This window comes from Vibrio sp. 1249-1, assembly GCF_033340495.1.
This window is the reverse complement of sequence record NZ_JAWOWJ010000005.1, coordinates 140274-370959: the sequence shown is the minus strand read 5'-3', so window position 1 is coordinate 370959 and position 230686 is coordinate 140274. Positions and strand designations below refer to the sequence as shown.

Genomic DNA, 230686 nt, shown 5'->3' with positions numbered 1-230686 from the left:
AATTGTTACTCTAGAGGAACTAAAAACGTGCGACGGTCTAGCGTTTGGCAGTCCCGTCTGGTTTGGCAACATGGCTGCGCCTTTAAAGCACTTCTGGGATCAGACTACATCTTTATGGGTCAGTGGTGACTTAATCGATAAGCCTGCTTGTGTCTTTACCTCTTCGTCCTCGATGCATGGTGGTCAAGAAACAACGTTACAAAGCATGATGACCCCTTTATTGCATCACGGGATGATGGTTTTGGGCATTCCTTATTCCGAGCCAGAGTTACACACTACGCAGTCCGGAGGCACTCCGTATGGCGCCAGCAGTGTAGGCCATGAGGCAACCCTAAGCAGTGAAGAGATTCGCCTGGCACAACAATTAGGCAAAAGGCTGGCAACTGCAGCGTTAAAACTAAAAGTCTGTTAGTAAAATCAAGGATAGTTAATCGATGTCTGACTCTTTAGACCAAACACCACTCGGTACACAGGCTAAAACGTATCGTTACCTGGCTTTATTTGGCAACTTAGCCTTATTAGCCTGGGTCGCTATTTGGCAGCTTGCGTTATCCCCTCATCCCCACCTCAGCAGCACAACACTTGCTATTGCTTGGTGTATTCCGCTACTACTTCCGTTGCCTGGTATTTTAGCTGGTAAGCCTTACACTCATGCTTGGGCTAACTTTGTTCTTATGCTGTATTTCTTGCATGCGCTGACCATCCTTTATGTGGATGGGGGTGAACGCTGGCTTGCGGCAGTGGAACTGATACTGACTTCACTCGGTTTCGCTGGCAATATTTTGTTTGCTAGAGCGAGAGGCAAAGAGCTAGGTCTTAAGTTGAAACGCCTCTCTCAAGTAGAAAAAGAAGAAAAAGCGAAATTCAATAAATAACGCCAATTGCAGTCAATCACTGATCATTGGTTCGAATACGAATTTAGAAAACAAAAAGAGTCGCTATTGCGACTCTTTTTTATGCTTACCACATTGGTCTTTGATCCTTGCGTTTCACGCCTGGAACGCTACCAAGGAGATTACGATGCCGAGCGCCACTCGTAGATCAAGTCATACTGTTCTCGGGCCGGCTCCACAATCATTGGCTGAGTTGGCTGTGTTTCGTCACTTGCTTCTGCCACAATATCTACTGGTACTTCAGGCTGCGCTTCTTTTGGCGTCGCGGCGTCTTTTGCTTCATTACTCTGAACCAATGGCTCTTCTTCTTGAGTTGAAGCTGGGGCATCAACTTCACCTAAAGGATCTTCAAAAACCATTAATTGAGAAATAGAAGAAGCTTCTTTCTCAAAAGCTTGTTGTGATGCCAAAAGGTGGATGTTGAGCGTTAACTCGTCCCCTTGAACACGCTTAATCTCTGTACCCGCAACCGAATTAAGTTGTTTTAACGCATTCTCTAAACGGAAGAAGTCCGTGGCAGAGGTTACATTAAGGACTTTCACTGCTAGCGCTTTTGAAGACTTTCCTGAAACCACAACTGCACTCTTACTTGCATAGTAGTCTGCGATGCCATCCACCATTTCTGCAATAGCATTAGCACCTGATACAGACCCGCTACGCGGAGAACGTTGCGCTTCTACAATTCTCGTTGGCGACTGGTCGTAGAGTGTCCAACGAATTTGTTCACCTTGAGCCCGTACAACCAAAACGGCGTCAGCTGGGTAGCGCTGGCTGGCTTGACCAATTGGCTCAATAAAGCCGCCCCAAAGATCAGAGACATTAACACCGGTTACATCATCAAAATCCCCAACCGGGATAGTGATTGGTAGGCCTCTTAATTTCGCTGCGCTACGAAGTGCTGCAACATTTGAAGATTCAGAATGCTCCCACGCAATGTTACGATCGTAACCCTGTTCTTCAACCATCCAAACTAAAATATTGGCACGATTTGGCGACCAAGATGGCAATTGTGCTTGTGTTAAAAGAGAGCTGATTTGGTCGTTGTTAAACAACATTTTTAAGCTCGCTTTTCCATCAACCTGCCCATAGCTTAGTTGAGAAATGTAACGCGCACTTGAGCTAAGTGCCTTTTTAATCACTGGATTGCTTAAAGAGGATTGAGAACCGGTCGCTCGAACAATCACATCCTGCATACCTTGTTGACGAGCCAAAGACTCACCGTCGTTCTGCTCACTGTCGATAACCACTTCGGCACGATAGATATCCACCTGAGTTAATGCATATACTGGTAGGGACAACCAACCTATCAGTAAGAGAGCTAAATAGCGCATAGTTTTTATAATCCTCTGAACAAGAACCCGAATAATAAGCAACTATCAAATCTTGAGCAAGGCAAGTACTGAGTAAATTGTCTGTATTATGACCAGCTTTGTTAACTCGGGCCTCAACCAGCACTTCAGTGCTATTTTTTATAATAAACTCATTGCTTATTAAGCTATCTCAACAAGTTAGGCTGTCCATTTTTCATCTTCACGCAAGGCACGTAAAAGAGGACAATTTGCAAGCAAGCAACTCTCAAAAGTGCTATTTATGGGAAAAATTCAATCGAAAGTTTGATCTATGCAACATTGCAAACGATTGCAGGATGATAGTATTCGCCGGATTTGTCTGCGTATCTTGAAAATAGGGAATTATTATGAAAAACGCGTTACAAGGCGCTCAAATGCTCTTTGTCGCTTTTGGTGCTTTGGTGCTTGTGCCGCTCCTAACTGGCCTTGATCCAAACGTAGCCCTCTTTGGTGCCGGTGTCGGTACCCTCCTCTTCCAATTAATGACTAAACGTTCTGTTCCCATCTTCCTTGCCTCTTCTTTTGCGTTTATTGCTCCTATTATGTTCGGTATCCAAACTTGGGGTATCGGTGCAACGATGGGCGGCTTGATGGCAGCTGGCTTAGTTTATGTGGCTCTAGGGGCGATGATCAAAGTGCGTGGTGTTGGATTTATCCATAAAATTCTCCCGCCCGTTGTCGTTGGCCCTGTGATCATGGTTATCGGCCTTGGCCTTGCCCCAACAGCAGTGAACATGGCGGTAGGTAAAACTGGTGATGGAGCTGCACAGCTAGTTAATGGTGATGCTGCGATCATTATCTCGGCGGTCTCACTGCTCACAACCATTGTACTCAGCGTTTTTGCAAAAGGCTTTTTGAAGCTCGTTCCTATTGTTGGTGGTATTCTTGCTGGTTACTCTGTTTCTCTATTCTACGGGGTGGTTGATTTCACTCCCGTAGAACAAGCGGCTTGGCTAGCCATGCCAAACTTCACCGCGCCAGAGTTCAATATCAACGCAATTTTGTTCATGATTCCTGTCGCTATCGCACCTGCGGTTGAGCACGTAGGTGACATGCTTGCCATCTCAAACGTTACAGGTAAAAACTACCTGAAAAAACCAGGCCTTCATCGCACAATCGCAGGTGACGGGGTGGCAACTATCGCAGCTTCGATGGTGGGTGCTCCACCAAACACCACTTACAGTGAAGTAACAGGAGCGGTAATGCTAACCAAAGCATTTAACCCTGTGATCATGACTTGGGCAGCAATCACCGCAATCGTACTTGCATTGGTAGGTAAGCTAGGTGCGGTTCTTCAAACGATTCCAGTACCTGTCATGGGCGGTATCATGATTCTGCTGTTCGGCTCTATCGCAACGGTAGGCCTCAACACACTGATCAAGAATAACGTTGATTTACATAAGTCTCGTAATCTAGTGATTGTTGCCGTAACCCTTGTGTTTGGCATTGGTGGTATGGCCTTCGGTATTGGTGAGTTCAGTCTACAAGGTGTGAGCCTATGCGGTATCGTGGCAATTATTCTTAACCTTGTGCTACCAAACGATTTAGGTGAAAACCACCTTGTGGATAACGCACAAATGGAAGAAGAAAGCGCGAAATAGTTCGTTTGCGCCGCTTTATTAGTTGGCGTGTCTTACTCTTCTCCTCTTGTAGATACAAAAAAGGCTTGGTTTTCACCAAGCCTTTTTCTGTTCAGTCATAGTAATACATCAAAGAATTACTTAGTACCGAAGATCTTATCACCTGCATCGCCTAGACCCGGAACGATGTAGCCTTTGTCATTAAGCTTCTCATCGATTGCCGCAGTGTATAGCTCAACATCTGGGTGTGCTTTTTCTAGCGCTTCAATACCTTCTGGTGCAGCAACAAGTACTAGCACTTTGATTTGGTTACAACCTTTCTCTTTTAGGAGATCGATCGTAGCAATCATAGAACCACCTGTTGCAAGCATTGGGTCAACAACAAGCGCAATACGCTCCTCGATGTTTGAAGCAAGCTTGTTGAAGTAAGGAACTGGCTCAAGCGTTTCTTCATCACGGTAAATACCCACAACACTGATACGTGCGCTTGGCATGTGCTCAAGAACTCCATCCATCATGCCTAGACCTGCACGTAGGATTGGCACTACGGTTACTTTTTTACCTTTAATCTGGTCTACTTCTACCGGACCGTTCCAACCATCAATGGTCACTTTTTCTGTTTCAAAGTCTGACGTTGCTTCGTAAGTAAGTAGGCTACCGACCTCAGTCGCTAACTCACGAAAACGTTTTGTGCTGATGTCACCTTCTCTCATTAGACCAATTTTATGTTTTACTAGAGGGTGCTTTACTTCAACAACTTTCATGTCCATCTCCGGCTATAGTTGGCAATATTTAAACAAACCTTCAGATTATACATGATTTTCACAGGGATATCAGGATAAATCACTAAAGAAAAAAACAGACGCAAACGTTTGCTATCTATGTTTAAGCACTGTTAGAATAGCGCCGTTTTCATATCCAACTTAATACCGAGGACTTCCCTGTGAGTGGTAACAACTCTTCTCTTAGCTATAAAGACGCTGGTGTAGATATTGATGCAGGCAACGCGCTTGTGGATCGTATTAAGGGTGCGGTAAAACGCACTCGTCGCCCTGAAGTTATGGGTGGTATCGGTGGTTTTGGCGCGCTATGCGAATTGCCAACTAAATACAAACAACCTGTACTGGTTTCTGGTACTGATGGCGTTGGCACAAAACTTCGCCTAGCACTGGATATGAACAAGCACGACACGATTGGCATCGACCTAGTGGCAATGTGTGTAAATGATCTTATCGTGCAAGGCGCAGAGCCACTGTTTTTCCTAGATTACTACGCAACAGGCAAACTAGACGTTGATACCGCAGCGGATGTTATTTCAGGTATCGCAGCAGGGTGTGTTCAAGCAGGTTGTGCCCTAATTGGTGGCGAAACTGCGGAGATGCCGGGCATGTATGAAGGCGAAGACTACGACGTAGCTGGTTTCTGTGTTGGCGTAGTAGAAAAAGAAGACGTGATTGACGGCACGAAAGTCGCTGCTGGTGATGCACTTATCGCTGTTGGCTCAAGCGGCCCACACTCAAACGGTTACTCCCTTATCCGTAAGATCCTAGAAGTATCTGGTGCAGATAAGAGCGAAGAGCTAGCAGGCCGCACTATTGGTGAGCACCTACTAGAACCAACAAAAATTTACATCAAGTCAGCACTTAAGATGATTGAGAAACACGACATCCATGCGATTTCTCATATCACTGGTGGTGGTTTCTGGGAAAACATCCCACGCGTACTGCCTGAAGGCACGAAAGCAGTTATCGATGGTAACAGTTGGGAATGGCCAGTTATCTTCAAGTGGCTACAAGAGAAAGGCAACGTCGACACACACGAAATGTACCGCACATTCAACTGTGGTGTAGGTCTAATCGTCGCACTACCGAAAGACCAGGCAGACGCAGCAGTTGCTCTTCTTAAAGAAGAAGGCGAAAACGCGTGGGTGATTGGTCAAATCGCACAAGCAGACGCGAACGAAGAGCAAGTTGAAATCCAATAATTTGCAAATCGAGCTCAAAAGATAAGAAGAATGAGGACACTAGATGACTAGGTCCTCATTTTGCTATCTAGAACACTAAAAACCATTCTATTAGTAGGTAGTTTAGAAGCTACATAACTCCAACCTACAATACCAAGGCGCTCTCGACATCATGAAAAACCATACCCTAAAAAACTTTGTGGTCCTCATCTCGGGTAACGGAAGTAACCTGCAAGCTATCTTGGAAGCTTGCGAAGACAGCATGCCAAACGCACGAGTGGCAGCCGTGTTCTCTAACAAAGCAGATGCTTTTGGTTTAGAACGTGCAAAAAAGTTTGATGTAGACGGTCACTTTGTCGACCCTAAAGCATTCAGCTCGCGTGAAAGCTTTGATGCAGAGCTAATGAGTCAAATAGATGAATACCAACCAGACGTGATTATTCTTGCTGGTTACATGCGCATTCTGAGCAGCGCATTTGTTTCTCATTACATGGGTAAGATGATCAATATCCACCCTTCTCTTCTACCAAAATATCCTGGGCTACACACACACCAGAGAGCAATTGATGCTGGCGATAAAGAACATGGTACGAGTGTGCACTTTGTAACGGAAGAGCTTGATGGTGGCCCTGTCATACTGCAAGCAAAAGTTCCTGTGTTCGAAGACGATGATGCTAGTGTACTTGCGGCACGTGTTCAGGCGCAGGAGCACCGAATCTACCCTATGGTGGCTAAGTGGCTGGTAGACGAGCGGTTGATCATGAAGGATGGTAAAGCCTATTTAGATGGCGCAGAGCTTGGCGTACATGGGTACGCCTCAGATGAGTAGCCCTGAATAATAAACTCCAAGCACAAAAGAGCAGCCTGAGGGCTGCTCTTGGTTGTTTTAATACTTATAAACTTGATTCAAGAAAACCATGGTGAGACTAGAAACCTAAAACCCAACATTCTAAAAAATCCCATAACCACTTGAGTAACATAACACTCGGAAAGTAGATTCTGAATCTGGTTCGTTCTTCACCGTTCAGACTGACGAGGTGTTTTATGAGAAATTTCTATCAGTTACGTCTTTACAGCAAGCCTTAGCGAGACTAGGACTCTACTACCAGCACTCTAGAAAGTAAGAATGCTCATCCGTATCCGCCCTCGGTTTAAAACGCATAAAAATAAAGCTCGCGATTAAGCGAGCTTTATTTTTATATTCAGAGTAAGAGACCATCACTCTAACGGTTCGGTTGGCGCTTGATTGCCCGGCTTAGCCGCCGCAAACGGCACATTTACCAGTTCAGAGGCATTATTTTTGACTAGTTCACCTAGGTGAAACAAGCCGTATTCGCCAGGTTTCATACGCTGCCAAGCTTCGTTGCCCGTCAAAGGTTGAGTTGCGATCACAGAAACGATATCGTGTGGCGTTGTTTCTTCTTGGAAGTTAATTTCCACATCTTCATCAAGCAACGCGGCTTTTCCAAACGGTGCGCGTCTTGTGATCCAATACAAATGATTGGTGCAATACGTCATTACATACTCACCATCACTCAGAAGCATGTTAAATACACCCTTCTCTCTTAGCTCATCACAACATTTAGCAACATATAAGAATACCGACTCCATATCCTTTGGTGGCTCAGGATATCGATCTTCCATTTGCTTCAATAACCAGCAAAATGCCAGTTCACTATCTGTTTCACCGACAGGTCGATGTCGACCTGTATGCAAGTCTTGATAGCCAGAGAGCTGACCGTTATGCGCAAACGTCCAATACCTACCCCACAGCTCACGTGTAAAGGGATGAGTATTTTCTAAATTAACACCACCACGATTCGCCTGTCGGATATGACTAACGACCGCACGACTTTTGATGGGATAATTTTGTACCAACTCTGCAATTTTAGACTCACAACTTGGCTTGGGATCTTTGAAGGTTCGAAAGCCCTTCCCTTCGTAGAAGGTGATCCCCCATCCGTCACGGTGTGGGCCGGTTCGACCTCCACGCTGCATGAGCCCAGTAAAACTGAAACAAATATCCGTTGGAACATTAGCGCTCATACCGAGCAATTCACACATGGTTTAAAAAACTCCCTAACAACACAGCTCGAAACGGTGGCCGTAAACGATTATTCCATCTCTTTTTCGATCAACTGAATGATGATATGAATAATCTTAATATGAATTTCCTGAATGCGGTCTGCATAACCAAAGTGTGGCACGCGGATTTCAATATCTGCAAGGCCTGCCATTTTGCCGCCATCTTTACCTGTTAGCGCAATCGTCTTCATGCCTTTCGCTTGTGCTGCTTCAATCGCTTTCAGGATGTTACCTGAGTTACCTGAAGTCGACAGACCAAACAGTACGTCACCTTTTCGACCAACCGCTTCTACATAACGTGAAAACACGAAGTCATAACCAAAGTCATTACTCACACAAGAAAGGTGGCTTGGATCTGAAATAGCAATACCAGCATAGCCAGGACGATTTTCTCGGTAACGGCCTGTTAGCTCTTCGGCAAAGTGCATTGAATCACAGTGAGAACCACCGTTACCACACGACAATACTTTACCATCTTGCTTGAATGAGTCAGCAATCATTTTCGCCGCTGCTTCGATTTGCGCAATGTTATGGTCATCGCTTAAAAATTTGTTGAGCACTTCAGCAGCTTCGTTTAATTCACTTCTAATCAGATCATGGTACATAAGACGTTCTCTTTATTATTTCGGCTTCAGTCAGCTCTTGACTCACTGAGCAAATTGTTCTGATACCAATTTGGTATCGGACATTTCATAAACCGGAACTCGGGTTTGATTACTCTGAGTTTACCCACAAACGAGAATTAGTGTCGATAGTGAACCAACAGATTTAGATTAGTGATGGTAATAAACTTGTCAACTTGCTCATGAAACCATCACTCAAATCTCAACTTTAGAATTTTAACTCTACTTAGATCACTTTTTATCCAATCTTATGTTTTACATTTCCTTAATATTTTGATTACACTTAAACCAACTGGTTAGACCTCTTACCTAACATGCAGACGTACAAAACTTATAAAGTCTGAAAAGGAAAATATATATGGACATCTTGCTCTCAATCATCACGATGGCGATCGTGCTAGGCATTACGCTCTACCACCGCATGTCTCTCGTGAAATCTATTAGCTTACTCACCGCAGCCATGCTGGCTCTTACAGTAGCTGGTACTGTCGGCGTTATTGGTTGGGCGATTTACGTTCTCGCCGCAGCTGTGCTCGCGGTTCCTGGCGTACGTCAGTCTTTAATTAGCCGCAAAGCGTTAGTGCTTTTCAAGAAAGTGCTGCCAGCTATGTCTCAAACCGAAAAAGAAGCGTTAGACGCAGGTACCGTCTGGTGGGAAGCCGAACTATTTAAAGGCAAACCAGAGTGGCAAAAGCTACACGCAATTCAAGCACCTAAGTTAAGTGCGGAAGAACAAGCCTTTTTAGACGGCCCTGTGAATGAAGTGTGCGCCATGGTGAGTGATTTCCAAGTGACCCATGAACTCGCGGACTTACCGCCAGAAGTTTGGCAATACCTGAAAGATCATAAGTTCTTCGCCATGATCATTAAGAAAAAGTACGGTGGTCTTGAGTTCTCAGCATACGCGCAATCACTAGTACTACAAAAACTAACGGGTGTTTCTGGCGTTCTATCGTCTACCGTTGGTGTTCCTAACTCTTTGGGCCCAGGTGAGCTACTGCAACACTACGGTACTGAAGATCAAAAAAATCATTACTTACCGCGTCTAGCTGAAGGTAAGGAAATCCCTTGTTTCGCCCTAACAAGTCCAGAAGCGGGTTCTGACGCTGGATCTATTCCAGATTACGGTGTGGTCTGTAAAGGCGAATGGGAAGGAAAAGAAGTACTGGGTATGCGCCTGACTTGGAACAAGCGCTACATCACCCTAGCGCCAGTCGCAACCGTACTAGGCTTAGCATTTAAACTTCGCGATCCTGAAGGTTTGCTAGGCGACAAAGAAGATCTTGGCATCACTTGTGCGCTTATCCCAACTGATGTCAAAGGTGTTGAGATTGGTAACCGACACTTCCCACTCAATGTGCCATTCCAAAATGGTCCAACGCGCGGTAAAGACATCTTTGTTCCTATCGATTTCATTATCGGTGGCGAAAAAATGGCGGGCCAAGGTTGGCGTATGCTGGTTGAGTGTCTGTCGGTTGGACGTGGTATCACGCTACCTTCAAACTCAACAGGTGGCATCAAAACTGCGGCAATGGCAACCGGTGCTTACTCACGTATTCGCCGTCAGTTCAAACAGCCGATCGGCCATATGGAAGGAGTTGAAGAACCATTAGCACGCTTGGGTGGTAATGCTTACGTGATGGATGCAGCAAGCAACTTAACCGTTGCGGGTATCGACTTAGGTGAAAAGCCATCAGTAATCTCAGCTATCGTGAAGTATCACTGTACGCACCGCGGCCAGCAAAGCATCATCGATGCAATGGACATCGTAGGCGGTAAAGGTATCTGTATGGGACCTTCTAACTTCCTAGCTCGTGGTTACCAAGGTGCGCCAATCGCAGTAACGGTTGAGGGTGCTAACATTCTAACACGCTCAATGATCATCTTTGGCCAAGGCGCAATCCGTTGCCATCCGTACGTTCTTGAAGAAATGAACGCGGCGTATTCTGAAGCAAGTAATGCTGTCGAGAAATTTGATAAAGCGCTTGCTGGTCACGTGAGCTTTACAATGAGTAACCTAGTGCGCAGTATCTGGTTTGGTTTGAGCGACGGTCTGGGCTCTTCATCACCAACCAAAGATGCAACCAAGCGTTACTATCAACAATTGAACCGTTACAGTGCAAACCTTGCTCTGCTATCGGATATCTCAATGGCAGTGCTAGGTGGCTCTTTGAAGCGTAAAGAGCGTCTATCAGCACGTCTTGGTGACATTCTAAGCCAGCTATATTTGAGCTCTGCGACGTTGAAACGTTTTGAGCAAGATGGCCGTCCAGTCGAAGATTTACCATTAGTACACTGGGGTCTACAAGACAGTTTGAAACAAGCGGAAGTGGCAGTAGATGAATTCTTAGCAAACTTCCCGAACAAAGTAATTGGCCGTGCGCTACGCGTATTAATCATGCCATTTGGTCGCGTACGCAAAGCACCAAGCGATAAACTAGACAGTAAAGTGGCGCGCATTCTACAAACGCCAAGTGCAACGCGCTCACGCATTGGTCGCGGTCAATACCTTGAACCAACCGAGCACAACGCAGCAGGTAAGATTGAGCTTGCGCTGTCAGTCATTCTTCAAGCTGAACCTGTGTTTGACAAAGTATGTAAAGCGCAAGGTAAGCGTCGCCCATTCTTACGTTTGGATATGATTGCTCAGGAAGGGCTAGAGCAAGGCTTTATCACGCAAGAAGAAGCCGATCTACTCAGAGAAGCGGAGCAGCATCGTCTAGATACAATCAACGTTGACGATTTTGAGCCGGAACTGCTTGCCGCAAAGCCGCTATACCCTCAGATGGATAGTGTCGCGTAACTCTAGAATCTGAGACCACAAACGGGAGTATCAGCTCCCGTTTTTTATTGCTTCCAGAATCGGATTCATAACACCTCACACTACAAAGCCCCCCTGCGCAATAAAATCCTCGCACTCCAATCTTTCTCCCGATTTCCAGTGATAACTAACTCACAGACGTTCCAACTAAGCGGTGTATACTTTAAGTAACTCACTCACATATATGGTAAATCCGTTGGCTAAAATATTACTCGCACAGTGGTTCCCAGGGCTTGTTCAGCTTAAGCATTATCAAAAAGAATGGTTTGTTAACGACTTTAGAGCCGCCTTTTCTGTTGTCGCGGTTGCACTGCCAGTTGCCATAGCTTACGCACAGTTAACTGGTGTATCCGCAATTGTCGGTCTGTATTCGTGTGTACTGCCAATGTTGGTTTACGCCATGATGGGCACATCTCGACAACTCATTGTCGGACCCGATGCAGCAACCTGTGCAGTGATTGCTGCTGTTGTGACACCACTTGCCGCAGGTGACCCCACAAAACATTGGCAGTTGGTTATGACCATGACAGCGATGACGGGGATTTGGTGTGTACTGGCAAGTCGTTTCAAGCTAGGGGTATTTGCAGATTTCCTTTCTCGTCCGATTCTTTTGGGTCTACTCAACGGTGTTGCTCTCACAATTATCGTTGGTCAGTTTGCGAAAGTAGTCGGTTTGAAATACGAGCAACGTTATTTACTGGAACGTTTATGGGAAGCTCCACAACGATTAACCGATCTTCATTGGCCTACTGTAACTCTGAGTATCGTGACAGTTGTCGTTTATTTGCTCACCAAACGCTACCGACCAACTTGGCCTGCTGCCATGCTGGCGATCCTCGTAACTACTGCGTCAGTTTGGTTTTTCCATTTACAAGAGATGGGCGTATCGGTTGTCGGACTCACTCAAGGTGGCTTCCCTCAGTTTCAAACACCGGAGTTTGAGCTAGGTGAAGTTCGTGAACTAGTGGTCCCGGCTCTCAACCTTGCGATTGTCAGTTTTGTTAGCATGATGCTCACCGCCCGCAGTTTCGCTGCTAAAAACGGTTATGATATTGATGCTAATAAAGAGTTTCAGGCGTTGGGTTTTGCCAACATTGCCTCAGCGTTTTCGCAAGGTTTCGCGATAAGCGGCGCTGACTCACGCACAGCCGTCAATGATGCAAATGGCGGTAAATCTCAATTAGTTTCGATTGTCGCCGCAATCACCATTGCCATTATTGCGGTATTTATTTACGAGCCTTTGCAGTTCATCCCTATCTCTTCACTTGGTGTTGTATTGATCATTGCGTCCCTATCGCTGCTCGATCTTAAAGCAATTTGGAAATTAAAATCTCGTGACAAAGATGCATTTTATCTGGCCATCATTACTTTTATTTCTGTGTTGATCGTGGGTGTAATACCGGGGATCACTTTGGCGGTATTGCTAGGGCTGTTTCAATTTTTACGGATTGTCATGCGACCGAGTGATCAGCTACTTGGCTTGGATGAAAAAGGTACCATTCGGACCATCGACGACTCAGGAAAAGCTTCGCCTATTCCTGGAATGGTGATTTACCGCTTTAACTCACCGCTAACTTACTTCAATGCTCCTTACTTTAAACGTAGAGTGTTAGAGCAGGCAGAGCATCACAAAGACGCAAGTTGCGTTGTCATCGACGCCGTATCGAGCTTTACTCACTTGGATCTCAGTGTGATGGCAACACTGGCAGATATTCACAATACTTTGAAAAAGAGAGGTGTACGCTTAATCCTCGCAGGAAGGAAACGACGTCTTCGTCAATGGTGTGAGCTTACTGGTATCAGCACCAGTGAAGGAGGCATCTTACTGCGAGCTGATATGTACCTTGCCATTAAACTTAGTGGCTGTTACATCAGTGCTGTGGGTGAGGGACAAATTCCTACTGTTCAAAAAGAGCCTGATTTAGAGCAGCCACCCAAACCAATTCCAGAAGTGGCTTAAATACAAATTTAATATAGAAAACAGGAAATTAAACTCCTGTTTTCTAGTGCTTATCTTCACAGCTGAATACGTGTTACGCCTTTGGCTTAAACTTTTTTGTCATCCCTTGGCTTTTAGGAGCCACCAGCCTATAACCAAGCTTTTCGTAAAAGACCGGTTCATCAGCAATCATAGAAACGTAAGAGCCTTCAAGTGCAACAGATGAAAGATAACCGTCGATGTATTCCATGACTTTTCTACCTAAACCGTTGCCTTGATAATCAGAATCAACGGCAACGTCGACAATTTCGAAGTTACACGCCCCGTCACCAACAACCCGACCCATTGCAATGAGCTTTCCTTCATCCCGAACAGATACGCCATATAACGAATTGGGTAGACCAATTTCAGCAGCTTTCAACGATTTGGGTGATAGCCCGGCTTTGATACGCATATCACAGTATTCTTTCGGGCTTGGCACATGCTCTTCATATCTTATTGTCATTATGTACTACTCCTTTGTATCACCTTGGAGCTTACATAACTAAACTGTATGAATAAACAGTTAAACGTTGGAAAGATGTTCCCATTAAGCACACAAAGTATCAGGTCTAGAAAAGAAGCTACCGACAACTCTGACGCCATAATAGATATAAGTTGCTCTGAAGCTAGACATTCCTTTTTCTAAACATGTTTCTCTCAACAACGTATCCGCATGCTTTCGAGCACTTTGTGGCAACACCTCTTCCCTCATGAGTTGGTAAAGAGCATCATGCACTAAAGAAGCTTTCATAATGTTTTTTGTGTCTAACGCTGGCCCACTCGCTCCATCCCATGCATAGCCCTTTTTAATCGTTAACACGCCTTGTTTGGACAAACTAAGAAAAGGGCTGTCATACGCGTTACTCACTGAAATGTGAGTCTCAATCTTTTCTTCAGAATGGAGAGTGTATTTATACTTCTGACGCTTTTTGTATTTCATCAGAGACCTCGCGTTTACTTATTCTTATTTATCACGCACAGCTGAATATTTATCCAGAAACCCTACAAGATCGGCTCTTGTTATTATGGCGTACTACCTATTACAAAGCCCAAATCAATATAAATAGAACTCCATGCAATCAATAAAGCCAGAATCCCTGACTTTATTGATCAAAATTCAACCAGCAATCCTTATTCTGAAGGAAGTCTACTCAATTTTTTATGGATATCTTCTACAAAATTGGCTTGTTCACTTGGAGAAACCTCTAGAACATAATGAAAAAACGGACTTGTATGCTCAGTAATTTTATACTCTTCACTTAACAGCTTAATTACTTGTTCATGATTAAATCGTGCGGAGACTAAGCCACTCTCGGTTTCTTGAGTTATAACTATATAGTGAGCGGTTGGAAAAACCGTAAACCTTCCTTCGACAGGAAACCAGGGAGCAAAAGAAATAATCTCGTCATCAATTATGTATGCTTGAGGTTTACTGACATAAGTGTAAGGGTACTTTTCATCTAAATAGGGTCTTGCTGTATCAAACAAGCCATCATAATAAGTTGGTATTTCTACTTTTTGGATTTTACTTAAGGGATCAAAAGTGAAGGTATCAAGTGATTTTAAATTATTACTTCCCGCATCTGGATTATTAATACCATTATCAATAGAAGAGCAACCTACAATTATCACTGCACAAAAAAAAGCTAAAATTTTATTCATTATTTCTTTATCTTTAATTGATTATTTTGAAAGTTAGTCACATTAAAAATGCAACCAATTTAGAAAGTAAAAATGATATATTATTTATATAAAATCCCAAACATATATTTGAGTACAGTAAACTTAAATATTCATAATTTATCCATTTTTCTTCTTCCAATTTGGTAACTTGAAAAAAACGGAGCCGATTGGCTCCGTTTCTCGCTTTATGTGTGTGTTACTACTATTTCTTTGGTACTTCTAATTGCATCTCTGGCATGGCATCGCGCTTCGCTTTAATTTTGCGCCAGACTATCCATCCAATGATCACAATCAGCAGCATTATCACGTTACCCACCGCGATAATAATCATGCTGCGCTTACGCTCAGCCTCCCGCTCAGCGATAATTTGCTTTTCCATTTCAATACGGCGCTGCTCGGCTAATTCAGCTTCTTTTGCAATTCGAGCAGCTTCTAGATCAACTTCATCAACAACACTGAAGGTTTGCTCTGGAATAGGAAACACCAACGGACGCTGGGTTGCAAAATCAGTGGCAAAGATCTCGCCGCGCCATGCGTACTTACCAAGCTCAGCATCGTTATTGAGGTTCAACGTAACTCTCATTCCATCTTTAGAGACCTGTCCTTGGCGGTAACTAATGAAACCATCGGGAGCGTCCTTTTTCACTGTGACTGCAATAGAGCCTGGTGCAATCATACCTTGCTCGCCACTCACCACTAATTGGTGTGGCTTATCGGGATTACGAGCCTGAATAAAAGTACGAGAGATTGGGTTCGGATAAACCAAGATGACTTGTTCTTGCGCTCGTAAGAATACGCCATTGCCAGACGTGATGCGCGCGCGGTACTTACCAGGCTCAACGTCTATTGGGAGCTGAACCGTAAACACACCATCCCCTGCTTTTTCATCCAAGCCTCGGCCGTCATCAGAAAACTCACCCACAACCATCGGCACTGGACGTGCTTCTTTGATCAGCTCATCTTCATTTTCGACAAACTTGGTAAATGTCACGCGCAGATTCACGCGATCAAGGAAGTCGCGCAGTACAAGAGGTTTGCCGTCGGAGGTCAGGCGAGCTGTAAACTTAAGCGCTTCCCCATTATATAATCGGTTTGGGAACAGATCCGTACTGAGCTTTAGGTGAGAAATTAAGCGGATGTTATTTTTAGGCGTAACTTTCCCCACAGCCTGCCATGGACCTGGCATAGGGTTATCAACGGAAATAATATCGAGTGAGGCTTCTTGATACCAACGTACATTGTCGTAAGAGCCCCAAGCATAGTATTTTTTACCGTCAGGACGGACTAAAACAACTGGCTGAGAACTTTGCTCACGATAAACCAAAAACGTGATCTGCTCGATGGTTGGATCAACTCGAAAGCGATTGTCTAACAAAGACATTGTAGATTCACTCGCAGCACTCGAGAGACTACTCCATATCGCTAAAAACGCGACCAACAAAGCCCTCAACATAGCTTCTCCTATTGATGCCAAATACAGTCGTTCACCAACTCTAATCTTTTTTGGTGAGCTTCTAGTTCATCGGCACTTGCGCGCAAAACCTTTAGCGCTTTTCTTCCTTCAATACGACGAATGGTTTCTACTCCACCCTCTTGTTTATTCGCGTTAAATTCTAGACTCGTTTGACCACCCGTCATAAAGAGGTAAACGTCGGCTAGAATCTCCGCATCGAGCAAAGCTCCGTGGAGTGTACGGTGCGAGTTATCAATACCGTAACGTTCACATAAGATATCAAGGTTGTTTCGCTTGCCAGGGAAGATTTTCTTCGCCATTGCAAGGGTGTCGGTCACCTTGCAGTAGTCGTCCGTTTTGCCGATGTTAGAATCGAGCATGCCAAACTCGTAATCCATAAATCCGGTATCGAAGGGCGCGTTGTGGGCAACAAGTTCTGCGCCTTTAATAAACTCAAGAAACTCTTGGTGCACGCTCGCGTATTCCGGTTTATCAACCAAGAATTCATCCGTAATACCGTGAACTTCAACCGCTTCTGGTTGGATTTCACGATCGGGTTTTAAATAAACGTGGAAGTGACGACCAGTCAGCTTACGGTTGATGATCTCCACGGCACCGATTTCAATAATGCGGTGTCCCATGTAGTGAGGACCACCCTCGCGGTTCATACCTGTGGTTTCGGTATCGAGAACGACAATGCGGTTATATTCAGAATTGCTGCTGGTATTCATAAGGTTATGTATGTCAGACTATGCTTTATTAAATGTTTCGGCTAATAGTACCAAAAAATATGACCAAACACGTTGAGATTTTCACTGACGGTTCTTGTTTAGGTAACCCAGGACCAGGTGGTTACGGCATAGTATTGCGTTACAAAGACGTAGAAAAGACACTTTCCAAAGGCTATACGTTAACTACCAACAACCGCATGGAAATGTTGGCGGCTGTCGTCGCGCTACAGACGTTAAAACAACCTTGTAAAGTCACTTTAACGACTGACAGCCAATATGTGCGCCAAGGTATTACTCAGTGGATCCATAACTGGAAGAAGCGTGGTTGGAAAACAGCGGATAAAAAACCCGTGAAGAATGCCGATTTATGGCAAGCTCTAGACAAAGAAACCGCACGCCATCAAGTTGAATGGCATTGGGTAAAAGGCCACGCAGGCCATCGTGAGAACGAAATGTGTGATGAGCTAGCCCGTACTGCTGCAGAAAACCCAACTGAGGAAGATACAGGTTACCAACCCTCTTAGCGAGATTCTTTCCTCATAGTGTTACCCTCTCGATTCATCACCCCAAGTGGTGTGAGCTTTTTCTTCAAGCGCCAATGCGGTTTGATAGGCTTGAGAGGGTATGTCCGTTTCCGCGCGACTATGTAATACAAACTCCCAGCGGGTGATGCCCAATCACCAAGACTATTTTCCAACCATGTCCACATCGTACGGTAACGTTTCATCGGAAACAGCGCATAACGATCACAATGAATCACTTGATAATTAAGTAACCCTAACCAATCTTTGATGCGGCTCGACGTAAACATTCGTCCACTCCAAGGCAAATTATGTTTACGCCATGGAAGCAAACTCGCTAATCCAGTCAAGCTTAATGGGTTGAATCCAGTAATAATTACATAGCCATCATCCATCATCACTCTATCGACTTCACGCAACAAACGGTGTGGATCGCTTGCATAGTCGAGCTGATGAGCGAGTATCACAACATCAAAGCTTTTTTCCAAAAAGGGTAATTCGTAACCATCTGCAATCACATTATGCAACGGGTTCTGGATATCTACGTTGACTTGGTGTTGAATGTTACAATTACAGCTGGTTAGCTCACAGCTCAACCCGCCCAGTTTGAGCATATGGTAGCCGAAGAGTTTCGGGCACCATTCATCAAGTCGGGTCTGGATTGACTCAAGCACCCACGGACCGTTGTTCATTGCTGACCAAGTCGACGGGTGTGGTATAGTTTTGTTGCTGAGTGCTGGTTTCATTAACCACCTGACTAAAATGGGTGACGGAGAACGAATCGTGTTAGAGATCAAAAGCATACCCGCATTTAATGATAATTACATCTGGCTGATACAAAATAGCGATAAGCGCTGCGCAGTCGTTGATCCGGGCGATGCGAAGCCAGTATTAGAATTTCTGCAGGCTAACGAATTAACTTTAGAAGCGATTTTAATTACGCACCACCACAACGATCACATTGGTGGCGTTCCAGACTTAGTGCGTGCATTTCCTAACGTCGCCGTTGTGGGCCCAAAATCAGAGCCAATTCCAACCCTAACGACACCAATGGAAGAAGGCGACAAGCTAGAGTTGTTTGGTGAGATTTTCTTAGTACTTGGGTTACCCGGTCATACTTTGGGCCATATCGGTTACGTTGGGGACGGAAAACTGTTTTGCGGTGATGTGCTCTTTTCTGCTGGCTGCGGTCGTATTTTTGAAGGTACGCCTGAGCAAATGTTTGAATCACTGAGCAAACTAACGTCTCTACCAGAAGAAACTCAAGTCTTCTGCGCACATGAATACACGGCGAGTAACGTGGCGTTTGCTCTAGCGGTTGAACCTGACAATGAGCAACTTCGCCAATATCGCGACGATGTAAACCGACTGCGAGCACTCAACATTCCGACACTTCCAACAACAATACGCAAAGAAAAGTGGATTAATCCGTTCTTGCGAACCTCTAACCCCGACGTGGTTCAATCTGTTGCTAGTCGCATTAAAAATAGCGATCCATGCTCGGTTTTTACTGCTTTACGCGAGTGGAAGAACGAATTTTAACCATTTTCTGCTTGTAAGTTTGCAAGACCCCAGTATTATCAGGGACTGATTTTTCGAGAAGCGCCACTGGCGCTTCTCTTACGTTTGGGGTTGATATAAATCTATTTGAATTTCTCCCCATTGCATAATTAGAAGCTCTTTGCCTCTATAAATTAGTTAGTGTTTAAAAGATGTCTATTATCTTGCGACTGCCACGCACATTACGTTGCGCGACAGGCAGGTGAAGATAAACAGGCCCTAAATAGGCTGAATCCATGCGTTTGAAGTATACTTGGGCGTTGGCGTTGTTATTATCTGGCTGTCAATTGACTCAGTCAGATTCAACGTCTTCTACACCAGAAACCAATAAATCTGAGCAGACTGCAAAGCAAAATGCAGTAAAAGCTCAACCGGGCAATAAATCGTCACTAGCAAAAAAATCCGCTAACGACGCGCCTAAAGTTCTCTCCCCCCAAGAACAAGAAGATGTGTGGCAACGTATCGCCATGCAGCTGGACATGGATATCCCAAACCACAAGAAAGTGGACTACTACCGTACGTGGTATTTAAAGCACCCAAATCACCTTTACACGGTATCTAAGCGTGCTACCCCTTTTCTATACATGATCACAAAACGTATCGAAGAGCGCGGACTCCCAATGGAGCTTGCATTACTTCCTGTAGTGGAAAGTTCATTCGATGCCTTTGCCTACTCACATGGTAGCGCGGCTGGGTTGTGGCAATTTGTCCCTGGCACCGGAAAAATGATGGGACTAGAGCAAAACTACTGGTATGACGGTCGCAGAGATGTGGCAGCAGCAACGGATGCAGCGCTGGACTACCTAGTACAACTAAACGAGCGTTTTGATGGTAACTGGGAACATGCAATCGCCGCTTATAACAGCGGTGGTGGCCGTGTTTCTAGCGCAATTCGTAAGAATAAAAAGCTCGGTAAACCTATCGATTTCTTCTCATTAGACTTACCAAAAGAGACCAGTAGTTACGTTCCTAAGCTATTGGCCTTGGCTGACGTTATCGCAAACCAAGACAAGTACGGACTTAATATTCCTGCAATTCCAAACAAGCCTGTTCTAACGCTTGTTGATCCAGAAGAGCAGTTAGATCTGGCTATTGCCGCAGATTATGCCGGCATTAGCGTAAAAGAGTTGCAGAGTTACAACCCAGCATACAACCAGTGGTCGACAGCGCCTGAGGGGCCGCACCAACTTTTGATTCCCGTAGAGAAAAAAGAGACTTTTCTCACCAAGGTGGAGAAAAATCGCGGTAAAGGGATGAAGGTCGCTCGCTACAAGGTGAAATCTGGCGACTCTTTAAGCGTGCTAGCTAATAAATACGGCACAACCACGAAAGTCATTCGACGTGCCAACGGCCTATCGAATAACAATATTCGTATTGGTCAATACCTGTTGATTCCGACATCAACAAAAGACGATGCAAAATACGCATTAACGGCACAAAACCGATTAAACAAGACTCAATCTCGTGCTCGTGGTCAACTCAAGCTCACCCATGTCGTTCAGTCTGGAGAAAGTTTGTGGTCAATCGCACGTAACAATAAAGTGTCGTATAAATCGTTAGCTAAATGGAATGGTATGAGCCCTAAAGATCCATTGCGTGTGGGTCAAAAGCTAGTGATATGGAAGGACTCAGACAAAGGTTCTGTGATCCGTACCGTTTTCTACAACGTTCGCTCTGGCGACACCATTAGCGGCATTGCAAGCAAGTTCAAAGTAAAAACGAACGACATCGTGAAATGGAACTCGCTACACAAGAAAAAATACTTACAACCAGGTCAAAAGCTTAAGTTGTACGTTGACGTAACGAAGGTAAGTGTATGAACCCATCAAGCAATCCACTTGTGATGCTGTTGGACATTTTTCGTTCTCCAACATCTTGTTTTCTCGCGCTTTATCAACGCGGTGGATGGGGATGGCAACCGTTCATCTTCCTGATGCTTAGTCCGTTTTTATTCTGGGGTGCTTACTTTTCGAATGTCGATTTCACGTGGCTCAGTGACCAACTTGCTGCGCAATTTCAGCAAATCGACCCGAAGCAGATTGAGCTATTAGAACCAAACACGCTAATGGCAAGCGCGATCATCAATGATGTATTCAACCGCTTTGCCACCTTACTATTGCTCGCGCTTTGGTTCTTTCTTGCAACAAAGGCAAGCAAACAACAATACGGTTACTGGAAATGGTTTGCCGCATCGTGTGCTATCTTATTCCCAGCAGTATTGGGCGATGTAGCAAGTTACGCGAGCTTGCTACTCAAGCATGGTCAGGTAATGACTTACGCTGCCGATTTAAATAGCCTCAATGGTCTATTAAAGCTGCCTCTTACTAACGAATGGTCTCATTTCGCTAGCTCGTTACCTTTGCTTCTGCCTTGGTACATTGTGCTCGGCTACGGCGTTGTACTGACGTGGACGGAGTTTGAACGTGGCCAAGCTTTGGTGATTGCAAGCCTGCCATGGGTATTCTTCTACGTTATTTGGGCACTTTATATTGTGGTAACCTAAGCTAGTCATTTAACGTAAATGACAATAACAATGGGTTATGATCGGAAGCGTCGCTCTGCGGCGCTTTTGCGTACTTAAGCGTCAGACCTCGGTAAAACACATGGTCCAGTGGTAACCCTGTTATAAATTGGACTCGATGATCCGGCAAGAACGTCACCTCTTGTAAGTCCGCAGCCTTTAAGGCCTGCCTCATCGCATTAACGCGAGATTTACTCCAGCTATTGAAGTCTCCAGCAAATAGAATTGGCCCCACATGATGCTTTAAAAGCATTTCAAGCGCCGTTAACTGAGATATATACTCTTTTGTACCTACGGTGAAGTTAATCGCATGTACATTCACCACTGCGAGTTTCTCGCCATTACTCAAGTGATACTGGCTATATAATGCAGACTTAGGTAAGCGAAGCCACGGCTCTTTAGAGGTGTAAGCGCAGGCTTTTTCTGGTTGCCCTTGAGCAATACTAATTACACCGGCACCGCTACCCAGCGCCTTAAAAGCACTCACTTGATTACTAACCCAGCGACCATCCACCAACCACTGTTTAAATGATGGTGTCATGCTGGCTTCTTGCAATAACAGCAGCTGCTTATCAGCAGAGAATTCATTGAGTGCACTTTGCCAATTCGTTCGGTTCTGTTTGTAGATATTCCAGACAAGTACATTGATTTCACCGCCCTGATCCAGAGCTTTTGAGCCGCTAAATTCGATACACCTAATATCCTGCGTCAACTCTGAGCCTCTTTGAGTAATGATTTGCGGCTGATCTGGTACGGTGAAAATAACCTGGAAGCCGACCAATACCGCCATAATAAGAAAAGCTAACGCCAGAAAAAAACGCTTGAACATACGACAAACCTGAATGTAGGCACCCGAAATCTAGAACAACCAATCTCGGGTTAAATGATTTCACTAATAAGCAAACAACAAAAAAGGAGCCACTTGGCTCCCTTTTAGCATAATAAATACGAAACAGGTGACAAGAAACCTTAGATCGCGTCTTCGTCTTCTTCACCAGTACGAATACGAACCACACGCTCAATATCAGTGACGAATATTTTACCATCACCAATCTTACCAGTTTGCGCGGTTTCAATGATTGTCTCTACGCATTTATCAGCCACATCTTCCGTTACAACGATTTCGAGCTTCACTTTAGGTAGAAAGTCCACCATATACTCTGCACCACGGTAAAGCTCTGTGTGACCTTTTTGGCGACCAAAACCTTTCACTTCAGAGACGGTCATCCCTGTAATGCCAACTTCAGCTAGCGCTTCTCGAACATCATCCAGTTTAAATGGCTTGATAATCGCTTCAATTTTTTTCATGTTCATCCCTTAAGCTTCAATCGATTGCGCTTATTATCGTTTAGCGTTTCGCAACATTCAATGTTTGTCTCTGATCCACCAGCGAAAATCCAGATTGAGCAAATTAACATAGCGAATATCGTGAGTTGATAAAACCCCAGTGAGGACTGCTCAATGCCCAATCGTCCAAGCTTTTTCAGACTCGCGTTTACTTCAAACTTGCGTAGTAAGCCGCTAGGTTAGCGATATCTTCATCAGACAACAATGAAGCTTGAGCTTGCATCACAGCAGCAAGCCCACCTGTTCGCTCTTTATTTTTATAAGCTTTAATTGAACTGATAATATATTGCTCATTTTGCCCTTTCAGATTTGGGTAACCCGGAATGACAGCAATACCATCAGCGCCATGACACGCCGCGCATACTCCCGACTTTGCTTGACCTGCTGTAGCATCTCCCGCAGCTAGAGCTTGCCCACTAAACATGGTTAACGCCACCATTGCACCCATGATTGTTTTCTTCATTGCTTCACCTAATCAATTATTATTTAAGGATTTTTATATTTTATAATCGACATTGTGGCATGAATTTTCATTACCTGCGCCAAATAAGTTCACAATCTTGACCATTAAACGCCTGATCAACGAACAGATCTGCCACAGCAACGACTCGGTCTTGGCACATTAAAATCGGAATTTGACGACGCAGCCAGCTTGGCACATTGTATTCTTGGAATAACTTCTTCAGTTTTCGACTGTGATTACGCGTGGTTGGATGCGCTGATAAGCCTTCCGGATTGAAGGTCACGCGAAGCAACTCTGGCTGACTCGGTAGCGCAATCGTTGCGTTGCTAGAACTCGTCGTTAAGATCAGCTCCCCTAGCCGCTCAGGCAGCGACAAAGTCGCATCAACTTGAATCGTACTTTGCCACTCAGTGACATCAGCCATTTCCGTTACCCAATAGAGACGATTTCGAAAACGGCGCACTTCACCTTGTTTAAGTTGTAGTTTGGGGTTGGCATCTTGCTGAGCTAATGCGACTTCATTCCAGATAAGATTGAGTTGTACCTGAGTCGGCATACTAGTATTAAGCTTAGCCAGCCACATACGAATCAAGCGCGCACGCGCTAATCCACTGTGCTTAGCCAGTTCTTCAATACTCAAACTAAGATCCGTTTGTAAAGCGCGTTCAAACACCGCGCTCAATAGTTCATCCAATAGCGCTTCTTGTTGAGCACATAAACTTGCACTGCGCTGAACCGCTTGATGGATACTCGGCCAGCGACCAGACAATTCAGGAATAACACAATGACGAAGAAAGTTACGATCATAACGGGTATCTTGATTGCTTTCGTCTTCCACCCACTCCAAGCCTAATTTAGTAGCGGCTTCTTCGATGGTCTTCCGCTTGATAGTAAGCAATGGTCGAACTAGAGATCCGCAAGAAAACGGCATACTCTCCGCCATCGAAGATAACCCTTTAGGCCCGCTGCCGCGCTTAAGCGCAAGGAGAAAAGTCTCTATTTGATCGTCGGCATGTTGACCAGTCAACAGTATATCGCCTTCTTGAATGTACTTAGTTAAGGCTTGGTAGCGAGCTTCACGAGCAAGAAGTTCAATACTTTCACCATTGCTGATGTCTAAGCTCACTCGCTCGATCGAGCACGATATCCCCACTTGTTGTGCCCAAAGTAAGCATTTATCGGCCCAATTATCGGCATTCGAGCTTAAACCATGGTGCACATACACAGCGTGACACTCTACAGAGTGCGCTTGTTGGTAGCGACTGAGTAATTCGAGTAAAAGACGTGAATCCACTCCTCCGCTAAACGCCAAGACAACCTTAGTGCCTAATTGATAGTAGCGGCCGAGAACTTGAGCAAAATGCGGGTAAAGCGATTCCATAAGCGATCCGATAGGTACAAAAAAAGGGCTGGACTCTCATCCAACCCTTTCTATTTTAACTGTTATCACTTGAGATATCAGCTAACGCTTAATAGCAATCACCGAAATTAACAGTAACCGTAGCTCATTAGACGCTGGTAACGACGCTCACGTAGCGTCTCTTCATCCAATTGTTCTAGATCTTCTAGCTGACGAAGTAGTGTCGCTTTCATATTCGCTGCCATTTGAACATGATCGCGATGAGCGCCGCCTAGTGGCTCTTCAATGATTTCGTCGATCAGTTCAAGCTCTTTAAGACGCGGAGCAGTTAGACCCATTGCCTCTGCCGCTTGTGGCGCTTTGTCTGAATCACGCCATAAGATTGAAGCACAACCCTCAGGAGAAATTACTGAGTACGTAGAGTACTGAAGCATGTTCACGTAGTCGCCTACACCGATTGCTAGTGCACCACCAGAACCGCCTTCACCAACAACGTTACAGATTACTGGCACTTTAAGACCAGACATCACTTTTAGGTTTTTCGCGATAGCTTCAGATTGACCACGCTCTTCTGCGCCCACACCTGGATACGCGCCAGCCGTGTCGATAAATGTGATAATCGGCATGTTGAAACGCTCTGCCATTTCCATCAAACGTAGCGCTTTACGGTAACCTTCTGGTTTCGGCATACCAAAGTTACGTTTCACCTTTTCTTTGGTCTCACGACCTTTTTGGTGACCAATGATCATCACAGGGCGGCCTTCAAGGCGAGCCATGCCACCCACAATCGCTTTGTCGTCTGCAAACGCGCGGTCACCCGCTAATTCATCAAACTCCTCAAAAGCGTGTTGGATGTAATCCAGCGTGTAAGGACGTAGTGGGTGACGAGCCAGTTGAGCTGTTTCCCATGCACCTAGGTCACTGAAGGTTTTTTTCTTCAGCTCTAAGCTTTTCTTCTCAAGCTGTTCGATTTCTTTATCCAGGTCAATCGCAGAATCACCACCGTGACGAGAGACATCACGTAATGCTTCAATTTTCGCTTCTAGTTCTGCAATTGGCTTTTCAAATTCAAGAAAGTTTAGGCTCATCTATGAATCCTTGTTTACTCAGCGTCTAACATATTGCGCTGAATTTTTAGTTAAATTCGAGTTCTACCTGGCTTTTGCCAAGCAACTGTTTTAAATCGTCGAGTAATGTATCACTTGGCGTAACTCGCCACTCGGTGCCCAATGTTAACCGCGCTCTGGCGTCGGCACGCTGGTAGTATACATTGACGGGTACGGTTCCGGCTTTGTGCGGTTCTAAAATACGGCTGAACTGCTCAAAAAACTGATCGTTGATCTGATTTGCATCTATCGATACCGACAAACCACGAGCGTATTTCTCGCGCGCACTGCCGAGATCCATAACTTCACGCGCCGACATTTTAAGGCCACCGTTGAAGTCATCAAAGCTGACCTGTCCAGAAACGACCAAAATTCTGTCTTTTTCGAGAAGTTCAGCGTATCGATCCAGCGCATCTGAGAACAACATCACTTCCATGCGACCACTTCGGTCATCCAGTGTCATAATACCAATTCGTGTACCACGTTTGGTCGTCATTACACGAGCGACAATAACCAGGCCGGCTACCGTGACAGATTGATCGCGGCGAGTGGGCGTTGCGTCTTTTAGTCGACAACTGGTGTATTTGTTTAGTTCCTTTACGTAGGCGTTAATTGGGTGCCCTGTCAAATATAGACCTAGGGTATCACGCTCGCCCTCTAACCACACTTTTTCTGGCCAAGGCGGAACCTGCGTATACTTATGCTCTACTTCTTCAGGTGCATCCGTTAGCACACCAAACATATCCGTTTGACCAAACGCCTCAGCTTGGTGATGTTGACTTGCTGCTTTTACCGCATCATTGAGTGACGCCATCATCGCCGCGCGGTGTGGGCCTAGTCGATCCAACGCACCCGCGTAAATCAGCTTCTCTATCACTCGTTTATTGACGCGTTTTAGATCAACTCGAGCACAGAAATCAAATAGGTCTTTAAAGTGACCACCTTTATTTCTCGCCTCAAGAATCGCATCGATAGGGCCCTCACCAACCCCTTTTATCGCACCAATACCGTAAACAATTGCGCCATTTTCATCAACATTAAAGCGATATAGGCCAGAGTTGATGTCTGGTGGCAGCACGGTAAGCTTCATACGGAAACACTCATCGACCAAGCCAACGACTTTTTCCGTGTTATCCATATCGGCTGTCATTACCGCAGCCATAAATTCGGCAGGATAATGTGTTTTCAGCCAAAGAGTTTGATAAGAAACCAATGCATAAGCAGCAGAGTGCGATTTGTTAAAACCATAACCGGCGAACTTCTCTACCAAGTCGAAGATTTTCATCGCCAACTCGCCATCGATACCGTTCTTTATCGCACCTTCTTCAAAGATAGCACGTTGTTTTGCCATCTCTTCTGGCTTTTTCTTACCCATTGCACGACGGAGCATGTCCGCACCACCTAGCGTATAACCCGCTAAGATCTGCGCAATCTGCATTACCTGCTCTTGGTACAGGATGATGCCGTAGGTTGGATCAAGCGTCTCTTTTAGCGACTCGTGTTGCCACTTTTCATCTGGATAAGAGATCGCTTCTCGACCATGTTTACGGTCGATAAAGTTATCTACCATGCCCGATTGCAAAGGACCCGGACGGAAGAGTGCTACCAATGCGATAATGTCTTCGAAACAGTCTGGCTGAAGTCGTTTGATCAGCTCTTTCATGCCTCGAGATTCAAGCTGGAATACTGCTGTCGTTTCAGAGTTTTGCAACAAACGGAAAGAGGCAGGGTCTTCTAACGGTATGGATTCAATTTGAACCGGTTCTTTCCCTTCTCGCTCTAGGCGTGGGTTAATCAGTCCTAACGCCCAGTCAATAATGGTTAAGGTACGTAAACCTAAGAAGTCAAACTTAACTAGGCCAGCGGTCTCAACATCGTTTTTATCAAATTGAGTAACCGGAAAGTGACCTTCAGCGTCTGCATAAATTGGCGCAAAATCGGTAATTGTTGTAGGTGAAATTACAACACCACCAGCGTGTTTACCGGCGTTTCGCGTACAGCCTTCCAAAATATGACACATGTCGATGAGTTCTTTAACTTCCTCATCGGCCTCATACAATTCAGGTAGTGCAGGTTCAGCTTTAAACGCTTTATCTAGCGTCATGCCTGGATCGGGCGGGATCAGCTTTGAAATACGATCAACAAAACCAAATGGGTGGCCCAATACGCGGCCAACGTCACGGATTACCGCTTTTGCCGCCATGGTACCAAACGTGATGATCTGAGACACCGCGTCGCGACCGTACATTTCCGCAACGTGGTCAATAACCTGGTCACGTTTATCCATACAGAAATCGACGTCGAAATCGGGCATCGAAACACGTTCTGGGTTCAAGAAACGTTCGAACAGCAAGTCGTATTCTAGTGGATCCAGATCGGTGATTTTTAGTGCGTAAGCCACCAAAGAACCAGCACCGGAACCACGTCCAGGACCGACAGGAATTCCATTATCTTTTGACCACTGGATGAACTCCATTACGATCAAGAAGTAACCAGGAAATCCCATTTGGTTGATAACATCTAGCTCTATCTGAAGACGTTCATCATATTCAGGGCGGCGACGTTTTCTCTCTTCCTCATCTGGAAATAGAAACTCTAAACGCTCTTCCAACCCCTCTCGGGATTTCATGACTAGGAACTCAGTCTCTTTCATCCCTTCGGTTGGGAAGGCTGGTAGGAAGTACTCCCCTAAGCGCACAGTCACGTTACAACGCTTCGCTATCTCGACACTGTTTTCTAACGCTTCAGGAATATCAGCAAACAGCTCGCACATTTCTTCTTCTGTACGAAGATATTGCTGCGGACTGTAGTTTTTTGGCCTGCGCGGATCTTCTAATGTGTAACCATCGTGAATCGCTACGCGTATTTCATGAGCATCAAATAGGTCTGGACTCAGGAATACAACTTCATTGGTCGCCACTACTGGCAAGTCTTGCTGCTCTGCCAATTCAACCGCAAAGTGAAGATAAGTTTCTTCATCTGGACGACCGGTACGAAGTAGCTCAAGATAAAAGCGATCTGGAAAATGCTGTTTATAGAAATCAACACACCCTTGCACCATTTGACGGTTGCCTTTCAAAAGGCCGCGACCAATTTCTCCGCTTTTACCGCCGGATAATACAATCAAGCCTTCAGACATTTCAGCCAACCAGGCTTTATCAATCACTGGGTGGTGTTGAACATGTCCACGTAAGTACGCTTTTGATATCAATAACGTCAGGTTCTTATAACCTACATTATCCGCCGCAAGCAAAGTCACTTGTGTCAGCTCTTCACCAAACTCGTCCGACTGCATTTTAAAGTCAGCACCAATGATCGGTTTAACACCACTGCCATGCGCCGTACCGTAAAACTTCACCAAACCACATAGGTTGGTAAAGTCGGTCAACGCCATTGCGGGCATACCGAGCTCAGCAACTTTCTTTACGATTGGCGGAACTTTGTTGAGGCCATCCACCATCGAGAAGTCACTATGAACACGCAGGTGGATGAATTTGGGATCTGACATTAACAGGTACCGTGTAACTCTATTTTGTTGGGGATTCTAACCTAAAGAGGTTGGGTTTATAACACCAATTAGATCGTTTGATTATTCTATGCCTAACGCTTTTTTTACTGGCTTGAAACTCTTGCGGTGTTCACTGATCACTCCGTGTTGCTCAATCGCTTCAAAGTGCGCTTTAGTTGGGTAACCTTTGTGCTTCGCGAAGCCAAATTGTGGATGAAGTTTATCCAACTCTTCCATCTCTTGGTCACGCACGACTTTGGCAATAATTGAAGCCGCACTGATTTCGGCAACACGTAGATCGCCTTTTACTACAGCTTGAGCATCCATTGGCAGCTCCGGACAACGGTTACCATCAATCAACACCAAATCAGGTTGAACCTGTAACCCCGCCACTGCACGCTGCATCGCAACCATAGTCGCCTGCAAAATATTCAGTTGATCGATTTCTTCAGGAGAGCAACGCCCGACCGCCCACGCCAATGCTTTTTCTTTGATTTCAGGAAGCAACGCCATGCGTTTCTTTTCGGTCAATTTTTTCGAATCGTTCAACCCTTCAATAGGATTGTTAGGATCAAGGATAACCGCAGCGGTGACGACGTCTCCCACCAAAGGACCACGTCCTACCTCGTCGACTCCGGCCACAAGCTGGTAACCTTGCGGATATTCAAACGGAGGGAGTTCAACTTTGGTTTTGGTCGCTTTTGGTTTAACAGCCATGATAAATCTCTATTTTTCAATCAGTTTTAGAACCGCGTTTGCGGCTTGTTGGTCCGCATCTTTACGAATCCAATGATGCATTTCCGTAAACTTATCTAACATCAGTTTATTGTCGCTTTCCAATAAGCGAGAAACCTCAGTAAACAAATTGTCTGGTGTGCATTCATCTTGTAGATATTCTTTGACAAGCTCATCATCCGCCAAGATATTCGGCAATGACACATACTTCGTTTTCAATAAACGTTTAGCCAAGAAAGCGGTAAATGCATTCACACGATAACCCACCACCATTGGACGCTTGAGAAGCATACACTCCAACGCTACAGTACCAGAGGCCAGCATCACGGCATCGGATGCGGTGATGACGTTGCGTGCAGTGTCATCAACTAACTTGAAGTCTAATTCTGGTGCGAGCACTTTCCATGCTTGTTCAAACTGCTCACGGCGTTTTTGATTAACAAGCGCGACAACAAACCCCAGTTCTGGAAATTTTTTATGAAGTAACTTGCAGGTTTCAATAAATGGCTCTGAGAGCATTTTTAACTCGCTACCACGACTGCCTGGCAGGACAGCAAGCCACTTTTTATCTTGTTCTAAACCAAGCAACTCACGTGCAGGCGCTTGTTCTGATTCTAGTGGGATGGCATCAGCCAAGGTATGACCAATGAACTCACAAGGTACATTAAATTTGTCGTAAAACGCTTTCTCAAACGGAAGAAATGCTAGCACCAAGTTCGTTGCCGCTTCTATTTTAAAGATGCGCTTCTGACGCCAAGCCCAAACAGACGGACTCACGTAATGAACGGTTTTAATGCCCGCTTGCTTGAGGTCAAGCTCCAAGCGTAAGTTGAAGTCAGGAGCATCGATCCCGATGAAAACATCAGGCGGATTCTGAGTAAAATACTGAACGAGCTCAGCTTTCACTTTAAGAAGTCTCGGTAAGCGGCCTAAAACCTCGACTAATCCCATCACCGCAAGCTCTTCCATATCAAACAGAGACTCGCAACCTTGGGCTATCATTTTCGGACCGCCAATGCCTACGAACTCTGCGTCTGGATATTGCTGCTTTACTGCTTTGATAAAGCCTTCACCTAGCGTATCGCCAGACAATTCTCCGGCAATGATGCCAATACGTAATGGTCTTTCCATATCTACTTCGCTATTTTTCCTGTGCGCTATGGATAACGGTTTGCCTTATCCATAAAACACAAAAAGATCGTAACCTCAAATTCGGTCACGATCTTTTTATTTATTGGTTCATTCGCCAATTAACGAATAATGCCACGTTCCGTCGTTTCCAGAATATCTGAGAAACGCTTCACTGCTGGCCACTCTTGAGCCATTTCAGCTAGAATAGGCTTCACTTCTTCTAGCGTCTTACCTGAACGGTAGATTTCTTTATACGCTTTTTGTAGCGCACGAATCTCTGGTTTCTCAAAGCCATTACGCTTCAAGCCAACAAGGTTCAAGCCGAAAGGTGTGGCGTGGTTACCTTGCGCGAGTACGTAAGCTGGGACATCTTGCACCACTGCTGAACAGCCGCCAATGTACGCGTAAGCGCCCACTGTACAAAACGGATGAATCGCAGACAGTGCCATCACACCGGCATAATCATCAACAGTAACGTGACCACCAAGAATCGAGTTATTACCGATATGAGTGTGGTTACCAATAACAACATCATGCGCAACGTGTGCATTCACACACAATAAGTTGTCATCACCAATGATCGTGGTTGCTTTGTCTTGCACTGTGCCGCGGTGAACTTGGACCGCTTCACGAATGACGTTACGGTCACCGATAACCACAGTTGTGTCTTCACCACCGTATTTTTTGTCTTGGTTTTCTTCACCAATGACAGCATGTGGGAAAATACGGTTATCTTTGCCAATAGTTGTGTGACCTTTGATCACAACGTGAGACATCACTTCTGTGCCTTCACCAATTTCAACCGTAGAGGTGATGTACGTAAAAGGACCTACTGTTACGTTAGCACCAATTTTGGCGCCCTCTTCTACCACCGCTGCCGGGTGGATTTTAGCGGTTTCATGAATCATATTAAAACTCTCGACGAGCACACTTCAGTTCTGCAGAACATACCACTTCACCGTCAACTTTTGCTACACCGCTAAATGCAGCAATGCCGCGACGTTCTTTCAGAAATTCTACCTCAATAACCAATTGGTCGCCCGGAACCACTGGTTTACGGAATTTCGCGCCGTCTACGCTTGCAAAGTAGTACAGTTCATTTTCTGTTGGTGCACCAAATGATTTAAATGCAAGTAAGCCTGTTGCCTGAGCCATTGCTTCTAAAATCAAAACACCTGGGAATACTGGTAGTTGAGGAAAGTGACCTGTGAACTGAGGTTCGTTAACCGACACGTTTTTAATCGCGTGAAGGTACTTCTCTTCTTGGAAGTCTATCACTCGGTCGATCAATAAGAATGGGTAGCGATGAGGTAGTAGCTCTTGAATTTCAGAGATGTTCATCGTTTTCTTTTCAGTAGTCAAAGTCGTCTTCCTATATCAATTTTTTGCCGCCAAGATGGCAAACGTGGCAACAGGTCGTAAAGCCGAATCGCTTTGCAATATACTAGCAAAATACGCACCATCTTGGAGTTAAATCTACTTAGAGCGCGTCATTATAGAAGAAAAAGACCCGCATTTCGCGAGTCTTCTTACAGAATATGGAACTAGAGCTTGTTAGCCTTCGTATTAAATACAGAGCGAAAGATAACTTGTTCTAAATTTCTTCTTTCTGTTCCAGCTGTTTTTCAACCGCTTTTAGGCGCTTATTCATCTCATCAATACGGTGAACTCGAGTCGCGGTCTTACGCCACTCTCTGTTCGTTTGTAGTGGGATACCTGATGAGTAAAGGCCTTTTTCTTCGATACTGCGCATTACCATGCCCATACCTGTAATAGCCACACCATCTGCGATAGTGATATGGCCATTCAGAACAGACGCGCCGCCAATCTGGCAGTACTTACCAATTTTTGTACTGCCCGCGACAATAGTACCACCAGGCATCACGGTACCATATCCGATCTGCACGTTGTGCGCGATTTGAAGTTGGTTATCCAGAATGACATTGTCTTCAATGATAGTATCTTCGAGTGCACCGCGGTCAATCGTAGTACAAGCACCAATCTCAACGCGGTTACCGATACGCACTGAACCAAGCTGAGGAATTTTAATCCACTCGCCTTTGTCATTCGCATAACCGAAGCCATCAGAGCCAATGACGGTACCCGATTGAACGAGACAGTCATCACCCAATGACACTTCATGGTAGATAGTGACATTAGCCCAAAGCTTGGTGTTATTCCCTAGCTTGGCGTTCTTACCGATAAAACAACCAGCACCAACACTTACGTTGTCGCCGAGTTCCACGCCCGTTTCAATCACAGCGTTAGCGCCGATTGTAACGTTCTCACCCATCTTAACGTCAGCGGCAATCACAGCACTTGGTGCAATATCGTCTGCCGGTTTTGGTGTGGTATCCATCGCTTGGACCACACGAGCAAATGCGACATAAGGGTCTGAAACCACTAGCGCATTTCCAACGCATTGATCTTTATGCTCAGCCTTTACCATAACAACGGTAGCTTGGCACTCAGAAAGGTGTTTTGCGTATTTTGGGTTAGACAAGAAGGTTACGTCACCTTCTTGTGCTTTATCCATTGGAGCAACACGGCTTACAACGAGAGACTCGTCACCAAACAGCTCACCCCCGGTAATTGTCGCCAATTCGGCTAATGTTAATGTCTTCATAACTTCTTATTTTAGAGCTTTAATTACGTCTTCAGAGATATTGTATTCTGGCTTGCCGTACTGCAAAGCAGAGATATCAATCACAAGATCGTAACCATTTTTGTCTGCGACTTTCTTAACTGCATCTTGAATCGTTTTGAAAAGCTTCGCTTTTTCTTCAGCTTCACGACGCGCACTTGCTTTTTCAAGTGCTTGTGCTTTCACTTTGTACTCGCTGTCGAGCTTCGCGATATCGATACGTAGCTTTTCAACTTCGTCTTGACCCAAAAGCTCGCCGTCACGTTGTAGCTTCTCAATCTTTGTTTTAGCTTGTGCTTGGATTGACTTCAGTTCATCAGCTTTGCTTTTGAAGTCTTTCTGCATTTTTTGTAGTACAACTTCACGTTGAGGAAGAGCTTGAAAAACTTGAGCTGTATTTACGTAAGCAATTTTCTGTGCAGCTTCTGCCGCATTTGCAAACATTGAAGAGCTCAGTACAAGAAGGCCAATCCCAGCCGCTTTGATCATTTTATTCAAAATATTTTCCTCTTTAGAAAGTTCTACCGATAGTGAATGTGAAGAACTCTTCATCATCGCCATCAAATTTCTTAATTGGTTTCGCTAGTGAGAATACTAGTGGCCCCATTGGAGACATCCACTGCAACGCCGCACCGTAAGAAGAGCGGTAGTTGGTTGGATCTGAGTAATCGTAGTAGTAACGGTCACCATATTCCGCACCTGAATCGCGGTAGTCAAACTCCGTATCCCAAACACTTGCCATATCAAAGAAGATACTGGTACGAATTTGGTTTTGTACTTCTTCTGATGCAAATGGTGTTGGGACAATCAACTCAACACTTGCTAGCGCTACGGCGTTACCACCAACAGAGTCATCTGTTGCTGTATCTGCGCCATTGTTTGAACCAGATGTATCACGGTAAACCGCTTTAGGACCAACAGAGTTTGAGCCAAAGCCACGAAGCGATGTAAAGCCACCTGCGTAGTAGTTTTCGTAGAATGGGAACAAGTTATCGTTGCCATCCGTTTGACCGTAACCATTACCGTAACCTAAGCGGCCACGGAACAAGAGGGTAAACTCGTGCTTTTTAGTCAATGGCACATACTGACGAACATCGTACTGCATTTTGAAGTATTGAACGTCAGAGCCAGGTACGGTCATTTTATAGAATGCACGCTGATGGTTACCTGCCGTAGGGAAGTAGCCACGGTTTAAGTTATTACGTGTCCAAGAGATATTGAAGTCGAAATCGTTTGTGTTCAACGCTCCACTAGAATCAATGTTGTCTGCTTGTGCTCGTAAGAACTGCTCTACCTGTAAGTAAGGCGATAAGTTACCGATCTTGTTGTGCGTATAACCGACACCGAATTCAAAACGGTTCAACTCATCGAATGGGAAACCCCACGTTAAGCTCGCGCCATAGCTTTCGTTGGTATAGTCAACGATATTGGCTTCTTTCGCTTCAAATTCGTTATAGAAAACCTTACCACCTAAGCTTACACCGTCTAAGTTCCAGTACGGATCACGGTAATCTAGACTGATGTTTTTCTGGTAGTCATTCATCATCGCGTTGATACCAACACGGTTACCACTACCAATAAAGTTATCTTGTTGCAGGCCAACCTGGAAGCTCACACCCGATTCTGTACCGTAGCCAACACCGAAGTTAACGCTACCAGAGTTCGCTTCTTTGACAGAGTAAACTAGGTCAACTTGATCATCACTACCAGGAACTCGAACCGTCTGTACTTCAACATTTTCAAAGTAGCCCAAACGATTTAGACGAGTTTTACCCGTTTCAATCGATTTCGAGTTCAACCAACTGCCTTCCATCTGACGCATTTCACGACGAAGGACTTCATCTTTGGTTGAGTTATTACCCGTGAAGCGAATATCACGAACATAAATTCGGTTACCCGGGTCTACGTTAACGACCAAAGAAACTTCTTGATTCTCGTCGTCAAACTCTGGAATGGTATTCACTTGAGGATAAGCATAACCGGACTCACCAAGCACACGCTTAATCCCTTCTTCCATTGAAGTAACCAACGAGCCGTTGTATGTCTCATTGTCTTCAAATGGCACAAGTCTTTCGAACGTCGCTTCCTCGCCAATCAAATCACCACGGAACTTCACGTCCTTAACGGTGTAAACCTCGCCCTCTTCTAGACCAAGAGTAATGTATACCCCTTTCTTGTCAGGAGAGATTGCAACTTGTGTCGAATCAACGTTAAATTTTAAGTAACCACGATCCAGGTAGAATGATTTGAGTGCTTCAATATCGCCTGCAAGAACTTGCTTTTGATACTTTTCATCAGAAAGGAAATTCCACCACGGCACATCAACATTTAAGTTAAAGCGCGAAAGCAGTTCTTCATCACTGAACACTTCATTACCGATAAAGTTGATTTGCTGAATTTTTGCCGACACACCTTCAGTAAAGACAAACTTAAGATCAGAACGATTACGTGGTAGTGGAGTCACCACCGCTTTTACTGTTGCGTTGTATTTACCTACGCTGTAGTAAAAGTCTTCTAAGCCTTTTTCAATGTTGCTTAGCGTGGTGCGGTCAAGCGCTTCACCTTCACGAACGCCAGACGCGTTCAGGTTTTCTTGTAGCTGCTCGTCCTTGATTGCTTTGTTACCTGAAAAAGAGATGCTTGCAATGGTAGGACGTTCTTTGACTTGAACCATCAGAACACCACCGTCACGCAACACTTTCACATCTTCAAAGTTACCAGATGCATACAGGGCGCGGATAATTTCTGCAACATCGCCTTGGCCAATGGTATCACCGACACGTACAGGCATTTTCAACAATGCAGCACCCAGTGCTACACGCTGCAATCCATCGATTTCAATATCTTGAACTACGAAGTTCTCTGCTCCATTTGCAGATACACTGGTCGCCAGTAAACTTGCAAATAGAATTCGCTTAATCGCCATACTTGTTCTAATTATTCCTTGCTACTGCTTTTGTCTCTGAACTATCACAGACGAGTAAAATCATTAAATAGCGCTAACGCCATGAGCGAGAAGATGATCGCACCACCAATTCTAAAGCCCATTTCCTGCACTTTCTCAGGAACAGGACGTCGAATGACTGCTTCAATTGCAAAAAACAACAAATGACCGCCATCCAACATTGGTAAAGGAACGAGGTTAATAATACCTAGGTTAACACTAATTAGAGCGAGAAAACCTAAAAAGTAGACCAAACCATAATCTGCTGTCGCGCCTGCGCCTTTGGCTATTGATATTGGTCCACTCAGATTATTCAGACCAACGTCTCCAACAATCAGCTTCTTAAGCATGCTGATTGTCAAACCAATGACTTGGCCAGTTTTGTCTACTGCTTTACCTATTGACTCGAATACACCAAACTGAAGATCGAAGCGATAACTTTCTGGCCATTCTGCGACTTTAGGTGCAATACCTGCAAAACCAACGACTTCTTTGTTAGCTAGCTCACGGCTACCGGGCGTCAGCGTCAATGTTTGCTCATAACCCTGACGTAACACTGTCAATTCAAGCGGTGTATCAGGATTAGAACGAACCGCCTCAACCACTTGCTTCCATTCGGTTACGCGTTGTTGACCAATTGCGACAACCTCATCACCTGGAAGCACACCGGCTTTTTCCGCCGCTCCACCTTGCGAGACCTGCTCGATAACTCGATACACCTCCGGTGTATACGGAGCAAAACCTAACGACTGCATCGCTGACTGAGTTTCTGGGTCGAACTTCCACTCACGTAAATCGAGCGTTTTCGTTACTTCTGAACCAACTTCATTCGCTGACGTTAGTGTTACCGTCATCAAATCATCGCCAATATGAGAAATCAATCCCATATTTACTGATTCCCAATCCGGAGTTTTGATACCAGATATCGATTTAAGTTCCATTCCAGATTCAATTCCAGCTTCCGCAACAATCGAATTGGGCGTAACTTCACCAATTACAGGCTTAACTGCTGGGATACCAATTAGAAATACCAACCAATAGGCAAAAATTGCGAAAAGAAAATTAAAGATGGGGCCAGCCGCAACAATAGAGGTTCGTTTCCATAACGGCTTCTTATCAAACGCTAGGTGCTTCTCATGTTCTGGCACCTCATCGACACGGCTATCAACCATTTTCACATAGCCGCCGAGAGGGATCATTGAGATGCTGTACTCCGTTCCGTCTTTGCCTACTTTACTCCAAATAGACTTGCCGAAACCGATTGAAAACTTTTCAACTTTAACGCCGCAACGGCGAGCAACCCAAAAATGCCCAAATTCGTGCACGGCAACAAGAATGCCCAGTGCGACGATAAAAGAAATGAGATTCCACAATATACCAGTCATCAGCTACGCTCGCGTATGGTTTCTAGGGCAATAGTTCGTGCCATTCTATCTAGCTCGAGCAAGCTTTCCAAGCTATTCGCATTCTCAGCTTTGCAGCTTGCGTTGATTTTATTCAACACAGACTCATTGATGCGAGCAATATCGGTAAAACCTAGTCTGTTATTTAAAAATGCATCAACAGCGACTTCATTAGCTGCATTCAATGCTGTTGTTGCGTGTTGACCTTCATAACAGGCATCAATTGCGAGCTTTAAACATGGGTAACGAGCAAAATCAGGCTGCAAAAACGTCAGCTCACCAACTTTCGTGAAGTCTAGCGGCTTAACCCCAGCTTCCACTCTTGACGGGTATGACATGGTGAGCGCAATTGGCGTCGCCATATCCGCTTCTCCCATTTGTGCCAAGACCGAACCATCACGATACTGAACCATAGAATGAATTACCGATTGAGGATGAATAACCACCTTCAGTTGTTCGCGAGCAGCATTAAATAGCCACTTAGCTTCGATATACTCAAGGCCTTTATTCATCATCGTGGCAGAATCAACAGAAATTTTTGGCCCCATCGACCAGTTTGGATGAGCAATCGCCTGCGCGGGTGTCACCTGCTCCAGTTCTGCGATGTCAGTGTAACGGAAAGGACCACCAGATCCAGTCAACAAAATATGAGAAATGCCATGTTCTTGTAAATTGCAACGACCTAGATTGGTTTGTACTTGCTGTGGTAAACATTGGAAAATGGCGTTGTGTTCACTGTCGACGGGAAGTAGCTCTGCGCCAAATTCTTCTACAGCATCAATAAATAGCTGGCCTGACATTACAAGTGCTTCTTTATTTGCCAACAAGACTCGCTTACCTGCTTTCACGGCAGCCATGGTAGGCAATAAGCCAGCGGCTCCTACAATAGCAGCCATTACACTGTCGACCTCGTCCAGCGAAGCTATATGACATAGCGCATCAGTACCACCTAGCACTTCGGTACCTGGCGAAACCGAGTGTAGCTCAGCTTGAAGTTGAGACGCCGCAGCTTTATCTGCCATGACCGCATATTTAGGTTGCCACTGACGACATAGACCGATCATCTTTTCAACGTTAGTGCTTGCCGCTAAGGCAACGACAGAAAACAGATCTGGGTTTTGTTCGACCACTTTAAGCGTGCTTGCACCAATTGATCCAGTAGCACCAAGAATCGTTAACTTTTGCATGTTGTAAGACCGTTAGAAAGCTCAGGAGCGACGACGCCGCTCCTGATAAATTAGAATACGTAGTAAAGAAGAGCAAAAACTGGGAATGCTGCGGTTAGGCTGTCGATACGATCTAGCACACCACCGTGCCCTGGGATAATGTTACTGCTGTCTTTAATGCCTGAGACACGTTTGAACATACTTTCAACCAGATCACCAAGCACTGAAATAACGACAGTAACCAGCGTAATCAGCACCATATGGACAGGGCTAGTGAACTGGATGTCGAACCAATCAGCAAATGCCCACGCTACGATTAATGCCGTGATAATGCCACCAATTAGCCCTTCAATAGTTTTATTGGGGCTTACATGAGGAGCCATCTTACGTTTGCCTAAGCTTTTGCCTGCAAAGTAGGCGCCGCTATCTGCAGCCCATACCAAGAAACAAACGTACAACACAAGCTTTGCGCCGTGGTATGGATCTACAGTGATGTCATACGCTCTGAGAATAATCACACTCCAAAGGAATGGGATTAATGTCAGAAAACCAAATACATGACGTAAAACAAAATTACTTTGCCAAGATTTCGTCGTTTTGGGGTAAGTAATCGCCATTAAGCTAGCAATAATCCACCAAACAAAACCAATACCCAAGACGACATAATGAGGTGTCGTTAAGTGATTGAGGCTATATGCATCAGGCGAGATGTATAGAAAACTAAGTCCGGTAATAATGATTGCCGGCACAAGGGCAGCAATGCGAGAGTTGCTTCCTGTAAACTGAGTCCACTCCCAAAAACCTAATAGCGTTATTGCAGTTAAAGCGGCAATAAAGCCCATTAGCGGTAATTTAAAAATGCCTAAAATAACCAGGGGAGCTAAAATTAGTGCTGTTATTATTCTCTGTTTCAAACTAACTAGTCCTTATTGAGCTGCCATCAATGCCTTTATTTGTTCACCTGTACAGCCAAAACGACGTTCTCGGTTGATAAACCAAGTCACAGCTTCTACCAAACTGTCTTCATCGAATTCTGGCCAGTACTCTGGTGTAAAGTACATTTCTGCATAAGCCATTTGCCACAACATAAAGTTGCTGATGCGGCACTCTCCACTGGTGCGAATTAAAAGATCCACTTCCGGTAGGTCTGCCATGGTCAAATGCTCAGTGATTAGCTGCTCATTGATATCCTCTACACGAATTTCACCGTTACGTGCTTTTAGCGCTAACGTTTTAGCAGCTTCTGTGATGTCCCATTTACCGCCATAGTTGGCTGCAATGTTGATCACCATACCCGTGTTATCTGCCGTTAGGTTTTCTGCTTCTACAATTTTCTTTTGTAGACGCTCACTAAATCGACTGGTATCACCGATCACGCGCAAGCGTAAGTTATTTTTGTGTAGTTTTTTTACTTCACTAGACAGGACCGTGATAAACAGTTCCATCAAAAGACCCACTTCTTCCTCCGGACGACGCCAGTTTTCACTACTAAAAGCAAACAGCGTCATGGCTCTAATGCCTAGTTTTGAAGCAGCAGCCACGGTCTTACGAACGGCACTAACGCCTTTTTTATGACCAAATACGCGAGGTTTTCCTTTGGACTTAGCCCAACGGCCATTACCGTCCATAATGATGGCAATATGCTTAGGAAGGGAATCAGAGAAGGCTTGAGAATTTTGCATAGGGAGTTAATTGAGTTCCATCAGTTGGATAGACTAACATAAAAAAACGCTGAGCTGTGAGCACAGCGTTTTCCAACAGTGATGTGTGTGGGAGTATTAAACTTCCATCAACTCTTTTTCTTTTGCAGCAAGAACTTCATCGATCTTCTTAACTGCAACGTCAGTTAGCTTTTGAATTTCGTCTTGTGCTTTACGGTCTTCATCTTCAGAGATTTCTTTATCTTTTAGAAGCGCTTTAAGATCGTTGTTTGCGTCACGACGGATGTTACGAACAGCAACACGACCACCTTCAGCTTCACCACGAACGATCTTAACTAGGTCTTTACGACGTTCTTCCGTTAGCGGTGGAAGTGGAACGCGGATGATAGTGCCAGCTGACATAGGGTTTAGACCAAGGTCAGACGTCATGATCGCTTTTTCTACTTTCGGCGTCAGCTCTTTATCAAAAACCGTGATTGCAAGTGTACGTGCATCTTCAGCAATAACGTTTGCTACTTGGTTTAGAGGTGTTGCTGCACCGTAGTATTCTACAGAAATACCAGATAGTAGGCTTGGGTGTGCACGACCTGTACGAATTTTAGAAAGGTTGTTCTTAAGCGCTTCAACGCTTTTATCCATGCGCTCTTGCGCGTCTTTTTTGATTTCGTTAATCACAGTTTCACCTTAAAAATGTCATCTTTCCTGAAGAAAGCCTAAAACGGTTGAGCAAAGCAAGCACCACCCTAACGCTTTGGAGTGGCACCTTAAGCCAAGCTTATTCGTTGATGAGCGTGCCTTCTGCTTCGCCCATAACCACGCGACGTAGTGCGCCTGGCTTGTTCATATTAAATACGCGGATTGGCATTTTGTGGTCACGAGCTAGCGTAAACGCCGCCAAGTCCATAACTTTCAGCTCTTTATCCAGAACTTCTGCATAAGATAGCTTATCATACAGCTCTGCGTCTGGGTTTGCTACAGGGTCAGCAGTAAATACACCATCAACTTTCGTCGCTTTTAGTACGACATCCGCTTCAATTTCGATACCACGTAAACAAGCAGCAGAATCCGTTGTAAAGAACGGGTTACCAGTACCAGCAGAGAAGATGACAACTCGGCCTTGGCGAAGCTCACGGATCGCATCAGCCCAATTATAGTCGTCACATACGCCTTTTAGAGGGATTGCAGACATAACGCGCGCATTTACGTATGCACGGTGAAGAGCATCACGCATCGCTAGGCCATTCATTACTGTAGCAAGCATACCCATGTGGTCACCAACTACGCGGTTCATACCAGCTTCAGCTAGGCCTGCACCACGGAACAAGTTACCGCCACCGATAACTACACCAACCTGAACACCCAGTTCAACCAGTTCTTTAACTTCTTGTGCCATACGATCAAGGACCGCAGGATCAATACCAAAACCGTCTTCACCTTGAAGAGCTTCACCACTCAGTTTTAATAGAATACGTTGATACGCTGGTTTAGGGTTCGTAGTCATGGAGTTTACCTTCCAAAGAGAGTTGTTGATTAACAGTCATGAATAGACACAACTTCAGTTATGGCTATTCATCACGGCTAATCGTTCACTGCTCATAAAAAGACCGCAGCCTTGGCTACGGTCTAATCTTTATACAGTCTCTAAGGATTAACCTTTTTGAGCTGCTGCAACTTCTTCAGCGAAGCTCATTTCTTCTTTCTTCTCGATACCTTCACCTACTTCTAGGCGAACGAACGTAGAAACTGAAGCGCCTTTTTCTTTCAGCATTTCGCCTACAGTTTTCTTAGGCTCCATGATGAAAGCTTGACCTGTTAGAGAGATCTCGCCAGTGAATTTCTTCATGCGGCCAACAACCATCTTCTCAGCGATTTCAGCAGGCTTGCCTTCGTTCATTGCGATTTCAACTTGAACCGCTTTCTCTTTTTCTACTACGTCAGCTGGTACGTCTTCTGGGTTAACGAACTCTGGCTTAGAAGCAGCAACGTGCATTGCAACGTGCTTAAGAGTTTCTGCGTCGCCTTCACCAGCAACAACAACACCGATTTTCTCACCGTGACGGTAAGAAGCGATTGCAGTGCCTTGAACGTATTCTACGCGACGGATAGTGATGTTTTCACCGATTTTAGCTACTAGAGCTACACGTGCGTCTTCGAATTGTGCTTGTAGTTCTTCAACAGAAGCTTTTGAAGCTAGAGCTGCAGCTGCAACTTCTTCTGCGAATGCAGTGAAGTTACCGTCTTTAGCAACGAAGTCAGTTTGGCAGTTAACTTCAAGAAGAACAGCAACGCCGTTTTCTTCTTTGATGATGATTGCGCCTTCAGCTGCAACGTTACCAGCTTTCTTAGCTGCTTTCGCTGCGCCAGATTTACGCATGTTTTCAATTGCTAGTTCGATGTCAGCGTTTGCTTCTACAAGCGCTTTCTTACATTCCATCATGCCAGCGCCAGTACGCTCGCGAAGTTCTTTAACTAGAGCAGCAGTTACAGTTGCCATTCTGTCTTCCTCGTTTGATTCGAAATAAGGTAAAAAACAGGGGCCTAACATTGTCGGCCCCCATTGCTAACTATAACTTAGTTTATGCTACACAAAGGTTTCACATAGACCAAGTGTGACACAGAGCCGCTATTATTCAGCTTCTACGAAACCGTCTTTTTCAGCAACTGCAGCTACGTCTTTGTTACGACCTTCAGATACTGCTGAAGCAGCAGCGTTCAGGTATAGCTGTACAGCGCGGATCGCGTCGTCGTTACCTGGGATTACGTAGTCAACGCCGTCTGGGTTAGAGTTAGTATCTACCACAGCGTATACTGGAATACCTAGGTTGTTAGCTTCTTTAATTGCAATGTGTTCGTGATCAGCGTCGATTACGAATAGAGCGTCTGGTAGGCCGCCCATGTCTTTGATACCACCAAGAGATTTCTCTAGCTTCTCCATTTCGCGAGTACGCATTAGAGCTTCTTTCTTAGTTAGTTTGTCAAAAGTACCGTCTTGAGATTGAGTCTCTAGTTCTTTTAGACGCTTGATAGACTGACGAACTGTTTTGTAGTTTGTAAGCATACCGCCTAACCAGCGGTTGTTTACGTAAAACTGGTTGCTTGCGATTGCAGCTTCTTTAACAGCTTCAGATGCAGCGCGCTTAGTACCTACGAATAGAACCTTACCTTTCTTCTCGCCAACTTTAGCTAGTTCAGCTAGAGCGTCGTTGAACATTGGTACAGTTTTTTCTAGGTTGATGATATGAACTTTGTTACGAGCGCCAAAGATGAATGGCTTCATTTTTGGGTTCCAGTAACGAGTCTGGTGACCGAAGTGAACACCAGCTTTTAGCATATCGCGCATTGATACAGTTGCCATTTTAAAATCCTCTATGGGGTTAGGCCTCCACATTCCCCATAACCCCGACCAAGCTTCTGCTCAGCACCCCGGAATATGTGACGGAATGTGTGTGATTTAAAGATAAAAGGTTATTCGGATGAAGCTTGCTTCGCCGCTTAACTTTGCTAAACGAAGAGAACAGTCCTCTATTCCGGCGCGCTTTATACCATATTTTAGCTCACTGTGGCTAGTAAAAATTATTTCTTCACCGAGCCACTTTCTCCTATTTATAAGCAAAACTTTAAACATATGATCGAATTAAGAATGATGCATATTCCTATCTAACTTGGGTTAACGCCCCGATGTCTGATAGAATGCGGCCATTCGCACGTTTACGTGCTTAGGAATAAGTAGAGAAAGCCAATGTCAATCAAGATTAAAACTGCTGAAGAAATAGAACGCATGCGCATTGCGGGCAAGCTAGCCGCAGAGATTCTAGAAATGATCGAACCACACATCAAAGTTGGTGTGACGACAGAAGAGTTAAACAAAATCTGTCATGAGTACGCTCTAGAAAAAGGCGCATACTCTGCTCCGCTTGATTACCATGGTTTCCCTAAGTCGATCTGTACTTCAATCAACCATATCGTATGCCACGGTATTCCAGCGGAAAAAGACGAAATCGGTAGCAACGGCCAAATGAAGCCGGCGGTACTAAAAGATGGTGACATCTTAAACGTTGATATTACCGTAATCGTTCCAAATGATGAGAATGCCGATCTGAGCGTGCGTCCTCAGGGTTACCATGGTGACACTTCTAAGATGTTCCTAGTCGGTGATGTTTCGCCTGCAAACAAACGTCTGTGCATGGTAGCTCAAGAAGCACTGTACGTTGGTATGCGTACCGTTAAGCCAGGTTCAACGGTTGGTGACATCGGTACAGCTATCGAGAAGTACATCAAAGAGAATAACAAGAACAATCCTCGCAACAAGTTTTCTATTGTGAAAGACTTCTGTGGCCACGGTATCGGCGATGAGTTCCATGAAGAACCACAAGTGGTTCATTACAAGAACAAAGACCGCCGCGTATTAAAAGAAGGCATGTGCTTTACTATTGAGCCGATGATTAACGCAGGTAAATTTGGTTGCTCTGTTGATGCACAAGATGACTGGACTGTTTACACGGGCGACGGCAAGAACTCTGCGCAATGGGAACATACCATTGTTGTAACAAAAGAAGGTTGTGAAGTACTGACGCTTCGTAGCGACGATACGATTCCTCGCCTAATGAAAAACGCGTAAAGCTGACGACCACTCGTTGTTTACTATATCCCTGCTTCGGCGGGGATATTTTTTATCTGCCGCAAATTTGTTAGATTGTTATTAGATTAGCTTGCACGGATGGCAAATATGACACTTCAGTCCCCTCTTACCTTTTCCGATGAACAAATCAATATCGGTGAACTCAAACAAGAATTAGAGAAGTTTAGCTCTAATCAAAACCAAGAGTTTCTCAATCATCATCCGGTAACAAGCTTGGTTTTAGCCAGAGCTGAATATATGGATCTGCTTCTCAATCGTTTGTGGCAACATTTTGGTTTCAAGGATATTTACAACATTTCCCTAGTTGCCGTTGGTGGCTACGGACGAGGCGAGCTGCATCCGCTCTCCGATATCGATATTTTGATTCTGTCGAACAATAAACTGCCAACCGCGTTAGAAGCAAAAATCAGCGAATTCATTACGCTGTTGTGGGATTTAAAACTCGAGGTCGGACACGCTGTTCGCACCGTTACTGAATGTGCTGAAATTGGTAAAGCCGATCTAACGGTCGCGACAAACCTGCAAGAAGCGCGACTGCTGTGTGGAAGCGAGGACACCTTTCAGGCACTGAAGAAAGTCGTGTTATCAGACTCCTTCTGGCCAAGTGAGACGTTTTACCGCGCTAAAATTCAAGAGCAGCGCGAACGCCATGCACGTTACCACGACACGACCTACAACTTAGAACCGGACATTAAATCAACCCCTGGCGGGCTGCGCGATATTCATACATTAAGCTGGGTCGCTCGACGTCACTTTGGTGCTACTTCATTGTTGGAAATGAGCCGATACGGATTTTTAACTGACGCAGAATACCGAGAATTGGTTGAATGTCAGGACTTCCTTTGGCGAGTACGTTTCGCTCTGCACATGGAGCTTCGCCGCTATGACAACCGCTTGACCTTTGCTCATCAAGCACAAGTTGCGGAAAATCTAGGCTACGTCGGAGAAGGCAACCGAGGCGTAGAAATGATGATGAAAGAGTTCTACCGCACGCTTCGTCGTGTGGCAGAGCTCAATAAAATGCTACTCAAACTCTTTGACCAAGCGATCATTAATGGTGGGGCGACAGAAAGTGCCGAGATTCTCGATACGGACTTTCAACGTCGCGGTTCTTTAATTGAAGCGCGGAAACCCGCATTGTTCCAAGCTCGCCCAGAAACTATTCTGGATATGTTCTTACATATTGCTAACGACTCAACTATTGAAGGGGTGAGCCCACCAACGCTGCGTCAACTGCGCACCGCTCGGCGTCGGCTCAACAAGTTTTTGCACACCATTCCTGCTGCGCGTGAAAAGTTCATGGCGTTATGTCGTCACCCTAATGCTCTTCACAAAGCATTCAGCCTCATGCACCGATTAGGGGTTATGGCGGCCTATTTACCGCAATGGAGTCAGATTGTTGGTCAAATGCAGTTTGACTTATTCCATGCCTACACCGTTGATGAACACAGTATTCGCTTACTTAAACACATCAACACTTTTAGTGACCCAGAAAATCATGCGAAGCACCCTATTTGCTGTGACGTCTACCCTCGGATGCAAAAGAAAGAGCTGCTGATTATTGCCGCTATTTTCCACGATATCGGGAAAGGTCGTGGCGGCGATCACTCGATTATCGGTGAAGGAGAAGCGTACGACTTCTGCATTGAGCATGGTTTATCGAAGCCCGAAGCGAAACTTGTCGCTTGGTTGGTAAGACATCATCTATTAATGTCTGTCACCGCACAGCGCCGAGATATTTATGATCCTGATGTCATTACCGAGTTTGCCAAAAAAGTCAGAGACGAAGAATCTCTCGATTATCTTGTATGCCTGACAGTTGCAGATATTTGTGCAACCAACCCAGAACTTTGGAATGCTTGGAAACGAACTTTACTTGCGGAGCTGTATTACTCCACACAACGTGCTTTACGTAGAGGCCTAGAGAACCCTGTCGATGTGCGTGAGCGAATTCGCCACAATCAACAAATGGCCTCCGCAATGCTGCGCAAAGAGGGGTTTGCCGCGCGCGAAATTGAAGTATTGTGGCAACGCTTCAAAGCTGACTACTTCCTTCGTCATACCCATACGCAAATCGCGTGGCACTGCGAACACTTACTTCGCATGGAAGATCCGACTAAGCCTTTGGTGTTGATCAGTAAAAAAGCCACTCGTGGCGGCACTGAGGTGTTTGTATATACGAAAGACCAGCCTGCTTTATTTGCGACAGTCGTGGCGGAGTTAGATAGGCGTAATTTTAATGTACACGACGCGCAAATCATGACCAGCAAAGATGGGCACGTGATTGATACCTTTATGGTACTCGATCAACATGGCGAAGCGATCGATGAGTCTCGTCACGCCGCGGTGATTAAACACCTCACTCATGTACTGGAGGCAGGCCGACCAACCAAGATTAAAACGCGCCGTACTCCGAACAAACTTCAGCACTTTAACGTGAAAACCAAAGTCGACTTCTTACCAACCAAAGGTAAAAAACACACTTTAATGGAGTTTGTCGCGCTAGACACACCAGGGCTGTTGGCCAAAGTAGGCCGTACGTTTGCTGATTTAAATATCAACCTTCATGGTGCAAAAATCACCACCATTGGTGAGCGAGCAGAAGACTTGTTTATTTTAACCAGTGATGCAGGGGGAAGATTAAGTGAAGAACAACAGGATGAGCTAAGAGAGAGATTGATCGAAAAGTTATCTGATGAGGTCGCAGCTTAGATCAAACCTGCCAATCTTTTCGGTTCAGGGCGAGAGCGATCTTGCCCACAAGTTAAGCATTTTGGCTAAATATCAGCTATCTAGCTCATACATAGGCTGCTACAGTTATATCAATATCAATTCGATGTAATAGAGGTAGCCTATGTATCCCCACCTCACTGGTTTGGGTATTCACGACCCTAAGCAGATTGAACGTTATTCCCTACGCCAAGAAGCACACAAAGACGTACTCAAGATCTATTTCCACAAGCAAAAAGGCGAACTGTTCGCTAAAAGCGTTAAATTCAAATACCCGCGCCAAATCAAAAATGTTCTTGTGGACAGTGGCAGTCACAAATATAAAGAAGTAACGGAAATCAACCGTAACCTCACATTAGTCATTGATGAACTGAATAAAATCACTAAGCCAACGAAACAACCTGAGGTTGATGTAAAAGAGAAAATTCTTTCAGACCTTCGTCATTTAGAAAAAGTCGTTTCGAGCAAGATCGCAGAGATCGAAGCGGATCTTGAAAAACTAAAGTAAAACGTTAAGTCTTAATGACCCGTCCTGATATGGGTTGACACTTTTTAACTAAAACGCTCGATGTACTTCATCGGGCGTTTTGTATTTTAAAGCCGTATGAGGCCTCATTTGATTATAGATATCTACGGACTCTGCTACCATCGTCCTTGCTTCTTTCAGATCTTTCGGTTTCTTCAGCAAGAGCTCCATTTTGAGTATCCCATTTACACGCTCAGCTAAAGCATTCTGATAACAGTCATACCCGTCAGTCATTGAGCAAGTCACCCTATGTTTCTTATGGATATCTTGATATTCCTTCGAACAGTATTGTGAGCCTCTATCTGAGTGGTGTATTAGCTTTTCTTCACTCTGCCGTTGCCTGAGAGCTGAGATAAATGCCCGCTTAACTGATTGAGTTTTCATGTTGTCATCCACATAAAAACCAACAATCTTCCTTGAATAAGCGTCTGTAACCAAGCTGAGATAACTCTCTCCATTTTGAGTTGGCAAGTAAGTAATATCAGCAACCCACAGTTGTTCTGACTTCGTTGGTGTCAGCCCATCTTTCACTTTGTTTGGGTGACAGAAAAATCGATGACGGCTGTCAGTCATTCGGTGATAGGCTCGTCTTGCTCTCACTAACAGCCGATGCTTTCTGAGAAGTTCAAAGAGCTTATCGCGACCTATTTGAATGCCCTTTGTTGCTGCTAAGAACTTCAGTTTACGCGTGCCAATGCGTGGCTGCTTCAGCCTGACTTCACGGACAAAGCCAATGACAGTATGCTCATGATGTTCACAACGAGATTGAGTTTGGCATTGCTTATAATAAGCTTGGCGAGAGATTTGTACTAACTGACAAAACTTCGTAACGCTCAAACCTACTATGGTTTTCTCTTGGACAACGCTTCTTTGTGCTTTTTTGTCACTCTAACACCATAGTCACGTTCCATAACGTTCACGACAGCTTCAAAGAAGTCGGCTTTGAGTTGAGCATCTTCGAGCTGCTTTTCAAGCTCTTTAATACGTTGCTCTGGTGTAGGAGGTGAATTGAACTCGGTCATAGAGTCTCCTTTGGACATAAAGTTAGGTGTCCCTTTAGACCAATCTAGTCGACCATGCTTACGAAGCCAAACCAAAACCGTAGAGCAACCTTGGATGCCATACTTCTCTTGGGCTTGTTTGTAAGTGAGGCTTCCTTTTTCAACCTCATCAACTACAGTGAGTTTAAAAGCGAGGGAGTAATCGCGCTGAGCTCTTTTAGTTGTTGATTTCATAACACTCTCCAATTTTGGGGGTGGAAAGTGTCAACTTTATTTAGGACGGCACATAAATATTAAAAAGGGTTAGCATTGATGCTAACCCTTTTTATTTGTACTCAATCATTATCTAGATCTAACTGCGCCGATTATCGGTTCATCCCACTCAAATCGAGTAAACAATTGCTGCCAAGTTTCATCAAGATTGGCCGTCATGACAATCTCTTGATCGGTAAATGGATGGACAAACCGTAACTCTGAAGCATGCAGTAGCAAACGATGAGAATCAAACTCTGTGCGATACAGCTTGTTGTGCTTTCCATCCCCGTGCGTTGTATCACCCACGATCGGATGGCGTAGATGTGCCATATGACGACGAAGTTGGTGCTTACGCCCCGTTTTAGGTTTCATCTCAACTAAGCAATAACGCGTTGTAGGAAATTTACCCGTCGAATAGGGAACCTCCACTTTAGCCAACGGCTTATATTCCGTCACCGCTTCTTGCGCTTCTTTTTCTTGTGAAGCGAACTTATCAGCAATCTTGTCTAACTCCACTTTGAGTGCGTAATCCAAGACGCCCTCTTCCTCAATCCAACCGCGTACTATCGCGTGGTATGTCTTTTCCATTTTATGTTCAGCAAACATCGGCATGACTTGTGATGCGACTTCACTCGACAAAGCAAACACGAGCACACCAGATGTTGGACGATCCAGACGATGCAATGGGAACACATGCTGACCAATTTGGTCGCGCAAAGTTTGCATGACAAATTGAGTTTCGTGCTTATCTAACCAACTGCGATGCACTAACATGCCGGCAGGCTTGTTGACCGCTACAAAATATTCATCCTGATAAACGATCTCCAGCTCAACTGGTTCTGAAGATCGCGCTATTTTTTGTTCTAGCATTAATTTACTTACACAGTTCGTCAATGGTTCGGATTGTAACGAGCAGCTCGGCGAACTGCGGTTCCTGCTTCCACGCTTCTGAAAAATAGGGCTCGAGAGAAAACCCTCTTGGCAGTGGTTGGTTATTTTTCACTAGTGCGTGCATTCTGGCTATAAAAATCCACTGCAACCACTCATGAGGGTGCAACGTATCAATCGCAAATGGCTCCGCACTTTGTAAGGCTTGCTCTGAAGGCATAGTGTATTGCCACAATTTATGCTCTCTAAGCTGCGTTTCAAGTTGGTGAAGTAAGTCGACCAATTGAGTATTTGTTACCATTAATTCTATCTCGAACCTTGAATTAGCCGAGAATGATACCATTTCTTGTGAAAAGAACGTTAGGACGTCGTATTTAATGGAAAACATTCAAACCCTCACTCAACTGTTGAACAACAGCCACTGTGATTATCAAATCTTCGATCTTGGTCGCCGTATCAAAACCATCGCTAAGAAAGAGTTTACCGATGTAGAAAAAGGTCAAGCACCTTACCCATTTCCAATGCAACGTAAAGCACACCTAGCCATCGCGTACTGGAATGAACAAAAGCAACCTTGGATTTGGTTTCTAAAGTTTGAATTGGACGAGCGCGGTTTGTTAAAGCAAGCGGATATCGGCAATTTCATTAAATACGTAGTGGAGGCTATGGGAACACGCCTCAATGATGATATCACTGAAGAGCAACAGCAAAAGCTGTCTAACAACCCATACACTTTCAAACCTTCCGAAGATAAAATGGCCGTGTTTCATAGCCAGGTCCGCGCAAACCTCAATCTTCCTACCAGCCAATATTACGAGCATACCCAGCATTACTTCTCTGGAGGTTTAGGCTGGGATAATTGGCAAACTGTAGGTCTGCAAGGGATCACAGACATAGCCGCTCGCCTGGACAAAGAGCAAAACGGAGTAATGATACGCAAAGCGTTGAACCACCTACCAAATGAGCCACTTTATGCCCTATTAGGTGCGCTTGAGCATGTAGAGCTACAAGAGCGTTTAGCAGAACGTATCGCAGAAAAGGCACAGCAAGAAATCGCAAGTAGCGAACCTGATCTCTTCCTACTTTCAGCACTTATCCGAGCCCTTGCTGGTGCACCAACAGAAGTCGCCTCTCCAGTATTAGATGCGATATTGCATAGCCCTCGTTTAAGCCATCAGGAGGTATTGATTGGTGTGGCGGGCCGCGCTTGGCACTTACTCGCCAATGAAAAGGTAGCGGAACAGTTTTTGCTGCGTTTAGCTCAAACCGGTAATCAATCCCTATTTAATCAGTTATTTGCCGATTTAGTGATGCTGCCAGAGTTAAGAATGGTGTTATTGCCTTTGCTGCATTCAAACCCATCAGAGGAACTAGCAAATGCGCTAGTCAGCTTACAACAAGCAACAAAAAGCTAAGAAAGGTTCAGGAATGATTGGTGATCTTTTAGCAATTTTAGGGCTCTGCTTTTTCTGTTACCTGTTTTGGCAACAGCGTCGCCAAGCCGAACTCGCAAAAGCGGCCATCACGCGTAAATGTGAGCAATTGGATCTCCAATTAATCAGCATCGCCTTTGGTGCCCATAAACTAAAAACGCCAGACGGAGTCTGGCGTTGGCATACGGTGTATCAATTTGAGTTTTCATCTCTTGGTGACGATTGCTACCAAGGAGAGTTAACCATGGTCGGTTTCAGGCCGCAGAACTTTCACCTACCACCGCATCGCTTGTAAATTCCATTTCAAAGTAAGGACCATATACATCCTTACTTTCTTTTGTTTTAACAAATCCCAGCTTTTTCAGTACCGCCATAGAAGCCTGATGATTGCTATTCACGTTAGCTTTCACCTTATTCAAGCCCAACTCACGGCACGCTTTGGGGAAAAATGCTTTTAGTGCTTCTGTTGCTAACCCTTTACCCCAATATGATTTATCAAAAATAAACCCTAATTCAGGTTCGGAATCGAGATTAGCAATAAACACGTGCCCCATATAGTCACGACTGGTGCTCTCTAGCACTGCCATACTATAAATGTTCTCATCATCCAGTATTTTCTCAAACATCTGTTTGGCAGACGCAACTGTATACGGACCATTCAATTCAGCACGGTTTTTCGCACAGCAATTCAGCATGACGAATTCTAGTTGCAACGACTCATTGTAGGGTAGAAGAAGCATTCTTCTGGTTACTATGGCCACATCTGTTCCTTGATTACAACAAACTTAATCTATCCGCAGATCACAAACTCGATGAGCTGAACATGCTCAATGATTGCGGGCTAACACCTTGTAGAGAAGCCGAAAGTTAAACCAACTGGTTGGAAAGGATATTGATCTGAGTTGTTTTTTATTAAGTGTTATTAGGAATTTATATATTTTGTGATATTGATATCCCCAAATAACATCGAGATGCTTAATTCAATGAGAACACTGGATATCGTTTTTATATAAGAAAGACCCCGACACATAAGTATCGGGGTCATGGTCTTACTCGCAGCAGTCCGGCTACTAAAAGTGCTCCATGCATCATCCATAATAGTGGCTGATTCCGTCAGCTTATTCCTTACGTCGCCGTCCTAGCGGTGTCCTTATCATCCTGACTGCTAACATTCCTCGTTAGCACACGTCACTTGTTCCTTGAGCGGTGTCCCTTGCATCTTCCTGATGCTGTCCATAACCTCAATCCTAGAGGGGTCCATTGTCTATCCTTAGTCATCAACATCCTATTGATGATCGTATCCTTACAATGTCCTACGCTCCATGCTTGATTAATCATCCTGACCAACCAAATCGTCTTCCTGACGATAACCAAATCCTTGGTGCTTTCCTGTTCCATGTCTGCTTCCTGCTGACAACTCTCAATTTACGCCTTTTCCAAAAATAGACAATCTATCTAAGATAAATATTTGGCTCCCACATTGGTTAACAAGTTGTTAAATCATTATTTATCAGAAACTTAAGCTCTTCAGCTTCTCTTTTTCCGCTTACGAAATCGTTTTCTCTCACAACCTATGTAAGAGATCTCTCACACTACACTCTCCAAAATGCCATTCGCCAAATTAGCGCACTCAACGTATGATGATAGATATATCGTTGTTAAGGATTAAAAATGTTAACTCAAGACGTTACTAAAGAATTAGAAGCGGCAATGGAACAGTTGCAACAACAAGGAAAAGAGCCAACCGTAGCGTTAGTGAAAGCACGATTGAAAACGCCAGTTCCAATGCCAGCGTTAATCACCGCAATAAAAAGTTGGAAGAGTGCTCAACGCGTACCCAAGGTTGAAATCGCAGCACAACACCACACCGATAATGATCGTCTTGAAGCCCTAGAACACACCGTAAAAATGCTAGCCATTCGTATTGAAGAGTTAGAAGCGAAACTCAGTGAGAAATCATCATGAAGTTATGGGTAGATGCAGACGCGTGTCCGAAAGTTATTCGCGAAACCATTGTGCGTGCCGCCGAGCGTACGGGGATTGAATGTACGTTTGTCGCTAACCACGTTGTCCCTGTGCCGAAAAGAGACAACATCCACTCGCTACAAGTCCCTGCGGGATTTGACATCGCAGACAACGAAATCGTCAAGCGTGTAGAAGCCAACGATTTGGTGATCACGTCAGATATTCCGCTTGCAGATGAGGTTATCTCTAAAGGCGCTCAAGCCCTCAGTTCTCGTGGCGAGCTCTATACAAAAGACACCATCAAAGCTCGCCTAAATATCCGCGACTTTATGGAAACCATGCGTTCAAGCGGAATTCAGACAGGTGGGCCCGCCGCGCTTTCTCAAACCGATCGACGCGAATTTGCAAACCATTTGGATCGTATTTTGGCGAAATTTAAGAAGTAACCCTCACTCTATTCATATTGAGCCAGCAAATAAAAGCCTGGCTCATTCCTGAAAATTCATTCTCAGCATTGCACCCAAAGCGTGCTCTTACTCCCATTTGTTTTGTTCTGTTTATTTTTCATCTCGCTCACCATAGCTTCAATATGCAACGTGGTTTATTTTGAACGACGTTTTTAATAAGTGTATAGAGAATAATGGGCTTTAACATCGTTTCCAGTGGAAGCTACCTGCCAACGAATCAATGGTCTGATCGAGAGATGGATCGCTTCCTAAAATTAGCGCCAGGGACCAGCCGAAATAAATTCGACGTTGAATATCGTCATGTAGCCAATACAAAAGAGACCGCTATTTACATGGCGGTGCAGGCAATAGAGCAGTGTTTAGGAAACACACATACCTTAAGCTCCGTTGATCTTCTTATCTACGCTAGCGGCACACACCACCAGTCTCTACCCTACGACGCCTCAGCGGTTCTCGCCGCGTTAGACGCTCCAACATGGCTAGAAAGCTTTGATTTGAACAGCACCTGTTTATCCTTTCTCTCTGCGCTTGATCTTGCTCAGAGTCTATTCTTAGCAAAACGGTACCGTCGGATTCTTATTGTCACCAGCGAACTCGCCACTGGCATCACACTGAATCGAAATTTTACGCTCAAACCAGAAGTTGCAACCTTATTCGCGGACGGTGCCGCCGCATTTTTGCTCGAAGAACACAACGATGATGGATTGCTCACCAGTCACTTTGAAACGCATCATACCGGGTATTCATTTTGTCAAATTAAGGGCGGAGGCAGTCATATCAATCCGCATACCTCCGAGCATCAAGCCTATTTAAAAAGTTGCCAGTTTGAGATGGAGGGCAAAGCACTCTTTAAACATGTGCGTAAAGCCTTACCAGCGTTTCTAAAAAAAGGGTTTGACGCCTCTCCGGTAACATTCAGCGATATTGATTATTTTCTTCCTCATCAAGCCAGCGCGCATGGATTAAAAAAACTGCCTTCACTCACCGGGCTACCAACAGAGAAAACCGTTAATCACTTTTCGACTTTGGGAAACCAAGTCGCCGCCTCACTCCCAATTAACTTACACTGGCTGCGTAATCAGCCAGAAGCCGCAGGAAAACATGTGTTATTAGCTGGCACCGCCGCAGGGTTGTCACTAGGGATGGGAGTGCTAAAACTATGAAGATATTGGTCACTGGTGGCAGCGGGATGTTGGGTAGCGCAATTCTGAGAATGTTTCACCAGCAGCATGAACTGCACTTTACAGCACGAAATACAGTCATCGCTAAACAACTCGCCGAGCAATTCGATGTTATCCCACATATAGTCGATTTAAGAGACCACTCAGCAGTTCATGCGGTATGCCAAGGTATGGATGCAGTCATCCATTGTGCCGCTCTCTCAAGCCCATGGGGAAAGTGGCAGGCGTTTTATCAAGCCAATGTAGATGCCACCAAAAACCTCGTCAATGCGGCTAATACGCATCAAATCTCGCGTTTTATCCATATTTCGTCCACCAGCGTCTACTTTGACCATCAAGACCGTTGGAATATTAGAGAAACCGACGCCATAGCTTCATACTGGTGTAATGATTACGCACACACAAAATATCTATCAGAAATTGAAGCCGTAAAAGGTCGAAGTAAAGCGATCATTTTAAGACCGCGTGGCATTTTTGGACCCAATGATCGCGCGATTATCCCAAGAGTGCTTAAGGCGATAAAAAACAACACTCTGCTTCTGCCATCGGGTAGAAATCCTGTGGTTGATCTGACCTATGTCGACAACGTTGCCCATGCAGCGATGCTCGCTTGCACTCAGGCAGACCGACTTCAGCATGGTGATGTGTTCAACATTTCCAACAACGAACCAATGCCAATTGAGACTGTTCTGCAAGCTTTATGTGAGGGGTTAAACCTAAAAGTAACGTTACAATCATTACCATACGGTGTGGTATCACCATTATTAAAGCTCAGTGAGCAAATACGAAGGCACTTACCACATCAGCCAGAACCAAGGCTCACCTCATACAGCGCAGGATTGTTTAACTATCATCAAACTCTGGATATCAGCAAGGCTAAACAAACACTGAATTACCAACCGCTTTTTTCAATTCAAGAAGGAATACAGCAGTATGCAAACTGGTCTAAAAATAAAAATCTTTGAGGCTGGACACTGCGTACACCCAGGCTTTGTTGTCAAACCAGGTTCTGGTATCAAGCCTAGAGCATTTCCGGCAGCCGTTGCGTTAATTCAGCACCCAACACAAGGCAACATCCTGTTTGACACGGGATATCACGAGCATTTTTTTAGCGCGACTCGTCCCTTCCCTGAACGTTTTTATGCTTGGACAACACCTTGTCGCTATAAAAAAGAACACGGAATTGTTGCGCAGTTAGCAAAAGAAAGTCTCAAACCTCATGATATTGAACACTTAGTGCTCTCCCACTTCCATGCTGATCACATTGCTGCCGTGTCTGAGTTTTCCCACTCTCAATTGCATTGCCAACAAAAAGGGGTAGATGCAATTACTAAAAGTGGTCGAATTGGAGGCGTAAGAAAAGGATACCTAAAAGCTCTACTTCCTCCACAGCTTGAACCTAACTTATTCATTCATAGTGATTTTTCTGTACCAATCAGCCAAATTCTTCCTCAGTGCCAAGGTGTTAATTTGCTCTGTAAAGACATGTTCGACGATGGATTTATTTATATGGTTAGCTTGCCAGGCCATGCAGCTGGCCAAGTGGGCTTGCTAGTTAAAAGAGACCAAAGTTGGCTGTTCTTACTCGCCGATGCATGCTGGTTAATCGAGAGCTTGAGTGAAAATATCGATCAACATTGGCTGGCGAACATGCTTTGCGATGATACAAAAGCCTATAAAAACACCCTCTCCGAGTTGAGAAGTTGCTACCAACAAACCCACCACTTTGTTCGCTTCGTGCCTTCACATTGTCAGGAAACTATCCAGCAGCTAATCAAAGAAGGATGGATGAAGTGAGAACGCTTATCTCAGAATTCTGGCGAACCCGCTACCGCCCCTTCGGCTCAAGGGAACAAGTCGAAACATGGCAGCAACAACACTTAACGCAACACTTGGATTGGGTATGCCGTCATTCACCGTATTACCGCTCACTTCAAGGTGCACCACTCAGTGATTTCCCTATCATGAATAAGCAAACCATGATGGAGAACCTTTCAGAGTTGAATACGAAGGGCTTAGATGCTGAACAGTTAATGCAGCAGGCACTCAAAGCAGAGCAGTCACGCAACTTTGCCGCTTCGAAAGTTGGCGATGTTACGGTTGGGCTTTCTTCGGGCACATCAGGCATGCGCGGGCTGTTTCTTGCTGACAAGCAGGAAACACAACTGTGGGCCGGCAATATATTGGCTCGCCTTTTGCCCAGCCTATGGCAAAAGCACCGAATTGCACTAGCCTTGCGGGCCAACAGCCCACTGTATAAATCCGTCGCGAAAGGGCCTGTTACATTCTTTTATGCCGATTTAACCAAACCTTACCAAGAATGGATAAAAGAGCTAGATGAGTTCCAACCCACGCTTTTGGTTGGTAGTGCGCAAGCTCTTCAGCTCTGTGCCCAGTTCAGCGGTCAATTTGGTCAACCCGAAATTCAACCACAGCGGATCATTTCTGGTGCAGAAGTCCTAACTGAGAGTGACCGTCACTTTATTTCTCAACGGTTCGACAGCGAACTCCATGAAGTCTATCAATGTACCGAAGGTTTTCTTGCATGTACGGATCAGCATGGACAAATGCGCTGGAATCAAGATGTTGTTTACATCGAAAAACATTGGCTGAATACCGAACGTACTCATTACAGCCCAATCATTACCGATTTTCGTCGTAAAACTCAGCCAATTATTCGTTATCAGCTCGACGATATTATTGAGAATAAACAGGATAATGGCGTATTTGAACCTCTTGGCGCGATTGCCGGACGATGTGGTGATCGCCTCACGCTAAACGCAAACCAGGTCCCAGTGACGGTGTTACCAGATCTCATCTACCGCGCTATAACACTATCCGCCCAAAGTCGCGTGGATTACCGAATCACCCAAACAGGGTCACAAGCCATTCAAATTGAAGCGGATTTTCACCACCATCGGGTTATACATCAAGCCTTGATAAAGTTGTTTGACCAATTGCGGCTTGATCCTGTCAGATTTAGTTACCGCCCTGCGCCTATTTGGACGCCAATGAATAAACAACGACGTGTGGTGAACATATGCGGGTCTTAATCACCGGAGCCCGAGCACCAGTTGCACTAGAGTGGGTAACCATGTGTATTCATCATGGACATGACGTAATTCTCACCGATTCGCTAAAAAAACCTCTAGGATCGTTTTTGCGAGGCATCGAGTCTTATATCCCCACCGCTTCACCTCGATTTGCGTTTCCCACCTATCAACAGCAGATCCTAAAAATCATTACTCAGATGCGTATTGATATAGTGATACCCACTTGTGAAGAAGTTTATTACTTGGCTCATGTTGCCAAACAATGCCCAGAAGTAGATTTTTTTCTGCCCAATGTGGGACTACTCAATGCCCTGCACAACAAGTTGACCGTCTTTGAACAGCTTCAAAGTTTGCCAGAAATCACACTTCCAAAAACTCGTTTGGTCGCTGATAAAAGTGAGATTGAAATTAATAAGAGAACCGTTCTAAAGCCCGTTTACTCTCGGTTTGGCGGGCAAGTCATAAGAGATGTGACAACTCAGTCTATTTCTGCCGCCACGATATCGCCCCTTTACCCTTGGGTTCAGCAACAAAAAATCCATGGGACTCCGGTGTGTAACTATGCCATTTTTGAACATGGTGACCTTAAAGCACACCAAGCTTATGTGCCGAAATACTGTGTAAACGGCTCGGCCGCCAGTGCTTTTCAGCCGATCTCGTGCGAACGACTAGATACATTTATCGCAGCTTTTGGTAAACGTCATACTTATCATGGGCAAGTGTCGTTTGACTTCATCAAATCACAAGATCAACTCTACGTGATTGAATGTAACCCAAGAGCCACCAGTGGTTTGCACCTACTCTCGTCTCGATGCAACCAACTGCTTCCTAATATGGAGTTTACCAGTCCTTCCAAGCAGCGATTGCATCATTTAGGTCCAATAACACTCATCGCGGAAGGTGGATTATCCCTGTTCAAGGCTCGAACTTGGCAAGATTGGTGGTCTGGAGTGAATGTGATGCAACAGCATAACTTACCGGCCGGGAGCCAAATCCGGAGTATGTTTGAATTACTCCGGTTAGCTAGGCAGAACAAGACGAAGTGGAGCGACGCTTCTACCGTTGATATTGAGTGGAATGGAGAGGCATTGAACTCATGACACTTTCCTCTCAAGAATGGCATAAAACTTTTTTCACTCTTATGCAGTCGAATCCCATTGATGAATGCACAGCAAGCTTTGGTTGCTACTATATCGATGATGTTGCCATTCCCTACTCCGTAACACCAAAAATACCAAACAACTGTTATGCCGTGTCCCCTATGACACTGCTTAGTGGCTACGCCGAAGAAGAGCTTCACAAAGTCAAAAATGTGGCTGTTCGATGGGTATGTAAGTTACTTATTAATATGACTAAACCAATCTTATCACTGGCTGGATTGGATCAAGTCCAAACGCTCAACAATCAGTGCTTGTCCACCAATATGTATAGCGAACAATGGGCAGCCTTAAATCTCGATGAACTGCGTCGCGTCGCACTCGATCAATACCCCACCTTTCCCTTGGTGCTTCGCTCCCTCAATCAGCGTCAGCATTTACACTTAATTCAGCGATTGAAGCAGCCAAAATGGCAAAGCTTGGTAACACGACAAGTGTATTTACTTGATGATTGGCAAGCGTTCAGCTTCAACCGAGATTTAACGAAAGACTTCAAACTGCTTAATGATAAAGATTGGCAGTTTAGGCCACTGACCACTGATGAAGAATTTCAGCGTGCCAAAGAGTTATATGACATGCTTTACCTTGATAAATACAGCCTCAATAACATCCAGTTTTCAAGCCAATATTTAAAACAGGCGAGCCAGAACAAATTAGTACATTTAGTGGGACTGTTTTATCAAGAAGAGATGCTGGCTACGTTAGGCATTGTAGAAATTGATAATGATATGACTTGCCCAATTTTTGGCTACGATACCAATAAGCCACAACGCCTCGCATTGTATCGTCGAATATCGGCCTATACCATCCGCCATGCCATGATATACCAGCGTCGCTTTAATATGAGCTCAGGCGCTCCGGCTTTTAAACGCAACAGAAAAGCCCGGCCAGAAATTGAATTTAGCTATGTTTATATTGCGCACTTACCTTGGTACAAACGCATAATTTGGAAAAGCTTGTGCTGGCTCACTCAGCACTTTTATCGCCCTTTGTTGATACGTTTTCAGCTATAAACCGACATCTATAATCAGGTAAGCCTGCGTACACAGTCTCAATCGATAAAAAAGCCTGCGACGTTCGCAGGCTTTTTATAATGGAGCTGTGTGAGGTAACCGTTTTCTACGGTGTGTAGTATGTTGCTGCGCCAGGGCCTACTGGTAAACCAAATACGAATACCCATAGGTAGAACAGCACACTCCAACCTACAATGAAGCAGATTGAGTAAGGTAGCATGGTCGCGATCAGCGTACCGATACCTAAGTTCTTCATGTAACGAGTCGCTACGGCAAGAATCAAACCAAAGTAGCTCATCATTGGAGTAATGATGTTTGTCGTCGAGTCACCAATTCGGTAAGCAGCCTGAATCGTTTCCGGTGCATAACCAACAAGCATCAACATAGGAACAAAAATCGGAGCCGTTACTGCCCACTGTGCCGATGCCGAACCAATCATTAGGTTGATAAAGCCACACATCAGGATGAAGGCAAAGAACAACATTGGGCCAGTTAAGCCAATTTCTTGCAGGAAGCTAGCGCCAGCAACCGCGAATACCTGACCGAAGTTAGTCCATTTAAAGAAAGCAACGAACTGAGCCGCAAAGAAAACTAATACAATGTACATGCCCATAGAAGACATAGATTTCGCCATTGCATCAATTATATCGCGATCCGTCTTCATCGTGCCCACAACTTTACCAAACACAAAGCCTGGAATAGCAAAGAACACAAAGATGAATGCCACGATACTTTTCAGGAATGGTGAACCTGCAATTGTACCTGCATCAGAACGTAGGATGCCGTCTTCTGGAACAACCGTCCAAGCAAGCAGCGCTGAAACAACCAGTACAGCAACACCTGCTAGTTTTAGGCCTTTCTTCTCAATGTCTGTTAAGCCACCCATTTTGTCGTTCGACAAATCTTCTGAGGCTTCTTCTTCACTGTATTTGCCAAGCTTTGGCTCAACAATTTTTTCAGTAACAAACGCACCTGTGATTGCAATGAAGAATGTCGACACAAACATGAAGTACCAGTTAACTTCTGGACCAACAGTGTAAGTTGGGTCGATCATTTGCGCCGCCGTTTCAGTAATGCCTGACAACAGCGGGTCAACCGTACCAATAAGTAGGTTTGCTGAGTAACCACCAGATACACCAGCGAACGCCGCAGCAAGACCGGCAAGTGGGTGACGACCTAAAGAATGGAACAGCATTGCAGCCAGTGGAATAAGTACCACATAGCCAAGCTCTGATGCCGTATTTGAAATGATACCCGCGAAAACGACCGTCACTGTTACCATGCGTTGAGATGCACCCATGACTAAGCCACGCATTGCTGCAGATAGCAAGCCTGAGTATTCAGCAATAGCAACACCCAACATCGCAACCAATACCGTACCCAAAGGTGCAAAGCCGACAAAGTTTTTCACTAGATTGGTAACGATTAGCTCAAGGCCATCAGCGTTAAGCAAGCTAACGACATGAATCATGCCATCCGCGGCACGACCTTTTGCACCCTCAGGACGAGGGTCAACTACGGAAACTTCGAAGTATCCTGCAATACCCGACATCACCAGAATGGCTAAACAGAAAATGGCAAATAGTGTGATCGGGTGGGGTAATAAGTTCCCCAAATATTCGACAGTATCCAAAAAGCGCGTAAACAGCGGCTTCTTAGGCGAGTTTTGTTTAATTGAATCAGATGAACTCATCTGTTCCCTCCTTGTTTTTATTCCTATGCAAATGTGACAAAAATGTCAAAAAGCGTGCGAAGGGTACTTGAGTAGAAGGTCAAATAAAAGCCCTAAATGTTACAAACTGTGACGAACAGAGGCATTTATAACCAACATTGAATAAAAATGTAGATATTTCATCCATGTAAGATAATTAACTCAATATTATCAATTAAACAAAACCATAAGTTAGATATATGCAGGTTGATTACTTTTGCACAGCTTTGAATCTCGGGTTCGTTTTACAAATGACATAAAGACGCCCTCTCCGTTTTACAATCTGGCAATCCGGATGACGACTTTTTGCACTTTTTAATGATTTTACTACCTTCATGATTTATTCCTTTTCGCTCTTAAATTGACCAAAACGACGGTTGAAGTTCGCAATGCGACCTTCGGTTTGTACAACGCGCTGTTTACCGGTGTAGTACGGGTGAGAAGCTGACGACACATCTAACGTAAAGTAAGGGTAAGTTTTGCCATCTTTCCATTCTATGGTTCTCTCCGTTTTCAACGTAGAACCAACGACAAAGTACTTATCTACACTGGTGTCGTGGAACACCACAGGACGATATACAGGGTGGATTCCTGGTTTCATAATACTTTTCCTTTTAATTGAATTGTTATGTTATAACATTTTAATTAATAATCATTATCAACAAGAAAAGCAAGAGAAATTTGTGATACTTTTCATCTCAATGAATTCTTAAAGATGTCCACCATGTATTCCATCGAACCCATCGGCGTCATTGAGACACCGTACAAAGAAAAGTTTGCAGTTCCGCGCCAACCACGCTTAGTACCAGAGGCTAAAGCACGCGTAAAACTGTTAGGTGCAGCAAATAGCCCTGAAGCAGTGCGTGGGCTAGAACAGTTCTCTCACGTTTGGTTGTTGTTTCTATTTGATCAGAATCTGGAAGCTGGTTGGAAACCAACTGTACGTCCGCCACGATTAGGCGGCAATGAACGAATTGGTGTCTTTGCCTCGCGCTCGACTTTCCGTCCAAACGGAATCGGAATGTCAGCCGTTGAAGTGAAAGGAGTCACTAAGCAAGGCGATCAAATCTATCTTGATTTAGGCAGTGTAGATCTCGTGGATGGGACACCGATTGTGGATATTAAGCCTTATATTCCCTATTCGGATTCTATTTCGGAAGCACAAGGCGGATACGCAGACCAAGAACCAGAAAAGTCACAAGTCACCTTTTCTGCTCAAGCATTAGCAACGATAGAAAATCGACCCGATACTGACTATGTAAGATCAGTCATTGAACAAGTTCTGGCACAAGATCCTCGCCCTGCATATAAGAAAAACAAGCCGGACGACAAAGAATATGCGGTAAATTTGTTCGACTTGAACGTAAAGTTCACAGCAACAAGCAACTTAATAACGGTTACCGCTATTGAAAGCTTTTGACAAACGCAATTGGCTGATATTATAGACGGCTAACAAATTTCCCTTTCGGGAACTCCCATACTCCTGCTTATTCAAGCTTGAGTATCTAACTTAAATAAACGGATAAATTTAATGCGTACCAGTAATTATCTTCTTTCTACTCTGAAGGAGACTCCAAACGACGCAGAAGTAGTGAGCCACCAGCTCATGCTACGTGCAGGTATGATCCGTAAGCTGGCTTCAGGTTTATACACCTGGCTACCTACTGGTCTACGTGTACTGCGTAAAGTCGAAAACATCGTTCGTCAAGAAATCGACAATGCAGGCGCAGTCGAAACTTTGATGCCCGTTGTTCAGCCGTTTGAACTATGGGAAGAGACAGGCCGCAGCGAAAAGATGGGCCCTGAGCTACTTCGCTTTACTGACCGTCATGTTCGTCCGTTTGTACTTAGCCCAACCGCTGAAGAAGTGATCACTAGCCTTGTTCGCAATGAAGTGAGCTCTTACAAACAGCTTCCGCTAAACCTGTACCAAATCCAAACTAAATTTCGTGACGAACGACGCCCACGTTTTGGCGTAATGCGTTCACGTGAATTCTCAATGATGGATGCGTACAGCTTTGACATTGATAAAGACGGCCTACAAAAGTCATACGACGCAATGCACGATGCTTACTGTAAAGCATTCGATCGCATGGGTCTGGATTACCGTCCTGTACTTGCAGATAGCGGTGCTATCGGTGGTAGCGGCTCTCAAGAGTTCCACGTACTGGCTGAAAGCGGCGAAGATATCATCGCATTTTCTAGCGAGTCAGATTACGCGGCAAACATTGAAAAAGCAGAAGCACTAGCTCCAGCCTCTGAGGCTGCGGCACCAACACAAGAAATGACGTTGGTTGATACGCCAAACGCGAAAACAATCGCTGAATTGGTTGAACAGTTCGAACTACCAATTGAAAAAACAGTGAAAACACTTTTTGTGAAAGCATCTGACGAAGTTGATGCGCCAATCATCGCGCTTATTATTCGTGGTGATCATGAACTGAACGAAGTGAAAGCAGAAAACCTTCCTCAGGTTGCAGCTCCACTGGAAATGGCATCTGAAGAAGAAATTCGTGCGCTTATCGGTGCAGGCCCTGGTTCACTAGGCCCTGTTGGCCTTAAACTGCCGTTCATTGTTGACCGCAGCGTTGCGGTAATGAGCGACTTCGGTGCGGGCGCGAACATCGATGGCAAACACTACTTCGGTATTAACTGGGGTCGTGATGTAGAGCTTGGCCAAGTTGAAGACCTACGTAACGTTGTGGAAGGTGACCCAAGCCCATGTGGCAAGGGCATTATCCAGCTTAAGCGTGGTATCGAAGTTGGCCATATCTTCCAACTAGGTAACGCTTACTCCGCAGCGATGAACTGTGGTGTACTGGGTCCTGATGGTAAGAACGTCATCCTAGAAATGGGTTGTTACGGTATCGGTATCACTCGCGTAGTAGCGGCTGCTATTGAACAAAACCACGACAAATACGGCATCATCTGGCCAGATGCAATCGCACCATTCCAGGTAGCGATCGTTCCAATGAACATGCACAAGTCAGAAGAAGTGAAAGAAGCCGCTGAGAAATTGTACGCTGAGCTAACGGCAATGGGCATCGAAGTGCTATTTGACGACCGTAAAGAACGCCCAGGCGTAATGTTCTCTGACATGGAGCTTATTGGTGTACCGCATACAATTATTATCGGTGACCGCTCAATGAAAGAAGGCAACTTCGAATACAAGAACCGTGCTACTGGTGAGAAAACAGCAGTCGCAATGACTGACATTGTTGAGCACGTAAAAGCTCAACTAAAGTAAGCACTAGACGAGTTCGCATTTGAAGTAGTTTCAAATAGTTAAAAAGGGTTGGCTTCGGTCAGCCCTTTTTATTACAGCTCAACGCCCCCCTCCACCTTTTTCGAACTATTCACTTTGTTAATCTTTGGTTCAGCTTCTTGCTATTAAACTGATTTCATCATCTAAAGGAGGTCAGTTATGGATTTAAAAAGTCTTCTAAACCAAGCACTCAAATCAGACTTACTTAAGCAAGGTGCAGATGCATTGGGCAAACAAACCAACAACATCAAATCCTCATCAAATTCAAGTAGCCTAAAAACGCTAGGAGCAGGTGCTGTAGGCGGAGGCCTCATCGGTATGCTGATGGGCTCAAAGAAAAGTAAAAAAATGACTAAAAAAGTAGGGTCAAGCGCATTAAAAGTCGGTGGCGCAGCTGCGCTTGGAGCCTTGGCCTACAAAGTGTATAACGACTGGCAAGCCAAGCAATCCGGTCAAGGTGTTCAAGAAACCTTTGACCCCGATGACAGTAAACACAGTGTCTTAATTTTAAAAGCAATGATTGGAGCTGCAAAAGCTGATGGTCACGTTGATGAAGAGGAAATGGCGCGCATTGAACAAGCTCTCGCGGATATGGGCGCAGATGAGCACGTTCGTCACCTCGTTCAGCAAGAGTTAAACAAACCGCTTGATCCTGCTGAAATTGCTAATCAGGCGACCTCTCCTCAACAAGCGTCAGAAATTTACCTGGCGTCTTTGATCGTCGCTGATGAACAAAACTTTATGGAAAAAGCGTATCTGCAAGAACTAGCAAAACAACTTCAACTTTCACCAGAAGTCACCCAGCAGTTAGAAGCACAAATGCAGTGATTAAATCTCGCTCAAGCAAACCTTCAACTTGAGCCAAAACAACTCTGTACTTTGAGTTTCAAATCCGCTGTGTGTATATTGAGATAAGTTATCATTTAGTGGAAAGAAAACATGCAAGTATACGGCTGTTGTGAACTGGTTCGTGAGCTTTATGCTCAGATTGGTAGTGGCGATCAAGCTTATATTCCCCAAGCAATTTCATGTGCAGTTAAAGCACTGAACGATGTTGCAGCGGATGAGTCCCTGCCTAAAGAAGTGCGTGAAAAAGCGGCATTTGCTGCGGCAAACCTACTGATTTCAGATTTTGAGGATAAGTAATGAATCTAGCGAACTTTGAATCCATGGATCCTGTCATGCTGATGAGCATTGTGAATATGAAGCTACGCGACGACTTCGGTGGTGACTTAGATAAACTGGTGGCTTTCTTCGATATCGAACGCACAGCACTGGAGACAAAACTGGCTTCTGCTGGTTTTGACTTTCTTCCAGAAGCAGGACAATTCCGTTAATCAACACCATTCTTGGCGGATAACCGAAACGAGGATAACCAATATGAAAAAGGGCTTGATGAGTTACCATCAAGCCCTTTTCTTTTATTCGATAGGCGTCTCGGTTAGCCAAATGAAGCCCAGATGACTGTCGCCACAAGAATTGGACATACAAACTTCACATACGTAGGCCATAACTTACCAAACCAACCTTGCGTAAACTCCGGGCAACCTTGCTCAAGCTCTTTGATTTTTGAGTTGCGATTCCATACCCAACCACCAAATAAGCAGAATAAGAGCGCAGCGGTTGGTTGTAGATACTGAGTAGCAACCGTCGCGACCATACCAAATAGAGCACCAAAATTATAAACAATCACCACACTGAACAAAGCAATGAGACCACCTAAAACCCAGCTCGTTGCGCTGCGCTTAGTATTGAAGCGCTCACTCACTAAAGCCACTGGACACTCTAACATTGAAATGGAAGACGTTAGCGCCGCAATCGTCAGCAATAAGAAGAACACAATAGAGAATAATTGACCAAGCAAACCTAAACTATCAAACATTAGTGGCAATACCGTAAACACTAACGTATCTGAGCTTAAGAGAGAGCCATCTTCTGCATAGATTTGAACGCCCTTTTGCATTGCTACAAACATCGCTGGCATCACCACTAACCCTGCAATGAAAGCAACGGCAGTATCTACCATGGTCACGTTCATCGCCATCTTTGGTAGGTTTTCTTTCTTACTCAAGTAAGACCCGTAAATCAACATTGAGCAGCCACCGATCGTAAGCGAGAAGAAGCCCTGTCCCATTGCAGCAAGAATCAACTTGCGGTCCCATACCTTTTCAAAATCCGGCACTAGGTAATGTTTCAGACCTTCCATCGCACCGTTTTGCGTCATGATGTAAGCAAATAGCAGAGCAAACAGAACAAACAATGCTGGCATCAAACGTGTGGACCACTTCTCAATACCTTGTTTTACGCCACCTTGTACGATGAGAATCGTCAGTACATAAAAAGTAATGGTTCCGAACAAGTTACGTTCAACACTAAAGCCCTTTAGCCATTGAGTTGCAGCTTCTAACCCCATTAGATCTGTGATTGCACCCAGTAAAAAGCAGATCAACCAACCACCAACAATTGAATAAAACGCTAAGACAGCGCTTGGTACGCTTAAACCAATCCAACCCACAATGCCGCCGAGCTTTTTACCGGCAGGGTTATCTGTGATTGCACGCATACTGTCTACAGGGTTGGCTTGACCATGGCGACCAATCGCCATTTCAACCACCAGCATCGGAAATGCGACGATAAGAATCATCACCAAATAAACTAACAGGAAAGCACCGCCACCATTACTGGCTGCTTGAGTTGGGAAGCCCCAAATATTGCCAAGGCCAACTGCGGCACCTGCGGCAGCTAAGATGAACCCGAGACGAGAGCCAAAATGCTCGCGAGGCTGAGAAGAGGTTTGCTGTGTCATACTACTCACACAAAAATATCATTGAACTAGCTAACTAGTACACTATAGCAATATTCACTATTCAACAAGAGCACCTCGGTTAAATCCTCGACAGTTGAAACAATTTGTAGTCATTCAGCTTGTAAATTTTAACGTACATCTCATATTCATCGCTCAAAAGCCTCGCGACTGTTGTTCGTTTTACGTGGCTGAATTTTGCCAATCCTTCTGCCGTGAAGTGAGCCGAAAAATAATGAGCTCTGGTGTAAGGGACGAACTGTTCCTCGTGATACTGTGTCGAAAAGCAGAATATTGTGCTTCGCTTTTTCCCCCTAATGTCTATTTATCAGCTAGTTATTACTCTGTTCTCATTTATACCCATGATTCAAGGAGAGGAAAATGAAGGTCACCCTACTTCACGGAGCGATGGTTGTAGCACTCAGCGCCAGCTACCAAGCTCAAGCCTATAACTGTCAAAGTCTACCCGACTGGGACAGCACTGCGACTTATACATCGGGCGCTTTAGTAAAAACGCAAGGAGCCGCTTATGAGGCTGCATATTGGACGCAAGGCAATGATCCCGTGACCAACTCAGGATCTTGGGAAGCATGGAAAGCGTTAGGGCAATGTGATGGTGGAAGCAACAATTTATCACCAACGGTGTCGTTCTCCTCTCCAATAAACAACGCACAAATTCCCGAAGGCAGTGCGATCACTTTGTTAGCCAACGCAGCTGACGAAGATGGCCAAATCACACAAATTGAGTTTGTTGCAGGCAACCAAACCGTTGCTGTGGTAACTCAAGCACCATTCGAAGCTTCTTGGACAGCTATTGAAGGGATCTCGCAATTGACCGCAATTGCGACAGATAATGAGGGAGCTGTTAGCACCACGACGATTTCTATCCAAGTTCAACCACAAGTCGAATTACCGCCACCAAGCATTTCATTGACAAGCCCAGTAGGCACAGAAGTGCTTAATGTAGGCGATAACCTAACCGTAGCCGCTCAAGCTGACGATATTGATGGTGTGGTCACACAAGTTGAGTTCTTCGTAAACAATCAATCTGTCGCCATTGATACTAGCGCACCTTACGAATATCAATGGACCGCTAGTCCAGGTACATACTCGTTCAAAGCACAAGCGACTGATGATACAAACCTCGCAACGATGAGCCAAGAAGTAGCGCTGGTTATTAGTAATTCAGAAACCGGAACGGGCGGATGTGCAGATGCAGTACCTTATGTGGCAGGCACAAGTTATCAAGCTGGCGACCTGATTTCTCACTTCAACCAAAAATATCGTTGTGATGTTGCTGGTTGGTGCTCCTCGGATGCGACATGGGCTTACGAGCCTGGTGAAGGGCTATACTGGCAAGATGCTTGGAGTGGCCTAGGTGCTTGTTCGACACCACCGCAAGTTACCATTACGGCACCAACGGATGGACAAGTCGTGCTCGCTGGCAGCAATAACGAAATCACGGCAAACGCAAGCGATGCTGATGGCACAGTCACGCAAGTTGAGTTTTTTGCGAACAACACCAGCTTAGGGGTCGCCACTCAAGCGCCATATTCCGTTACTTGGAACGCCACACTTATTGGCGCTAACCAGCTTAAAGCCGTCGCAACCGATAATGATAACAACACGTCAGAGTCCCTGGTTGGTGTGGAAGTCAGCGATAAAGATTTGGTCGTCTCTCTGACTTCACCAAGCAGCGGTCAAACCGTCGGATTAGGCAAAAGTCTCGCATTAAGCGCCGATGCAACGTCTTTAACTTCAGGCATTAAACACGTTGATTTCATGATCAACGGCTCTATTGTTGCAACCGATACCACAGCACCTTACACAGCCAACTGGACACCAACTGCACTTGGTAACTTTACAGTTAGCGCCCAAGCTGTGGATTTGTCAGGAAGCAATGCACTGTCTGACGCCGCAGCAATAACGGTGGTTGAGCAAGTAGAGAAACGCCATAAACTCATCGGTTACTGGCACAATTTTGTAAATGGTGCGGGCTGTCCAATTCGTCTAGCAGATATGGCAGATGCTTGGGATGTGATTGATATTGCCTTTGCTGAAAATGATCGCAACAGTGATGGCACTGTGCACTTTAATCTATATTCAGGCGATATTTACAGCGATTGTCCAGCACTCGATCCAACACAATTCAAGCAGGACATGGCAGCGCTTCAAGCTAAAGGTAAGAAGTTTGTTCTCTCTCTTGGCGGCGCAGAAGGCACGATTACGCTGAATACCGACCAAGATGAAGCCAACTTTGTCTCTAGCCTAACAGGTCTTATCGCTGAGTGGGGCTTTGATGGTCTAGATGTGGATTTAGAGAGTGGTTCTAACTTAGTTCATGGCTCGCAAATTCAAGCTCGCCTTGGTCGTGCTTTGCTTCAAATAGAGCAAAACATGGGTGGAGATATGTACCTAACCATGGCGCCTGAGCACCCTTATGTTCAAGGTGGTTATGTGGCTTACAGCGGTATTTGGGGGGCGTACATCCCTGTGATTAACGAGACACGCAGCACGCTCGACTTGCTTCACGTCCAGTTATATAACAACGGCGGTTTGCCAAACCCATACCTGCCAGGCAGTGCACCAGAAGGCTCTGTGGATATGATGGTAGCGCAATCTAAAATGCTTATCGAAGGTTTTGAGTTGGCCGACGGCACTCAATTTGCACCATTGCGCGATGATCAAGTCGCAATCGGTTTACCTTCAGGTCCTAGCTCGGCAAATTCAGGGCAGGCTCCAACACAGAATATTATCAACGCACTAGATTGTTTAACCAAAGGCACTTCATGTAGCACCGTTAAACCAGCGTACCATTACCCGAATTATGCAGGAGTAATGACATGGTCTATCAACTGGGATCAGCATGATGGTTTTAACTTCTCAAAACCTGTCGGCGATAAACTCACCGAGATGAATGCGCAATAAGCTATCAAAGAATAAGCGAGTAAAACGCAAAGAGAGCACAATAGTGCTCTCTTTCTTTATCTCATCGAGTTTTTACTTTTTAATGAGTAATTAAATCGTAAATACTCGGTAATCTTTTAGCTCAGGGATTTTCTTCAACAGATCGTCTTCTTGCCCTGCCATGTCATCCAACGAGTCACACAAGTCTTCTGCTTGTTGCTCTACCTCTTTCGAATGCTCAGCTAAACGCTCTTCTACTTTCGCGCTGAGTTCAGCCATACTCTCCGATAATGCAGTGAGGTTTATTCCTCCCTCTTCCTTCATTTTTTTCGATAAAGCATCCAACGAACTCGCTAAAAACTCTTTATTGAAGATCTCTTGTGCTTTTGCAAAGTCTTCAGTCCACCCTTGTGTCATGGACTCAAAACTTTCCGCTGGTAGAATGAAATCGCCATCTTTGTAGTAACGTGATTCAACATCAGCGAAAAAGTCCTGTACTGCGACTTTGACGTTATCAAACGCGCCAGGTGCGTCTAGGCTTTCCGCGACATCATCAATAATATCATTTGCAAGCGCTAAACCATCACTCGCCAACTGCTTTGCTTGTGGAATATACGCGTTCATTTTTTCGCGATAGTCTTCAATTGCCGCTTTCTGGTCAGAATTGAGTTCAATTAGCTCACCTTTGATGAAGAGGTTGTTATCCTCATCCACGACAGCTTTATCACCTGTCGTTTGGCGAATTTCCAAGCTTTGCCCATCCATACGGACTTCATTATTGATGTCCACACGACACTGCGCTGCATAACCAGTAGCACTGACCATCAGCAATGAGAGTGTAAAAAGCTTTTTCATGTCATTCTCTTTTATTTAACATTACTCGTGTTAAACATAACACTGAGTGATACATGAGATGTCAGCAAATCGTCACGACTTCGTAACAAGTTGTTTTATCTCCTATTTTTACGTCAACCTCATCACCTTCTTCTTTTCCGAACAACGCTCGACCCAGAGGAGATTTAGCTGTTAAGACAAAGACTTCCTGAGCCTGATATTGAACAGTCAAACCACCAGAGCAAGGGCCTACAAAGAAGTGCTTTTCAAGCAAATTCTCATCTGCGAGAACAACGTAAGCACCAACACCAACAGGCGCATTCTTAAAGTCGCGAGTCACTAAAGAACGATATTGACGCAATTCCTCTTCACTATCTTGGATTCGCATGGCTTGTCCATGAGCAAGATACGCGGCTTCAAGTGCCAATGTATCGTACTTGTGCTCGGGAACAGTTTCTTCATCTGTCGCGGCATCGATAGCTCGCTGAGCCGATGCATGGGCAACTTGAAGTTTTTCTTCCAGATGTTGGATGATAATTTGGACTAAGTCAGCTTTGTTCATACTTTTAGGACGCGCGTTTAGTATTCGGGGTGTGTTAATGTAGCCAAGTTTACCATCAAAGAAAGGTTTCCCTATTATGCAAAGTGACTCGCTGCATCAAACACTTCAATCTGTATTTGGTTTTGACTCATTACGCCAAGGTCAGCAACCCGTTATTGAAGCCGTTATGAATGGTTACTCTGCTGCGGCAATCTTTCCTACAGGCTCGGGGAAGTCACTCTGTTATCAACTACCTGCAACCATATTACCCAACCTTACGTTGGTGATCTCTCCGTTGTTGGCGTTAATGAAGGATCAACTGAGCTTTTTACAAAGTAAAGGAATCGCTGCCGCTTCTATCGATAGCAGTCAAAGTAGAGAAGAAGCACAAAAGGTCATGGCTGGCGTGAAGAATGGACAAATCAAAATCTTGATGATTTCTGTTGAGCGGCTAAAAAACGAGCGTTTTCGTGAATTCATTCGCCAAGTACCGATTTCTTTGATGGTCATTGATGAAGCGCACTGTATTTCCGAATGGGGGCATAACTTTCGTCCAGATTATCTCAAACTACCGCAATATCAACGTGAACTGAACATCCCACAGTCTTTACTTCTCACCGCAACGGCAACGCCTGCAGTTATTGAAGACATGCAAAAAAAGTTCGATATTGCCAGTGAACATATTACCGTTACAGGCTTCTACCGCCCCAATCTGGATATATCGGTGATCCCGTGTGAGGAAACAAAGAAACAAGAACAGCTCAGTGAGATCATCGCCTCTTCACCTAAGCTTCCGACCATCATATACGTGACGCAACAGCAAACAGCAGAACGAGTAGCAAAGTCATTAATCCATATTGGCATTAACGCTCACGCATACCACGCTGGCATGAAAAGCGACGTTCGTGCACAAATCCAACAGCAGTTCATGGATGGCCAAATTGACTGTATTGTTGCAACGATTGCATTTGGTATGGGGGTCGATAAATCTGATATTCGACGCGTCATTCACTTCGACTTACCCAAATCAATCGAGAACTACGCACAAGAGATTGGACGTGCAGGCAGGGACGGGCAACGCTCTGAGTGCATTCTGCTAGGCAATACGTCCGGCTTAACGGTGTTGGAGAATTTTGTCTATGGTGACACACCAGAATTTGCGTCAATTAACTATGTAGTCGAGCAAGCGAAAGAACATGCTCCACAATGGGAGGTAGTGCCACTGCGTTTGTCGCGTGAAAGTAATATCCGCCAATTGCCACTCAAAACCTTGTTGGTTTATTTGGAGCTACATAACGTCATTGAAGCAAAGTACAGTTACTTTGCAGAATATCGGTTTAAGTTTTTGCACGATCAGCAATTTATTGTGAATCAATTTCAAGGCGAGCGACGTCAATTTGTGGAGGCTATTTTTTCCTGCTCACAAAAAGCCAAAGTGTGGTGCCAAGTTGATCTAGAAGCGCTATGGATGAACTATCAATCGGAACGCAGCCGAGTTGTCGCAGCGCTCGACTATTTTCACCAGAACGGCTGGATAGAACTAGAGAGCAAACAACTGACGGACGTGTACTCAGTTATGCCAACCAAACAGAGCTCGGATGTTTTAATCCAACAACTGTCTGAACTGTTCCAATCCAAAGAAAGCAAAGATATCGAAAGAATCCACACCATGCTGCACTTGTTCCAGTCCGAGCACTGTTTGAGCTCACAATTGGCGAACTACTTTGCGGATCACGATGCACCAAAGCAATGTGGTCACTGCTCCGTGTGTCGTGGTCACGTCGCCACATTCACAGCACCAGAACCTGAAGATATTGAACAATCTCAAGTATCGATATGGGCGCAGGAGTTTATTCAGCTTTCCCCATCGGCCATCAGTAATGATGCCGTTGCTCGCTTCTTGTGCGGAATCAGCACTCCTTTGATTAGCCAGCTAAAAGCCTCAAAGCTAGCAGGTTATGGTGCAATGGCAAATGTAAGTTTTGAGCAGGTATTAACGCAGGTAGAAACGGTAAGGGCCTAAAAAAAGCTCAATTGACGCGCTTGGTCTTCGGGCTTGAGCATCACGTTCAAGCCTAAAAGGCGAATTTCCCGTCCATTTTGGCGTTTAAGAATATCTCTTAGCAAGATCTTGAAGTCCTCAAGCTCTAATTGCGGATGGATGTGCTCAATTGTTGTCAGTTGAAAGTCGGCAAATTTGACTTTAATACCTTGTTTAATAATCGACTTATCTGGGCTTGCACGCTCTAAACGTTTCTCGAGTTCAGGATAAAGTTTCTCCTCAATCACTTGCCAACATTCACCATAGGTTGCGATGTTCTGGCTGAATGTCCTTTCCACACCGACGGACTTTCTCTCGCGCTCAACAACGACTTCTCGATTATCAATTCCATGGCTTCGCTGCCATAAGGAGGCACCCTGACGACCAAACTGCCTCAACAACTCTCGATAGTCACTGTTTTTAATGTCCTCACATCGATAAAAACCGGCTTGGTGGAGCTTCTCAAGACTCACCTTCCCCACGCCAGGAATATTCTCTAACGGAAGACTATCGATAACCTCTTGGACTTTCTCTGGCGGAATCACAAACTGACCGTTGGGCTTGTTCATGTCTGACGCGACCTTGGCAAGAAACTTAATCGGAGCAATGCCCGCCGATGCCGTCAACCCAAGTTCACTCCAGATATCACGGCGAATTGACTCTGCGATCAACGTTGCGGAGCCACGGCAAGCTGTCGAGTCCGTGACATCGAGGTATGCTTCATCCAATGAGAGAGGTTCAATGATAGGCGTATAACGCTCAAAAATAGCACGAATCTGCTGAGAGACTTGCTTATATACATGCATTCTACCGGGCACAACCAACAAATGAGGACAGAGTTGCAGCGCGCGCGCCGTTGACATTGCACTGCGAACACCATATTTACGCGCATCATAATTACAGGTGCTAATCACTCCACGCTGCTTTTCATGTCCGCCAACAGCGAGTGCAATGCAACGGTAACTGGGGTTATCTCTCATCTCTACGGCAGCATAAAAACAATCCATATCGACATGAATAATTTTTCTAATTCGATCTGACATAGCCATCAAAGCACTGTTCAAAAAAACAGTATAAATCAAATCTACCTGAAGAGAAATGGGCGTGTTTAAACGAACGTCAATCTCGAAGCATTACGTCCAGTTGATCGACCAATTCGGCCCAATCTGCATCTTCTTCGATGGCTTGTTTTAGAAAGTTCGCCTGTGACATCGTCCAAAAGCTAGCTTCATGTAAAGGCGCAGAATCTCTTTTGTGTCGATGTTGATTAATAAAATCTTTCATTTCTTGAGGAGAGCTACCGAGGCCCAGTTGTTGAAATAGCTCAGCCATACCATGTTGATGCATTTCCATACTACTTTCTCCCTACGTTAGCTAAACATAATTATATAACTAAGACAGGAATAATGATGTGATGTTAACGGATGCGTGTCAAACATTTGAGTAGTTGTTCTACTTTTGGTTGACATGTGTTTTTTGATGGCGATAAGTTTAATTTTAGTTATCATTGATTTTAAACAATTAATTTTGGGGACTGCGCTTGAGTAATAAGATTCTGGTTGTTGAAGATAGTCGTGCATTTAAAAACTTTCTTTGCCAAACAATAAGCCAAGCTGGTTATGAGGTCATCGCAGCGGAAAGCTACGCGGAGGCAAAGAACTTGTTATCTTCAGCACAGGACCTCTTCTGTGCGGTTTTAGACTATTGTTTACCGGATGCTCAAGATGGCGAGATTATTGATCTCGTTTTGGAACATGGTCATCGTGTCATTGTTTTAACGGCTCGATTTCAAGAAGACACTCGCGAAAAGATGCTTGCAAAAGGTGTCCTCGACTATATTTTGAAAGACAGCATGGCGTCCGTTTCCTATCTATTACCACTCCTCAAGCGACTAACCAACAATCAACAACACAAATGTTTAGTCGTTGATGATTCACACACCGTAAGAAGACACATTGCCCAACTTTTGGAGCATCAATATATTCAGACGTTGGAAGCTGACAATGGGCAAAAAGCCCTAGAGCTTGTCGAGCAAAATCCAGATATCACTCTCGTTTTAACCGACCATGATATGCCCGTTAAAGATGGCATTACTATGGTGCGTGAATTACGTCGGAAGTGGGATAAAAATCAATTAGCCATTCTCGGCTTGTCGGGTAGTAACTCTAAGACCATGACGGCTAGGTTTCTAAAAGCAGGGGCCAATGACTTTTTATACAAGCCATTTAATCAAGAAGAATTTTTTTGCCGTATTCACCAACTGTTAGATATCAAAGACGCAACATCTGAACTGTTTAAAATGGCAAATCAAGATGCGCTAACGGGCTTATGGAACCGCCGCTTTCTGTTTGAGCAGCCCCATGTAGAAAACGCTCAAAGAAACATCGCGATGCTTGATATCGATTTCTTTAAGCAAGTAAATGATACATACGGACATGAGGGCGGCGATGCAGTGTTAGTCATGATAGCGAATATTCTAAAAATCTATTTTCCAAATGATATTGTCGCTAGGCTTGGTGGCGAGGAGTTTTGTATTCAAGCCAGTGGCGACTATGACGGCTTTCTAACACGCTTAGAACAAATGAGACAGCGCATAGAAAAAACGCCAATAACTTATTTGGACAAAAACATTCTTGTGACCGCGAGTATTGGTGTAAGCAACATCGAGGGGGAGCTGGAACAACAAATAAAAGTGGCGGATGAGCGACTTTACATGGCCAAAGAGAACGGACGTAACCAAATCATTTCTTCGTCCTAATGACTATCAGTGTGGTCTTGCTCTGTAACATGAGAGAAAGAAACAACAAAACACGGTATTGGGCTCTTTCTCGGACATCTGAGCTTTGGTTAGCTGCCTAAAAATAAAGCTCAGCAGAACGCTGAGCTTTATCACTTTCTTAGTACGATTAACCAATACTAAGCAATTCTATCTTTTTCCCACGCCGCCAATTTCTCAGCACGCGCAGCCTCGCGCGCTTCACGTTTTTTACGCGCATCGCAGGGTTCTGGACAATTACACACTTTTTCGATGCCAACTGCCCCTAAGCCACCACAGCTACCTTTCACGACTTTCTTTTGGAAAATGTATCCGACAGCCATTGCAGTGATTACCGCGACAAACACAGCAAAGGTAATTAGAAATGTATTCATAAAAACATGCTCACTTCTGTTGTTATTTCTTCATGAATGGCTTGTATGCTTCCGAAGCCAACTCTTTAAAACCATCTTCCGTTTTCACAATCATGAAAACAGGAATATTATTTTCGTTCGCAATTGCCATGCCTTTGTCTTCACCTAGCACCATAAGACCAGTTGCAAGACCATCAGCAGTCATCGACGATTTATCTAATACCGTTACAGACACCACTTTATGATGAATTGGTTTGCCTGTTCGTGGATTAATAATATGAGAGTATCTCACACCATTACTCTCAAAGTAATTACGATAGTCACCACTTGTTGCAATTGCCATGTCGCCTGGTTCAATAATTTCTTGAATTGAACGTTCATCAACGGTCGGTTTTTCAATTGCGATACGCCAAGGCACACCTTCACGATTGACACCTTTGAGACGCATTTCACCGCCAACTTCGACCATAAAGTTCTGTACCCCTTCAGATTGAAGGTAGTCAGCAACCACGTCAACCCCCCAACCTTTCGCAATCGTCGATAGGTCGACGTACAAGTTAGGAAGGTCTTTGGACAGTGTATTACCATCAACAGATAGGTGGTGAATACCGGTATTTGCTTTGCGAGCAGCGAGTTCTTCATCGGTTGGAACTACATCTGGACGAGCTTCTGGACCAAACCCCCACAGGTTAACTAGAGGGCCGACCGTCACATCCAATGCACCTAAAGTAAGACCGTTAAGGCGAATTGCTTCTTTCACTACCGTTGCAGTTTGTGTCGAAACTGTAAATGGCTCGCTCGTTTGATGCTGATTAAAACGACTTAACTCTGAGTCGTCACGATAGGTCGACATTTGGTCATTAACCTCTTCCAATAAGCGATCAATTTCTGTCTGCATCGCTTTTGGCGTTGGAATACCATCTTGCTCGATATACTTGATGTTGTAAGAAGTCCCCATGGTAGGGCCACTTAAATGAATTTGATCGGCAGGCTGCTCACAGCCAGCCAAAATCAATAGAGAAGCAAATGCAACAAGCCACTTTTTCACTTGTTAACTCCCAATGTTGTTGAATTGATATGGGAAATAGGATCAATCCTTTCAATCCGATTACCTATATCAACTGTTGAGTATCAGTTTTATGTCTATAAAAAATAATGGCTAGCTCTCTTGGAGAGCTAGCCATAGATTCAATCACTTGGAGGAATTAACCACCGAAGTCATCTAGTAGGATGTTTTCATCCTCTACACCTAGATCTTTCAGCATGCCGATTACAGCAGCGTTCATCATAGGTGGACCACACATGTAGTATTCACAGTCTTCTGGCGCTTCGTGATCACGTAGGTAGTTCTCGTAAAGAACGTTGTGAATAAAGCCAGTGTAACCATCCCAGTTATCTTCTGGAAGTGGATCAGACAGTGCACAGTGCCATACGAAGTTGTCATTCTCAGCTTGTAGCATATCGAAATCTTCTACGTAGAACATTTCACGCTTAGAACGTGCGCCATACCAGAAAGACATCTTACGCTTAGAGTGCAGACGCTTAAGTTGGTCGAAGATGTGTGAGCGCATTGGAGCCATACCAGCACCACCACCAACGAATACCATTTCTGCATCTGTATCTTTCGCAAAGAACTCACCAAATGGACCAGAAATAGTACACTTGTCGCCTTCTTTTAGAGACCAGATGTACGAAGACATGATGCCTGGTGGTACGTCTGGGTTGTTCGGCGGCGGAGTTGCGATACGAACGTTAAGCATGATGATACCGTGCTCTTCTGGGTAGTTAGCCATAGAGTATGCACGAATGGTCTCTTCATTAACTTTAGACTCGTAACGGAAAAGGTTGAACTTCTCCCAGTCTTCACGGTATTCCTCAGGAATATCGTAGTCTGCGTATTTCACGTGGTGAGCAGGAGCTTCAATCTGGATGTAACCACCAGCACGGAAAGGTACTGATTCGCCATCTGGAATTTGCAGCTTAAGCTCTTTGATGAATGTCGCTTTGTTATCGTTAGAGATAACAGTACATTCCCACTTCTTAACGCCGAAGATTTCTTCAGGAAGCTCGATATCCATGTCAGTTTTCATTGCAACCTGACACGCTAGACGCTCACCTTCACGTGCTTCACCTTTAGTAATATGGTCAAGCTCGGTTGGTAGGATGTCGCCACCACCTGATTTAACTTTTACGCGACACTGACCACATGAGCCACCGCCACCACAAGCAGAAGATACGAATACGCCAGCACCTGCTAGAGCACTCAGTAGCTTACCACCTGGTTGTGTAACGATCGCCAGAGAAGGGTCATCGTTCACAGAAATTGTAATGTCACCTGTTGGTACAAGCTTAGACTTAGCGAAAAGAATCACTAGTACTAGTGCAAGTACGATCAGAGTAAACATCACTACACCAAGAATAATGTCCATTGACTATTCCTTAATTGTTGCGGTTTACCCGACTTACAGTTGAACACCAGAGAAAGACATAAAGCCTAACGCCATAAGACCTACAGTGATAAATGTGATACCAAGACCACGTAGACCTGGAGGTACGTCAGAGTACTTCATCTTCTCACGGATACCTGCAAGAGCAACGATTGCTAGCATCCAGCCCACACCAGAGCCGAAACCGTAAACGATCGATTCAGCAAAGTTGTAGTCACGTTGTACCATGAAAGATACACCACCGAAGATTGCACAGTTTACTGTGATCAGCGGTAGGAAGATGCCTAGCGCGTTGTACAAAGGTGGGAAGAAACGGTCTAGGACCATCTCTAGAATCTGTACAAGTGCTGCAATTACACCGATAAAGGTGATGAAGTTTAGGAAGCTAAGGTCCACGCCCTCAACTAACGCGTTCTCTCTCAGAACTAGGTTGTATACCAGGTTGTTCACAGGAACAGCGATAGTCAGAACTACCACAACTGCAACACCTAGGCCGAAAGAGGTCTTAACCTTCTTAGATACGGCAAGGAAAGTACACATACCTAGGAAGAAAGACAGAGCCATGTTTTCGATGAAAATCGATTTAACTAACAGACTAATGTAATGTTCCATGACGTCCTTACTCCTTCGCTTCTACTTGTTCTGGTTTCAGAATACGGATTACCCAGATAAGGAAGCCGATTAGGAAGAATGCTGATGGTGCTAGTAGCATTAGGCCGTTAGGCTGGTACCAACCACCGTTGCTCACTAGAGGTAGAACTTCTAAGCCAAATAGTTTGCCTGAGCCAAATAGCTCACGGAAGAAACCTACAGTGATAAGAACGAAACCGTAACCTAGACCGTTACCAATACCGTCAATAAGAGATGGTACCGGCGCAGACTTCATTGCGAATGCTTCAGCACGACCCATTACGATACAGTTAGTGATAATCAGACCAACGAATACAGATAGCTGTTTAGAGATATCGTATAGGTAAGCTTTTAGCACTTGGTCTACCACGATTACTAACGATGCGATGATTGCCATCTGAACGATGATACGCACACTGTTAGGAATGTGGTTACGGATCAATGAAACAGAGAAGTTAGACAACGCAGTTACAAATGTTACCGCTAGTGTCATTACAAAAGCTGTTTCTAGTTTAGTTGTTACTGCAAGAGCAGAACATACACCAAGAACTTGTAGCGCGATTGGGTTGTTATCCAATACTGGCGCTAGAATGCTCTTTTTAACGTTTTGTGCACTAGACATTAGTTAAGTTCTCCGTCACGAACTTTTGCTAGGAAAGGACCAAAGCCCATATCACCTAACCAGAAGTCAAATGTGTGTTGAACACCATTACTAGTGAGCGTAGCTCCTGATAGGCCATCAACACCGTGCTCAGAACCTTGCGGTGCGCCGCCTTTCACGACCTTAATCGCTGGCTGGTGATCTTCATTGTACAATTTCTTGCCAATGAATTGATCGCGCCATGAAGGGTTCTCTACTTCACCACCAAGTCCAGGAGTTTCACCTTGCTCGTAGTAAGTAATAGCAGACACAGTGTTACCATCAGTTTCAACGGCTACAAAGGCATACATCATCGACCATAGTCCTTTACCGTGCATAGGCAGGATAACTTTTTGGACTTCATCTTGATCTTTTACAAGGTACACCACTGCTGTATTCGCGCGACGACGGATATCAGCGACGTCTTCTTCTGGTGTCAATGCGATTGAACGTTCTGCATCTTTTGATGCTTCACGTTGATCGTACGTAGATGCATTACCCTCAGTAAAGTTACCTGTTTCAAGGTCCACTAGACGAGGTTCGATGTACTCAGCAAATAGCTCTGGTACTTTCTTACCGTTTGCGTCAATGCCTGCAACTTCAACGATCTTTGATTGCTTATCTAGGACAGCGTTAGCTTTTTGCTTATCACGCAGACCTACTGCTGCTGTTGATACGATGATTGAACAAACAAGGCTCAACCCGATAACAACACCCAGCGTCTTTTTAATGCTGTCGTTATTACTTGCCATAGCGTGCTAGTCTCCGCTTGATGTTCTTCTCAATCACTACATGGTCGAACAGAGGTGCGAATAGGTTCGCGAATAGAATCGCCAGCATCATACCTTCTGGGTACGCTGGGTTAACTACACGGATCATCACACACATTGCACCAATCAGGATGCCGTACCACCATTTACCTTTGCTAGTAAATGACGCTGATACTGGGTCCGTTGCCATGAAGAACATACCGAATGCAAAACCACCTAGAACTAGGTGCCAGTGCCATGGCATATTAAACATTGGATTAGTGTCAGAACCGATCACGTTAAACAGAGTCGATACTGCGATCATACCGATCATTACACCCGCAATGATGCGCCATGAAGCGATTCGCATGTAAACGATCATCGCTGCACCGATCATTAGAGCTAGAGTCGATACTTCACCAATAGAGCCAGGGATGTTACCGATGAACGCGTCCATCCAAGTGATAGGTGCGCCAGTTACTGTGTTAACTAGAGCACCGTTACCACCTTGAGCCCATTGGCTAAGAGCAGTTGCACCAGAGAAGCCGTCAGCTGCAGTCCATACTACGTCACCCGAAATTTGTGCTGGGTAAGCGAAGAATAGAAATGCACGACCTGCAAGTGCAGGGTTAAGGAAGTTACGACCTGTACCACCGAAGATCTCTTTTGCTACAACAACACCAAATGTGATACCTAGTGCCGCTTGCCATAGAGGTAGCGTTGGTGGAACGATAAGTGCGAATAAGATAGAAGTTACAAAGAAACCTTCGTTAACTTCGTGTTTACGCACCATACAGAACAACACTTCCCAGAAGCCACCAACAATAAATACTGTTGCGTAGATTGGCAGGAAGTAAGTCGCACCTAGTAGCATCTTACTGCCAACACCCGCTTCCGCACCGATAGTGCCGCCAAGCATTTCTGTTAGCCAGTAGTGCCAGTTACCTGCGATAACTGTCGCTAGTTGGTCACCAGCGTACATGTGGTTAAGTGCTGCAATAGCTTGGCCACCTGCGTTGTACATACCCCAGAACATTGCTGGGAATACCGCAAACCAAACCATGATCATGATACGTTTTAGGTCAACGCTATCACGAACGTGCGAGCTTTTATTTGTTACGATACCTGGCGTGTAAAAAACTGTTGCTACAGCTTCGTACAGGGCAAACCATTTTTCGTGTTTGCCACCAGGCTCAAAATGATGCTCGATGTCTTCAAGAAACTTTTTAAGAGCCATGAAAATTACCCTTCCTTCTCGATAGTATCTAGGCATTCACGAAGTAACGTACCGTACTCGTACTTACCTGGACATACAAAGGTACACAATGCTAGATCTTCTTCATCCAGTTCAAGCGCACCCAGTGCTTGAGCACTGTCTGTGTCGCCGGCACATAGATCACGAAGCAGCAAAGTAGGCTCCATATCTAGAGGCATTACGCGTTCGTAGTTGCCAATTGGAACCATTGAACGATCACTACCATTGGTCGTCGTTGTCATATTGAACAACTGACCTTTGAATACGTGACCAAGGAAAGAGCGAGTTACCGAGAACTTATTCTTACCAGGCATTGCCCAGCCAAATAGTTCTTTTTCACGGCCTTCACGTAATACAGAAACCTGTTGATGGTAACGGCCAAGGTATGCGTGTGGACCAGTTGCATGTGTACCTGTTAGTACTGAACCAGAGATCACACGAACTTCGCCAGGCATCAGCTCGTTATCTGTTAGGTCATCTAAGCTTGCACCCATTACGGTACGAACTAGACGAGGGTTATTCACAACTGGGCCAGCTAGAGACACAACACGATCTGTGCATAGCTCACCAGTTAGGAACAGCTTACCGAACGCGATAACGTCTTGGTAGTTGATGCTCCATGCCACATTCTCTGCATTTACTGGGTATAGGAAATGCATGTGGGTGCCAGCAAGACCTGCTGGGTGAGGGCCATCGAAGACGTGTTCTTCTACGTTAGACTGCGAAGAGCGTGGCAAGCTAGTGCCAGATTTACATACGTAAACCTTGCCTTCTGTCAGGGCTGAAAGAATGTCTAGACCAGCAATGAATGCTTCTTGTTGCTCATTAATGATCAACTCAGGCTTAGCTGCTAGTGGATTAGTATCCATTGCAGTTACGAAAATAGCCTTAGTAGAAGACTCGATTGCAGGAACCTTGCTGAACGGACGAGTACGTAAAGCGGTCCATAAGCCAGAGTCAACCAACTGAGTCTTGATCACTTCACGATCTAGACCTGAAAGTTGAGCGGCTTCGAACTTATCAAATGTCACCTGCTCTTCACCTGCCACTTCAATCACAACAGATTGAAGGACACGTTTAGCGCCACGGTTAACTTCGATCACTTTACCGGCTGCTGGTGCAGTAAATTTCACGCCTGGGTTCTTTTTATCTTCAAAAAGAACTTGCGCTTTTTTCACTTCATCACCAACGCGGACATGCATGGTAGGTCGCATGCCAACGTACTCTTCGCCAAGCAAGGCGACTTTTTTGATGGTCTTACCATCATTAATCACCTGGGATGGAGTTCCTGCGATAGGAAGATCCAAGCCCTTCTTTATTGTAATCATACGCACTTGCACTACTTTTATCGGGAAAAAGATTCTTTTGATTGCGTAACTTTTAGACACGACATCAGTGTCCGGTTTTGATGTTGTTTTAAACATCAAAATCGCAACATCCTATTAAAAATCTCGTCACAAGGAATACGCGAGATTTATCAGGTGCCGTAGTCTAGCATTTTTTAGGAACTTGATGCCATGATCAATCATTAGAATAGAGGGGTTATTTCGGTAGAATCAGGTCTAAAAGGTCAAAGAATAGTCATAACTTTGACCCATCGCACAAATGCCATATTCCATACATATCTTATGGAAAAGTGATATTCATCGCCTGAAATATTCTGCAATTTCCATTCATTTGTTGAAACACTGTTAACACATTTTTTAACCAGGATTTGTGCCACGTTAACGTCCCTAAAGAATGTAAAACGAAAAAAGATGGCCTTAAGCCACCTTTCTCTGCACCTTTATATCTTGCGTTTTTAGTGACCGCCACCCATACACATCGGGCTATCAGGGGCGCCATCTTGTTCACGCTTCCACTCTTCATCAGTGTATGTATGAATAGCTAATGCATGAATGTGGTTATCCAGTTCATCTGCCAAAATTTGATGAACTTGACGATGGCGCCCAATCAAACGCTGTCCCGCGAACGAATCACTTACAACAATCACTTTGAAATGACTCTCTGAGCCTGGTGGCACATTATGCATGTAGCTCTCATTAATGACTTTGAGATAGCTGGGTTGCAGCTCACTGTGTAGTTTCTTCTCTATGATTTCTTGGATCATATTCGTTCCTCATTGATGCGAATTCCATAAGTATATACCTAAGTAAAGCAGACATGCATCACTCAAACATCACTCTCACTATTGACGCACTTTGTAGACATATTGTCTCAAAGCGCTTGACTCCATGAACATGTCTAAAGAGCAGCCATCACTGAACTCGTAAAATTTGACAGCTTTTTGTATCTCGACACGTCATCATTTGCGACAATAACACTTAATTTCTAAATCAACTTACATTTAGCTATGAAAACCGAACTGAACCTTCACGAGCGAAGCTTAACACTTCATCGTTTCCCAAAACGTAGTAACGAAACGCTACAAGCGTGGGATGCCGGTGATGAGTATCTTATTAATCATGTTGAAGAGCTTGCTTTGCCAGACAATCAAAACATCCTCGTGATTAATGACAGCTTTGGTGCCCTCTCCTGCTGGTTTTCGGAAAAGCACCATGTAACGCTAATGAGTGATTCATTCATCTCACATAAAGGTGCACAGCAAAATCTCGAGCAAAACCAGTGCAATAAAGTAGCGTTTGCCACCACGATGGACCTCATTCCTGCCAATATTGCTCTCGTCTTGCTGCAACTGCCCAAAAGTAACCGCCATCTAGTGTGGATACTAAGCCAATTAAGAAAGGCGCTACCGGCTTCCTGCCCCGTCATTGCAGTCAATAAAGCGAAAGAAATTCATACTTCGACGCTTAAACTGTTTGAAAAATACTTAGGCGAAACAAAAACATCTTTGGCCTGGAAAAAGCACAGATTGGTGTTTTCTCAAGCAACAGTTGAGCCTACGATTGAAGTAATGCCTTTCACGACTTGGCGCGTTGATGGCGAAGATATCGAACTCAAGAACATGCCAAATGTCTATTCAGGAGAAAGTTTAGATTTAGGTGCACGCTTTATGCTGCAGCACCTGCCTCAAGACCCTTCGATAGACAATGTCATCGACCTCGGCTGCGGCAATGGTGTTTTGTCTGTTAAATTTGGTCAGTTGAATCCAAATGCTCGGCTAACATGTGTTGATGAAAGCTTTATGGCGCTTGAGTCGGCAAAACAGAACCTACGCAACAACCTTGGTGAAAATAGAGACATACAGTGCATAGCGAACAATTGCTTGGACGGTTTTAAACACAGCAGCAGCTCTATGGTTATGTGTAATCCACCGTTTCATCAACAACAGGCAATCACCGATCATATTGCTTGGCAAATGTTCTGCGATGCTAAACAAGTATTAAGTGAAAATGGCCGTTTACTGGTTATCGGAAATCGTCACCTCGGGTACGACGCAAAACTCAAACGTCTGTTTGGCGATAAAAATGTGAAACTTATCGCTTCCAACAATAAGTTTGTGATTTTACAGGCTACAAAAAATCCTGCTAAATTAAGCGCAATATAAGCTTTAGCAAAATAGTTAAAAGGAATAATAAAATGAGAAAATTGGTACTTGCGGCTTCGGTTGCGTTGCTTGCTGCGTGTTCAGCCCCTCAACAACCTCAGCTGAACCTGATGCCAGAAAGCACATTGAGCACCAATCCAATTGTTCAAGGCAAGACTTACAGTTTGACCAGCAAAGATGTACGTGCAGCGCAGTACGTGGCGTTGGTGGATAACGGCCGTTCGAACATTCTTCCTCTTCATGCTAAACAGAATTTACGTATTGCGTTAGAAGAAGCATTAGAGAAGCAATTCTCATCTCAAGGTTTCCATGCGGATCTAAACAGCAACAACGCGATTGAATTGAGCGTTCAAGAAGCGTTGGTCAACGTGAAGCATTCGGTGATGGAAAATAAGATGGATGCTAAAGTTGTGCTGGAAATCACAGCAGAGACACCTGAGGGCAAGCTAGTCAAAACTTATACAGGTACAGCAAAGCGATCTGGCACATTGAGTGCTTCTGATGCCGATATTGAAGAAACATTGAATGATGTGGTGACATTAACGCTTAAAGAGATTGCCAATGACCCTGAGCTTCGTCAATACATGCAGGAGCGTTTCTAATGTTACGCAAAGCGATTCTGTCTTTAGCATTACTCAGCTGCAGCGTTTGGGCTGGACCAAAAGTAGCGTTTGAAACGACACTTGGCTCATTTACGGTTGAGTTAAACGAAGAGAAAGCACCTATCACTGTCGCTAATTTTCTGAAATATGTAGAAGATGGGAGCTACGAAGGTACTATTTTTCATCGTATTATCCCAGGCTTCATGGCACAAGGTGGCGGCTTTAACCAAGATATGCAGATGGTGAAAACATACGCGCCAATCAAAAACGAAGGAAATAATGGTCTAAACAATCACCGTGCTACCATCGCCATGGCACGAACCAATGCACCAAACTCTGCAACTCGTCAGTTTTTCGTCAACTTAGTCGACAATGACTTTCTCAACTATGGCGCTCGACCACCAGGTTATGCTGTATTTGGTGAGGTTACTGAGGGGTTCGACGTTATCCAGAAAATGGCTCAGCAGCCGACCACGACGGTAGGCCGAATGCGTGATGTACCAGAGACGCAAATCGTCATCACCAAAGCTACACTACTTAAATAGCCAAAACGATAAGCCCTTTGAATAATCGAAGGGCTTTCTCTTTCAACGGCTTCATTTTATTGGATTGATTTATGTCTTCATTACCTTCCATCACTTGGTTGGAAACGGTAAAAAGTTACCTCGATAAACGACTCATGTGGGTTTTCATGCTGGGCTGCTCTAGCGGCTTTCCGTGGGTTCTTATCGGCTCAAACATGTCAGGTTGGCTAAAAGATGCCGGCTTGACCCTCTCCGCAATTGGCTATTTTGGTAGCGTTTTTTCGGTCTATGCGATCAACTTTCTGTGGGCACCTCTGGTTGACCGCGTGAAGCTGCCAGTCCTCTTTAGACTGCTGGGGCAAAGACGTAGCTGGATTTTCTTTTGTCAAAGTATCGTACTCGTCGCTACCCTATTTATTGCCGGCGTAAATCCAGCGGAAAACTTGGTGTTTGCGTCACTACTCGCCTTGTGTATTGCAACGGCTTCAGCGACACAAGACATCGCAATTGATGCTTTTCGTATTGATACTTTCCCAAAGTCAGAAGAGTCTAAACTGCCTCAAGCTTCTGCAATGGCGGTCATTGGCTGGTGGACAGGTTATTCACTACCGGGTTATTTAGCGTTTGTTAATGCTGATAGCGTCGGTTGGAATGGTGTGTATTACGGGATGGCGGTGATAGTCGGCATTCTAATGGTCTTTACGATTTTAGTCGGTGAACCGAAGACTCAACGCGAACAACTTCAGTCTGCCGCTGAACAACGACACAAAGAAGTGGTTGGTTCAAAAGTCGTAGCTTGGTTTACCGTGACTGTTGTAGAACCTTTCCTTGATTTCTTTAATCGCAATGGCGTCCGTGTCGCGATTACTCTGTTGCTGTTCGTTTTCCTATTTAAAATTGGCGAAGCGTTTTTGGGCAGGATGTCGATCGCGTTCTATAAAGATATTGGTTTTAGCAATGAACAAATTGGCTATTACTCCAAACTGATTGGTTGGGGAGCCACCATCTTCTTTACTTTTGTCGGAAGCATGTTCAACGTTAGGTTTGGTATTGTACGTGGATTAATGATCGGCGGTATTGCTATGTCTGCCAGTAACTTGATGTTTGCATGGATTGCTTCGGTAGGCCCAAACGAGCACTTGTACTTAGCCACGATTATTGTCGATAACTTTACGACTGCTTTCTCAACCGTCGCTTTTGTTTCATTTTTGACGATTCTAACCGGGCAAGCATTTTCGGCAACTCAGTATGCATTGCTTGCCTCTCTAGGAAACTTCGGACGGACGACTCTTGCTTCTTTCAGTGGCGAGCTAGTGGATTATCTTAATGATTGGAGCACATTCTTCGTGCTTACCGCTGTCATGGTCGTGCCAAGCTTGATTATGTTGTACTCGCTACGACATTACTTTGATGCTCTATTGGAAAAAGCACGTCACAAGCATTAACGAAGCATATAAAAAACCACCGAATTCGGTGGTTTTTGTTTTGCGATATATAAGATAAGAGGTCTATGGGTATAACCCTTTACCAAACATATTAAATATACGTGCCACGCCTTGAGTAAAGATCATCGGCTCAGTCAATACGGTTAAACACAAGCAGTCTTCTCCGGCCTTAGTGTAAGGGCTATGCTTCACTGATGCGTCTCTAATCATCAAATCGCCTTCTTCATATTGGCCATCCTCGTCACTAAATCCGCCATGTAGGATCAATGTAGACTCCAGGCCTTTGTGCGTATGTTGAGGAATTTGCACATCTTCCCCGATGTACATTAAGCTGACACGAGCGTCTTCCCCTAGGTCAATCTGAGCACTGAAAACCTTGCCTCCGTAACTTCTCCATGACCCTACGAGGTCAGAGAAACGCGCTAGAGTTTTAGGAAGAGCGAAACTTTTTCCTGCCACATTAACAGCAGCAGAGTCGCGGATCACGATATTATCAGTCGCTGGCTCCGCATTGATGATGTCATTAAACATGTCGTCAAATTCAGAAACATACTCAGAAGGTATGTCACTTACGATGTTCGCTTGACTTGCTTCGACTTGGTTCACATAAGCTCGGCACTTGGTGCATGTTTCTAAATGGGTTGCGACCACAAGACCAGAAACTGCATCAATGCTTCCCGAAGCGTATGCTTCTAGCAAGCTGTTATCTGGGTGTTTGTTCATAGTTGCTCCGTATGCATTGAATGCCTTAGCTTTTCTACTGCAAGCCTCAGCCTGGATTTTACAGTACCGAGGGGTATATCAAATAATTCCGCGACCTGTTGATGAGGTAGCTCTTCAAGATATACCGCTTGTAAAACATCTCTCTGGTTTTTCGGTAATATATCTAAAAACTTAACCACCTGTTCTTTCAACATATCTTGCTCTGGTGAATAGTGATCAACAAGATCAGGTGGATAATACTCTGACGGCCAAATGTCATCAGAATGAATGTGTAATTCCTTACCTTTCTGTTTTCTCAGCAAATCAAAACAAAGGTTTCGGATTATGGTATATATCCAAGTCGATAACGCGCTCTTTTCACCATCATAGAGGTGCGCTTTCTGCCAAACTGTCGCCATGGTCTCTTGCACCATCTCCATAGCAACTTGCTCATTACCAACATGTTTGTAAGCGAATTGCTTCAGCTTGGGTGCGTAAAAACGGAATACAAAAGCGAACGCGTCTTTATCTCGAGCCTTCACTTTATCCATGTAATCGTTCCAATCACTGCGCCCCAGTTTTTTCGGGCTATCACTCATCATAATCGGCCTTAATTTGTGGGAGGAGTTTCCTCCTCCCATTCTTCCTAATCGGTCACGTCATCGACCAACAAGTTGAAACCACCGTTGTTCCCATCATCAATGGCAACGACTTGGTACACAACACCGTTCATTACATTGACTGGTGCTGAGTCAACCGCAACAATACTTGGGTTACCAGCCACTGTTACCGTTACATAATATGTACCTTCAGCGACATATAATCCTTGTACACTATTTTTATACGCAAAATTAGCAATAGTTGGATCACTTCCATCTATTCCTGCACTAGTAGTGAGGTAAATATCCACCATTTCCGCTATAGGATTAGCCGCCGCGTGTGTCACATTCAATGTCGCGCTAGTCGCCACAGCGCGTCTCATATCTTCAACAACCAGAGCTTCGATATCAATCGCTGGGCTAACAACACCGACTGCATAAACACTGTAATCCATTCCACCTGCAACCATTAACCCGTCAACATCTATGATCGGATTGGTTGTTGTGCCATCCACGTAAACGTCAATATCGTAAGCGCCAGCAGCAAGATCCAAATAACCACGAATCTCTTTGAACGCTAAGTCGGCAAGAGGAGCGAAGGCCGCCCCGTTAACGTTAACATCGACGACTGGCGCTCCATCGACAAGGTGTCCGACTCTTACTTCAGCTTGGCTGCCCATATCTTCAATTATAGAAGAGCCCGAACCGTCCAACACCAAGAGTTTGACAGGTGACGTGCTATTCGAATCTCCTGTGCCGATAGCGGCAATCGTCAAGTTGGAATTAGCCGCAAGAGGTACTGTGCCGGAGTCAAAAGCAACGCTGTCTCCTACGGCAAGTCGAACTTGATACTCACCAGCTGGGATGTTCAATACGTCGGTAGAAGCTTTGTAAGCAAGGTTAGTTATTGGAGTCGCGCTAGCAAGAGCAACACCTGGCTCAGTGACATAAAGATCAACAGCAGGAACGCCTGAAGCTGCATGAACAACTTGAACATCTAGACTATTGGCATCAGCCATTGAATCGGCGCTGCGAGTCACAACTAAAGGCTCAACTGGGTTTGGCGAACCATCGGCATCGCCAACAACGAACACGTTATAATTGAGGTCGGAATCAAGATCTAGTTCTGTTTTAGGTATTACGGTCGCGGTTTCATTACCTGGGAGCTGAACATCGACCTGAATCGAATTCATCCCCTCTCGCAATTTAACGTAGCCAGATCCCACACCATAATCAACATTCGTTAATGATGGTTTATCGTTGATCCACACATTTGCAAGCGGCGCATCAGAAGACGCGTGCACTGCTTGTAAATTGGAATACTCGATAGTGTCACTGTCGGAGCCACACGCCGCCAGTCCTAATGCCGCCACCATAGTTAGCGCAGCTCTGCCAAATCCTTTCATATCCTTGCCTCTTTGTTAGTCGGGGCTTCTATGGCTTCTGTCAGAAATTGCAACGCAGGAATGCAGTTCTCTGCGCCAACGAGCTGTTCGAACAGATTGCAGTCTAAAGGAAGTAATTCAAGCCAGCGCTGGGTCACCCAAGCTGAGTCATCGTAAAAACGATGCTGGTAGAGGTTTCCAAGTTGAGGAAACTCTTCATAAACATGGGATAACTGCTGGCTTAAATAGAAGAAATCTGGTGAGTTGTCTGGATGTTGCCAATTGTCTAACCATTCGACCTCTGCATGGCGTAAGCCGTCCGCATCTGCACGAACTCGTTTGACAACAAAGCGTTTCTCACCAGCGACTGTAATACCAAGAAGACCATCACTGAGTGTTTCAAAATCAACAATCCTGACCAAAGTTCCGATAGATGAAACGTTACCCACGTCTTTAGGGTCACCTTCACTTCCTACTAGGCAAACTCCAAAACCCACATTTTGTAGGCTGCATTCCTTTACCATTCGCTTATATCGTGGCTCAAAAATGCGCAGATTCATTTTACCTTCAGGGAGTACAACTGAAGTGAGTGGGAATAACATGACTTCTTTCATTCAAACGTCCTCTTTGATTCACGGATACATACGAATCCCTTATCACTCCGATCACTAACGATTTATGTTGGTTAATCGACTGGCTTAAAAAGTCATAAAATCGCTCACGCAAACGATCCAAATCACACATTTATTGCAATAAAATGCAACAAACAAAAAGTTCCGTAAATAAAGATAATTTCGTGATGCAACTCACCAAAAACGTTTCATTTTGCACCCTTTATCACTTTCATTTGGGATTTTTATCGCTATTATTCCCGCCAATTGGAAAGCGCAGCACAGATTGCGTGTTCTGAATCATTACAAACATAGAGAGTCCCCTTATGCGTAAATCACTTTTAGCTCTTAGCCTTCTAGCGGCTACTTCAGCTCCAGTTATGGCGGCAGATTACTCTGACGGCGATATTCACAAAAACGATTACAAGTGGATGCAATTTAACCTAATGGGTGCATTTGACGAACTTCCAGGTGAGTCTTCACACGACTACCTAGAAATGGAATTCGGCGGCCGCTCTGGTATCTTCGACCTTTACGGCTACGTTGATGTATTCAACCTAACTTCTGATCCAGGTAGCGACAAAGCTGGCGCAGAGAAGATCTTTATGAAATTCGCTCCACGTATGTCTCTAGATGCGGTAACTGGTAAAGACCTATCTTTCGGTCCAGTTCAAGAGCTATACGTTGCAACTCTAATCGAGTGGGGTGGTAACTCTGGTGTTAACTCTCAAAAAATCGGTCTAGGTTCTGACGTAATGGTTCCTTGGTTTGGTAAAGTTGGTGTTAACCTATACGGCACTTACGACGGCAACAAAAAGGATTGGAACGGTTTCCAAATCTCGACTAACTGGTTCAAACCATTCTACTTCTTCGAGAACGGTTCATTCATTTCTTACCAAGGCTACATCGATTACCAATTCGGTATGGATGATGATGCTGGTAACAAGTTTGGTTCAACCGCGTCAAACGGTGGTGCAATGTTCAACGGTATCTACTGGCACTCAGACCGCTTCGCAGTGGGTTACGGTCTAAAAGGTTACAAAGACGTGTACGGTATCAAAGATACTGATGGGTTCAAGTCAACTGGCTTTGGCCACTACCTTGCTGTAACTTACAAGTTCTAATTGAACCACTAAGTTTGCTCAAAAATGGCGCCTTTCGGCGCCATTTTTATTTGCTTTCCTTTTTTCCCTCATTATCCTTGCAGCAAACCTTTTTAATGAGAGCGTTTGGTGAATATCCTTATCCTCGGTCCAGGTGCGGTGGGCTCACTCTGGGCAACAAAATTTAAGCTTGCCGGGCACAATGTTTCATTGTGGGGAAGAAGTTCTGAAAGCCAACAATCACTTCAGTTGGATGACATACCCGCAATCGTATTCAGTAATCAAGATATTTCCTCCGTAAATAAAGCAGATCTCATTTTGATCACGGTAAAAGCTTGGCAAGTGGAAGACGCCATTCAGCCTTTGCTCCCTCATATCAATACAGACACGATTATCATGCTGATGCACAATGGTATGGGTACTGCCTCTGCCTTGGAGAAGGTTGTGCCAAACAATCCGATAGTGCTCGCAACAACGACGCACGGCGCATACAAACCAGATAACCAACACGTATTGCATACCGGTCACGGAACAACGCAAGCGGGTGGTTATAATGACAAAGGAATGCAGTGCGCTTTTCTGCAAGATGTTATGCATCATGCTCTTCCAGAGGTCATTTGGAATCCACACATCCAATCTGCGTTATGGACTAAGTTAGCAATTAACTGCGCGATTAACCCACTGACTGCGATTCACCAGTGTAAGAATGGTGAGCTTGCGCAGCCCGAGTTTAAGATACAACTCGAAAGCATCACTCAAGAACTGGTTGAAGTAATGAGTAAAGAAGGTATTGCTATCGAGTTTCGCTCTCTTTTCGATACGGTAATGCAAGTGGTGAACGCCACAGCTGAGAACTATTCTTCAATGAGGCAAGACGTATTCCATCAACGTCGAACGGAAATTGATTTTATAACCGGATACTTGTTAAAAGCTGCCGAGAAACATCGTATCAATACGCCTGAGAATTTAAAACTTTACCAACGCATCAAACAAATAGAACAAAGCTGGACAGAACAATGAGTAAGAAAATCTTAGTGCCAATCGCTCCAGGCACCGAAGAAATGGAAGCCGTCACCGTCATCGACATGATGGTTCGCGCGGGTTATGACGTTACAGTAGCGAGTGCTGCTTTTGATGGCTCATTGACGATGAAAGCTTCTCGCGGAGTCACATTAACGGCAGATTGTAAGCTGGTCGATATCGCTGATGATGAGTTTGACGCCATAGCGCTTTCTGGTGGTGTTGGTGGTGCAGAAATTTTTCGTGATAGCACGGTGATGATAGAAATCCTTAAGCAGCACATCTACGAGGGAAAATTGGTCGCAGCTATCTGCGCAGCACCGGCGTTGGTATTGCAACACCATGATCTTTTCCCACAATCACTGATGACCTGTCACCCGAGCTTTCAGTCACATATCCCGGAAGAGAAGTGGCGCAGCAAACGCGTGACCTTTGATATCAACCACAACCTGATCACTAGTCAAGGTCCGGGTACAGCTTTAGAGTTCGCGATGGAAGTAATCATTCAACTCTCAGGTAAAAAACACGCATGGTCAGTTGCTGAACCAATGATCCCTCTGCCTACTCTGCACTACCACAAGCTTGGTGAAGAATAATGTTTGACGTAAATGCTGTACGCGAGCAATTTCCTGCTCTAAACCAATCCGTCAACGATACGCCCTTAGTGTATTTAGATAGCGCAGCGACAACGCAAAAACCGCAATGTGTGATTGATGTCATCAGTCATTACTACAGTGCGCAAAATGCCAATGTTCACCGTGGCAGCCATAGTTTAACGGCTAATGCCACCAGCCAATTTGAAGCGGCACGAGAACGAGTGGCAAGCTTTATTGGTGCAAACAGCTCTAAGGAAATCATTTGGACACGGGGCGCAACCGAAGCACTGAACTTAATTTCTCAAACCTACGCCCGTAGCACGTTACAACCAGGTGATGAGATCTTAATTAGCGAGATGGAGCACCACGCCAACATCGTGCCCTGGCAAATCGTGGCAGAGCAAACGGGTGCTAAAGTCATTAAAGTTCCGATGACATCAGATTGTCAGTTCGACATCAGTGCATTTGAGGCGCTTCTGTCTGACCGCTGTAAAATTGTTACTTGCGCACAAATAACCAACGTAACAGGCACACACCAACCTATCGAAAAAATCACTGAACTGGCGCACAACGTTGGCGCGGTTGTTGTAGTTGATGGCGCGCAAGGCATCGTCCATGAGCAACTTGATTTATCGGCATCAGATATCGATTTCTACGTCTTCTCAGGTCACAAACTTTATGCACCAGCAGGCATTGGGGTTTTATACGGCAAGCTTGAACTTTTGGAAGCCATGCCACCATGGCACGGCGGCGGTAAAATGGTTGAACGCGTTTCTTTCGAAAAAACGACGTTTTCTGCACTTCCTGGAAAATTTGAAGCGGGCACACCAAACGTTGCGGGCGCGATTGCTCTAGCGAAAGCCATTGAGTGGTACCAAGGTTTTGACCATCACGAAGTAGAGACTCATCTCCATGCGCTTCAGGATAAGGCCTACCAAGCACTAAGCGCTTTGGATGACATTCATATTCTAGGCTATCAACCGAATGCCTCTGTACTGACGTTCGTCATGGACGGCGTTCATCACCAAGATATTGCGACGCTGCTCGATCAACAAGGCATTGCGGTACGAGCAGGGCACCACTGCGCTCACCCATTGATGGATGCGCTAAATGTGAAAGGCACGGTACGCGTCTCTTTTGGTATTTATAACACGACGAACGATGTGGAAAGACTCATCGCCGCCGTAGAAAAAGCCGTCGACATGCTATAACGCCAACGGTTTGATTTGGAGTAACCAACAAGGTTACTCCATCTGCCTATCCAGAGTCGCCACGCAATTTCTGCCATTTCTTTTCGCAGCATAAAGCGCTTTATCTGCATGCGCATACAAACGTTTGGTGGTTTCATTTCTGCCTATTTCCACCACGCCTACACTCACCGTGACCGGAATTTCAACCTTTTCAAATTCGAACTGACAATTTTGAATGTGGGAACGTACTTCCTCTCCTACCTCTTTCGCCGCCGACAGAGAAGTTTCTGGCAAAATAATCGCAAACTCCTCCCCTCCGACTCTTGCAAAAATTTCGTCTTTGACGAGTAAGTGAGAAACCAAATCAGCTAAGGTCTCTAAGACATAATCCCCCGCATCATGACCACGTTTATCATTGATGACTTTAAAAAAGTCCAAATCAAACAATAACAACGCGGAGTGATAATCTGGAGCTTGGGATTTAATAACTTCTTCTGTGAGCTTTTCGAAAAAAACACGTCGATTGTAGATGTTGGTAAGAGCATCAATTTGGCTTTGATGGCGAAGAAGGGTTTCAACTCGGTGGCGATTGGAGATGTTGCGTGTAAGAATAAGGACAACGCGACGACCCCGGTATTTTATAGCGAGTGGGCAGATCTTGCCTTCGTAGTATAGGTCGCCTCTTGGCCCACTGTTAGCATCTATTCCCTGAATGCTGTCGGCGCACATCTTGTACTCGATCGTCACAATACTGTCTTGTTTCAGTGACCGATTTATCTGTTCGATAAACCAGTCAGCTTTATCTTTCTCGAGTACGCTGTGCAGCGTCTCACCTATCAAATTACTTCCATCGTGATAGGCTTTTTTATCTGTTCCTCCAAAAACATCAATATAGATACCATCTTCACTCAGAATAAAAGTGGGGTCTGGCATTCCGGATAACACGTCTTGCGCATGTTCCAAGGTGAATTGCATATAGGGAGGTTCCTAGCATTTGTATCTAAGTAACCCAATCGCTTCCAAGTGTGTTTCCACATTGGGGAATAGGAGCGAATGGGGCATATGTCTATTATCTAATATAGACAAATTTTAAATACAATTGAGTTTATAAAAACCAAGTGGGCAATATAATGAACCAGGATCAATAGAATGGTTAATTAACGCTAAAATAGTCGACCATTTGCATACTTTTTATCCATATGCAAAAAATATCTCAACTCAGATACAAAAAACGCCAAACAGTTAGGCTATTCGGCGTTTTTTAAGAGTTGGGAAAATGACTCGTTACACAGCGATTTGCTTAATCTGCTCTACAATAGCTTTCAAGCCATTACCACGTGACGGGCTTAAATGGGAGACAAGCCCCAGCTGATCAAAATAAGCATCAATATCAAATGCTTGAATTTGATCGGCCGTTTTACCGTCATAAGCTGCCATTACCAAGGCAATCAATCCACGGACGATACGCGCATCGGAGTCCGCACAAAAATGCCAAACGCCATCTTGCTCTTTGCTCACTAACCACACCAAGCTTTCACAACCCGAAACGGTAACTTGTTCTGATTTCAGCTCTTCTGGCATTTGTGGCAGCTTTTTACCCCACTGAATAACCTGACGGTAGCGATCTTCCCAGCCTTGAAATTGCTGCATAGTCGCTACAATGTCTTCGCTGGTGATATCTGTACCAAATGGAGAAACGGGAAAATCTGTCATGATGCGCTCTTCTTCTAGTTTACTTCTTATATCTTGAAATCAACTTCTCAACGATTCGCGATACCGCGACAAAGCCAAACGTTGCAGTTACAACAGTCGCCGCACCAAAACCGCTAGCACAATCCATACGTTTTGGGCCTTCCGCTGTCGACTTCACACCACACACTGAACCGTCTGCTTGAGGATACTTCAGCTGCTCGGTTGAAAACACGCAATCAATACCAAACTTACGAGCCGGATTCTTAGGGAAGTTATGATGACGACGCAAGGTGTCTTTGATTTTCTTCGCTAGAGGATCTTGGATCGTTTTCGTTAAGTCAGCGACCATGATCTGCGTTGGGTCAACCTGACCACCAGCGCCCCCCGTGGTGATCACTTTGATCTTGTTGCTGCGGCAATACGCCAACAAAGACGCCTTCGCTTTTACGCTGTCAATCGCATCTAGCACGTAATCAAACTCTTTGCTTAAGTACTCATGTTGATTGTCTGGCGTGATGAAATCATCAATCAGATTGACTTTACACTCTGGGTTGATCAATTTGACACGCTCGGCCATCACTTCAATCTTGCTTTGGCCAACGGTGCCCGTCATCGCATGAATTTGGCGGTTAATGTTCGTGACACAAACATCATCCATATCAATCAGAGTCAACTCACCGATCCCAGTACGGGCCAGCGCTTCGACCGCCCATGAACCTACGCCACCAATACCAATCACACAAACGTGTGCAGCGCGAAGAATGTCCACTTCGCTGTTGCCATAAAGACGACGAGTGCCGCCAAAGCGTTGATTGTAGCTGTCAGATGCTGGGGTATCGAGTTCACGCATATTGAAGTCCAGATGATCGATAGAAAAACAAAGAGTGCGATTTATACGCACTCTTTGATGAAATGTCTAGATAAGAGAGTGTTCCTCTCTCTTGGACGACTATTGTAGCTTTTCTGGCGGTAAAGCCCAAGGCGCTTGAGTTGGTGAGTTTTCCAGCCCAAGTTTCCACACTCGACCAAAATGCTTGTAGTGCCCTGCTTCCGTTCCTGCTCTCGCACCAATGCCATGATACAGATCCAAATGGTTCTGTTTTACCGCACCACCAGTGTCTAAAACGATCAGCATTCGCAGTTGATGAGCACCGCTCCACGTACCATCCACATTCAGCAATGGTACTTCCGCCAAGATTGGTGTGCCCATTGGTAAGATAGAACGGTCACCCGCGACCGCGGCCATTGGTAACAAAGGAATACCAGCCGATCCCGTTACTGGCGCTTCCGCTTTTGGCGCAAAGAAGACGTAAGAAGGGTTTTGCTCCAACAACTCGCGTACTGTTGCGTCGTCGTTGTCCATTACCCATTCTTTAATCGCTTTGAGAGACATTTTTTCACGCGGCACTTCACCACGTTCAATCAAAATGCGGCCAATACTAACGTAAGCTTTATTATTTTTCCCTGCGTACGCGAAGTACTCCAACGTATCATCATCTTCAAAATGCACATAGCCACTGCCCTGCACTTCCATCATAAACGGGTCAATACGGTTAGGTGCATAACCTAGCACTAAACCTTGGCCATCTAATGCCCCGTTGTAGATCTCCGCGCGAGTCGGACAATCTGATGAGCAGTTTGGCTTGCCATAAACTGGGTACTTAAAAATGTCGTTTGGTGTATGACGCAGTTCCATCACGGGAGAAAAGTATCCGGTAAACAGCACATTACCTTTTTTATCACCACCACCCAATTGCGCGGCTTGAATGCCAAACGCACTCAACGCACTGGTATCTCCGCTCTGTTGCGCCCACTCACTTAATCGTTGATATAGCGGTTGGTATATCTTCGCCATGGATGGTGACTTTATCACCACTTGCTCAGCTTGCTTGTTAAATTCAGTAAAATCGCGTGGTTTGTTAGACTCAACCACATCCACTTGATTGAGGATCTGAGGAAACTCACCATCAAGATATTGCTGAGCACGATCATTTTGTTGAGCACAGCCAAAGAGTAGGCTCAAAGAGATAATAGGAAGGAGTTTTTTTAACACGTGTCTTTTCCGTAAAAGAGAATAGCAAAAGGATGGCAAACAAATGCATACGGTGCAATTGAAAAGCAACGACAAAATGTTTCAACGCTAAGCCAATCCGTTTACTCGTTGTGAATTCATTCAGTTAATGCAACATGATAGCAGCGGAAGAATTACGGAATTGTCCGGATTATGTTTGAAAGTAAGATTTACTGATTGAAAGATGAAATTGTGATCATCCATGTGACTCACAGACGCAAGAGATCTCTGCTTAACAGACAAAGATAAAAACGACTATCTTACCGCAATCCTTGCACGCCCCTCTAAACGGAATACAGGTAGATAATGTGCATTGGCATTCAGCTTCATTTCTGCATGCTGCTTACCAACAAAATTGAAGTGCCGCTCATTTGAACCCACTCGATACGAAAACGAATCCCCATCGAATTCAAAACTGGTCGCCACTGTAGAACCATTTACGGTAACACCGCGCTCACTCAACACAAATTCTTCACGAGCATAAGGCGCAACATCTTGCTCAACCCAGCGACCATAAATTGTCGATTTGGGAATGGGCGGATTAATGGTTCGAGTAATCAAATCACTATACAGCATGCACACGACAACGGTTCCAACTATCGCTATAAGCATGAGAGAACGCTCTAGCCACTTACGAAGCATTGATTTAGATGACGTTTTTGACAGATTTGAAGCAGTGATCGCAGCATTCTTATTAACAGCAGAAGACATGAGGTTCACGTATTGAGGAAAGACGCCACCATTGTAACCTTCCCTCTTAACAGGACCAAGAACCTACCTCAATATGTTTGTGCTTTATTCCAAAATTTCACCTTGCCACCAAGTGAATAAAAAGGCATTATTTTGACATAATTAAACAAAGGAATGGCTGTAGTGAAAATTCGTAGTACTGCTCTCGTAAAAGGATTTCGTCAATCAACACCTTATGTCAATGCTCACCGCGGAAAAACCATGGTGATCATGCTGGGCGGAGAAGCCGTCGCACACAAAAATTTTGGCAATATTATTAATGATATCGCACTCATGCACAGCCTCGGAATCAAAGTCGTGGTGGTGTATGGTGCACGTCCTCAAATTAATCAGCTGCTAGAAAAACAAGACCTCACTACGCCTTACCACAAAAATATCCGCATTACGGATGAATCGGCTTTATCTGTTGTTATGCAAGCTGCCGGACAACTTCAACTTGCGATTACTGCGCGCCTATCAATGAGCCTCAACAACACTCCGATGGCAGGCACCCAGCTCAATGTCGTTAGCGGAAACTACATCATTGCTCAGCCACTCGGCGTTGATGATGGTGTGGACTATTGCCATAGTGGACGCATTCGCCGCATTGACACCGATGCTATCAACCGCACTCTTGATCAAGGTTCAATTGTTCTGCTAGGTCCCATTGCTAGCTCTGTGACTGGCGAGTGCTTCAATTTATTATCGGAAGAAGTCGCCACCCAACTAGCGATAAAGCTGGGTGCGGATAAGCTGATTGGTTTTTGCTCCGAACAAGGTGTCATTGATGACAACGGCAATGCTGTCGCCGAGTTACTACCAATTGAGGCGGAGCATGTCATCAAAACGCTTTCTGAAAATACGTCTCCTGACCTAGATTACAACACTGGGACACTGCGCTTTCTTAAAGGCTCTATTGCCGCTTGCCGTGCCGGAGTACCTCGTAGCCACTTGATCAGTTATAAAGTAGATGGCGCCTTAATTCAGGAGTTGTTCTCTTTCGACGGTATCGGTACCCAAGTTGTTATGGCGAGTGCTGAACAAGTGAGGCAAGCTAATATTGACGATATTGGCGGTATCTTAGACCTCATTCGCCCTTTAGAAGAACAAGGTGTACTCGTTAGGCGCTCTCGAGAGCAGCTAGAGCAAGAGATAGGAAAATTTACCATCATCGAAAAAGACGGCTTGATTATTGGCTGTGCTGCCCTTTATCCATACCCAGAAGAGCGTAAAGCTGAGATGGCTTGCGTAGCGATTCACCCTGACTATCGTGATGGAAACCGAGGTTTGTTACTGCTCAACTACATGAAACATCGTTCTAAATCCGAAACCATTGATCAGATTTTTGTCCTCACGACACACAGTTTGCATTGGTTTAGAGAGCAAGGTTTTTACGAAGTCAGTGTCGACTATTTGCCTGGAGCCAAACAAGGGTTATATAACTTCCAGCGTAAGTCCAAAATCTTAGCGTTAGATTTATAGCTTAACCTTAAATCAGGGAGCGAAACTTAACGTTCCACTATACCAACTAACCTCAAAGGGCAGGATTTAGTTCATTAACGCTCAACCCTGCACATCGAGCTTGTTTAGGAACGAGTTTGTTTAGGAGTAAGGCCACACATAACCCCTACTCCGGACTAGCGGGTCATCATGTAAACCCAACTTAGATATGCGCAAACCATTGCTTGATTTTTGTTCCAATTTTATCTTTTAAATATACATTTGGTTGGCTATACTCTGCTCGCTAGTGATTGGTTTTTAACCAATACGAATGGATCTAGGTGATGTAATGTAGCCTTCACCCTAAAATACTGGGCAATTGAAAAACTAGTTAGCTCCGTATTGCACACCAAGGACAGTTGTTAATCTGACTTTAAATAAGCCGAGACGAGCACTGTTATGAGAACAATCATTTGTAATTCGCTTCAAAGCTTCTGGGATATGGCTGACAATCAGTTTTTAGAAGGCCTAGACGTCCACTGTGTTTTCCCCGTAAATGACGCTATCCGAGATTTTATTCTTGCTTATCAACAACAATACAAAATACGCAGCGTGTCTTTTACCAACGCGTTTGCAAAACATGCATAAAAGAAGACCGAGCCATAAGCTCGGTCTTCTTGTTTTAGTTAGTAAGCCGCTGTACTAACCCACTCGCACGAGTGGTTTTCACCTTAATGCCTCGCTTCAGAACATTAAGTTCGGCGTAAAGAGCTAAACGCTTTTTAGCGCGGGTAATGCCTGTGTAAATCAACTCACGGGTTAATATCGGGCTAAAGTCTGGTGGCAAAATCATCAGGGTGTAATCAAATTCACTGCCTTGCGATTTATGGATGGTCATGGCGTAAGCCGTTTCATGTTCAGGTACTCGGCTCGGTAAGACCGATTTCACACTGCCGTCAGGTAACTCAAAAAAGACTTTCAAACGCGGTTCTTCTTCAGTGTCATCTCGCATGCAAATACCAATATCACCGTTATACAAACCTAAACCGTGATCATTACGCGTAACCATGACGGGTCTGCCGTGATACCAAATTTCATCCTGAACTTGAATGAACTTGCGCGCCGCGAGCGCTTTCTCGATGCGTTGGTTTAGCCCAGCCACACCGAAGTCACCTTCACGGATCGCGCACAGCAATCGGCATTGGTTGAAGGTATCTAACACCGCTTTGGCTTTGTGCGTTAGCGACTCTGGCTCTCCGGTTTTAGGATCAGTCTCCTGTTGTCCAATGCGTTTGAGGTAACGACCGTATTCCTGCACCAACGTCTGCATCAGTTGGTTGTAATGTTGACTACTTAGCGCGAAATGTTCGATGTCAGAAAAGTCACGCGCCCAGACGTTATCTACGCTCGCAGCAGAACCTGAGTTAACCGCTTTTGCCAACTGACCAATGCCTGAGCGAGCGTCAAATCGGTAACTCTTTTGCAGCATACATAAACTATCGGCAATGCTAGATGCACTGTTACCCGTATGGGCTAAAGTATCGAAACCCGTCAGTTTTGCAATGGCTGACGCCTGCTCTTTTCCATAACCCAATGCGTGGAACGAACAGATATCACCCAACACGGCCCCTGCTTCAACTGAAGCAAGTTGATCTTTATCACCTAGCAAAATCAGCCGCGCATGTTTCGGTAAGGCATCAACCACTTTGTACATCATTGGTAAATCGACCATCGACGCTTCGTCGATAACTAAAATATCCAAATGCAGTGGATTTTGCTTGTTGTGACGAAATTCTGCGCTATTAGGAATCGCGCCCAGCAACCGATGCAAGGTGCTTGATTCAGTCGGAATTTTGGCTTTTAGCTCCGGAGAAACTGGCAGCTCTTGCACCGCTTTACCAATGGACTCGGTTAATCGCGCCGCCGCTTTCCCCGTCGGGGCCACCAGCTTGATGGTTAGATTTTTCTCTTGCGTCGCCTGTTCAATCAAAGCAGCAAGCAACTTGGTTACTGTCGTCGTTTTACCCGTACCTGGGCCACCAGAAATCACAGCAAATCGACGGGTTAACGCAACTGCCGCCGCGACTTTTTGCCAGTTCACGCAAGCCGAGAGTGGCACGAGTTCATCCAGTGTTTGTAAATCCTGAACCTTGCGCGCATTGCTAAGCACGGAATCAATGACGTGCCAATCCAACGATTCGCTTGCGACCACATCAAGGTGGTCACACACCAATTGTTGACGCAACACTTGGTTGCTGCTTCCCGCTTCTACTGCTTTGCCTAACGCGTTAAACAGAAAATGGTATTGGCGTGCAAATAAATGGTTGAGCAACTCGGATAATCGCGCAAACTCTTGTGGTTGCAAGTTAACTGCGGCGCCCAGCTGATTGAGCTTTTCCGCCAGTGTCACTTCATAATGCCAATAGCGATGCAGATACAGACGCTCACCATCGAACATTAAAGGCAAGGCTTCTCCTTGCGCGCCGACCACGCTGGAATTTTGTAATACATGAATCCAGTCTATGCCTTGCAACTGTGTATTAAGCGCCAATGCCGACTCACCAAACAGCCCTAGCTTACTGGCTAAATCCGTAGATTGCCCTTGTGCATCGAACAGAGACAGACAGATATGTCCTTTGCCAAGCTCACTACTGACAACACCAGCGATAAACGCCAATGCTTGACTGTCCGACTGTTCATCATGCGTTTGAGAATCAATAAAACAGGCGAATTGGTAGTCGAGCTGACGAATAGCACCTTTGTGCGCCAAGCGTTCCAACACTACCAATAGGCTATCTTGGTCAGAATGAAGATTGTGATTTGTCATCATTAAAGTAGCTCCATCTGCCCAGCTTGAGTTGAGCGCGTTTCAAGTGCTTGACCATCAATCAAACGATCCATCTCTTGTAAGAACTCGAAAGTTGGTTTCGCGGCAAAAATGCCGTGGTCACTCTGCCCATCCATACCGCGCAAGAACAAGTAATACACACCACCGAAGTGCTGCTCATATTGATAATTCGCCAATCGGCTGTGTAGGAAACGATGCAGTGCTAACGCATAAATCTGGTACTGCAAATCGTAGCGGTGATCCGCCATGGCCGATTTCAGAGCCTCACCATGGTAGCTCGTCACATCGTCGCCAAGATGATTCGATTTCCAGTCAAGCACGTAGTATTTACCTTGATGTTCAAACACCAAGTCGATAAAACCTTTGAGCATGCCTTGCACGGTTTGGAAACCTAAATCCCCCGCTTTCGCCGACAACGGATCGTGACGTTGAATGACTCGGTTTAACGCCGGTGCAGACAAAACTTCAATCGGCAGCAAAAATTCCATCTCCACCAAACGTTGCGACGGTGCTTTTTGATTCAGCAGCAAAGACTTACCATCCAACGGCGTTGCGAGTACGGTATCAATCAATTGCTGTAAAATGGGCAACCACTCTTCATCGAGCTGTTCGCTTTCCATCAAGCCAAGGATGATTTGTGTATTCTCTTCCGTCGTGGCTGGCTGAGTAAATTCAATTTCCTCAAACAGGCTGTGCAGGAACGTACCCGGACGCGCACCACGAGGGAAGGTAAAAATAGAGCGCTCTGGCTCCACCAAATCCGCTTCGTCTTGCTCTTCAGATGAGTCGATATCAAAACCCGTAATCTCAATCGTGGCATCATGCTCGGCGTGATGAGAGCCTTGCTTGACCAAGCCAGAATAACTGGTGATGCGCCAGTTTCTGTCGATAGGGTTTTGCAGTTCTTTCGCGCTAAGATCGTGTATTTCTTCTTGTGGCGCTACGTACTTCTCTTCGAGTTGCTGCGGCGGATCGGCCACAACGACACAATCAAGCTCGTCTTGTTGCTTTGTTAAACCTTGGTGCAAATCGTTAATGCCACCTTCTTGACCATTCTGAATCAAATAGCCAATCGCACTGCGGTGTACGCCAGTTGGCTGTTTGGTCGAACGGCCATTGCGCAAAGGTGAGGCACCGATAAAACACGCATATACAGCTCGCGTTAGTGCTACGTATATCAAGCGTAAGTCTTCCGCCAAACGCTCTTTATCCGCTTGCTTCATGGACGCATCATTGCCAGTGATATCCAGTACCGTGCGGTCATTGGCTGCATCGTAATATTTGGCTTCACTGGCTTCTCGATAGCTGAACACAAACGGCAGAAATACGAGGTCATACTCCAAGCCTTTTGATTTGTGAATAGTTACGATCTGCACTAAGTTACGTTCCGATTCTAAACGTTGGATTTGGTCATCACTGCCACCCAAACCATTTTCCGCATCACTGATAGACTGAGCGAGCCAACGCAGCAGACCGTGGTCGCTATCCAGTTCATTACTGGCTTGTTGAAGCAGTTCACCGATGTGCATTAAATCGGTAAGTACTCGCTCACCATTCTCACCCTGTGAACTCGCGCCTTCTTCTAGTAATCGCTCGGCAATATGGCGTTTGCTGATCACCGCGCGCAACATCGGCAGCACACCACGTTGAACCCAAAGCTTGCGATATTCTTTGAATTCGTTTACGGCGTTTTCCCACACAATTTCATCGTTATTAAGCGCATCCAAACTTGCTGCGTCGAGGGCAAACAGCTCAGAGGCAAGACTTGCACGCAGTGCACGGTCATTTTCTGGAGTCAGCACCGCTTGCAGCAAACGCTGTAAATCCTGCGCCACCGAACTGGTAAACACACTGTCTCGGTTAGACAGGTACACGCTGGCAATACCTTGGTCTGCTAGCGCTTGTTTGATCATTCGACCTTCACTACCTGTTCGAACCAACACCGCGATATCGCCCGCTTGAACCGCTTTCTGTTTTTCGCCATTCACCAGACACGCTTGCCCCTGTTGAGCCTGCGTCAAAATAGTTTGGATTTGGCTTGCGGTCGCCTCTGCCATTCGAGTCAAATACTCGCCTTTTGGTAGCGGTTTATCGTCCGCTTCTTGCAACCAATAAGTCAGCGCTGGTTGCTTTTGGCCACCCATAGTCCAAATGCGTTTTTCGGCATTGGGACTGTACTTAACGGGTAAGAACGGAATATCCGAATCATAGATAAATGGACTGTCTGGTAAAGCAAATACTTGGTTTACCGCCTGCACCATATCTGCGCTAGAACGCCAGTTGGTTCCTAACGTGTAGTGGGCACTTACTTGGTTACGCGCTTTGATATAAGTGAAAATGTCTGCGCCACGAAAGCCATAAATCGCCTGCTTGGGGTCCCCGATCATAAACAAACCACATTCCGGGTTGTTCAGATAAATACGGCTGAAAATACTGTATTGAAGCGGGTCGGTATCTTGGAACTCGTCAATCATTGCGACAGGATACAAAGTACGAATACGCGCCGCTAAAAGCTCGCTTTCGTCCGTATCGATAGAAGCAGAAAGTTGTGTCAGCAAATCATCGAAAGAGAGCCACTGTTTTTGATTTTTCGCTTTGGCCAGCATCACACGACAATGCTCAATAGCATGAGCAAGCAGTGGCGCTTTTAAGCTGATTGGGTTAGCAAGAAATGTTTCAATGGCTTCAAATACCGCATGCTGCGGCGCACTGCCTTTCGGTGTTTTTTCCAACAAGACGTTTTGCGCGAATTTCTCCAACTTGTCTGGATAATCGTAACCTGTAGTTTCCGTTGCCGCCCAAGCGTTCACCGCCTCCAACCACGTCGGCAGAGACTTTTTGGTGTAGCTACGTTTGTTAATATCTGAATCTGAAATCAGCGTTAAGAAGTCATCTTGGCTTTCTCGCCACTGTGCTTTTAATCCATCAATTTTTTTCAGATTTTCAGTATGAAGATCAGCCAAACTGCCTTTCATTGCAGGAACAGAAAGGCTTAACGGCGCACCGGTTAAGTAATTGCTGATGTCAGACAACAACGCAGATGGAGAGCCCCATAGCTGGCGGATTTCTCCCGCCAAAGTAAATGGCAATGGGTAGAAATTGCGGCGCCAGTAATCGGCTACAACTTGCGCTTTTAGGTGGCTTTCATCGGTCACAAACTCGTTATTAAATCGGCTGCCAGATTCAAACGCATTTTGCGTTAGCATACGTTGGCAAAAACCGTGAATGGTGTAGACCGCCGCCTCGTCCATCTGACGCTCTGCCTGCAATAAAATTTCTGCGGCTTGCTTGTGATCGTCAAACTCATTAAGCAAAGGTTGGATCACCGGATCGGAACTCTGTCCACGCGCAAACGCGATTCGCGCATCATGGATTCTTGCCCTGATACGATCGCGTAATTCCGCAGTTGCCGCTTCGGTAAAGGTTACGACCAGAATTTGGTCGACCGTAAGCGGTACGCGATGTCGAGTTTCCGCGCTGCCGTGACCAAGCAAAAGGCGCAGATATAAACCTGCAATAGTGAAGGTTTTACCTGTACCTGCTGATGCCTCGATTAACCTCGCACCATGCAGAGGAAACGTCATCGGTTCTAGTGGCGTTGGTTGAGGTTGCTCTGTGCGGTCTAACGTATGTAGAGGACACTCTGCACCTGACATTTGATCCATAACGCTGAATCTCTCCGGATTATTTACTAGGACGTATCACCTAATAAATGTGATCTATAGTTAAAAATTCTATTAATATGTTTAACAAGTTGGATAATTTAGAGCTTTGTGAGATCTTTCTCACGGTTATCCATAAGACGTACCGTTAGTATGCGCCCCACGAGATAAGCCAAACCTTTTTGGCGGCACAACTCAAATGAATTAAACAAAAGTATCATGGTCCCTCTGACCTTGTGGCCGTACAGCGAACGCCCTACAAAAAATAATGATTTTCTGGCGGCCACCCTACTCTTCCTTCTCTTTATCCAGCTGTCTTTATTACGCTTTTACATCATCAGCGTCTTGAACCGCTAAGCGCGCACCTTGCAGTACTAATGCTGTCAGCAAACGAACTTCTGAGGCCAACTCATCATTCCAAGCAGGCCAAATTCGAGAGATGTACGCATTATTGCCTTCGCCCGGGCTCATGAAGCCATCATTGAATGCGTCAGCCATTTTCTTCAAAGATTTCTCTTCGTCATCTACCCACTGACCGCGACTAAAGCCCGCTTCAACACAAGCCAACGCCGTTTTCGGGAAATAAGGCAAAGGCTTAGTCATGCCTTCGAAGAATAAGCGAACTAATTCAGTCAGTAGCTGTTTGGCATACTGAGCATCGGCAATTTCTGGGTAGATCAAATGCAGCGCGCCTTCTTTACGATCGTAACCAATGATGTGGGTTTTCTTAGCATGACCCGACGCCGACATGGCAAGGTGATCGATCCACGCAGCAAGGTAATCCTGCGAGCGAATCTTACCGCTTCGATAGCGAATCAAACCGGATTGGTAGCATTGAGTTAGCCAACCTGTTAGGCGAACGTTTTTCTCTTCGCCTTCATTTCGCTCAAACAAGGAATCAAACGTCAGGTCAATTTCCAAATCGTCTTGAGGCGCACCAGATAAAAACGCCAGTTTATCCACCAGCTCTTCCGCCTGAACTCGGTTAGTTTCAAATTCGATATCACCAAACGCCCCCACCGGCAGTTTGCCTTGCGCGCGCTGTTGACTCATAAAGTGTTTAAGCACCTCTGTTTTTTTCTCTGGCTGCATCAATGTCGTTTCAAGCAAGGTTTCTAACAGCTCATCACGCATTTGATAGCTTTCCAAACCACCTAAAACAAAGGGTTCGTCGTCTTCCATCACCGGTAGCGGCGGTTCAAAGATTACTTTTAAACGACGATTGAAAAAATACTGCACAGGTAAGCGCCAGAAACGTTGCAACTCGACTAAGTCGAGCTCAAGTGGGAACGTCGCTCCTAACAGATAGTCGTCTAATGCCCGATTAAAATCACGACGGACATAGCCTTGCGATTGACTGCTTTGAGTCAATGCCGCTGGAATCCACTCTTTCGCGTAGCTAGCATGCATGCCTTGGAACGCACTTGGGCTAAACGGCACCATGGCGTGGGTATTCACCAACGCATTTAATAAGTTGTCGCCAGACTCATCAACGGGCAACGCTTCATCACCACTTAAACAATAGTTTTGGTGACAGTATTCCATCAGCTCAGAAACCAGAACCGAAGGCACTCGCTCGGTGTTGTCTTGGATTGAACGGCCAACATAACTGATGTAGAGCGTTTGCTGTGCAGACAACATCGCTTCGAGGAATAGGTAACGGTCATCATCTCGGCGCGAACGGTCGCCCGGTTTGGTTCTTCCTGTCATCAAGTCAAAGCCTTCTGGCGGCATGGAGCGCGGATACACGCCGTCATTCATCCCCAACAGACAAACAGTTCTAAACGGAATAGAGCGCATCGGCATCAGGGTACAAAAGTTCACTTGACCAGCAAGGAAGCGCTGGCTGACTCGTGTGCCAGATAATTTGTTTTGAAGGTATTGGCTGATGATCGACGGCGATAACGCATCATCAAATGCGGCATCAGCTAATTGCTCTTTGAGTTGACTGAGCGTATCGCGAATGGATTTGAGCGCCATTTCGCCTTCTAACTCAACCGAGAAGAAGTCATCCAGCAGTGAAACCAAAGTCTCTCGCCAACCATCGATAGTTTGAACATGAGAAAGTTTGCTTCGATAAGTGCTAATTTGTTGGATAAAGTGTGCCAACTTGCCCGCCAGCTCTGCGCCCATGCCTTGCACTTCGTTGTACGGAGACAAACTGCCTTGCTCGGTTTCAAACAAGCCTGCGGATTCTGGCATCGCGTAGCCAAGCAACATGCGTTGAATACCAAATTGCCATGTGTTTTGACGAGTTTCCGGCAGTTCAAATTCGCGTCCGGTATTGGCGTCCAACCCCCAGCGAATTCCCGATTCCTCAACCCATTGTTTAGCTTGTAAGAAATCACCTTCGCTGAGTTCAAAACGCTTTAATATCGCCGGAGTTTCCAGAAGTTCGAGTAGTTCTGATGCCAAACAGCGCGTATTGGGTAAGTTCACCAACTGCATAAATGCGGCCAGAATTGGGCTCTCTTGATCGGCGGTTCGGTCAGAAATCGAATATGGAATAAAACGCTCACCCGGCGCGTTACCAAAGACCGCCTGAATCGCAGGGCTGTAAGCGTTGATGTCCGCGACCATCACGATAATATCGCGCGGTTTTAACGTTGGGTCAGCATCGAACATCGCCAACAGTTGATCATGCAGCACTTCCACTTCACGCATCGGGCTGTGACAAGCGTGTAGGCTCAGTGATTTATCACCCAAGCTAACCACTTGTTTGTGATGACTGTTTTCAATCTGTTGGTCATCTTGATGTTCTTCAAGATTGAGAATATCCGCTTGCAATTGATGGAGCAGACTGTCGCGCTCAACATCAACAAAGGCTTCAATTTCATGAGATTCCAGCTGAGACAACAGATACATATTGTCGCGCCCGAGTTTACCCATGGATGCCAACAGACTGTTTCCGACCACATCGGTGTGCAGCTCATCGATCACATTATCTTCCAGTGATCCTTTCAGTTGCTCAGTTTCACCTTGCACTTCCGAGTGATCGTCCTGCCACACAACGTGCTGACGATGTTTCGCCGCCAAACGAGCCAGATATTTGCGATCTCGAACTTCACCCCAGTAATAACGACAAGGGTTAGTGAACATCAGATGCACGTCGATGTGTTCGCCAATTGCTTTTAGCGCATCCATATAGCGAGGCGGCAACGAAGAAATGCCAAAAACAAACAAACGCTTGGGTAAATGGTCAAAATTGCCGTTAAAACTCGCTAACGTGTCGATAAAGTGCTCATAAAGGTTGGCACGGTGATATGGAGACTGCCCTAACGACACAGTGTGATCATACAACGCTTGCCATAAGATCGGCTGCCACGGATGCTCATCTTCCAACTCTGCCACACTCTTCCCGGCTTCCCAACTTGCGATCCATTCCGGACGATACACCAAGTAACCATCGAAAATATCGGCAATTTTCTCAGCCAGCTGATACAGCTTAGAGTGGTCACTGTCATCTTTGAGGTACTGCGCTAACGGCGAAAACACCTCTTGGTTGAGAAGCCCCGGAAGCAAATGCATCAACTTCCACGTCATCGCTTCTTTGTTAAACGCACTGCGTTTTGGCACGTCTGGCAATACCTGCGTAAACATTTCCCAAATGAAAGTCGCAGGGAGCGGAAAATCAATGTTCGCGGCAACACCAAACTCTTTGGCCAATTCCATTTTTAGCCACTGGGACATGCCTGGACTTTGAACCAGAATTTGTTCTTTTTCGAACGGGTTTTCCAGCGGACTGATTCGAATCAGTTCGACAAGGAGTGATTTAAGAACGTCAACTTGGTTGGAGTGATAAACAGTAAACAAATTGGGAATACCGAGCGCCGATTGAAACTGTTAGCTAGCTTAGCACAGCCCTATTTAAACCCGCAGTGATCTCGCGTTCGGAAAAAACAAAAGGTTATATATCACTCAAATAGAGTATGAATCTTCTGAATTTTCACATGTCAATCAAGTCTGACACTTCCATACAAAATGTGACATTCGTCGCAACTATTCCATAATAAAAAACACTGTTTTATACTCCCTCTACCCATAATTTATAAACAAACAAAAAGTATGTTTCGCAAACTGTCTTCCAACAGCGCTTGGCTGATTGCTTTTTTTGCTTGCTTTGCAGTGTACCTGTCGATCGCTTGTTATCCTTTTGTGTTGTCTAACAATCAGAATGAACCGCTAACCTTGTTGCAAGGTTACTATTTGGTTTCGACTCAATATGGCTGGCTGGGCTTGATCGCTCTTCCATTTATGTTGTTGAGTTTATTGCTCTCTTTTCTACCGACTCGAGCATTCAAAGGTATCGTGATCGCTATCGCGATCTGTCTATTGATCATGTTTAAAGTCGATATCCTCGTTTTTCAGCAATACAAACTTCACATCAACGCCCTATTAATCCGTATGTTTTTCGAAGGTGGCGGTGATGTCTTCGATATTTCTTGGATGAGTTGGCTTATCTTCGTCAGTGAAGTTGCCGTTCTGGTGATCGGGCTCGCCTGTACCGTTTGGGTAAGTAATCAACTGTCAGAAAGCCGAGCTAAGTTCGTTTTGATCAGCGTTTGGTTTGCTGTATTGCTTAGCACACAGATGATTCATGCGTACAAAAACGCACTTTACGACGATGAAGTCAGTCAGTTTTCGAATAACTGGCCACTTTACTACCCGCTGACGGCTCGTAAATTTATTTACAAACACGACCTAGTGGATGAGAACATTGCATCGAAGAACCGCGTAGAGTTAACCAACATTGAACGTAGCTCACTCAACTACCCGCTTGCGCCGATTCAAGTGCAAAGCAAAGAGAAACAGCCCAATGTTTTGTTTATCTTGGTTGACGCGTGGCGCTACAGTGATGCGACGCCGGAAGTCATGCCAAATGTCAGCAAGTTCGCCGAAAAAACGGTGAATTTCACACAACATATGAGCGGCGGCAACTCAACTCAAGCGGGTATTTTCAGCCTGTTTTACAGCTTGCCCGCGACCTACTGGGAAAGCTTTTACGCAAGTCAACGCTCTCCTGTGTTTATGGATACGCTGCAAGCAGAAGGCTACCGCATGGGCATTTTTGGCTCAGCACCGCTCACCAGTCCGCCACTCTCTCGCACGGTATTCAAAAAAGTGTCGGATTTGACCCTGAAACAAACTGGGGAAACAGCTGTCGAGCGCGATCAGCAGATAACAGACAAGTTCATCGAGTTCCAAAAGCAGGACAGCGACAAGCCGTACTTTGGTTTTCTGTTCTACGATGCCGCCCACGGTACGGTGTTTCCCGAGCCTGAATTTGCGAAATTCAAACCATACTGGGAACGCGTTGACCACATTTTGCTCAACAACGATTTTGACGCTTCGCTTTACCATAATCGATACAAAAACTCGTTGTACTACATCGATAGCTTGATTGGTGATGTGCTGAAAAACGTCGACTTAGACAATACCATTGTGGTGATTTCATCAGATCATGGTGAAGAGTTTAATGACCATAAGATGAACTATTGGGGCCACACGGGTAACTACAGTGACGTTCAAGTACATGTGCCTCTTTACGTGTACATGCCAAATCGTCAGCCAGAGCAAGTTGATTACCGCACGACCCATTTTGACGTCGTGCCAACCATGATGAATACGCTGTTTGACGTTCAAGGCACAACGAGTTCATACAGCGTTGGTCATAACTTGTTTGATAGCTCTGCCTCTCGCGATTGGTATATTGCAGGCAGCTACTACAACTATGCATTGGTCGGCAAAGAACTGATGCTTGTGGTCAACCCTGGCGGGCACTCTCAGCAACTGAATCGCCAGTTAAAAGTCGAGAAAGAACAGAAAGTTCCTGTCGATATCATTCGTCATTCTCTGGATGAGATGTCGCGATTTTACAAAAAAGGCTAGCGTCCAACATCGACGCCGATTGAAATAAAAAAGCCTCTTGGTTGTAAGACCAAGAGGCTTTTTCCTCTCTGCTATTTAAGCGTGATGAGCGTGCATCAAGCGTGGCTGAATCAATAAGTTGTTGATGTATTGTAAAGCCACATAAGAGACAACAAATGTTGCCACAATCAACTCAAGACCAGCTAAGCCTCGTACTTGTTGAACATAGTGCGCAGCCAATCCTTGCAACTCCATCCAATTCGCCATTTTAAACAGCGCCGTCGCACCGATCACCATCGGGAAGGTAAACGCTGCATAGCCAGGGCTGAATGGCAGTCTTAGCAATTTAAAGAAGGCTAAGTAGATGATGGCTGTCATCAATACCGCGATACCAAATAGCATAGCGATGATCACTGGTGATGGTGTCGCAGTGACCGTTAAGTACCCTGCCAATGATAGACTTGCTGGCGCTGCCATGATTGCCATTGTTGGTTTTGCTGCATCCGGAATTTCATGGGTGAACATGAAACGGTAGATCATCATTGGCAACATCACCGCGTAAGCCACCATACCGAAGATCAACGCACCGTGTGCAATAGGTGCAAGCACTGGGTTACCTGAGAAAGACACGTCTGCAACGATAATACCCACTGGTGGTACGAACCAGCTTGGCACCATGTGGTGTAGTTCAAAATCTTTGGCGCGATGGTAAACAAAGCTCACCAAGAACACGATGTGCAAAACCACCGCAATCAGCCAAAGCGCATCGCCAGCTAATGGGTAAAAATGGCCGAGAGAGTTCGATACCACCATAGTGCCCATCGCAAATGTCGGAACCACGCTGCCCACAACCGGATGAGCAAGATCTTGTCTCAATAGATGATTATGTAGCAAAAACTTGGTTGCCAATATAGCCAATAATACGCTCGCGATACCCGCACTAATCCACTGTCCGTAGCCATGTAATTCGGCGAAGTTCTCCCAACTCCAGCCCAAGCTTGCAATACCAAGAGCCAAACCCGCCATTGGAGTTGGCGCTCCCATTACTTTTGCTTTTGTTCTTTGAATCATGATGACCTCAACCAGACTCACTCTTGATGGGACGTATAATACGCTTGCACTTCGTTCCGATATATCTAATTATTTAAAACAAACGTTCAGAATTACTTAACGGTGGGGTATGGCAAGTCACATTTCTCTTAAACAACTGAAAGTGTTTACGACGATCACGCAGCACAAAACGCTCACAGCAGCTTCTGATAGTCTCTTTTTATCGAAAGCCGCAGTGAGCATGGCACTCTCAGAATTAGAAAAACAGATCGGCCATCACTTGTTTGATCGTGTTAATAACCGACTGATTTTGAACCAAGAAGGTCAAAAACTGCTACCACTGGCGGATGAGTTACTCAACCGAGCCAAAGACATCGAGAGCATTTTCGATGGTGACCAAGCGCTATCGGGCCAACTTCGCATTGGTGCCAGCGACACCATTGGCAACCAAGTCGCGCCCTATTTGCTTAGCGAATTTCGTCAGCAAACGAACCATCGATCTCAAAGCCTGTTCATTTCTAACTCCGCACAAATCTGCGACATGCTGACCGATTACGAGTTAGACATAGCCCTCATTGAAGGCAAAACACTTCACCCTGAATTGCAGTCTACCCAGTTTAGCGAAGATGAAATGTGCGTGATTTGCGCGCCCAATTCCCCAGCCGCGCACGAAGGGCCAGTAAACTTAACCGAGCTAGAAAACAGTGAATGGATATTGCGAGAGGCAGGATCTGGTTCACGCGAATTTTTTATGCGCGTTGTCGCGCCGCGCTTGGAACATTGGCATGAAGCTTTTCAGCTCAATACCACCGAAGCGTTGATCAACTCAGTATCGGCAGGGTTAGGCTTGGGCTGCTTGTCACGTTTGTCTGCAGAACCTGCTATTCGTGACGGCCGCGTAAAACTGCTCGACATGCCTTTAGATATGAAACGTCGCTTCTGGTTACTGGTTCATAAAGAGAAATATCAAAGCCCATTGCTCAAAACGTTTATCGAATTTTGCCAAGATTGGGAGCGACCAGCAAACCTTCCTTTGGCGGACAAATCCGCAAAGTGAAACCAAGATAGTTTAAATGCTAGTCAGTTAGTTGTACGTGTCTCTCATTCTGAGGCTTGTCGCTAGACTTGATTGGTCAAAAACTGTATAAAAAGCCAGTATCAATACACCAAATTAGGGGACCAACCATGGCTGTAATCGTCAAGTACGTGGTAGAACGCAATGGAGAAGAGAAAATGACTTTTACCTCTAAAGCGGAAGCTGACGCATACGACAAAATGCTGGATATGGCAGACGAGTTATTCTCACTGCTGGGTAAAAGTGAACTTCTAGAAGACGAAGGTAAGCAAGAAGATCTTGCAATGTTCCTTGCGCAAAACAAAGAAGAAGTGCTTTACGCTCTTGGTGCAAAACGTAAACCTGCACCAAAAAAAGCAAAGAAGCTTGAAGCTGTTGAAGAAGATAGCGAGCAAGAAGACGCTGCATAAGCCTCTCATTTGTTTAGAAAAAACGTCGCATTATGCGGCGTTTTTTTATTCCTTCCGTTTATCTCCATATATCTCTGAGAATATAAAGAACCGATTTAATATCCCAAATTGCTCTAAATTTCATGTTGCAGATTAGTGTGACTTAGATCTAGTCTAAATGGGTTCGGTGATGGGGTACCACCGGAATCGAAAGATTCGAACCGCTGTTAAAGCTAATGACTCCTACAGAAACGAAAACAGGTCAGCCCTGTTGGAAGTGCTTTCGCTTATGTTGTGAAAGCGAGAGTTCTGTAGTGAGCAATTCAACTCTTCTCCAACCCCGCTCCTGTTTTCTCAAAAATTAAAAATACACTGGGAAAACATTATGCAATATTCACACGAAATCCAATCAATGTGCCCGATTCAACGCGGCGATCTTCATGCATCTGCACCGATCCCTGTTGAAGGCGCAATGATCAATCCAAAAGACGTTATCGCGATTTCTGGTCTTAGCCACGGCGTTGGCGCTTGTGCTCCTCAACAAGGTACAGCAAAACTGACTCTTAACATCAAAAACGGCATCATCGAAGAAGCTTTGATCGAAACGATCGGCTGTTCAGGCATGACTCAATCAGCCGCGATGGCCGCAGAAATTCTAACAGGCAAAACCATTCTGGAAGCACTGAATACCGACTTGGTATGTGATGCTATCAACGTCGCGATGCGCGAAATCTTCCTTCAATTTGTTTACGGTCGTACTCAATCTGCTTTCTCTGAAGGTGGCTTGGAAATTGGTGCGGCATTGGAAGACCTTGGTCAAACTCAACGTAGCCAAGTGGGTACTAGTTACTCAACTAAAGCAAAAGGCGTGCGTTACATGGAGTTAGCAGAAGGCTACGTAACAAAACTCGCGCTAGACGAAAACAAAGAAGTGATTGGTTACCAATATCTCAACCTAGGCAAGATGATGAAAGCCATCAACGAAGGCGTATCTGCAGCAGAAGCCGCAGACAAAGCAACGGGGACTTACGGTCGTTTTGACGAAGCCGTAACGACCATCAACCCACGCCAACAATAATTGCCACCAAGAGGAAAGAGATTATGAACACTCCAATTACTGAATCTGTACGTCGCACATTAGACGAAATGCAACTTTCTTCTCCGGAAGAGGCTTACCAATACTGTATGGATCGTGGTATCGACCCTAAAGCACTAGTGATGGACACTCAACCTATCGCGTTTGAAAGCGCTGCCGATGCCTACACTCTAGGTACTGCTTTGGCGATTTTCCGCGGTGCAAAAACAGCAGAAGAAGCTGCAAACATCATCGGTGAAGGCCTTCAAGCCTGCACAAAACCAGGCAGCGTAGCAGAGCAACGCCGAGTGGGTATCGGTCACGGTGCATTGGCGGCTCGTCTATTGAATGAAGAAAGTGGCTGTTTCGCTTTCCTTGCCGGTCACGAGTCATTCGCAGCGGCAGAAGGCGCAATCAAAATCGCACTAAACGTGAACAAATCACGCAAAAATCCGTTGAAAGTGATCCTGAATGGTTTAGGTAAAGACGCCGCTTACCTAATCTCACGCATCAATGGTTTCACTTACGTACGCACTCAATACAACTACCAAACTGGTGAGTTAGTGGAAGTAGAACGTCGCCGTTTCTCCCAAGGTCCACGTGGTGAGATCCTTTGCTACGGTGCAGACGATGTACGTGAAGGCGTGGCTATCATGCATAAAGAACAAGTGGATGTGAGCATCACTGGTAACTCAACCAACCCGACTCGCTTCCAACACCCAGTAGCAGGCATCTACAAAGCAGAACGTAACCATGAAGGCATGCCTTACTTCTCTGTGGCATCAGGCGGTGGTACTGGTCGTACTCTACACCCAGATAACGTGGCGGCAGGTCCTGCCTCTTACGGTATGACCGATACCATGGGTCGCATGCACGCCGATGCACAATTCGCAGGTAGCTCTTCAGTACCTGCACACGTAGCGATGATGGGCTTCATCGGTATGGGCAACAATCCAATGGTAGGTGCAACTGTTGCACTTGCCGTAGCCGTCGGTGAACTTAGCCTTTAAGCCGATTTAATCGCTTTCTATCCAAAGCGATTAAATCCAACAAACCCAGTGTAGGGGGAGTGACTTCGGTCCTCCCCTTATTTTTTGCTATGCCCCTTTTCCAACTTCACTTTGTCTTTACCCCAAACCGGTCTGAGAAGGCTTTTGCGAAACATTTCTCATCAGACAAACATATCTCTAAAAAGACAAAAGGTATCCATCTACAGACTTTATCTATTTCCCCTCTTTAAACTCCCTAGCACTCTCATTATGATGACTGACAACTTAATTATTTCTTGTCAATGAACAGACGAGACACAAGACTCAACACATGGAGATCAACTATGGCTTTCTTCTCTCTAGCCTTTGGTACGGCAACTAAAAACCGCGACGGCAAAATCATCGAAGCGTTTTTCCCAAACCCAGTTCTTAACCCAAGCGAAGCGCTTGTTAATGCACTAGCAGCAGTAGCAGGTTACGAGCAAGGCAACCAAGCTATCGAGATCTCTGCAGCACAAAGCGCAGAACTAGCAGCAGCATTTGAAGCAAACGGCGATGCAGCAAACGCATCTTTCGCAGCAAAAGCAGCAGAATCAGCACAACCACTTGTACTGGTTATTCTTGCAACTGACGAGCAGCCACAAAGCGTTGCTGAAGGTTTCCTAAAACTTCAACTTATCTCTAACCGTCTAGTTAAGCCACACGGCACAGTACTAGACGGCATCTTCGGTCTACTGCACAACATCGCATGGACTAACGAAGGTCCAATCGATCTACCAGAACTAGCAGAGCGTCAAATTGAAGCTCGCTTAGCGGGTCGTGCACTAAGCGTAGATTGCGTAGATAAGTTCCCTAAAATGGTGGACTACGTAGTACCAACTGGCGTTCGTATCGCTGACACTTCTCGCGTACGTCTTGGCGCACACGTTGGCGAAGGCACAACAGTAATGCACGAAGGCTTCATCAACTTCAACGCAGGTACAACAGGCGTGAGCATGGTTGAAGGTCGTATCTCTGCTGGCGTAGTGGTTGGTAACGGCTCTGACATCGGCGGCGGCGCATCTATCATGGGTACGCTATCTGGCGGCGGTAAAGTTGTGGTTTCTATCGGTGAAAACTCTCTACTAGGCGCGAACGCAGGTCTTGGTTTCCCAATGGGTGACCGTTGTACTATCGAATCAGGTCTGTACGTAACTGCTGGTTCTAAAGTGCGCATGCTAGATTCTGAAGGTCAAGAAGTCGAAGTGGTGAAAGCCCGCGATCTTGCTGGTGTTTCTGACCTACTGTTCCGTCGTAACTCTGTAACAGGTCAAATCGAATGTCTTGCTAACAAGAGCGCGGTTGAACTGAACAGCGAACTGCATAAAAACAACTAATTCATTCGTGAATTAGCCCTACGAAAAATCCCCCAGCAGGAAACTGTTGGGGGATTTTTTAGCTTAAAGCAAAATGCGTGAGTGCTGATTACTGATTTAAAAAGCTGACCGCTTTATCTGGGAAATCAGTAAACAAACCATCCACTTTTACTTGGTTGTAGTACACATTCATCATGCCTTCAAAGCTGTCAGTGTACGCGGGAATGCGTCCTGGATCGGCGCGGAACGTGTATGGATGCACTTGCAAGCCAGCGTCTTTTGCAGCCTTCATCAACGGCTTGATGATGATATTGTCTTTAGTTGACTTATCATCCACCAGCATCGGCTTCCAAGGTCCAATTCCTTCCGCGTAACTCGCTACTTTCTTCATTCCGTCGGCTTCGAACATCCAGTCATAACTGTATGGTGTTGCCTTGTCGCCTTTGTACACCATAGTTTCGTTCCAGTCCGTGTAAGCCATAAGCTGAACGAGCTTTAAGTCCATGTCCATTGCAGGCATAAGTTCACTGTTGATGCGTTGAAGTTCATTCGCATCAAAACACTGAAGGTAGACTTTGTCGTCTTGAGAGCCGTAACCGTACTGCTTCAAGACTTTAAGTACTGCTTTAGAAATGTCCTTACCTTCATGACGATGGAACCAAGGCGCTTTAATTTCTGGGTAAATACCGATGTCATAACCCAGCGTTTTGTTTAAGCCTTGGATCAGCTCAATCTCTTCAGCAAACGTCGGCACGGTGAAATCAGATTTCCACATAGGGAATCGGGTTGGATAGCCCGCTACTTTGTTGCCTTTCTCATCGATGTTGAACCCTTCGGTAACTCGCAAGGATTTGATTTCCGCCAGAGTGAAATCAATCGCGTAATAACGACCATCTTTACGTGCACGATCAGGAAAACGCTCCGCAACATCCGTTACGCGATCGAGATAATGGTCATGCAACACGACCAACTGGTCATCTTTCGTCATTACCACATCTTGCTCTATGTAGTCAGGTTTCATTGCGTAAGCAAGTGCTTTGGCTTCTAGCGTGTGCTCAGGCAAGTAGCCCGATGCACCACGATGCGCAATGACAAGCGGCTTCGCAATCGCACCAGCAGAGAGGCTAAGTGCTAAAAAAGTAAGACATACTGACTTTGTTTTCATTGTTATTTCCTTGATAAAGCGAAGAGGCAGTATTCCACTGCCTCTTTAAATAAATATTACGCTAGCGCTTCCTTCTCGCGCTCTTTTTGCTCGTGGTGCGCACGTTCACCTAAGAAGGCGTACATCAAACACACGATAGAAGTAATACAAGAACCCACTAAGATGATAAAGCCACCATCCCAGCCAAAGTGGTCTACGGTGTAGCCCAAAATCGCGTTTGCGGCAACTGCCCCACCCAGGTATCCAAACAAACCAGTAAGACCAGCGGCAGTACCTGCGGCTTTCTTCGGAGCGAGTTCAAGTGCGTACAAACCGATCAGCATAACCGGACCATAGATTAGGAAGCCAATTGCAATAAGCGCCATCATATCTACTGTTGGGTTGCCTGCAGGGTTAAACCAATAAACCATCACTGCAACTGTCACTAGCACCATAAATAAGATACCAGCAGGTGCACGACGACCTTTGAACAATTTGTCAGAGATCCAACCACACAATAGTGTTCCTGGAATGCCAGCCCATTCGTATAAGAAATAAGCCCATGACGATTTATCTACCGAGAAATCCTTCGCTTCTTTTAGGTAAACAGGTGCCCAGTCCAGTACGCCGTAACGAATTAGGTAAACAAATGCGTTTGCAATTGCAATCGACCAAAGAAGTTTGTTGTTGAAGACGTATTTGAAGAAGATTTCCTTCGCTGTCATTTCTTGTTCATGGGACTTGTCATAGTCATCTGGGTAATCGTCTTTGTACTCTTCAATCGGAGGCAGACCACAAGACTGAGGGGTATCGCGAACCGTCATCCAAACAAACACAGCAACCAACGTGGCGAAAAATGCAGGAACATAAAATGCAGTGCGCCAATCATCATTAAATGCCCACAGGCCAAGAATAAATAGTGGACCAATCAAGCCGCCACCCACGTTGTGCGCCACGTTCCAAACCGAAACGATCTCACCACGCTCTTTACGTGACCACCAGTGCACCATGGTTCGGCCACAAGCAGGCCACCCCATCCCTTGGAACCAACCGTTCAAGAAAAGCAAAATGAACATCGCAGTGACGCTACCAGTCGCCCATGGCATAAAGCCAAAGCAAAACATCACTAATGCAGACATCAATAGGCCGCCACTAAGGAAATAGCGAGGGTTGGAGCGGTCTGAAACGCTGCCCATTAGAAACTTAGAGAGACCATATGCAATGGAAACAGCTGCCAAGGCGACACCTAAGTCTCCGCGGCTAAAGCCTTGCTCGATAAGATAAGGCATCGCCAAACTGAAGTTTTTACGAACTAGATAGTAACCGGCGTAGCCAACAAAGATACCGATAAAGAGTTGCCAACGGAGGCGAGAGTAGGTGCTATCGATGCTGCCAGGGGACAGACGATCAATGTGCGCCTTAGGTTTGAATATTCCAAACATAGGAACCTCATTATTTTGTATGCGATGGTAAAAACACAAAAGGAGCGAACGAAACAAAATAAATCTTCGTTCGAAAGTTCATGAATTGTATGGAGTTAGGATTTTATTTCTGTGACAAATGTTGCACATGGATTAAATATAAGTAAATACAGTAAATTATATGAGCATTAATTAGATCATCGTTCAACTTTACTCAAGATTCGTTAATATGAAACTGATATTCAAACCTCTCACTTGAGCATTCCAATTCGAAACCTTTGAAACAAAGGCTCGAATTAGAACATAAACTAACCGTAAAAAGGGCGATTTACGCCTGCCCTACTCGCTCCGAACCAACTAATAACTAAAAAGCTGAAAAACGATCACGTTTAGCATCAAACGAAATAAAAAAAACAATTTTTATTTGAATACAAGCCGAAGCAATGATTCACAAACACAAGACATTAACAGCGTTTATTCTCTTCTCAACTCATCCTATTGGTATCAATGGGATGACGATTTTTCTAAAAGTCCAAACATGACAGCGTATTTTTTTATATCACTGCTAGCCCTTGATACATTTGACATTCTCCTACTCCTTTAGGGTTAACTGCTGCACAAGTTCTGTGTAATAAATCTCCAAGCACGTAGCAGCTTCACAAAACTCCTCTTACCAGTTGTGCATTCTTTTTCACATCGGTAATTTGAGCGCTCTCAACACTGGCCTCGTGACAAATAAATTATTTTCGTTGTGTTCTTTTCCGGTTAAAAGATGCGCCATTTAACAAAAACGAAGACTTTGATTAACAAATTTATGCTCAAACGCTCATTTTTAACGCTCGTTTGTTTTCGCAAACGTTTATATATGCACAATAGTATCGTGCTAGACAGGCAAAAATGATCAAAGGACTTTTAACATGACAACGAACAAACACCCCTCTCTGCTTGGAGAATGTTTGGCCGAGTTTATCGGTACAGGACTACTTATTTTCTTCGGCGTAGGCTGTGTTGCAGCCTTAGTTCTAACAGGCGCATCATTTGGACAATGGGAAATCAGTATTGTATGGGGCTTCGGTGTCGCCATCGCTATTTACTGTACGGCTGGCGTCTCTGGTGCACACATCAACCCTGCCGTTACCATCGCACTTGCTATGTTCCATGGTTTTGATAAGGCGAAAGTGGTGCCATACATTATCGCTCAAATGCTTGGGGCATTCTGTTCTGCTGCATTGGTATACAGCTTATACAGCAACCTTTTCACCGACTACGAAATCGCTCATAACTTCGTTCGCAGCAGCCAAGATGCACTAGCAACTGCTGGTATCTTCTCAACCTATCCGCATGCCTCCCTCTCTTTCTTTGGTGCTTTTGCTGTGGAATTCGTTATCACTGCTGTGCTGATGTTTGCGATTCTGGCTCTGGGCGATGAAAATAACGGCGCGGCACGTGGCGCAATGAACCCTCTATTGATCGGTATTTTGATTGCCGTCATCGGTGGTTCACTTGGCCCACTAACAGGCTTTGCGATGAACCCCGCTCGTGACTTTGGACCGAAGCTGTTCGCTTACTTCGCAGGTTGGGATTACGCTCTGACAGGTGCTAAAGACATTCCTTACTTTATCGTGCCTTTACTTGCTCCGATTGCAGGTGCGTGTTTTGGTGGTTGGTTGTATCCAAAAGCGATTGCCGCTTACCTTCCACAACAAGGCCACGGTTGCACGATTCCAAACCAATGTGAGACGGAAGAAGAAACAGAAGAAGCTAGAGCTTAAAACTGACGTAACTCGAACATTTACTAAAATATAAATAACGAAACAAAAGGATTCTTACCATGACTGAGCAAAAATACATTGTTGCCCTAGACCAAGGTACAACAAGCTCTCGCGCAGTGATTCTTGATCACGATGCGAACATCGTAAGCGTCGCGCAACGCGAATTTACTCAGATTTATCCAGAAGCTGGTTGGGTTGAACATGATCCAATGGAGATCTGGGCAACACAAAGCTCTACCTTAGTAGAAGCTCTAGCTAAGTCTGGTATCCGTAGCGACCAATTAGCGGCTATCGGTATTACTAACCAGCGTGAAACGACTATCGTCTGGAACAAAGAAACCGGTAAACCCGTTTACAATGCGATCGTATGGCAATGTCGCCGTACTGCTGATATCTGTGAAGATTTAAAAGCACGCGGTCTCGAAAACTATGTACGTGACAACACTGGTTTGGTGCTTGACCCTTACTTCTCCGGTACCAAAGTTAAATGGATTCTGGACAATGTTGAAGGCGCACGAGAAGACGCAGAAGCAGGTAAGCTGTTGTTTGGTACTGTCGATACTTGGTTAGTTTGGAAGATGACTCAAGGTCGCGTTCACGTAACCGACTACACTAACGCATCGCGTACCATGCTGTTTAACATCAACGATCTATGTTGGGATCAAAAAATGTTAGATGAGCTTGGCATCCCAGCATCTATGATGCCAGAAGTGAAGCGCTCATCGGAAATTTACGGTAAAACCAACATCGGTGGTAAAGGCGGTACTCGTATTCCTATTTCTGGAATTGCAGGTGACCAACAAGCGGCGCTTTACGGCCAAATGTGTGTTGAAGCGGGTCAGGCGAAAAACACTTACGGCACGGGTTGTTTCTTGCTAATGAATACGGGCCAAGAAAAAGTCACTTCGACACATGGTCTTCTAACAACTTTGGCTTGTGGTCCTGCAGGCGAACCAGCTTATGCACTTGAAGGTGCCGTATTCATGGGTGGAGCTTCTATCCAATGGCTACGTGATGAATTAAAAATCCTAAACGGTGCAGAAGACTCTGAATACTTCGCGACAAAAGTGGATACATCAAACGGCGTTTATGTCGTGCCTGCATTTACTGGTTTAGGCGCACCATACTGGGATGCCTACGCACGTGGCACGATTGTCGGCCTTACTCGCGGCGTGAATTCAAACCATATCATCCGTGCAACATTAGAAGGCATCGCTTATCAAACTCGTGACGTACTGGATGCGATGCAAGCTGACTCAGGCATTAAGCTTGCGAACCTTCGCGTCGATGGTGGTGCAGTAGCGAACAACTTCCTCATGCAATTCCAATCCGATGTATTGAACACAGAAGTACACCGCCCTCAAGTAACTGAGGTTACCGCTCTTGGTGCAGCCTACCTTGCCGGCCTTGCCGTTGGTTACTGGGATAGCATTGATGAGTTGCAGAATAAAGCGGTACTTGATCGCACCTTTGAGCCACACGATGATGAAGAAAAACGCAATCGTCGTTACAAGGGCTGGAAACGTGCAGTGAAATGTGCACAAACCTGGTCTGAACTTCACGACGAAGAAGATTAATCTCATCTCCATAAGAAAAAAAGAGCGCCATTTGTGCGCTCTTTTTGCGCTTTATCCCCGATTCCTGAACTCGCTTACTTCTCACAACGAGCAAATTCGAGCACAATAGAGCTTCGAATTTGAAGCATTGGCCGTTACCAATGCACAAGGGAGTGGTAAGTGAAGCAAATACCTCGACACCAGCAGATTGTTGAGCTGGTGAAAAAACAAGGCTATGTCAGCACGGATGAGTTGGTAGAAAGATTCAATGTCAGCCCACAAACCATCCGACGCGATCTCAATGAACTCGCCGATGACAACAAAATTCGTCGTTATCACGGTGGAGCCACTATTCCTCTCAGTTCTGAAAACACATCTTACAACACGCGTAAAGCGCTCAACTTCAATGAAAAAGATGTCATTGCAGACGAGGTAGTCAAACACATTCCAGATGGTGCCACACTATTCATCGATATCGGCACCACACCAGAAGCAGTTGCGCGAGCGCTCAATAAAAACCATAAACAGTTGCGTGTTGTCACCAACAACATCAATGTTGCGACCATTCTTTTCCCTAACCCTGAAATCAAAGTCATCTTAGCGGGTGGAGAAGTCCGCAGCAGAGACGGCGGTATTGTTGGCGAGGCTACCCTCGATTTCGTTAAACAGTTCCGTCTCGACTTTGGTATTCTCGGCATTAGCGGTATCGACTTCGATGGCTCGCTATTAGACTTTGATTACCACGAAGTCCGGGTAAAACAAGCGATCATTGACAATAGCCGTAGTGTATTTCTTGCCGTAGACCACACCAAGTTCGGGCGCAATGCTATGGTGAAACTAGGCAATATTGCACAGCTCAACATGATCTTTACCAATAAGCAGCCACCAGAAGAAATCTTGTCAATTTTGAAGGAAGCTTCTATCCCACTTGAAGTGGTTGAAGCTAACGAATCAAACTCCGAAAACGAGTAACGTCAATCGTATAATTCCCCCTCAAATGACCTCTGTCTTAATTAGACAGAGGTTTTTTTTGTGTCTAAATCACACAAAACGCTCACAAACGAAAATAATAGATGATCACAAACGAAACCTGAGCTAGGATTACATTATGTTCTAAAATGCTCGTTCGCTCACCAAGAGGTCAAATTTATGAGTATACAAAATAATGCTTCCACTACTAGCTCATCCACTACCTTAGACTTGATCGTAATCGGTGGCGGCATTAACGGAGCTGGTATTGCAGCAGACGCAGCTGGCCGAGGTTTGAGTGTTGGCTTATACGAAGCAAATGACTTCGCATCTGCGACTTCTTCAGCAAGTTCTAAACTGATACACGGCGGTTTACGCTACCTTGAACACTACGAGTTTCGTTTAGTTTCGGAAGCGCTCGCAGAGCGTGAGGTTATTCTTCGTAAAGCACCACACGTCGCATTACCAATGCGTTTCCGTTTACCGCATCGCCCATTCCTACGCCCAGCTTGGATGATTCGTTGTGGCCTTTTCCTTTACGATAATTTGGGTAAACGTACGACGCTGCAAGGCAGTAAAACTGTCAACCTTGCGAAATCTGGCTTGCTAAAACCAGAGATGAAAACGGGTTTCGAATACTCTGACTGTTGGGTTGATGATGCGCGTTTAGTATTACTGAACGTTCTTGCGGCTCGCGAAAACCATGCTGAAGTGCGTAACTACTGCCGCGTGGAAAAAGCACACCGTGAAGGTGGTATCTGGCACGTTACTATTCACGATGTGATGACAGACCAACGTTTCGAACGTAAAGCTAAAGCATTAGTCAATGCAGCTGGTCCTTGGGTAAAACAGTTCTTTGATGATGGATTAGAGCAAGCCTCTCCTCGTAACATTCGCTTAATCAAAGGCTCGCACATCGTTGTCCCTCGTATCCACAACGAACCGCAAGCCTACATCCTTCAAAACAAAGACAATCGCATCGTATTTATGATTCCTTACTTAGATAAGTTCTCAATCATTGGTACAACAGATGTGGAATACAAAGGTGACCCACGCGAAGTGTCGATCTCAGATGACGAAGTCGATTACCTCATTGATATCGTAAACCAACACTTTGTCCACCAGCTGACTCGCGAAGATGTGGTTTGGACATACAGCGGTGTTCGTCCTTTATGTGACGATGAATCTGACTCTCCGCAAGCAATCACACGAGACTACACGCTAGAGCTCGATGCGGAATACGACCATGCACCTCTGCTTTCTGTTTTTGGTGGTAAGTTAACGACCTACCGTAAGTTAGGTGAAGCAGCAATGAAGAAACTTGCTCCGTTCCTACCTGAAATGGGTAAAGACTGGACGGCCAACCAAACCCTTCCTGGTGGTAACTTCAGCTGTAGTCGTGAACAATTAGCGAAACAAATTCATGCTAAATACACTTGGGCGCCAGAAGCATTGATTCTTCGTTATGTCACTCAGTTTGGTACCCAAACGTGGAACTTAATGGAAGGTACAACAAGTGAAGCTGACTTAGGACAAGCGTTCTCGACACAAGCCGGTGGTGTTTACCAACGTGAGATCGATTACTTAATGAACCATGAAATGGCAATGACCGATGAAGACATTTTATGGCGCCGTACTAAGCTTGGTCTTTACATGAACGAGGAAGAAAAACAGGCCTTAACGGACTATTTAAAGAAAAAGCTACAACAGAAAGTGGTTAATCTTTCTCAAGTTGGCTAACAGCTCCCCTCCCTCCCCCCACAATAAAGCCTGCTTAGTTGCAGGCTTTTTGTTTTGTTGTTTAAGCACAACACCTTGGTGCGCTCCACTCGATTGCAAATAAGAACAACTATTCATAGACATTTGGCATTAAATACAATCATACTCATTTGAAAAATAATGCATCAATGACTTCAGAGTACCGTACTCAGAGCATTGCCTCTGTATGGCAATGCAATTCTCGCGAAAGAAGTATCTTGAGGTTATTTTGGTATCGGCTCAAACAAGGAAAAGAAAATGGGTTTTATGATTGAACATTGGGACTTCTCAACCCCAGAAGCAACTCAACAATCCACCACGGCAGAGCAAATTCAAGCTAAGCATTGGTACCATTGCGAACGGCTGCATCCTGATATTCGTGGTTGGCTGGAGCAAAACCAAGTACCTCGAGCTACGGTTGATCATCTATTAGCCGACGAAAGTCGACCATCTTTCCATCCTTTGGATGACGAGAACTTCATGTTGATTTTACGAGGCGTCAATATGAACGGCAATGCATCACCAGAAGATATGCTTAGTATTCGAATTCTCTACTTTCAAGGCGCACTCATTTCAACTCGTAAAATTCCATCACGCGCGATCATGGAGATTCGCCAAGCATTAGCGGAACACAAAGGCCCAAAAAGTCTTGCCAGTTTACTTCATCAGATCATTGAAGGATTAAACAGTAAAATAGACATTTACCTTGATACGATTGAAGAAACACTAAACCAGTTCGACGTGAATGATGAGTCGACGTACAAACATATGGCGACTCAAAAAGCACTGATTTCTATCAAGCGTTTTATTCGCCCTCAGCAGTACGCTATCCGTGATCTTGTGGAGTCAGAATCAGAATTGATTGCTTTGAGACCTCATCAATATCGCTTCGCACACAATAATATTACGCGCATAAATGAAACACTTGAGTTTTATCTTGGAGAAGTGGCGCTTTTCCAAGAAGAGATCAAACATCATCGTGATGAGAAAACCAATAAAAACAGTTACCTGTTTACTTTGGTAGCAACGATTTTTCTACCAACCAGCTTCTTAACAGGTTTACTCGGTATCAATGTTGGTGGAATGCCAGGCGTGGAATCCACCATGGCATTCACCTGGTTCTGCATCGCCTTAATTGTCATTTTTGGTCTAGAGTGGTGGCTATTTAAACGCTTGGGGCTCACGAATAAAGCGGACGACGAAGACGAATAAACACTAAACCTATAAAGAACAAAAACCAAAAGAGGAGCACGCGGCTCCTCTTTTCTCTACTCACATTAGAATCTTATCCGGGGTGACCATCCACACGAGGGGTCACAAGCATCACACCAAAGCGCCACACAAATAGCCCAAACGCAACAATCCATAATCCACCGCTGATATCAATCCACAGTATCATGTTCGCTGGATCAAAGATCACGGCGAAACTGCGAACCAAAGCTGCCGCGGTAATCGCTGCAAACGCAAGGCTCATGTTTGGCCCTTTGTAGATCATGCGACCAGTATGTCCCATCGTCACCCGTGTAATCATCGCTAAAATCAAACCGCCTAACGCACCTATCGCAAACAGGTGAATGAGGTTATGGCTGGCAAATGCATCTCCCCAGACGCCTCGCAAAATTAAGCTTAGTGGTAAACACAAATACGCAGCATGCAGCGACCATACTAAAGGCTCGTTCAGGGTTAACCAAGGTTTCCAGCGAACAAAACGCACCAACTGAGCAACACCTGCAAATAGCATCAAACGACTACCTAGTTCTGCAAACGTCACAGGGAAAAAGCTCAGCACAAATAGCATTACCAATGGCAAGTTCGCGAACCACTCTAACCAAGCCAATGGTTGCGCTTTTTCGAAATTAAATCGACGCGCAGTAAAAAATGGAATTACACGTCCGCCCATCACTGACAACAGCAAGGTAAACCACCACAGCATTGCTTGCCACACCGCTGAAGAGCTAAAGGGCGGCATACCTTTTATCGTTGCGTAGCTTGCAAAGTTCGCAAAGATGGCTAAAAGAAACAGTGGAACGAAAAACAAATTACGCCAACCTTTGGCTCGATACACACGAATGCCCACCTCATAGGCGACAAACAGTAAAAATACCGCTTCAATACTGCTGGTTAACCATAACGGTGCAGGTGTCCAAAGCAAGATGCGGGGCACTAACCACAAGCCAAATAAAGCCAGAAGCATGTAATGCTTGGTACCATTAATGCCAGTCCAGTTTTGTACCGCGGTCAGTACAAAGCCAACTACAATGGCCATCGAAAAACCGAACAACATTTCATGTACATGCCACCACAATGCAGGCACAGCTAATGCGTTTGGCTGTCCGTCTTGGAACATCCACACCCACAACGCAATCGCAACAATGGCGTAAATCGCCCCAAACAGAAAAAACGGCCGAAAGCCTAATCGCAGCCATGCGGGGATTTTTTCTTCTACTTTTTTATCGGTGATATTCAGCATTATCTTGCCCTCAAGCGTCTCTCGATGCTGGTTAACTCAATTACATATTGATGCTACCATAAACATGTATAAAAAATACATGTTTATAATTGAGATTATACTTAAGAGGTAAAGTTGTGCTTCAGATGCGGGTTAGGTATAAACATGAGAGGCACAACTATCAGTTAAGGGATGCAACGGCAATGTACATATTTGGCTATGGCAGTTTGATTAATTCTGCGTCGCGTAAGTTAACCGGACAAACGGGAGAAGCCATTCCCGTCATTGCTCATGGACTGGTGCGCTACTGGGGAAAGATTGATGACAGCTATACTCTGTCTCCTCTGGTTGTGAACCAAGGCGATGGGCAGGTTAATGGCGTTTTACTCGAAGTAAATGAAGAAGCGCTCGCAGAATTCGATCGCCGTGAGCGAGGTTATCATCGTATTCAACTTCAGCCAGATCAAATCGAAACAGATGCGAGCTTTAACCAAGAACATGACATTTGGGTTTACGTAAAAGACGAGCCACTACCACCATGCGCAAAGAGCCCAATCATGCAAAGTTATGTTGATACCGTACTGGCAGGTTGCTTGGAAGTTTCCCACGCGTTTGCAGAGCATTTTGTGCGTCACACCATTGGCTGGCAACACGCGAAAGAAAATGACCGCCACCAACCCAAATATGGCAACCTTGCAGGCGTACAAGAGCACCATTATGAGTTGATTGATAATCTGATCAAAAAAGGAGCCTAGCGGCTCCTTTTTAGTATCTATATTTTTGCTTACGCGATCTTAAAACTTGTAATCAACGCCAACGTACAGGCTGTCAAAATCAAAATCTTCGCTGCCACCGTTTTCGGCATCAATACTTACCGAAGAAGCACGGTAGCCACCAGATACAACCAAACCTGAAGAAAACTCATAACCAGCCTCAACACCGTAGTTAAAGCCTACATCACGACCATCATCGGTAACAGTGCTAGATGATTTCACTTCATAAGAAACACTCATTACACCAAGGCCAGCAATCGCACCAACATAGAAGCCTGTACCTGCAAATTGGTATTTAGGCTTCGCATTGAAATTGAACGCAGAAGCATCAACACTAAATTTAACCGGCCACCCCATGTAAGAAAATGTTTCTTCAAAGTCGCCAAAGTATATGTACTCACCTTCAAAAGCTAGTTTGAAGTTTTCTGAATATTGAAGCTCTTTACCTACAGCCAGGCTAAGACCTGTCGCAGAAAAATCTTTTGACAAGCTTTTAACTTTAAGATCTGAATTTACCAAATCAGCACCAACATACCAGTCACCTTTTGCTTGAACTGATGCTGAAGCAACCACTGCACCTAAAGCCAATAATGGCAATACTTTTTTCATTATAATTTCCTAATTTTTCATACTGTTAGACAGCTTTTAAAAGCGCGGAGATTATAAATAGAGTCGAATACTTTCCTATTGATTTGTTTATAAAATGAGACACAAAACATAAACATGAACAATAAAACGTTTGCTTGATTAAACTCTAAACAGCTCGAGTCCTATTAAGTACTAGAGTTACCACAAGTAGCAAGTTTCCAAACCAGTCGCGTTTTTCAGTATTTTTACAGCAATATAATCCTTACGTTTACGGCTTTATTTATTACTCAATAGAGTGTATTTCATGAAAACAAGTTGGCTTGATATGCTGATTTAAAGTGTTTAGGACTGTCTTACTAAAGGTTTGTGCATCTCTAAGTAGCTGTTTAAAATAGTCAGATTATTGAGCTCACACTTGGGCAGTGAGCAGTGCCGACGGGAAATTTACATGGCAAAGCTAAAAGATATCGCCATTGAAGCGGGCGTCTCACTTGCAACCGTATCGCGGGTTTTGAACAACGACCCAACGTTGAGCGTTAAAGAAGAAACCAAATACCGCATTTTGGAAATTGCAGAAAAACTGGAGTACCGCACCAGTAGCTCGAAGAATGGCATCAAAGAAGTTAAGCAAAAACATCACTTTTTAGCCTTATATAACTACAAACAAGAAACAGAGGTGAATGACCCTTACTACTTATCAATTCGTCATGGGATTGAAACGCAATGCGACAAATTAGGTATTACGCTAACCAATTGCTATAACAGTGAAATTGATGTTGAAACGAAAAAGATAACAGGTGTCCTTTTAGTCGGAAATGTCGACCAAAAGGTAGTAGATAAATTACCTAAACGTCTAGCCGATAGCATTTGCTACATAAACTTTTCAGATCCAACCTGCCCTTATGATTGCGTTGATGTCGACCTTATTCGAATCAGTAGGCAAGTAGTTGATTTCTTTGTACAACGAGGCCACCGCCGCATCGGTTATATTGGCGGTCAAGACAAGCACGACGCAGCTGACACTCGTGAAAATGTGTTTTTGGACTATGGCTATCTAAAAGGCGTGGTCGCAGAACATGATATACACTATTGTGCCTGCTCTAGTTTGTCCGGTTATAACTTAGCGAAAGAGATGCTAGCCAAAGGTGACTTCCCGAAAGCAGTATTCATTGATTCAGACTCCATCGCGATTGGCATAGTACGTGCAATCCATGAATTTGGCTTAAAGATACCAGAGGATATTACGCTGATTAGTATGAATGATATTCCTACTGCTCGCTTTACCTTTCCGCCGTTGTCTACAATTCGTATTCACTCTGAGTTGATGGGAACTCAGGGAGTGAACTTACTAGTGGAAAAATACCGAGATGGACGCTTACTCCCTCTTCATGTATACGTTCAAACAGAGCTTAAACTACGTGGTACAACTCAATGATACCTTTTCCATTAATCTCTTTTATGAATTAAACCTGGAACATCCCCCCCTAACCCAAGATATTCATTTTGCACAATCAGTACTGTTTCGGCGTAACGCCGATAACTCAGCGGGTAGTAAGAAGTTCAACAACAAATCACTCTAAGCACCATGAGTGCCCCAAATGTTTATCATTTAGAGGTGATGGTCGAAGAAACCAACTCGCGTAGCCAAATGCCTTTGTCTTCATTGTTTCGGCTGGAATGCCACAGCATGGCAATATCAAAATCCGCAACGGCGATCGGCGGCTTAACAGTAATGAGATCGTCCGAAAAGCCCTCCGCCAACGCCATTTTTTCTGGCACGATGGCAATGAGAACGCGCTTTTTCAATAGATGCCGAATAGTGAGAAAGTTGCGCGACGCCACGGTGACTTTGCGGCTCAAGCCATGTTCTGCGAGCTTTTGGTCTACTTGTGTCTTTAAGCTCCCATCGGGACTTACCAGAGCTTGCTCGATGTTCGCGAACGCTTCCAGAGACAGCTGTGTTTCCCCTTTCAACACCTGTTTATCACACATGCACACGTGTTTTTCGGTGTACAAGTACAAGCTCTCAAAGTTGTCATCCAACACCGGCATGCTGCCAATAATGACATCGAGCTTTTCGTGCTCAGTTAATGCCACGTAGTTGCTACGATTGACGTTAATAAAACTGATCTGCGCCTCTGGGGCGCGCTGGCGTATTTCGTCATAAAGCCGAGGAGCAAAGATAAACTCGGCATAATCCGTTAACCCGATGCGACATACACCCGCGTAATTTTCAGGTTGGAAGGCAGACTTAGTGAGCAAGTCTTTGGCGATAGAATCCAACAAGTGATGCACAGTTGGCGCGATGTGGTGAGCGTGCTCGGTGGGCTCCATCTTGTGCCCTTTTCGCTCAAAAAGCGGGTCGTCAAACAACAACCTTAAACGAGACAAACTATGACTCATCGCCGACTGGCTAACGTAACTTTTCTCTGCCGCGACGCTAACGCTTCGATAACGATACAAGTAGGAAAACGTCACCAATAAGTTCAAGTCAATGTTGCGCCACTGAATGTCCTCTTTCACTCCAACATCCTCATCCCATTTCATTCATAGATGAAATTAAAATCATCAATTTGAGTCATTTTAGAGCATTCGATAAATTAGCAACAATGCTTTTTAGATAAACAGGCTCGACATGTTCACCATATTCAAAACTTTTTTCTGGCTGGGTTGGTTCAGCTTCGGCGGCCCGGCGGCTCATATTGGTTATTTTCGCCAAACCTTTGTTGAGAAACTGAAATGGCTTGATGACAGCGAGTACGCGCAAATTGTCGCGCTCAGTCAGTTTTTGCCGGGACCGGGCTCAAGCCAAGTTGGCTTTGCTTTAGGCTATAAACGTGGCGGTTTAGGTGGCGCATGCGCAGCATTTGTCGGATTCACGCTTCCTTCAGTGGTCATCATGTTGGCGCTGGCGATGGTGAGCAGCCAAATCACCGACACCGCAGTGTTCCAAAACATCGTTCACGGCCTAAAACTGCTCGCAGTCGTCGTCGTGGCGGATGCGACTTGGGGCATGTACAAAAACTTCTGCCAAAGTAAACTGACCGCGGGTTTGTGCGTCGCGACTGCGATTGCGTTGCTGGTGGCACCAAGCATCATGACGCAAATGTTCGTGTTGATCGCAGCAGGTTTTGTCGGAATGCGATATCTGAAGAAAGACTCCGCGCCATCAGCCGAGTCGTTTAAACCGTCTATCGCGCCATTAGCTCTATTTGCGATGCTTTTACTCGGCTTACCGTTAGTGGCTCATACGTTACCTTTGCTTGGGCTGTTTAGTGATTTTTTCCAAGCTGGTAGCTTAGTGTTTGGTGGCGGTCATGTGGTTCTGCCGCTTCTGCAAAACATTGTTGGCGACCAGCTCAGCCAAGATGCATTTTTAACAGGCTACGCCGCTGCACAAGCTGTACCGGGGCCAATGTTCACCTTTGCTACTTTTATCGGTTATGAGCTTTCGGATACGCCAATTTTAGGCGCTCTGATCGCAACGCTTGGCGTATTCCTCCCTGGGTTTCTTTTACTACTTGGCGTTCTTAAGAACTGGCAAGCACTGGCAGGCAAACCGCTGGTCTCCGGCGCCATCAACGGTGTAAATGCCTCGGTAGTAGGGTTACTACTCGCGGCACTTTACCAGCCAGTATTTAGCAGCGCAGTTGTTGCTCCCATCGACATGGCGTTAGTGATTGCGGGTTTCTATCTACACAAAAAGCTCAACCTTTCGGTACTATGGATGATCGTGTTTTTTGTGGCAGCAGGCCTTGTCACGGGCATGATGTAGCCTGCTGATACGCCAACTATTGAATCTAGATAAACCACGGGCACTCAAATACGAGTGCCCTTGCTTAGATTAGATAGTGAAAACGGAACAGACCCCGATAAAAAGAGCATCACAAATTATGACTTAACTTCTCTCGGTTAAGCCATTGTTCATTCTTACCAACTTAACTGCATCATGACGAGAATGGACATCGAGTTTTTTGTACAACTTGTATATATGGCTTTTCACTGTACTTTCAGATAAAAAAAGTCTTGAAGCAATTTGTTGATTTGAAATGCCGTACACAAGTAGCTCTAGAATCTGTTTTTCTCTGCATGTTAACTCATCATGCTGCTGTTCTTCGGACAAATTTGCATGCCGATAATTGAGGACTAACTTCTCTAGGTACATTCTTGGTAGCCACAACCCACCTTTCAGTACGTATTCCGCGCCATCACATATATGTGTCACTGATGCACTTCGGAGCAAAATTCCTTTTAACAACTTCCAATGCAGTAAGTCCGTTTGTACTTTTTCACAAGGGACGTTGTGAAGCATAAAGGACCACCCAAATAGATCAAAATCTGGTAACTTTCCTTGTACTTCAAGCTGACGCATAAAATCGTAATCAATAAACATCAAATCGATACTGAGTGAGTGACTTCTGAACACCACTTCATCTGGTTGCATTATCTTTACATCGACATCATGAATGGAAGACAGCTGTTTTTTTATTAAGTTACTTTGTAAATTACTCTCAGCTAGCAGTATCAAGTGCTTCTTTTCCATAGTCCCACCACATTAACTTACCTGTTTCACCAACCCCCGTTAGAAAATTAATTGGAGGCAGCAAAGAGAATTTATCTTCATTTTAAGTAGAAAATATAGCACTTCAGAATGATATCGCATTGCTTTTCAGCACCGAAAAAGACTTAAAAAGTATGAACCTGTTGTGTTTTTATCCATACTTTTCAACCTGTGTTAGCATAAGGATATGATTTATAATATTAAATAATAAAGATAATAATTGGATAAAATGCCATTTATAAAAAATGGATGACTGCTCCGCTCAGTGCAATAGAACAAATTACTTCTTTATATTGGCTTCATTTCATACTTGATGAGTACTTAAAGTAAATACAAAAAATAACATTATGATTATGTTATTTTTTTCTTTAATACTTTAAATAGACGTACCTAAATACTCCCTTCCAGCCTGAATCATTCTCAATAATGAGAACAGCTTTCACTGATCCTTTCTTATAATTTCATCGCTTCCCACAACATTTGAAGGAAGCAGCAAGAAGTTAAGTGCAGTCATTTTTAATCAGGAATAACAGGAAATGGAGTAATCGTTATGACTCTAAACAAAACAGGGCTTGCTTTAGCAATGTCAGCAATTTTATTTAGTGGCTCTCTAATCGCGAATGAGATCGATGATGGAGACGACAACATGCAATGGACTGACAGCGCTAATACCGATATCGGTTTATCTGGCAGCTTCAATGATAACAGTGACAATAGCGCATCTCTCGGTGTTGGTGATAGCTTCAACGACAACAGCGATAATAGTGCGTCACTAGGTATTGGTCATAGCTTCAACGACAACAGCGACACTGACAACAGTGCAACTCTTGGTGTTGATGACAGCTTTAATAACAACAGCGACAACTCAAACTCGAGCACTAACACAGCTCAAAGCCACAACGACAATAGTACGTCTAACGCTAACGACAACAGTACCAGTGCTGATCTTGATGTGAGCCTAAATAGTGATAGTAGTGACTCAAGTACTAACACAAATAGAAGCCACAACGACAACAGCGACTCTAGTACTACTGTAAGACGTAGCAACAACGACAACAGTGACTCTAGTATCAACAGTAGCTTTAACGATAACAGCGATAATCGTAATCAAAGCGACAACCGTAACCAGAGTGATAACCGTAGCTACGCTGATTCAAGCACAACAAACTCGAACAGCTTTAACGACAATAGTAACTATCAAAGTGACTCGAGCTCAACAAATGTTGATAGCTTCAATCAAGTCCATATGGATACAGATATGGTTGTTGCGAGCTCAAGCCTAATGGGTGGTGTTACAGGTGCATCAGTTATTTATGCAACTAACGCGGATGATACTCGAGTTCGAGTTGAAAACATGAACACCCTTGGTGGTCTTGGTGGTGCAGCTGGTATTACTACCGTTGGTCAAAATGCTGGTTCAAATTCACTTGTACAACAATCTGTTACAACTAATGCAAGTGTGTTTACTGGGGGTGAGTAACCGACTAGTAGGAGAAAGCGATGCGTTTGGCAATCTGTACTTTGAGTATGATAGTTGCCTGCACTGCACTCGCTGATGACATTGCATTATCTGGCGGAGAAGTTAGCTTGGATATCATGAATGAATCAAGAGGTGGACAAAATGTTGAACTCGACTTGGTTTATGCAGAATCAGATATCAATGGTATTTCGTCAGATAATGTCGCGTCAAACACCGTGAGTGGTAACAATATACTATCAAGTGGAGCGTTCGCAGACAGTTCGGGTATATCCAACGTAATTCAGAACAGCGGAAACAACGTTTTAATCCAGAACTCTACCGTCGTTAACCTGACACTCAAGTAAACAATATGAAAGTATTAAATAACTTAATTTGGCTGATGCTCGTTTATTCAGCATCAGCCATTTCATTAGAACTGCTACCTTACCGAGCACATTACTCTGTTCCTGTTAAAAGCTACAAAGAAATAGTGTTCGGTGATGTTTTTCGCCAACAGTATGACTTCAGCTGTGGCTCTGCCGCCCTGGCTTCTCTTCTCACTTTTCATTATGCAACAGAGTCATCTGAACAAGATATCTTCAAAAGCATGTTTGAAAAAGGTGATAAAGAAAAAATCAAAGAGAAAGGTTTTTCTTTGTTGGATATGAAGTTTTACTTGGATTCCATAGGGTTACGTTCTGACGGCTTTCAAGTAGGACTGGAGAAAATTAAAGAAGTCGGCGTCCCTGGGATTACTCTCGTTAATTTCGACGGGTATATGCATTTTGTTGTCATCAGAGGTATAAACAATCACTCAGTTATTCTAGGAGACCCTTCTAGAGGAACCATGATAATGAAACTGGATGAGTTTGAAAAATATTACCAAGGAATTGTGTTACTGGTCCGTAACGAAGCGGAAATGGGACGGTCTAGCTTTATAACCAATGATAATTTCACCGTATATCAAAGATCACCATTAAAAACAGGAGTGTCTAGAGATTCCTTAGGGGTATTTAGCATTACTCTCCCAGTTTCCGGTGAAAATTAATATAACATTGTTTTAAATAACTTTAAGAACTTAACAACCTGAAAGGCCTACATTATGAACTACAATAAATTTTTGTTAGTGCTTTGTATGCTAATACCTCATTTTAATGTGAATGCTAAAGATGTTGGCCTGCAAGAACTTACTCCTCTTTCAAATTTATCTTTAGAAGAATATCGAGGTGGTTTCCAAATTACGGACGAGTATATTATTAATATTGGATTAAGCATTACTACGACTATAAATGGCGATGATATTTTGAACACAAATATTGCCAACTTAGTAATTGAAAATGGTAATTTAAAAAACATTAGCGCAAATAGTGAAAATCAAAGTGGAGATGTTTTCAACCAGGGTATTGTTAACATCATACAATTTGGTGAAGGCAATATTATTGGAGATGATTCTATAGATTCACCCAAAATGCCTTCGTCTCAAAATCCTAATATAATAAGTTCAGACTTTATAAATTCAAGTATTATAAATATTATTCAAAACACGAAAGATAACAGTATTATTGGACTTAGCACGCTCGTAGACATTGATGCTCAAGTAAATGGGGTAATACGGGAAATCAAAGCAAACCAACAATTAGAAGACGCCTTATTGAACCACCTTCAATGAGCATTTCCATTTTTATCTGAAAAATTGTCACGTTAAGCTTCTTTGATATTAGAAACGACTGATATCTATGATTACATACCAAAAGAAAGTTCGATATATCAATAGGCCACCATCATTTTAAGAATATATACCTACTTTATCCAATATAATCCAATCAATTTATAATGCGAACACTAGGCGCTAACGATAAATTAGGCCCAAGACTCAAGGGCCTAATATCCATTTTACAAATTAAAAGGTACTCGTACTGTTAATTGAAAGTCGGGAGTATCTTCTGTAAGACCAGCTTGAGCACTAACATTGATAGATGAGCGTTCACTAAAGGCATAGTTTATACCAAAAGTTAATGCATCTAATTGAAGCAACTTAGCATCATCTGCCGATCTGCCATTTACTTTGCTTTTTAAAATAGTTTTATGGCTAAGTCCTAAAGAGAATGAAAGATCAGGATTCACCGCAAACCCCATTCCCCCTGAAAGAGAAATAGTGTCTCCAAGTTCAACATCAGCTTTTGTATCGCCAACTGTAACAGTATCCTCTAAGTTATAAATATAACTTAGACTAGCGAACAAGACCGCAGGATCAACAGGGTGAATAAGAGATAAATTAGGCTCAAAACTCCAAAAACCCGAACCTGTAGGGACATCACTAAATGAGTTGCTTCCATCTTCAATAGAAACATCATAAGGCGATCGTCCTGTATCCGACTTTACTCTAAGGCCACCTACCCAGTATGGCGCAGACTCAAAGTTAAACTGGTGCCTCAATGCGAACTCTACATCACCAAGCCCTCCGCCATCCACCGTTGTGTTTACTACTTCACTGTTTGAACCATCTTGAATGGGGCGCGTAGAAACTTGGTCATTACGATACACATACGGCACTCTAACTTCTAACTCTGTGGCGTTTGTTAAACCGTACCGAGCAGTTAATCCAACGGTTACTGTAGTCCTATCCGAATCACTCACTTCAATTCGCCCAACAATCAGAGTTGGTAAGACTGTATACCCAACAACAGATACTTTGTTTGAAGAGTTTTGTGTATAGCTTAAAGACGAATCAAATGACCATTTACCTTTAGGTGTGAGAACGCCTGGGCGCTCAATAACATCACCAACCGTTTGGGCGCGCTGAGGAATATCATCTCCTTCAGCACCATATGCATTCCCCGCAATGAATAAACTACAAAGATAGGTACCCAGTAAAGTCTTCCGTAACATCACATCTTTCCTTTTGCTGATGATCGTACCCAAGTAATCTCAGGCAATAGCTTGAGGTGAAGCTCCTAACTTTCCAAAGTAAGATTAGTATAGCTACTTCAAAACCACGACATACCTTTAAGTTTGGCGCTTTGAAGAAATTAGGAGACATTTATACTTATCTTCAACACTAAGCCACTAGTTAATAAATAATTAGGATAGATTCTATGTTTTCGCAATATTATTAATAAAATAAATTGCTTACCTGTGCTCTTAGTATGAAGTCGGTATGACATAACAGCTGAAAAGCCTGTTCTCTTTTGCGTAGCATCAATCACATTGCTTTTTAGATCGAGTCGCTCCGACTTCAACCATAACTAACGCTATCTTCCCCACATATTTCATCAAAATGCATTCCCGTGTCGCGATTTAACATGCTAAAGTTAACAATGCGTTAACAATTATAAATACAATGAGAAGACATGGAGTCACTTAAAATGAATCAGCCGAATCTAAATAGCGCTGCTGGTTGCGCTCTCCCACCACCAAATGAAATGATCCTCAAATGGGCTCAAGAGCGTCCAAATGAGGTCTACCTAAAACAAATTATTAACCGACAGTTTGTTGAGTACACATTCTCTGATGTTGCAGATCAAGCCTTAAAACTTGTCAGCGCACTACGCTCGCTTGGTGTAAAGCCTGGCGACAAAGTTGCGTTAGTATCTAAAAACTGTGCAGAATGGTTTATTTGCGATCTTGCTATGATGCTTGGTGACTATGTCAGTGTGCCAATCTTTCCTACCGCCGGTGCAGACACCATCGAATACTGTGTGACTCATAGTGAAAGTAAAGCGATCATTGGCGGAAAACTCGATGATCCCAAAGCAACTCAGCAAGTCATTGATGCTATGCCTGAACTCATTAGCATCGCTCTACCTTATGACACGGCACCTAAGTGTAAGCACGAATACCAAGCGCTCATTGCTGATGCAGTGCCAAGTGAAGAGCGTCCGCAGCATTACGATGACAAGCTAATGTCGTTGGTGTATACCTCAGGCACATCAGGGTTACCGAAAGGCGCGATGCTAACTTACGGCGCATTCAGTTGGTCTGTTCAGCAACTGATCAATCATATTGGTATCCAAGAAAACGACCGATTGTTCTCTTATTTACCGCTCGCTCATATTACAGAGCGTGTTTATATCTTCGGTTCATCGATTATGGGTGGCGTGCCAACAGCATTTCCAGAGTCACTGGACACTTTTATCGAAGATGTGAAGATGCACCGACCAACTCTGTTTATCTCCGTCCCACGATTATGGACGCTATTCCAGCAACGTATTCAAGACAAACTTCCACAGAAGAAGCTCAATATTCTGTTGAAAATCCCATTCGTCAATTCTTTGATCAAGAAAAAGCTAGCAGATGGTCTAGGTTTAGATCAGGCTCGAGTATTAGGCTGTGGCTCTGCACCTGTCTCGCCAGCGCTGTTGGAATGGTACCACTCAGTGGGCCTTGATATTACAGAGGCTTGGGGGATGACGGAATCATTTGCCTACAGCACGCTCAACTACCCATTTAGAGCTGACAAAATTGGTAGTGTCGGTAATGCAGGGCCAGGCATTGAGTTAAAAATCGCAGCCGATGATGAAATCATGGTGCGTGGCAAAGGGCTATTTTCTGGCTACTACAAAAATGATATTGCCACCCAAGAGTCTTTTGATTCAGAGGGCTGGCTACACACAGGCGATATCGGCGCTATCGACTCAGATGGTTATCTAACGATTCAAGGCCGTAAAAAAGATAACTTCAAAACCGCCAAAGGTAAATTTGTCTCTCCGGTTCCTATCGAGAAAAAGCTTTTCGAGTACAGTCGCGTAGAGATGATGTGTCTCATCGGTTTAGGGCTACCCGCTCCGATTCTTTTGGTTGTGCCACATGACTTCCCTAACTTTGATCGAGAGCGATACGCACGTACCACACGTAAAGTTATTGCCAGGATGAATCAAGAACTCGCCTCTCATGAGCAAATCAAAGGTGTGTTAATGATTAAAGAACCTTGGAGTATAGAAAATGGCGTACTGACGCCAACGCTTAAAATTAAACGTCATGTGCTCGAACAAAAGTATCATGAGATAGGCCACAATTGGCCAAAAGATGAATTGGTCGTGTGGGAAGAAGACTTGTAATTTTGCTTGCACTCCTCAACACCATTGGGGAGTGCAACTTAACTTTGAGCTTGAATCAAACTCATAGACTACTCTCTCCAGAATGGCTTACTCACTTCACAACTAATCTCCCTTTCACCTAATCCAATATCGTCCCAAAGGTGCTTTGGTAACTCTCTCAAGTGACGACGTGTCTTATAGTTCCTTCTCCAAGCCGCCAGTTTAGAATAAATTAACTGTAACCCGCTCTGATGGGCAGTAGGTATAGTACGCTCACAAGTGTGTGTCATGTTTTCCATTTCAAAGATCCCTATACAATGTTGACCACTTAATAATCAGCGACTACGCTGATATCCTCAAACGATAGAATCTGCCATAGAGTTAAGGAAAACTAATGTGAAAGATCGAATGCCTCCCTTACAGGGCTTGTATTACTTTTTCGTTGCAGCAAAGGAAGGAAGCTTTAAAACGGCAGCAAAAGAACTGTTTGTTACGCCAGCGGCCATTAGTCAGCAAATTCGTCATTTAGAAGAGTTCTTAGGCACGGACCTATTTGTTCGTCAGCACAGAAAAATCGTGCTCACACCAGAGGGAGAGCTACTGTTTAGTCAGGCAGAAAGAGGGTTTGCTCATTTGCAGCAAGGGGTTAGATTAGTCAATCAAGATCCAAACCCGAACCACCTTTCGATATCAACACTCCCCTCTTTCGCTCATCATTGGTTAGTCCCGAAAATTACGGCTTTTCGCCAGCGTCACCCTGATATCGCCTTGCTATTAGAACCAACCAATGATTTGGTGTCTTTTCAAGATAGTCAGATAGATTTATGTGTTCGTTACGGTTTAGGAAAATATCCCAATTTAGAATCACAATGGCTGATGGACGAAGCTTTTTATCCTGCTTGTCATCCGGTGTACCAGAAAGAGCACGGGATCTATAACATCGAGGATTTAAGCAAAGCTGAGCTGATTGAAGATGTTTGGCCTGATCTTGATTGGAATATGTGGTTAGCAACCTTGGGTCACTGCGCAGCAAAGCCTACCTTAAAATACAGTGGATCACATCTCGTGCTTGAGGCTGCACTATCACTTCAAGGCGTGGCATTAGTAAAACACAGTTTAGCCCATCAATATTTTCGTTCTGGCAAATTGGTCCGAATTGGAGATATCGCTATCAAGCCCAACTTTGCGTATTACTTGTGTGCGCCAAAAGGCTACTTAAAAAGACCTAAATCTCAATTGTTTGCGCAATGGTTGAAGGAAGAAATAGAAATATTTGAAAAGTCAGTGGTACCAGACTTTAAGACCATTGACCTAAAAGGCAACAGTACTAGAACGGCATCATAACAATCGTCAAAACAAACGCTAAATAGGAATAAAACAAACACGCTCTGCGTATAAGACTGCTAAATACAAAAAGCCCCGCACTAAGCGGGGCTTTCAAGTTATAGAGTTAACTTAAGAATTACTTCTTAGCGTTACGCTCTTTAACGTCAGCAATTACTTGCTCTGCAACGTTTGTTGGACATGGTGCGTAGTGTGAGAACTCCATAGAGAACTGACCACGACCAGAAGTCATAGTACGTAGAGTACCGATGTAACCAAACATTTCTGATAGAGGTACATCACCCTTGATACGTACGCCAGTAGAAGCTGCTTGTTGGTCTTTGATCATACCACGACGACGGTTAAGGTCACCGATTACGTCACCAACGTGATCTTCTGGAGTGAACACGTCAACTTTCATGATTGGCTCAAGAAGTTGCGCGCCAGCTTTAGGCATAGACTGACGGAATGCACCTTTCGCTGCGATTTCGTAAGCGATAGCTGAAGAGTCAACTGCGTGGAAACCACCGTCGAATAGTTCAACTTCAACGTCTAGAGTAGGGAAGCCAGCTAGAACACCGTGCTCCATCATTGACGCAAAGCCTTTCTCAACTGCAGGCCAGAATTCTTTAGGTACGTTACCACCAACAACTGTTGATTTGAACGTGAAGCCAGAGTTTGGCTCACCTGGTTTGATGCGGTAGTCGATCTTACCGAACTGACCAGAACCACCAGACTGTTTCTTGTGCGTGTAGCTATCTTCGATTGCTTGAGTGATAGTTTCACGGTAAGCAACCTGTGGAGCACCAACTTCTAGCTCAACGCCGTAAGTACGCTTAAGGATATCTACCTTGATGTCTAGGTGAAGTTCACCCATACCTTTCAGGATAGTTTCGCCTGAATCTTCATCAGTCTCAACTTGGAATGATGGATCTTCTGCAACCATTTTACCGATCGCGATGCCCATCTTCTCAGAACCGCCTTTATCTTTAGGCTTAACTGCGATAGAGATTACTGGATCTGGGAAGATCATTGGCTCAAGAGTACATTCGTGCTTAGGATCACATAGAGTGTGACCAGTTTGAACGTTCTTCATACCAACTACAGCGATGATGTCACCAGCTTGTGCTGAATCGATCTCGTTACGCTCGTCCGCGTGCATCTCAACCATACGGCCGATACGCTCTGTTTTACCAGTTGCAGAGTTAAGGATTGTGTCACCTTTCTTCATCTTACCAGAGTAGATGCGGATAAAGGTTAGAGCACCGAAGCGGTCATCCATGATCTTAAATGCAAGAGCACGTAGTGGCTCGTCTGCAGATACAGTCGCAACTTCACCAGTTGGCTCACCAGTCTCTGAATCAGTTAGAGGCTGTGGATCAACTTCTGTTGGAGATGGTAGGTAATCAATTACCGCGTCAAGAATAAGTTGGATACCTTTGTTCTTGTACGCTGAACCACAGTAAGTTGGGAAGAATGCTAGATCACGAGTACCTTTACGGATACAACGTTTGATGTCTTCTAGAGATGGCTCTTCGCCTTCTTCTAGGTAAGCCATCATTAGATCTTCGTCTTGCTCTAGAGCAGTTTCGATTAGCATTTCACGGTATTCAGCAGCTTTTTCTACCATGTCTGCTGGAATATCTTGAACTTCGTAGTTCTCTGGTTGGCCAGACTCATCCCATACGTAAGCTTGTTGGCTTAGTACGTCTACAACACCTACGAAATCTTCTTCGATACCGATAGGTAGAGTCATAACTAGAGGTGTAGCACCTAGTACGTTCTGTACTTGATCTACAACTTTGTAGAAATCTGCGCCCATACGGTCTAGTTTGTTAACGAAGATCAGACGTGATACGTGTGATTCGTCAGCGTAACGCCAGTTAGTTTCTGACTGAGGCTCAACACCACCAGAACCACAGAATACACCGATACCACCGTCAAGTACTTTTAGAGAACGGTAAACTTCGATAGTGAAGTCAACGTGTCCAGGAGTATCGATGATGTTTAGACGGTGATCGTTCCAGAAACAAGTTGTTGCTGCAGACTGGATTGTGATACCACGCTCAGCTTCCTGCTCCATGAAGTCAGTAGTAGTTGAACCGTCGTGAGTGTCACCGATCTTATGGATCTTACCAGTTAGCTTTAGGATACGCTCTGTAGAGGTAGTTTTACCCGCGTCTACGTGAGCAAAAATACCAATGTTTCTGTATTTTGATAAATCAGTCATTGTCTTACTCTGTTAATAAGGTATAAAGTGCGCGCAGAGTATATCACATTCTGTCAATACTGATACCCTTGCGTGCGGATGGAAGAAAAAAAATTTTAACGTGAAATTTCCGTCCCCAAAGCATAGTCAAACACAGCAATTTATGTACTTTATTCGCATTTTATTGAGGACGGATAGAACAGTTTGTGATTGCACAAATACCATTCTTATGAGCATTACAGCTCGTCAAAAGCCTCTATCGCTTCCGACAATTTCTTAACGCCGTGAATTTGCATGCCAGGGATGCCACCTTTCGGCATGTTGGCTGCTGGCACGATGGCTTTCTTGAAACCATGTTTGAACGCTTCATTCAAACGCTCTTGCCCACTTGGCACTGGACGGATTTCGCCCGCAAGCCCTACCTCACCAAAAATCACCACATCTTTAGGGAGTGGACGGTCACGAAAACTCGATAAAAGCGCCATAACTAAAGCAAGATCAGCGCTTGTCTCCGTCACCTTAACACCGCCAACCACATTAACAAAGACATCTTGGTCTGCCATTTGTAAGCCACCATGCTTATGCAACACAGCGAGCAAAAGTGATAGGCGGTTCTGCTCCAAGCCGACCGCAACACGACGAGGGTTGGCTAACTGCGAGTAATCCACCAGCGCTTGAATCTCTACTAGTAGAGGGCGCGTGCCTTCCCAAACCACCATGACTGAAGAGCCTGATGTTTCTTCTTCACCACGAGAAAGGAAGATCGCTGATGGGTTACTCACTTCCTTCAATCCTTGGCCTGTCATTGCAAATACACCAAGCTCATTCACAGCACCAAAACGGTTTTTATGACTACGCAAAGTGCGGAATCGGCTATCCGTTCCACCATCGAGTAGTACCGAACAGTCGATAATGTGTTCAAGAACTTTGGGGCCCGCAAGGGTACCATCTTTTGTTACGTGACCAACAATAAATACCGCAACATTATTCTGTTTTGCGTATCGTGTCAGAGCCGTCGCAGATTCACGTACCTGAGCAACACTGCCAGGCGACGATTGAACATCAGAAACGTGCATCACCTGAATCGAGTCTATTACCATTATACGAGGCTGCTCTTTTTCGGCGATTTGGCAAATTTTGTCGACGTTCGTTTCCGATAGCATTTTTAAATGATCTTTCGGCAAGCCCAATCGGGAAGCACGCATTGCCACCTGCTGTAATGACTCTTCACCGGTTACGTAAAGCGTTGGCATTTGCGCAGATAAACTACACATGGTTTGCAACAGAAGGGTTGATTTACCTGCACCAGGGTTACCACCAATCAAAATTGCGGCACCTGGCACAACACCACCACCCAAGACGCGGTCAAGCTCTTTAAACCCACTGGTGAAGCGAGGTACTTCTTGCAGATCAATTTCGGATAGCGTTTGAACCGTAGCTTCTGTTGCGGAACCAGCGTAGCCGCTTAAGCGTTCATTGCGAGCAACGGTTGGCGATGCAGCGATACGTACTTCTGTTATCGTATTCCATGCACCACATGCGTTACACTGCCCCTGCCAACGGGGAAAGTCCGCGCCACAATCATTACAAACATACGCTCGTTTTGCTTTCGCCATGATGCCTCAATTTTTTCTACAAATGTGACTAAGCACAGCCAAGTCAGACCTGAACTGAAATGAACTATTGATATACTTAAGTATTACTTCGCTTAGCCGATACAATTTAAAGTAACGACATACTCTAACAGAAATAATGCAGCAATCTGAAATTCTCTCGCTCGCAGAACGACTCATTCCCGTTTACGGTACGAATGACTTTGACTTTGTCCTTGGCCAACTGACCGAGGAAGAGCCGCCTTCGGCCAAAATTTTGGTTAAAATGGAACTTAACCGCTTAATGGCTCCATGCAAAAAAAGCATTGATTTGCGAGGTCGCGTTCAAGGCGAATGTCGCGAGTATATTTTGGATGGTATTCCACATTGGTTGGATGATGTTGCTTTCAACGCTTACCATAAAAACATCAAAAAGTTTGGCTGCTACACGGAAGGAATGTGGGAAGCATTGGTCAACACGCGAAATAACTTTCGCGTAATGAGCAAGCGCCTTACTCAGCAAAAAACGCAATCGTTAACGGATCCTAAAAGCCCGTTCTTAGCAGAACCCGTTCACCTAGGCTACGATTTAAAGCGCCAAGAAAAACGCTTGAAAGTCCAATCTCAAGTTGAAATTTGCCGTTCTAAAGGGCAGCTTCTTCATGGATTAAGCATTGATTTATCTAGCTCTGGCGCAAAGTTCAAAGTCCCTAGCGCATTTAAATATAACCTTGGGGAAATTATTCAGGTCACGTTTACTGAATTTGCCAGCAAATCTAACGTTGCAGGTATAGAGAAACCGCTTGCATACCGCATACTCGCGGTTGATGACTGTTACGAAAATGACTCAGTTCGATACCTCAGAACCATACGCTTAACTGACACCAATGTCGTCACCAGAGTGATAGATGAAGCGCTCAACAGTGCTGCTAAAAGGGCTCGTCACGACAATCAAGACAAGATTATTCGAGCTCGAACTCGCGGTTATGAGCACATCGCACTAAAGCACACCAGCAGCTTGCCTCTATTCTTTGATGGTAGTGACCTAAAATTAGCAATGTTAACGCCAAACAATCAAAAGCTTTGGCAATACTGGCACGATGAGAGAAACCAGCAAATGTTTGGTTCCTTATTCAACGAGCAACGCATCGCGTCACTCATTAAGCCTGGTGTGAAAGGAACAACCAATGTCCTTTATTCATTTACTCACGAGCACGAGAATCGAACCTATTTCTATTCGATGTTTCGCCCTGAAGCAACTCGCGAACAGCGCCAGCTATTTTGGCATTTAGGTGGCAAACGAGAGAGTTGGCGCGCCTTTAGAATTTCAATCTTTGAACTATCTGAGCAAGAACAGGAAGACCTAGCAGCTTTCTCTCCAGAGTTAGCAGAAACGTCTCAATCACTGACTCATATTGGTATTTTGCAAGAAATTGCTGACGAAAAATCAGGGCAGGATTACCTGCTAACTGAAAAGCCGCGCTTACCCGCTAATACGTTAAACGCGTTTCGTCACCCGAGAAGAGTTATCGGCAATCCAAAGGGCATTTATTTTGATGCAAAGTCTCGTCGAAAAGAGCCTCGTTATCGTTTTAAAACACCTTTAGAGTTGTACTCAGGACAAACTAAAACAGGCGGCTGTACTGTTGACCTTTCCAAACGAGGACTCGGAATTAGGCTAAGTGAGCCTACGATGTTACGTTCTGGGCAAGAGGTAAGAATCAACTTTCGAGAATTACAACTCTACGATAAAAAATTGCCGTTAATGTCGGTGCCATACCGAGTAATTCGTGTAAGCCCAGACGGTTGTAGCGTGCAGCTAGTTATTGATGAAAGCAGCCAAACCATGAAGGTAATCGCTTTTTTCAACAGCATTATCGAGCACAATCAAGACAAGCTAATCCCGCAAAAAGAGACGCTACCAAGTAATGCTCTACTTGAAAGGCTGCACTGCATGTTGCTCTCGCGTACGCTGAGCACGCCCATTTTTATCAGTAAGAGTACGTCATCTTCAATCAAAACCCCCGTTATCGGGGTGAACTTGCCGCTACCTAAACACATTGAGCTTTTTGCCCGTCTTGGGCATGACCAACTGTTGTCACTTGAACCTATCTTTAAAGGCCGGACAAGCACATTAATCGCAGAGCCAATAAAACGTGTAGAAGGTGCTCAAGCCAGACATCAGGATATCTACATAAGCGCCGCAAAAGTAGGCAATAAAATTACAGGCATTGAGTCAAAGCTTCATCAAGAGTTCAACAGCGTAAAAGAGCGGATTCAATTTATAAAGAAAGCGCGAATGATGGGTGACTTTTACGTGATTCGCCTTTCTACTGCGCCAATTTTCGATCCGATGACATCATTACTGCAACAAGATTTAAGTGACTTAACCCAATTTGGCGTACATCAAGCGAGCAAGTTAGAAAAAGAGTTAACGGCGCTCGTTGGTTACAGTGAATTTGAAGACATTACTGAAGAGGTTGTAATTAGATTGGAGTTAACCGAGTAAATTCAAAGTCATACCAAATTGAAAAAAAACACCGCCTTTCTGGCGGTGTTTTTGAATGGATGGTTAAGGTTTAGCTTTCCAGCTGACCTTTTGCTGCTTCACCAATGCGCCAGATAAAATACAGAGCACACCGCCCAACCCTGCAAAGCGAATCGCTGATTGCGCTTGAGCTTCCACTTTTGGTTTTGCGTGATACGCAATCCCTAATCCTGCCACCGACATCATCACAAGATCATTAGCGCCATCACCGACAGCAACCGTGTTGTGCTGCTCAATTTCATATTCATCCGCCAGTTCCACTAGAATGTCCGACTTCATCTGCGCCGTTACCACATCGCCAAGTACTTTACCCGTGAGTTTGCCGTCAATAATTTCTAATTGATTGGAGCGAGCAAAGTCTAAGTCGACTTTATCTTTGATGTAATCAGAGAAGTAAGTAAAACCACCGGAGGCAATCGCTGTTTTCCAGCCCAAGGCTTTCAACGTCGCAATTAGCGCTTCAAAGTCCGGCATGAATGGTAACTGGGAACGAACTTGTTCAAGAATTGATTCATCGGCACCTTTGAGCTTACCAACTCGCTGACGTAAACTTTGCTCAAAATCCAGCTCACCTTGCATGGCACGTTCAGTGACTTCAGCGACCTCATCCCCTACTCCTGCCAGTTTCGCGATTTCATCAATACACTCTATCTGGATCGCCGTTGAATCCATATCAAATACAATCAACCCTTGGGTTGATAGATCGGGCACTTCATTAAGCGAGGTGTAATCTAGGTTGAGACTTTGTAAGATCGTTTCATGTTGAGGAGTCAACTCTCCGGCCATCAGGGCTACTTCATATTGGCCAACTTTCCACGTTTCTAGTATTGGGTTGTAAAAGCCGGTGAAGAAATCAATGTCTTCGAAGTGACTTGGCGAAAGGTACTCAGCAAATACGATCCAGTTTGCTTTTGCTTTATCTAATTGGGAGGCAAATCGAGTCTCGGGTAATCGTTTTAAAAGTGTCGTATGTTTTCTGATAGGCAAGCTTTTTGACGCGTCCATGTATATAATCCCTTATGACTTTGCTAAAACGTTACCTCAACAAACTAAAAAGGCAAGTCTTTGTTTTATTTTAAATGGATGAGTAAAGAGCATGAGTGAATCTTTGTTCTCAGTAAGGAATGCCCTAAGAATTCTGGCACTAATCCTACTGTGTGTGATGTTGTTTATCACAATAAAAAACAGTGTTGTGATCAGTAAGGGTAATGAGAAAATTCAAGCACAACAGCTTGAAACGCTCACCAAAGTTTTGATTTCACAGGCGTCTCTTTCTGCCAGTGAGATGATTTTAACTAAAGATCAAGAACGATTACTTCAGCTAACAAACCAGCTAGCACAAGACCGTTTAGTGTTTGATGCAACAATCTACGATGCACAGGGTGTACGTTTAGCGTCTAGTGAAGAGGCATTATCGGTACGCGAAGTTCTTGGCCTGGATACGCCTTTGGCAACAGCTTCCATTGGTCGCCAGCAGTTGGTTGAACCAGTTTTTGCAGATGGTGCGCTTATCGGTTTTGTTCGCGTGACCTTTGAGACGGGCCGGGTGACGGCTATTTCTGACCACCACTATCGCAAGAGCGATCGTTATATGTACATGATGGTCTTAATGAGCTTTGTCTGTGGTATGTTGTTCATCTTGATTTTACGTCGACAACCGATACGTCGTAAAAAAGCGCCAAACCTGCTGCTAACCAAGTAACTAGGTAGCGCTAACAACTCATATAAAAACAGCCCGCAATGTGTGGGCTGTTTTTTAGCTCTTGAGAGCGAAAAATAGAATGACTCTTCGTCGCTTACTCTTCGTCACCAAGCAATACTGAATCTAGTGCGATTAGCATCATGTCGTTGAATGTCGTTTGACGCTCGTCAGATGTAGTCTGTTCGCCAGTCTTGATATGATCAGAAACCGTACAGATTGTCAGAGCTTTTGCACCGTATTCTGCCGCAACACCGTAAATACCAGCCGCTTCCATTTCAACACCAACAATGCCGTACTTGTCCATTACATCGAACATTTCTGGATCTGGCGTGTAGAAAAGCTCTGCTGAGAATAGGTTACCAACTTTAACGTCAATACCGCGAGCTTTTGCAGCGTCTTCTGCCGCACGAACCATGTTGTAGTCTGCGATTGCCGCGAAGTCATGACCTTTAAAGCGGATACGGTTCACTTTAGAGTCAGTACATGCACCCATGCCGATCACAACATCACGCACTTTGATGTCTTCATTCACTGCGCCACAGCTGCCAACACGGATGATTTTCTTCACGCCGAAGTCTTTGATTAGTTCAGTCGCGTAAATCGAGCATGATGGGATACCCATACCGTGGCCCATTACTGAGATCTTACGGCCTTTGTATGTGCCTGTGTAACCAAACATATTACGAACGTCACACACTTGAACGACATCTTCAAGGAAAGTCTCTGCGATGTATTTTGCACGTAGTGGATCACCAGGCATCAGTACGACGTCTGCAAATGCACCCATTTCAGCATTGATATGTGGAGTTGCCATTTTCTTTTCCTTAACCTTTCTCTAGCGCTCCGCGCTTAAGGCGATATAAGCCAGAGTATTCTCATTTCCGACAAGCAGCATTTACATACTGCAAACATAAAACTAGGAGCAATCAAGCTCCTAGTTTTCAAAAACCTAACTAATTATAGGAAGTTCTTACCGTAATCCATTGGAGAAGTACCGAAGTAACTTGCCAATGTTTGACCGATATCTGCGAATGTTTCGCGGCGGCCAAGAGAACCAGCTGGTACTTTTTGACCATAAACCAATACTGGGATGTGCTCACGAGTATGGTCAGTACCTGGCCATGTTGGGTCACAGCCGTGGTCTGCCGTTAGGATAAGCACATCGTCTTCTTCCATAATCTCTAGCACTTCGTTGATACGACCATCGAAGTACTCAAGTGCCGCTGCGTAACCCGCTACGTCACGACGGTGACCGTAAGCTGAGTCGAAGTCTACAAAGTTAGTGAATACGATCGTGTTGTCGCCCGCTTCTTTGATTTGCTCTAGCGTTGCTTCGAACAATGCAGGGATACCTGTCGCTTTCACTTTCTTAGTGATGCCGCAGTTTGCGTAGATATCAGCAATCTTACCAATAGAAACCACGTTGCCTTGCTTCTCTTCAACAAGTTTCTGTAGAACCGTTGCTGATGGTGGCTCAACAGAAAGGTCACGACGGTTACCGGTACGCTCAAATTGACCTTTACCAGCACCAACAAATGGACGCGCGATAACACGACCAATGTTGTAATCTTCTAGCTCTTCACGTGCGATTTGGCAAAGCTCTAGTAGACGGTCTAGACCGAAAGTCTCTTCGTGACATGCGATTTGGAATACAGAGTCCGCAGAGGTGTAGAAGATTGGTTTGCCAGTCTTCATGTGCTCTTCACCAAGATCGTCAAGAACTTGAGTACCAGATGCGTGACAGTTACCTAGGAAACCGTCAAGACCTGCACGCTCAAGAATGCGGTCAGTCAATTCTTTCGGGAAGCTGTTTGCTTTGTCAGTGAAGTAACCCCAGTCAAACAGAACAGGCACACCTGCGATTTCCCAGTGACCAGACGGCGTGTCTTTACCTGAAGAAAGCTCTGCTGCATGACCGTATGCACCAATGATTTCAGCGTCTGCGTCTAGTCCAGGTGCGAAGCGACCTGTCGATTCTTTATGCGCCATTGCCAAACCAAGTTTCGATAGATTTGGAAGGCGAAGTACACCTTGGCGATTGTCGTTATCTGCTAAGCCTTTTTCACATTGGTCAGCGATGTGACCTAGTGTGTCTGAACCTACATCACCAAATTCTTTAGCGTCGGCAGTTGCACCGATACCGAATGAGTCTAGTACTAAAATAAATGCTCTTTTCATTGCTCGTTCCTTAGGCCCACTCGGCTTTTTATTATGGTTGAGTAGGCCTTGTGTAATTACTTGTTCTATTAGATATCTTCTGCACGAATTTGGCGGTAAACCTCTGGAGTTGGTGTGTATTCACCACCTACTTTGATTGCACTGCGCAGTGCTTTTGCCGCTTCTTCCCATTGCTCTTCAGTGCGAGCGTGGATGACCGCAAGAGGTTTATCACTGTCTGCGACCTCACCTAGGCGGATGAACTCGTCGAAACCAACTGCGTAGTCGATTTCATCAGTAGCAACACGACGACCACCACCCATAGCAACCACAGCCATGCCGATAGCACGTGTATCCATTGCAGAGACAATGCCCGTTTCTGTTGCGTAAACTGGCTTGATGATTTCTGCTTTTTCTAAGTAGTTGTCGTAGTTTTCTACGAAGTCAGCAGGGCCGCCTAAGCCAGCAACCATCTTGCCGAAGCACTCAGCCGCTTTGCCGTTATCCAGCACTTCCATCAGTTTTGCGCGTGCGTCTTCTGTGTTCTCAGCAAGCTTGCCAAGTACTAACATTTCAGCACATGAAGCCATGGTCACTTCAAGTAGACGAGGGTTACGGTATTCACCTGTTAAGAAACGAACCGCTTCACGAACTTCTACTGCGTTACCCGCTGAAGACGCCAATACTTGGTTCATGTCCGTAAGAATTGCCGTAGTCTTAGTGCCAGCACCGTTTGCTACCGCAACGATTGATTTTGCTAGCTCTTCAGACGCTTCGTAAGTTGGCATAAATGCACCTGAACCCACTTTTACGTCCATCACTAGCGATTCCAGACCCGCCGCCAGTTTCTTAGAAAGGATCGACGCCGTAATCAGGGAGATATTGTCTACCGTTGCGGTAATATCACGAGTAGCGTAAACACGCTTATCCGCAGGAGCAAGGTCACCAGTTTGACCGATGATCGCCACACCAGCGTCTTTGGTTACTTGACCAAAAACATCGTTGCTCGGCGTAATGTTGTAACCAGGGATAGATTCAAGTTTATCCAGCGTACCGCCTGTATGACCAAGACCGCGGCCAGAGATCATAGGTACGAAACCGCCACACGCTGCCACCATTGGGCCAAGCATTAAAGAAGTTACGTCACCCACACCACCGGTTGAGTGTTTGTCGACAATTGGACCACCGAAGTTCATGTGGCTCCAGTCGATAACCATGCCCGAATCACGCATTGCACACGTTAAGGCGATGCGCTCATCCATGGTCATTTCATTAAAGAAAATCGTCATAGCAAACGCCGCAATCTGACCTTCAGATACCGTGTTGTTCGCTACGCCTTGAATAAAGAAGTTGATTTCGTCTGCGGTAAGTACTTCACCGTCACGTTTTTTACGAATGATTTCTTGTGGTAAATACATTAGTGCCTCCCAAGCTCTTTTGAGCCATGGTTGTAGTAGGATAGAAGAGGTTTGGTAGCACCCGTTTAGGTGCTACCGTTCAGACGTATTATTGGAATTAGTACGCTGTTGGATCAGCGACGTCGTCCGATACTTCTAATGTATTTAGTAGGTTGGTTAGCAGGCTAGACGCACCAAAACGGTAGTGACGAGCATCAACCCAGTTGTCACCTAGGATTTCGTCAGCCATTGCTAGGTATGCTGCTGCGTCTTCAGCAGTGCGCACACCACCTGCTGGTTTGAAACCAACAGTTTCTGCAACACCCATGTCGCGAATAACTTCAAGCATCATACGAGCGTATTCTGGTGTTGCGTTTACTGGCACTTTACCAGTTGAAGTTTTAATGAAGTCAGCACCTGCTTCAATACAGATTTGAGATGCTTTCTTGATTAGTGCTTCTTCTTTTAGTTCACCTGTTTCGATGATCACTTTAAGAAGAATGTCACCACAAGCTTCTTTACATTGCTTAACTAGTTCGAAGCCTACTTTCTCATCACCCGCCATTAGCGCGCGGTAAGGAAAAACTACGTCAACTTCGTCTGCACCGTAAGCAACCGCCGCTTTTGTTTCAGCAACTGCGATTTCAATGTCGTCGTTACCATGTGGGAAGTTCGTTACTGTTGCAATACGAACCTCTGGCGTACCTTGCTCACGAAGTGTCTTCTTAGCAATAGGAATAAAGCGAGGGTAAATACAAATTGCAGCTGTGTTGCCTACTGCTGTTTTCGCGTCATGACATAGTGAGATCACTTTTGCATCAGTGTCATCGTCATTCAACGTAGTTAGGTCCATAAGTTTAAGTGCACGTAGCGCTGCTGCTTTTAAATCGCTCATTTCTATCTCCGATCAATATTCAAAAAATTCACTACTCAGCCTTACATCACGTCTTTAACTATAATCAACAAGTCGAGACAATGTGAGTAAATGGCTAAACAGTCTATTAATGAACGGACTTGGTTCCCTGAAGACTCGGCATATACAGCGAAAATTTATCATATGCCAATTGCTATCCTTGTCACCGCACAGTACCAGTTTGGCCTATGGCACAACAATCTATGATTGCGGTGTCTTTAATATCACATCACAAAGCAAAACGCCTATTAGATCTGATATTGCAGGGCAATTCATTTGCCCATCGATTATGTAATATTCATTACGTGATTAAGAATCAAGCTTAACCACTATCCTGTGATTAATACATTATAGAGTTTCACCGCAAAACTGTAGCACCAAATAGAGCGCAAACGGTTTGTATCTCAAAATTTCCTAGCCCCTATTCCATTGACTGCGTAATACCTCGACTAAGGCAAACACCCGATGAAATTTTGGAGCCCGAAAAACGAAAAATGCCCCGCAGCAATCTCTTGCTACAGGGCATGATGTAAAACGGCGTCTATATATTAAGAACCGATTCTAATTATAGTGCTGCAAGGCTTAAGCAGAAGCCTGCAATTGTCGCTGCCATAAGGTTAGACAACGTACCTGCAAGAACTGCTTTAACACCCATGCGAGCGATGTCACTACGACGGTTTGGTGCAAGGCTACCTAGACCACCAAGTAGAATCGCGATAGAAGAAAGGTTCGCGAAACCACATAGTGCGAATGAGATGATAGCTGTTGTCTTCTCAGACATTACTTCACCAGTTGCCGCGATTACTTGAGCGTTTTCACCTAGATATGGTGTGAAGTTCAAGTAAGCAACGAATTCGTTCACTACGATTTTCTGACCGATGAATGAACCAGCTGTTACAGCTTCTGCCCATGGAACACCGATTAGGAATGCTAGTGGAGAGAACGCGTAACCTAGGATTAGCTCTAGTGTTAGTTCTGGCATGCCGAACCAACCACCGATGCCACCTAGCATACCGTTGATTAGCGCGATTAGACCAACGAATGCGATTAGCATTGCACCTACGTTAAGCGCAAGTTGTAGACCAGAAGCCGCACCGCCCGCAGCTGCGTCGATTACGTTAACTGGTTTGTCGTCACCGCCGTCCATCGCTTCTTCGATACTTTCGTGAGGCTGGTCAGTCTCTGGGTGAAGGATTTTAGCGAACAGTAGACCACCTGGTGCTGCCATGAATGATGCCGCAACTAGGTACTCTAGTGGAACACCCATAGATGCGTAACCAGCTAGTACACCACCAGCAACAGAAGCTAGACCACCACACATTACCGCGAATAGCTCTGATTGAGTCATTTTTGGAACGAATGGGCGAACAACTAGAGGTGCCTCAGTTTGACCTACGAAAATGTTAGCTGCCGCTGACATTGATTCCGCACGAGAAGTGCCTAGCGCTTTTTGTAGTGCGCCACCAAGAATCTTGATAACCCATTGCATAACGCCAATGTAGTAAAGAACTGAAATCAGTGCAGAGAAGAAGATCAGTGTAGGAAGAACACGGAATGCGAAGATGAAACCGCCGCCGCCGAATACTTCGAACATCTTGTCAGAAACAAGACCACCGAACAGGAATGATGAACCATCGTTACCGTAGTTGATAACGTTAGAAACACCTGAAGAGAAACCGTTTAGTAGATCACGGCCCCAAGGTACATACAGAACAAATGCACCTAATGCGAATTGGATAGCGAATGCGCCACCCACAGTTCTAAAGTTGATAGCTTTTCGGTTGTTAGAAAATGCCACTGCAATCGCAAGAAGCACTACCATACCGATTAGGCTCATAAACAGGCTCATAGTTTATGACTTCCTTATAAGTTATTTATTGGCGTGTTACAAAATGGAGCTATAAAGCGGGGGCAATTATACTCATGCAGAATCAATTAAAGTAATGCCAGCCTCACACTTTCCTATAAGATTCATGATTGATTCAACCAGCTTTGTGAGTTAATTCACAATAAGCAGGAAAACGTTTTCGATTTCAAACCACATCTTTAGATTTTATTCACATATCGAGAAAGCAAAATTGCTATTTTTCCACAGTTGAGAGGCAATCGATTGCTTTCGGCCGTTATGCAACTCTACGAGCTCATTAAAGACGTGAATGAGTTTGGCTGGGTGATTTGACTCCCCTTGATATCCAAGTATAGGCATATCTGGTGCGTCTGTTTCGATTACTAGGTTTTCGAGTGGTAATTTTTGAATTGCGTCGCGTGTTTTCTTGGCTCTTGGGTAGGTAATCGTTCCTCCTACACCGATAAAAAAACCTAATTTGACCCACTCCATGGCTTGCTGATAACTCCCAGAAAAAGCGTGTAGCACACCACCTCTAGGGAGATTCGCCGCTTTCACCATTTGAATGAGGCGATTGTGCGCTTTTCGGCTATGTAAAATAACTGGGAGTTCGAAGCGTCTAGCCAGCTCAAATTGAACTTCAAGTATCTTTTCTTGCAACTGTGGATCAACATCAATGGCAAAATCTAAACCACACTCTCCTATTGCCACGCACTGCTGCCCTTTTTGATTTAGATAGCCTTCTAGCTCTGTAAGGTGCTGCTCAACGTTATCTTCAAGAAAATACGGATGAAAGCCGAGCGCATAATACAAATTGGCATGTTGCTCTGCCAAAGTTTGAATACGAGCCCAGTTTTGCGGACCGACGGAAGGAATCAAAATTCTTGCGACGCCTTGCGTTTGAGCAAGCTCAAGTTGATGTGCAAAGTCATCTTGAAACACATCAAAATCAAAGTGGCAGTGCGTATCAAAGAGCTTCATCTTGACGCTTTTTATCTGTATCTGCGGGCAGAAAATCAGAGGATGGTTGGGCTTCACTCTTCTCTTCAGTTTGATGGGCTGGGTCTTTTCGATATGGGACACAACTGCGTTTCTGATCGGGAGTTAACCCCATCTCTTTACACCAGTTGTCGTAACGCTTTAGCCCACGTTTAAACCAATTCATATCTTATCCTTATATAAAAACGCCCTTGGCTAAGTTTATAGCCAAGGGCGTTTTAAAATCTAGTTTGCGTTAAGGCTTACCCTAACCGCGCAAATTAGTGCTCACGCGTCGCACGGAAATCAACGTCAGGGAAACGCTCTTTCGCCAAGTTTAAGTTAACCATTGTTGGGGCGATATACGTTAGGTTATCACCACCATCCAATGCTAAGTTCGCTTGATTCTTGCGTTGGAACTCATCCAGTTTCTTCGCATCACCACACTCAACCCAACGAGCAGTTGCAACGTTAATGCCTTCATAAATCGCTTCAACATTATACTCAGATTTCAAACGAGCCACAACAACATCGAACTGAAGTACACCAACGGCACCAACGATCAGATCGTTGTTCTGTAGAGGACGGAATACCTGTACCGCACCTTCTTCTGATAGCTGAACCAAACCTTTGAGAAGCTGCTTCTGCTTTAATGGATCTTTCAGGCGAATACGACGGAATAGTTCCGGAGCGAAGTTCGGAATACCAGAGAACTTCAGTGATTCACCTTGCGTAAAGGTATCACCAATCTGAATAGTGCCGTGGTTGTGTAGACCAATGATGTCACCGGCGTAAGCGTGTTCTGCACGTGCACGGTCACCAGCCATAAAGGTTACTGCATCAGAGATACTCACTTGCTTGCCAAGACGAACGTGGTTCATCTTCATACCTTGCGTGTAAGTGCCCGATACAATACGCATGAATGCGATACGGTCGCGGTGTTTTGGGTCCATATTCGCTTGGATCTTAAATACGAAACCAGAGAACTTCTCTTCAGTCGCTTCAACTTCACGTTCAACCGCTTGACGAGTTTTCGGCGCTGGAGCCCATTCAGTTAGACCGTCTAGCATATGATCCACACCAAAGTTACCTAATGCAGTACCGAAGTAAACTGGCGTCAGGTCACCTGTTAAGAACATTTCCAAATCAAACTCAGGGCAAGCACCCATGACAAGCTCAAGCTCTTCTCGAACACTTTCCGCAAGGCCTGCACCAACTTTTTCATCAAGCTCTGGGTTGTCGAGACCTTTGATGATTCGAACTTCTTGAATCTCATGACCGTGACCTGATTCGTATAAAATCGTTTCATCACGGTGAATGTGGTAAACACCTTTAAACTCTTTACCACAGCCGATTGGCCATGTGATTGGCGCACACATCATGCCCAATTCGTTTTCTACTTCATCCAATACTTCCATTGGATCACGAACGTCACGGTCAAGTTTGTTCATGAAGGTTACGATTGGCGTGTCACGTAGACGTGTAACTTCCATTAGTTTACGAGTACGGTCCTCAACACCTTTCGCTGCATCGATAACCATCAGACATGAGTCAACTGCCGTTAGAGTACGGTAAGTATCTTCCGAGAAGTCTTCGTGTCCAGGCGTATCAAGTAGGTTTACCAGACAATCGTTGTAAGGGAACTGCATTACAGAAGTAGTAACCGAGATACCACGTTCCTTTTCCATTTCCATCCAGTCTGATTTTGCGTGCTGTGCGTTACCACGACCTTTAACCGTACCTGCTTTTTGGATCGCGTTTCCGAATAACAGTACTTTTTCAGTAATGGTGGTTTTACCCGCATCCGGGTGAGAAATAATAGCGAACGTTCTGCGCTTAGACACTTCGCCTAAAAAAAGGGGATTTGACATTAGTTAATCTTCTAAATTACTTTCATGCTCACAAAATAGGCAAGCATATCTACTATTCGATATTGTGCGGTATTCTCGCTTATTATCGCTGTGCTAGCAAACTGGAAAGACATGAACTGAATTTACTCGGCTCACCAGCCTTTACCTGCAACTAACAAGGGAAAGCCAGCTCCACACAAAGAGATGTAAAAATTCAAAAAATTATTATTACATATTCAAAAGCCTCGAATCCGGATACGCATTTAAAGCATAAGTGTTGATGAGGTAATTAGTAACGGCCTAAAACTAACTCAAAAATAAGTAACTCATGATAATGGCGTCTTCCTTACCATTTCCCGATTTAGCTGGGTAATAGTTGTAACGACGGTCCACTTCATTAAAACCTGCTTGCTCATAAATATGGATAGCTGGGTGATTACTTTCACGCACTTCTAACCAAGCACTCTCTGCTTTGGCTTGTTCACAGTATTCAATAAACGCGTCCAGCAATTTTTGCCCTAGCCCTCTGCCCTGTTGAGAAGGCGCTACTGCAATATTTAATAGTGTCACTTCTCCAACAATATTCTGTCCATAGAAGTAACCAACCACTTGAGAGCCTTCCAGCATCACATGATGGCAAGCACCGCGACTGGATAAGTCACGAACCAAAGATTCGGCCCAAGGGTGAGAATGTGCTTGCTGCTCGATTTGCCAAACTTGGTCGAGGTGCTCTGCACGCATCGGCGTAATTTCAATTGTCACGCATTAGCTCCGTTAAGAAGAGTACGAACAGATTTGTTGCCACAATGCGCGGCGCTGTTCGTTATTACCATCAATATCTTGTAATAGTGGCGAGGTCAGGTGCTTTGCCTTGATGCTTTGATCAGCCTCACAGCCTGCAAACCACACCCACTCTAGCTGATGTTCACCCAGCATGGATAAGCGCTCAGGCTCTAGGTGTAGCGCATCATCAAGCGTGAGCTTAATGCTTTTTAATACGCGCTCAAACATCAATGCCGTCTCGTTTTCTGGACATATTGGCGATACCAATAGGAGTTTACATGAACTTTGCAAATCCAATAATGGCGATTGATAGCCTTCCAGTCTTTCAGGGTGTACCAGCTCCCATGTGCTGATCCCCATTTCACGTAAATACTGTTTCTCGTTAATTGACATTTTCCGTCACCTATTTGAACGAGGGCAATCCTATCAAATTATCGCGATTATACCTAAAGGACTTCAAGGAACACCTGAACACAATGAGATGATTTGGATATTCCTGAACATAGCGTTTTGCCAACGGCCACACATTGGGTATGACATATGAGGTACATTATGAAATTCTTAAATACGCTACTACTTTGCACACTGGTAGCCGCCACCAGCGTGAGTGTTTTTGCTAATAACAGCGATGAGTGGGAGCTGATTGCAACGAAAACCGTTAACTTTCATACAGAAACAGATACCGTGACACCAAATAGCCTATTCCGAAACCGAAGCTTCAGTAAAATAAAACTAAAATGTGTGCAAGGAACGGTAGACATGAATGGTTTAAAAGTCGTCATGACAGATGGTAGTGAGAAAAAGCTTTCCTCTATGGGCGTACTAACAAGCGGATTGTCGACTCGTGCCTGGAGCCTTCCAGGTACAAAAGAAGCCAAGCTAAAACGGATTGAAATGACTTACAGTAGCTGGGGAAGCACAAAACTTAGCCTGCTAGGGGTAAGTAAAAAAGCGAAAATAGAGGTCTGGGGCAAAAAGAAAAGTAACCAGTCATCCTAACCTCCCTATCTCAGTTTTCAGTGAATAAGAAAGAAGCCCACTTAGTCGTGGGCTTCTTTCATTTACAGTTCAGAGAACTCTGGCGCATAGTCTATGCGTCCGGAGCGTCCAGCACATTGACCTTCGACCAACTCTGCGACTCGAAATGCACCTTTAGGGACATCCCAAGCACATTCAAAGCCCATCTCGTCGCATGATTGAAAACCCTGGCGCGCGTAATAATCAGGATCGCCCAACACCACACACACTGGGTAACCAAAATCACGCAGTGAATCAAAACCTTCTTTGATCAACTCTGCAGCGATGCCTTGGCGACGGTAATCTTCATGAACAGCTAATGGCGCTAGCCCTTGCCATGACAAATCTTCACCATTTAAGGTCACAGGGCTAAATAAAGCATGGCCTATCACCTCTCCCTCATCTGTACACGCGACTAAGGAAAGCGTGAATTTGCTGTTTTCGCGCAAACGCATCACAAGCTCAGCTTCAGCTTCCGTCGGGAAGGCGTGTTTCAATAAGCGGTCAATGGTAAGAATGTCCGCTGGGGCTTCAGTTCGAATAAGCATTCGCTACTCCGGTTGGTTGTGCAGGCGCTTGAACTCCTTTCTGAACAAAATCAGCCAATTGATTCAAAGCGACTTGCATTGCTTTCGGTAACTGCTCTAAGTCGACACTGTCCATTAAGTTTTTCACTTCTAAGCCAAGCTCAGTATCACCTTCAATTGAAAGGCGACGTTGGAAGAACAGTGTGTCAGGGTCTTCTTTACGACCAGCAATCAGTACTAGGTCGTTTAGATTACCACTAAAACTCACATCTTCCTGAACTGGTTTTTCAGCTACCACCAATTTTTCGTCTTGATAGCTGATGTACCATGCTAAGTTCAAGTCTTTAATCGCAACTTTTAACCACTTGTCTTCAAGGAACTCAAAGTCACCATCTTCCAAGGCTTCTTTAAACACCATTTTTAGCCCTTCTAGCAACGCTTTTTGCTGAATTGGCTGTGGTAATAACTGGACTGGAGAACGCAAAATATTAGCTGCGTTCTTTACTAGTTGACTGCGAATCTTGTTTAACACGTTCATTATCCGTTACTTTGTCATTAGGTTGCTTATATTAAGCAATCGTGGCGATGAGATTACTGTTATGTATCAATAAAGTGCTTATTTTAGATTGGTGGTTTATTGCTCACTAACGCTTCTTTTTTTGAACTTACGTGTATTATTGATGCGAACAGGTGGATAAACACTTTTACAACCGTATTTTCAAAGTTATAGTTATCTGAGCGTATCCATGTGATTGTCGACTGCACAGCTAAAACCGCGAGCCCTTTAATGGCAAGTAACACTTTAGCTTGGTGGTAGACCGCCGCAGGCTTATCAGGGTGTCGCTTTTTATACACGGACGAATAATCTGGCTCATTGGAGATCGGTAATACCCTAATGCCTTCCCAGCAATTAAAACATTGGTTTGCCACGCTAACCTCAAATAGCCCTTTCTTCTTTGCCATTCTTGATAAAAAACACAATTATCGAATGGTAAGTGACCGTTACTGCGATATCGCAGGTTTAAGTCATGAGGAAATCGTCGGCTTAAACGATTGCCAAGTGCTGGGTGAACAGTTTTATAAGAAGCTTGCACCATACTATCAGCGCGCGTTCAAAGGGGCACATGTCGAAGCCGAAATCACGCTCGATGAAACCGACCTTGAAACCAGTCTTCACTTTAGTCTTTCGCCAGTTTTTGAAGGTAACGACATTCGCTTTGTTGTTTTTCACGCTGTCGATACTTCAGAAAAGCAGATACTCGTTCGCTCCTTAGAAGAGTCCGAAAGTAAGTTTGCGAAGTTAACACAACTGCTACCAGACGGCTTACTGCTTATCGAAGATGATATTGTCATCTCTGCGAACCCCGCATCAGCGCGCCTTCTCGGACTTAACTCTCCTCATGAATTGTTGGGCGAAGAGCTAAGTCGTTTATTCATCGATGAAAACAGTAAAAAGGTATTTAGTCATCGATTGAGTACATTAATTTCTGACAAACCTTTTGTCTGCTTAACCAGTGCAAGATGCGGCTTTGAACGGAAAGTTCAGCTACACGCGGATTCCACGGCGATATTAGGTAGCGAATCTCAAATTATCCTAATCCAAGATGCTGATGATGCGCCCAAAAACCTGTCTTCTGCATCGAATGAAGACATACACATTGACTCGCTCACCAAACTCTACAACCGCTTTGGCTTCACCAAACGTTTGGAACAGCTGATCAAAAAGCAAACACCGCTTCTGGTGTTCTATTTGGATATCGATAACTTCAAAAACATTAATGACTCACTTGGTCACCATATTGGCGATAAAGTGATTCAAGAGGTATCGGCCCGTCTTAAACGGTTACTGCCAAACCAAGCGATTATTGGTCATTTGGGTGGCGATGAGTTTGGCGTCATTCTGCCGGAGCCAGAAAACACCCGCATGGCTGAAATTTTGTCCGATCGCATTATCTCGTTGATCAACCAACCTTTCGACTTGCACCACTTCAGTAAACGCCTTGCGTGTTCAATTGGTAGCGTTCGATACCCTGAAGACGGACAAGATGCGCGAATCCTACTACAAAATGCCGATACTGCGATGTATGAAGCCAAAGATCGTGGTAGAAATCGTCTGATCAAATTTAACGATCAAATGAACAAAGAAGCGCGTATGCGTTTGTGGCTTGAAATTGAACTGCAAAAAGCATTGCAGCAGAACGGTTTGGAAGTGTGGTATCAACCTAAGGTTAACGCGCGAGACTTCAGTATCAACGGCGCAGAAGCGCTCGTTCGTTGGAAGCATCCAGTCGAAGGGTACATTAGTCCTGGCTCATTCATTCCTGTCGCCGAGCGCGCTGGGTTAATAGAACACCTTGGACGTGTCGTGATGCGTGATGTTTTCAATACGGTAAAACGTTGGAAGCAACAAGGCATACTGCCAGGCCGTGTCGCCATCAACCTCTCTCCCGAGCAATTTGGCAACCCACAGCTGATCGACTTTATGGAAAAGCTGCTTCGCACTACCGAGCTTGATCCAAGCTGCATTACCTTCGAGCTAACCGAAAGTGCCGTGATGAGTGATAGCGAACATACACTGCAAATGTTGAATGCGATTAAAAAGCTTGGCTTCGCTCTCTCTATCGATGACTTTGGTACCGGCTACTCTTCTCTTTCCTACTTAGCGCGTTTTCCTATTGACGAGCTAAAAATCGACCGCGCTTTTATTAATGATATCGACACACTACCGAAACAAGTCACTGTGATTGAAAACATCATTAATCTGGGTCAGTCGCTCGACTTAACTGTCGTTGCCGAGGGGGTGGAAACCCACCAGCAAGCGACCCTGCTCTCTAACCTTCAATGTAATGCGATTCAAGGATTCCATTTTTATCGCCCGCAGCCAAAACATGAAATTGAAGAGCTGTTTGTACAGAATCGTCGTCACAAGAACTAACCCCGACCCGATACCCTTACTCGCAAGGGGTAAATATCGACTTTATTGAGCTAAACCTAACTTAGGTCAATTTCGCTATTCATAATTCTTCATAAAATGCGGACACCTTTTTATTCTCAATGATTGTGAGCATATGGAACTCTTGTGTCCCGCGGGTAACCTGCCTGCGTTAAAAACTGCGATTGATTGCGGTGCCGATGCCGTCTACATTGGTTTCAAAGATGATACCAACGCCCGTCACTTTGCTGGCCTCAACTTTAACGGCAAAAAGTTAGAAAAAGCGGTGCAATACGTTCATGACCGCAATAAAAAAATTCATGTCGCGTTGAATACCTTCGCTCATCCCAATGGCTTCGAGCGCTGGACGAACGCAGTAGACAATGCAGCGGCACTGGGTGTAGACGCGCTGATTGTTGCAGACATTGCAGTGCTGGAGTACGCGGTTCGCAAATATCCCGATCTGGAACTACACCTTTCAGTGCAAGCATCAGCGACCAACGTCGCAGCCATTGATTTTTACAAACAAAACTTCAACGTAAAACGTGTGGTACTACCTCGCGTTTTATCGATTCATCAGGTCAAACAGCTTTCGCGCAACATCACTAGCGATGTCGAGTTAGAAGTCTTTGCTTTTGGTAGCCTTTGTATCATGTCTGAAGGTCGCTGCTACCTATCGTCATACATGACAGGTGAGTCTCCAAACACTGTGGGAGCATGCTCTCCAGCTAAGTACGTTCGCTGGCAAGAAACAGAAAATGGTCTGGAATCCCGCCTTAACGACATTTTGATCGATCGCTACAGCACCGGTGAAAATGCGGGCTACCCTACCTTGTGTAAAGGTCGTTTCGAAGCTGAAATCGAAGGCGAGAAAAAACGCTACCACGCACTGGAAGAACCAACCAGTTTGAACACCCTCTCTATGCTGCCAGAACTATTTGCTGCAAATGTGGCTTCTGTAAAAATTGAAGGTCGCCAACGTAGCCCTGCTTACGTAGAACAAGTCACTCGAACATGGCGAGCGGCGATTGACCGTTACCAAGCAAACCCAGAAGCTTACCAAGTCGAAGCGGCTTGGGATGCCGCATTGGCAAACGTGTCTGAAGGTACGCAGACTACACTTGGTGCTTATCACCGCAAATGGCAATAGAGGTTAAGATGGATAATTCAATGAAATACGCGCTTGGCCCGCTGTTGTACTTCTGGCCAAAACAAGACATCGAAGCGTTTTATGAACAAGCGAAATCAAGCTCCGCGGACATCATCTATCTTGGGGAAACCGTATGCTCAAAACGTCGAGAAATGAAGCCTTCGCATTGGCTTGAAATCGCAAAAGAGCTGTCTGCATCTGGCAAGCAAGTGGTGCTATCAACGATGGCACTACTAGAAGCTCCGAGTGAAGTAAACATAATGAAGAAGTACATCGACAACGGTGACTTCGCGATTGAAGCAAATGACGTATCTGCTGTTCAATTGGCATCAGAGCATAAAGTGCCTTTCGTCGTTGGCCCTGCAATCAATACTTATAACGCACACACGCTCAACTTATTTTTGAAGCAAGGTATGATGCGTTGGTGCATGCCTGTCGAACTCTCTCGCGAATGGTTAAACGATACTTTAGTTCAGTGTGACGAGCTTGGTATTCGTAACAAGTTTGAAGTTGAGGTATTTAGCCACGGTTATTTGCCTTTAGCGTATTCCGCTCGCTGTTTCACAGCCCGAGCTGAAAACCGAGCGAAAGACGATTGCGAAACCTGCTGTATCAAATACCCTACGGGTATCCAGGTCAGCAGCCAAGAAGGGCAAGAAGTCTTTAACCTTAACGGCATTCAAACACAGTCAGGGTATTGCTACAACCTCATCAATGACTTACCAAGTATGAAAGGGCTGGTTGATGTGGTCCGGTTAAGCCCTCTTGGTATCGACACTTTTTCAGAGTTAGAGCGTTTTCGCTCAAACGAATACGGCGATAATCCTGAAAAGCTCGAAAGCCGCCAATGCAATGGCTATTGGCATCAACTAGCGGGCTTAGAAGTAAAAACCATTTAATCCTTAAAGATAAAAGCGAGGCCTAGCCTCGCTTTTATCTGTTAGCTTTTGTTAGCAGGCTTGCACCCCTGGTTCGACAGAACTCTCATTAAGCAGCTTTTTCACATCTCGCCACAACATACTGATCACGACCAAACTCAATGCAATGTTAGACAATGGGAAAGCTAACCAAATACCTGTCACGCCGAAAAGTTTCGGCATAATGAATAAGAATGGCAACTGGACCAGCATGTTGCCTAGTGTTACAAACATAGCTTTGCTGCCTTTGTTTACTGATTGATAGTACGCGGCCGCCACAACTAAAAAACCATCTAAGAACAACGCAAACATGTGTAAACGAATCCCGATCACGGTGCTATCAATCAACTGTTGGTCAGCATTATTAAACACCGCAACCAGTTCGTACGGGAAAAGGTTCATCAAAACAACGAACGCCACCCCACCAAGCACAGATGTCCCCATCGCGACCTTTAATAACTTTCTGATGTTCTCCTGATTACGTGCACCGTGGTTGAAGCTCACTAAAGGCTGCATACCATTCGCAATTCCCTCGGCTATCAGATAGTAAACCGTCACGATATACCCCAAAATGGCGTACGCTCCGATCAACATTGCACTTCCGTACTGAGCAAATAACGCGTTGTGCAGTGCCACCATCACAGAGCCGTAGGCGTACATAAAGAAACTTGATGTACCTATCATGATAATCTTTGGTGCAGCATCAACCTGAACTTTGAAGTCGCGGATACGAAGGCGTAATGTTGCTTTTGAAGTAAAGAAGTAACCAATACCGAGCACAGTGACCACTAATTGTGCAAGTGCAGTGGCAATAGCGGCTCCGGTTAACTCCCACTCCAACCAAGCAATAAATACGTAGTCTAATACAATGTTAATAACGGCACCGATGACCATCAAAATCGTTGCTAAGTTCGGGCTGTCGTCATTGCGTAACAGAAACGGAACCGCGATAGAACCCAACGTGAATACGCACGCGACAATCAGAATATGCAAATATTGCAGCGCAAGTTCAAACACTCGCCCTTCCGCTCCTTGCCAGCGAATAAATTCATCCGAAAACAAAAACAAAATTGTAGCAACGATCGGCATCAATGCCGCTAACAACGTCAATCCGGTCGTTAGGATTCGCTTAGCGCCTTCATGATCATTCTCTCCTTGCTTGATCGAAGTCAGTGCACCAGTCCCCACCCCAATCATCATTCCTATACCGAGGATCGAACCGATAATAGGCCACGCAACATTGATCCCAGCTAATCCGTCAGCGCCAACATAACGGCCAATAAAAATGCCATCAACTATTTGATACAAACCGTTCACGAGCATTGCTGCGACGGTTGGAATCGTATATTTCCAAAACTGTCTATAAATTGAGTTTTGCATGACTGTCACCAGTAGTTAGCAAAGCTAACCATTTAATTAGCAAGGCTAACTAAATGGTTAAATTAAATAAAAAAAGATGAAACAACAAAAACTAAACCATACAGCTGAGGTCTTTGCTTTAGTTTAAAATGACTTATTACTCAATGCTTTATTCAATAAAGCTTGTAACTGCTCAGCTTCTTGCTGATTTAATTGTTGCATCATTTGTTCAGAGATATCTTTGTACACTACCTGCTCCAAAGACATTTTTTCTGCGACTTCTTCTGTAAGCAACACACGCTTAGCACGAGCATCCTCATTACATGCGATGCGTTTCACCAAACCCTTTTTTTCCAGACGCACAACCATTGTCGACGCAGAAGGCTTAGTCACTTGCAGCTCTTCTGCAAGATCGGTTATTCGCACACCCTCAGGGTAAACCTGAATCACACGTAAATAATCGAACTCATTAAAGCTTAGATGTGATAATGGATCTTCTTTGGCATAGACACGCCAAGCTTTGGCGCAAAAACGCTCTAAATCAATCAAGCTTTCTTCTAATGCCATAAAAGCCACCACCACTTAGTTAGCAAGACTAACTATTTTAAATGAGTCACTCATCAAGTTCAATCATAAAAAAAGCCGCTCTCATCGAGCGGCTCTAAATCATTCAATTTCCAGCTTCTTGGCAGCCTTTAACTTGGCCAATCTATCTTGCTGTAATTGATCGTAGATTTGCGCCAATTCCAAGAAAGAATAGCGATGCTCAACATAGTCGTAAACGTTGAACGAAATCGCGAGCTTATAAAGTGAGATGGCACTTGCGTAATCACCTTCAAGCTGATTACGCTTTCCAAGGTAGAAATACGTTTCCGTCAATCGTTCAGCTAGGCGATAATTCTCTCTTGTTCCATCCATAATTGCTTTAAGCGCGTCTTCGTCCGAGACATCTCGCAGCATGATGGCAACAAGAACCCACCCCCACTCTTCACTACGATCTCGTAAATAACGCTGTTGAAGATTGGCTTTTGCTTGCTCTGGATTTTGCTCAGCTTCGATGATGTACAGCCATAATGAACGAAAAGGATCCGTTGGCATTTCTTGATAATGCTTGGTCATATCTTCTAAAGCGAGATCGATTCGGCCACCATAATACAGTGCAATCGCACGGTTGCGCTCAGCATAGGTATTATCCGGAGCCAACTCTATGGTCGAATCAAACGCTTCATAAGCCGCGTCAAACTCCCCCACTTGGGTGAAATACACCCCCAAAAGATTGAAGATATCCGGTTGAGCAGGATTCAACTGCAAAGACTGGTTAAAGTCCAAACGGGCAAGATCACGCAAACCAACGCTATCGTAGTAGCTACCGCGCTCATAATGCATTTTAGCGCGCACTTCATCACTAAGGTCGGGACGTTGTAGCAACTGCGAGAGACGCGCGATTTGTACTTCTTGTTGAACACTAGGCTGAAGTGGCACCGCCATCGGTGGATATAACCACTTTTGTGCTGATTGTTGAGAAGTATTTGCACAACCGGTCAGCGCGATAGCAACACATAAAATTGCGGTTTGAAACCATTTCACTAATTGATACTCCTGTTTGGACCGCTCAAGATTTGTTTCTCTTAATGCAATATAGGCGATAACCTCGTTTGAGGTTAATACATCGAAACAAACCAAAAAAGGGGAGCGAAAATGCTCCCCTTTTATAACATGCTTTCAGGCCCTTAATCTAATAAAAGGCTGAAAGTCTCATTTTGTCTTACTCGTCTTTAGCAGCTGTTGCTTCAGCAGCAGCTTCTTCAGCTGGCTTTTCTACCGCTTCTTTCATGCTTAGACGTACACGGCCTTGGCGGTCGATTTCAAGAACTTTAACTTGAACTTCTTGACCTTCAGCCAGGTAGTCAGACACTTTCTCTACGCGTTTTTCTGCGATTTGAGAAATGTGTACAAGACCATCTTTGCCTGGAAGAACCGTTACGAATGCACCGAAGTCTGCTAGACGTGCAACTTTACCTGTGTAGATACGGCCCACTTCAACTTCAGCAGTGATCTCTTCGATACGGCGGATAGCTTCTTTCGCAGCAGTGCCTTCAGTTGCCGCAATCTTGATAGTACCGTCGTCTTCGATTTCGATAGTTGTACCAGTCTCTTCAGTTAGAGCACGGATAACTGCACCGCCTTTACCGATAACGTCTTTGATCTTCTCAGCGCTGATCTTCATCGTGTGAATACGCGGAGCAAATTCAGATATGTCTTCACGAGCACCAGAGATTGCTTCATCCATTACAGATAGGATGTGCTTACGTGCACCTTGAGCTTGGTTAAGCGCAATTTGCATGATTTCTTTAGTGATGCCTTCGATCTTGATGTCCATTTGAAGTGCAGTGATACCAGTGTTAGTACCTGCTACTTTAAAGTCCATGTCACCTAGATGGTCTTCATCACCAAGGATGTCAGAAAGTACAACGAAATCGTCACCTTCTTTAACAAGACCCATTGCGATACCAGCAACAGATGCTTTGATTGGTACACCTGCGTCCATAAGCGCAAGAGAAGTACCACATACTGAAGCCATTGAAGATGAACCGTTAGATTCAGTGATTTCCGATACAACACGTACTGTGTATGGGAACTCATCAACAGAAGGCATTACTGCAGCAATACCACGCTTCGCCAGTTTACCGTGGCCGATTTCACGACGCTTAGGAGAACCTACAAAACCAGTTTCACCTACACAGTATGGAGGGAAGTTGTAGTGCAGTAGGAAGTGATCTTTACGCTCACCAGTTAGCTCATCGATGATTTGAGCATCACGCTGAGTACCTAGCGTTGCCGTAACGATCGCCTGAGTTTCACCACGAGTGAATAGCGCGCTACCGTGAGTACGAGGAAGAACACCAGTACGTACATCTAGTGCACGAACCATGTCTTTTTCACGACCATCGATACGAGGGTTACCTGCAATAATACGGCTACGTACTACTGTCTTCTCTAGATCATGGAAGATAGTGTGGATTTCTTTTGTGTCTGCTTCAGGATCTTCAGCAAGAAGAACTTCATTTACTTCCGCAGCGATCTCATGGATGCGGTCGTAACGAGCCATTTTCTCAGTAATTTGGTAAGCTTCAACAAGTTTAGCTTCTGCTAGATCAGCAATCTTATTTTTAAGCGCTGTGTTCTCTTCAGGAGCAACCCAATCCCAAGCAGGAGTTGCAACTTCTGCTTTGAATTCGTTGATAGCTTGAATAGCAACTTGTTGTTGGTCATGACCATAAACAACCGCCGCTAGCATTTCTTCTTCAGTTAGGTTGTCCGCTTCTGACTCAACCATCAGTACTGCTGACTCTGTACCTGCAACAACAAGGTCAAGCTTAGAAGTTTCTAGTTCAGTTTGGCTAGGGTTAAGTACAAGCTGACCATCGATATGACCAACACGCGCCGCACCGATAGGGCCGTTGAATGGAATGCCAGAGATAGCAAGAGCAGCAGAAGTACCGATCATTGTAACGATATCTGGCTGAACATCTGGGTTTACAGACATTACTGTCGCGATAACCTGAACTTCGTTTTTAAACGCGTCTGGGAATAGCGGACGGATTGGACGGTCGATTAGACGAGCTGTTAGCGTTTCGCCTTCAGAAGGACGACCTTCACGTTTGAAGAAGCCGCCTGGGATTTTACCCGCAGCGTAAGTACGCTCTTGGTAGTTAACCGTTAGTGGGAAGAAGTCTTGACCTGCAACGGCTTCTTTTTTACCTACAACAGATACGAATACAGACGTATCATCCATTGTGACCATAACTGCTGCTGTAGCTTGACGTGCAATAACGCCAGTTTCTAAAGTAACTGTGTGGTTACCGTACTGGAACGTTTTAACAACTGGTTTTTCGAACATTGTTATTCCTTGTTTCTAATCTTCCTTTAGTGCTTAAAGAAATCTTAGATGTGTTAATTGACACTCAAGGCATTACGAATCGCGACTAGTAAAAAGAAACTCGGAAATTCCTTTTGAATAGTCGCGACCTTTTGGTCGACGTGGTTGACTGTAATGCTATGAGCTTTTGAGAAAACCTCTTACAAGGTTTAGCCGCCAGTATTATAACGGCATAAGTCTAATTTGGCTAAATTTAGGCAACAAAAAAGGGGCATAAAGCCCCTTTTTAGACAAACTGCTATGCAGTCGCTGATTAGCGACGTAGGCCTAGACGTTTGATTAGGTCTTGGTAGCGAGCTAGGTTTTTACCTTTTAGGTAATCTAGAAGCTTACGACGACGAGAAACCATGCGTAGAAGACCACGACGGCTGTGGTGATCGCCTTTGTGCGCTTTGAAGTGACCTTGTAGGTGGTTGATAGAAGCTGTAAGTAGAGCTACTTGAACTTCTGGTGAACCAGTGTCGCCTTCGCCTTGTGCGTATTCTGCAACGATTGCTGCTTTAGTTTCTGCATTCAGAGACATAATTCTCTCCTAATAAGAGTAGGTTTAAAGTTGTAGCAGCCAATCTCTGATTCAGCCGCTACGCGAAGCGCGGATTATAGGGAAATTTCCTATCTCGTGCAATATAAAAATACCGACACTCAGGTCGGTATTTTCAATCATTTACTTGGATGCAACGTCATCTCGGAACACGACCAATCGCTTAGGAGCGATTTTGCCATCTTCGTTCATTTCGCCAACGCCAATAAACAAGCGTTCTTCACCCATAGTAAGGCGAAGTGAGCCCTCAGTCGGAGCACCAAATACTTGAACGGGCTGCCCATGTTGGACCATATTCGCCAGTTCAGGCACCAAGTTGACTTCTGGTAAGTCTTCTACCGCTGTATCCATTGGCAAAAGCAGTGGGTCCAGTAGTTCTCGAGGCGCTCGTTCCTCGCGGTGAGCTTGCTCTAGCAACTCATTTAGTTGCTCAAGTGTTACCATATTCTCGTAAGGGTATTTAGCAACACCAGTACGACGAAGCATAGTTACGTGCGCACCACAACCTAACATTTCGCCCAGATCATCAACGATAGTACGAATATAGGTACCTTTAGAGCAGTGCACTTCCATCTCTACTTCATCGCCTTCAAAACGGTGAAGAACAATCTCATATACCGTGATCTTACGAGATTCACGCGGAACTTCGATGCCTTTACGAGCGTATTCATACAAGGGTTTACCTTGATACTTCAACGCAGAGAACATGGAAGGCACTTGATCAGATTCACCACGGAACTGATCGATGCACGCTTCTAGCTTGTCTAACGTAACATCGACTGGACGCGTCTCTACAACTTCACCATCCGAGTCAGACGTATTGGTACGTTCACCCAGCTTTGCGATCACGCGGTAGCGTTTATCAGAATCAAGAAGAAACTGAGAAAATTTTGTCGCTTCACCCAAGCAAATTGGCAGCATGCCTGTCGCTAATGGGTCCAAGGCTCCAGTGTGGCCTGCTTTCTCAGCAAAGTAGATTCGCTTTACTTTTTGCAGTGCATCATTGGAAGAGATACCTGTTGGTTTGTCCAACAGTATAACGCCATTAATTGGACGACCTTTACGACGACGAGCCATTATTCTTCGTCCTCACGACCAGAATCTTTTTGCTTTTGTTTGTCTGAACTAACGACTTCAGACACTAGGTTAGACATACGCATACCTTCAACAAGCGTATTGTCATAGTGGAAGCGGATTTCTGGCGTTAAACGTAGACGAATACGCTTACCTAACATCATGCGAATGTGCACTTCGTGCTCACGTAGCGCTGCTAGACATGATTCTGGTGTTTGCTCACCCACACACAGGAAGGTCACAAATACTTTTGCGTAAGCTAGGTCACGAGAGACTTCTACGTCTGAGATCGTCACCATGCCAAGGCGAGAGTCACGAACTTCACGTTGAAGGATCATCGCTAGTTCTTTTTGCAGCTGCTGTGCAACGCGCTGCGTGCGGCTAAATTCTTTTGACATATCTTTACTCTTATATAGAAAGAATGGGGGGTTGGTCAAAGCCAGCCCCCCATGGTGTATTCAACAACCAATTACTACTTATCTTTCAAAGACAATATTAGTAATTTTAGTCAATTAGTCTAGAGTACGTTTAATTTCAACGATTTCGAAGACTTCGATTTGGTCACCAACGCGAACATCATTGTAGTTCTTAACGCCGATACCACATTCGTAGCCATTCTTAACTTCTTGAACGTCATCTTTGAAACGACGTAGTGACTCTAGTTCACCTTCGTAAATAACAACGTTATCACGTAGTACACGGATTGGGTTGTTACGCTTGATCACACCTTCTGTAACCATACAACCAGCGATAGCGCCCAGTTTCGGTGACTTAAACACGTCACGAACTTCAGCAAGACCAATGATCTCTTGCTTGAATTCTGGAGCAAGCATACCGCCCATTGCTTGTTTCACTTCATCAATCAATTGGTAAATGATTGAGTAGTAACGTAAGTCAACAGCTGCGGCTTCAACAGCACGGCGAGCAGAAGCATCTGCACGAACGTTAAAGCCAAGGATGATTGCGTTTGAAGCTTCCGCTAGTACTACGTCAGTTTCCGTAATACCACCTACACCAGAACCAACGATGTTCACTTTAACTTCGTCAGTAGATAGCTTAACTAGTGAGTCTGCGATTGCTTCTACAGAACCTTGAACGTCTGCTTTAAGTACAACGTTAAGTTCAGCAACTTCACCAGCAGTCATGTTAGAGAACATGTTCTCTAGTTTAGATTTCTGCTGACGAGCAAGTTTCACTTCACGGAACTTACCAGCACGGTAGTTAGCTACTTCACGCGCTTTACGCTCGTCACGAACTACTGTTGCTTCATCACCTGAAGATGGTACACCTGAAAGACCTAGGATCTCTACAGGGATAGATGGGCCAGCCGAAGTAATTTCTTTACCTAGCTCATCACGCATTGCACGAACACGGCCGTATTCTTGACCACAAAGAACGATGTCGCCTTTGTTTAGTGTACCTGATTGAACAAGTACTGTTGCAACTGGACCACGACCTTTATCTAGGCGAGATTCAACAACAACACCAGATGCCATGCCTTCAGCTACAGCTGTAAGTTCAAGAACTTCAGACTGAAGAAGGATTGCTTCTAGAAGACCATCGATGTTTGTACCCTGTTTAGCAGAGATGTGAACGAACATGTTCTCACCGCCCCACTCTTCAGGAATAACGTCGTATTGAGCAAGCTCGTTCTTAACGTTATCTGGGTTCGCGTCTTCTTTATCGATCTTGTTCACAGCAACAATTAGAGGAACGCCTGCCGCTTTCGCGTGCTGAATCGCTTCTACTGTTTGTGGCATTACGCCATCGTCTGCTGCAACTACAAGAACAACGATATCTGTTGCTTGAGCACCACGAGCACGCATTGCAGTAAACGCTGCGTGTCCAGGAGTATCAAGGAACGTGATCATGCCGTTGTCTGTTTCAACGTGGTACGCACCAATGTGCTGAGTAATACCACCCGCTTCGCCAGAAGCAACGTGTGTGCGACGGATGTAGTCAAGTGTTGACGTTTTACCGTGGTCAACGTGACCCATGATAGTAACAACTGGAGCACGTGGAACTGCTTCCGCGTTAGTGTCACGGTCAGATAGTACCGCTTCTTCCAGTTCGTTCTCTTTACGAAGAACTACTTTATGGCCCATTTCTTCAGCAACAAGTTGTGCTGTTTCTTGGTCGATCACTTGGTTGATAGTCGCCATAGCGCCCATCTTCATCATTACTTTGATAACTTCTGTCGCTTTAACCGACATCTTGTTAGCAAGTTCTGATAGAACGATCGTTTCGCCAATTACAACGTCTTGCTTAGCAACCGTTGCTGACTTATCAAACCCGTGCTGCATTGAAGTCGGCTTAGCAAGTTTGCCCTTACGACCTCTACCGCCACGTTGGTTGTTACGGCCACCGCGAGCTTGGTCGTCTTTACCCGAAGCTGCTTTTTTCTTCTTACGACGACCGCCTTCTACTTTGCGATCTGCTTCATCTTCGGCTTCACGTGCGTATTGTGAAGTCGTTACATGGTAATCTGTATCTTCCATATCACCCTTTTTCTCTTCTGCAGCAGACCAACGCTCTTTATTCTTTTCAGCCAATTCGCGAGCTTCTTCAAGCTTGCGCTGACTTTCCTCTTCAGCCTTACGCTTAGCTTCTTCTTCCTGACGACGTTTAAGCTCGTCGGCCTCTTTTCGCGCTGCTTCTTGCTTAATTTTCTCTTCAGCATCACGCTTTGCTTTTTCTTCAGCATTACGTTGTGCATTCGTATCTACGTCTCGCTTCGCTTTTTCTTCAGCTTCACGTTTCGCTTTTTCTTCCGCTTCACGTTTTGCAGCTTCTTCAGCTTCACGTTTCGCAGCTTCTTCAGCTTCACGTTTTGCAGCTTCTTCTGCTGCACGTTTTGCTGCTTCTTCTGCTTCACGTTGTGCTGCTTCTTCAGCTTCACGTTTCGCTTCATCTTCAATTGTGCTGCGCTTCACGTATGTACGTTTTTTGCGCACCTCAACCTGAACATTCTTACTCTTACCACCACCCGCGTTCACACTAAGTGTACTACGAGTTTTACGCTGAAGCGTAAGGCGAGTCGGCTCTGAATCACCTGATTTATCACCGTGTTCTTTCTTTAAATGAGAGAGAAGCTTCTGCTTCTCTTCATCAGTAACATTGTCAGAGCTCGCCTTTTTAATGCCAGCGTCAGCAAGTTGTTCAATCAAGCGGTCGACTGGCGTACCAATCTCATCACTCAGTGCTTTAACTGTTAATTGTGTCATGCCGCTTCCTCCTTGCCGAAAATTATGCTTCTTCGCCGAACCAACAGATGTTACGTGCGGCCATAATTAGCTCACCTGCACGTTCTTCGGTCAGGCCTTCGATACCTTCTAAATCGTCAATACCTTGGTCAGCAAGATCTTCCAGTGTCGCTACACCTTTCGCTGCCAATTTAAATGCCATCTCACGCTCAAGACCTTCAAGTGCAAGTAGGTCCTCAGCTGGTTCTAGACCTTCAAAAGACTCTTCTTGTGCTAGTGCGATCGTCGTTAGTGCATCTTTTGCACGTCCACGAAGCTCTTCGATTAGTTCTTCATTCAAACCATCGATTTCTAGTAGCTCGTTAACTGGCACGTATGCGATTTCTTCTAGCGTTGAGAAACCTTCTTCAACAAGAAGTTGAGCGAAGTCTTCTTCAATATCTAGGTACTTCATGAAGTTTTCAATAGATGCTTGTGATTCTTCAGCGTGTTTCTTCTGAAGATCAGCAACTGTCATAACATTCAGTTCCCAACCGGTTAGTTGAGATGCTAGACGCACGTTTTGACCGTTACGACCAATAGCTTGCGCTAGGTTGTCAGCTTCAACTGCGATGTCCATTGAGTGTGCATCCTCATCAACGATGATAGAAGCAACATCAGCTGGCGCCATTGCGTTGATAACGAATTGAGCTGGGTTATCATCCCAAAGAACGATATCGATACGCTCCCCACCAAGTTCGCCAGAAACAGCTTGTACACGTGCACCACGCATACCAACACACGCACCTACAGGGTCGATACGTTTGTCATTTGTTTTGACAGCGATCTTAGCGCGAGAACCAGGATCACGTGCTGCGCCTTTAAGCTCGATAATATCTTCTGCGATTTCAGGCACTTCAACACGGAACAGTTCTGCCAACATTTCTGGCTTAGAACGAGTGATGAACAATTGGAAACCACGTGCTTCAGGCGCGACTTTGTAAAGAAGGCCACGTACGCGGTCGCCTGGACGGAAGTTTTCACGAGGAAGTTGGTCATCACGCAGGATTACCGCTTCAGCGTTATTACCAAGATCAAGCACGATTGTGTCACGGTTTACTTTTTTCACGACACCAGTGATTAGATCACCTTCATTGTCGATGAACTGTTCAACGATTTGTGCGCGCTCAGCTTCACGAACTTTTTGAACGATAACTTGTTTAGCAGTTTGAGTCGTAATACGGTCAAACGTTACAGATTCGATTTCGTCTTCTACGTAGTCGCCAAGCCCGATTGAGTCATCTTCGTATTGCGCTGCTTCTAGTGAGATCTCTTTTGTAGGGTTCTCAACGTCATCAACAACTAACCAACGGCGGTAAGTGACAAACTCACCGGTTTTACGGTCAATGGCAACACGTACGTCGATTTCGATTTCGTATTTTTTCTTTGTAGAAGTTGCTAGAGCAATCTCAAGAGCCTCAAAGATACGCTCACGAGGTACCGCTTTTTCGTTCGATACCGCTTCTGCTACCGCTAAAATTTCTTTACTCATTGTATTTAGCCTCTAAGCTTAAACTTTTTTAGGGAACTAAAATTTAGGGATCAGGTTAGCTTTGGAAATGTTACTTAGAGCAAACTCTTCTTGCTGACCGTCTACAGTAATTGTCACTGTTTCGCCATCAACACCGTGGATAATACCTTTCCACTTACGACGGTTTGCTACAGCCATTTTCAATACGATGCTGACCTCGTGACCAATAAATTGCTCGTAATGTGCTGCTTTAAAAAGTGGTCTTTCTAAACCTGGAGAAGACACTTCTAGGCTGTAAGCAACAGAAATTGGATCTTCAACGTCTAAAACTGCACTAACTTGGTGGCTAACTTCTGCACAGTCGTCTACGTTAATACCATTTTCATGGTCAATGTAGATACGTAACGTTGAGTGCGCGCCTGCACGAATGAATTCTAATCCAACTAACTCATAACCTGATGCCGCTACTGGCGCGTCAAGCATTTCAGTAAGTTGTCTTTCTAAACCAGTCATTTAACCACTCCAGAAACAAAAAAAGGGCTCAGAGCCCAATCAAAAAACCAAGCAGTATCTGAGCTATTTCAAAAAGCTCAGATAACAAAAAACCCCGATAGTCGGGGTTTTATGCTGCTGGACCCTGATACGTTAAGAATAGCCAACAATTGCTTTTCTTAACTCGTAGTGTGGTTAGCACTACGCAAACTTGCCAATCTACGATTTCCTTTTAAAGAAAGAGATTGGTTGCGGGGGCCGGATTTGAACCGACGACCTTCGGGTTATGAGCCCGACGAGCTACCAAGCTGCTCCACCCCGCGTCCGACTTGCTGAGCATTATACTCGCAAACAAGTGATTTACAAGTTTGTAAATACATGGTGCCGAGAGAGGGACTCGAACCCTCACACCTAAGGCACTAGCACCTCATGCTAGCGTGTCTACCAATTTCACCATCTCGGCATCAAAACCTTACAGCTTATTGAGGAATTTCATCACCCGCTGGGGCAGGAACTTCACTCGCTGCATCCTTAACTTGTTCAACAACTGGTTGACCTAACGTTGGGTCTACCCATTGTGATTCAGTCTGGTGCGTAGACATACGACCAAGTAACAAGCTAACGATAAAGAATACGGTTGCTAAAATAGCAGTTGTTCGGGTTAAGAAATTACCTGAGCCGCCAGCACCAAACACTGTGTTTGAAGCACCAGCACCGAACGAGGCTCCCATATCTGCGCCTTTACCTTGTTGAATCAACACAAGGCCAATCACACCAAGCGCTGCCAACAGGTAAATCACAAGTAGAACTGAAAACATTTTTTCCACCTATGTTCCAAATTGTTGAGCCAGCGCCGTTCAAAAGAATAAATCATTATGAACAAGGCTAGCGACCTCCTAACGGGAGGCGGAGCAATACTAGCGAAAGCCAGTAACGCTGACAAGGGAAAATTAGTAAAAAATCAATGCCAATGCGTTAAGCGCTCAAAAAAAGGGCAAAAGATGCCCTTTTCATTCAAGACATGCTTTAACGCAATGATTAACAACTTGCTTTAACAGCCTCAGCGATTTTCAATGCTGAGTGTTGAACTAGTTCACCATCTTCGCCTTCCACCATAACGCGGATCAAAGGCTCAGTGCCAGACTTACGCAGCAGTACACGCCCTTTATCACCAAGTGTCGCCTCTACTTCAGCGACAGCGTTTAATACAGCTGTAGCTTCAAGAGGGTTACTTTCTCCTGAGAAACGGACATTTTCTAAAACCTGAGGATATAGTGTCATTCCTTGCGATAGTTCATATAAAGACATATCGCTGCCAATTACAGAAGCAAGTACTTGAAGTGCAGCAACAATCGCATCGCCGGTTGTGACTTTATCTAATAAGATCACATGGCCTGAGTTTTCAGCACCAATTTTCCAACCTTTTTCTAGCAGTTGCTCCATGACATAACGGTCACCAACAGCGGCACGTACAAACGGAATGCCTAGCTGCTTTAAACCATTTTCCATACCCAAGTTAGTCATTAGTGTACCAACAACACCACCCTTTAGCTCACCACGACGAAGAGCATCACGAGCGATGATATAAGCAATTTGGTCACCATCAACTTTGTTACCTAGGTGATCGACCATAATGATGCGGTCACCATCACCATCAAATGCGAGACCAAGGTGCGCTTGCTCTTCAACAACACGCTGTTGAAGTGCTCGTACGTCTGTTGCGCCCACTTTTTCATTAATGTTGATGCCGTTAGGCTCTACGCCCATAGCGATAACTTCTGCCCCAAGTTCTTTGAAGACATTTGGAGCGATGTGGTACGTTGCACCGTGCGCACAGTCTACTACGATCTTAAAGTTCGCAAGGCTCAACTCAGATGGGAAAGTACTCTTACAGAATTCGATGTAACGACCAGCTGCATCATTTAGACGGGTTGCTTTACCAAGCTCAGCAGACTCCACACATTCAATTTCTTTATCTAACTCAGCTTCGATCGCCAATTCGATATCGTCAGGTAGCTTAGTACCCTCAGAAGAAAAGAATTTAATTCCGTTGTCGTAATATGGGTTATGTGATGCAGAAATCACAATACCAGCCTCGGCACGGAAAGTCTGAGTTAAATATGCCACAGCTGGAGTTGGCATGGGACCAGTAAATGTTGCTTTAAGTCCCGCAGCTGCAAGGCCTGCCTCTAGTGCAGATTCAAGCATATAACCTGAAATACGTGTATCTTTACCTATGATAACTTTCTTTGTGCCTTGTTTCGCTAGTACACGACCAGCAGCCCAGCCAAGCTTAAGTACGAAGTCTGGAGTGATTGGGTATTGTCCTACTTTACCGCGCACACCGTCAGTACCAAAGTAACGTCTTTCATTCGACATAAACTTTCCTTTATTATTTTTAAATATTGTTTTTCGTCATCTCAACAACTTTCATTGCTTCGATTGTCTCTTCAAAGTCATGCACGCGAATGATCTGCGCGCCTTTCATCGCGGCAATCGTAGCACAAACAACACTTGCGTTCGTACACTCTGCCGCTGGCTTGTCTAACAGTTTGAAGATCATGGATTTACGAGACATGCCAGCCAAAATAGGCAGGCCGAATTCATGAAACTTTTCAAGATGAGCAAGCATATGATAATTGTGTTCGATTGTTTTGCCAAAGCCAAACCCAGGATCGAGAATCAGTTGAGATTTATCAATCCCTGCTGCTTCACACGCCGCGATACGTTCTTCTAGAAAAGCCGACACGTCCCCCATTAAATCATCATAATGAGGGTCAACTTGCATGGTCCTAGGCTGACCTTTCATATGCATCAGACAAATTGGAAGGTTTGCTTCTGCTGCGACTTCCAGAGCACCTGGCTCTTGCAGCGAGCGGATGTCATTGATCAAATCAGCCCCAGCATCAATTGCTTGACGCATCACTTCTGCTTTACTGGTGTCAACGGAAATCCACACATCATACTTTTCACGAATGGCTTTGATTACTGGGACAACACGCCTAAGCTCTTCTTCCAAAGACACATCCGGTGCACCAGGTCTTGTCGATTCACCACCAACATCAACAATACTTACACCAGCCTTTATCATTTTATCAACTTGAGCAAGAGCAAGTTCAATTGAGTTGTATTTACCGCCATCCGAAAAGGAATCCGGTGTCACATTTAGAATGGCCATGACATGTGGACGCGAAAGGTCCAAAGATTTGTTATTTGCTGTAATCATCATCATAAACACAAAAACCCCGAGATAACTCGGGGTTTAATATTATCGATACTCTTTATTCAGAGTCTTTCTTTTCAGGCGCTTCGTTAGAAGTTGTTTCAGAAGAGCTAGGCTGTTCTGCATCTTTCGCAGTCTCCGTTGCTTCTTCTTTAACTTCTTGCTTTGCTTGAGGCTTGTCGCTGTCTTCTGGTTTGCTTGCTGAGTTATCACTCCAGCCCGCAGGCTCACGAATTTCAGCTTTGCGCTCCATTAAGTCATCAATCTGGCGAGCATCAATGGTTTCATACTTCATCAGCGCATCTTTCATCGCATGCATGATATCCATGTTCTCTTGAAGAATCTTCTTCGCACGATCGTAGTTGCGGTCAATGATCTGACGAACTTCGTCATCAATCAACTTCGCTGTATCGTCAGACACATGTTTAGTCTGAGTTACACTACGCCCTAAGAACACTTCGCCTTCATCTTCTGCATACAGCAGAGGGCCAAGCTTTTCAGAGAAACCCCATTGAGTAACCATCTTACGAGCAATATCTGTTGCGCGCTCGATATCATTAGAAGCACCGGTTGATACTTTGTCAGCACCGTAGATAAGTTCTTCTGCTAAACGACCACCGTACAAGCTAGAAATCATTGATTCTAGGTGTTGGCGAGACATACTCACGCGGTCCTGCTCTGGAAGGTACATTGTTACACCCAACGCACGACCACGTGGAATGATAGACACTTTGTACACTGGATCGTGTTCAGGAACCAAGCGACCAACAATCGCGTGACCCGCTTCGTGGTATGCGGTTGACTCTTTCACTTCCTCAGACATCACCATTGAACGGCGCTCGGCACCCATCATGATTTTGTCTTTCGCAAGTTCAAACTCAACCATAGAAACGTTGCGCTTGTTACCACGCGCAGCAAACAGAGCTGCTTCGTTAACTAAGTTTGCTAGGTCAGCACCAGAAAAGCCTGGAGTACCACGTGCGATGAGAGAAGGCTCTACATCACCCGCTAGAGGGACCTTACGCATGTGAACTTTTAGGATCTGTTCACGGCCACGTACATCTGGAAGACCAACTACCACTTGACGGTCAAAACGACCAGGACGCAGTAGCGCAGGGTCTAGCACGTCCGGACGGTTAGTCGCAGCGATAACGATAATACCTTCGTTACCTTCGAAACCATCCATCTCAACGAGCATTTGGTTTAGTGTTTGTTCACGTTCATCATGACCACCACCAACACCTGCGCCACGTTGACGGCCTACCGCATCGATCTCATCGATAAAGATGATACAAGGTGCAGCTTTCTTTGCTTGTTCAAACATGTCACGCACACGAGATGCACCAACACCAACGAACATTTCTACGAAATCAGAACCAGAGATAGTAAAGAATGGTACTTTCGCCTCACCGGCAATGGCTTTCGCTAGAAGCGTTTTACCCGTACCAGGAGGACCAACCATTAGAACACCCGTTGGAATCTTACCGCCCAGTTTTTGGAAGCGGCTTGGATCGCGTAGGTAGTCCACCAGTTCTTTCACGTCTTCTTTTGCTTCGTCACAACCAGCAACGTCAGCAAAAGTTGTCTTGATTTGTTCTTCGCTCATCATTCGAGCTTTGCTCTTACCAAAAGACATGGCGCCTTTACCACCGCCGCCTTGCATTTGACGCATGAAGAAAATCCACACACCAATTAGTAAGATCATTGGGAACCAAGAGATGAAGATAGTACCAAGCAAGCTTTGCTCTTCTGGAGGCGTGCCTTGTACTTTCACGTTTTGGTTAATTAGGTCATCTAGAAGCTTTTGGTCATACACTGGCATGTAAGTGACCATTTTGGCACCGCCGCCACGACGAACAAAGCTAATTTCACCGTCTTTAAAAGTTGCTTCTTGAATCTGGCCTTGGCCAACTTCCTGTACAAACGTGGTGTAATCCACGGTTCTGCCATTGCTTTCTCCAGGGCCAAAGCTCTGGAATACCGACATCAATACGACGGCGATAACAAGCCACAGAATTAAATTTTTTGCCATGTCACTCAAGGTGTAAGCCTCTCGATAACTAATTGTAATTAAAGGTAGGGTACTACAGTTCATTAACTGTAGCTATAGTGTTAACACGCTCTCAAGAGAGCAAAATGGTTAACCTTTGTAACCAGTGGCTACGACGAAGACCTCTCGAGAGCGAGCTCGCGATGAGTCTGGTTTTCTAATTTTTACGGCTTTAAACATGTCTCGGACTTCTTTCACATACTGATCGAAGCCTTCCCCTTGGAAAACCTTTACGACAAAGCTACCATTAGGCGCTAGAACTTGTCGACACATATCTAAAGCTAATTCAACTAAATACATAGCGCGAGGTTGATCAACAGAATTGTTTCCCGCGATGTTAGGCGCCATATCAGACATTACTACGTCTACCATGGAAGGTTGGATCCTTTCTAGCAAAGCTTCCAATACCGCATCATCACGAAAGTCGCCTTGTAAAAAGCTAACGCCAGCAATCGGGTCCATAGGAAGCAAGTCACACGCAATGATCTGACCACTGTCCCCTACTATCTTAGCAGCATATTGAGACCATCCGCCCGGCGCGGCCCCCAAGTCGACGACTGTCATTCCAGGCTTTAACAATTTATCTTTCGTTTGAATCTCATCGATCTTGAAATAAGCACGTGAGCGGTAGCCTTTTTTTCGGGCTTCATTCGCGTATTTATCATCAAAGTGTTCTTTCAACCAACGACCAGAACTAGCCGAATGTTTTTGTTTACTCATTTTAATCCCAACAAGGCACAAATTGGAGCTATTGTTTTAATAGGCGCTACCTATTACTCAATAAATTATAGTCTTCAGCAATAGATGGCGTTAAAATAGCTTTTTTCAACCCTTATTTTAAAGAAAATTGGCCGCGTAATGAACCTAAGCACCAAACAAAAGCAGCACCTTAAAGGCCTAGCTCACAGTTTAAAACCTGTTGTGCTAATGGGCGCAAATGGACTTACAGAAGCCGTGCTAGCAGAAATTGAAATCGCTCTTAACCATCACGAACTTATCAAAGTAAAAGTTGCTTCGGAAGATCGTGAAACAAAACAGCTAATCATCGACGCTATCGTACGTGAGACGGGCGCTGAAAAAGTTCAGACTATTGGTAAAGTGCTTGTGCTATACCGCCAGTCTGAAGAGCGTAAAATCGAAATCCCTCGTAAGTAACTCTACTTACGTTGCTGAAGAAAAAAGGTCGCCTGAGGCGACCTTTTTGCGTTTTATCAGAGTAGTAATGCTACTCCAAACGACTTAGATATATTCTACTCGGTCAATTTCGAAGTCTTTCGCGCCACCCGGAGTTTGAATAGCAACTTCATCGCCTTCCATCTTACCAATCAGGCCACGAGCAATAGGTGAGCTCACTGAAATGCGACCTGCTTTGATATCGGCTTCGTCATCACCAACGATTTGGTACGTTTTTTCTTCTTCGGTGTCGATATCAATCAAGGTTACGGTTGAACCAAAAATAACTTTACCCGTGTTCTCCATCTTCGTTACATCAATAACTTGAGCAACTGACAGTTTGTATTCAATGTCACGGATTTGTGCTTCACAAATGCCCTGCTCTTCACGAGCGGCGTGATATTCAGCATTCTCTTTTAAATCACCTAGCTCACGAGCTTCAGCAATTGCCTCTGAGATCTGAGGACGTAGTTTAAGTAGACGATCGAGTTCTGCACGTAGCTTTTGCTCGCCACGTAGTGTCATTGGAACTTTTTCCATTTTATAACCTCAAGCCCAAATGGGTCTTTGGACAAAAAAAGCCCACCCTGTCATAGGACTGGGTAGTGCGCTTAAAGATGTATTTCGTTTAGTGTAAACAAACTCCCGGACGAAATCATCTTAATTCGAAAGACAGCAAGACTATGCCTTTTCGGCATAATGATATAACTCACTTTTAGAGCGGTTCTAGGGCGAATCACCTTCTCAATTTATTGAAAAACAACACTGTTCATTACACCAAAAACCTCAAAAAAGATAAAAACTAATCAATGTCAGGCCAATGTCATTGCCAATAATTTCAATCAAAAACAGTAATTTAAATAAAAACAACGCACAATTGAACAGTGTTCATCAGTGGGATTTATATCATTTTACTAACTCATACGGAAACTTTAGCAGTAAAACATGTCCAGCGAGTTGTTAGATCAATGGCTTACAAGTGCGAACTATATCGCTCAATTAGCCAATTTTGGACCAACAACTTGTGAGAGATCACCTCTCCCCCATACAACAATGATTATGGACAGCTAACTAGGACAAATAAGATGAAAAAGACTCTAATTGCTCTTTCTGTATCTGCAGCAGCTATGGCAACTGGCGTAAACGCAGCTGAACTTTACAACCAAGACGGTACTTCTCTAGAAATGGGCGGCCGTGCTGAAGCACGTCTATCTATGAAAGATGGCGACGCTCAAGACAAATCTCGCATCCGTCTAAACTTCCTTGGTAAACAAGAAATCAATGACAACCTATACGGTGTTGGTTTCTGGGAAGGTGAGTTTGAGACTGCTCAAAACGGTACTGTAGACGGCGACGACAAGAGCGATCTAGAAACTCGTCTTGCTTACGCTGGTCTTGGCGGTGCTTACGGTGAGTTCGCATACGGTAAAACTGAAGGTGCACTAGGCGTTATCACTGACTTCACAGATATCATGGCTTACCACGGTAACTCTGCAGCAGACAAACTAGCTGTATCAGACCGTACAGACAACATGATGGCTTACAAAGGCCAGTTTGAAAACCTAAGCGTAAAAGCAAGCTACCGCTTCGCTGATCGTATGGAAAACAAAAACACTGGTGAGTACTACGACAACAAACAAGACGGTTACTCTCTATCTGCAATCTACGCTCTAGCTGACACTGGTCTTGAGCTAGGTGCTGGTTACGCAGATCAAGACAAAGCTAACGAGTACATGCTAGCTGCATCTTACACAATGTCTGATCTTTACTTCGCTGGTGTATTCACTGACGGCGAGAAAATGGAAGATTCAAACAACAGTAACACAGTTGATTACACTGGTTACGAGCTAGCGGGTGCTTACACTCTAGGCCAAACAGTATTTACAACATCATACAACAATGCAGAAACTAACAACGAAACTTCTGCAAACAACTTCGCTGTTGATGCTTCTTACTACTTCAAGCCTAACTTCCGTGGTTACATTTCTTACAACTTCAACCTGATTGATGCAGGTGACAAGTTTGGTTCAACTGACACTAGCAAAACAGTTGCAACTAAGATCGATGCTGAAGACGAGCTAGCTCTAGGTCTACGTTACGACTTCTAATTCCGGTCTTTGACTAGAATATCGAATGCCCGCTTTAAGCGGGCATTTTTTATACTTCATTTTAAGCAGCGCGCCTTTCTCTCGTGTCTCATTCATGAAGACATTTGAAGCATTTCTTTAGTTACCTAGCATATTGAAAGGACTTGCGTATACTCAATCACATAACTCACCTTAGAAAGTATCATTATGCGTTTACGTTGGCTCTTGCTCATATTCTCTTCATTACTTTCTGCTTTTTCACAAGCGTACCCTCATCAAGAGGTGTTGCCTGAAGGCGCCCGCATCAGTTTAGTTGCGGAGAAACTCTGTGAAAATGCTGAGCTTGACGGTGTTCATCCTACCGGACAACTGTTCCCACCAGCGAGTACATTAAAAATCGTCACCGCATTAGCCGCAAAGCTAGAACTGGGTGATAATTTCCGGTTTCGAACCAAGCTGGAAACGTCGAACTCAGATGCAGTGATTTACTTTGTCGGCGACCCAACACTCCAAACCAACGACTTAAAATCACTTCTCACTCTAGCTAAGAAAAATGGCTTAAAACGGATTAACGGTGACCTATGGCTCGATAACAGCGCATTCACTGGTTATAACCGTGCGGTGGGCTGGCCGTGGGATATCTTGGGAGTTTGCTACAGCGCTCCGGCATCGACCATCACACTCAATAACAACTGTGTACAAGCCTCTATCTATACACAAAAAGATGGTGGAACGCGGGTCTACGTACCAGAGCATCAACCTATTCGTGTCACAAGTACCGTAGAAACAGTTTCTAAAACCATTAAGAAAAGTCGTCATTGTGACTTAGGTTTAGTTGCAAATCCCGATAACAACTACAAGCTAACAGGGTGCTTGGTTGAAAGAGACAAACCATTGCCACTGAAATTTGCGGTTCAAGACCCTGAGCGTTACACCAGTCAAAGGTTGGCGACTTTGCTTAAGGAGCTCAACATTGGGGTATCAGGAAAGATTAGGGTCGGTACGGCGCCAGAAAAGCAGCGAAAGCTCATCGCAATGCATCAATCAAAGGCCTTACCAGACATTCTTGAAGATATGCTCAAAAACTCTGACAACTTGATTGCCGACACATTAACCAAAACACTTGGTGCTAAATTTTTCGTTCAGCCAGGCAGTTTTACTAACGGTACAGAAGCGATCAAGCAGATCATTTTCGCCAACACTGGTATTGATATTCGTAATGCGCGCCTAGAAGACGGCTCAGGACTTTCGCGAAATAACCGGATCTCCGCGACCAAGATGGCTGAAATGCTGCGCTATATTTGGAAGCATGAAAACGAACTCAAATTGATTGCCATCATGCCGAAATCAGGTGAATCCGGCACATTAAAGTACCGACAAAGTATGCGAAAACTTCCAATTAAAGGACAGCTGATAGCGAAAAGTGGCTCTATCTACGGGACTTACAATATGGCTGGATATGGCTTGGATAAAAATGGTCAACCTAACACCATTTTTGTTCAGTTTGTTTCAGACTACTTCCCAGAAAAACGGGACGACAACACACCTGTCATCGCCCCGATTACACATTTTGAGCAGCTTTTTTACAATGACATTGTGAACTTTAGTCAGGCAATACCTAAGAAATAGTTCACCACGTTAAAGTAAATCCACATTCCTGAAATATCGACGATAGACGCAAGAACTGGACTCACCAATACGGCTGGGTCCAACTTGCAAGCTCGTGCAATAATTGGCAACAGCCCGCCCAATGTTGTAGAAATGGTGACTTGAATGAACAGCGCAACTGCTATTGCCAGTGCGATATCGGTCAGTTCAAAGCCTCCTGTTGATTGTCCTGCACTAAATAACATAATGCGTCCAATCATCACGATAGCGATCGCTAGCGCAATAAATAGAGCGACTCGGCTCTCTTTCCACAAAACTTCTAACCATTGGCGTTTTTTTAACTCTCCAGTAGCAAGAGCACGAATCACTAAAGTTGCTGCTTGTGTTCCTGTGTTACCACCAGCAGCTGCAATCACTGGCATGTACACTGCAAGTAAAACAAGCTGACTAAGGGTGTCCTCATACTGAGCAATGATCAAGCCTGACACTATCCCTAAAAGAGCCAGTGCAATGATCCACCCAATACGCTGCTTCACGTGCCCCAAAACACTAGTCGATAAATAACCATCAGGTGTATCAACTTCAGACATATGCAGACCTAATTGGTGAGCATAATGACGTGCGCGTTTGTCATGGCCTGCTTGCTCAAGTTGAGCAATAAGACTATTCACATAGCCGACAGAGCAATGCTGTAAAATACCTACAGCCTCATCAATCGGCATAACCGTAAGCAAATGGACTTGTTGCTCTTGCTCGTACTGCAAGAATGCATTGCGAGCTGCACCAATTTCTACTTCAGAAAAGTTTGGTGTTGTTTCAATAAAAGTGTTGTTCATTACCGTCATGGCGAATCTCCCGATTGGCATTGGTAACGACCATCGACAAAGCATGAAAAGCCACTCTTGCACGCTAAAAGTCAGACAACAAATAAGATGCACAGAGAAAACCAATGCGAATGCACTGTCTATTCAGAATGTATGAAGGAAATAACGAGAAAAAAATTAGAAAAGATGCCTCACCACTTAGGTAAGGCGGAGATCGCCAATACCGAAGCGGGTTATTTCGCTCCCTTAATCTTACTCACCCAACGACTGGGAGGATGGTCGGTATTGTTCATGTAAATCTCCGATAGCGCTGCCATTATTGGCAGCGCAAGTATAGTAGCAAAGTTCATCAGGTATGGAAGTTTTACTTTGCCGTTTTTGCTAAATTTTCATACAAAAAAAGCGCCCTTCGGACGCTTTCATTTGCAGTCATTATGGATTACTGAATAGTAATACGAGCAAATTTACGTTTACCTACTTGGAACACGTAAGTACCCGCTTCTGGAGCAAATTTGCTGTCCGCAATTTTTTCACCATCAATCTTCACAGCGCCCTGCTTAACCATGCGCATCGCATCTGACGATGATGGACATAAACCTGCTTCTTTCAACAGATTACTCACTGGGCGACCTGCGTCAAAGTCAAACTCTGGCATTTCATCAGGAATTTGGTTCTTCGCAAAACGGTTTACGAATTCTTGCTCTGCTGCATCGGCATCGGCTTCACTGTGGAAACGAGCAATAATTTCTTTTGCTAGCAATACTTTGATGTCACGAGGGTTTTTGCCCGCTTCTACATCAGCTTTGAATTGAGCAATCTCTTCCAGAGGACGGAAAGAGAGCAGCTCGTAGTAGCTCCACATTAGGTCATCAGAAATAGACATGATTTTACCAAACATTTCGCTTGGCGCTTCGCTGATACCGATGTAGTTGTTTGCTGACTTAGACATCTTCTTCTCGCCATCAAGGCCCACTAGAAGCGGCATCATCAGTACAACCTGAGGTTTTTGACCGTGAGACTTTTGCAGTTCACGACCCATTAGAAGGTTGAACTTCTGGTCTGTACCACCTAATTCAACATCCGTTTCCATTGCTACTGAGTCCCAGCCTTGTAGAAGTGGGTACATGAACTCATGAATAGCAATTGGCTGACCACCCGCGTAACGCTTTTTAAAGTCGTCACGCTCTAGCATACGAGCAACGGTTTGGTTTGCCGCAAGGCGAATCATACCTTCTGCGCCCAGTTCAGACAGCCACTCAGAGTTAAACTGAATTTTAGTCTTTGCAGGATCGAGAATTTTGAACACTTGCTCTTTGTACGTTTCAGCGTTACGCAATACGTCTTCGCGACTTAGCGGTGGACGAGTTGTGTTTTTACCTGTTGGGTCACCAACCATTGCAGTGAAGTCACCGATTAGGAACGTCACTTCATGACCTAGTTCTTGGAACAAGCGAAGCTTATTGAAAATAACCGTATGGCCTAGGTGAATGTCAGGTGCTGTTGGATCAGCGCCCAATTTAATACGTAGAGGACGGTCTTCTTTTAGTTTTGCGATTAGCTCTTCTTCTGGAATCAGCTCTTCAACACCGCGCTTAATCTCGGCTAGTGCAGCTTCAATGCTCGCCATTCTTGTTCACTCCCACAGATTTGGCAAAAATATAATAGCTGAACATATTACTTGAATAGCGATGCATTTTGAAACACGTTAGACTAGGTAGTTGTCACTTTTTCCGTTTAATTTAGCAATCAAGTACCTCATGCATTCGATTTTTGTCCGACTTCCACTCTTGCACAAAGTATTGATCGGTTTTTTTAGTGCGCTGATTATCTTCGCGCTCTTCTTTTTACCTGATCCGCAAGACCTAGACCCGCAGCAGAGCCGATTAAAAGTTGGTCAACATTATCCTGTGCCAGTTTCCCTCGAACTCAGTGCACTAAATAGTTCATCGCCTGCGGTTCCCGCCGTGCTGCGCTGGGAGACATACAAGGTAAAAAATGGCGAGAGTGCTGCCATCTTATTTAGTCGCGTAGGGCTTTCTGCTCGTCTATTACATGAACTGGTGTCATCAGACAAAGAAGTAGAAAAACAGTTAACTCGGCTTCGACCTGGTGACCGATTGCAATTTGGCTTTGACGAAAATAACGACTTGGTGCAGCTAAGAAGGACACTAAGCGCGTTCGAGACTTTTCGTATCACATTAAAAGACGGCAAGTACGTTTCTGAAGTTGATAAGAAAGAAGTCGACTTCCAGTACAACTACGCAGAAGCCACCATCAAATCAAACTTTTGGAATGCAGGAATATCTTCTGGATTAAATGGTAACCAAATCATGGAACTGGCTGGCATATTTGGTTGGGACATCGACTTTGCTTTAGATATTCGTAAAAACGATAGCTTCCGAGTACTTTACCAAGAGGAAGTGGTAGAAGGAGAAGTAATCGGCCGTGGAAAAATCATTGCTGCGATCTTTAAAAACCAAGGCGATACCTTTACCGCAATATTGGATCAGAAAAGTGGCAAGTATTACGACGAAAATGGGCGTGCAATGAAAAAAGCATTCTTACGCGCGCCGTTGGATTTCCGTCGAGTTTCGTCTAACTTCAACCCACGCCGCTTACATCCAGTGACGGGACGCGTTCGTCCTCATAGAGGCACGGACTATGCAGCACCAGTGGGCACCCCGATTTGGGCGGCTGGTGATGGTGTCGTTCAAAAATCGTCTTACAACAAATTTAATGGTAACTACGTTTTCATTAAACATAGTAATACTTACATTACCAAGTACCTGCACTTAACCAAACGTACTGTACGGGCTGGTCAACGCGTTAAGCAAGGCCAAACCATCGGTACGCTTGGCGGAACTGGCCGTGTAACTGGCCCTCACCTGCACTATGAGTTCCTTGTGAATGGTGTCCATAAAAACCCGCGCACGGTGAATTTGCCACAATCTAAATCCCTGACAGGAAAAGCGAGACAAACTTTCATGGCAAACGCGAAAGTTAGCATGGACAAGCTTGAACGCTACAGCAAACTGTTAGCAATGAAGTAAGGCAAGGTATTGAAAAGGGCAGCTTCGCTGCCCTTTTTGTTTTGTCGATATCATCACGATAAAGCTTACTGTTCGGAGTGATGCTCTCTCCCGAGCATAAGCAAACACGGTGTCAGAACTAACGTTAGCAAAGTCGCAAACGCCAAACCACCCGCGACAGCGGTCGCAAGCTGAGACCACCATTGAGTGCTTGGTGCGCCAAACTCCACTTTCTGATTAACTAAGTCGATGTTCATTTCTAACACCATTGGCAATAAGCCTAATATGGTGGTCACCGTCGTAAGTAAAACGGGTCTTAAACGCTGCACACCCGTACGCAAAATAGCCTCAGATTTTTCTAAGCCACGTTTACGCATCTGATTATAAGTATCGATTAAAACAATATTGTTGTTTACCACGATACCAGCCAACGCAATCACTCCAATTCCCGACATAATGATGCCAAATGGCTTTTGGAAAATAAGTAACCCAGCGAAGACACCAACGGTAGAAAACAGCACTGCACTAAGGATTAAGAAAGCTTGATAAAAGCTATTAAACTGCGTAATTAAAATCAAAGCCATCACACCAAGCGCGACAATAAAAGCATTTTGCAAGAATGCTGATGAGTTTTCCTGCTCTTCATTTTGACCCCGAATCTTATATTCAATGCCTTCTGGTAAGTCGAGCTGTTCCATTCCAGCGGCAATCTTAGGTAACTCAAGCGCCAAATTGTAACCTTCCACCATATCCGCTTTAATATTGATAACTCGATGACCGTCGACCCGACGAATAGTGTCTTGCTTATGATCTGGTTTGATTTGAGCAAAATTCGTAATCGGTACCAGACCAGCTGCCGTTTTCACTCTCAGTTGATCAAATCGACCTATGTCGCGCTTATCTTGCGGATAGCGCACCAAAATATCGACTTCTTCATCCGCATCATCGGGCAAATAATCGCCTATTTTCAAGCCGTTCGTAACAAACTGGACGGTATTCCCGACTAAAGTAGCATCCGCTGCAAAGCGAGAGGCGTCATCTCGCTGGATATCAATTTGCCAATCAATCCCTTCCTTATTAGTGGTATCACTCAAGTTGGTCAGTGCAGGATTACCATCAGCCCAATGTCGTACTTTTTTGGCTGCTTCATCTAACACACTAACACTCAAATTTCGTGATGACACTTCAATCACGAGATCATGCTCGACAGGCGGTCCTGCGTCCGGGAATTTATACTCAAGTTCAACACCATAAAAGCGGTCTGTCGTCTCTTTTAGTTCCTCAATAATGGTTTTCACTTTGCGTCGATACTGCCAATCCACAGGCGTTATTTGAATCTGGCCAATCTCGTCCCCATTATCGCTCGATCCTGTGCGCGTGTAGACACTTTCAAACTCGTCATGACCGAGCATCACCTTCTCGATTTCGCGCATAACAACATCTTTTTCGTAAATAGACAGGTCACCATAAGAACGAACTTTAACGGTAAAAAAGGCAGGGTCCACCTCAGGGAAAAACTCTGCACCCAAGCCAGCTTTGTTGTAAGTGAAGCCGACACCTGCCGCTAGCAGTATCGCGCTGAGTAAGACCTTCCATGGATGACGAATCGCTACCGACAGAGTCTGGTAATAAAGCTTGGTAATGCCAGTCGCTTTTTCAAAGTTGCCGTTATGCAGCTCCACCATTTCTCGCTGAGCTTTCTGATTGACTACTTGAGGCTTGCCAATGATCCCACCGATGACAGGAACGAACAATAAAGCCATCATCAGCGAAGCGGCCAAGGTAGCAATTAAAGTAAGTGGTAAGTACTTCATGAACTCACCAGTGATGTCTGGCCAGAAAAGTAACGGAGCAAACGCAGCCAATGTGGTTGCTGTGGATGCGGTAATAGGCCAGGCCATTCGCTTTGCTGCATCTCGATAGGCTTCTTTACGTGGCGTTCCTTCTTGCATGCGCCGATCTGCAAACTCTGTCACCACAATGGCACCATCCACCAACATGCCTACCGCCATAATTAAAGCAAACAGTACGACGATATTGACCGTCAGCCCAAATACCGATAACACCAACAACCCAGTCAAGAACGATCCTGGAATAGAAATCCCCACGAGAAGCGCGGTCCTAACCCCCAATATGGCAATAATGACGATAACTACGAGGATAATTGCGGATAAGATATTGTTTTGTAGATCACTGAGCATCAATTTGACATCGTCGGATTGATCCCAAGTGTATTTAACTTGCAAATTGTCGGGCCACTCGGCGCGCTTCTGTCCCTGATCCAGTACTTCTTTTACCAGCTCAACCGTTTCAATGATGTTTTCCCCTGCCCGTTTTTTTACGTCCAAAACGATGGCAGATTCGCCATCTAAACGAGCAAAACTTTCAGGATCGCGAAATGCACGTCGTACTGTCGCCACATCGCCAAAAGTGATCACCTCTTTGCCATTCACCTTGATCGGTAGTTCAAGCACATCTTTCAGTGAATCAAAAACCGATGGGACTTTTACCGAAAAGCGTCCATACCCAGTATCGACAAACCCCGCTGCCACAACTCGGTTATTCAAGGCGATTAAATTATAGATATCCGCTTGATCGAGACCGTAGCTTTCCATCAATAGCGGATCGACAACTATCTCCACGATGTCTTCGCGATCTCCTGCGATTTCAACCTCAAGAATCTGACGGAAACTTTCCAAACGATCACGTAACGTTCTGGCAATCTGAACAATGGTTCGCTCTGGTACGGTGCCATAGAGCACAACGGTCAACACAGGCTCTTCAGATGCAAACGTGACTTCGTTTACCGTTGGCTCATCACTGTCCTCTGGTAACTTTGGCTTCGCAAGATCAACCGCATCACGCACATCTGCCATCGCTTTATCAAGATCCACTCCGACACTAAATTCCAGCGTCACCGAAGCATGACCTTCTGATGCCACAGAGGTCATCTCTTTTACGCCTTCAATTGAACGCAGCTCTTGCTCTATTGGGCGAACCAATAAACGCTCGGCATCGACAGGAGAAATACCTTGATGTCCAACAGAAACATAAATGATCGGAATGGTAATATCAGGGCTCGATTCCTTGGGGATTGTGACGTAAGTAATGACACCTGCAATTAATATCATCACCAATAATGTCAGCATAGTGCGAGCGCGAGATAACGCAGCATCAATCAGAGTGTACATAGGTGCTCCTTACTGCTCATTAGCTGCTTCAAGAACTAGGTCATCAACTTTATTGGCCAGTACTTGATCACCATCTCGCACAAAACCTTGTCCCAGCACGATAATGTCTACACGCTCTCCTAACCCAGAGAGCCACACACCATCATCCTCGGCCTTAACGAGTTGAATTGGAACAAACTCAACATGCTCATTACGCAGTGTCTTGACACCTAAGTTACCTTCTTCATCTAGTGCTAACATGGCAGCCGTAATCTTTACCGCCAACACTTCACTCAAAGGCAGCTGTACTTCTGCGCTCATACCGGCAGGAATTCTTGCGTCTTGATTATCAATTTCGATTTCAATTGGAAATGTATTAGTAGAAGCAGAAGAAACACGTCCAATGTAGCGCACACGACCTTGATGATGCTGTTGGTTAATGGTTCTTACGTCGGCTTCTAGGCCTTCCTTAAGGTATTGTATATGCCGTTCACTGACATCGGCTTCAATCACTAAAGTATCCAAATCAATGACCGTCGCAATAGGATCGCCAATCCCGACAAAATCACCTAACTCAACAAAGTGGTGATCTACGATGCCATCAAATGGCGCTTTAACCTCAGTATTTCTTAAAGCCGTTTGCACGTTACTCAAATTCGCACGTGCATCTACCAACGCTGCTTGCGCTGTCGCAAATGCAACCTCACCTTGCAATCCACGACTTTTTAGCGATTTAGCTGCATTAAACTCTTTCTCTTTAACCAACAGCATCGCCTGGGCCCGTTTAAGTTGAATGCCAAGGTCGCGCTTATCGATGTTTGCGATCACTTGTCCCTGTTTGACCGCTTGGCCTTTCTTTATGTTAAGACTGACTATTTTACCGGCAACTTCGGCGCCAAGACGCGCTTGACGATTGGGCGCTGTTCGTCCATACAATTCAATGGTTTTACTGGTAGGTTCGGCAAGAAAAGTATCAAACATCACCTTTGCAAGTGGTGTCGTGTTCGTGGATGTTGAAGAGTTAGAATGATCATCTTGTGCTTTGAGTTGGCCGATGGTTAGCCATGCAACAAGAAGTAAGACGAGGATAAGAGATACTAGCCAAGGGCGCTCGACAATTCGGCGTCCAAAAGAAAGTCCAGACATATAAAGTCCTTTTTATTATTTCTCTGCATATCTGCGAGCGTGTGCTTTACGTGACATCCTTCTACATAAAGCACAGGCAGCCATTAGCTGCCTGTTAGGTGTTAATTACACACTGAACGATGCACCACAACCACATGTTGTCGTTGCATTTGGATTATTTACGAAGAAGCGCGCTCCTTCCAACCCTTCTGTGTAGTCAACAATACCGCCAACGAGATATTGCAGACTCATAGGGTCTACAACCAGTGTTACACCACTGTTTACGATTGTCGTATCGCCTTCGTTTACATTTTCATCAAAAGTAAAGCCGTATTGGAAGCCGCTGCAGCCGCCGCCAGTAATGTATACGCGCAGTTTCAATGCTGGGTTTTCTTCTTCAGCAATCAATGCTTTAACGCGAGATGCTGCTGCGTCAGAAAAAGATAATGGTACGTTTACTTCGCTCACGAAGACCTCTCTCACTCGTGTAATGCGTCAAGCCTGAAGCAAGACGTCAAATTTGTGCTAATTGAGACGATTATCCAATACCTGACAAACTCGTTCAAGTATTCGCCGCCGATTCTTTATATCCGATGCGGATATATAAGATTACACTGCGAAACAACACATAAATTAAGCAAAACGTTTCTAACTTGATTATAGCTAGGTACAATGCGCTCCACTTGGTCCGAGCAATCAAAAGAGGATAACCCCATGACCAAATCATCAGAGCTGTATCAAAAAGCTCAGCAAACCATCCCTGGCGGTGTCAATTCACCAGTTCGTGCATTCAACGGCGTTGGCGGTTCTCCGCTATTTATCGAACGAGCAGACGGTCCACTGATTTTTGATGCCGATGGTAAAGCGTATATTGATTACGTTGGCTCTTGGGGTCCAATGATTCTTGGCCACAACCACGCGGTTATCCGCGAAGCAGTAATTGATGCAGCGCAACGCGGTCTCAGCTTCGGTGCGCCAACAGAACTTGAAATCGCGATGGCAGAATTAGTTTCTGAGCTTGTTCCATCAATGGAGCAAATCCGCATGGTAAGTTCTGGTACTGAAGCTACTATGAGCGCGATTCGCCTTGCACGTGGCTTCACCGGTCGCGACAAGATCATGAAATTTGAAGGTTGTTACCACGGCCACGCTGACAGCTTGCTAGTAAAAGCAGGTTCTGGTGCACTAACTCTAGGTCAACCAAGCTCTCCTGGCGTTCCTGCAGATTTTGCTAAGCACACGCTAACAGCAACATTCAACGACCTAGATTCTGTACGCGAGCTATTTGCTGCTAACAAAGGCGAAATTGCTTGTATCATCGTTGAGCCAGTAGCAGGCAACATGAACTGTATTCCACCAGTGGAAGGCTTCCACGAAGGGCTACGTGAAATCTGTGATCAAGAAGGCGCGCTACTAATTTTTGATGAAGTAATGACAGGCTTCCGTGTTGCTCTAGGCGGCGCGCAAGCACACTACAACATCAAACCCGACCTAACGACACTGGGTAAAGTGATTGGTGGCGGTATGCCAGTAGGTGCTTTCGGTGGCCGTAAAGAAGTCATGCAATACGTTGCACCTACAGGCCCTGTTTACCAAGCTGGTACCCTTTCCGGTAACCCTGTCGCAATGGCAGCAGGCTACGCATGTTTGAACCTTCTAAAAGAAGAAGGCAACGAAAAGCGCCTAGCTTCTAAAACGAAACAACTTGCTGAAGGTTTTAAGTCTCTAGCAGAAAAACACGGTATTCCGCTAGTTGTTAACCAAGTGGGCGGTATGTTCGGCTTCTTCTTCACTGACCAAGAAAAAGTAACTTGCTACGAAGACGTAACGAAGTGCGATGTAGAACGCTTCAAGCGTTTCTTCCACTTAATGCTAAAACACGGTGTCTACCTTGCGCCATCTGCGTTTGAAGCGAGCTTTACTTCACTCGCTCATGGTTCAAAAGAGATTGATGCCACACTAGAAGCGGCTGACCGCTGTTTTGCTGTTCTTGCAGAAGAAGCGAAATAATCGCTAAAAACGGCGATAACGCATTTAGAAAAGGACCGTAACGGTCCTTTTTTATTGCCAATTCAAAATAACCAATATCGCTAATACCCCAACGACAATGCCAAACCACGGTATTCGCTTAGCTTTTTTCTCAGTTTGACACTTTTTATCACCGTTGCAACAACCCATAGCTCATCTCTTGATTGATAACCGACTGATTTGTAGTCATTATAGCAAGGTACATCGCCCTGCTCTAATTCGGCATTGTCATAAGCTTGAAAGAGTTAAGAGTGCAAAGTAATAAAGGTTACACGCCATCATTGAAGGCATAAACCGTAAACGTCACCTGTAAGTTGGACTAATACCATGCCAAATAATGTAAAAATAACGTCGAGTCACCGAGTACTAATGGTTGCTTTACTCGCCGCTGCTTTTGCTTGCTACTTATTGGTTGAGCCATATATCAATTCAATTGTGATGGCTTTTATCATTTCTTTGCTCATGTTTCCGATACACGAATGGTTTGAGCAGAAAATTCCCAAGCACCCCAATATGGCGGCACTGCTGTCATGTGTCGTCTTGACGTTTATTATTGTTATCCCGCTTTTATTTGTGTTTGCCGCCATTGTTCAGCAAGGCTCTGTTTTCTCACAAAATACATATAATTGGGTTACCAATGGTGGCATCCAAGATATATTCCAACATCCTTTCGTTATCAAAGGCTTATCGATTGTTAATGAGTACTTACCTTTTGATAAAATCGAGCCCAAAGCCATTGCTGAGAAAATTGGTCAATTTGCCACATCGTTTGGCTCTAACTTAGTCGCTATCAGCGCAAAGATTTTAGGAGACGCAACCAACTTCCTAATGAACTTCTTCCTGATGCTGTTTGTGCTGTTTTTTCTGCTTCGTGACCACGACAAAATTATCTCTGCGATTCGTCATATCCTGCCACTCTCACGTAGCCAAGAAGACCGCATATTGACAGAGATAGAGCAAGTTTCTAAATCAGCCGTGATGGGCTCATTCATGACAGCGATTGCTCAAGGTTTGGCTGGCGGCATCGGTATGTGGCTAGCTGGCTTCCCTGGGCTATTTTGGGGAACGATGATGGGCTTTGCATCATTCATTCCAGTGGTAGGAACCGCGCTAATCTGGATTCCTGCAGCAGCGTACTTGTTCTTAACAGGCGATATGACTTGGGCTATCTTCTTGACGGTGTGGAGTGTAGTCGTCGTTGGCTCTATAGATAACCTATTGCGTCCGTTGCTAATGCAAGGCAGCGCCGGCATGAATACCCTTATGATTTTCTTCTCATTACTGGGTGGTCTGCATCTGTTTGGTTTGATTGGTCTTATCTACGGCCCACTTATTTTTGCCGTGACCATGGTACTGTTTAATATCTACGAGGAAGAATTCAAAGACTTCCTTAACCAACAAGACAACAGCTAGTCACCGCTTAATCACTTCAAGCTTGGGGCAGATTGTGCGAAAATCTGCCCCAAATTATTTCTGATGAACCAAATTTATGTCTGCTTATATCGCTCCTAGCCAAATAGCTCAGCGCCAACTTGAATACTTCAATGGAAAACACGTTTTAGTCGCTGGTGAAGTTGAAGACCTATTTCCTCTTGAGTTAGTGGCTCATTGTGAGTCTGTTGAAGTGTTTACTTCCAACTATAGCTACTACCGCCAAATTCAAACCTCTGACAAAGTGAAAAGTCATTTTGGCTCTGTGTTTGATGTTGAAACAAAAGCAGACATGGTCCTTTTATACTGGCCAAAAGCAAAAGCCGAAGCAGAATACTTGCTGGCGATGTTGATGGCGAAACTGGGCATTAACACCGAAATCGTCATCGTTGGTGAAAACCGCTCCGGCATCAAGAGCATCGAGAAGATGTTCCAAGAATACGGCCCTGTGAACAAGTACGACTCTGCTCGTCGCTGCTCATTTTACTGGGGTAATTGCCTCAATGAACCAAAACCTTTCAACCAAGCAGATTGGTTTAAGTCTTACACTGTTACACTCGGTGAGAAGTCGCTAGCGGTTAAGAGCCTACCTGGCGTATTCAGCCATGGCGAGTTCGACTTAGGTAGCCGATTGCTGCTTGAAACCTTACCTAAGCTGTCGGGCAAAGTGCTCGACTTTGGTTGTGGTGCAGGTGTACTCGGTGCGTTTATGGCGAAAGCGAATCCAGAGATCGCGATTGAGATGTGTGACATTAATGCTTATGCGATCACTTCTAGCCAAGCCACATTAGAAGCGAATGGTTTATCCGGACGCGTATTTGCATCAGATATATACTCGGATACCGCAAAAGACTACCGCTTTATCGTCAGCAACCCGCCATTCCACAGTGGTTTAGACACAAATTACAACGCAGCGGAAACCTTGTTGGGTCAGGCACCACAATATCTAACCAAAGATGGCGAAATGGTGATTGTCGCGAATAGCTTCTTAAAATACCCACCAATTATCGAGCGGGCGTTTAATAATTGCGAGACGCTAAATAAGACCAATAAATTTTCTATCTACTACGCGAAAAAATCATAACTTCCCCCGCGCAGGCATAAACCTGCGCGATTTTTTCTCATAAATTCAACACTCATAAGAAAAACTGCGTCACCCTGCACGCTTTACAACTAACTTTCTTGTCAAAGAAAAAAAACTCGTTAATTTTGTTAATTCTATCTAGTTGAACATCTTATCCGTTTTTAACGAGAACCTCGGCAGCGAAGTATGTTTTAGAACTGCCCATTATGAGTTGTAATCTTATCCATGTTTAAATTCTACAAAAAACAGAAATTTAAGCGCCTTCAGAGTACACTGATGACCGCATTTCTGGTGCTCAGTATCACACCTCTTACCATTACTGCGATCTTTTTCTTGCAGTCCCACAGTAAAGATCTGCAAGAACAAAGCACCTCGCACTTACTGTCTGTTCGAGATACAAAACAGCAGCAAATCATCGACTACTTTGAGGCACGAGAAACCGAAATCATGGGCTTTGTGCGCTCAGAGTTGGCTTACGCCAGTGGTGGCCGATTCTACGGTCTCGTCAATGCTTTTAGTCGTTTAGGCAATGATATTGAAGAGTCTCGTAAAAACGCCCAACAGCGCTACATCGAGGGCAGCGGAGACCAAATCAAAACCTCAACGTTACCCGAGTCATCCAACTATGTAGGAAGTGAACGTTACCGGCTTTTACATAAACGCTATCATTGGGCCTACTTAGAGCTCCTCAAGCGCTCTGATTTTAATGACATTTTGCTGGTCGACATCAATGGTAACGTCACCTACTCGATCAACAAAGACGATAACTACGGAACGAACTTGTTATCAGGCCCCTACAAAGACTCGGCACTTGGCAAAACTTTCAAGCGTCTCGCCGATGATGTGACTGAACGTCGAAAAGTAAACGAAGACTACACTCCTGTGATTGTGTCTGACTTCGAGCTGGAAGGGGGGAAATCAGTCGCTTGGCTAGGTGCACCAATTGTTCAGCAAGGTTATCTACACAGCTATGCCATGTTCCGCTTGCCAAATAATGGCATCACTAAGTTAGCCGCAGACGCCAACCGAGAGTCATCAATTAACACCTTGCTGGTTGGAAATGATCACCAACCTCGCACAATTAACACGAAACAAGACGACATTAAGAACAGTTTAGAAGTGATCGATAAAGCACTCTCTGGTGCATTTGGTGTCGGCACTTACACAAACGGTTTAGGTGAAGAGATCATCGCGGCTTATGCACCGATTGAAACTCGTGGTGTGATTTGGGCGCTCGTCGTACAGTTACCAGAAAACGAAGCTTTCGCTCGTATCCATCAACTCGAAAAACTATTCGTTATCGCTATGTTGATCGCCATTATCCTTGTGGTGATCGCTTCTCACTATTTATCAAACTTTATCACTTCTCCGTTGCTGAAATTGACTTGGGTTGCCGAAAAGGTCTCTGCAGGGGATCTTGATGACACGTCTTTTAATACGGTTCGTAAAGATGAAATTGGTCGGCTTGCGTTAAGCTTTGAACGAATGCAACGCTCTATTCGAGAGAAGATTCAAACCATTAAGAAGCAAAATGAAGAACTAGAAAGCAACATACAGATCATTCAGAAACAGAATGAAGAACTGCAATTGGCCGATAAATTAAAAGATGAGTTCTTAGCCACGACTTCTCATGAACTTCGTACACCGTTACACGGCATGGTCGGGATTGCTGAAACCTTAGCGTCCGGCGCCAATGGCGCGATCCCCGCTAGCCAGAAATATCAGCTTGATATCATCATTAAAAGTGGTCAGCGTCTCGCTAATCTAGTCGATGACTTGTTGGATTATCATAAAATGCGTTATGGAAGCATGGATATCCAGAAATCAGCAGTGAGTTTGGGCAGTGCAACACGATTGGTTTTAGAGCTTTCTAGCCATTTACTTGGAAGTAAAACCATCCGCATCATCAACCAAGTCCCAGCGGATTTAAAAGCAGTGTCAGCTGACCCGCAACGCCTTGAACAAGTGCTATATAACCTGATTGGCAATGCGATTAAATACACCTCAGAAGGTAAAATTGTTATCTCCGCTAATGTGGTAGATGATCATGTACGCGTACAAGTCGTGGATACTGGACAAGGAATTCCCGCAGAACAACTTGAACATATTTTTGAACCACTTATCCAAGCAGGGCAAGACGCGAGCCGTTATCGTCAAGGTGCAGGACTTGGGCTCTCCATTAGCCGTCAATTGATCGAATTAATGGGAGGCTCGTTATACGTCAGTAGCCAACCAATGGTCGGAACTACCTTCAGTTTCACTTTACCGCTCGCCAGTGAAGAAGAAATCCAAGCAACCCAGACTCTAGCTGCGCACGGGCACTTCCAAATTCCTGAAGTTAATGTAGAGAACAGTGAAGACTTATCACTTCCAGAGAACCCAGACGGCCCGTTACTGTATGTTGCTGACGATGAACCAGTAAACTTACGCGTGCTTGAAAGCTTTTTACGTTTAGAGGGCTATCGTGTGCGTACTGTCTCCGATGGGCCAGAAACGTTAGCGCTCGTCGAGCAAGAGAAGCCGGAACTTCTGTTATTGGATATCATGATGCCAGGCATGAGCGGCTACCAAGTTTGTAGTGAACTACGTGAAACCTATGATCATGCCGAGTTGCCAATCATTATGCTCACCGCACTCAGTCAAACAGAAGATCGTGTAAGAGGTTTTGAGGCAGGAGCCAACGACTATTTATCGAAACCATTTAATAAACAAGAGTTGGCGGCACGTATCCAAGCGCATTTAACGGCAAGTAAAGCAGAAATGCGCCATATGGAAAACAAAGTGCTAGAGTCTGAACTTAGACAGCGAGCAGTCGTTGAAGCAAGCTTACTTGAGACTCAAGGTCGTTTGTTGGAACAGCTAGAATCGGCTCCTGAAGCTATCATCTGTCTACGTGAAGACAAGCGTATTCGCTTTGCTAACGAAGCTGCTTGTAAGCTATTCAAGCGCAGCTTAGAACAGCTAAAGCGTTCATCTGCTGATGAGCTGATTGCCCCTAAATATCTGACCGTCAAACAACCTCATTACTGTGGCAAGATTGATATCTATATTGAAGATATTCGTCAGAACATCGAAGCAGACATTCTTAAGCTCCCTGAAGGTTCAGGGTTAGATATCATGTACATCTTTAATGTCGGCGGTGGAGCCAGTGCCGCTCGCATACATAATCTAGAAACCGCCGTAGAAGTGCTTTCAAGTTATGCATTTGATGGTGACAAAGACCAATTGCAAAAGCTAAAAGAGCTTGGCGGAGAATTTACGCGCCTTGCAGACAAAGCGCTCGGTAATAAAAAAGACAAGCAAGAACTTATGCGAGAAGTTCTAGTAGACGCAATGACACATGCTTTAGAGTATTGGGAATCTGTAACGGGTGAAAGTAAGTTCGCATTTGCAGAGCAAAGTGGCTTGTGGCGCGTTTATCTAGACCGTAGTACTTTGCAAACACGCACTTTAGATAAATACATGCGTATAGAAACATTACCCAAAACACCACGTTGGAGAACGGTGCTAAGCTCGATAGAGTTCATTCTCGAACACTGCAAAGAACAGAGCCCCGAGAGAGCATACATAGAAGCACAACGAGATAAACTACAGCGACTATTGACCAGCTAATATTTATCAAAAAAACTAGCCCAGCGTGCATGCTGGGCTTTTTTGTTATTCGAGTATTCCCTTCCTAGAGATAAAAGAGACCGCCTCTTCCTACCCCATTAACATATTTCCAATAACGAACATTCGGTTAGACATCGCTATCTATTGTTGGTCTTCAAAACGTACGATCTTATCCATTTAACTGGCCTTAATTAGGTAAGTTCGAGCAACCAAAAAACTTCATTCATACAATAAAAAAAGGACGACAAACGGAAGAAAACTGTCGATAAAAAAGGCCATTTTTCAGATAACAAGCGGATTTTGACGAACTATTGATAGAGATTGCGAACTTAATCACAACAGAACGGCAGATTAATTTTTAGCTGATTAATTAACACCATTTCTGCATGTGAGCGAGATCTCCGAACCTAGAAACCAAGCAAGAAACGTATATTTTAAATGGATCACCAGGTTAGTAATCACCAACACTCATTATTAACAAGGATATAAACTGCGACGCATATCAACGTTTATTTTTTGTCCCTCTACTGGTTAAAATTAGCCAAAATAACGTTTATAACGGAGAGCTCAGAGATTTTAACGTTTTTAACGGGAATCAAGTTTGATTATTTTATGGATAAGGTGTTTTCTTACTCCTGCCTAAGGCCTACAGGCCACTCTTGGCGAAACTCAATGTTGTAATGAGTAAGGCATGTACAAGAGGTAGGTCTTAGAGAGTGTTTATCAATTGATGACATTCAATTCCATTTAGTGAAATGAAAGCAAATAGTAAGGAACAGCTATGCTTGCCAATATTAAAAAAACAGCACTAGCAACAGCAATTATTGCAACGGCTACTACAGGTTTTGCATCGGTAGCTACTGCGGCTGAACGCAGTGAACTGACTATCCACCCTAAAGAGTTTACAACTTTCGTTCGTAACTTTAACCCTTTCTTGGGTGCAACTAACCTGCACACAACAACCGACTTTATTTACGAGCCGCTCGTTGTTTTTAACGAAATGCACGGTAACACGCCTGTATTTCGTCTAGCAGAAAACTTTACCATGGCTGATGACCTGATGAGCGTAACCTTCGATATCCGTAAGGGCGTAAAATGGTCTGATGGCAAAGCGTTTACCGCTGATGATGTTGTTTACTCTTTCAACCTAGTTAAAGAGAAGCCAGAGCTAGACCAATCTGGTATCAACTCTTGGGTGACTGGCGTAGAAAAAGTTAACGACTACCAAGTTAAATTCCGTCTAAGCGAAGCAAACTCAAACGTTCCTTACGAAATTGCGAAAGTACCAGTCGTACCTAAGCACGTATGGAGCAAAGTAAAAGATCCAGCAACATTCACAAACGAAAATCCAGTAGGCAGTGGTCCATTTACTGAAATCGACACTTTCACACCGCAGCTATATATCCAGTGTGAGAACCCGAATTATTGGGATGCTGACAACCTAGATGTAGATTGTCTGCGTGTGCCACAAATCGCGAACAACGACCAATTCTTGGGCAAAATCGTTAACGGCGAAATGGACTGGACGTCTTCATTCGTACCAGACATCGACCGTACGTACGCTGCAGCAAGTCCGAATCACCACTACTGGTACCCACCAGCGGGTACTCAAGCATTTGTAGTGAACTTCAAAAACCCAGACGCTGCGAAAAACGAAGCACTAACTAACGTTGACTTCCGTCGTGCGTTCTCTATGGCGCTAGACCGTCAAACTATCATTGATATCGCTTTCTACGGCGGCGGTACAGTGAACGACTTCGCATCTGGCCTTGGCTACGCATTCGAAGCTTGGTCTGATGAAGAGACGCACAACAAGTACAAAGGCTACAACACATACAACGCGGAAGGTGCGAAAAAGCTTCTAGCTAAAGCTGGCTTCAAAGATGTAAACAAAGATGGCTTTGTGGATACACCATCTGGCAAGTCTTTCGAGCTTCTAATTCAATCACCAAACGGTTGGACTGACTTCAACAACACAGTACAACTAGCCGTTGAGCAACTAGCAGAAGTGGGCATTAAAGCTCGTGCTCGTACACCGGACTTCTCGGTATACAACCAAGCAATGCTAGAAGGTACTTACGACGTTGCTTACACCAACTACTTCCACGGTGCAGATCCACACTTGTACTGGGATAGTGGCTACAACTCGAAGCTACAAGCTGGTGACGGCATGCCTCGCTTTGCAATGCACTTCTACAAGAACGATAAGCTAGACGGTCTTCTTAACAGCTTCTACAAGACAGCAGATAAGCAAGAACAGCTAGAGATCGCTCATGGCATTCAGAAGATCATTGCTCAGGACCAAGTAACTATTCCTGTGCTATCTGGCGCGTACATGTACCAATACAACACAACTCGCTTCACTGGTTGGTGGAACGAAGAAAACCCTAAGGGCCGTCCAAACATTTGGGCAGGTATCCCAGAGCGTCTACTTCACGTACTGGACCTAAAACCAGTTAAATAAGTAGAAGTTCATTTCAAGCGGCATACATCCCGTGTGCCGCCTATAAAAATCCCTTGTTAACGAAACCAATATGTGGCGCTCGTCGTCAGGGGATTTTTCGCTCTAAATTTCGCTAGGAGCGACCTGAAACCAGAAACAGGGAAAAAATCTGGGTGAGTAAGGTGTGAGTTATGGGTTATTTTTTAAGACGTTTGTCGTTCTATCTTGTCGCGCTCTTAGTTGCAGCGACGTTAAACTTTATTATTCCGCGAGCAATGCCTGGTGACCCAGTTACCATGATGTTTGCTAATGCTTCAGTACAGGTGACTCCAGAACGAATCGCAGCAATGAAAGAACTGCTCGGTTTCGTTGATGGGCCAATTTACATTCAGTACTTCTCGTACATTAAAAACATTCTAAGTTGGGAATTGGGCACCTCAATCCAGTTCTACCCACTTTCAGTTAATTCTTTACTAGGTAGTGCATTTGGCTGGTCACTATTTCTAGCTGGTACTGCGGTTGTACTTTCTTTCTCCATCGCTTCTGTCCTTGGTATTTTTGCCGCCTGGAAGCGCGGTAGTAAGTACGATGCATTCGTAACGCCTGGCACATTGATCATTCAAGCTATTCCACAAATGGTTATCGCAATGTTAGCGCTGTTTACCTTTGCGATTGGCCTGAAATGGTTCCCATCTGGCTATGCTTACACGCCAGGTACTATTCCTGATTGGACAAGCTGGGAGTTCATCAAGAACGTGGGTTACCACGCTGTACTACCTCTATTCTGTGCAACCATCGTTCAAATTGGTGGCTTCCTAGTTAACATGCGTAACAACATGATCAACCTTCTCGCCGAAGACTACATCACGATGGCTAAAGGTAAAGGGCTGAGTGAAAACCGCGTCGTCTTTAATTACGCCGCACGTAACGCACTACTTCCAAGTGTTACCGCACTGTCTATGTCTTTGGGTATGGCCATTGGTGGTCAATTGATCATCGAGATGATTTTCAACTACCCAGGTTTAGGCACCGTGCTACTTAACGCAATTCACGCTCGTGACTACCAAGTACTTCAAGGTCAGTTAATTATCATGACGATGTTCATGCTGTGCTTCAACTTAATGGCTGACATGCTGTACATGATTCTAGACCCTCGCCTACGTACGGGAGGCAAATAATCATGAAAGAACTATTCAAACTTATTTTAGGTAACGCATTCGCTCGAATCGGTCTTGGTATTGTTACCGTATTCGTATTCGTTGCGATCGCCGCTCCTTTACTTACAAAGCATGCGCCAGACAAGCGAACCGGTAACCCACACGAATACCCAAGCTTTGTTGTAAAACAGGCACAAAACAATCCTGATGGTTGGGTCGCTAAAAACCTAGCAGACGATCGTCGTACGCTGATTATGTCTAAAAAGGCCGACCACGTATTAGGTACTAGCCGAATGGGTCGCGATATCTGGTCGCAAGTGGCTTACGGTGCACGAGTATCACTGGGTGTAGGCTTTGGCGCTGGCATCATCGTGTGCTTCTTAGCAACAGTCATTGGTATATCGGCAGGTTACTTCGGCGGCAAAGTGGATGACGTATTGAGTGCCGCGATGAACATCATGTTAGTAATTCCGCAGTATCCATTGCTATTCGTGTTGGCGGCCTTTATCGGTGAAGCTGGCCCACTCACCATTGCCTTGATTATCGCTGGTACTTCTTGGGCATGGGGTGCACGTGTTGTCCGCTCTCAAACTATGGCACTACGCGAGAAAGAGTTCGTTAAAGCTGCCGAAGTATTGGGAGAGTCTTCATTCCGCATCATCTTCGTTGAGATTTTACCAAACCTTATCCCAATTGTCGGTGCGAGCTTCATTGGCTCAGTAATGCTGGCGATCAACACTGAAGCGGTCATTTCGTTCCTAGGTTTGGGTGATGCCAACACGATCAGTTGGGGCATCATGCTTTACAACGTGCAAACCTCATCAGCCATGCTGATTGGCGCATGGTGGGAAGTACTAGCACCTTGTATTGCCCTAACACTACTGGTTACTGGTCTTGCTCTGTTGAACTTTGCCGTTGACGAAATTGCGAACCCTCAACTTCGTTCTCACAAAGGCATGAAACGCTGGAAAAAACTAGCTGCAAAAGACAAGAAAGAACGTGAGCCTGAACTGGCACCACAAAATGCACTATGGAGCGGAGATAAATAATCATGACTGCACCACTAATTTCCATCCGTAACCTATGCGTAGACTACATCACAGACGCGGGCGATGTCCGCGCCTGTAACAACGTGAGCTTCGACATTGCACCAGGTGAAGTATTCGGTCTGGCTGGTGAATCTGGCTGTGGTAAATCCACTGTTGCCTTCTCACTAATGCGCCTTCATAAGCCGCCAGCGTTTATCACAGGTGGTGAGGTTATCTTCAACGGTGAAGATATCCTTCAGTACAGCGATGATCGCATGCAAGCGTTCCGCTGGAGTGAAATGTCGATGGTATTCCAGAGTGCGATGAACGCTTTGAACCCTGTTCTAACCATGGAAGAGCAGTTCTGTGACGTCATCATGCGTCATACCAATATGACTCGCGCTCAAGCAAAAACACGCGCTGAAGGTCTGCTGGAAATCGTTGATATCCACCCTAGCCGATTGAGTGATTACCCGCACCAGTTCTCTGGTGGTATGCGTCAACGTCTAGTAATCGCAATCGCTTTGGCTCTGAACCCAAAAATGATCATCATGGACGAACCGACTACCGCATTGGATGTAGTGGTTCAACGTGAAATTCTACAAAAAATTTACGCGCTTAAAGAAGAGTTTGGTTTCTCAATTCTATTCATCACACATGACTTGTCATTGATGGTCGAGTTCTCGGATCGTATCGGCATCATGTACTCAGGTGAGTTGATTGAAGTCGCGCCTTCTAAGCAAATTCTGGAAAGTCCTTACCACCCTTACACCAAAGGTTTGGGTAGCTCTTTCCCTCCACTAACTGGACCAAAGACCAAATTGACTGGTATTCCAGGTAACCCGTTGAACTTGCTAGAAGTTCCACAAGGCTGCCGCTTCCAAGCTCGTTGCGATCGCGTACATGAAGCATGTACACGTGTACCAACCCAATTACGTCAAATTGAACCAGGTCGCCTCTCAAATTGCCATTTGTACGGCGACACCATTGCTCAAGCTAAGGTTTAACAACAAAAAAACGCTAGCTAAGAACAAAAATTACACTGGAGAGAATTATGAGCAAACAATTCGGCGAACTGCTGATTGAGGGTAAAAATGTCGTTAAGGACTTCCCTTTAAACAGTAACTCAATCAAACAATCTAAGATGCGCGCAATCAACGACGTCTCTTTCAAAATGTACAAAAGCCGCGGTTTATCAGTAGTAGGTGAGTCTGGCTCAGGTAAATCTACTACCGCAAAAATGATTGCGAAAATGTACGCACCAACGGATGGCATCATCGAGTACAAAGGTCGTGATATTCAAGACATCACCTCTCGTCACGATTTGATGACTTACCGTGAAGGCGTGCAAATGGTATGGCAAGACCCATTTGGCTCGCTAAACCCGACACACAACATCTTCCACCATATTGCTCGCCCACTGCTGATCCACAAGAAGGTTTCTCCAGGCAACAAGAAGGAACTGGAAGAGCGCGTGTATGACCTATTAGAACAAGTTGGTCTGATTCCACCAAAAGAAACGGCGCAAAAGTTCCCGCACCAACTTTCTGGTGGTCAACGTCAGCGCGTGAACTTGGCTCGTAACATTGCAGTTGGTGCAGAAGTAGTGCTAGCTGACGAACCAACATCAATGCTTGACGTATCGATCCGTGCTGGTGTTCTTAACCTGATGGAAGAGATGAAGTTTGAGAAAAAAATGTCTCTTCTTTACATCACTCACGACATCGCGACAGCGCGTTACATCGCTGAAGATCTTGCGGTTATGTACGTGGGCCACATGGTTGAGTGGGGTGACACAGAGGAAATCATTCACGATCCTCAACACCCATATACGCAACTACTGGTTTCAGCCGTGCCAGATCCATCAAAGTCAATTCACGAGAAGTTAAAAGGCAACAAAGGTGAGATCCCACTTTGGACGCCAGAATCAGTCGGTTGTCCATTTGCAGGACGCTGTGTTCATGCCACAGAAAAATGTCGCGAGCGACTGCCTGGTGTGACGCAACTGTCTGATAACCACTTTGTTCGTTGTTACTTATTCGAAGATTAATCATAACGAGGGTCAGGTATCAATCTGACCCCTTTTTCCCTTTATATTTTATTGTTTCCCGGAGAGATTGAATGCTGCTACTGACTAACCACATTGGTTACGAGCGTCTGGGCCCTAAGAAAGCGATCATCCAGACGAGCCGACCACGTCTGTCTTCTTATACGGCTTTGTTGGTTTGTGCCGATAGCCATCAAACCGTTGCAACCTTGACGGTAGAAAAGCAAGGCAAAGTAGCGAGCTGGCATCAAGGTCATTTCTACCTTATCGACTTTTCCTCATTTAACACTCCAGGTAACTATTACCTTCGTTTCGACCATTTGCGTTCATCTCACTTTGAGATTGGCGAACATATTCTTTTCGATCGCACGCTTTCAGATGTGATCCATTATTTTAAATCTCAGCGTTGCGGAGGCATTTTCGATCAGCAAGATCGTCAGGCTCCACTGCTAAATTCCGACGAAACCGCAGATGTTCATGGCGGTTGGTATGACGCTTCAGGCGATGTCAGCAAATATCTGAGCCATTTGTCGTACGCAAACTACCTAAACCCACAGCAGACCCCTATGGTGGTGTGGAACATGTTAAAAGGTTTGTCTCTACTTGAAGGCAACGACAAACTGGCTAAATTCACTGTTACTCGTCTTATTGAAGAAGCCCTGTTCGGTGCAGATTTCCTTGTTCGTATGCAAAACGAAAAAGGCTTCTTCTACATGACCGTATTCGACAAGTGGAGTAAAGACACAGCTCAACGTGAAATCTGCGCCTACGAAACCCAACTTGGTCATAAGTTTGATGACTACCAAGCCGGTTACCGACAAGGAGCTGGTGTTAGCATTGCAGCATTAGCTTCAGCAGCACGCCTAGAGTTTCATGGTGAATTCGACCAACAAAAATACCGTAATGCCGCGGAAAACGGCTACTGGCACTTAAAAGAGCACAACACCCAATACCTAAACGATGGTGAAGAGAACATCATCGATGAATACTGCGCATTACTTGCAGCCGTTGAGCTATTTAAGACCACCAAAGAAACCCGCTACCTAGAAGAAAGCCGCGTGTGGGCAAACCGCCTTTCTGCTCGTCAAATGAATGATGAGCATATTCAACATTTCTGGGCAGCCAATCAAGATGGTAGCCGCCCTTACTTCCATGCGGCAGAAGCAGGACTTCCTGTTATCGCGCTGTGCGAATACTTGGCGATTGAAGACGACTCTGAGCGCGCTTCAGTAGCAAAACAAATCATCACTCAAGCTTGTGAGTTTGAAGTCTCTATCACCAATAGAGTAAAGAACCCATTTGGTTACCCGCGCCAATATGTAAAAGGCGTGGACGAAGCAAAACGTGATGCGTTCTTTGTGGCACACAACAATGAATCGGGTTACTGGTGGCAAGGTGAAAATGCTCGCTTAGGTTCACTGGCAACCATGGCGTATTTGGCGCAACCATTTATCGAGTCAGAAACTCTAAAGCAGCAGCTTTCTAAACTCGCACAAGATTCTATCAACTGGATTGTAGGTCTGAACCCTTACGACATGTGCATGTTGGATGGTCATGGTCGCAACAATCCGGACTACCTTCCTCAATATGGTTTCTTCAATGCAAAAGGTGGTGTGTGCAACGGCATCACCGGCGGTTTCGAAGATGAGGAAGACATTGCATTCAATCCACCAGCACAGAAAGACGACATGCTTCAAAACTGGCGCTGGGGAGAACAATGGATCCCGCATGGTGCGTGGTACCTACTCGCAGTAATGAGTCAGGCTCAGCACATCTCGACTTTAGCGAACTCTCAAGCCTTCAAGGAGCAATAAACATGGGGATGTATTTTGTAGGTATTGATGGCGGTGGCACTTCCTGTCGCGCCCGTATCAAAGACGCGCAAGGCAACTTCGTTGGAGAAGCTAAAAGCGGCAGCGCTAACATTATGTTAGGTGCAGAAGTCGCGATGGCGTCGATTCTTGAATCCATCGCTTCAGCGGCACAACAAGGCGGTCTCTCTCAACAAGAGTTTGCTTCTATGCACGTTGGCTTAGCACTTGCGGGCGCTGAACATAAAACCTCTTGGCAAGCATTCATGGCTTTAGAGCACCCATTTGCCAGTATGACACTCAATACCGATGCTTACGGAGCATGTATTGGTGCGCATAACGGTGAAGATGGCGCAATCATGATTGCAGGAACCGGTTCATGCGGCATTTTCCTTAAAGGTCTCGAGCAACATGTCGTTGGTGGTCGCGAGTTCCCAATCTCCGATCAAGGTGGCGGCGCAGTCATGGGGTTGCGCCTGATCCAACAGGTATTGCTAGCAGAAGATGGCATCCGTGAAAAAACACCTCTAGCCGCGCACGTTATGAATCATTTTGAAAATGACATCGACAACGTAGTGGCGTGGTCTAAACAAGCTTTGCCTCGCGATTACGGTCAATTTTCTCCTGCTATTTTCCAACATGCGGAACAAGGCGATGCACTGGCCATTGAAATGCTGAAGCAAACCGCAGCGGATATAGAAATGTTTCTCGTGGCATTAAACAAGCGCGGCGCAACACGTATTTGTTTAATGGGCAGCATAGCTGAACGCATTGTACGTTGGCTTTCACCACCAGTTCAGCAATGGATTGTTGAGCCACAGTTTGACGCGATTGAAGGCGCAATTATGTTTGCTGGCAAACCAGAACATAACCTTTACTCGCTCAGTGCGGCGTAGGAGTAGATATGGAATATCGTGTTGATCTCGTAGTCCTTTCTGAGCAGAAACAAAACTGCCGCTTTGGCCTCACCTTTCATAACTTGAGCGACCAAGACCTAAACAGCTGGAGCTTAACTTTCGCTTTCGATCGTTACATTCTTCCAGACAGCGTTTCAAATGGTCAACTGACTCAAATTGGTAGCTTTTGCACACTAAAACCGGAAGGTATGGTACTGGCTGCCAACCATCACTATTACTGTGAATTCAGTATTGGTTCAAACCCATTCCGTTATTACTCGGATGGCTTTAATGAAGCGATGATCGACTTTGTCGTTGATGGAAATCCACAGCGCGCACAAGTGGATGTGCCCCCTATCGTTTTAGCGTCACCTTACCGTGAACGCAGTGAGATTCCTGCAAGCTTAACCCATGCACAGCCGTTGCTGCCAAAGCCTAATCATATTGAGGTCAGCGACCACTCGTTCACGTTTGACGAGCACGCTGGCGTGGCAATCTATACTGACTTAGCCAACTCAGCAAAAACGTGGTTACTGGAAGAACTCCAGCGTATTCATCAGTTTGAGCTTTCTTCATCCAACAGCGGAAAAATCCTGTTCAAAAGTAACCCAACGCTAGATGAAGGCGCTTACAAGTTAAAAGTATCAGAAGAGTCGATCAAGATTGAGGCAGGGTCTTCGTCTGGCTTTACCCATGCTTGTGCAACCTTATTGCAACTACTAAAACGAGACGAGAATACCAACACCATGGAAGTGGTGTGCTGCTCTATCAAAGACAGCCCTCGTTTTAGATACCGCGGCATGATGCTGGATTGCGCTCGCCATTTCCACTCGGTAGAGCAAGTAAAACGCCTGATCAATTTATTGGCACACTACAAGTTCAACACGTTCCATTGGCACCTCACTGACGATGAAGGCTGGCGTGTCGAGATCAAATCTCTTCCTCAGCTTACCGATATTGGTGCGTGGCGCGGTATTGATGAAACCATCGAGCCACAATACACCCATTTGTCTCAACGCTACGGCGGTTTCTACTCGCAAGAAGAAATCAAAGACGTTATCGAATTTGCAGCACAACGTGGCATCACCATCATTCCTGAAATTGATGTACCTGGTCATTGTCGTGCCGCGATTAAGGCTCTGCCACACCTATTAGTTGAAGCAGAGGATACGACGGAATATCGCAGCATTCAGCACTACAACGACAACGTCATCAACCCTGCTCTGCCGGGTAGTTACGAGTTTATCGACAAAGTGCTTGAGGAAATCGCAGGGCTCTTCCCTGCCCCTTATGTCCACATTGGTGCTGACGAAGTGCCTAACGGCGTCTGGTCGAAAAGTCCTGCTTGCCAAGCGTTTATGGAGAAGTTGGGTTACACCGATTACAAGGAACTACAAGGCCATTTCCTTCGCCATGCAGAAGACAAACTTCGCAAACTGGGTAAACGCATGCTGGGTTGGGAAGAAGCTCAACACGGCAATAAGGTCAGTAAAGATACGGTGATCTACTCATGGCTAAGCGAAGAAGCGGCATTGAACTGTGCTCGCCAAGGCTTTGATGTGGTGCTGCAACCGGCACAAACCACTTACCTAGATATGACCCAAGACTACGCACCTGAAGAACCGGGCGTGGACTGGGCAAACCCACTGCCACTAGAAAAAGCTTACAACTACGAGCCGTTAGCAGAAGTCCCTGCTGACGACCCAATCAGAAAACGCATTTGGGGCATTCAAACAGCATTATGGTGCGAAATTATCAATAACCAACCTCGCATGGACTACATGATCTTCCCTCGTTTAACTGCAATGGCAGAAGCATGTTGGACAGACAAACAACACCGAGATTGGACCGACTATTTATCACGCTTGAAAGGCCATCTACCTCTGCTTGATTTGCAGGGAGTGAATTACCGTAAACCGTGGAAGTAATACAAAACTGATGTCGAAACATCACGCTTGAAGAGTTTTTAAATTTTGGCTGCTGATGCAGCTTCGTAAAAAGGAAAGACACAAATGAAATACGGCTATTTCGATAACGAGAATCGCGAATACGTCATCACTCGCCCTGACGTACCAGCACCATGGACCAACTACCTAGGTACTGAGAAGTTCTGTACGGTTATCTCGCACAACGCGGGTGGCTACTCGTTCTACAACTCTCCAGAATACAACCGTGTTACTAAGTTCCGTCCAAATGCGACATTCGATCGCCCAGGACACTACGTTTACCTACGTGATGATGAGACGGGAGATTACTGGTCAATCTCTTGGCAACCAGTTGCCAAAAGCCTAGACGAAGCGAACTACGAAGTTCGTCATGGTTTGTCGTACTCTAAATTCAAGTGTGAATACAGCGGCATTAGCGCAACCAAAACGCTCTTTGTACCAAAAGGCGAAGATGCAGAAATTTGGGATGTGGTCATCAAGAACACCTCTGACAAACCGCGTACGATCAGTGCATTCTCATTTGTTGAGTTCTCGTTCAGCCACATTCAATCAGATAACCAAAACCACCAGATGTCTCTCTACTCTGCTGGTACGTCATACAACGAAGGCGTGATTGAATACGACCTGTACTACAACACTAACGATTTCGAAGGCTTCTACTACCTAGCGTCAACGTTTGATCCAGATTCATACGACGGTCAACGTGATAGCTTCCTAGGTCTATACCGCGACGAAGCAAACCCACTAGCAGTAGAACAAGGTAAGTGTTTTAACACCGCACAAACGTGTTACAACCACTGTGGCTCTCTGCATAAGCAATTTACTATCCAACCAGGAGAAGAAGTTCGCTTTGCTTACATTCTAGGTATCGGTAAAGGCAACGGTGAGCGTCTACGTGCTAAGTACCAAGACCTTGCAGAAGTCGACAATGCATTTGCTGGCATCAAAGCACACTGGGATGAGCGTTGTGGCAAGTTCCAAGTGAAATCGCCAAACGAAGGCCTAGACACCATGATCAATGCTTGGACGCTATACCAAGCAGAAACATGTGTGGTTTGGTCTCGCTTTGCTTCGTTCATCGAAGTGGGTGGTCGTACTGGTCTTGGTTACCGCGATACGGCGCAAGACGCAATTTCCGTTCCTCACGCGAACCCGAAAATGACTCGTAAGCGCATCGTTGATCTACTGCGTGGTCAAGTAAAAGCGGGTTACGGCCTACACCTATTCGATCCTGATTGGTTCGATCCTGAAAAAGCAGATGTTAAACCATCTAAGTCTCCAACGGTTGTTCCTACTCCGTCCGATGAAGATAAGATCCACGGTATTGAAGACACTTGCTCTGATGATCACCTATGGCTAGTACCAACCATCTGTAAATACGTGATGGAAACCGGTGAGCACAGCTTCTTCGACGAAGTGATTCCTTACGCGGATGGCGGTGATGCAACCGTGTATGACCACATGAAAGCTGCGCTAGACTTCTCAGCTGAATACGTGGGTCAAACGGGCATCTGTAAAGGTCTACGTGCCGACTGGAACGACTGTCTAAACCTAGGTGGCGGCGAGTCTTCAATGGTGTCTTTCCTACACTTCTGGGCGCTACAAGAGTTCATCGACCTTGCAAAATACCTAGGCAAAGAAGCTGACGTTGAGAAATACACCGAGATGGCAGCAAACGTGCGTGAAGCGTGTGAAACACACCTTTGGGACGAAGAAGGCGGCTGGTATATCCGTGGTCTAACGAAAAACGGCGACAAGATTGGTACAGCGCAACAAAAAGAAGGTCGTGTGCACCTTGAGTCAAACTCTCTTGCGGTGCTGTCTGGTGCGGTATCTCAAGAGCGCGGTGAAAAGGCAATGGACGCAGTCGACGAGAATCTATTCTCTGAATACGGCCTACATCTGAACTCACCATCATTCGCAACACCAAATGATGATATCGGCTTTGTAACGCGTGTTTACCAAGGCGTAAAAGAAAACGGTGCGATCTTCTCACATCCAAACCCATGGGCTTGGGTTGCTGAAGCAAAATTGGGGCGCGGTGACCGTGCGATGAAGTTCTACGATGCACTCAACCCATACAACCAAAACGACATCATCGAAAAACGTATCGCAGAACCGTACTCCTACGTGCAGTTCATTATGGGTCGAGACCACCAAGATCACGGTCGTGCAAACCACCCATGGCTAACTGGCACATCTGGTTGGGCTTACTTCGCAGTGACCAACTTTATCCTTGGTGTGCGCACAGGTTTTGATGGTCTCACTATCGATCCATGTATTCCAACTAACTGGCCTGGATTTGAAGTCACTCGTCAGTGGCTAGGCGCGACTTACAACATCAAAGTTGTTAACCCTGATTCAGTCAGCAAAGGCGTGAAATCTATCACTCTGAACGGCGAAGCTATCACTGGCGCATCAGTACCAGTTCAAGCGGAAGGCTCCGTGAACGAAGTGATCGTAACACTAGGTTAATCGCTTAAAAATGCCCCAATGCACTTTTGCTCTTTAGCTTGTGCATTGGGTTCGCTAGCAAAATTTTAAGGCGCGGTGTATTGCCGCCCTTATTGAGGTTCGAATCATGATCAAATTTGGTACAGGCGGTTGGCGTGCATTTATTGGTGAGGAGTTCACCAAAGATAACGTACGCTTGGTTGCCCAAGCAGTTGCAAACATCACGAATAACGAATCGGTTGCTGATCGCGGTTTTGTGATTGGCTATGACCGTCGTTTTCTTTCCGATAAAGCAGGTCGTTGGTTCGCTGAAGTTCTGGCAGCAAACGGCATTATGGTTAGCTTTATCGACAAATTTGTCCCAACACCTATCGTAATGTTTAAAGCGAAAGAAATGGGCTGCGCATACTCGGCATGTATTACCGCATCACACAACCCTGCCGATTACAACGGCATTAAAGTCTTCGTTGAAGGCGGTCGTGACGCAGATGAAATCATCACGGAAAAGATCGAGTCACAAATCGCTACGCTCACAACACAAGATGTAAAAAGCGTCGATTTTGAACAAGCGGTTGAAGATAAGCTGATTGAAATCATCAATCCAATGAACGAATTCGTTGACTCAATCATCGACTTTATCGACATCGGAGCGATCAAGAAGGCGAATTTACGTGTTTTGATCGACCCAATGTTTGGTGTCGCGAAAAACGCACTGCAAACCGTATTAATCAACGGCCGCTGTGACGTTGATGTGATTAACGATGGCAAAAACCCAGACTTCGGTGGGTTAATGCCTTCGCCAAGCGCTGCAACACTCTACCGTTTGATGCACCTAGTGAAAGAGCAAGGTTACGATATCGGCATCGGTACTGATGGCGATGCGGACCGTCTTGGTATTATCGACGAAAAAGGTAACTTCATTCATCCAAATGAAGTGCTACTGCTGCTTTACTACTACCTACTTGAATACAAAGGCTGGAAAGGCTCCGTGGTACGTAACATCGCAACCACCCACCTTCTCGATAAAGTCGCCGAAGATCATGGCGAGAAATGCTTTGAGGTTCCTGTAGGCTTTAAGCACATCAGCTCCCAAATGGAAGCGGATGACTCACTGATTGGCGGGGAAAGCTCTGGTGGCCTAACCATTCGCGGCCACATCAAAGGTAAAGACGGCGTATTCGCATCAAGCCTATTGGTAGAAATGATTTCAGTAACCGGCAAGAAGCTGTCTGAGTTGCTGGATGAAATCTACGGCAAGTACGGCTATGCCTACATGGCAGAAGGCGATTGCAAGTTCAAACCAGCGCAAAAAGGCGTACTGTTCAACAAGATTTATGTTGAAAAGCAGTTGCCTGAGTTTGAGTTTGAAATCGAAAAAGTCAGCTATGAAGATGGTGCGAAAGTCTACTTCAAAAACGGCGGTTGGATCATCGCTCGCTTCTCTGGCACTGAGCCACTGCTACGAATTTTTGCAGAGATGCAAGATAAGGACACTGCGGAACGTGTTCTTCAACAGTTTAAAGACTTCTTGTCTTTATAACTGAACCTTGTGCCCGCTTCGAGCACTATGATGAGAGTCAACGCTGTCTGAAAAGGCGCTCATCAACAGGAGAAGAGCACTTGCCCGGCTCCACTGCCGGGCTTTTTTATTGTATGTTGGAAAGTCGTAAACGAGATAGCAAAGATACTCAGGAGCGTTAAGCAAATGCCAGGACGCCTTGCGTTTCAATTTTCACCGCGACGGACTCACCTATATTTAATGCTTGCGAAGCTGTAGCTAACAAACGGTCACCATTCGCGTTAATCACATAACGGCAGTGATCACCCATAAAATGCTGTTCCAATACGGTTACCGAACTATCTTCATCGGATTGAATTTGCACATGCTGCGGTCTTAGCAGTAAAGAGCACTCCGCCTGTACTGGAATATCTTGTTGAGCCGTGGCTTCAACCACGCCCAAGTGGGTTTCATATTCTGAATTCGAAACCCGTTTAGCAGCAAGGTAACTGCCACCACCTAAGAAATCAGCGACAAATTTACTTGAAGGCTGGTAGTAAAGCTCAGATGCTGTGCCATATTGCTCGATGACTCCATTGTTCATCACTGCCATTTTATCGGCGAAAGCAAAAGCCTCTTCACGGCTATGCGTAACAAAAATGGCAGTCACACCTTGGGCCTTAAAAATCTTACGGATCTCACTTATCAACTCATGGCGAACTTGCGTATCAATATTAGAAAACGGTTCATCCAGTAACAGTAAGTCTGGGCTGTAAGCTAATGAGCGAGCAATCGCAACACGCTGCTGCTGTCCACCAGACAATTGATGAGGATAACGATCGCCATAACCTTGAAGGTGCACGAGTTCTAACATTTCTTGAACTTTGGCATTTTTCTCTTTTGTCGAGCACTGCTTTAAGCCAAAGGCAATGTTTTGCTCCACCGTCAAGTGAGGAAAAAGTGCGTAATCTTGGAAAATCATCCCTATGTTACGCTGTTCTGGCGGCAACCAGTTTTCCCCATCATCAATTGTGACGCAATTTAGACTCATTTCGCCTGACGTTAACGGCAATAATCCCGCAACGGCCTTTAATAGTGTTGTTTTCCCACAGCCACTGGCTCCTAGCAAACAGACAATCTGCCCTTGTTCTACCTCAAGAGACAATGATTCGAGTACGGTTTGATCATCATATTGGCACGTTAGGTTTTTAATTGATAATGCACAGCTCATCAGTGATTTTGCTCCAGTGAACGGTTAACAACAACAAGCGGGATCAACCCAACAAGAACCAACAGAACCGCTGGCAAAGCGGCCAATTCTAAATGCTCATCCGAGGCGAAGTTATAAACGTATGTGGCTAGTGTTTCAAAGTTAAACGGACGAAGTAACAAAGCCGCATTAAGCTCTTTCATCGACTCGATAAACACTAATAAAGCCGCAATCAGTGCACCGCGCTTAACCAGCGGAAAGTGCACGCGCCACAGCATGACATTGGGCTTACAACCCATAGTGCGCGATGCCATATCTAACGACGGAGAAATTTTATTTAAATTACTTTCGATACTACCAATCGCCACCGCTGAAAAGCGCACAACCATGGCAAAAACCAGGGCGAACATGGAGCCAGAAAAAATAAGTCCCGGTCTTCCCCACTCCATGGCTTTAGCAACGTCGTTGACACGATGATCCATAAACAGCACAGCGACCATCACACCGATGGCTAGTACCGTTCCTGGTACTGCATAGCCCATAGAAGAAAGACGCATAAATGCCAAGCTTTCTCGTTTACCATTGACTCGATGGGTAAAGTTAACGATCAGTGCGACAGCAACACCAATAATCGCAGCAATAACAGACACAACTAAGCTGTTCCATGCGTATTCACGAAACTCTGAGGTCCAACTCTGCGCAAAATAAGTGATCGCATAATCAATCAGCTGTAGTAGCGGCAAAATAAACGCGACCGAAACCAAGCCCCAGCACCAAACTAGTGCGGTCCACTTTTTCCAGCCCGTCAACTCGTAACGAAAATCTTCGTGACTGTTAAATTGGCTTTGAAAAAGCTTTTGTTTACGGCGGCTGTATCGTTCTGCACTAAGAAGCAATACCACGATGACAAGCATCATGGCAGAGATCTTGGCTGCCGCATTAAGATTAGAGTACCCCAACCAAGTATCGTAGACCGCTGTGGTTAACGTATTCACCGCGAAGTAACTTACCGTACCAAAGTCACCGATGGTCTCCATTGCGACCAATGATAAACCCACTGCGATAGAGGGTCTTACTAACGGCAACGAGATGCGCCAAAAGCTTTCCCATGGAGAGCACTTGAGCAAACGCGCGCTTTGCAATAAAGAGACATTTTGCTCCATAAACGCAGCCCGGCACAATAAATACACGTAAGGATACAACACCAAAGCCAACACAAAGGTCGCACCAGGCAACGTACGAATGTCAGGGAACCAATACTCGCCAGGTCCCCATCCGGTTACATCACGCAAAAAGATCTGAATCGGGCCTGCAAAATCAAACCAATCAGTAAAAATATAACCAATGATATAACCTGGCATTGCAAGAGGTAGCACCAATGCCCACTGCAACCATTTTTCGGTCGGCAGTTTACACATGGCCATTATCCAAGCGCTTGGAATACCAAGAATTAAGGACAGCACCATTACGCCAACAGTTAGCGCAACCGTGTTAAAAATATAAGTCGGCATGACTGTTGCCATTAAATGAGCAAACAAATCATCCGTTTCACCAATCGCGGTGTAGAAGATCGCTAAGATCGGCAAAACCAGTAGCAGAGTTATTACCCCACTACTGGTTTTCCATAAAGAGTGTTTATCTTTCATCGCCTAATTACTGCAAGGCTGTATGAAATACAAATGCTGTTGCAAATACATCTCATATCCTTTAATCAAATGGGGGGACTGTTATACCCCCACAAGGAATTAAAGGTCAAATTTCACTTCGTCTAATAGCTTAATTGCCGCTTCGTGGTTGGCTGCAATATCGTCTAGAGAAAGCTTGTCTGCTTTAAAGTCACCCCAAGATTCCACAAGCTCAGAACGCTTCACGCCTTCTTTAACTGGGTACTCATAGTTAACTTCTGCGTACATTTGCTGCGCTTTGTCACCCGTTAGGAATTCCATTAGCTTCACAGCATTGTCTTTGTTTGGAGAGTACTTCGCCATCGCCATACCAGAGATATTCACGTGAGTGCCTGTAGTCTCTTGGTTAGGGAAGTTGATGTAAACTGCATCAGCCCAAGCCTTTTGCTCTTTGTCGTTAACCATTTTACCTAGGTAGTAGCTGTTACCCAGAGAAACATCACATAGGCCTTCTTTGATCGCTTTAACTTGTGCACGATCGTTGCCTTGTGGTTTGCGAGCAAGGTTTGCTTTCACGCCTTCCAACCACTCTTTGGTTTCTGCTTCGCCATTGTGAGCAATCATTGCTGAAACTAGAGAAACGTTGTACGGGTGCTTACCGCTACGAGTACAAATTTTACCTTTGAACTCTGGCTTAGCTAAGTCTGCGTAGTTGAAATCTGCGCCTAGTTTACCTACGCGATCACGTGATGAATAAACGCTACGAGAACGTAGAGTTAGAGCAAACCACTCATTCTCTTTATCTTGGTATTGAGCAGGTACGTTTTCTTCAATGATTTTGCTATCGACTTTCTGAACTAAACCTTTGTTTGTCAGTTCAGCTAGACGGCTGATGTCTGTCGTAAGAATAACGTCAGCAGGGCTGTACTCACCTTCTTGAGCTAGCTTTTCTGCTAAGCCTTTTTTAGCAAATTTTACGTTTACTTTGATACCAGTTTCTTTAGTGAACTCATTGAACATAGGTTCAACTAGGAAAGGTTGACGGTAAGAGTAGACGTTCACTTCTTCAGCAGCCATTGCTGTTGGAGCTAGAGTAGCGCAAGTTAGTGCTGAAAGAGTTAGCAGTTTTTTCATTGTTTAATCCTTTACCATGCTAATGATAACGTTTATCAGTTGCGTTATTATATGTATGTTCAATAAGAAGACAATGACGAATATTAAAAAACCTGCTCATCGGAGCAGGTTTTATTGTGTTAAGTGTGTAACCATTTATTACAAGCTAATGATTATTTCACCGTAACAAACTCTGGGTAAGCACCAACACCACAATCATGCATGTCCATACCTTCCATTTCTTCATCTTCTGTAACGCGAATCCCAACGGTTGCTTTCAAGATTGCCCACACAACTAGGCTGGCACCAAATACCCAAGCAAAGATAACTACGGCACCTAAAAGCTGTGCACCAAACGTTGCATCACCGTTGCTCAGTGGCACTACCATTAGGCCGAAGAAACCACACACACCGTGAACTGAGATAGCACCTACTGGATCGTCAATTTTAAGTTTATCTAGAGCAATGATACTGAATACAACTAGTGCACCCGACACCGCACCAATCGCAACCGCGTACAGTGGTGATGGCGATAGAGGGTCTGCAGTGATGGCAACCAAGCCAGCTAGCGCGCCATTGAGAATCATCGTTAAATCGGCTTTACCCCAAGTAGTTTTACAAACGAATAGCGCCGCAATTGCACCGGCAGCCGCTGCTGCGTTAGTGTTTAGAAAGATCTGACCTACCGCTGTAGCATTCTCAAAATCTGAAACCATCAACTGAGAGCCACCGTTAAATCCAAACCAGCCAAACCAAAGGATAAAAGTACCCAACGTTGCCAAAGGCATGTTAGAACCTGGAATCGGATAAATTTCACCATTTTTACCGTACTTACCCTTACGCGCGCCAAGCAGTAACACACCAGCAAGAGCAGCAGAAGCACCTGCCATATGTACGATACCAGAACCCGCAAAGTCACTAAATCCAGCTTCTGCTAGGAAGCCTCCACCCCATGTCCAGTAACCTTCCATTGGATAGATAAACGCAGTTAAAATCGCTGAGAAAATCAAGAAAGACCAAAGCTTCATGCGCTCAGCTACCGCACCAGAAACGACGGACATGGCAGTTGCAACGAAGACAACTTGGAAGAAGAAGTCAGACTCTAAAGAGTGGTCGGCCCCTTCACCTTGAGTACCAATTAACGTACCAAATGAAGGTAACCAGCCTCCTTCTCCATTATCGACATACATGATGTTATAACCGACAATCAGAAACATCGTACATGCGATGGCGTACAAACAGATGTTCTTCGTAAGAATTTCTGTTGTGTTTTTAGAGCGCACAAGGCCAGCCTCTAGCATCGCAAAGCCTGCTGCCATCCACATTACCAACGCACCGGAAATGAGGAAGAAAAAGGTGTCAAGTGCGTAACGTAACTCGGTTACTGTTGTTGTTAATTCCATAATAAGTATCTCCAATCCTTTGAATTCTTAAAGTGCTTCTGCGTCCATTTCGCCAGTTCGGATACGCACCGCTTGGTTCAGATCGTAAACAAAAATTTTACCGTCGCCGATTTTTCCGGTTTGCGCAGCTTTTGTAATTGCTTCA

The 230686-nt window shown here is 44.9% G+C and carries 201 protein-coding genes, 2 tRNA genes and 1 riboswitch (2 of these 204 only partly in view); of the genes, 87 read left to right on the top strand and 116 right to left on the bottom strand.

All coding sequences use genetic code 11. The annotated features are described in order from the left end of the window. Positions 1 to 412: the 3' portion of an NAD(P)H:quinone oxidoreductase gene (wrbA, locus tag R7Z50_RS12350; protein WP_005380409.1), read on the top strand. The gene continues 158 nt to the left of window position 1, outside the view; 412 of the gene's 570 nt are visible here — the last part of the coding sequence; the start codon falls outside the window, past its left edge; it ends in the stop codon at positions 410 to 412. Between the two features lie 22 nt (positions 413 to 434). After that, positions 435 to 875 carry a DUF2069 domain-containing protein gene (locus R7Z50_RS12345; protein WP_005380407.1) on the top strand — a complete coding sequence of 147 codons (441 nt, stop codon included), beginning with the start codon at positions 435 to 437 and terminating at the stop codon, positions 873 to 875. A gap of 140 nt (positions 876 to 1015) precedes the next feature. On the opposite strand, the gene R7Z50_RS12340 is transcribed toward R7Z50_RS12345, so the two are convergent. Beyond that, complete coding sequence (locus R7Z50_RS12340) at positions 1016 to 2224, bottom strand: DUF2066 domain-containing protein (RefSeq protein WP_005380405.1); 1209 nt, start codon at positions 2222 to 2224, stop codon at positions 1016 to 1018. Between the two features lie 365 nt (positions 2225 to 2589). On the opposite strand from R7Z50_RS12340, the gene R7Z50_RS12335 reads away from it, so the two are divergent. Continuing rightward, positions 2590 to 3843, top strand: a complete 1254-nt coding sequence (locus R7Z50_RS12335) for a uracil-xanthine permease family protein (protein ID WP_005394341.1) — start codon at positions 2590 to 2592, stop codon at positions 3841 to 3843. 116 nt (positions 3844 to 3959) lie between these two features. Here the strand turns inward: R7Z50_RS12335 and upp are convergent, their stop codons facing one another. Further along, positions 3960 to 4586, bottom strand: a complete 627-nt coding sequence (upp, locus tag R7Z50_RS12330; protein WP_005380401.1) for a uracil phosphoribosyltransferase — start codon at positions 4584 to 4586, stop codon at positions 3960 to 3962. A 179-nt stretch (positions 4587 to 4765) separates the two neighbouring features. On the opposite strand from upp, the gene purM reads away from it, so the two are divergent. Together purM and purN are read left to right on the top strand one after the other, a co-directional pair. After that, positions 4766 to 5806 carry a phosphoribosylformylglycinamidine cyclo-ligase gene (gene purM / locus R7Z50_RS12325; protein WP_318149105.1) on the top strand — a complete coding sequence of 347 codons (1041 nt, stop codon included), beginning with the start codon at positions 4766 to 4768 and terminating at the stop codon, positions 5804 to 5806. Positions 5807 to 5957: 151 nt separating this feature from the next. Then, positions 5958 to 6614, top strand: a complete 657-nt coding sequence (purN, locus tag R7Z50_RS12320) for a phosphoribosylglycinamide formyltransferase (protein ID WP_025768256.1) — start codon at positions 5958 to 5960, stop codon at positions 6612 to 6614. Positions 6615 to 7003: 389 nt separating this feature from the next. Here the strand turns inward: purN and R7Z50_RS12315 are convergent, their stop codons facing one another. Together R7Z50_RS12315 and lpcA are read right to left on the bottom strand one after the other, a co-directional pair. After that, positions 7004 to 7849: a class II glutamine amidotransferase gene (locus R7Z50_RS12315; protein ID WP_005380394.1), complete on the bottom strand. Its 846-nt coding sequence runs from the start codon at positions 7847 to 7849 to the stop codon at positions 7004 to 7006. A 50-nt stretch (positions 7850 to 7899) separates the two neighbouring features. Beyond that, complete coding sequence (gene lpcA / locus R7Z50_RS12310; protein ID WP_005380392.1) at positions 7900 to 8475, bottom strand: D-sedoheptulose 7-phosphate isomerase; 576 nt, start codon at positions 8473 to 8475, stop codon at positions 7900 to 7902. A gap of 376 nt (positions 8476 to 8851) precedes the next feature. Here lpcA and fadE point away from each other — a divergent pair, with 376 nt between their 5' ends. Together fadE and R7Z50_RS12300 are read left to right on the top strand one after the other, a co-directional pair. Then, entirely contained in the window at positions 8852 to 11296 is a 2445-nt protein-coding gene (fadE, locus tag R7Z50_RS12305; RefSeq protein WP_005385392.1) for an acyl-CoA dehydrogenase FadE, read from the top strand. Positions 11297 to 11498: 202 nt separating this feature from the next. Further along, on the top strand, positions 11499 to 13274 hold the full coding sequence (locus tag R7Z50_RS12300) for a SulP family inorganic anion transporter (protein ID WP_005391826.1): 1776 nt from the start codon (positions 11499 to 11501) through the stop codon (positions 13272 to 13274). A 73-nt stretch (positions 13275 to 13347) separates the two neighbouring features. On the opposite strand, the gene R7Z50_RS12295 is transcribed toward R7Z50_RS12300, so the two are convergent. The 5 genes from R7Z50_RS12295 to dnaQ all read right to left on the bottom strand — a co-directional run bounded on the left by R7Z50_RS12295 (position 13348) and on the right by dnaQ (position 17162). Further along, positions 13348 to 13758, bottom strand: coding sequence for a GNAT family N-acetyltransferase (locus tag R7Z50_RS12295; RefSeq protein ID WP_005391824.1), 411 nt, complete (start codon positions 13756 to 13758; stop codon positions 13348 to 13350). Between the two features lie 84 nt (positions 13759 to 13842). Further along, positions 13843 to 14235 carry a DUF1353 domain-containing protein gene (locus tag R7Z50_RS12290; protein ID WP_031780223.1) on the bottom strand — a complete coding sequence of 131 codons (393 nt, stop codon included), beginning with the start codon at positions 14233 to 14235 and terminating at the stop codon, positions 13843 to 13845. 191 nt (positions 14236 to 14426) lie between these two features. After that, positions 14427 to 14957: a hypothetical protein gene (locus R7Z50_RS12285; protein WP_031780222.1), complete on the bottom strand. Its 531-nt coding sequence runs from the start codon at positions 14955 to 14957 to the stop codon at positions 14427 to 14429. A 223-nt stretch (positions 14958 to 15180) separates the two neighbouring features. After that, on the bottom strand, positions 15181 to 16431 hold the full coding sequence (locus R7Z50_RS12280; protein WP_005391822.1) for a TIGR03503 family protein: 1251 nt from the start codon (positions 16429 to 16431) through the stop codon (positions 15181 to 15183). Between the two features lie 8 nt (positions 16432 to 16439). Then, complete coding sequence (gene dnaQ / locus R7Z50_RS12275) at positions 16440 to 17162, bottom strand: DNA polymerase III subunit epsilon (protein ID WP_005391821.1); 723 nt, start codon at positions 17160 to 17162, stop codon at positions 16440 to 16442. Between the two features lie 59 nt (positions 17163 to 17221). Here dnaQ and rnhA point away from each other — a divergent pair, with 59 nt between their 5' ends. Continuing rightward, a complete protein-coding gene (gene rnhA / locus R7Z50_RS12270) occupies positions 17222 to 17686 on the top strand; it encodes a ribonuclease HI (RefSeq protein ID WP_005380384.1) in 465 nt (154 codons plus the stop codon). On the opposite strand, the gene R7Z50_RS12265 is transcribed toward rnhA, so the two are convergent. Beyond that, positions 17683 to 18429 (bottom strand): class I SAM-dependent methyltransferase, encoded by a 747-nt coding sequence (locus R7Z50_RS12265; protein ID WP_005391820.1) that lies wholly within the window; start codon positions 18427 to 18429, stop codon positions 17683 to 17685. The two genes, rnhA and R7Z50_RS12265, sit on opposite strands and share 4 nt — an antisense overlap. A gap of 37 nt (positions 18430 to 18466) precedes the next feature. Between R7Z50_RS12265 and gloB the strand changes: the two genes are divergently transcribed. The 3 genes from gloB to R7Z50_RS12250 all read left to right on the top strand — a co-directional run bounded on the left by gloB (position 18467) and on the right by R7Z50_RS12250 (position 21746). Beyond that, positions 18467 to 19225, top strand: coding sequence for a hydroxyacylglutathione hydrolase (gene gloB / locus R7Z50_RS12260; protein WP_005380380.1), 759 nt, complete (start codon positions 18467 to 18469; stop codon positions 19223 to 19225). Positions 19226 to 19479: 254 nt separating this feature from the next. Next, entirely contained in the window at positions 19480 to 21063 is a 1584-nt protein-coding gene (locus tag R7Z50_RS12255; RefSeq protein WP_005391819.1) for a LysM peptidoglycan-binding domain-containing protein, read from the top strand. Then, positions 21060 to 21746 (top strand): YIP1 family protein, encoded by a 687-nt coding sequence (locus R7Z50_RS12250; protein WP_005380375.1) that lies wholly within the window; start codon positions 21060 to 21062, stop codon positions 21744 to 21746. Before R7Z50_RS12255 ends, R7Z50_RS12250 begins: the two co-directional genes overlap by 4 nt. Before the next feature lies 1 nt (position 21747). Here the strand turns inward: R7Z50_RS12250 and R7Z50_RS12245 are convergent, their stop codons facing one another. The 21 genes from R7Z50_RS12245 to rpsB all read right to left on the bottom strand — a co-directional run bounded on the left by R7Z50_RS12245 (position 21748) and on the right by rpsB (position 44587). Then, positions 21748 to 22593 (bottom strand): endonuclease/exonuclease/phosphatase family protein, encoded by an 846-nt coding sequence (locus R7Z50_RS12245; protein WP_005391818.1) that lies wholly within the window; start codon positions 22591 to 22593, stop codon positions 21748 to 21750. A gap of 140 nt (positions 22594 to 22733) precedes the next feature. Next, positions 22734 to 23072 carry a nitrogen regulatory protein P-II gene (glnB, locus tag R7Z50_RS12240; protein ID WP_005380372.1) on the bottom strand — a complete coding sequence of 113 codons (339 nt, stop codon included), beginning with the start codon at positions 23070 to 23072 and terminating at the stop codon, positions 22734 to 22736. Positions 23073 to 23259: 187 nt separating this feature from the next. Beyond that, the gene (locus R7Z50_RS12235; protein WP_005391816.1) at positions 23260 to 23574 is read right to left on the bottom strand and encodes a c-type cytochrome; all 315 of its coding nucleotides are present in this window, start codon (positions 23572 to 23574) and stop codon (positions 23260 to 23262) included. A gap of 70 nt (positions 23575 to 23644) precedes the next feature. Further along, complete coding sequence (gene tilS / locus R7Z50_RS12230; protein ID WP_005391814.1) at positions 23645 to 24955, bottom strand: tRNA lysidine(34) synthetase TilS; 1311 nt, start codon at positions 24953 to 24955, stop codon at positions 23645 to 23647. 107 nt (positions 24956 to 25062) lie between these two features. Next, positions 25063 to 26022, bottom strand: a complete 960-nt coding sequence (accA, locus tag R7Z50_RS12225) for an acetyl-CoA carboxylase carboxyl transferase subunit alpha (RefSeq protein WP_005380365.1) — start codon at positions 26020 to 26022, stop codon at positions 25063 to 25065. 46 nt (positions 26023 to 26068) lie between these two features. Further along, positions 26069 to 29548, bottom strand: coding sequence for a DNA polymerase III subunit alpha (gene dnaE, locus R7Z50_RS12220; protein WP_318149104.1), 3480 nt, complete (start codon positions 29546 to 29548; stop codon positions 26069 to 26071). Between the two features lie 81 nt (positions 29549 to 29629). Beyond that, a complete protein-coding gene (gene rnhB / locus R7Z50_RS12215; protein ID WP_005380361.1) occupies positions 29630 to 30265 on the bottom strand; it encodes a ribonuclease HII in 636 nt (211 codons plus the stop codon). Between the two features lie 9 nt (positions 30266 to 30274). Further along, on the bottom strand, positions 30275 to 31414 hold the full coding sequence (lpxB, locus tag R7Z50_RS12210) for a lipid-A-disaccharide synthase (protein ID WP_005391809.1): 1140 nt from the start codon (positions 31412 to 31414) through the stop codon (positions 30275 to 30277). A gap of 119 nt (positions 31415 to 31533) precedes the next feature. Beyond that, positions 31534 to 32322 carry an acyl-ACP--UDP-N-acetylglucosamine O-acyltransferase gene (gene lpxA, locus R7Z50_RS12205; protein ID WP_005380357.1) on the bottom strand — a complete coding sequence of 263 codons (789 nt, stop codon included), beginning with the start codon at positions 32320 to 32322 and terminating at the stop codon, positions 31534 to 31536. A 1-nt stretch (position 32323) separates the two neighbouring features. Continuing rightward, the gene (gene fabZ, locus R7Z50_RS12200) at positions 32324 to 32776 is read right to left on the bottom strand and encodes a 3-hydroxyacyl-ACP dehydratase FabZ (RefSeq protein WP_005380349.1); all 453 of its coding nucleotides are present in this window, start codon (positions 32774 to 32776) and stop codon (positions 32324 to 32326) included. A 232-nt stretch (positions 32777 to 33008) separates the two neighbouring features. After that, positions 33009 to 34040 (bottom strand): UDP-3-O-(3-hydroxymyristoyl)glucosamine N-acyltransferase, encoded by a 1032-nt coding sequence (gene lpxD, locus R7Z50_RS12195; RefSeq protein ID WP_005380347.1) that lies wholly within the window; start codon positions 34038 to 34040, stop codon positions 33009 to 33011. 6 nt (positions 34041 to 34046) lie between these two features. Continuing rightward, the gene (locus tag R7Z50_RS12190) at positions 34047 to 34556 is read right to left on the bottom strand and encodes an OmpH family outer membrane protein (RefSeq protein WP_005391804.1); all 510 of its coding nucleotides are present in this window, start codon (positions 34554 to 34556) and stop codon (positions 34047 to 34049) included. 13 nt (positions 34557 to 34569) lie between these two features. Further along, the gene (gene bamA / locus R7Z50_RS12185; RefSeq protein WP_005391802.1) at positions 34570 to 36984 is read right to left on the bottom strand and encodes an outer membrane protein assembly factor BamA; all 2415 of its coding nucleotides are present in this window, start codon (positions 36982 to 36984) and stop codon (positions 34570 to 34572) included. 44 nt (positions 36985 to 37028) lie between these two features. Next, complete coding sequence (gene rseP, locus R7Z50_RS12180) at positions 37029 to 38387, bottom strand: sigma E protease regulator RseP (RefSeq protein ID WP_005380334.1); 1359 nt, start codon at positions 38385 to 38387, stop codon at positions 37029 to 37031. Continuing rightward, entirely contained in the window at positions 38387 to 39592 is a 1206-nt protein-coding gene (gene ispC, locus R7Z50_RS12175; RefSeq protein WP_005391796.1) for a 1-deoxy-D-xylulose-5-phosphate reductoisomerase, read from the bottom strand. The genes rseP and ispC overlap by 1 nt, the downstream gene beginning before the upstream one ends. Positions 39593 to 39642: 50 nt before the next feature. After that, entirely contained in the window at positions 39643 to 40485 is an 843-nt protein-coding gene (locus R7Z50_RS12170) for a phosphatidate cytidylyltransferase (RefSeq protein ID WP_005385351.1), read from the bottom strand. A gap of 12 nt (positions 40486 to 40497) precedes the next feature. Beyond that, on the bottom strand, positions 40498 to 41253 hold the full coding sequence (locus R7Z50_RS12165) for an isoprenyl transferase (protein WP_005380331.1): 756 nt from the start codon (positions 41251 to 41253) through the stop codon (positions 40498 to 40500). Between the two features lie 96 nt (positions 41254 to 41349). Continuing rightward, complete coding sequence (frr, locus tag R7Z50_RS12160; RefSeq protein ID WP_005380330.1) at positions 41350 to 41907, bottom strand: ribosome recycling factor; 558 nt, start codon at positions 41905 to 41907, stop codon at positions 41350 to 41352. A gap of 100 nt (positions 41908 to 42007) precedes the next feature. After that, on the bottom strand, positions 42008 to 42733 hold the full coding sequence (pyrH, locus tag R7Z50_RS12155) for a UMP kinase (RefSeq protein ID WP_005380329.1): 726 nt from the start codon (positions 42731 to 42733) through the stop codon (positions 42008 to 42010). Between the two features lie 147 nt (positions 42734 to 42880). After that, entirely contained in the window at positions 42881 to 43726 is an 846-nt protein-coding gene (tsf, locus tag R7Z50_RS12150; protein WP_005380328.1) for a translation elongation factor Ts, read from the bottom strand. Between the two features lie 132 nt (positions 43727 to 43858). Further along, the gene (rpsB, locus tag R7Z50_RS12145; protein ID WP_005380327.1) at positions 43859 to 44587 is read right to left on the bottom strand and encodes a 30S ribosomal protein S2; all 729 of its coding nucleotides are present in this window, start codon (positions 44585 to 44587) and stop codon (positions 43859 to 43861) included. A gap of 384 nt (positions 44588 to 44971) precedes the next feature. Between rpsB and map the strand changes: the two genes are divergently transcribed. The 3 genes from map (at position 44972) to R7Z50_RS12130 (ending at position 49109) form a co-directional block, all read left to right on the top strand. Then, complete coding sequence (gene map / locus R7Z50_RS12140) at positions 44972 to 45850, top strand: type I methionyl aminopeptidase (protein ID WP_005380326.1); 879 nt, start codon at positions 44972 to 44974, stop codon at positions 45848 to 45850. Positions 45851 to 45958: 108 nt separating this feature from the next. Further along, positions 45959 to 48583: a bifunctional uridylyltransferase/uridylyl-removing protein GlnD gene (gene glnD / locus R7Z50_RS12135; RefSeq protein WP_017636037.1), complete on the top strand. Its 2625-nt coding sequence runs from the start codon at positions 45959 to 45961 to the stop codon at positions 48581 to 48583. 142 nt (positions 48584 to 48725) lie between these two features. Beyond that, entirely contained in the window at positions 48726 to 49109 is a 384-nt protein-coding gene (locus tag R7Z50_RS12130; RefSeq protein ID WP_005380322.1) for a DUF3461 family protein, read from the top strand. Between the two features lie 48 nt (positions 49110 to 49157). Here R7Z50_RS12130 and R7Z50_RS12125 read toward each other — a convergent pair. From R7Z50_RS12125 to R7Z50_RS12115, 3 genes are all read right to left on the bottom strand, one after another. Then, positions 49158 to 50362, bottom strand: a protein-coding gene (locus R7Z50_RS12125) for an IS3 family transposase (protein ID WP_318149103.1) whose coding sequence is annotated in 2 segments (ribosomal slippage) — positions 49158 to 50011 and positions 50011 to 50362 — 1206 coding nt in all. Because the reading frame shifts where the segments join, the coding sequence is not laid out codon by codon here. Positions 50363 to 50470: 108 nt separating this feature from the next. Next, complete coding sequence (gene truC / locus R7Z50_RS12120) at positions 50471 to 51253, bottom strand: tRNA pseudouridine(65) synthase TruC (protein WP_005391793.1); 783 nt, start codon at positions 51251 to 51253, stop codon at positions 50471 to 50473. A 4-nt stretch (positions 51254 to 51257) separates the two neighbouring features. Beyond that, entirely contained in the window at positions 51258 to 51572 is a 315-nt protein-coding gene (locus R7Z50_RS12115) for a YqcC family protein (RefSeq protein WP_042521408.1), read from the bottom strand. A gap of 76 nt (positions 51573 to 51648) precedes the next feature. On the opposite strand from R7Z50_RS12115, the gene R7Z50_RS12110 reads away from it, so the two are divergent. Then, the gene (locus R7Z50_RS12110) at positions 51649 to 52686 is read left to right on the top strand and encodes a DUF3549 family protein (RefSeq protein WP_085569849.1); all 1038 of its coding nucleotides are present in this window, start codon (positions 51649 to 51651) and stop codon (positions 52684 to 52686) included. 13 nt (positions 52687 to 52699) lie between these two features. Beyond that, positions 52700 to 52999 carry a DUF3301 domain-containing protein gene (locus R7Z50_RS12105; RefSeq protein ID WP_005380315.1) on the top strand — a complete coding sequence of 100 codons (300 nt, stop codon included), beginning with the start codon at positions 52700 to 52702 and terminating at the stop codon, positions 52997 to 52999. On the opposite strand, the gene R7Z50_RS12100 is transcribed toward R7Z50_RS12105, so the two are convergent. After that, on the bottom strand, positions 52959 to 53444 hold the full coding sequence (locus tag R7Z50_RS12100; RefSeq protein ID WP_025768243.1) for a GNAT family N-acetyltransferase: 486 nt from the start codon (positions 53442 to 53444) through the stop codon (positions 52959 to 52961). The genes R7Z50_RS12105 and R7Z50_RS12100 overlap by 41 nt on opposite strands. Before the next feature lie 931 nt (positions 53445 to 54375). Between R7Z50_RS12100 and R7Z50_RS12095 the strand changes: the two genes are divergently transcribed. The 8 genes from R7Z50_RS12095 (at position 54376) to R7Z50_RS12060 (ending at position 61540) form a co-directional block, all read left to right on the top strand. Then, positions 54376 to 54669 (top strand): hypothetical protein, encoded by a 294-nt coding sequence (locus tag R7Z50_RS12095; RefSeq protein ID WP_033905520.1) that lies wholly within the window; start codon positions 54376 to 54378, stop codon positions 54667 to 54669. Then, a complete protein-coding gene (locus tag R7Z50_RS12090) occupies positions 54666 to 55115 on the top strand; it encodes a YaiI/YqxD family protein (RefSeq protein ID WP_005380310.1) in 450 nt (149 codons plus the stop codon). The genes R7Z50_RS12095 and R7Z50_RS12090 overlap by 4 nt, the downstream gene beginning before the upstream one ends. A 194-nt stretch (positions 55116 to 55309) precedes the next feature. Continuing rightward, a complete protein-coding gene (locus R7Z50_RS12085; RefSeq protein WP_170894013.1) occupies positions 55310 to 56299 on the top strand; it encodes a ketoacyl-ACP synthase III in 990 nt (329 codons plus the stop codon). Next, positions 56296 to 57282, top strand: coding sequence for an NAD-dependent epimerase/dehydratase family protein (locus tag R7Z50_RS12080; RefSeq protein ID WP_170890490.1), 987 nt, complete (start codon positions 56296 to 56298; stop codon positions 57280 to 57282). The genes R7Z50_RS12085 and R7Z50_RS12080 overlap by 4 nt, the downstream gene beginning before the upstream one ends. Continuing rightward, positions 57251 to 58114 (top strand): MBL fold metallo-hydrolase, encoded by an 864-nt coding sequence (locus R7Z50_RS12075; RefSeq protein ID WP_005380307.1) that lies wholly within the window; start codon positions 57251 to 57253, stop codon positions 58112 to 58114. Before R7Z50_RS12080 ends, R7Z50_RS12075 begins: the two co-directional genes overlap by 32 nt. Further along, positions 58102 to 59370 carry a F390 synthetase-related protein gene (locus R7Z50_RS12070; protein ID WP_182016220.1) on the top strand — a complete coding sequence of 423 codons (1269 nt, stop codon included), beginning with the start codon at positions 58102 to 58104 and terminating at the stop codon, positions 59368 to 59370. The genes R7Z50_RS12075 and R7Z50_RS12070 overlap by 13 nt, the downstream gene beginning before the upstream one ends. Further along, positions 59358 to 60470, top strand: coding sequence for an ATP-grasp domain-containing protein (locus R7Z50_RS12065; RefSeq protein ID WP_318149102.1), 1113 nt, complete (start codon positions 59358 to 59360; stop codon positions 60468 to 60470). Before R7Z50_RS12070 ends, R7Z50_RS12065 begins: the two co-directional genes overlap by 13 nt. Further along, a complete protein-coding gene (locus R7Z50_RS12060; protein ID WP_239938947.1) occupies positions 60467 to 61540 on the top strand; it encodes a hypothetical protein in 1074 nt (357 codons plus the stop codon). The genes R7Z50_RS12065 and R7Z50_RS12060 overlap by 4 nt, the downstream gene beginning before the upstream one ends. A gap of 106 nt (positions 61541 to 61646) precedes the next feature. Here the strand turns inward: R7Z50_RS12060 and R7Z50_RS12055 are convergent, their stop codons facing one another. From R7Z50_RS12055 to R7Z50_RS12045, 3 genes are all read right to left on the bottom strand, one after another. Continuing rightward, complete coding sequence (locus R7Z50_RS12055; protein WP_182016223.1) at positions 61647 to 63233, bottom strand: AbgT family transporter; 1587 nt, start codon at positions 63231 to 63233, stop codon at positions 61647 to 61649. Between the two features lie 229 nt (positions 63234 to 63462). Further along, positions 63463 to 63588 carry a type B 50S ribosomal protein L36 gene (ykgO, locus tag R7Z50_RS12050; RefSeq protein WP_005380299.1) on the bottom strand — a complete coding sequence of 42 codons (126 nt, stop codon included), beginning with the start codon at positions 63586 to 63588 and terminating at the stop codon, positions 63463 to 63465. 3 nt (positions 63589 to 63591) lie between these two features. After that, positions 63592 to 63852: a type B 50S ribosomal protein L31 gene (locus R7Z50_RS12045; protein WP_318149101.1), complete on the bottom strand. Its 261-nt coding sequence runs from the start codon at positions 63850 to 63852 to the stop codon at positions 63592 to 63594. 123 nt (positions 63853 to 63975) lie between these two features. Here R7Z50_RS12045 and tsaA point away from each other — a divergent pair, with 123 nt between their 5' ends. The 5 genes from tsaA to R7Z50_RS12020 all read left to right on the top strand — a co-directional run bounded on the left by tsaA (position 63976) and on the right by R7Z50_RS12020 (position 67853). Continuing rightward, positions 63976 to 64671, top strand: coding sequence for a tRNA (N6-threonylcarbamoyladenosine(37)-N6)-methyltransferase TrmO (gene tsaA, locus R7Z50_RS12040; protein ID WP_025768239.1), 696 nt, complete (start codon positions 63976 to 63978; stop codon positions 64669 to 64671). A gap of 111 nt (positions 64672 to 64782) precedes the next feature. Further along, positions 64783 to 66498, top strand: coding sequence for a proline--tRNA ligase (locus tag R7Z50_RS12035; RefSeq protein WP_005380292.1), 1716 nt, complete (start codon positions 64783 to 64785; stop codon positions 66496 to 66498). 177 nt (positions 66499 to 66675) lie between these two features. After that, positions 66676 to 67344: a tellurite resistance TerB family protein gene (locus tag R7Z50_RS12030; RefSeq protein ID WP_017820764.1), complete on the top strand. Its 669-nt coding sequence runs from the start codon at positions 66676 to 66678 to the stop codon at positions 67342 to 67344. A gap of 111 nt (positions 67345 to 67455) precedes the next feature. Then, positions 67456 to 67662, top strand: a complete 207-nt coding sequence (locus tag R7Z50_RS12025; RefSeq protein ID WP_005391765.1) for a YaeP family protein — start codon at positions 67456 to 67458, stop codon at positions 67660 to 67662. Further along, a complete protein-coding gene (locus R7Z50_RS12020; protein WP_005380289.1) occupies positions 67662 to 67853 on the top strand; it encodes a DUF4250 domain-containing protein in 192 nt (63 codons plus the stop codon). The genes R7Z50_RS12025 and R7Z50_RS12020 overlap by 1 nt, the downstream gene beginning before the upstream one ends. Positions 67854 to 67957: 104 nt before the next feature. On the opposite strand, the gene R7Z50_RS12015 is transcribed toward R7Z50_RS12020, so the two are convergent. Next, positions 67958 to 69322: a sodium-dependent transporter gene (locus R7Z50_RS12015; RefSeq protein ID WP_318149100.1), complete on the bottom strand. Its 1365-nt coding sequence runs from the start codon at positions 69320 to 69322 to the stop codon at positions 67958 to 67960. 378 nt (positions 69323 to 69700) lie between these two features. Between R7Z50_RS12015 and R7Z50_RS12010 the strand changes: the two genes are divergently transcribed. After that, entirely contained in the window at positions 69701 to 72247 is a 2547-nt protein-coding gene (locus tag R7Z50_RS12010; RefSeq protein ID WP_258481354.1) for an Ig-like domain-containing protein, read from the top strand. Positions 72248 to 72337: 90 nt separating this feature from the next. Here the strand turns inward: R7Z50_RS12010 and R7Z50_RS12005 are convergent, their stop codons facing one another. Together R7Z50_RS12005 and R7Z50_RS12000 are read right to left on the bottom strand one after the other, a co-directional pair. Continuing rightward, entirely contained in the window at positions 72338 to 73081 is a 744-nt protein-coding gene (locus R7Z50_RS12005; RefSeq protein WP_172563512.1) for a YggN family protein, read from the bottom strand. Positions 73082 to 73142: 61 nt separating this feature from the next. Beyond that, on the bottom strand, positions 73143 to 73622 hold the full coding sequence (locus R7Z50_RS12000; protein ID WP_005391761.1) for a GreA/GreB family elongation factor: 480 nt from the start codon (positions 73620 to 73622) through the stop codon (positions 73143 to 73145). Between the two features lie 76 nt (positions 73623 to 73698). Here R7Z50_RS12000 and R7Z50_RS11995 point away from each other — a divergent pair, with 76 nt between their 5' ends. Further along, positions 73699 to 75624 carry an ATP-dependent DNA helicase RecQ gene (locus R7Z50_RS11995; RefSeq protein ID WP_256913658.1) on the top strand — a complete coding sequence of 642 codons (1926 nt, stop codon included), beginning with the start codon at positions 73699 to 73701 and terminating at the stop codon, positions 75622 to 75624. Here R7Z50_RS11995 and dinB read toward each other — a convergent pair. Together dinB and R7Z50_RS11985 are read right to left on the bottom strand one after the other, a co-directional pair. Further along, positions 75621 to 76685 carry a DNA polymerase IV gene (dinB, locus tag R7Z50_RS11990; RefSeq protein WP_411913450.1) on the bottom strand — a complete coding sequence of 355 codons (1065 nt, stop codon included), beginning with the start codon at positions 76683 to 76685 and terminating at the stop codon, positions 75621 to 75623. The genes R7Z50_RS11995 and dinB overlap by 4 nt on opposite strands. Positions 76686 to 76761: 76 nt before the next feature. Next, on the bottom strand, positions 76762 to 76995 hold the full coding sequence (locus tag R7Z50_RS11985; RefSeq protein ID WP_005380277.1) for a DUF2789 domain-containing protein: 234 nt from the start codon (positions 76993 to 76995) through the stop codon (positions 76762 to 76764). A 187-nt stretch (positions 76996 to 77182) separates the two neighbouring features. On the opposite strand from R7Z50_RS11985, the gene R7Z50_RS11980 reads away from it, so the two are divergent. Then, complete coding sequence (locus R7Z50_RS11980; RefSeq protein ID WP_042521393.1) at positions 77183 to 78400, top strand: diguanylate cyclase; 1218 nt, start codon at positions 77183 to 77185, stop codon at positions 78398 to 78400. 158 nt (positions 78401 to 78558) lie between these two features. Here R7Z50_RS11980 and nqrM read toward each other — a convergent pair whose 3' ends face one another. The 9 genes from nqrM to bolA all read right to left on the bottom strand — a co-directional run bounded on the left by nqrM (position 78559) and on the right by bolA (position 86602). Then, positions 78559 to 78792: a (Na+)-NQR maturation NqrM gene (gene nqrM / locus R7Z50_RS11975; RefSeq protein WP_005380273.1), complete on the bottom strand. Its 234-nt coding sequence runs from the start codon at positions 78790 to 78792 to the stop codon at positions 78559 to 78561. Positions 78793 to 78814: 22 nt separating this feature from the next. Next, positions 78815 to 79819, bottom strand: a complete 1005-nt coding sequence (locus R7Z50_RS11970) for an FAD:protein FMN transferase (protein ID WP_005380272.1) — start codon at positions 79817 to 79819, stop codon at positions 78815 to 78817. Between the two features lie 157 nt (positions 79820 to 79976). Next, positions 79977 to 81200: an NADH:ubiquinone reductase (Na(+)-transporting) subunit F gene (gene nqrF, locus R7Z50_RS11965; RefSeq protein ID WP_005380271.1), complete on the bottom strand. Its 1224-nt coding sequence runs from the start codon at positions 81198 to 81200 to the stop codon at positions 79977 to 79979. A 33-nt stretch (positions 81201 to 81233) separates the two neighbouring features. Further along, positions 81234 to 81830, bottom strand: a complete 597-nt coding sequence (gene nqrE, locus R7Z50_RS11960) for an NADH:ubiquinone reductase (Na(+)-transporting) subunit E (protein WP_005380270.1) — start codon at positions 81828 to 81830, stop codon at positions 81234 to 81236. Positions 81831 to 81837: 7 nt separating this feature from the next. Then, a complete protein-coding gene (locus R7Z50_RS11955; protein WP_005380269.1) occupies positions 81838 to 82470 on the bottom strand; it encodes an NADH:ubiquinone reductase (Na(+)-transporting) subunit D in 633 nt (210 codons plus the stop codon). Then, positions 82470 to 83240, bottom strand: a complete 771-nt coding sequence (locus R7Z50_RS11950; protein ID WP_005380267.1) for a Na(+)-translocating NADH-quinone reductase subunit C — start codon at positions 83238 to 83240, stop codon at positions 82470 to 82472. The genes R7Z50_RS11955 and R7Z50_RS11950 overlap by 1 nt, the downstream gene beginning before the upstream one ends. Next, a complete protein-coding gene (locus R7Z50_RS11945) occupies positions 83230 to 84474 on the bottom strand; it encodes an NADH:ubiquinone reductase (Na(+)-transporting) subunit B (RefSeq protein WP_005380265.1) in 1245 nt (414 codons plus the stop codon). Before R7Z50_RS11945 ends, R7Z50_RS11950 begins: the two co-directional genes overlap by 11 nt. Positions 84475 to 84479: 5 nt before the next feature. After that, positions 84480 to 85820: a Na(+)-translocating NADH-quinone reductase subunit A gene (locus R7Z50_RS11940; RefSeq protein WP_005380264.1), complete on the bottom strand. Its 1341-nt coding sequence runs from the start codon at positions 85818 to 85820 to the stop codon at positions 84480 to 84482. A 473-nt stretch (positions 85821 to 86293) separates the two neighbouring features. Then, positions 86294 to 86602, bottom strand: coding sequence for a transcriptional regulator BolA (gene bolA / locus R7Z50_RS11935; RefSeq protein ID WP_005380262.1), 309 nt, complete (start codon positions 86600 to 86602; stop codon positions 86294 to 86296). Between the two features lie 243 nt (positions 86603 to 86845). Here bolA and R7Z50_RS11930 point away from each other — a divergent pair, with 243 nt between their 5' ends. From R7Z50_RS11930 to R7Z50_RS11915, 4 genes are all read left to right on the top strand, one after another. Further along, positions 86846 to 88000 carry a methyltransferase gene (locus R7Z50_RS11930; protein WP_318149099.1) on the top strand — a complete coding sequence of 385 codons (1155 nt, stop codon included), beginning with the start codon at positions 86846 to 86848 and terminating at the stop codon, positions 87998 to 88000. 32 nt (positions 88001 to 88032) lie between these two features. After that, positions 88033 to 88602: a YajG family lipoprotein gene (locus tag R7Z50_RS11925; RefSeq protein ID WP_318149098.1), complete on the top strand. Its 570-nt coding sequence runs from the start codon at positions 88033 to 88035 to the stop codon at positions 88600 to 88602. Beyond that, the gene (locus R7Z50_RS11920; RefSeq protein WP_318149097.1) at positions 88602 to 89147 is read left to right on the top strand and encodes a peptidylprolyl isomerase; all 546 of its coding nucleotides are present in this window, start codon (positions 88602 to 88604) and stop codon (positions 89145 to 89147) included. Before R7Z50_RS11925 ends, R7Z50_RS11920 begins: the two co-directional genes overlap by 1 nt. Before the next feature lie 71 nt (positions 89148 to 89218). Further along, complete coding sequence (locus tag R7Z50_RS11915) at positions 89219 to 90571, top strand: AmpG family muropeptide MFS transporter (protein ID WP_053306732.1); 1353 nt, start codon at positions 89219 to 89221, stop codon at positions 90569 to 90571. A 63-nt stretch (positions 90572 to 90634) separates the two neighbouring features. On the opposite strand, the gene R7Z50_RS11910 is transcribed toward R7Z50_RS11915, so the two are convergent. From R7Z50_RS11910 to R7Z50_RS11895, 4 genes are read right to left on the bottom strand one after another with little or no spacing between them, the layout of a single operon-like run. Further along, positions 90635 to 91294 carry a ChrR family anti-sigma-E factor gene (locus tag R7Z50_RS11910; RefSeq protein ID WP_005380256.1) on the bottom strand — a complete coding sequence of 220 codons (660 nt, stop codon included), beginning with the start codon at positions 91292 to 91294 and terminating at the stop codon, positions 90635 to 90637. Then, the gene (locus R7Z50_RS11905; protein WP_005380255.1) at positions 91291 to 91875 is read right to left on the bottom strand and encodes an RNA polymerase sigma factor; all 585 of its coding nucleotides are present in this window, start codon (positions 91873 to 91875) and stop codon (positions 91291 to 91293) included. The genes R7Z50_RS11910 and R7Z50_RS11905 overlap by 4 nt, the downstream gene beginning before the upstream one ends. Positions 91876 to 91919: 44 nt before the next feature. Beyond that, positions 91920 to 93278 carry a DUF4397 domain-containing protein gene (locus R7Z50_RS11900; RefSeq protein ID WP_005380254.1) on the bottom strand — a complete coding sequence of 453 codons (1359 nt, stop codon included), beginning with the start codon at positions 93276 to 93278 and terminating at the stop codon, positions 91920 to 91922. Then, the gene (locus R7Z50_RS11895) at positions 93275 to 93871 is read right to left on the bottom strand and encodes an LON peptidase substrate-binding domain-containing protein (protein ID WP_005380253.1); all 597 of its coding nucleotides are present in this window, start codon (positions 93869 to 93871) and stop codon (positions 93275 to 93277) included. Before R7Z50_RS11895 ends, R7Z50_RS11900 begins: the two co-directional genes overlap by 4 nt. 323 nt (positions 93872 to 94194) lie before the next feature. On the opposite strand from R7Z50_RS11895, the gene R7Z50_RS11890 reads away from it, so the two are divergent. The 4 genes from R7Z50_RS11890 to csdA all read left to right on the top strand — a co-directional run bounded on the left by R7Z50_RS11890 (position 94195) and on the right by csdA (position 97798). Further along, positions 94195 to 94992 (top strand): outer membrane protein OmpK, encoded by a 798-nt coding sequence (locus tag R7Z50_RS11890; RefSeq protein WP_005385292.1) that lies wholly within the window; start codon positions 94195 to 94197, stop codon positions 94990 to 94992. Between the two features lie 108 nt (positions 94993 to 95100). After that, entirely contained in the window at positions 95101 to 95991 is an 891-nt protein-coding gene (panE, locus tag R7Z50_RS11885) for a 2-dehydropantoate 2-reductase (protein WP_213915286.1), read from the top strand. Then, the gene (locus R7Z50_RS11880) at positions 95988 to 96587 is read left to right on the top strand and encodes a DJ-1 family glyoxalase III (RefSeq protein WP_006742560.1); all 600 of its coding nucleotides are present in this window, start codon (positions 95988 to 95990) and stop codon (positions 96585 to 96587) included. The genes panE and R7Z50_RS11880 overlap by 4 nt, the downstream gene beginning before the upstream one ends. Continuing rightward, positions 96587 to 97798: a cysteine desulfurase CsdA gene (gene csdA / locus R7Z50_RS11875; RefSeq protein ID WP_318149096.1), complete on the top strand. Its 1212-nt coding sequence runs from the start codon at positions 96587 to 96589 to the stop codon at positions 97796 to 97798. The genes R7Z50_RS11880 and csdA overlap by 1 nt, the downstream gene beginning before the upstream one ends. Positions 97799 to 97831: 33 nt before the next feature. Here csdA and R7Z50_RS11870 read toward each other — a convergent pair whose 3' ends face one another. The 5 genes from R7Z50_RS11870 to R7Z50_RS11850 all read right to left on the bottom strand — a co-directional run bounded on the left by R7Z50_RS11870 (position 97832) and on the right by R7Z50_RS11850 (position 102251). Next, positions 97832 to 98752 (bottom strand): GGDEF domain-containing protein, encoded by a 921-nt coding sequence (locus tag R7Z50_RS11870; protein ID WP_237312489.1) that lies wholly within the window; start codon positions 98750 to 98752, stop codon positions 97832 to 97834. A 309-nt stretch (positions 98753 to 99061) separates the two neighbouring features. Continuing rightward, the gene (gene csdE, locus R7Z50_RS11865) at positions 99062 to 99490 is read right to left on the bottom strand and encodes a cysteine desulfurase sulfur acceptor subunit CsdE (RefSeq protein ID WP_005380244.1); all 429 of its coding nucleotides are present in this window, start codon (positions 99488 to 99490) and stop codon (positions 99062 to 99064) included. Between the two features lie 19 nt (positions 99491 to 99509). Then, positions 99510 to 100319: a tRNA cyclic N6-threonylcarbamoyladenosine(37) synthase TcdA gene (tcdA, locus tag R7Z50_RS11860; protein WP_318149095.1), complete on the bottom strand. Its 810-nt coding sequence runs from the start codon at positions 100317 to 100319 to the stop codon at positions 99510 to 99512. Positions 100320 to 100418: 99 nt separating this feature from the next. Further along, positions 100419 to 101522: a murein transglycosylase A gene (gene mltA / locus R7Z50_RS11855; protein ID WP_267923043.1), complete on the bottom strand. Its 1104-nt coding sequence runs from the start codon at positions 101520 to 101522 to the stop codon at positions 100419 to 100421. A 273-nt stretch (positions 101523 to 101795) separates the two neighbouring features. Next, positions 101796 to 102251, bottom strand: a complete 456-nt coding sequence (locus tag R7Z50_RS11850) for a DUF2850 domain-containing protein (protein ID WP_250654377.1) — start codon at positions 102249 to 102251, stop codon at positions 101796 to 101798. Between the two features lie 162 nt (positions 102252 to 102413). Between R7Z50_RS11850 and argA the strand changes: the two genes are divergently transcribed. Both argA and R7Z50_RS11840 read left to right on the top strand, forming a co-directional pair. Further along, complete coding sequence (gene argA, locus R7Z50_RS11845; protein ID WP_012841478.1) at positions 102414 to 103751, top strand: amino-acid N-acetyltransferase; 1338 nt, start codon at positions 102414 to 102416, stop codon at positions 103749 to 103751. A 417-nt stretch (positions 103752 to 104168) separates the two neighbouring features. Next, positions 104169 to 104357: a hypothetical protein gene (locus R7Z50_RS11840; protein WP_005380230.1), complete on the top strand. Its 189-nt coding sequence runs from the start codon at positions 104169 to 104171 to the stop codon at positions 104355 to 104357. A gap of 34 nt (positions 104358 to 104391) precedes the next feature. On the opposite strand, the gene recD is transcribed toward R7Z50_RS11840, so the two are convergent. The 3 genes from recD to recC form a co-directional block, all read right to left on the bottom strand. Next, on the bottom strand, positions 104392 to 106539 hold the full coding sequence (gene recD, locus R7Z50_RS11835; protein ID WP_411979502.1) for an exodeoxyribonuclease V subunit alpha: 2148 nt from the start codon (positions 106537 to 106539) through the stop codon (positions 104392 to 104394). Next, entirely contained in the window at positions 106539 to 110213 is a 3675-nt protein-coding gene (gene recB / locus R7Z50_RS11830; RefSeq protein WP_318149108.1) for an exodeoxyribonuclease V subunit beta, read from the bottom strand. The genes recD and recB overlap by 1 nt, the downstream gene beginning before the upstream one ends. 327 nt (positions 110214 to 110540) lie before the next feature. Continuing rightward, positions 110541 to 114032 (bottom strand): exodeoxyribonuclease V subunit gamma, encoded by a 3492-nt coding sequence (recC, locus tag R7Z50_RS11825; protein ID WP_318149094.1) that lies wholly within the window; start codon positions 114030 to 114032, stop codon positions 110541 to 110543. Positions 114033 to 114284: 252 nt separating this feature from the next. Here recC and R7Z50_RS11820 point away from each other — a divergent pair, with 252 nt between their 5' ends. Then, positions 114285 to 116108 (top strand): DUF3413 domain-containing protein, encoded by a 1824-nt coding sequence (locus R7Z50_RS11820; RefSeq protein WP_132936903.1) that lies wholly within the window; start codon positions 114285 to 114287, stop codon positions 116106 to 116108. A gap of 75 nt (positions 116109 to 116183) precedes the next feature. On the opposite strand, the gene R7Z50_RS11815 is transcribed toward R7Z50_RS11820, so the two are convergent. Next, the gene (locus R7Z50_RS11815; RefSeq protein ID WP_085569832.1) at positions 116184 to 117158 is read right to left on the bottom strand and encodes a TDT family transporter; all 975 of its coding nucleotides are present in this window, start codon (positions 117156 to 117158) and stop codon (positions 116184 to 116186) included. Between the two features lie 109 nt (positions 117159 to 117267). Here R7Z50_RS11815 and R7Z50_RS11810 point away from each other — a divergent pair, with 109 nt between their 5' ends. From R7Z50_RS11810 to dapD, 5 genes are all read left to right on the top strand, one after another. After that, positions 117268 to 118194 (top strand): LysR substrate-binding domain-containing protein, encoded by a 927-nt coding sequence (locus R7Z50_RS11810; protein WP_318149093.1) that lies wholly within the window; start codon positions 117268 to 117270, stop codon positions 118192 to 118194. A 128-nt stretch (positions 118195 to 118322) separates the two neighbouring features. Then, positions 118323 to 118622, top strand: coding sequence for a YebG family protein (locus tag R7Z50_RS11805; RefSeq protein WP_005380208.1), 300 nt, complete (start codon positions 118323 to 118325; stop codon positions 118620 to 118622). A gap of 156 nt (positions 118623 to 118778) precedes the next feature. Further along, positions 118779 to 118854: riboswitch (Fluoride riboswitch) on the top strand. Positions 118855 to 118986: 132 nt separating this feature from the next. After that, positions 118987 to 119679 carry an iron-sulfur cluster assembly scaffold protein gene (locus R7Z50_RS11800; RefSeq protein ID WP_318149092.1) on the top strand — a complete coding sequence of 231 codons (693 nt, stop codon included), beginning with the start codon at positions 118987 to 118989 and terminating at the stop codon, positions 119677 to 119679. A gap of 23 nt (positions 119680 to 119702) precedes the next feature. Beyond that, complete coding sequence (locus R7Z50_RS11795; RefSeq protein ID WP_258509690.1) at positions 119703 to 120686, top strand: GGGtGRT protein; 984 nt, start codon at positions 119703 to 119705, stop codon at positions 120684 to 120686. Between the two features lie 323 nt (positions 120687 to 121009). Further along, positions 121010 to 122041 (top strand): 2,3,4,5-tetrahydropyridine-2,6-dicarboxylate N-succinyltransferase, encoded by a 1032-nt coding sequence (gene dapD, locus R7Z50_RS11790; protein WP_213867039.1) that lies wholly within the window; start codon positions 121010 to 121012, stop codon positions 122039 to 122041. Positions 122042 to 122129: 88 nt separating this feature from the next. Here the strand turns inward: dapD and glpQ are convergent, their stop codons facing one another. Next, a complete protein-coding gene (gene glpQ / locus R7Z50_RS11785; protein ID WP_213867040.1) occupies positions 122130 to 123185 on the bottom strand; it encodes a glycerophosphodiester phosphodiesterase in 1056 nt (351 codons plus the stop codon). Positions 123186 to 123241: 56 nt separating this feature from the next. Next, a complete protein-coding gene (gene glpT / locus R7Z50_RS11780; RefSeq protein WP_005380199.1) occupies positions 123242 to 124606 on the bottom strand; it encodes a glycerol-3-phosphate transporter in 1365 nt (454 codons plus the stop codon). A gap of 896 nt (positions 124607 to 125502) precedes the next feature. Between glpT and R7Z50_RS11775 the strand changes: the two genes are divergently transcribed. The 5 genes from R7Z50_RS11775 to R7Z50_RS11755 all read left to right on the top strand — a co-directional run bounded on the left by R7Z50_RS11775 (position 125503) and on the right by R7Z50_RS11755 (position 131852). Next, positions 125503 to 126357 (top strand): MIP/aquaporin family protein, encoded by an 855-nt coding sequence (locus R7Z50_RS11775; RefSeq protein ID WP_005380195.1) that lies wholly within the window; start codon positions 125503 to 125505, stop codon positions 126355 to 126357. A 59-nt stretch (positions 126358 to 126416) separates the two neighbouring features. Further along, entirely contained in the window at positions 126417 to 127934 is a 1518-nt protein-coding gene (gene glpK / locus R7Z50_RS11770) for a glycerol kinase GlpK (protein WP_005380193.1), read from the top strand. 159 nt (positions 127935 to 128093) lie between these two features. Further along, entirely contained in the window at positions 128094 to 128885 is a 792-nt protein-coding gene (locus R7Z50_RS11765; protein ID WP_005380192.1) for a DeoR/GlpR family transcriptional regulator, read from the top strand. 177 nt (positions 128886 to 129062) lie between these two features. Then, the gene (gene glpD, locus R7Z50_RS11760) at positions 129063 to 130622 is read left to right on the top strand and encodes a glycerol-3-phosphate dehydrogenase (RefSeq protein ID WP_047102634.1); all 1560 of its coding nucleotides are present in this window, start codon (positions 129063 to 129065) and stop codon (positions 130620 to 130622) included. 276 nt (positions 130623 to 130898) lie between these two features. Continuing rightward, positions 130899 to 131852, top strand: coding sequence for a CorA family divalent cation transporter (locus tag R7Z50_RS11755; protein WP_005391702.1), 954 nt, complete (start codon positions 130899 to 130901; stop codon positions 131850 to 131852). Between the two features lie 73 nt (positions 131853 to 131925). Here R7Z50_RS11755 and R7Z50_RS11750 read toward each other — a convergent pair whose 3' ends face one another. Next, positions 131926 to 133110, bottom strand: a complete 1185-nt coding sequence (locus R7Z50_RS11750; RefSeq protein ID WP_318149091.1) for an NnrS family protein — start codon at positions 133108 to 133110, stop codon at positions 131926 to 131928. Positions 133111 to 133292: 182 nt separating this feature from the next. On the opposite strand from R7Z50_RS11750, the gene R7Z50_RS11745 reads away from it, so the two are divergent. Next, positions 133293 to 133844: a gamma-glutamylcyclotransferase family protein gene (locus R7Z50_RS11745; RefSeq protein ID WP_005391700.1), complete on the top strand. Its 552-nt coding sequence runs from the start codon at positions 133293 to 133295 to the stop codon at positions 133842 to 133844. Positions 133845 to 133883: 39 nt separating this feature from the next. Here the strand turns inward: R7Z50_RS11745 and R7Z50_RS11740 are convergent, their stop codons facing one another. Next, on the bottom strand, positions 133884 to 134471 hold the full coding sequence (locus tag R7Z50_RS11740; protein ID WP_005391699.1) for an outer membrane beta-barrel protein: 588 nt from the start codon (positions 134469 to 134471) through the stop codon (positions 133884 to 133886). A gap of 427 nt (positions 134472 to 134898) precedes the next feature. Here R7Z50_RS11740 and ebgR point away from each other — a divergent pair, with 427 nt between their 5' ends. Then, positions 134899 to 135885 carry a transcriptional regulator EbgR gene (gene ebgR, locus R7Z50_RS11735; RefSeq protein ID WP_318149090.1) on the top strand — a complete coding sequence of 329 codons (987 nt, stop codon included), beginning with the start codon at positions 134899 to 134901 and terminating at the stop codon, positions 135883 to 135885. Positions 135886 to 136055: 170 nt separating this feature from the next. On the opposite strand, the gene R7Z50_RS11730 is transcribed toward ebgR, so the two are convergent. After that, entirely contained in the window at positions 136056 to 136973 is a 918-nt protein-coding gene (locus R7Z50_RS11730) for a LysR family transcriptional regulator (RefSeq protein ID WP_411979501.1), read from the bottom strand. A gap of 112 nt (positions 136974 to 137085) precedes the next feature. Between R7Z50_RS11730 and chrA the strand changes: the two genes are divergently transcribed. Next, complete coding sequence (chrA, locus tag R7Z50_RS11725) at positions 137086 to 138225, top strand: chromate efflux transporter (protein ID WP_005380170.1); 1140 nt, start codon at positions 137086 to 137088, stop codon at positions 138223 to 138225. A gap of 123 nt (positions 138226 to 138348) precedes the next feature. Here the strand turns inward: chrA and R7Z50_RS11720 are convergent, their stop codons facing one another. Further along, complete coding sequence (locus R7Z50_RS11720; RefSeq protein ID WP_005380169.1) at positions 138349 to 138993, bottom strand: helix-turn-helix transcriptional regulator; 645 nt, start codon at positions 138991 to 138993, stop codon at positions 138349 to 138351. 568 nt (positions 138994 to 139561) lie between these two features. On the opposite strand from R7Z50_RS11720, the gene R7Z50_RS11715 reads away from it, so the two are divergent. Genes R7Z50_RS11715 through R7Z50_RS11700 form a run of 4 tightly spaced genes read left to right on the top strand, consistent with a single transcriptional unit; the run spans position 139562 to position 142139 of the window. Beyond that, entirely contained in the window at positions 139562 to 140491 is a 930-nt protein-coding gene (locus R7Z50_RS11715; RefSeq protein WP_005391691.1) for a hypothetical protein, read from the top strand. A gap of 20 nt (positions 140492 to 140511) precedes the next feature. Further along, on the top strand, positions 140512 to 140835 hold the full coding sequence (locus R7Z50_RS11710; protein ID WP_005380167.1) for a hypothetical protein: 324 nt from the start codon (positions 140512 to 140514) through the stop codon (positions 140833 to 140835). A 5-nt stretch (positions 140836 to 140840) separates the two neighbouring features. After that, complete coding sequence (locus R7Z50_RS11705) at positions 140841 to 141518, top strand: C39 family peptidase (protein ID WP_005380165.1); 678 nt, start codon at positions 140841 to 140843, stop codon at positions 141516 to 141518. Between the two features lie 54 nt (positions 141519 to 141572). Continuing rightward, positions 141573 to 142139, top strand: coding sequence for a hypothetical protein (locus tag R7Z50_RS11700; protein ID WP_025768212.1), 567 nt, complete (start codon positions 141573 to 141575; stop codon positions 142137 to 142139). 224 nt (positions 142140 to 142363) lie between these two features. On the opposite strand, the gene R7Z50_RS11695 is transcribed toward R7Z50_RS11700, so the two are convergent. Beyond that, entirely contained in the window at positions 142364 to 143359 is a 996-nt protein-coding gene (locus R7Z50_RS11695) for a transporter (protein WP_005380160.1), read from the bottom strand. A gap of 476 nt (positions 143360 to 143835) precedes the next feature. Here R7Z50_RS11695 and R7Z50_RS11690 point away from each other — a divergent pair, with 476 nt between their 5' ends. Next, complete coding sequence (locus R7Z50_RS11690) at positions 143836 to 145527, top strand: AMP-binding protein (RefSeq protein WP_031779037.1); 1692 nt, start codon at positions 143836 to 143838, stop codon at positions 145525 to 145527. Positions 145528 to 145595: 68 nt separating this feature from the next. Here R7Z50_RS11690 and R7Z50_RS11685 read toward each other — a convergent pair whose 3' ends face one another. Next, positions 145596 to 145796 (bottom strand): DUF1127 domain-containing protein, encoded by a 201-nt coding sequence (locus R7Z50_RS11685; protein WP_224721253.1) that lies wholly within the window; start codon positions 145794 to 145796, stop codon positions 145596 to 145598. A 106-nt stretch (positions 145797 to 145902) separates the two neighbouring features. On the opposite strand from R7Z50_RS11685, the gene R7Z50_RS11680 reads away from it, so the two are divergent. Next, on the top strand, positions 145903 to 146850 hold the full coding sequence (locus R7Z50_RS11680; protein ID WP_171344508.1) for a LysR substrate-binding domain-containing protein: 948 nt from the start codon (positions 145903 to 145905) through the stop codon (positions 146848 to 146850). A 118-nt stretch (positions 146851 to 146968) separates the two neighbouring features. Here R7Z50_RS11680 and fusA read toward each other — a convergent pair whose 3' ends face one another. Both fusA and radA read right to left on the bottom strand, forming a co-directional pair. Then, positions 146969 to 149059: an elongation factor G gene (gene fusA / locus R7Z50_RS11675; protein ID WP_005386444.1), complete on the bottom strand. Its 2091-nt coding sequence runs from the start codon at positions 149057 to 149059 to the stop codon at positions 146969 to 146971. A 215-nt stretch (positions 149060 to 149274) separates the two neighbouring features. Then, positions 149275 to 150654: a DNA repair protein RadA gene (gene radA / locus R7Z50_RS11670; protein ID WP_005386443.1), complete on the bottom strand. Its 1380-nt coding sequence runs from the start codon at positions 150652 to 150654 to the stop codon at positions 149275 to 149277. 136 nt (positions 150655 to 150790) lie between these two features. Here radA and R7Z50_RS11665 point away from each other — a divergent pair, with 136 nt between their 5' ends. After that, positions 150791 to 153139, top strand: coding sequence for a PilZ domain-containing protein (locus tag R7Z50_RS11665; RefSeq protein WP_005380143.1), 2349 nt, complete (start codon positions 150791 to 150793; stop codon positions 153137 to 153139). A 63-nt stretch (positions 153140 to 153202) separates the two neighbouring features. On the opposite strand, the gene serB is transcribed toward R7Z50_RS11665, so the two are convergent. Beyond that, complete coding sequence (gene serB / locus R7Z50_RS11660; RefSeq protein ID WP_318149088.1) at positions 153203 to 154183, bottom strand: phosphoserine phosphatase; 981 nt, start codon at positions 154181 to 154183, stop codon at positions 153203 to 153205. A 91-nt stretch (positions 154184 to 154274) separates the two neighbouring features. On the opposite strand from serB, the gene R7Z50_RS11655 reads away from it, so the two are divergent. Further along, positions 154275 to 154880 carry a YtjB family periplasmic protein gene (locus R7Z50_RS11655; protein ID WP_005391677.1) on the top strand — a complete coding sequence of 202 codons (606 nt, stop codon included), beginning with the start codon at positions 154275 to 154277 and terminating at the stop codon, positions 154878 to 154880. A gap of 94 nt (positions 154881 to 154974) precedes the next feature. Here the strand turns inward: R7Z50_RS11655 and deoD are convergent, their stop codons facing one another. From deoD to deoC, 4 genes are all read right to left on the bottom strand, one after another. After that, positions 154975 to 155694: a purine-nucleoside phosphorylase gene (gene deoD / locus R7Z50_RS11650; RefSeq protein ID WP_005380140.1), complete on the bottom strand. Its 720-nt coding sequence runs from the start codon at positions 155692 to 155694 to the stop codon at positions 154975 to 154977. Between the two features lie 143 nt (positions 155695 to 155837). Further along, positions 155838 to 157058, bottom strand: coding sequence for a phosphopentomutase (locus R7Z50_RS11645; protein WP_005380135.1), 1221 nt, complete (start codon positions 157056 to 157058; stop codon positions 155838 to 155840). A gap of 68 nt (positions 157059 to 157126) precedes the next feature. Continuing rightward, entirely contained in the window at positions 157127 to 158455 is a 1329-nt protein-coding gene (gene deoA / locus R7Z50_RS11640) for a thymidine phosphorylase (protein WP_005380134.1), read from the bottom strand. A 97-nt stretch (positions 158456 to 158552) separates the two neighbouring features. After that, on the bottom strand, positions 158553 to 159329 hold the full coding sequence (gene deoC, locus R7Z50_RS11635) for a deoxyribose-phosphate aldolase (RefSeq protein WP_005380133.1): 777 nt from the start codon (positions 159327 to 159329) through the stop codon (positions 158553 to 158555). A gap of 90 nt (positions 159330 to 159419) precedes the next feature. Between deoC and R7Z50_RS11630 the strand changes: the two genes are divergently transcribed. Beyond that, the gene (locus R7Z50_RS11630; protein ID WP_005391675.1) at positions 159420 to 159554 is read left to right on the top strand and encodes a hypothetical protein; all 135 of its coding nucleotides are present in this window, start codon (positions 159420 to 159422) and stop codon (positions 159552 to 159554) included. A gap of 358 nt (positions 159555 to 159912) precedes the next feature. Here R7Z50_RS11630 and R7Z50_RS11625 read toward each other — a convergent pair whose 3' ends face one another. The 6 genes from R7Z50_RS11625 to R7Z50_RS11600 form a co-directional block, all read right to left on the bottom strand. Next, the gene (locus R7Z50_RS11625; protein ID WP_005380131.1) at positions 159913 to 161196 is read right to left on the bottom strand and encodes a NupC/NupG family nucleoside CNT transporter; all 1284 of its coding nucleotides are present in this window, start codon (positions 161194 to 161196) and stop codon (positions 159913 to 159915) included. Between the two features lie 204 nt (positions 161197 to 161400). Continuing rightward, positions 161401 to 162174 (bottom strand): TatD family hydrolase, encoded by a 774-nt coding sequence (locus R7Z50_RS11620; RefSeq protein WP_005380129.1) that lies wholly within the window; start codon positions 162172 to 162174, stop codon positions 161401 to 161403. Next, the gene (locus R7Z50_RS11615; RefSeq protein WP_005380125.1) at positions 162161 to 162358 is read right to left on the bottom strand and encodes a DUF5363 family protein; all 198 of its coding nucleotides are present in this window, start codon (positions 162356 to 162358) and stop codon (positions 162161 to 162163) included. The genes R7Z50_RS11620 and R7Z50_RS11615 overlap by 14 nt, the downstream gene beginning before the upstream one ends. Positions 162359 to 162452: 94 nt before the next feature. After that, the gene (prfC, locus tag R7Z50_RS11610) at positions 162453 to 164042 is read right to left on the bottom strand and encodes a peptide chain release factor 3 (RefSeq protein ID WP_005380123.1); all 1590 of its coding nucleotides are present in this window, start codon (positions 164040 to 164042) and stop codon (positions 162453 to 162455) included. Between the two features lie 285 nt (positions 164043 to 164327). Then, positions 164328 to 164783 carry a ribosomal protein S18-alanine N-acetyltransferase gene (rimI, locus tag R7Z50_RS11605; RefSeq protein WP_005380122.1) on the bottom strand — a complete coding sequence of 152 codons (456 nt, stop codon included), beginning with the start codon at positions 164781 to 164783 and terminating at the stop codon, positions 164328 to 164330. 12 nt (positions 164784 to 164795) lie between these two features. Then, positions 164796 to 165197, bottom strand: coding sequence for a DNA polymerase III subunit psi (locus R7Z50_RS11600; protein ID WP_005380121.1), 402 nt, complete (start codon positions 165195 to 165197; stop codon positions 164796 to 164798). A 159-nt stretch (positions 165198 to 165356) separates the two neighbouring features. Between R7Z50_RS11600 and R7Z50_RS11595 the strand changes: the two genes are divergently transcribed. After that, positions 165357 to 165803: a hypothetical protein gene (locus tag R7Z50_RS11595; protein ID WP_005380120.1), complete on the top strand. Its 447-nt coding sequence runs from the start codon at positions 165357 to 165359 to the stop codon at positions 165801 to 165803. A gap of 62 nt (positions 165804 to 165865) precedes the next feature. On the opposite strand, the gene R7Z50_RS11590 is transcribed toward R7Z50_RS11595, so the two are convergent. Both R7Z50_RS11590 and R7Z50_RS11585 read right to left on the bottom strand, forming a co-directional pair. After that, a complete protein-coding gene (locus R7Z50_RS11590) occupies positions 165866 to 166369 on the bottom strand; it encodes a GNAT family N-acetyltransferase (protein ID WP_005380119.1) in 504 nt (167 codons plus the stop codon). Next, positions 166353 to 166880 carry a ubiquinone anaerobic biosynthesis accessory factor UbiT gene (locus R7Z50_RS11585; RefSeq protein WP_005394645.1) on the bottom strand — a complete coding sequence of 176 codons (528 nt, stop codon included), beginning with the start codon at positions 166878 to 166880 and terminating at the stop codon, positions 166353 to 166355. The genes R7Z50_RS11590 and R7Z50_RS11585 overlap by 17 nt, the downstream gene beginning before the upstream one ends. Before the next feature lie 363 nt (positions 166881 to 167243). Between R7Z50_RS11585 and R7Z50_RS11580 the strand changes: the two genes are divergently transcribed. The 3 genes from R7Z50_RS11580 (at position 167244) to R7Z50_RS11570 (ending at position 171329) form a co-directional block, all read left to right on the top strand. Continuing rightward, on the top strand, positions 167244 to 169283 hold the full coding sequence (locus tag R7Z50_RS11580; protein WP_318149087.1) for an EAL domain-containing protein: 2040 nt from the start codon (positions 167244 to 167246) through the stop codon (positions 169281 to 169283). Positions 169284 to 169416: 133 nt separating this feature from the next. Then, positions 169417 to 170430 carry a ubiquinone anaerobic biosynthesis protein UbiU gene (locus tag R7Z50_RS11575; RefSeq protein WP_054576313.1) on the top strand — a complete coding sequence of 338 codons (1014 nt, stop codon included), beginning with the start codon at positions 169417 to 169419 and terminating at the stop codon, positions 170428 to 170430. A gap of 20 nt (positions 170431 to 170450) precedes the next feature. Beyond that, positions 170451 to 171329 carry a U32 family peptidase gene (locus tag R7Z50_RS11570; RefSeq protein ID WP_170894021.1) on the top strand — a complete coding sequence of 293 codons (879 nt, stop codon included), beginning with the start codon at positions 170451 to 170453 and terminating at the stop codon, positions 171327 to 171329. Positions 171330 to 171380: 51 nt separating this feature from the next. Here R7Z50_RS11570 and R7Z50_RS11565 read toward each other — a convergent pair whose 3' ends face one another. The 17 genes from R7Z50_RS11565 to rlmE form a co-directional block, all read right to left on the bottom strand. Then, complete coding sequence (locus R7Z50_RS11565) at positions 171381 to 172727, bottom strand: MATE family efflux transporter (protein WP_318149086.1); 1347 nt, start codon at positions 172725 to 172727, stop codon at positions 171381 to 171383. A 123-nt stretch (positions 172728 to 172850) separates the two neighbouring features. Then, the gene (locus R7Z50_RS11560; protein ID WP_005394653.1) at positions 172851 to 173273 is read right to left on the bottom strand and encodes a MarR family winged helix-turn-helix transcriptional regulator; all 423 of its coding nucleotides are present in this window, start codon (positions 173271 to 173273) and stop codon (positions 172851 to 172853) included. A gap of 99 nt (positions 173274 to 173372) precedes the next feature. After that, positions 173373 to 174293, bottom strand: coding sequence for a lipoprotein NlpI (nlpI, locus tag R7Z50_RS11555; protein ID WP_318149085.1), 921 nt, complete (start codon positions 174291 to 174293; stop codon positions 173373 to 173375). 178 nt (positions 174294 to 174471) lie between these two features. Next, complete coding sequence (gene pnp, locus R7Z50_RS11550) at positions 174472 to 176607, bottom strand: polyribonucleotide nucleotidyltransferase (protein ID WP_206970637.1); 2136 nt, start codon at positions 176605 to 176607, stop codon at positions 174472 to 174474. Positions 176608 to 176899: 292 nt separating this feature from the next. Next, positions 176900 to 177169 carry a 30S ribosomal protein S15 gene (rpsO, locus tag R7Z50_RS11545; RefSeq protein ID WP_005380094.1) on the bottom strand — a complete coding sequence of 90 codons (270 nt, stop codon included), beginning with the start codon at positions 177167 to 177169 and terminating at the stop codon, positions 176900 to 176902. Positions 177170 to 177310: 141 nt separating this feature from the next. Further along, positions 177311 to 178264: a tRNA pseudouridine(55) synthase TruB gene (gene truB / locus R7Z50_RS11540; protein WP_005380088.1), complete on the bottom strand. Its 954-nt coding sequence runs from the start codon at positions 178262 to 178264 to the stop codon at positions 177311 to 177313. After that, positions 178264 to 178659, bottom strand: a complete 396-nt coding sequence (gene rbfA, locus R7Z50_RS11535; RefSeq protein ID WP_005380087.1) for a 30S ribosome-binding factor RbfA — start codon at positions 178657 to 178659, stop codon at positions 178264 to 178266. The genes truB and rbfA overlap by 1 nt, the downstream gene beginning before the upstream one ends. A 114-nt stretch (positions 178660 to 178773) precedes the next feature. Continuing rightward, complete coding sequence (gene infB / locus R7Z50_RS11530) at positions 178774 to 181485, bottom strand: translation initiation factor IF-2 (RefSeq protein ID WP_005380086.1); 2712 nt, start codon at positions 181483 to 181485, stop codon at positions 178774 to 178776. Between the two features lie 22 nt (positions 181486 to 181507). Next, complete coding sequence (gene nusA / locus R7Z50_RS11525; protein ID WP_053306752.1) at positions 181508 to 182995, bottom strand: transcription termination factor NusA; 1488 nt, start codon at positions 182993 to 182995, stop codon at positions 181508 to 181510. Between the two features lie 36 nt (positions 182996 to 183031). Continuing rightward, positions 183032 to 183487 (bottom strand): ribosome maturation factor RimP, encoded by a 456-nt coding sequence (rimP, locus tag R7Z50_RS11520; protein ID WP_005386424.1) that lies wholly within the window; start codon positions 183485 to 183487, stop codon positions 183032 to 183034. A gap of 225 nt (positions 183488 to 183712) precedes the next feature. Then, positions 183713 to 183789: transfer RNA gene (locus R7Z50_RS11515), tRNA-Met, on the bottom strand. Positions 183790 to 183845: 56 nt separating this feature from the next. Next, a tRNA-Leu gene (locus R7Z50_RS11510) sits at positions 183846 to 183929 on the bottom strand. Between the two features lie 16 nt (positions 183930 to 183945). Further along, positions 183946 to 184284 (bottom strand): preprotein translocase subunit SecG, encoded by a 339-nt coding sequence (secG, locus tag R7Z50_RS11505; RefSeq protein ID WP_005380080.1) that lies wholly within the window; start codon positions 184282 to 184284, stop codon positions 183946 to 183948. Positions 184285 to 184504: 220 nt separating this feature from the next. Continuing rightward, the gene (glmM, locus tag R7Z50_RS11500; RefSeq protein ID WP_005388992.1) at positions 184505 to 185845 is read right to left on the bottom strand and encodes a phosphoglucosamine mutase; all 1341 of its coding nucleotides are present in this window, start codon (positions 185843 to 185845) and stop codon (positions 184505 to 184507) included. Positions 185846 to 185864: 19 nt separating this feature from the next. Further along, on the bottom strand, positions 185865 to 186695 hold the full coding sequence (gene folP / locus R7Z50_RS11495) for a dihydropteroate synthase (RefSeq protein WP_017820419.1): 831 nt from the start codon (positions 186693 to 186695) through the stop codon (positions 185865 to 185867). A 52-nt stretch (positions 186696 to 186747) separates the two neighbouring features. Next, complete coding sequence (gene ftsH / locus R7Z50_RS11490) at positions 186748 to 188721, bottom strand: ATP-dependent zinc metalloprotease FtsH (protein WP_017635895.1); 1974 nt, start codon at positions 188719 to 188721, stop codon at positions 186748 to 186750. Positions 188722 to 188829: 108 nt separating this feature from the next. Further along, positions 188830 to 189459, bottom strand: coding sequence for a 23S rRNA (uridine(2552)-2'-O)-methyltransferase RlmE (gene rlmE, locus R7Z50_RS11485; protein ID WP_005388985.1), 630 nt, complete (start codon positions 189457 to 189459; stop codon positions 188830 to 188832). Positions 189460 to 189597: 138 nt separating this feature from the next. Here rlmE and yhbY point away from each other — a divergent pair, with 138 nt between their 5' ends. Next, a complete protein-coding gene (gene yhbY / locus R7Z50_RS11480; RefSeq protein WP_005380066.1) occupies positions 189598 to 189894 on the top strand; it encodes a ribosome assembly RNA-binding protein YhbY in 297 nt (98 codons plus the stop codon). Positions 189895 to 189978: 84 nt separating this feature from the next. Here yhbY and greA read toward each other — a convergent pair whose 3' ends face one another. After that, on the bottom strand, positions 189979 to 190452 hold the full coding sequence (gene greA, locus R7Z50_RS11475; RefSeq protein ID WP_005380065.1) for a transcription elongation factor GreA: 474 nt from the start codon (positions 190450 to 190452) through the stop codon (positions 189979 to 189981). Positions 190453 to 190997: 545 nt separating this feature from the next. On the opposite strand from greA, the gene R7Z50_RS11470 reads away from it, so the two are divergent. Beyond that, positions 190998 to 192020, top strand: coding sequence for a porin (locus tag R7Z50_RS11470; protein ID WP_005380064.1), 1023 nt, complete (start codon positions 190998 to 191000; stop codon positions 192018 to 192020). A gap of 186 nt (positions 192021 to 192206) precedes the next feature. Beyond that, positions 192207 to 193628, top strand: a complete 1422-nt coding sequence (gene dacB / locus R7Z50_RS11465; protein WP_318149084.1) for a serine-type D-Ala-D-Ala carboxypeptidase — start codon at positions 192207 to 192209, stop codon at positions 193626 to 193628. On the opposite strand, the gene R7Z50_RS11460 is transcribed toward dacB, so the two are convergent. Further along, a complete protein-coding gene (locus tag R7Z50_RS11460; RefSeq protein ID WP_005380062.1) occupies positions 193607 to 194452 on the bottom strand; it encodes a magnesium transporter in 846 nt (281 codons plus the stop codon). The two genes, dacB and R7Z50_RS11460, sit on opposite strands and share 22 nt — an antisense overlap. A 418-nt stretch (positions 194453 to 194870) precedes the next feature. Beyond that, on the bottom strand, positions 194871 to 196058 hold the full coding sequence (tyrS, locus tag R7Z50_RS11455) for a tyrosine--tRNA ligase (RefSeq protein ID WP_017820416.1): 1188 nt from the start codon (positions 196056 to 196058) through the stop codon (positions 194871 to 194873). 130 nt (positions 196059 to 196188) lie between these two features. Between tyrS and R7Z50_RS11450 the strand changes: the two genes are divergently transcribed. After that, on the top strand, positions 196189 to 197481 hold the full coding sequence (locus R7Z50_RS11450; protein WP_033905576.1) for a peptidoglycan DD-metalloendopeptidase family protein: 1293 nt from the start codon (positions 196189 to 196191) through the stop codon (positions 197479 to 197481). A gap of 65 nt (positions 197482 to 197546) precedes the next feature. Here the strand turns inward: R7Z50_RS11450 and vmeK are convergent, their stop codons facing one another. The 3 genes from vmeK to erpA all read right to left on the bottom strand — a co-directional run bounded on the left by vmeK (position 197547) and on the right by erpA (position 202223). Beyond that, positions 197547 to 200651 (bottom strand): multidrug efflux RND transporter permease subunit VmeK, encoded by a 3105-nt coding sequence (vmeK, locus tag R7Z50_RS11445; RefSeq protein ID WP_158159761.1) that lies wholly within the window; start codon positions 200649 to 200651, stop codon positions 197547 to 197549. A gap of 9 nt (positions 200652 to 200660) precedes the next feature. Further along, a complete protein-coding gene (locus R7Z50_RS11440; RefSeq protein ID WP_213961879.1) occupies positions 200661 to 201776 on the bottom strand; it encodes an efflux RND transporter periplasmic adaptor subunit in 1116 nt (371 codons plus the stop codon). Positions 201777 to 201881: 105 nt separating this feature from the next. Next, positions 201882 to 202223 carry an iron-sulfur cluster insertion protein ErpA gene (gene erpA, locus R7Z50_RS11435; protein WP_005380031.1) on the bottom strand — a complete coding sequence of 114 codons (342 nt, stop codon included), beginning with the start codon at positions 202221 to 202223 and terminating at the stop codon, positions 201882 to 201884. Between the two features lie 246 nt (positions 202224 to 202469). Here erpA and hemL point away from each other — a divergent pair, with 246 nt between their 5' ends. From hemL to R7Z50_RS11365, 14 genes are all read left to right on the top strand, one after another. Then, positions 202470 to 203765 (top strand): glutamate-1-semialdehyde 2,1-aminomutase, encoded by a 1296-nt coding sequence (gene hemL, locus R7Z50_RS11430; RefSeq protein WP_005380032.1) that lies wholly within the window; start codon positions 202470 to 202472, stop codon positions 203763 to 203765. A 345-nt stretch (positions 203766 to 204110) separates the two neighbouring features. After that, positions 204111 to 205196 carry an AI-2E family transporter gene (locus tag R7Z50_RS11425; RefSeq protein ID WP_025768201.1) on the top strand — a complete coding sequence of 362 codons (1086 nt, stop codon included), beginning with the start codon at positions 204111 to 204113 and terminating at the stop codon, positions 205194 to 205196. A 76-nt stretch (positions 205197 to 205272) separates the two neighbouring features. Next, positions 205273 to 206298 (top strand): 16S rRNA (guanine(1207)-N(2))-methyltransferase RsmC, encoded by a 1026-nt coding sequence (rsmC, locus tag R7Z50_RS11420; RefSeq protein ID WP_005386543.1) that lies wholly within the window; start codon positions 205273 to 205275, stop codon positions 206296 to 206298. Between the two features lie 225 nt (positions 206299 to 206523). Next, positions 206524 to 209910 (top strand): response regulator, encoded by a 3387-nt coding sequence (locus R7Z50_RS11415; RefSeq protein WP_318149083.1) that lies wholly within the window; start codon positions 206524 to 206526, stop codon positions 209908 to 209910. A gap of 781 nt (positions 209911 to 210691) precedes the next feature. Then, a complete protein-coding gene (locus tag R7Z50_RS11410) occupies positions 210692 to 212374 on the top strand; it encodes an ABC transporter substrate-binding protein (protein WP_005380037.1) in 1683 nt (560 codons plus the stop codon). A gap of 170 nt (positions 212375 to 212544) precedes the next feature. Further along, on the top strand, positions 212545 to 213531 hold the full coding sequence (locus R7Z50_RS11405) for an ABC transporter permease (RefSeq protein WP_005380038.1): 987 nt from the start codon (positions 212545 to 212547) through the stop codon (positions 213529 to 213531). Between the two features lie 2 nt (positions 213532 to 213533). Continuing rightward, entirely contained in the window at positions 213534 to 214559 is a 1026-nt protein-coding gene (locus R7Z50_RS11400) for an ABC transporter permease (RefSeq protein ID WP_054730004.1), read from the top strand. Positions 214560 to 214561: 2 nt separating this feature from the next. Continuing rightward, entirely contained in the window at positions 214562 to 215545 is a 984-nt protein-coding gene (locus R7Z50_RS11395) for an ABC transporter ATP-binding protein (protein ID WP_005386550.1), read from the top strand. Positions 215546 to 215592: 47 nt separating this feature from the next. Further along, on the top strand, positions 215593 to 216588 hold the full coding sequence (locus R7Z50_RS11390; RefSeq protein WP_318149082.1) for an ABC transporter ATP-binding protein: 996 nt from the start codon (positions 215593 to 215595) through the stop codon (positions 216586 to 216588). A gap of 71 nt (positions 216589 to 216659) precedes the next feature. Next, positions 216660 to 218399, top strand: a complete 1740-nt coding sequence (locus R7Z50_RS11385) for a glycoside hydrolase family 9 protein (RefSeq protein WP_318149081.1) — start codon at positions 216660 to 216662, stop codon at positions 218397 to 218399. Between the two features lie 2 nt (positions 218400 to 218401). Continuing rightward, positions 218402 to 219292 (top strand): N-acetylglucosamine kinase, encoded by an 891-nt coding sequence (locus tag R7Z50_RS11380; RefSeq protein WP_318149080.1) that lies wholly within the window; start codon positions 218402 to 218404, stop codon positions 219290 to 219292. 8 nt (positions 219293 to 219300) lie between these two features. Beyond that, entirely contained in the window at positions 219301 to 221220 is a 1920-nt protein-coding gene (locus R7Z50_RS11375; protein WP_318149079.1) for a beta-N-acetylhexosaminidase, read from the top strand. Between the two features lie 84 nt (positions 221221 to 221304). After that, complete coding sequence (locus R7Z50_RS11370; protein WP_054576321.1) at positions 221305 to 223713, top strand: GH36-type glycosyl hydrolase domain-containing protein; 2409 nt, start codon at positions 221305 to 221307, stop codon at positions 223711 to 223713. 106 nt (positions 223714 to 223819) lie between these two features. After that, entirely contained in the window at positions 223820 to 225232 is a 1413-nt protein-coding gene (locus R7Z50_RS11365) for a phosphoglucomutase/phosphomannomutase family protein (protein ID WP_054576322.1), read from the top strand. 157 nt (positions 225233 to 225389) lie between these two features. Here R7Z50_RS11365 and R7Z50_RS11360 read toward each other — a convergent pair whose 3' ends face one another. The 5 genes from R7Z50_RS11360 to R7Z50_RS11340 form a co-directional block, all read right to left on the bottom strand. Then, the gene (locus tag R7Z50_RS11360; RefSeq protein WP_005380055.1) at positions 225390 to 226421 is read right to left on the bottom strand and encodes an ABC transporter ATP-binding protein; all 1032 of its coding nucleotides are present in this window, start codon (positions 226419 to 226421) and stop codon (positions 225390 to 225392) included. After that, positions 226421 to 228046 (bottom strand): ABC transporter permease, encoded by a 1626-nt coding sequence (locus R7Z50_RS11355; RefSeq protein WP_206970632.1) that lies wholly within the window; start codon positions 228044 to 228046, stop codon positions 226421 to 226423. Before R7Z50_RS11355 ends, R7Z50_RS11360 begins: the two co-directional genes overlap by 1 nt. 99 nt (positions 228047 to 228145) lie before the next feature. After that, positions 228146 to 229159: a Fe(3+) ABC transporter substrate-binding protein gene (locus R7Z50_RS11350; protein WP_005386566.1), complete on the bottom strand. Its 1014-nt coding sequence runs from the start codon at positions 229157 to 229159 to the stop codon at positions 228146 to 228148. Between the two features lie 152 nt (positions 229160 to 229311). Continuing rightward, on the bottom strand, positions 229312 to 230541 hold the full coding sequence (locus tag R7Z50_RS11345; RefSeq protein WP_005386568.1) for an ammonium transporter: 1230 nt from the start codon (positions 230539 to 230541) through the stop codon (positions 229312 to 229314). 27 nt (positions 230542 to 230568) lie between these two features. Continuing rightward, positions 230569 to 230686 carry the 3' portion of a P-II family nitrogen regulator gene (locus tag R7Z50_RS11340; protein ID WP_005386570.1) on the bottom strand. It continues 221 nt past the right edge of the window, so 118 of the gene's 339 nt are visible here — the last part of the coding sequence; its start codon lies beyond the right edge, outside the window; the stop codon is at positions 230569 to 230571.

Coding starts and splice junctions, on each gene's coding strand:
- pnp (WP_206970637.1), bottom strand. CDS start 176,607: ATGTTCGAAAAACCAGTTGTTAAAACGTTCCAGTACGGTAACCACACA.
- R7Z50_RS12110 (WP_085569849.1), top strand. CDS start 51,649: ATGGAAAACATTCAAACCCTCACTCAACTGTTGAACAACAGCCACTGT.
- R7Z50_RS11905 (WP_005380255.1), bottom strand. CDS start 91,875: ATGATGAGTGATAGCCCGAAAAAACTGGGGCGCAGTGATTGGAACGAT.
- tilS (WP_005391814.1), bottom strand. CDS start 24,955: ATGGAATCGCTTTACCCGCATTTTGCTCAAGTTCTCGGCCGCTACTAT.
- R7Z50_RS12165 (WP_005380331.1), bottom strand. CDS start 41,253: ATGCAAAATTCTCAAGCCTTCTCTGATTCCCTTCCTAAGCATATTGCC.
- R7Z50_RS12070 (WP_182016220.1), top strand. CDS start 58,102: ATGGATGAAGTGAGAACGCTTATCTCAGAATTCTGGCGAACCCGCTAC.
- R7Z50_RS11370 (WP_054576321.1), top strand. CDS start 221,305: ATGAAATACGGCTATTTCGATAACGAGAATCGCGAATACGTCATCACT.
- dnaQ (WP_005391821.1), bottom strand. CDS start 17,162: ATGAATACCAGCAGCAATTCTGAATATAACCGCATTGTCGTTCTCGAT.
- yhbY (WP_005380066.1), top strand. CDS start 189,598: ATGAACCTAAGCACCAAACAAAAGCAGCACCTTAAAGGCCTAGCTCAC.
- tsf (WP_005380328.1), bottom strand. CDS start 43,726: ATGGCAACTGTAACTGCTGCTCTAGTTAAAGAACTTCGCGAGCGTACT.
- map (WP_005380326.1), top strand. CDS start 44,972: ATGTCAATCAAGATTAAAACTGCTGAAGAAATAGAACGCATGCGCATT.
- R7Z50_RS11440 (WP_213961879.1), bottom strand. CDS start 201,776: ATGTCTGGACTTTCTTTTGGACGCCGAATTGTCGAGCGCCCTTGGCTA.
- R7Z50_RS11690 (WP_031779037.1), top strand. CDS start 143,836: ATGAATCAGCCGAATCTAAATAGCGCTGCTGGTTGCGCTCTCCCACCA.
- R7Z50_RS12250 (WP_005380375.1), top strand. CDS start 21,060: ATGAACCCATCAAGCAATCCACTTGTGATGCTGTTGGACATTTTTCGT.
- purN (WP_025768256.1), top strand. CDS start 5,958: ATGAAAAACCATACCCTAAAAAACTTTGTGGTCCTCATCTCGGGTAAC.
- R7Z50_RS11595 (WP_005380120.1), top strand. CDS start 165,357: ATGAAATTCTTAAATACGCTACTACTTTGCACACTGGTAGCCGCCACC.
- R7Z50_RS11900 (WP_005380254.1), bottom strand. CDS start 93,278: ATGAAAGGATTTGGCAGAGCTGCGCTAACTATGGTGGCGGCATTAGGA.
- tcdA (WP_318149095.1), bottom strand. CDS start 100,319: ATGCGTGAACTCGATACCCCAGCATCTGACAGCTACAATCAACGCTTT.
- R7Z50_RS11665 (WP_005380143.1), top strand. CDS start 150,791: ATGCAGCAATCTGAAATTCTCTCGCTCGCAGAACGACTCATTCCCGTT.
- R7Z50_RS11655 (WP_005391677.1), top strand. CDS start 154,275: ATGAGTGAATCTTTGTTCTCAGTAAGGAATGCCCTAAGAATTCTGGCA.
- recB (WP_318149108.1), bottom strand. CDS start 110,213: ATGTCAGGTGCAGAGTGTCCTCTACATACGTTAGACCGCACAGAGCAA.
- fusA (WP_005386444.1), bottom strand. CDS start 149,059: ATGACTGATTTATCAAAATACAGAAACATTGGTATTTTTGCTCACGTA.
- nqrM (WP_005380273.1), bottom strand. CDS start 78,792: ATGAATACATTTCTAATTACCTTTGCTGTGTTTGTCGCGGTAATCACT.
- R7Z50_RS11755 (WP_005391702.1), top strand. CDS start 130,899: ATGGGTTTTATGATTGAACATTGGGACTTCTCAACCCCAGAAGCAACT.
- R7Z50_RS11915 (WP_053306732.1), top strand. CDS start 89,219: ATGTCTTCATTACCTTCCATCACTTGGTTGGAAACGGTAAAAAGTTAC.
- R7Z50_RS11750 (WP_318149091.1), bottom strand. CDS start 133,110: ATGCTGAATATCACCGATAAAAAAGTAGAAGAAAAAATCCCCGCATGG.
- R7Z50_RS11615 (WP_005380125.1), bottom strand. CDS start 162,358: ATGAATTGGTTTAAACGTGGGCTAAAGCGTTACGACAACTGGTGTAAA.
- glpD (WP_047102634.1), top strand. CDS start 129,063: ATGAGTATACAAAATAATGCTTCCACTACTAGCTCATCCACTACCTTA.
- R7Z50_RS11945 (WP_005380265.1), bottom strand. CDS start 84,474: ATGGCTCTTAAAAAGTTTCTTGAAGACATCGAGCATCATTTTGAGCCT.
- R7Z50_RS11955 (WP_005380269.1), bottom strand. CDS start 82,470: ATGTCTAGTGCACAAAACGTTAAAAAGAGCATTCTAGCGCCAGTATTG.
- R7Z50_RS11565 (WP_318149086.1), bottom strand. CDS start 172,727: ATGCAAAACTCAATTTATAGACAGTTTTGGAAATATACGATTCCAACC.
- R7Z50_RS12115 (WP_042521408.1), bottom strand. CDS start 51,572: ATGGTAACAAATACTCAATTGGTCGACTTACTTCACCAACTTGAAACG.
- R7Z50_RS11345 (WP_005386568.1), bottom strand. CDS start 230,541: ATGGAATTAACAACAACAGTAACCGAGTTACGTTACGCACTTGACACC.
- secG (WP_005380080.1), bottom strand. CDS start 184,284: ATGTTTTCAGTTCTACTTGTGATTTACCTGTTGGCAGCGCTTGGTGTG.
- deoA (WP_005380134.1), bottom strand. CDS start 158,455: ATGTATTTACCACAAGAAATCATTCGTAAAAAACGTGACGGTGAAGTA.
- rlmE (WP_005388985.1), bottom strand. CDS start 189,459: ATGAGTAAACAAAAACATTCGGCTAGTTCTGGTCGTTGGTTGAAAGAA.
- R7Z50_RS12245 (WP_005391818.1), bottom strand. CDS start 22,593: ATGTTCAAGCGTTTTTTTCTGGCGTTAGCTTTTCTTATTATGGCGGTA.
- R7Z50_RS12035 (WP_005380292.1), top strand. CDS start 64,783: ATGCGTACCAGTAATTATCTTCTTTCTACTCTGAAGGAGACTCCAAAC.
- R7Z50_RS12235 (WP_005391816.1), bottom strand. CDS start 23,574: ATGAAGAAAACAATCATGGGTGCAATGGTGGCGTTAACCATGTTTAGT.
- rbfA (WP_005380087.1), bottom strand. CDS start 178,659: ATGTCAAAAGAATTTAGCCGCACGCAGCGCGTTGCACAGCAGCTGCAA.
- pyrH (WP_005380329.1), bottom strand. CDS start 42,733: ATGACTACGAACCCTAAACCAGCGTATCAACGTATTCTATTAAAACTG.
- R7Z50_RS11385 (WP_318149081.1), top strand. CDS start 216,660: ATGCTGCTACTGACTAACCACATTGGTTACGAGCGTCTGGGCCCTAAG.
- R7Z50_RS12130 (WP_005380322.1), top strand. CDS start 48,726: ATGTATCCCCACCTCACTGGTTTGGGTATTCACGACCCTAAGCAGATT.
- R7Z50_RS11580 (WP_318149087.1), top strand. CDS start 167,244: ATGCCTTCCCAGCAATTAAAACATTGGTTTGCCACGCTAACCTCAAAT.
- rsmC (WP_005386543.1), top strand. CDS start 205,273: ATGTCTGCTTATATCGCTCCTAGCCAAATAGCTCAGCGCCAACTTGAA.
- R7Z50_RS12340 (WP_005380405.1), bottom strand. CDS start 2,224: ATGCGCTATTTAGCTCTCTTACTGATAGGTTGGTTGTCCCTACCAGTA.
- R7Z50_RS11995 (WP_256913658.1), top strand. CDS start 73,699: ATGCAAAGTGACTCGCTGCATCAAACACTTCAATCTGTATTTGGTTTT.
- R7Z50_RS11395 (WP_005386550.1), top strand. CDS start 214,562: ATGACTGCACCACTAATTTCCATCCGTAACCTATGCGTAGACTACATC.
- radA (WP_005386443.1), bottom strand. CDS start 150,654: ATGGCGAAAGCAAAACGAGCGTATGTTTGTAATGATTGTGGCGCGGAC.
- dacB (WP_318149084.1), top strand. CDS start 192,207: ATGCGTTTACGTTGGCTCTTGCTCATATTCTCTTCATTACTTTCTGCT.
- ftsH (WP_017635895.1), bottom strand. CDS start 188,721: ATGGCAAAAAATTTAATTCTGTGGCTTGTTATCGCCGTCGTATTGATG.
- R7Z50_RS11840 (WP_005380230.1), top strand. CDS start 104,169: ATGAGAACAATCATTTGTAATTCGCTTCAAAGCTTCTGGGATATGGCT.
- glmM (WP_005388992.1), bottom strand. CDS start 185,845: ATGTCGAATGAAAGACGTTACTTTGGTACTGACGGTGTGCGCGGTAAA.
- R7Z50_RS12315 (WP_005380394.1), bottom strand. CDS start 7,849: ATGTGTGAATTGCTCGGTATGAGCGCTAATGTTCCAACGGATATTTGT.
- truC (WP_005391793.1), bottom strand. CDS start 51,253: ATGCTAGAACAAAAAATAGCGCGATCTTCAGAACCAGTTGAGCTGGAG.
- R7Z50_RS11815 (WP_085569832.1), bottom strand. CDS start 117,158: ATGATTCAAAGAACAAAAGCAAAAGTAATGGGAGCGCCAACTCCAATG.
- R7Z50_RS12280 (WP_005391822.1), bottom strand. CDS start 16,431: ATGTTGAGGGCTTTGTTGGTCGCGTTTTTAGCGATATGGAGTAGTCTC.
- R7Z50_RS11410 (WP_005380037.1), top strand. CDS start 210,692: ATGCTTGCCAATATTAAAAAAACAGCACTAGCAACAGCAATTATTGCA.
- R7Z50_RS11570 (WP_170894021.1), top strand. CDS start 170,451: ATGAAATACGCGCTTGGCCCGCTGTTGTACTTCTGGCCAAAACAAGAC.
- R7Z50_RS12080 (WP_170890490.1), top strand. CDS start 56,296: ATGAAGATATTGGTCACTGGTGGCAGCGGGATGTTGGGTAGCGCAATT.
- R7Z50_RS11700 (WP_025768212.1), top strand. CDS start 141,573: ATGAACTACAATAAATTTTTGTTAGTGCTTTGTATGCTAATACCTCAT.
- R7Z50_RS11355 (WP_206970632.1), bottom strand. CDS start 228,046: ATGAAAGATAAACACTCTTTATGGAAAACCAGTAGTGGGGTAATAACT.
- R7Z50_RS11930 (WP_318149099.1), top strand. CDS start 86,846: ATGAAAACCGAACTGAACCTTCACGAGCGAAGCTTAACACTTCATCGT.
- R7Z50_RS11470 (WP_005380064.1), top strand. CDS start 190,998: ATGAAAAAGACTCTAATTGCTCTTTCTGTATCTGCAGCAGCTATGGCA.
- R7Z50_RS11600 (WP_005380121.1), bottom strand. CDS start 165,197: ATGTCAATTAACGAGAAACAGTATTTACGTGAAATGGGGATCAGCACA.
- R7Z50_RS11895 (WP_005380253.1), bottom strand. CDS start 93,871: ATGAAAGAAGTCATGTTATTCCCACTCACTTCAGTTGTACTCCCTGAA.
- csdE (WP_005380244.1), bottom strand. CDS start 99,490: ATGACAGATTTTCCCGTTTCTCCATTTGGTACAGATATCACCAGCGAA.
- R7Z50_RS12015 (WP_318149100.1), bottom strand. CDS start 69,322: ATGACACAGCAAACCTCTTCTCAGCCTCGCGAGCATTTTGGCTCTCGT.
- R7Z50_RS11820 (WP_132936903.1), top strand. CDS start 114,285: ATGTTTCGCAAACTGTCTTCCAACAGCGCTTGGCTGATTGCTTTTTTT.
- R7Z50_RS11625 (WP_005380131.1), bottom strand. CDS start 161,196: ATGAGCCTGTTTATGAGCCTAATCGGTATGGTAGTGCTTCTTGCGATT.
- R7Z50_RS11910 (WP_005380256.1), bottom strand. CDS start 91,294: ATGAACAAACACCCAGATAACAGCTTGCTAGAAGCATACGCTTCGGGA.
- dinB (WP_411913450.1), bottom strand. CDS start 76,685: ATGTCAGATCGAATTAGAAAAATTATTCATGTCGATATGGATTGTTTT.
- R7Z50_RS11950 (WP_005380267.1), bottom strand. CDS start 83,240: ATGGCAAGTAATAACGACAGCATTAAAAAGACGCTGGGTGTTGTTATC.
- rpsB (WP_005380327.1), bottom strand. CDS start 44,587: ATGGCAACTGTATCAATGCGCGATATGCTAAAAGCTGGTGTTCACTTC.
- R7Z50_RS12095 (WP_033905520.1), top strand. CDS start 54,376: ATGTTAACTCAAGACGTTACTAAAGAATTAGAAGCGGCAATGGAACAG.
- R7Z50_RS11645 (WP_005380135.1), bottom strand. CDS start 157,058: ATGAAAAGAGCATTTATTTTAGTACTAGACTCATTCGGTATCGGTGCA.
- rseP (WP_005380334.1), bottom strand. CDS start 38,387: ATGACTGGTATATTGTGGAATCTCATTTCTTTTATCGTCGCACTGGGC.
- R7Z50_RS11390 (WP_318149082.1), top strand. CDS start 215,593: ATGAGCAAACAATTCGGCGAACTGCTGATTGAGGGTAAAAATGTCGTT.
- R7Z50_RS11365 (WP_054576322.1), top strand. CDS start 223,820: ATGATCAAATTTGGTACAGGCGGTTGGCGTGCATTTATTGGTGAGGAG.
- ebgR (WP_318149090.1), top strand. CDS start 134,899: ATGGCAAAGCTAAAAGATATCGCCATTGAAGCGGGCGTCTCACTTGCA.
- accA (WP_005380365.1), bottom strand. CDS start 26,022: ATGAGCCTAAACTTTCTTGAATTTGAAAAGCCAATTGCAGAACTAGAA.
- truB (WP_005380088.1), bottom strand. CDS start 178,264: ATGGCTCGTCGTCGTAAAGGTCGTCCAATTAATGGCGTTATACTGTTG.
- rpsO (WP_005380094.1), bottom strand. CDS start 177,169: ATGTCTCTGAATGCAGAAACTAAAGCAGCAATCGTTGCAGAATACGCA.
- R7Z50_RS12020 (WP_005380289.1), top strand. CDS start 67,662: ATGAATCTAGCGAACTTTGAATCCATGGATCCTGTCATGCTGATGAGC.
- R7Z50_RS12290 (WP_031780223.1), bottom strand. CDS start 14,235: ATGAAATACAAAAAGCGTCAGAAGTATAAATACACTCTCCATTCTGAA.
- upp (WP_005380401.1), bottom strand. CDS start 4,586: ATGAAAGTTGTTGAAGTAAAGCACCCTCTAGTAAAACATAAAATTGGT.
- bamA (WP_005391802.1), bottom strand. CDS start 36,984: ATGGCGATTAAGCGAATTCTATTTGCAAGTTTACTGGCGACCAGTGTA.
- R7Z50_RS11775 (WP_005380195.1), top strand. CDS start 125,503: ATGACAACGAACAAACACCCCTCTCTGCTTGGAGAATGTTTGGCCGAG.
- rnhB (WP_005380361.1), bottom strand. CDS start 30,265: ATGGCTGTTAAACCAAAAGCGACCAAAACCAAAGTTGAACTCCCTCCG.
- tyrS (WP_017820416.1), bottom strand. CDS start 196,058: ATGGCGAGCATTGAAGCTGCACTAGCCGAGATTAAGCGCGGTGTTGAA.
- deoD (WP_005380140.1), bottom strand. CDS start 155,694: ATGGCAACTCCACATATCAATGCTGAAATGGGTGCATTTGCAGACGTC.
- R7Z50_RS11620 (WP_005380129.1), bottom strand. CDS start 162,174: ATGAAGCTCTTTGATACGCACTGCCACTTTGATTTTGATGTGTTTCAA.
- R7Z50_RS11450 (WP_033905576.1), top strand. CDS start 196,189: ATGCATTCGATTTTTGTCCGACTTCCACTCTTGCACAAAGTATTGATC.
- R7Z50_RS12065 (WP_318149102.1), top strand. CDS start 59,358: ATGCGGGTCTTAATCACCGGAGCCCGAGCACCAGTTGCACTAGAGTGG.
- rnhA (WP_005380384.1), top strand. CDS start 17,222: ATGACCAAACACGTTGAGATTTTCACTGACGGTTCTTGTTTAGGTAAC.
- R7Z50_RS12090 (WP_005380310.1), top strand. CDS start 54,666: ATGAAGTTATGGGTAGATGCAGACGCGTGTCCGAAAGTTATTCGCGAA.
- R7Z50_RS12005 (WP_172563512.1), bottom strand. CDS start 73,081: ATGAAAAAGCTTTTTACACTCTCATTGCTGATGGTCAGTGCTACTGGT.
- vmeK (WP_158159761.1), bottom strand. CDS start 200,651: ATGTACACTCTGATTGATGCTGCGTTATCTCGCGCTCGCACTATGCTG.
- tsaA (WP_025768239.1), top strand. CDS start 63,976: ATGTATTCCATCGAACCCATCGGCGTCATTGAGACACCGTACAAAGAA.
- lpcA (WP_005380392.1), bottom strand. CDS start 8,475: ATGTACCATGATCTGATTAGAAGTGAATTAAACGAAGCTGCTGAAGTG.
- deoC (WP_005380133.1), bottom strand. CDS start 159,329: ATGAGCGATTTAAAAGCAGCAGCGCTACGTGCACTTAAACTTATGGAC.
- R7Z50_RS12295 (WP_005391824.1), bottom strand. CDS start 13,758: ATGACAATAAGATATGAAGAGCATGTGCCAAGCCCGAAAGAATACTGT.
- R7Z50_RS12300 (WP_005391826.1), top strand. CDS start 11,499: ATGGTAAATCCGTTGGCTAAAATATTACTCGCACAGTGGTTCCCAGGG.
- rimP (WP_005386424.1), bottom strand. CDS start 183,487: ATGACTGGTTTAGAAAGACAACTTACTGAAATGCTTGACGCGCCAGTA.
- glpT (WP_005380199.1), bottom strand. CDS start 124,606: ATGTTTGGAATATTCAAACCTAAGGCGCACATTGATCGTCTGTCCCCT.
- nqrF (WP_005380271.1), bottom strand. CDS start 81,200: ATGGACATTATTCTTGGTGTAGTGATGTTTACTCTGATCGTACTTGCA.
- R7Z50_RS11810 (WP_318149093.1), top strand. CDS start 117,268: ATGGCAAGTCACATTTCTCTTAAACAACTGAAAGTGTTTACGACGATC.
- R7Z50_RS11425 (WP_025768201.1), top strand. CDS start 204,111: ATGCCAAATAATGTAAAAATAACGTCGAGTCACCGAGTACTAATGGTT.
- R7Z50_RS11880 (WP_006742560.1), top strand. CDS start 95,988: ATGAGTAAGAAAATCTTAGTGCCAATCGCTCCAGGCACCGAAGAAATG.
- csdA (WP_318149096.1), top strand. CDS start 96,587: ATGTTTGACGTAAATGCTGTACGCGAGCAATTTCCTGCTCTAAACCAA.
- R7Z50_RS11695 (WP_005380160.1), bottom strand. CDS start 143,359: ATGTTACGGAAGACTTTACTGGGTACCTATCTTTGTAGTTTATTCATT.
- ykgO (WP_005380299.1), bottom strand. CDS start 63,588: ATGAAGGTAGTAAAATCATTAAAAAGTGCAAAAAGTCGTCATCCGGAT.
- R7Z50_RS11795 (WP_258509690.1), top strand. CDS start 119,703: ATGAACACTCCAATTACTGAATCTGTACGTCGCACATTAGACGAAATG.
- R7Z50_RS11405 (WP_005380038.1), top strand. CDS start 212,545: ATGGGTTATTTTTTAAGACGTTTGTCGTTCTATCTTGTCGCGCTCTTA.
- lpxB (WP_005391809.1), bottom strand. CDS start 31,414: ATGGAAAGACCATTACGTATTGGCATCATTGCCGGAGAATTGTCTGGC.
- R7Z50_RS11740 (WP_005391699.1), bottom strand. CDS start 134,471: ATGAAAAAAGTATTGCCATTATTGGCTTTAGGTGCAGTGGTTGCTTCA.
- R7Z50_RS12025 (WP_005391765.1), top strand. CDS start 67,456: ATGCAAGTATACGGCTGTTGTGAACTGGTTCGTGAGCTTTATGCTCAG.
- R7Z50_RS11870 (WP_237312489.1), bottom strand. CDS start 98,752: ATGCAATTCACCTTGGAACATGCGCAAGACGTGTTATCCGGAATGCCA.
- chrA (WP_005380170.1), top strand. CDS start 137,086: ATGTTCACCATATTCAAAACTTTTTTCTGGCTGGGTTGGTTCAGCTTC.
- R7Z50_RS12075 (WP_005380307.1), top strand. CDS start 57,251: ATGCAAACTGGTCTAAAAATAAAAATCTTTGAGGCTGGACACTGCGTA.
- R7Z50_RS12060 (WP_239938947.1), top strand. CDS start 60,467: ATGACACTTTCCTCTCAAGAATGGCATAAAACTTTTTTCACTCTTATG.
- R7Z50_RS11360 (WP_005380055.1), bottom strand. CDS start 226,421: ATGAGCTGTGCATTATCAATTAAAAACCTAACGTGCCAATATGATGAT.
- greA (WP_005380065.1), bottom strand. CDS start 190,452: ATGGAAAAAGTTCCAATGACACTACGTGGCGAGCAAAAGCTACGTGCA.
- dapD (WP_213867039.1), top strand. CDS start 121,010: ATGGCTTTCTTCTCTCTAGCCTTTGGTACGGCAACTAAAAACCGCGAC.
- R7Z50_RS11685 (WP_224721253.1), bottom strand. CDS start 145,796: ATGACACACACTTGTGAGCGTACTATACCTACTGCCCATCAGAGCGGG.
- R7Z50_RS11805 (WP_005380208.1), top strand. CDS start 118,323: ATGGCTGTAATCGTCAAGTACGTGGTAGAACGCAATGGAGAAGAGAAA.
- R7Z50_RS11400 (WP_054730004.1), top strand. CDS start 213,534: ATGAAAGAACTATTCAAACTTATTTTAGGTAACGCATTCGCTCGAATC.
- R7Z50_RS11715 (WP_005391691.1), top strand. CDS start 139,562: ATGACTCTAAACAAAACAGGGCTTGCTTTAGCAATGTCAGCAATTTTA.
- R7Z50_RS12285 (WP_031780222.1), bottom strand. CDS start 14,957: ATGAATAAAATTTTAGCTTTTTTTTGTGCAGTGATAATTGTAGGTTGC.
- R7Z50_RS11850 (WP_250654377.1), bottom strand. CDS start 102,251: ATGTCTTCTGCTGTTAATAAGAATGCTGCGATCACTGCTTCAAATCTG.
- R7Z50_RS11985 (WP_005380277.1), bottom strand. CDS start 76,995: ATGGAAATGCATCAACATGGTATGGCTGAGCTATTTCAACAACTGGGC.
- R7Z50_RS12105 (WP_005380315.1), top strand. CDS start 52,700: ATGATTGGTGATCTTTTAGCAATTTTAGGGCTCTGCTTTTTCTGTTAC.
- infB (WP_005380086.1), bottom strand. CDS start 181,485: ATGACACAATTAACAGTTAAAGCACTGAGTGATGAGATTGGTACGCCA.
- R7Z50_RS12010 (WP_258481354.1), top strand. CDS start 69,701: ATGAAGGTCACCCTACTTCACGGAGCGATGGTTGTAGCACTCAGCGCC.
- lpxA (WP_005380357.1), bottom strand. CDS start 32,322: ATGATTCATGAAACCGCTAAAATCCACCCGGCAGCGGTGGTAGAAGAG.
- recD (WP_411979502.1), bottom strand. CDS start 106,539: ATGATGACAAATCACAATCTTCATTCTGACCAAGATAGCCTATTGGTA.
- ispC (WP_005391796.1), bottom strand. CDS start 39,592: ATGCAAAAGTTAACGATTCTTGGTGCTACTGGATCAATTGGTGCAAGC.
- prfC (WP_005380123.1), bottom strand. CDS start 164,042: ATGTCAAATCCCCTTTTTTTAGGCGAAGTGTCTAAGCGCAGAACGTTC.
- R7Z50_RS11800 (WP_318149092.1), top strand. CDS start 118,987: ATGCAATATTCACACGAAATCCAATCAATGTGCCCGATTCAACGCGGC.
- serB (WP_318149088.1), bottom strand. CDS start 154,183: ATGGACGCGTCAAAAAGCTTGCCTATCAGAAAACATACGACACTTTTA.
- R7Z50_RS11375 (WP_318149079.1), top strand. CDS start 219,301: ATGGAATATCGTGTTGATCTCGTAGTCCTTTCTGAGCAGAAACAAAAC.
- R7Z50_RS11575 (WP_054576313.1), top strand. CDS start 169,417: ATGGAACTCTTGTGTCCCGCGGGTAACCTGCCTGCGTTAAAAACTGCG.
- R7Z50_RS12000 (WP_005391761.1), bottom strand. CDS start 73,622: ATGAACAAAGCTGACTTAGTCCAAATTATCATCCAACATCTGGAAGAA.
- R7Z50_RS12045 (WP_318149101.1), bottom strand. CDS start 63,852: ATGAAACCAGGAATCCACCCTGTATATCGTCCTGTGGTGTTCCACGAC.
- R7Z50_RS11560 (WP_005394653.1), bottom strand. CDS start 173,273: ATGGCATTAGAAGAAAGCTTGATTGATTTAGAGCGTTTTTGCGCCAAA.
- R7Z50_RS11705 (WP_005380165.1), top strand. CDS start 140,841: ATGAAAGTATTAAATAACTTAATTTGGCTGATGCTCGTTTATTCAGCA.
- glpQ (WP_213867040.1), bottom strand. CDS start 123,185: ATGAAAACAAAGTCAGTATGTCTTACTTTTTTAGCACTTAGCCTCTCT.
- R7Z50_RS11590 (WP_005380119.1), bottom strand. CDS start 166,369: ATGCTTATTCGAACTGAAGCCCCAGCGGACATTCTTACCATTGACCGC.
- R7Z50_RS12085 (WP_170894013.1), top strand. CDS start 55,310: ATGGGCTTTAACATCGTTTCCAGTGGAAGCTACCTGCCAACGAATCAA.
- hemL (WP_005380032.1), top strand. CDS start 202,470: ATGACCAAATCATCAGAGCTGTATCAAAAAGCTCAGCAAACCATCCCT.
- R7Z50_RS12265 (WP_005391820.1), bottom strand. CDS start 18,429: ATGAAACCAGCACTCAGCAACAAAACTATACCACACCCGTCGACTTGG.
- R7Z50_RS11940 (WP_005380264.1), bottom strand. CDS start 85,820: ATGATTACAATAAAGAAGGGCTTGGATCTTCCTATCGCAGGAACTCCA.
- R7Z50_RS11380 (WP_318149080.1), top strand. CDS start 218,402: ATGGGGATGTATTTTGTAGGTATTGATGGCGGTGGCACTTCCTGTCGC.
- R7Z50_RS11745 (WP_005391700.1), top strand. CDS start 133,293: ATGTACATATTTGGCTATGGCAGTTTGATTAATTCTGCGTCGCGTAAG.
- bolA (WP_005380262.1), bottom strand. CDS start 86,602: ATGATCCAAGAAATCATAGAGAAGAAACTACACAGTGAGCTGCAACCC.
- dnaE (WP_318149104.1), bottom strand. CDS start 29,548: ATGTCAGATCCCAAATTCATCCACCTGCGTGTTCATAGTGACTTCTCG.
- R7Z50_RS11710 (WP_005380167.1), top strand. CDS start 140,512: ATGCGTTTGGCAATCTGTACTTTGAGTATGATAGTTGCCTGCACTGCA.
- R7Z50_RS12255 (WP_005391819.1), top strand. CDS start 19,480: ATGCGTTTGAAGTATACTTGGGCGTTGGCGTTGTTATTATCTGGCTGT.
- R7Z50_RS11460 (WP_005380062.1), bottom strand. CDS start 194,452: ATGACGGTAATGAACAACACTTTTATTGAAACAACACCAAACTTTTCT.
- R7Z50_RS12055 (WP_182016223.1), bottom strand. CDS start 63,233: ATGAGTTCATCTGATTCAATTAAACAAAACTCGCCTAAGAAGCCGCTG.
- glpK (WP_005380193.1), top strand. CDS start 126,417: ATGACTGAGCAAAAATACATTGTTGCCCTAGACCAAGGTACAACAAGC.
- R7Z50_RS11920 (WP_318149097.1), top strand. CDS start 88,602: ATGTTACGCAAAGCGATTCTGTCTTTAGCATTACTCAGCTGCAGCGTT.
- fadE (WP_005385392.1), top strand. CDS start 8,852: ATGGACATCTTGCTCTCAATCATCACGATGGCGATCGTGCTAGGCATT.
- R7Z50_RS11720 (WP_005380169.1), bottom strand. CDS start 138,993: ATGGAAAAGAAGCACTTGATACTGCTAGCTGAGAGTAATTTACAAAGT.
- nusA (WP_053306752.1), bottom strand. CDS start 182,995: ATGAGTAAAGAAATTTTAGCGGTAGCAGAAGCGGTATCGAACGAAAAA.
- glnB (WP_005380372.1), bottom strand. CDS start 23,072: ATGAAAAAAATTGAAGCGATTATCAAGCCATTTAAACTGGATGATGTT.
- R7Z50_RS12030 (WP_017820764.1), top strand. CDS start 66,676: ATGGATTTAAAAAGTCTTCTAAACCAAGCACTCAAATCAGACTTACTT.
- R7Z50_RS12345 (WP_005380407.1), top strand. CDS start 435: ATGTCTGACTCTTTAGACCAAACACCACTCGGTACACAGGCTAAAACG.
- R7Z50_RS11630 (WP_005391675.1), top strand. CDS start 159,420: ATGGCTAAACAGTCTATTAATGAACGGACTTGGTTCCCTGAAGACTCG.
- R7Z50_RS12335 (WP_005394341.1), top strand. CDS start 2,590: ATGAAAAACGCGTTACAAGGCGCTCAAATGCTCTTTGTCGCTTTTGGT.
- nqrE (WP_005380270.1), bottom strand. CDS start 81,830: ATGGAACATTACATTAGTCTGTTAGTTAAATCGATTTTCATCGAAAAC.
- lpxD (WP_005380347.1), bottom strand. CDS start 34,040: ATGAAGACATTAACATTAGCCGAATTGGCGACAATTACCGGGGGTGAG.
- folP (WP_017820419.1), bottom strand. CDS start 186,695: ATGATGATTACAGCAAATAACAAATCTTTGGACCTTTCGCGTCCACAT.
- glnD (WP_017636037.1), top strand. CDS start 45,959: ATGACACTTCAGTCCCCTCTTACCTTTTCCGATGAACAAATCAATATC.
- R7Z50_RS11350 (WP_005386566.1), bottom strand. CDS start 229,159: ATGAAAAAACTGCTAACTCTTTCAGCACTAACTTGCGCTACTCTAGCT.
- R7Z50_RS12100 (WP_025768243.1), bottom strand. CDS start 53,444: ATGCTTCTTCTACCCTACAATGAGTCGTTGCAACTAGAATTCGTCATG.
- R7Z50_RS11890 (WP_005385292.1), top strand. CDS start 94,195: ATGCGTAAATCACTTTTAGCTCTTAGCCTTCTAGCGGCTACTTCAGCT.
- R7Z50_RS11925 (WP_318149098.1), top strand. CDS start 88,033: ATGAGAAAATTGGTACTTGCGGCTTCGGTTGCGTTGCTTGCTGCGTGT.
- R7Z50_RS11415 (WP_318149083.1), top strand. CDS start 206,524: ATGTTTAAATTCTACAAAAAACAGAAATTTAAGCGCCTTCAGAGTACA.